The organism is Hymenobacter siberiensis (assembly GCF_018967845.1).
GTDB lineage: Bacteria > Bacteroidota > Bacteroidia > Cytophagales > Hymenobacteraceae > Hymenobacter > Hymenobacter siberiensis.
Genome location: NZ_JAHLZZ010000001.1, coordinates 4082056 through 4309894, shown reverse-complemented (window position 1 = coordinate 4309894; position 227839 = coordinate 4082056). Strand labels below are relative to the sequence as shown.

Genomic DNA, 227839 nt, shown 5'->3' with positions numbered 1-227839 from the left:
GTACTTTTGCGGGCGACTATGTGTGGAATAACTGGAGTATTTGCCTTTACGGAAACAGGTCGTCAGTCGCTGGCCAACCTGCAAGCGTCTACCGACGCCATCATTCGCCGCGGCCCTGACTCGGAGGGTCACTTCGTCTACGACCAATGCGGTCTGGGCTTCCGCCGGCTGGCCATCCTCGACCTTTCGGCCGACGGCAACCAGCCGATGACCGACGCGTCGGGGCGCTATACCATTGTCTTCAACGGCGAGATTTTCAACTACCGCGAGCTACGCGAAAAGCTGATTAAGCGCGGCTGTACCTTTCATTCCCAGACCGATACGGAGGTTATTCTCCAGCTCTACATCACCGAGGGCCGCAGCTTTATCAAAAAGCTGAACGGCTTTTTTGCCTTCTCCATCTACGATAAGGAGGAAAATTCGCTGCTCATCGCCCGCGACCGGTACGGCGTGAAGCCCCTGCTCATCTACCGCGACGAGGACAAGCTGTTTCTGGCTTCGGAGATGAAGTCCATGATGGCCCTGGGTGTGCCGCGCAAGCTTGATTTCGTGGCCCTGAGCCAGTATTTGCAGCTCAACTACATTCCCGGCCCCGCCAGTATTTTCAAGGGCGTGAAGAAGATGCTGCCCGGCCACTACCTGTATATCAAGAATAACAAGGTGGTGGGCAAGGCGTGGTATAAAATCCCCTACGATCCCAAAAAAGTCGCCAAAAACAAGCTCACCTACGAGCAGCAGCAGCACAAGCTGGTCGACCTGATGGACGGGGCCGTGCAGCGCCGCCTCGTGGCCGACGTGCCCCTCGGCGCCTTCCTCAGCGGCGGCATCGACTCCAGCGTGATTACCGCGCTGGCCGCCCGCCACACGCCGCACCTCAACACGTTCAGCATCGGCTTCAAAGACGAGCCCTTCTTCGACGAAACCAAGTATGCCAACCTCGTGGCCGCCCGCCACAAGACCAACCACACGGTTTTCTCGCTCACCAACGACGACCTCTACGAGCACATCCACAGCATGTTGGACTACCTCGATGAGCCATTTGCCGACTCCTCGGCTCTGGCCGTGTACATCCTCAGCCAGCGCACCCGCCAGCACGTCACCGTGGCCCTGAGCGGCGACGGAGCCGACGAGATGTTCGGCGGCTACAACAAGCACATGGGCGAGTTCAAGGTGCGTCAGGGCGGCGTGAAGGCCGAGGCCGTCACGGCCCTGGGCTTCGTGTGGGACGCCCTGCCCAAGTCGCGCAATAGCTTCTTCGGTAACCGCGTGCGGCAGCTCCAGCGCTTTTCACGCGGTATGACTGCCGGCGTGAAAGACCGGTACTGGGACTGGGCCAGCTTCGCCTCGGCCACCGATGCCAACACCCTGCTCAGCGCCGCCAGCCGCCGCAAAGTGGGCAAAAAAGCCGCCGCCAAGCGCCGCAAGGACATTCTGGAGCACCTGCACGCCGATGGCGACCTCAACGAGGTGCTGCTCACCGACATGAACCTGGTGCTGCCTTACGACATGCTCACGAAAGTGGACCTGATGAGCATGGCTAACTCGCTGGAAGTGCGCACGCCCTTCCTCGACTACAAAGTGGTCGATTTCGCCTTCTCCATCCCCGTCACCAGCAAGGTCGACGCCACGATGAAGAAGCGCATCGTGCAGGATGCCTTCCGCGCCGAGCTGCCCGTTGAGCTCTACGACCGTCCTAAGCACGGCTTCGAAGTGCCCCTGCTGAAATGGATGCGCGGCGAGCTGCGCAGCCTGATTGAGGATGACCTGCTGCGCGATGATTTCATCGAAGCCCAGGGCATTTTCGACGTGCAGGCCATCCGCGCCCTCAAAACGCAGCTGTTTTCGCGCAGCCCCGGCGACGTGCACGCCCGCATCTGGGGCCTCATCGTGTTCCAGACATGGTGGAAGCAGTACATGGCCTAATCCGCTGATGGCGAATATGCTCTGGCGCGTGCGCCATTGGTGGCACCAGGTGGGCCGGCCGCAACGGCTGGCCCTTTTGGTTGGCGTGCTGGTCACGCTGGCGCGCCTCAGCCTGATTGGAAAGGGCACCATGGCTTTTGTAGATGAGTCGCGCTACGTCAACGCCATGCTGGGCCTGCGTGCCCTTAGCGAAGGCCACGGGCAGGAGTTTCTGCGCTATATAAACTCCATGGGGGCCCGGCCCGGCGACGGCATCTGGCGGGCTATTCCGGGCCTGGGCCAGGCCATCCTGCTGCTGGTCTTTGACCTGAACCCCAATGCCCCGCCCTCGCTGCAAGTACCGCAGGCGTTCAACGTGCTCATCGTGAGTTTGAATGCGCTGCTGCTATACCATATCTACCGCCGCTTTTTCAGTGTCGGCCTGGCGTTGCTGGGCCTCGCGCTGTATTCGAGCCTGGTAAATACCAACCTCTATCTGCGCCACCTGCTGCCCTACGACCATTCGCTGCTCTTCTTTTTACTGGCGCTTTTGGTGCTGCTTCGGCCTAAAGCGGCCGTCAGCTACAGGCTTCAGGCGCTGATAGGGCTGCTGGGTGGCCTCAGCTATGCCATTTATCCCGGCTACTTCATGGGCCCTATACTCTTAATGGCGCTGGTGTTGCTGGCTGGTTTTGGGGGTAAGAGCAATGATTGGCCGCGTTCTATAAAACTTGCTGTTATGCAGCTGGCCGGCCTTCTGGTGGTGCTATTGGCTTTTGAAGGCTTGGCGCGGCTGGGCCATACTTCGTACTGGGCCAGCAGCCGCTACATCGCTACTACGGTTACGCAGGGCAGCTTTGATGAGGGGTTTATCTTCATTGGCAGCTACTTCCGGCAGGTGGAAGGCTGGCTCGGTATAAGCCTACTGGTGTTGTTCGGGGTGGGGTTGGGGCTTAGTGTGCGGTTATATTCATCAGCCAATGTTTCCGGTGCTGAACGAGGGCTGGCGCGCCTGCTCACGGCCGTTTTTCTGGTCTGGCTGGGCTATGCCTTGGTGGTGCAGGTGGGTCATAAGTTGGTGTTTTATGGCCGTACGCTGCACTTTTTTGTGCCCTTCATCATCATGGGCGCGCTGGTGGCGTTGCGCGCCGCTGGCCGCATGGTGCAGTCCCGCGCCTGGCTCTATTGGGGTAGTGGTAGCATTGCTTTAGGGCATTTCGGGGTTTTCCTGGTCCGCTACCTGGCCGTCGATTATCCCTGCGATGTCGCGTACCGGGCGGGCATCTTTGATTACCAGCAGATTACCGCCAGCCCGGTGAGTGTGTGCGACGAGGACCTGATGGCCTACCGGCTATTCGGTCCGCGCCTCCGCAGCCAGCTAACGCAAAAGGACTCTACGCCCGCTTTTCAACTACTGAATTTCGCTTACCTCTATCCCGTCACCTGTTACCGTCCCGCGCATCTGCGCCCCGGAAAAGTTGTGGCCGATGTGCCTTACTTTATGAAGTACCCGGCATACCAATTTGAAGGCCACAGCGCCCGGCAGCGGACTATTCTGCAAAATCATGAAGTTGATTTTCAGATTGTAACAAGTGATAATTAACTTGTAATCAGTGGTTTTAGGATAATATTATCCTGCTTATTCTTTGGCATGAGGCTAAGCGGTGGCAGGGGGTTTCGGTGGAGTGGGCCGTAAAGGCCTAAATTTGCTCAATTAATTATTAATCTCTGCGCATTCCGCATCTTATGAAAATAGCAGTTGTAGGCACCGGTTACGTCGGTTTGGTAACGGGTACGTGCTTTGCCGAAGTGGGCATCGAGGTAACGTGCATTGATATCGACCAGAAAAAGATTGACAATCTCCACCAGGGCATTCTCCCGATTTACGAGCCGGGCCTGGAAGAAATGGTGACCCGCAACGTGGAAAAAGGGCGGTTGCACTTCTCTACCAACCTGGCTGAAGCCATCAAGGACTGCGACGTGGCCTTTATTGCCGTGGGCACTCCTCCCGGCGAAGACGGCTCGGCCGACCTGAAATACGTGCTGGCCGTAGCCAAAGGCATCGGCGAGCACATGAACAACTATTGCGTCATCGTTACGAAAAGCACGGTGCCCGTGGGTACGGCCGCCAAAGTGCGTGCCGAGCTCGCGAAAGCTCTGGCTACCCGCAACGCCGACATCGAGTTTGACGTCGCTTCCAACCCCGAATTCCTGAAGGAAGGGGCTGCCATCGACGACTTCCTGAAACCCGACCGCATTGTAGTCGGCATCGCTTCGGAGCGCGCCGAGGAAGTGATGAGTCGTCTCTACAAGCCTTTCCTGCTCAACGGCCACCCGATTATTTTCATGGATATTCCGTCGGCCGAAATGACAAAATATGCGGCTAACTCCATGCTGGCCACCAAAATAAGCTTCATGAACGACGTTGCTAACCTGTGCGAAATCATGGGGGCCGACGTGAACATGGTGCGCCGCGGCATCGGCTCCGATGCCCGCATCGGCACCAAGTTCATCTACCCCGGCATCGGCTACGGCGGCTCCTGCTTCCCCAAGGACGTGAAGGCGCTCATCAAAACCGCCCAGGAAAATGGCTACGACATGCAGGTGCTCCGCGCCGTGGAAAGCGTGAATGAAGACCAGAAATCGGTGCTTTTCAACAAGGTCAGCAAGCACTTCGGCGGCGACCTGCGCGGCCTGAAAATTGCCATCTGGGGTCTATCCTTCAAGCCCAAGACCGACGACATGCGCGAAGCACCCTCACTGGTTATCATTGAGAAACTGCTGGCCGCCGGCTGCACTGTCACGGCCTACGACCCCGTGGCCATGCCCGAAGCCAAGCACTCGCTTGGTGACAGCATCACCTACGCCAAGGACGAGTTCGATGCGCTGATTGATGCCGACGCCCTGCTCATCGTGACGGAATGGCCCGAATTCCGGGTGCCCAACTTCAAAGTAGTGTCGCGCCTGATGAAGCAGCAGGTCATTTTCGACGGCCGAAACATTTACGAGCCCGCCGAAATGAAAGAGCTGGGCTTCGTGTACCACTGCATCGGCATCAAAACCGACCATAAGGAGCCGGCTGCTTAATTTTTTGATAATGGACCTAGATAGCCCGTCATGCTGAGCGGAGCCGAAGCATCTCTACTGCGAGAGTATTCATTTACTATTGCGGTAGAGATGCTTCGGCTCCGCTCAGCATGACCGTTCTTTTGGCCTCACAACGATATTATGACCAATACTTCCGAAGAAAAAAAGCGCGTCCTCATCACCGGCGGGGCCGGTTTCCTGGGCTCACACCTCTGCGACCGGTTCCTGAAAGAGGGCTACCATGTGGTGGCGATGGATAACCTGATTACGGGTTCCCTCCAGAATATCGAGCATCTGTTTGGCCGGCCCGATTTTGAGTTTCATCAGGCCGATGTGAGTAAGTTCGTGTTCGTGCCCGGCAAGCTGGATTATATCCTGCACTTCGCTTCGCCGGCCTCGCCGATTGACTACCTCAAGATTCCGATTCAGACCCTGAAAGTAGGCTCGCTCGGCACGCACAACCTACTGGGCCTAGCTCGCGTGAAAGGGGCCCGCATGCTGATTGCCAGTACTTCAGAGGTTTACGGTGACCCCGAAATCCACCCGCAGGTGGAAGAGTATTTCGGCAACGTGAACCCCGTTGGCCCCCGCGGCTGCTACGACGAGGCTAAGCGCTTCCAGGAAGCCATCACCATGGCCTACCACAACCACCACGGTCTGGAAACCCGCATTATTCGCATTTTCAATACTTACGGCCCGCGTATGCGCCTCAACGACGGCCGCGTGTTGCCCGCTTTCCTCTCGCAGGCCCTGCGCGGCGAGAACCTGACCGTGTTCGGCGACGGCATGCAGACCCGTTCGTTCTGCTACGTGGACGACTTAGTAGAAGGTATTTACCGCCTGCTGCTGAGCGACTACCACATGCCCGTGAACATCGGCAACCCCGATGAAATCACCATCAAGGAGTTCGGCGAAGAAATTGCCCGCCTCACCGGCGTCGAGTTCAAGCCCACCTACCAGGCCCTTCCCGAAAATGACCCGATGAAGCGCCGCCCGGACATTACCAAAGCCAAAGAAATTCTGGGCTGGGAGCCTAAGGTGGACCGCGCCGAGGGCCTACGCCGCACGCTGGAGTATTTTAAAGAGCACGTTAAGTAACGCGCGGAATGCGCCCGAAACCCCGCTAATAGTCTTTTTGAATGTAACATGGGTGCCGGGCGAAAGGCATGAGGTGCGGTAAAGCACGGCCGGGTTGCTACCTTTGCTACGTATCAACGCTAAGGTTGCAGCGATATAGACCAAATTAAAAAAGCGGCGGACTGGTAAAATCATAGATTCTGCCAGTCCGCCGCTTGCTTTGTTTTAAGATAAAAGCAAGGTAAAAAACTGAATTTGCCCTCACGGCGACTACGGTCGAGATAGGGTCCAGATACGGTCCGGCCACGGTGCAGCTATGGCGCAGCCAACTTGTACTCTGCAACTACGCCGTGGGAGCAGGTGCTGGGGTGCGTTCTTTGCAAAATACAAGAATGATATTTTGAAACCATAGGGATAGACCTGCGAACGATTTGCTCCCAGGAGCCCAAGGTGGACCGTACTGAAGGCCTACGCCGCTTGCCAGAGTATTTCAAAGAACACGTCAAATAATTTCCGATGGCCGATTATCCTGCTCCACACCTTATCGAGTTCCCCAAGCTGGGGGTGCCGGGTATTGGTTACATCTCCGTGGGCGAAAACGCCAAGGACCCTCTGCCTTTCGCGGTGCAGCGTGTTTTCTGGACGTACCACACCCCGGAAAGCATCGTGCGGGGCCGTCACGCCCATCACCGCACCGAGCAGGTGTTGATTGCCGTGGCCGGCCGCATCATTGTCACCACGGAAATGGCCGATGGTGATATTCAACTCTTCCGCCTTGAGGACCCCAACATGGGTTTGTACGTACCGCCCTGTGCCTGGCACACTATGCAGTACTCGCACACGGCGGTGCAGCTCGCCTTGGCCTCGCAGCCCTACGCGGAGGATGATTATATTCGTGATTACGCAACGTTTCGTCAGCAATGGGCACCCAAAGCCTGAGCCCGCTCGTGGCTGCCCGCCGCGCTGAGCTAGCCTATTATTCACCCTATTACTTTCTGCGGCAGCTCGCTGCTGAGCGCCAGCAGGAACTGTTTGGCACCGGGGCCGCCACCCGCTGGGAGCAGGAGGCCGGCGCTGAAACCGTGGCGGCTGCCTCCGGCGACGTGCAATGGCTGCTCCAGCACCTGACCTGGGATTCGGGCTACTTCAATGCGCCGATGTACCGGCTGTTTACAGCATTGTTCGATGGAATGACCAGTCCGACCCAACTGACGCAGGCTGCTACTGAGCTACGCCAGCAGCTGGCCGCCCGGCATGGAGCCGCTTACTATGCTTTCAGCGTGGTGCCGGCCGAGGATATTCGGCTGTTGCAGGCCCTCACCGGGGCCGGCTGGCAATTGGTGGAAACACGCCTGACTTACTACCGCGACCAACTCTCGTCTTTCGACTATCCGCGCTACCCGGTGCGCCCGGCTGCGGTAGGGGAGGCCGCCCTCGTTGGTCAGGTAGCGGCTACTGCTCGCAACGCTTACGACCGTTTTCATGCCGATTCTTGGTTTGGCACTGCTCGGGCCGATGCCTACCTGGCCCGCTACGCCGAAAATACGGTAGCTGCCGGCCTGGCCGATGTGGTGCTGGTGCCCGACCAGCCCGATTTGCCAGTCGATTCTTTCCTGGCCATCAGCGACCTTGCTCATGATGCGCAGGCATTGGGAACGGTCCTTTCGCGGGTGTTGCTTACGGCCGTTGGCCCGGTTAACCGCGGCTGGCACGTAAAGCTGATGGCCGAAACCGTGCGCCGTGCCCAGGCTGCCGGTCACGAAGCCGTGCTCATGACCACCCAGGCCACCAACCACGCCGTATTTCGGTCCTGCGAGAAGCTGGGTTTCCGGTTGGGGGCCACCAGCCATGTGCTGGCCTGCAATGGCCTGATGGATTGATTATTACCCGCTACCAAGTACCCCTACTCCGATGAATATTCCTTTCCTGAGCTTTGAGCCCCAGCACGCCCCGCTGCGCGATGCCATGACCGCCGCCTTCAGCCGCGTCTACGATTCCTACTGGTACGTGCTGGGCGAAGAAGTAAAGCAGTTTGAGCGGGAGTACGCTGCATTCAACCAGGTGGCGCACACTGTGGGCGTAGCCAACGGCCTCGATGCCTTGGTGCTGGCCCTGCGCGTGCTGGGCGTAGGCCCCGGCGACGAGGTTATCGTGCCTTCGAACACCTACATCGCCACCTGGCTGGCCGTGACGCAGGTAGGCGCCACGCCCGTGCCCGTCGAACCCGACCCCGCGACCAGCAACCTCGACCCGGCTCGCATTGCCGCTGCCCTCACGCCGCGTACCCGTGCCATTATGCCGGTGCACCTCTACGGGCAGGCCTGCCGCATGACGGAAATAATGGCCCTGGCCACGCAGCACAATCTGTACGTGGTGGAAGATAATGCCCAGGCGCAGGGTGCTTCCTTCGCGGGCGAAGTCACCGGCAGCTTCGGCCATGTGAATGGCACCAGCTTCTACCCTGGCAAAAACCTAGGGGCCATCGGCGATGCCGGGGCCGTGACCACCAACGATGCCGCCCTGGCCCAAAAGGTGCAGGTGCTGCGCAACTACGGCTCGCAGCAGAAATACTACAACGAAGTAGTGGGCTACAACTCCCGTCTCGACGAGCTGCAGGGGGCCCTGCTCCGTGTAAAGCTGCCGCACCTGCCGGAGTGGACGCGCCAGCGCCAGCAGGTAGCCGCCTGGTACGACCAGCACCTGGCCGGAATCCCCAACCTGCGCCTGCCAGCCGTGGCCGAGGGTGCTACCCACGTCTACCACCTCTACGTGGTGCACACGCCCCAGCGCGCCGCCCTGCAGCAGCATCTTACGGCCCAGGGCATCGGCAGTCTGATTCACTACCCCGTGCCGCCCCATTTGCAGCAGGCGTATCAGGCGCTCGGGTTTGCGCCCGGCAGCTTTCCCATCGCCGAGGAGCTGGCCAATACCTGCCTGAGTCTGCCCATGTGGCCGGGCATGACCGAGGCGCACGTTGCCGCCGTGGCTGATGCCATTCGCGTATTTTAATCAGCGGCCCTTTCCTTCAAAATTCCCGCCGTACGCCCCGTGCGCCTTCAATCAATCTACCCCTTCCATGCCCAAGCTCTCCGTCATCGTTCCCTGCTACTTCAACGAGGATAATATCCCGGTGACGACCCGCGAGCTGGTGGCGAACGAAGCAAATTTTCCGCCCGAAGTCACATTCGAGTACATATTCGTGAACGATGGCTCCGGCGACGACACCCTGGGGGCCCTGCGGCGGGCGCAGGGCCTTTACCCCGGTCGCATCCGCATCGTAGATTTGGCCGGCAACGTAGGCTCCTACAACGCCATTGTGGCCGGCATGGTTTATGCCACCGGCGACTGCCTGTCCGTCATCACCGCCGACCTGCAAGACCCCCCCGAGCTGATGGCGGAGATGTACGGCTACTGGCAGCAGGGCATTAAGCTGGTCATAGGCAACCGCCAGGGCCGGGAAGATACCGGCCTGTCCGTGGCCATGGCCAAGCTGTTTCATTGGCTGATGAAGAATCTGGCCCTGAGTAATATCCCCGACGGCGGCTTCGACTTCGTGTTTTTCGACCGACAGGTAGCCACCGAGGTGCTGAAGCTGCACGAGCGCAACTCCAACGTGTTCTACCTCATGGTGTGGCTGGGCTTTGCTTACGTCAACATTCCTTACACCCGCCGCAAGCGCGAAATCGGCAAGTCGCGCTGGACGCTTTCCAAAAAAATCAAACTGCTGGTCGATTCGCTGTTGGCGTTTTCTTTCGTGCCCATTCGGGCCATTTCCGTGCTGGGCCTGGGGCTAGGTTTAATTGCCCTCATTTACGGCCTCTACGTCATCGCCCTCAAAATTGCCAGCCCCGATGAGCCCGCCGGCTGGACTACGCTCATGGTGGTCATGCTCTTCGTATCCGCCTTCCAGATGATTGCGCTGGGCGTGATTGGCGAGTACGTGTGGCGCGGGCTGGATGCGGCCCGTAAGCGGCCGCTGTACGTGGTGCGCGAAACGTTTGGTTAGCAAAGCACAAGCCATAATTCGGCCCTCAAATCCGTGGCCTGAAATAGCGTGCTGAATATTAGCGTGAGGTCCGGACAGATACTGGCTTTACCTTTGTGAAACTAATTCAGCAAGCTGCCACAGCTGTATGGCTTACTGAAGCTGAAAGCATCTTGTAATAATGCCAGATATGTTAACAACCTGCGTAATTGGAGGAGCCGGCTTCATCGGACGATTTGTAGTAGAAGAATTACTGCGCCGGGGCGACCGCCAAGTGGTAGTGGTAGGCCGGGAAGACGATGCCCTGCACCTGCCCGTTGCCGTCCGTTATGTGCAGCACCCGCCCGATACCACCACCGAGCTGCTGATTCAGACGCTGAGCTCCGTCGATGAAGTAATCGACCTGGCCTACGCCACCGTGCCCCAAACCAGCTTTCAGAACCCCGTTAACGACATTCTGGTGAACCTGCCCGAGGCCGTGCGCCTGTTTGAGCAGGCGGCCAAGCTGCCCTTGCGCAAGTTCGTCTGGATTTCGTCGGGCGGCACCGTGTACGGTCCGGCCCAGACCGTACCACTGGCCGAAGACCATCCCACCAATCCGATTTCGCCCTACGGCATTACCAAGCTGGCCATTGAGAAGTACGCCCACATGTACTTCCACTTCAGCAAGCTGCCCATCGTCTGCGTGCGGCCGGCCAACGCCTTCGGCCCGGGTCAGCGGGTGTATGCCGGCCAGGGGTTCGTGGGCACGGCCATTGCCTCGCTGCTCGATGGCCGTACCATCGACATCTTCGGCGAGGAAGGCACTATCCGCGATTACCTGCACGTGCACGACATGGCCACCGGTATCGTGGCCGCACTGGTCGATGGCCGCCCCGGCGAGGTGTACAACCTTGGCAGCGGCGAAGGCCACAGCAACCGTCATGTGGTCGACATTCTACTGCCTCTGGCCCGCACCCAAGGGCTCATGCCCGAAATCCGAATCCTACCCGAGCGTCCGTTTGACGTGAAAGCCAATGTGCTGGACATAAGCCGGCTCCATGCGCACACTGGCTGGCAGCCGGCTCACTCCTTCAGCCATTCCCTACAACAAACATGGGACTGGTACGTGGCAAATTACGAGCGGGTGCCAGCCAGCAAATAAGTACCAACCATCCTACAATAAACAAGGCGTGCCAAATCCAGGACGCTTCCGCTACTTGCCGCTGTGATGACCACTAAACGCCTGCGAATCGGCTTCGTAACGAGTACCAACCCGCTCGACCGGCGCTCCTGGTCGGGCGTGCACTACTCTATTTTCAAAGCCCTGGAGCGCAATCTGGGTGAGGTAGTAGCCCTGGGACCGGTATCCATGCGCTGGCCCTTCGCCCTCGGCGACCGGCTCAACAGCTGGCTGGTGCGCCCCCTCACGGGCAAGCGCTACCAGTATGGCTGGAGCATTACCGTGGCCCGCTGGTACGGCCGGGTATTCGGTCGCAAAATAGCCAAGCAGCAATTCGACCTGCTGGTGGCTCCCGCTTCCTTCACCGAAATAGCCTATCTGCGCACCGATGTGCCCATTGTCTACATCGAAGATTCCACGCTCACGCAGCTTATCGACTTCTATCCCGGCCTGACTGGTTTGCTCGACATCAGTAAAAGTGAGCTTAACCACCTCGAAAAGCAGGCCCTCACCCGCGCCAGCCTGGTCTGCTACTCCTCGGAGTGGGCGGCGCAGTCGGCGCGGCAGGACTACGGGGCCCCGGCCGATAAGCTGACCGTTATCCCGTTCGGCTCTAACTACCCGTTCCCGCCCACGCACGCCGAAGCCCTGCGCCACCAGCCCGCCGCCGATAGCGGCTGCCGGCTATTGCTGCTCGGTGGCGAGTGGGCCCGAAAAGGCGGGCCCGTGGCCTACGAAACCATGGTGGCGTTGCAGAAATTGGGCACTCCGGCCACGCTCACGGTAATCGGCTGCGCCCCGCCCGACCCCGAAAATTATCCCAACCCCGGTTTCCAGACCATTCCTTTCCTGAACATGGGCGTGCCCGCCGACCAGGCCCGGCTGCACGAGCTGTTTAGCACCGCCGATTTTTTCCTGATGCCCTCGCGGGCCGAGTGCGCTGCCATTGCCTTTTGCGATGCCAATGCCTTTGGCCTGCCGGTGCTTACTACCAACGTGGGGGGCATTAGCAGCTTCGTGCAGCAGGGAGCCAACGGCTACATGCTGCCCCTGAGCGCTACCGGCGAAGACTTTGCCCGCCGCATCCAAGAAATTCTGTCCGACCCCGCTCTCTACCAACACCTGCGGCATAAAAGCCGCGTCCTTTACGAACAGGTGCTGAACTGGGATGTATGGGTTGCCAAGCTAAAGCAGGAGTTAGAGAAGAGAGAGCTGATATCCATAGGGTAAAAAGAAACATTGTTGTCTAGGTATCCAAAGATGTAAGGCAATGATTTTTATCAGCTTTGCTGAAAAAGAATATGAATATGATTAATGTCACCAAAGCATTTTTGCCGCCTCTCACCGAATACACTCATTATTTGGAGGGAATATGGGAGCGTGGCTGGCTAACAAATAATGGTCCACTTGTTCAACAGCTTGAGAAAGAGTTGAAGGAATATCTAGGTGTTCCACACGTTCAATTCCTCTCCAATGGAACAATTGCATTACAAATAGCAATCAAAGCCTTAGGCCTGACGGGTGAAATTGTCACGACGCCGTTTTCCTACGTCGCTACTACTACCGCAATACTGTGGGAAAATTGCGAGCCGATTTTTGTTGACATCGAAAACCAGACATTCTGCATTGATGCTACAAAGATTGAAGCTGCAATTACTCCGCGCACTTCAGCTATCTTGGCAACTCACGTCTACGGATATCCCTGTGACGTTTTAGCCATTGAAGAAATCGCCAAGCGTCATAATATTAAGGTTATCTACGACGGTGCGCATGCCTTTGGCGTCAATGTGCACGGCCGCTCACTGCTTAGTTTCGGTGATTTGGCCACTTGCAGTTTTCACGCTACAAAGCTGTTCCATACCATTGAAGGCGGTGCTATTGTAATTAATGATGACGAGCTGGCACGAAAAGTATGGCTCTATAAATCGTTCGGGCACGTTGGCGATGAATATTTCAGCCTGGGCGTGAACGGCAAGAACTCCGAGTTTCACGCCGCAATGGGCCTGTGCAATTTGCCCCGGGTGCCGGATTTTATTCAGCGCCGACAGCAGATTGCTGCCACGTATAAGCAAGAACTGGTAGGATTAGCAATTCGCTACCCTGAGCCTGATGAATCAAGCTTGGAATACAACTACTCGTATTTCCCTATCGTGTTCGGTACCGAAGAGGAAATGCTCAACGTGAAAGCGCGATTAGCAGATAACGATATCAATACCCGGCGCTATTTCTTTCCTTCGCTTAATAAGCTGCCTTACCACGTGGGCGCCGAGTGTCCGGTATCGGAAGATGTGAGCCTTCGGATACTATGCCTGCCATTTTACCAGGAACTCGAACAGCACGACGTACTTCGGATTTCACACATCATTCAAGAAGCTTGCCGATGAAGTTAGTGATAATGCAGCCATATTTATTTCCATACATTGGCTACTTTCAGTTATTGGCTGCCGCCGACCGGTTTGTGGTGTATGATGATGTACAGTTTATAAAAGGGGGATGGATAAATCGTAACCGCTTATTGGTAAATGGTCAGCCATGGCTGTTTACGGTTCCGTTAGACCAGCCCAGCCCTAATCGGCTGATATGCGACATTGAATTGCAGGCATCCAACCAGTGGAGGAATAAGCTGCTGCAAACTATCGCGCAGAACTATCAGCGTGCACCACATTTTGAGGCGGTAAATGGGTTGATTATTCGAATTTTTTCTGCAGAAGCCCGCACTATCGCCGACTTGGTGCGAGCAAGCCTGACAAACATTGTGGAATACCTTCAACTACCTGTTGAATTGGTGCCATCGTCTGCTGTTTACAACAATACCCATTTGAAAGCACAGGAACGCGTGCTCGATATCTGTCGCCTGGAGCGTGCCGATGTATATATTAATGCTCCTGGTGGGCGTGCGCTGTACAACGCCGAAGCGTTCGAGCGTAATGGAGTGGCGCTGAAATTTATCGAAGCCCACATTGCACCGTACAAGCAGTCGAAAAAAAACGACGCATTTGTACCAGGCTTGTCCATGGTTGATGTACTGATGAATAACTCCGTTCCTGAAGTTCAGATGCTACTAAATCAGTATTCGCTTAGCTAGATGCACAAAGCAATTGGAGGTTTCTTTGAACTGGAGTTGCCCACAGGCCCGCACCAACTTCACCCAAATGCCGCAGAGTCATTGAGCAGTGGCCGCGCCTGCTTGGTAAGACTGTGCCAGGAACTGCGCCCGGCCTTGGTATACTTGCCTTTTTACATCTGCGATTCGGTGCTGGCAGCCTTTTGGAGCACAGCTACCCCTTACCGCTTTTACGGGCTTACTGAAGCATTGGAATTGCGCAAACTCCCGGTGCTGGAAGCGGATGAGTATTTGCTTTATGTCAATTATTTTGGCTTAAAAGACAAATACGCCGCTGACTTGCAGCTTCAATATGGCAAACAGTTGCTGCTCGACCTAACTCAGGCTTTTTACTGCCAGCCTTCTGCCGGGCAATACGCATTTAACTCGGCACGCAAGTTTTTTGGAGTTCCGGATGGTGCTTACCTCTATAAACCCAATAATAACAGCGAAGATGAGTCTCTTCTGCCCAATAAAGACATCAGCATCGACCATCTTATTTTGCGTCATCTGGGCCGGCAGAGCGAGGCATATGCAGCTTTTAGCAAATACGAGGAGCGGATAACATGTGACCTCACTTCCATGTCTGCCGTGACACAAAGTTGGCTCTCATGGATTGACTATGCGGCAGTAGCAGCACAGCGCCGCGCCAATTATAATTTATACGGTAAATTGTTGATTGAGTATAATATAGCAGAAATGCCCCTGCAATCAAATGAGGTGCCATTTTGTTATCCGTTCCGGTGTGCGGGCATCAATCGTAAGCTTTTATTTGAGCAGAGTATCTTTGTGCCATGCCTATGGCATGAAGTTAACTCAAGGCCGGGCCATGAAGGTTACACCTTCGAAAAGCAATTAGTTGATGAATTATTGCCGCTTCCCATTGACCACCGCTATGGACCGGCTGAAATTGAATTCGTGGCTCAGCAAGTAATTTCGGCATTTCATCATCGAAATAATCTAATTTAAGAAGAGCGAATCAGAATGATGTCTGTCACAGACTGATTCTGCTTACAACTGCTCCTTTCACAAAACAGAAATGATTTAATAATTATTTGATTTGGTAATATGACTAATATTCATCTGCGGGAATTAACTCGAGACGACTTGCCAAAGCTTAACGAGTGGCGCAACGACCCTGAAATTATACAATTTTTAGGTGCTAATTTTCATTTTATCGGACCTGCTGTTGATGCTCAGTGGTTTGATGCATATCTGGTTAATAGAAGCACTGCTGTTCGGCTAGCTATTGTGGTGTCAGAGCTAAACCTTTTTGTTGGACTTATCAACTTAACAGCAATTCACGCGATTAATCGGTCGGCCGAGTTCTCAATTATGCTTGGCAATAAAGATTTTTGGTCTAAAGGTGTTGGCCAAAAAGCCACGAACCTGATGTTGCGCCACGGATTTAATGACCTTAATTTACATCGTATTCACTTAACAGTTTTATCAGCCAATATCAGGGCAATTAAATTGTACAAGAATTTGGGTTTTCGGGAGGAGGGAACCCAGATTGATGCGATTTTTAAGGAAGGTGCATTTTGTAATTTAATAAATATGGCACTCCTTAAAAATGAATTCAATGTCAATCGCTAATTATCCGGCTACTGACCGGCCCAAAGTAAGTGTGTTTATGATGGCGTATAATCATGCGCCGTATATCCGACAAGCATTAGACAGCGTGTTGGCTCAGCAAACGAATTTCTCTGTGGAAATAGTTATTGGCGAAGATTGTTCGACCGATGATACTCGCAGTATCATCATTGAGTATGTTGAACAGTATCCTGGCCACATTCGCGCATTGCTTCATGATGTAAATATGGGCGCTAGCCGTAATCAAGTGCTTGTTTTAGAAAACTGTACGGGTGAATATATTGCTTTGCTTGAGGGCGATGATTATTGGATTGACCCGCACAAATTGCAGAAGCAAATCGATTTTCTTGATAATCATCTCGATTATGCTATTAGTGCCCACAATGTGGTAATTGTGGGAGGAGAGGGAGATTTGACGGCTGCTAAAAAGTTGTACTACACGGAGCCCCCGTTTGATACTTACACAATGGTGGAGCTGGCAAAAGGTAATGTTCTACCTACCGCAGCTTGTGTTTGCCGCAACAACTTTACGGCTGGCCCCACACCCACGGGATTTCCCGAATGGCTCAAACAAGCGAAAATCGGTGATTTTTGTTTACATATGCTGGCAGCGCGCTTCGGGAAAATTAAATATTTTCCCGAAGTGATGGGTGCTTATCGTGTGCATCAGGGCGGCGTATGGAGTGTGCAAAATGAAGTAATGCGCAATGCTGCTCTTTTCGACACAATTCAGCTATTGAAACAGGAATTTAGCGGTAAAGCCCGGCAGAGCCTTAATGAATACCAGTTGCACAGTTTGTCGGAGATTTCCGACCAAGGCCGCTTGGTGCAAGGATTCAGTTTGGCCGATATACTAATGCCTCGCCAGGACGCAGTTTTAGCACTGATAAAAGAAGAATACATTCCCTTCATGCAGGACCATTTTACAAAGCAACAAGTGGCTAGTTCTGCTGAGTATCGCTATGGCGAGCATTTGTTGCGGCCACTACGCTGGTTACTTAACAAGGCTCGTCGTTAGGCGGAAACCACCACTAGTGGGTGAAAAACTTTAATATGTCGGGTAGTAATTATTAATAATTCCTGTTTTACAGTAGTTTACAAATAATTAGGGCTTCCGCATCAAAAGCCATATATTTCACATGCCTTTGACATACAGAAACTTTGGGTTGAAGCGTGTTTTGGGCCCTGTGTTTTCAGCCTGGAAGGGGGGTAGTTTTGGGGATGAATTTTTTTGCTTCGTTTGACCATTTGACGGACCCGCGTGTCCAAGGCCGGTGCCGTCACCAGTTTGTTGATATTTTGGCCCTCTTGCTGTGCGGTACCTTAGCCGGGTGCGACGATTTGCCGGAGATTTGCGATTACGGCGTGGCCCGGCTGGCCTTTTTACGCGCGGAGTTGGGGCTCAGCTTCGCCAACGGCATTCCCTCGACCGATACGCTGGAGCGGATGATGCAAGCGCTCAGACCCAGCGAGTTGGAGACCGTGTTGCGCACCTGTGCCGGCGCACTGGCTGGCCGCCAGCTCTGCGTGGACGGCAAGGAACATCGCGCCACCACGCCGGCCGGCCGGCGCCACGCACTCATCCGCACGGTCAGCGCGTGGGTGGCCGACGCGGGCCTGAGCTTTGGGCAGGTGCAAATCGGGGGAAAAACGAACGAAAAAACAGCCATTCCCGCCTTACTTGGGGTGCAACCCAAATTGTCGCTATTCCTGCCTGAGTGGGTTGCAGGGTTCAATGCGTTGTCGTACCAAGTGCCACCGATTACTCATCGCGCAAACGCGCATGGTCAAGACCCGCTGTGCGCCGTTGTTGCTCCAGCGTTGCCCCGCCCGCTTTAAGCGCCGTTGCATCACCGTGCGGTGAGCGGACTCGATGGCCCCCGAGCCAATCAACAACCCGCGTTCGCGGTACGATTTATAATCCATCCGGTCGCGGTTTGATTGCAGGTACGCACCGATGGAATGGCGCAAGGCAGGGGCTATTTTCAACTGCTGGAGGTTTGTCAATACTTCATCTAACTTACTGTCTAATAGTAATTTGCGTTGTATATCAAACCAGTCGGCAGCCGCTTGTCCGGTCCCAAGACCCGCCTTTCCGGCTTGGCCAATGTGTTCCATGGCGTGGTAGAGGTCCAAAATCAGCGTTGCCTGCGGACACGTTTTTTCCATCAGCTGACGCAGCCACAGCGCCCCGTCGCTGATAAAAACCAGGTCGCGCCCCCGGCCGTTGTAGGGGGCGAGTTGCGTCGCTAATTTGACCCCAAACGCCGCCGCATTCCCTAGATGGCCCACAAAAACGGATGAGGCAATGTGCCCGCCCCGCTCCTCTACGGCGCTCGTTTGCAGGGCTGTAGCCGCAAAAATACGGCCCAGTTTCACTTCTTTGTAGCCTTTGTCAGTCAGCAGCATGGCCCCGTCCGCCTGCGCGTAGACGACCCCCACGGCGGCGGCATCGGCGGCGGCATCGGCGGCGGCATCGGCGGCGGCATCGGCGGCGGTATCGGCGGCGGTATCGGCGGCGGTATCGGCGGCGGTATCGGCGGCGGTATCGGCGGCGGCCAGGTTTATATCGTCGGCGATGGCCCCGCCGTAAAAGTGCGTCAGGCGGTCAATTTGGCTGGCCCCCACGGATAGGCCCAGCAACATTTCGACCAACGCGGCGGCCTGTTGATAGACCTCGAATTGCCCCAAAAAAACCAGTTTCTCCTGTAGGTAGGGGCTGATACCAAACCCGTTCGGATGATGGCTAAATGCCTGATTGTTCGCTATGTGAATCTGACCAAAGCGGGTCGTCATCTTTTTTTTTACGGCGGTCAGCCGGCACAACGCCGACGTTGCGCTCCAACACTTGACGGCCCAAATCCATCCAGATGGCTTCAAAGGATTTCTCGTAACCGTAAAACGTCGGCTGGGTCGCAAGCGCCTGCAAATCGTCGTATTTTTGCTCGGCCAATGCCAGATATTCAGCCTTGCTCATGGCGGTGGTAGGTGCTGTTGTCATGACACAAGTTAATCCGAATTTAGCGACAATTTGGGTTGCACCCCTTACTTGAGGCCTTGGATGTGGCGGGCAGCATCGTGACCATTGATGCTATCGCCTGCCAGCCCAGCATCGTGGAACGGGTCGTGGCAGCCGGGGCCAACTACGTTATTGCCTTGAAAAAGAACGCCAAAACCTTGTTTGAGCAAGCGCATGACCATCTTTTGGCCCGCCGCGACCACCTGCCTCAGCACCGCAGCCGCAACCTGGGCCACGGCCGGGGCGAGGAGCGCACGGTCACCATTTGCCAGGACTTGAACTGGCTGGAGGCCACGGCGGATTGGCAGGCGCTGCACACGTTGGTGCTGGTCGAAACCGAACGCCACACCAGCACTGGCACTACCCACAGCCAACGCTTCTATATCAGCTCGTTAACCGACCCAGACCCCGCCGTTTACGCCCGGCTCATCCGCGGGCACTGGGCGATTGAAAATAACCTGCATTGGCAACTCGACCTAACTTTCCGAGAAGACCAGTGCCGCTTACGAAAGGGAAACGCCGCCCTTAATGCCAATATTTTACGCAAAACAGCGCTTTATCTGCTGGGGCAGGACCCCACTAAAATCAGTTACAAGCGGAAGCGCAAACGCGCAGCATATGATAACCAGTACTTACACAAGCTGTTGCAGAATATATGACTTTTGATGCGGAAGCCCTAACAAATAATGAAGCCAGACAGTTTTATGTTTTCATAACACTAGAGCGTAATAACTTAGCAGGCAGTGGTGATTTACTTTGACAAGTATTAGACACGCAATACGAGGTATTGAATACCTTCCAATGTCGTAGTCAGGCGTTGTTAATTCCGGGCCAATCGTCGGAAACGGGTAGCCTAGGCAAAGGAGCGTCCCACAACTCAGCGTCTTAGCAGCAACACAAAGCTTGTTTGTAGGTAGTTTCACCACGTGCAGGGGGCAACCTGCGCTGGTTGCTACACCGTGTGACCTTAATGTACAAATGCCTAAGCGTGTCGACGGCCAAGGCACTTACTGCCTTTGGGCCGTTTGGGGCTACCATACCCGGCTCAGTACCTGCTTTCGGGTGTGCTTTGTAGCATTAGGCTGTTGCGCAGGGTGGCCGAGGGCCCGGGCAGCCATCCTGCGCAACAACTGGCGCAAATCATTTACCATCGTTTCAAAATAGCGGGCCTCAAGCCATCGTTACAACTGCTCGTAAACGGCCAGCCAAGCTAGAAAATCACCCGGCAGGTGGCGCCAAGATACCCCGGTGCGTCCATGTAGCGCACGGTATTGAACAAGCTCCGCAGCGGATATTCCTGTTGCGAGACCTTTTTGCTCATTCTAACCCATCTCAATTAAAGGCTTTGCCAACGCCCACTAAGCTCGTTTGATTGCAGCGTTGTGCTGCATAGCCGTGCAGTAAAAGTCGATATGGGCGGCTACGCAGTTCGTCATCGAAAACTGCTCGAAGGCTTCATTGGCTAGTGCGGCCTGCTCGCGTAGCAGCGTAGGATTGTCGAAATAGCGGGCCATAAAGCCGGTCAGAATGGCCGGGTCAATCTTGTAGTTCTCGTCGATAAATCCTTCGGCGTCTTTGGGCAGGTTGATGACGAAGCCGGCTGCGCCATCGGGCGTTGTAATCATATTAGCGCACTCGGCAATGTCCGTCACAATAAGGGGTTTTCCCTGGCTCAGGAACTCCACAATCACGGTCGGGATGCTTTCGCCGAATGTTGAGGGCAGTAGACCCACGTCCGAAATATTAATCCATTCGTTGCCCTGAATCTGGAAGCCTACGAAATGGATGTTGGCCTGCTGGTACTCTTGCTTGAGCTGTTGCACGTAGGCATTGTCGCCAATAAGAATCAGGTGGCTGTCGGGGCGGTTAAGGCGCTTGAATGCTTCGATGACCAGCGGCCAGCCCTTGGCGGGCACACCCCGGGCCATAAACGTGAACACCAGGTCAGAAGGCTGAACGCCCAGCTGTGCCCGGGTAATGTTATTCGACGCGGGCTGCGGCTGAAATCCGTTGTAGATGCGCCGAGTCGGAATTTGCCGGGCAACGGCCTGATTGATGACCGGCTCCTTCAAAAAGTATATGTTGCGGTCGGTGCCATACACAATGCCGTCGAGGGTCGACAGGCATTTGTTCAGCTTAGTGATATAGTCTTTAATAATATAGCCGTAGTTGTTAAGGTAGTTGTGCAAAAAGCCTTCGTGCGTACCGTGCATGCTGGCCACCCGCGTAAAGTTGGTATCTGCATCTTTCGCCAGCGACAGGATGTAGTCGCTGACGAACATGTGCGCGTGCGTTACTTCTATCTGGTTGGCTTTGATAAACTGCTTCAGGTGCCGTACCACGATGGCTTCGCGAACATTGAAGTCGATGTGTAAGCGGCGGCACACCGAAGTGGCCTTTTCAATAAGCCAATCGGCTTTGCTTTCGAAGGTTACGAGGGGCACATCCGGCGCATTATGGGCAAGCATCTGCCGGTCGATATGCTGGCGGTTATGAATGGTGTATAACCATACCTTGTGGCCAGCCTTGTGCAATGCCTGGGCCAGCCGCGCCGAAAAAATCTCGGCTCCTCCTATCGAAAAAGTGTCATTTACGACTAAAATATTCATAAAGTATTGCGCAGAACGGAGATTGTCAGAGAGTGAATTGACAGATAAAAAGCAAAGGTACTTCGCAGATGAGCCGCTATAAAAGCCATGGTACCGAGGAATTCACCTGATAGCAGGCTGGTACGACCCGCGCCGAATCAAAGGTAGGGGGCTCTGCAAAGGCCGGACAGGGGTTTGCCAGCTACCTACGTAACTGATGTTACGCAGTCGTTTTCCGGTCTAAATACGTTTTTCGATGGCTTGCACGCTGGATTTGTACACGGATTATCTCATCAGCTCGACGGGCCAAACGTCGGCCACGGGCCTCTCGCGCCTCTTCGACGGACAGCTTAGTCACGACCAGGTGACGCGCTGGTTGAGTAGCGTGTACCTGGATTCGCGCCAGGTCTGGGGCCACGCCAAACCGCTGATTCGGCAGACCGAGCGGGCACTCGAAGCGGACGATTTTGCGGTCCTTATCGTCGATGATTCGATTCTGGAAAAGGCCCACACCGACCCCAATGCCCTGCTCTGTACGCACTACGACCACAGCCTGGGGCGCTACGTGAAGGGCCTCAATTTCGTAAGCCTGCTCTATGTGGCCGGCGCGCTCTCCGTGCCGATTGCCGTGGATCTGGTGGAAAAAACACAGGCTGTAACGGACCCTAAAACCCGGAAAGTGCGCCAGAAAAGCCCGCTGACGAAGAATGAAATGCTCCGCGCTATGTTGCGCGTCGCGCAGCAACAAGTGGCCTACCGCTACCTGCTGGCCGACAGCTGGTACGCCTCGGCCGAGAACATGAACCAGGTGCGTGAACTGGGTCATGACTTTATTTTTGCCCTGCCCACCTCGCGCACCGCCGCCCGGAGCGAAGTGGCACGCGGCAACGGCGAGTTTCAGGCCCTTGATACGCTGGTTTTCCCCGAGGGGCAGCCCCTGCGCGTCTGGCTGCGGGGTGTCGCGGAGGCGGTGCTCGTGGTCCGGCAAGTCTTTACCAACAAGGACGGCTCGCAGGGGGTATTATATCTGGTGAGCAGCGATACAAGTTTGACCTGGGAACAAGTGACGATAATCTATCAGAAAAGGTGGAAAATTGAGGAGTACCACAAATCGCTCAAGCAAAACACGTCGATGGGCAAGTCGCCCACGAAAACCGTCGAAACGCAGGCCAATCATTTCTTCTCTTCTATCCTGGCTTACATTAAGTTAGAGAAGATAACCCGGCAATTAGGCATCGGCCATTTTCGCCTCAAAGCCATGCACTACATGTTGACCAAAATGGCTGCGTAACATCAGCTACGTAATACTACCGGGTAGCGGATAATCCGCTGCTGGCGGCGGCCGGTCAGTAATGGTGCATGGTCCGTACCTTTGAGGGCCGGGCCCGTAAGCGAAATGTAAACGATGGGTCGACTAATTAGCCCAATGCCACTGGCGTTGTATTAAGCGTATGAAAAATGGAATTATAAGCTATTCGCTGGGTAGTATTATTTATTATCTGGACCCGGCCGAGAAGCGCAAATCGGTGGTGATGTTTCTGTTGCTGCTTTTCACGTCGGTGCTCGACGTAGTAGGTCTGGCTTCGCTGGTACCCGTGATGATGGTAGCTGCCGAGCCGGGTGGAGTACAGAAAAGCCGGCTGTTCGCGCCCGTTTTCCGGGCACTGAACTTCGAGTCGGAGCGTAGTTTTCTCATGGCGCTCATTGGGCTGGTATTTCTGTTTTTTCTGTTCAAAAACCTGTTTTCGACCTGGGTGAACTACATGCAGACCCGCTTCACTACCAACCTGGGGTTGAAGATAGTGAACAGCCAAATCGATAAATACCTGCATTTTCCGTTCTGGGATTTTAACCACTTGGGCTCGGCCAACCTGATAAATAGCGCCCTCGAAGTGCCGCGCTATTACGTGAACATGGTCGTGCGGCCACTGTTCATTCTGTTTTCGGAGGTAGCCATTGTTGTGGTTATCGTCCTGAGTATTCTGCTCTACAAGCCGGTGTTGCTGGGGCTGTTGGCGTTTGTGCTGGTGCCTACTACGCTGCTTACCTACCGGGCACTACGGTCCCGCTCTCAGGCCATCGGCAACCGGGTGAACGAGTTGCGGCCGGTTTCTTACGGCGTCATTGGCGACATGTTCATCGGGTTTGTGGAGCTGAAACTAGCCCATAAGCAATACCGCTTTCGCGACCGCCTGCTCGATAACCAGCGTGAGATTCAGGCTCTCGACTCCGAGTCGTATCTCTATTCCCTGCTGCCGCTGAAGGTGATTGAGATGGTGGCTATTCTGGGCGTGCTTACGATTTTTCTCTACGCCATTCTCTTCCCGAGCAATTCCAACAACCTCATTGCCCTAGTGGGTCTATTTGCTGCGGCAGCTTACCGACTCATGCCTTCGGTGAACCGCATGCTCACGGCCATGATGCAAATCAAGCAGTCCCAGTCCAGCATAGAAAACCTGGAGGCCTACCGCGAGCCCCGCTACAACGAAAAGCCTCATTCACAGCAACTACCCCTCACCTTCAAGCAGAGTCTGGCGTTTGATGACGTAACGTTTAGCTTTCCGGGGGCTGAGAAACCTACTCTTAATGGCATTAGCCTGAATATCCGGCAGGGCGAAAAAATCGGCTTCATCGGCAGTTCAGGCTCGGGCAAAACCACGCTTATGAACGTGCTGCTGCGCTTCTATACCGAGCAGCAGGGCCATATTCTGGTCGATGGCCAGCCCCTGACGGCTCAACATCTACATGCCTGGCACAGTATTTTGGGCTATGTGAAACAGGATACCTTTCTGATGGAAGCCTCCATCCAAGACAATATTACTCTTGGCGATGCGCAGGTTGACGAGGCCAGGCTAGCTTATGCCATCGAGCAGGCTTCGCTACGCAAGTTTGTGGTGGGGCTACCGGAGGGGGTGCACACGCACATTGGCGAGCGCGGCTCGAAGCTCTCAGGCGGCCAGCGCCAGCGTATCGGCATTGCCCGAGCCCTTTACAAGCAAACCCGAGTGCTGGTGCTTGATGAGGCTACCAGTGCCCTCGATAATGAAACCGAGCGCGAGGTGAACGAAGCGATAAATAAACTGTCGCAAACGGATATCACCATCCTCATCATCGCGCACCGCATTACCACTCTGCGCGAATGCAATCGGATTTACGAGCTTAGCGATGGTAATATAATTGCAGAGCACCAGTATGAAAACCTGATGCAGAGCATTATTGCTTAAGGCATAACACTGCCGGGTGTATATGCCTGATTACCATGGTCCGGGTTAAGTCTGCTGGGTGGTGTTGGCTGGTTGAGGAAGGCAAATGTACTAGTGTTAGCAAGCTGTCAAAGCAGCCTGATTTCAGCACGCTCTTTCGCTCTTATTCATTATTACCCGTGCCTGCCCAGATAACGTTTGCCCCACCTTATATTAATAACTAATGACTATCGTGCCGATAACCGGTGAACCAACAGCGCTGCCCCCGCCGGTAGCCGTGCCAGTTTCAGCGGCAGGACAAGGTGCTGGGGCGAGGAAGAGCTATCTGGTGGGGTTGGATGCGCTACGGGCCGTAGCAGCAATCAGTGTCTGCCTGTTTCACTTCACGGGGGGCATGATGCCTAAGCTGATTGTGCCCGCCATGCAATCGGTATTTTCATCCGGGTACCTGGGCGTCGATATCTTCTTCGTGATATCAGGCTTCATTATTCCTTATAGTCTGGTAGGGAAAAACCATCAGATTGTTGGTTTTTTTTCTTACATCAAGAAACGCATCCTGCGCATTAATCCGCCTGCTTATGCGTCTATTGTGCTGGTGTTGGGCCAGTGGTTTCTGATTGATAAGATAATCCAACACAATAACCATTATACCGGTAGTTTGAGTTGGGGGCAATTGATTAATAATTTGCTGTTCACTATTCCATTTACCAATTATAAATGGATTAGCGGCATTTTTTGGACGCTGGCCATCGAATTCCAGTTTTATCTGTTCGTTGGCATCCTGTTCAGCTTATTGTTTGAGCGGTCGGTGGCCTGGTTTATTGGGTTGTATGTGCTGGTGGCAGCGGCATCATTTTTGCCACATACCGAGTTAATAGGTTTCCTGAACTATAGCTCATTGTTTGCGCTGGGAGGCGTGGCGCTGCTGTGGCAGCAACAGCGCATTCCGTTATGGGCTTACATTGCCGGCCTCTTGGTTTTCGGGGGGCTCACGCTCTGGCAGTTGGAGCTTACAGCCGCACTGGTGGGCATTGGCACGGCCGTAGCCATCAATGCGATTAAAACGCGTATTCCCGGGCTTTCGTTTCTGGGAAGAATATCTTATTCACTCTACTTGGTGCATGCACTTATTGGTACGACGGCCGAATTTGTCTTGATTAAGCTATTGCCTCCCACTACCGATGCCCGTAAAATGCTGCTGACGGGCGTTTGCTTTGTGCTGGCTATTGTAGGGTCATATGTCTTTTACCGGGTAATAGAGCAGCCATTTATGCGCATGGCCGCGCAAAATGGGCGTTAGTATGTCCTCACAGGTGCCCGTTTTGCCGCCTGCTTCCGTGTTAATTCCTCCATCGCAACTACCTGCGCTTTCCCTTCTCTGAATTACTTTAAGCGAATGAAAATTTTTGTTGTAAGCCTATCGAGGATAGAAGCGAGAACCAAATACATAAAAGCGCACCTAGACGCCCTGAAAGTAGATTACGAGCTAATTGATGCGGTCGATTACATCAACCTGACCCCGGCCGACTTCGATGTAATGTCTGACCAGGAGGCCGTTCGGCAAAACCCTTTCCTCACGAAAGGCGTCATCGCGTGCTCACTGTCTCACGTGAAAATCTACAAGCATATTGTGGCCAACAACGTGGGGGTGAGCCTGGTAATCGAGGACGACGCCGCGCTACCCAAGAACATCAAGAAAATCCTGGATATCGTGGAGCGCGAGATTAAGGACGACGAGATTATCTCGCTCTCCTACTTCAACCACCACCAGGCTAAGGATACCACCGACATGAGCAAGTACGAGCGTAAGCCGGTGGGCGAGGGCTGCGAACTGGTATATCCCGTTGATTTGCAGGAAATTGCTTCGTCGATGGCCTACGTCATCACCAAAAAGGTGGCTGAGCGGATGATTGATGTGCTGATGCCCATCTGGGTGCAGACGGACTACTGGGGCAACTACTACGAAAAGCACGGCTTCGGCTCTTTCCGCTGCCTGTACCCGGTGCAGGTGCTGGCCGCGCCCATTCGCTCTTCCATTGAGTACGACTCGGCCAAGACGCTGACCAGCCGGGTGGCCTCGCTGGTGCGGAAGTACAAAGTGCCGGTGCTGATGTCCTACCTGGAAAAGCGGGCCAGCAAGATTCAGGGCGAGAAATACCACTTCCAGTTCGTCGACCGGCCGCCCTTCAACAAAGCGCAATAGGTTGAATGGAGGGCTGTCCCTTGCTGTCATCTGAACTGCCATCTATGAAAATACTGCTTGCGATTGAAGATTTGCGTACCGGGGGAGCCCAGGTATTCGGCATGCGGCTGGCGCAGGCGCTGCACCAGCGCGGGCACCAGGTGTGGCTCTACAGCCATTACCCGAGCTATACCAACCACGAGTTGGTGAAGCAGGTGGCACCGGATGTGCCGGTGCTGGGCTTCGACGCTGGCGTGCCGGGCCTGGAGTGGCTTAGCCGTAAGGCGCAGGGCGTACTTCGCCGGTTTGGGAGGCCGTTTCCATTGCGCGAGCAGCTTGTGGAGCGCCATCTGCGCCAGACAATAGAGCAGTTGGGCGTGCAGCTGATTAACTCCCACATGATTAAGTCGGACTACGTAGCCGCCGCCGCCGGTGCGGCCGCCCGGCCCGAAGTACCGCTCGTGATTACGATGCATGGCTGCTACGAGGACTTTCTACACAAGACTACGGAGCCGGAAGTCACCATGAAATCGCGGGAGGCGCTGCGGCAGGCGGCCGCCGTAGTGTACCTGACGCAGAAGAACTTGGAGATTTTCTCGGTGCCCGGCGTGCGGTCGTTCGACGATATTCCGCACGCGCAGATTTACAACGGGTTCGATGGCCACTTTTCCGCGCCAGATAAGCTGCCCACGCGGAGCCAGTTGGGTATTGGCGAGCAGGATATTGTGTTTGGTATGGTTGCCCGCGGCATTGCCGAGAAAGGCTGGGCTTATGCCCTGCGCTCGTTTGAGGAAATAAGCGTGGCGCACCCCATCGCACACTTAGTGCTGGTGGGCAGCAGCGACTATCTCACCGACCTGAAAGCGGCCAATACCAACCCGCATATCCATTTTATAGGCTTTGCCTCTAACCCCATTGACTGGGTCCGGTTCTTTGATGTGGGCCTGTTGCCGAGCTACTTCGCCTCCGAAAGCCTCCCCAATTCCATTGCCGAATACCTGTTTTGCGGGGCTCCGGTGATTGCCACCCGTATCGGCGAAATACCGCAGATGCTGGATGTGCCCGGGCAGGGTCTGGCCGGTGTGCTACTTGAGCAGAACGGGCGCGGCCTCACGAATCCCGAAGCCCTAACGGCCGCGTTGCGTACTTACCTCACCGACCCTGCGCTACTGTCCACCCACAAGGCCCGTGCGGCCCTCTGTTTCGATAAATTCCGGATGGAGCGCTGTGTAGCTGCTTACGAAGCCATTTTTACGGAGGCGCTATAAGCCCGCCTGCGTCTTGACATTGAAGGTATTATGACTGATTTTGATTCCCGACCCCGCCTGCTAATTGTTATTCCGAACCGGGGTATGGGCGGGGCCCAGCGTGCGTTCCATGACCACAGCGTGGAGCTGGGCAAATACTACCAGGTAACGGAAGTTATTTTCAACGAAGACGAGGCTGATATGTACCCCAGCGGTAATCCCGTGCGCAGCCTCGGGGTGCCGGGGGGAGGCAGCCCAATAGCTAAAATCCAGAACTTTTGGTTGCGGGTAAAGCGGCTGCGTGAGCTAAAAGTAGAATTAAAATGCGATATAGCGGTAAGCCACCTCGAAGGCGCTGACTATGTCAACTTACTTAGTAAAGGGCGTGAAAAAGCCGTTGTCTTGATTCAGGGTTCCAAGGTGCACGACCGCAACATTAGTGGAACGGTGGGTTGGCTGCGCAAAACGATACTGATGCCTTGGTTATACCAGCGAGCCGATAAAATGGTGACTGTGAGCCGAGACATTATTCCTGAAATGACTGATAAGTTCGGTGTGCCGCGCCACAAACTATCGGCCATCAATAATTCATTTGAGGTCGAGAGTGTAAGAGCTCGAAGTATGGAACCATTGGATGACGCCATAGTTGCCGTATATGCAACTGGGCCTATATTAGTCACATCAGGGCGTTTAGCTATCCAAAAAAATCAGGCGCCTTTGCTGGATATTTTTGCGGGTCTCTTGAAACGACAGTCTGCTAAACTAGTGTTCATCGGCGACGGTGAACTGCGGACGTCCTTGGTCATGCATGCCTTCGGTTTGGGCTTGCGCGTTTATCAGAGTTGGAATGAGGAAGAGCAGTTGACTCCGGACTACGATGTGTACTTCGTTGGACTACAGGATAATCCTTTCAAATACATTCAGCCGGCTCAGCTTTTCGTGTTCCCATCGGGCTGGGAGGGCTTTCCCTTGGCTTTAGGTGAAGCCATGACCTGTGGCGTTGCTTGTGTAACAACCGACTGTCCTACTGGGCCACGGGAGATGCTGGCCCCTGATTCCAATGCCCCTACAGTGCCCTTGCGTAAGGCCGAGTGGACCAAATTCGGTGTACTGATGCCTATGCTCACCGAACCGGAAAGCTTGTCTGCAGATATTGCCTGCTGGGTAAATACCCTCGACCAACTGCTAAGTGACGCTAATGCACGCCAGCGGTTGGGCCAAGCTGCCCAGTTGCGTGCAAATGACTTCACGCATCAGCGTATTTTCGCGCAATGGAAGGAACTTCTGGACGAGCTATTAAGTACTGAATCCCGGTAAATCATATAATCACCGGCGGCTTGGATTGCTTTCATCAACGAGTAAACCAGGGTTAGAAAGCAGTTTTGCTGACTCAGGAAAGTAGAAAAGCCCACCCCAGTGATTGAGGGGGTGGGCTTTTCTGACGAATTGTTCAACCGAGATTTACTTTTTCACGCGTTCTACAGCTGCTTTCAAACCTGACTTTAGGTTTTTGAGTAAGCCACCAGTGCCTTCTGTGTTGACATAGACCGTGTTGTGTTCGCCTGCAATTTCGTGAGCCGGACGCTCAGTAGTATAGTAATACACGGCCATTGATTTGCGCGTGAGACCGCCGGGTGCTGCCAATGGCTTAGGGTGGCCGTGGTAAGATACTTCGTTGGTTTCGAAAATAACACAACGGTTAAAGAGCGGTGCAATATTTTCTAATTGCTTTTTCGTCTTCATATCCCAGAGTTCCAGGTAGCCGTTGTAGTCCTTCTGCCAGTCTTTGTTCATGTACACGATGGCATTCATTCGGCGATGATGGCGCGTGGTCTGGTGATAGTTAAAGTCGACGTGAACGTCAAGGAATGCTCCGGTTACTGACTGGTGGAGGCCTCCACCAAATAATTCGTCGTCACCTATCAGGTTGGGAATACCAGTGACGCCTTCCACAAAGTGCAGAAACTTCTCGCTATTGAGTTCGTCGAAAGCCTTTTGCAAAAGCGGGTGCTCCGCCCCGAATTTGGTGAGTGCAAACTTGTTTTTTTGGTTGATATAGGTAGTGCCATCCCAGTTGCCTGTCGTCACGTCGGGGTAAGCAGCTAACAATTGTTCGGCTGCCTCAGGGGTCAAAAAATTATCATAAACTAAGTAGTGAAATGGCTTTTTGGCATCGTTCCACTGAGCCTTTAGCTCGTCTTGATGCTGCTGTAAACGGTCGTAGTTTATCAGGTTATTGCTCATTGCAGTAAGTGAAGGGGTTGGAATAATGGTAGCAGCTTGCAAAGCTACGTGATGTATGGCTTTAACGCAGGAGTCTATGAGCACGTTGGCAACGCACATGCTGACGATTGAAAAGAAGCGCAGCGCTATGCATGAATGCGCTCACAGTTGATAAGTGCCTGAGCGCAGCGAAGGGTACTCGTCGTTGGAGCACCGTGCTTGTCATCCTGCTACTTTCCAGGATGCTGTGACGACCTTTGTGATTCTAATTTATGGTTCAGTCCTGAGCTGGCCGCGTTTACCATCTCTGTTTTATGTCTATTGCACGCACTTCCGTTGTGCCACTTGCGTCACGGCCTATAATTTTGTTGGTTGATAATGCACGTGCAGTTACCGGTGGGTTTAATGCTTTGCGCCATGCCACCAGCCCGCTGCGCGACCGGTTCGACTTTGCTTACGTGCTACCCACTGGCAGCACGGCTCGAGCTGTTCTTGAGACCGATGGATACCGCGTGCACGAATTGCCTTTCGTGGAAATCAGCCGCCGGCCGGGCGACCTACTACGTTACCTCCCTATGCTGCTCCTGAACGGATGGCGGCTACACCAATTGGCCCGGCGAGAGCAGGCTCAAGTGCTGCACCTGAACGATTTCTACAACCTGACCGGCTACGTGGCCCGCTGGCTGAGCCTGGGCCGGCTGCCGGTGCTCACGCACGTGCGCTTTCTACCGCAGGTGTTGCCGCAGGTATTTGCCCGGCCGTGGCGCTGGCTGGCCGAGCACGCCGCCCAGCAGGTGTTGTGCGTATCGAATGCTGTGCGCGTCTACTTCGCGCCTGGCAATGCCGGGGTTCGCACCGTGTACGACCCGCTGCCGGCGCGTGGCGAGGAACTGCCTGCTTACGCCGTAACTTCCGCCACCAACCGGCCCGTGCGGCTGCTGTATCTCAGCAACTACATTCGGGGCAAGGGTCAGAATTTCGCGCTGGAGGCCTTTCAACTGGCCAACGCCCGCAACCCCAACCTGCACCTGCACTTTGTGGGCGGCGACATGGGCATGGTGAAAAACCAGGAATTCCGGCAGGAGCTGGAAGCTGCCGCCCAAGCCGCCGGACTGACCAAGGCCGTACATTTCGACGGGTTCGCGGCTAATACTGAAGAGGCCATGAAAGCACACGACATCGTGCTGAATTTCTCCGAGGCCGAGTCCTTTTCTCTCACCTGCCTCGATGCGCTGTACTACGGCGTGCCCCTGATTGCCACCGACTGCGGCGGCCCGGCCGAGCTATTCGAAAACGAAAAATCGGGCTTGCTGGTGCCCAACCGCGCCGTGCCCGCCATGGCCGATGCCATAGTGGCCCTTGCCGGCAATGAAGCCCAGCGGCAGCGCTTTTCAGAGGCCAGCCGGGCTTTTGTGCGGCAAAAATTTGCACCGGCTCACACCTACGAATTGCTGGCGGGCTGTTATCAACAAGCGCTGACCCGCTCGTAAAATAGCAGTTTCCACGGGTGCAACCCAAATTGTCGCTAAATTCGGATTAACTTGTGTCATGACAACAGCACCTACCACCGCCATGAGCAAGGCTGAATATCTGGCATTGGCCGAGCAAAAATACGACGATTTGCAGGCGCTTGCGACCCAGCCAACGTTTTACGGTTACGAGAAATCCTTTGAAGCCATCTGGATGGATTTGGGCCGTCAAGTGTTGGAGCGCAACGTCGGCGTTGTGCCGGCTGACCGCCGTAAAAAAAAGATGACGACCCGCTTTGGTCAGATTCACATAGCGAACAATCAGGCATTTAGCCATCATCCGAACGGGTTTGGTATCAGCCCCTACCTACAGGAGAAACTGGTTTTTTTGGGGCAATTCGAGGTCTATCAACAGGCCGCCGCGTTGGTCGAAATGTTGCTGGGCCTATCCGTGGGGGCCAGCCAAATTGACCGCCTGACGCACTTTTACGGCGGGGCCATCGCCGACGATATAGACCTGGCCGCCGCCGATGCCGCCGCCGATGCCGCCGCCGATGCCGCCGCCGATGCCGCCGCCGTGGGGGTCGTCTACGCGCAGGCGGACGGGGCCATGCTGCTGACTGACGAAGGTTACAAAGAAGTGAAACTGGGCCGTATTTTTGCGGCTACAGCCCTGCAAACGAGCGCCGTAGAGGAGCGGGGCGGGCACATTGCCTCATCCGTTTTTGTGGGCCATCGAGGGAATGCGGCGGCGTTTGGGGTCAAATTAGCGACGCAACTCGCCCCCTACAACGGCCGGGGGCGCGACCTGGTTTTTATCAGCGACGGGGCGCTGTGGCTGCGTCAGCTGATGGAAAAAACGTGTCCGCAGGCAACGCTGATTTTGGACCTCTACCACGCCATGGAACACATTGGCCAAGCCGGAAAGGCGGGTCTTGGGACCGGACAAGCGGCTGCCGACTGGTTTGATATACAACGCAAATTACTATTAGACAGTAAGTTAGACGAAGTGTTGACAAACCTCCAGCAGTTGAAAATAGCCCCTGCCTTGCGCCATTCCGTCGGTGCGTACCTGCAATCAAACCGCGACCGGATGGATTATAAATCGTACCGCGAACGCGGGTTGTTGATTGGCTCGGGGGCCATCGAATCCGCTCACCGCACGGTGATGCAACGGCGCTTAAAGCGGGCGGGGCAACGCTGGAGCAACAACGGCGCACAGCGGGTCTTGACCATGCGCGTTTGCGCGATGAGTAATCGGTGGCACTTGGTACGACAACGCATTGAACCCTGCAACCCACTCAGGCAGGAATAGCGACAATTTGGGTTGCACCCGTTTCCACTTGCTTTGCGTCCGGCTGATTGTTCGGAATTATGCTACTGTGGTTGCGTCTCGTATTCGTGCTCAAGGACACGACGGTGTGCTATAGTAGCCCCTGACCGTTTGTCCTGAACGGCCTTTTTCTCATGTCCTGGCGTTTGAAGACCTGATTATTAAGATGCTATATGTCTGCCTTTCTGTAGAATGGGACTGTCTTTGTCTGATTGTCAAGCTGCCTTTTTTATGGGGAGCACAGGGTTTTATTCGGCGGCGCACGGGCTGCGGCCGCTACTGTTTGGAGCCAAGTGTTGCTGAATACCGGAGCTATTAGGTTGGTCTCTGCTATCCTGCGGCAACGTGAGCCAAACCCGTCGCGCACGGTGTGCCAAGGGCTTGGAATTCATCATGGTCAATTCCGATAAGCTCCGGCGCCTCACTATGAAGTTGCAGTCAATACGCGCGACTGGTTGTATCAGGGGCCAGTTCCCTGCTCTATGGCCGACTTTTGCGGATGCTGGCGGCTACACTCCAAGGCTGAGGCAGGACTGGAAAAACAGATACTGGGCAAAGTTGCTTTCGTGCGCGACTGGTAATCAGGGGTGGGCAGCATCTGCCTGATTCGCCTCACGTCCCTACTTGGCCACAATGGGAGCAAGCCCTTGCTGTCAGTTCCTGTTCCGGTCATGCTTCGAGTAGGGACCATGCCGGCCGTACATTTGCAGTAGCTCCCTGCGGCGTATTCATCTCTTTATTTTTTTAATAAAACCAGTTGTCTGGGGTAAGCGGCACGTTTCAGTAAAAGTCCGTTACGTTCATTATAAAGCCGATTAGCGCCGCGTTTCTAAGGGAGTTGTTTAGAAAGTTACAAAAGGTACTCAAACGGTCATGCAGAGCGCCGCGAAGCATCTTGCTCGCATCGTTGAACGGGCCTGAGGATGCGAGCAAGATGCTGCGCTCTGCATGACCGTTCGGGGATTTTCTAAACAGATTCAAGAGTTGCCGGGCTATCATCCGACGTATTAATTTCCTGTATGCACATTTTATTTCTGGTACCTTATCCGCCCGGCCGGGCACCATCCCAACGTTTCCGCTTCGAGCAGTACTTGGATGCCCTGACGGCCGCCGGACATACGTACAATCTGGCTCCGTTCATTTCCGTCGCTACCTGGAATATTCTGTATCAGCCAGGCCGCGCCGGCGTCAAAGCATTGGGCATTCTGGGCGGCTTTGCCCGGCGGCTGGCCCTTCTGTTCCAAGTGCCGCGCTACGATTTCGTGTTCGTGCACCGCGAAGCCGCTCCAGTGGGACCGCCCGTGCTAGAATGGATTATCAGCAAAGTGCTCGGCAAGAAGCTTATCTACGACTTCGACGATGCCATTTGGTTAGCCAATACTTCGGAGGCTAATAAAATAGCGGCTGGGGTGAAATGGCACCACAAAGTGGCCGACATCTGCCACTGGGCATACAAAAACAGCTGCGGCAATAGATACCTAGCTGATTACGCCCGGCAGTTTAACCCCCATGCCGTAGTCAATCCCACCACCATCGATACCGTAAACTTACATAATCAGGTGCGCGACCAGGTCGCGCCCGGTCGCCTCGTCATCGGCTGGACCGGTACCCACTCCACCCTGAAGTACCTCGACCAAGTGGTGCCGGTACTGGCCAAGCTAGAAGCCGAAGGGCTGGACTTTGAGTTCCGCGTCATCTCCAATCATCCGCCTACTTTTCCACTCAACTCACTGGTGTACCTGCCTTGGCGCAAAAATACTGAAATAGCTGACCTATTGGGCTTTCATGTGGGCCTTATGCCGCTTGAGGATGACCCTTGGGCCAAAGGTAAGTGCGCCTTCAAGGCCTTGCAATACATGGCTTTAGGAGTGCCTGCACTAGTGTCGCCAGTTGGTATGAATACTGAAGTGGTAGAGCACGGCCACAACGGCTTCGTTTGCGCCACTCCTGCTGATTGGGAATCCAGCCTGCGCCAGCTCCTGGCTGATGCCAGCCTGCGCCAGCACTTGGGCGCGGCCGCCCGCACCACCATTGAGCAACGCTACTCGGTGCGTACCAATACCCCCAATTTCCTGAATCTTTTCAGCTAATCCTGCGCCTAGGCCCCCGCCAGACGGGGTACCCCGGCCACGCGCCGCTGCCCGGCCCTGGCGGCAGCCTGTGGTACTGTGATACTTTGCAGGATATACAATCCACTCAGATAGAAGGGCATAAGTGGAATCTTATAGCGTACGAGCGTACCAAAATTACCACTTGAAATCCCGACAGAAATCGCAAAAATTAGGCTAAATACAAAGCACATGGTAAGTACAGGCACACTGCTTATTGCGCCTAGGGTTTTGAATAAACCCACACGCCAGAATATACGCACCGTGAGCAGTATAAAGTACGAGGCCTCTAAGGCCGATAACAGCATGGTGGGGTTGCGGGCTTCCCACAGAAACGGCCGGAACAACGACACCACGATGGCCTGAGGTGCTAGTTTGGCCATACCACTGAGGGTACCATCTTGCTCCCCAATGTTGTAGCCAGAACCCTGCTCCGTTTTGCTGACCTGCTGCAAGTAGTCGGCAGTGATTTTGCTCTGCTCACCGATTTTGTCGAGGTTGAAGCGCGTATCAGCCGCAGCCAACTGCGACATAGCAAATAGAGCCACCACTGCGCCCAAGCCCAGAAAGAGGGGCTTGGCTACCCAGCGCACCGCTACGCTCTTGATATCACGGGTGCTCTCGTTGAATACCCACAACAGCGCGGGCGGCATGAAAGCGAGTAGGATATATGTCTTCATCGACAAAATAACCTCGCCCATTATCACACCCAATATCAGGCAGCGCAATATATTTTTGCGTTCGATAGCCCCACGGTAAAAGCAATAGAATAGCCAGCCTAAGGCTCCCAAACATAGGGAGTCTTTCAGTAGACCCGACCCCCAAAAAAATACCGACGGGAGGAAAAAAACAGCAATTGCCAGTTCCTTGTAAACTTGCGGCCGAATCTTAGCAAACGTCATGTACATCACCCACATTCCGCTAAACGTCGCCACGGCAAATAGCACAGCAATAACTGTATAAGTGTAAAAACTAAACAGTGCAAATACGGCCGCTACCCGAATTACGAAGTACTCGTTGCTACCGTGCCCGAACCAATATAGCTGGCTGGTATACTTAGCAATATTTGGCGTTACATCCCCGGAAGTAGTAACCAATTCCAAGCCTGCCGAAAAGGAGTCGCCGAAGGCATGATAAACGATGCCTGCCTGTTTGAAGTAGTTATTGGTATCGCCGCTGTAAAGCGTATGGTAAAGGATACCCAAGGCAATTGCCCCCACGATTTTAACCGTCAGAGCTGGAATAAAGTACTTTTTGGTATATACATTCGTCACCGAGCCGCGCACTCCATAGGCAATGCCATAGATAAGGGCCAAATAGAATGGGGTAATATATAAATCCTTTAGCTCCATAATACGCTGGCTAGGCCTTGTTGTTCTTTTTCAACCACATTTTAGCCTCTTTGTATTGTTCCGACTTATGGTCGGCTTTGTCGGCCACTACCGCGTAGTAGCGCTTGGCTGCCGTTAGGTCCTTTTCCTTTACTGCGATGCGAGCCAGGTTGGCATTGGCAAATAAATAAAATCCGCCGGCAGTTTCACCCGTGCTTTCGGAAAATACGATGCACCGTTGGTAATAGTCCTTGGCCTTGGCGATGTCGCGGTAGCGATTTTGCATTAGGTAACCCAGGAAGTAGCTGGCGTAGCGGCCGCTAATGCCTTCGTAACCCGGCATGCCCTTGTTAATCTTGTCCAGAATCTGGCGGCTCACCCGCTCGCAATCCGGGAATTCGCCCTGGTCATACGCCATAAAGGCGTAGAACCGCTGGAAATACCCGTTGTCCGGAAACCGGTTGGCTAAGTATTTTGCCACGGGCATGGCTTCTTCGGCATTGTTCTCCTCGTTCTTGAGGATGCCCATTAGAAATACCCGGGCCTCGGTAGCAGTATAAAAGCCATTGGCGGCCACGCTACGCAACTGTTGCAGTCCTAGTTTTTTATCACCCTTCGGGAAAAACAGTAGCACCGGCTTGAGCAGGGTGTAATTATCGCCAATCCAGACCGAATAGTAGTTGAATAGTGCCTGCCCGAATTGGAATTCCGGACTCAAATCATTCGCTTCCTGACTCTTTTTAAGATAGTTGAGGGAGCGGCGGGCATCAACGGTGGCTTTGCGCCAATCGTGGCGCTCGCCGTGCAGTCGGGCCGAAAATCCATAGGAGGCCGAGAGGAAGAAGCTGGCTTCGTAGTTGTGATTATCCGCATCATAGAGCGCCTGGGCCTTTGTGACGGCCGTGTCCATGTAAGCGAAAAAGGGCTTGTCGTACTGCGTGCTCTGGAAGTTGGTGGGGCGAATCTTCCACCAGGTGCTCAGCCCCAGCATAAAATACGCCATGGGGTGGTTTGGGTAGCGGCGGCGCAGGGAGCGGAATTGCTTTTCGGCCTTATCGAATTTGAAATTGTAGATATTGTCGACCGCGCCATCCAGCTCCGTCTGAATATCCTTATCCAGCAGGAGCCAGCCTTTGGTATCAATGGCCGAGGGCATCACGCCCACCGAATCGAGCGCCACCGTTTTCATCGGGGGCGGGGTGCGGATTGTATCAAGCGTTTGGGCCCTGCCCAGGAATGGTAGCATGAGCAGCCCCAAGCAGACACAAAACAGCGAACGCAGCATAGAATGAGAGTAGATAGCAGCCCCAAACCGTTGTTCTTCCAGCACGAATTGGGAAGTAGAGGAAATGGGCCTGCTAAAGTACGGAGTTTGCCTTAGCTTTGGCCGTATTTCCTCTTGCTTATGCACCTGCTCCACTCGCTTTGCCGCCTGCCGGCCCCCGCCGGCAACGAGGCTGCACTCACCAAATTTGTGCTTGATTACGTCCGGCAGCAGCAGGCTGCCTGGTTGCATCAGCCCCGGATTATCGCCGATGAGCGGTTCCAGGACTGCATTCTGCTGGTGTTCGGGAAGCCCCGTACGGCCGTTTTTGCCCACCTCGACAGCATCGGCTTCACGGTGCGCTACGGCCGGCAATTGGTGCGAATTGGAGGCCCGCAGGCCGAAGCAGGTTACCGCCTGGTAGGAAAGGATTCGCAAGGAGAAGTAGACTGTACATTAACCGTTGACGAAGAAACCGGGGAACTGGGTTACGCGTTCCACCGCGATATTGACCGGGGCACGGAGCTCACCTTCTACTGCGACTTCCGCGAAACGGCCACCACCGTGCAAAGCTGCTACCTCGATAACCGCCTCGGCGTGTGGAACGCCCTGCGCCTGTGCGAAACGCTGGAGCACGGCATTATTGCCTTTTCGTGCTGGGAAGAGCACGGCGGCGGTTCTGTGGCCTATCTCGCCAAATACATTTACGAGACCTACGGCGTGCGCCAGGCCCTGATTTCTGATATCACCTGGGTAACTGAGGGCGTGCACGCCGGCCAAGGCTGCGCCATCTCGCTACGCGACTCGCTCATTCCGCGCCGGGCGTACGTGGACCGCATCCGGGCCATTGCGATAGATTCGGGCATCCCCCACCAGCTGGAGGTAGAAGGCAGCGGAGGCTCCGATGCCAAGGAACTGCAACACGCCGCTGCGCCCTGGGACTGGTGCTTCGTGGGGGCGCCCGAAGACCATGTGCACTCGCCCGATGAGTTGGTAGATAAGGGCGACATTGCCAGCATGCTGGCGCTCTACCAAGTCTTGATGCAGAAGCTTTAACCGGCTTCGGTGCTGGTTCGGCTCCCGGCGATGCGATAAAGCCGATGAAAAAAGGCCTGATTTGAGGAATTCAAATCAGGCCTTTTTTCGTGCAATCTGAATACTTGCCCACAAGCGTTTGCCAAGCCTGATGAGCCCGGCAAGGTGCTTTTAATAAAGGCGTTACTCGAAAAGGTTGTATCCAATAGTATTTCCGCTATTTTGCGAACCGAAAACCGCTCAAATCACATTTTCCCACCCATTCGCTTTTTATGACGCCATTCCTCTACGCTGTGCCCTTATTGGGTGTTTTTGCCTTGCTCTATACCTGGCTGCGTGCCGGCTGGGTGACGAAACAAGATGCTGGTGACGCGCGCATGACCACCATCGCCGGCTACATTGCCGATGGGGCCATCGCCTTTCTTAAGGCCGAATACAAGGTGCTGGCCTTATTTGGCCTTATTGCTGGGGCCTTCCTGTTCTATCTGGGTAGCACGAGCGGCAATTCCAGCCCCGTTATCGTCATTGCTTTCTTGATTGGCGGCGTTTTCTCGGCGCTGGCCGGCTTCATCGGGATGAAAATCGCCACCAAAGCCAACGTGCGCACTGCGCAGGCGGCCAAAACCAGCCTTAGTACCGCGCTCAACGTGTCGTTCTCGGGCGGCTCGGTGATGGGTATGGGAGTAGCCGGTCTGGCGGTGCTGGGCTTGGGCTCACTCTTTATTGTGTTCTATAAGATGTTTGTGCCCAGTGGCATGGCTAATGGGCAGGAGATGGAAAAAGCCCTCGAAGTTCTCACCGGCTTTTCGCTCGGGGCCGAAAGCATTGCCCTGTTTGCCCGCGTGGGCGGCGGCATCTACACCAAAGCGGCCGATGTAGGGGCCGACCTTGTGGGCAAAGTCGAAGCCGGCATTCCGGAGGACGACCCCCGCAACCCCGCCACCATTGCCGACAACGTTGGCGACAACGTGGGCGACGTGGCCGGCATGGGAGCCGACTTGTTTGGCTCCTACGTGGCTACTATTCTGGCTACTATGGTACTGGGGCGCGAAGTAACCGTGACCAATGACCAGTTCGGCGGCCTCTCGCCCATCTTCCTGCCGATGGCCATTGCGGGCATGGGCATCATCGCCTCGCTCATTGGCATTCTCTGCGTGCGGGTGAAGGAAGGTGGCAACGTGCAGGGCGCCCTCAATACTGGTAACTATATCTCAGTGGTCGTGTCAGCAGCCGGTGCCTATGGCTTGATTATGTGGATTTTGCCGACCGGTAATTTCACCATTCGCGGCATCAGCTTCGATGCCATGCACGTCTTTTACGCCGTGCTGGTAGGCCTCGTGGTGGGCACGCTGATGAGCATCATCACTGAGTATTACACGGCCATGGGCAAGCGCCCGGTCAATAGCATCATTCAGCAAAGTAGCACGGGCCACGCTACTACCGTCATCGGCGGGCTGGCCGTGGGCATGGAATCTACGGTGCTGCCCATTCTGGTACTGGCGGCCGGCATCGTGCTTAGCTACGAAGCGGCGGGCCTCTACGGCGTGGCCATTGCCGCCGCCGGCATGATGGCCACCACCGCCATGCAGCTGGCCATCGACGCATTCGGCCCCATTGCCGACAACGCCGGCGGCATCGCCGAAATGTGCGAACTGCCCAAGGAAGTACGCGAGCGTACCGATATTCTGGATGCCGTGGGCAACACCACCGCCGCCACCGGTAAGGGCTTTGCTATTGCCTCAGCCGCGCTTACTTCGCTGGCCCTGTTCGCCGCTTTCATGGGCACGGCCAACATTACGTCCATCGATATCAGCAAAGCGCCCGTGCTGGCCGGCGTGTTCATCGGGGCCATGATTCCGTTCATTTTTTCCTCGCTGGCCATTGCCGCCGTGGGCCGGGCCGCCATGGCCATGGTGCAGGAAGTGCGCCGGCAGTTCCGTGAAATTCCGGGTATTATGGAAGGCACCGGCCGGCCAGAGTATGAGAAATGCGTAGCTATTTCGACCCAGGCGGCTATCCGGGAGATGATTTTACCGGGCGCTATCGCCCTGCTCACGCCCATTATCGTGGGGTTTGGTTGCCGGGGCTTGTTCTCAAATGCGTCGTCGCCTGAGGTGCTGGGCGGCCTGCTGGCCGGCGTCACGGTGAGCGGCGTGCTCATGGCCATGTTCCAGAGCAACGCTGGTGGGGCGTGGGACAACGCCAAAAAGTCCTTCGAGAAAGGCGTGATGGTGGACGGCGTGATGCAATACAAAGGCTCCGACGCGCACAAAGCCTCCGTCACCGGCGACACCGTGGGCGACCCCTTCAAGGATACTTCCGGCCCGAGCATGAACATCCTCATTAAGCTGATGAGCATCGTGTCGCTGGTTATCGCGCCGCACATTGCCGAAAAAGGCGGCGAGCGCGGCATGGCCCCCGTGCAGATGGAAAAGCAGCGTATCGAAGCCACTCTGCAGCCCCACGTTCGCTACGCCGAAGCCTTTGTGCCAGCTGCGGCCCGCGTGATTTACACGGCGTTGCGGACGATAGAGTAGGGGCGGTTTCATCCGCCGCGTCAATCCCACGGAACCACTGCGGGGCATGTGCCCTGCCGGGTACGGCGCTCTCCGGAAATGCGGGAGGGGGGTAAGGTTGACGTGGCGGCCGATTCCGGCTGTAGCTTTGCATCCTCATTACACCCCTCCCGCGCCGCATGGGCCACTCCCACATCACCATCCATAACAAGGAATTTCGGCCGTATCTATCGGCTGCTCAGTTGGATGAAGTCGTAGCCGGCCTGGGTGCCCGCCTCAGTGCCGACTATGCCGGGCAAAAGCCCTTATTCGTGGTCGTGCTCACCGGCGGGTTCATGTTTGCTTCCGATTTGCTGAAGCGCTTCGTGGGCGAATGCGAGATTGTCTTCATTCGCGTGGCCTCTTATGAGGGCACCGATAGTACCGGTGTGGTGCAGGAAATTCTGGGTCTGCGCGAAGAAGTGCAGGGCCGCCACCTCATCATCGTGGAGGATATTGTGGACACGGGCACTACCATGCACCACCTGCTGCCCACACTGTTGGAAAAAGGCCCGGCTTCGGTCGAGATTGCGGCGCTGTTTTTCAAGCCTGCCAGCCTGCGGCACGACCTATCGGTGCGCTACGTGGCCCAGGAAATCCCCAACGACTTTGTGGTCGGCTACGGCCTTGACTACGACGGCTTAGGCCGCAATCTGGCCGATGTATACGTAGCTGTGTAGCAACGTTTCTGCCTCCGATTGAGTAACTTGCCCAAACCCACCTAAATCACCTCCCTCGCGCAACGCGTCTTCTACATGTTGAATATCGTGCTGTTCGGCCCTCCCGGCGCCGGCAAAGGAACCCAGAGCCAGAAACTCATCACCCACTACAACCTCGTGCACCTGAGCACCGGCGACCTGCTACGCGCCCAGATTGCGCAGGGTACCGACCTTGGTCTGCAAGCTAAAAAGCTCATGGACGAAGGCCTGCTCGTGCCCGATTCTGTGGTTATCGGGATGATTGGTAGTGCGTTGAAAAATAATCCGCAGGTCGGCGGATTCATCTTCGATGGCTTCCCGCGCACCGTGGCCCAGGCTGAAAGCCTCGACCGCCTCATGACCGAGCACAACACGCACATTGGCTGCATGATTGCGCTCGAAGTGCAGGAGGAAGAACTGGTGACGCGCCTGCTGGAACGCGGCAAAACCAGCAACCGCCCCGACGACCAGGACGAAACCAAAATCCGCCGCCGCGTGACGGTGTACAACACCGAAACCGCCCAGGTAGCCGGCTACTACGCCGCCCAAAACAAATTCCACGCTCTGAACGGCATTGGCCCGATTGACGATATTTTCGGCCAAATCTGCGGGCTGATTGACAAGAATAAAGTGGCTGCCCCCGAAACCCCGACGGCAGTGACCAAAGAAGTAAAGGCGTAGCAGGCTGCGCCAGTTATGAGTTAAAAGTTATGAGTTATGAGTTTCGGGCGCATAGCCCGGAGTTCATAACTCATTTCGTTACCCCCAAATCCAACTCATAACTTTTAACCCATAACCCATAACCCAATCCCGTGGCCTCCAGTAACTTCATCGACTACGTCAAACTCATCTGCCGTTCGGGCAAAGGCGGTGCCGGCTCGCACCACTTTTTCCGGGCCAAGGGCCTGCCCAACGGCGGCCCCGATGGCGGCGACGGCGGCCGCGGCGGCCACATCATCCTCGAAGGCAACTCGCAACTCTGGACGCTGCTGCACCTGCAGTACCAGCGCCACGTATTCGCCAAAGACGGCGACGGCGGAGGCGAAAACCTGCGCAGCGGCGCGCAGGGAGCTGATATCGTGCTGCAAGTGCCCCTCGGCACCGTGGCCCGCGACCCCGACGGCACCCAACTGCTGGAAATCACGGAGCACGGCCAGCGGCTCGTCCTCGTGCCCGGCGGGCGCGGCGGCTGGGGCAACGACCACTTCAAGAACTCCATTAACCAGGCCCCGGAGTACGCGCAGCCCGGCGAGCCGGCCATCGAAGCCATCATAATCCTGGAGCTGAAGCTGTTGGCCGACGTGGGCCTCGTGGGCTTCCCCAACGCGGGCAAGAGCACGCTGCTCTCCGTAGTGTCGGCCGCCAAGCCCAAAATTGCTGATTACGCATTCACTACCCTGGTACCTAATTTGGGCGTGGTGGCTTACCGCGACTACAAATCGTTCGTGATGGCCGACATTCCCGGCATCATCGAGGGCGCGGCCGAGGGCAAGGGCCTGGGTACCCGCTTCCTGCGCCACATCGAGCGCAACTCCATGCTGCTCTTCATGATAAGCTGCGACTCGCCCGATATCGATGCCGAATACAAGGTGCTAATCGGCGAGCTGGAGCAGTTCAACCCCGACCTGCTGGACAAGAAGCGCCTGCTGGCCATCACCAAATCCGACATGATTGACGAGGAATTGGAGGCCGAAATCCGCCAGACGCTCCCGGCCGAGGTGCCCGCCATCTTCATTTCCAGCCTCACGAATAAGAATATCACGCCGCTGAAGGACATGATTTGGAAGGCGCTGCATGAATAAGAATTAGGTTTCCACCGGCTTTCTGTGAGTGTAAGCGAAACCGAGTTCACGCATCAGATTTTGTAAATCTGGTTGTTCGTCGATGAAATCCTCTGATTCATAATCCCAACCGGGTGAGCCGACTAGCAGAACTAAAGCACTTGATTGTATAGCACGGCTGCAAACGTGTTGAAGTAGGAATGCAAAGTGATGTTCGTCAGGGCTAAAGCTAGCCACTTTGGGTTGAGTTATTGGATTGAAAACCGCTAACGATTCCCCGCTTTTAACATCAAAGTGTAGCGGCGACCCTAAAGCTTTGATTGCTGCGGGGAAAGGTGACCAGCGTAGTGCTAAAGTGACCGGTGCAATCGGAGTAAATACAGACGGTATTAATTCAGCGTCTCCAATTAGCATTTCCATGTTTTGTGCTTGGCCTTCAACATCGAACTGAAATGACATGGCAGCACAAGCTTCTTCAGCTTCTTTCGCAAACACGTTTTGCGGGTCTTTCAGAATCAGCAGCCAGTAAGCAAAAGTGTCGCACCAATATTCGCTTTTGTGAGCTTTATTAAGTGAATCAAAATCGAGGTTTTGCATGAGATTATAGTAGAAATGGCGCAAAGTACATGAAGTGCCACTATGGCAGCCCACGTCCCTTTGGCCCACTCCTTGCGCCCGAAGCCTGACTAACCGGCTAACCCCGTGAAAAACCCCTTTCGACGAATATTTCCGCAAATGGCTAACGAGCAAAATCTCCCCGAGGACGACAACCTGACCGCCGACCCCACCCACGTAGCTGGCGAAATGGCCGACGGCGAAAGCACCGACCCGGACATGACCGCCACCGGCGCGCCCCAGCCCGAGGCCTCCCGCACCGACGCTGAGCTGGCCGAAATCAAAGACAAGTACCTGCGCCTGGCCGCCGAGTTTGAGAACTACAAGCGCCGCACCAGCAAGGAGCGCATCGACCTGTTCAAAACCGCCAACCAGGAATTGATGGTGGCCCTGCTGCCCGTGCTCGATGATTTCGAGCGCGCCCGCAACGCCACTCAGGCTACCACCGATGCCAATGCCGTGCGTGAGAGCATCGAAATTATTCAGGGCAAGCTGAACAAAACCTTGCAGCAAAAGGGTTTGACCGCCATGGAAGCACAGGGCGGCGACTTCGATGCCGAGCTGCACGAGGCCATCACCCAGATTCCTGCGCCGAGCGATGACCTGAAAGGGAAAATCGTGGACGTGGTGGAGCAAGGCTATTATTTGGGCGACAAGGTTATTCGCCACGCCAAAGTGGTGCTTGGGCAGTAATTTTAGGGTTTGAATTGAGTTGAAAAAATAGAAGAACGTCATGCAGAGCGCAGCGAAGCATCTTGCCCGCTTCGTTGAACGATTGAGTTGGTGACTGCCAGCAAGATGCTTCGCTGCGCTCTGCATGACGTTCAAACATAAAAAAGATGGCTACGAAGCGCGATTATTACGAGGTATTAGGCATTACCAAAACGGCGGAAGGCGACGTTATTAAGTCGGCTTATCGGAAGATGGCAATCAAATTCCACCCTGACAAGAACCCCGACGACCCCACGGCCGAGGACAAATTCAAGGAGGCGGCCGAGGCGTACGAAGTTCTCAGCAACGCCGACAAGCGCGCGCGCTACGACCGGTATGGCCACCAGGGTATGGGCGGCGGCGGCGGCGGTGGCCCGCAGAACATGGAGGATATCTTCTCGCAGTTCGGCGATATTTTCGGTGGCGGCGGTGGCGGTGGCTTCGAAGGCTTCTTTGGGGGCGGCCGCCAGGGCGGCGGCCGACGCCAGAAGAAGGGCTCAAACCTGCGCATCAAGCTGAAGCTTGATTTAGAGGAAATCGCCAACGGGGTCGAGAAGAAAATCAAGGTGAAGCGCTACGTGGCCTGCCAGCCGTGCAGCGGCACCGGGGCCAAAAATGGCACCGATATGAAAACCTGCCCTACCTGCCAGGGCCAGGGCCAGATCAAACGCGTGGTGAACACCATGCTCGGCCAGATGGTGAGCAGCAGCACCTGCCCCACCTGCAACGGCGAAGGCAAAACCATTGTGAGCACCTGCGACGTGTGCAAGGGCGAAGGTCGCCAACTGCACGAGGAAGTGATTCCCATCAATATCCCCGCCGGCGTGGCCAACGACATGCAACTGAGCATGAACGGCAAAGGCAACTTCCCCGAGCGCGGCGGCGTGCCCGGCGACCTGCTCATTCAGATTGAGGAGGAGCCGCACGAGTTCCTGAAGCGCGACGGCAACAATATCATGTTCGAGCAATACATCTCGTTTGTGGATGCGGCCCTGGGTGCGAGTCTGGAAGTGCCCACCATCGAGGGCAAGGTAAAAATTAAGGTGGACCCCGGCACCCAGCCGGGCAAAATTCTGCGCCTGCGTGGCAAAGGCATCAAAGACCTGAACGGCTACGGCCGCGGCGACCAGCTTATCCACCTGAACGTGTGGACGCCCAAAAACGTGAGCAACCAGGAGCGTGAGCTGCTGGAGAAGCTGCGCGACTCGGACAACTTCACGCCCCACCCCGGCAAGAACGAGAAAGGCTTCTTCGAGAAAGTAAAGGAGTATTTCGCGTAATCTCGCGCCTTTTGAACGTCATGCAGAGCGTAGCATCTTTACCGTGTAATTAAATCCTTTCGATTGAATTACTATTGCGGTAAAGATGCCTCGTTACGCTCTGCATGACCTCCCTTACTCATAACTAGAGAGAAGTAAAGGGTCCTCTATACCCCCCCCCACTTCTGAAACCCCGGCTGCGCTAACAGTCCGGGGTTTCTTCTTTTTCAAGAAAACCCGGTCTGGCTGGGGGACATACCAAACGCGCTTGGGCTAAAGATAGAGCCGTCATCCGAAACCCTGTCGAACTACCTTCGGCAGGGTTTATTGTGCCTCTGCGTCATCTGCGAAAGCCTCTGCGCCTTCTGCGGGCTAAAAAATGTTAGCCCGATGTAATGCTACCGTTACCCCGGCGATAAACTTCCTGAAACCATTACCCGCCGCATGGCCACCGCCACCCCGTCTGCTGATTTTGTTGCCGTGCTATACGAGTACCAGCCTTTGCTGCGACGCGTGGCCCGCCTGTACTGCCAGGATACCGATGACCGCCAGGACCTGTTTCAGGAAATAGTGCTGCAGCTGTGGCGGGCGTGGCCGCGCTACGTGCCCCAGCCCAATGCCAAGCTCAGCACCTGGCTCTACCGCATCGCGCTGAACGTGGCCATCTCAAACCTGCGCCAGCGCACCCGCCATCCCGCGCCGGTGGGCCTCGATGCCGAAGCGCTGGCCGTGGCCCAGGCCCCCGATAGCGGGCCCGATGCCGACGACCGCGCCGCCCTTTACCGGGCCATTGGCCGCTTATCCGAAGTAGACAAGGCGTTTGTGCTGCTCTACCTTGAAGACCGGTCCTATGATGAAATGGCTGATATTCTTGGCATTACTCAAAACAATGTGCGTGTGAAAATGCACCGCGTGCAGGAAAAGCTGCGGCAGCAATTAGTCCCCTGCTAACCATTAAACCGGTACCATCCTATGGAACTTGATGACCTGCGCCGCCAATGGCAGCGGCCTGAGCCGGACAACGAACCGGCTGCTTTCGATGCCGCCGAAGTGGCCAGGCTACTGGCCCAGCGGTCGGGGGATAGTTTGGGGCAGCTGCAACATAATGCCCGTAAAGACCTGTTAATCAATGCCGGTTTTCTGGTAGTGTCGCTGGGGTTTATTGTCTTTTCCCCATTTGCCTGGCTGCGAACGATGGGGTGCCTGCTGGCTTTGGTGGCGCTCCTGTGCATCTACTACTTTTATCGGAAGATGGGCTTGCTGCGCGGTATCACCAAGCCCGAGGGCGACTTGCGTACGCACCTTGTGCGCGTTACGAGTGGGCTGCGGAGCCTGATGCGCTTCTATTACCGGTTTACGATGGTACTGATTCCGGTGGCGGGGCTGGTGGGGCTGACTGCCGGACTGCTAGAACCCAAGAATGGCGTGGTGTCTATTCCGCAGTCGCGGCTGATGCTGGCTTTAGGCCTGGAGATTGTGGTAAGTCTGGCGTTGTATTGGCCCTTGACAAAGTACATCCGCTGGTACCTGCAACGGGTATATGGCCAGCATCTGGACCGCCTCGAAGCCAGTCTGCATGAGTTGAGCGAAGCCGAAATAGAAGCGGCCAGCTAGCCCAGGCCGGCCCGTTCATCCCCGTTATTCACCGTTTGGGGAGCCCCAGAACCCGCTTGGCGCCCAACTGCTGGCAAATGGGCCGGGTGGCCAACACATTTGCTCAGCTACATTCTTCTACATTTAACCCGCCAACTAACTTTTTTTCTGTGAAACCTATACTGGAAGTCCTCAACGTGCACAAGGCCTACGCCAACCACGTTGCCCTCGACGGGGTGAGCCTTGAAATTTCCGAAGGCAACATTTTCGGCCTGCTCGGTCCCAACGGAGCGGGCAAAACCTCGCTCATCCGCATCATCACCCAGATTACGGGGGCCGATGAGGGCGAAATCCGCTTTCGTGGCGAGCGGTTGAACCCGAGCCATATTGCCCAGATTGGCTACCTGCCCGAGGAGCGCGGCCTGTATAAAAAGATGAAAGTGGGCGAGCAGCTGCTCTATCTGGCCCGCCTGCGCGGCCTGAGCCGCGAAGACGCCACGGTACGCATCAAGCAGTGGCTGAATCGGTTCGAGATAAAAGAGTGGGCCGGGAAGAACGTGGAGGACCTGAGCAAGGGTATGCAGCAGAAGGTGCAGTTTATTGCCACGGTGCTGCACGAGCCTAAACTCATTATCCTCGATGAGCCGTTCTCGGGCTTCGACCCGATTAACGCCAACCTGATTAAGGACGAAATTCTGGAGCTGCGGAACCAGGGCGCGACCATTATTTTCTCGACGCACCGCATGGAATCGGTGGAGGAGATGTGCGACAACATTGCCCTCATCAACCGCTCGCGCAAGGTGCTGGACGGGCCGATTGGTGTGATTCGCAACCAGTTTAAAACCAATACCTACGAGGTGGAGGGCACAGGGCATCCCGTGCTGTCGAGCCCCGATTTCAGGGTGATTGAGCAGAAAAAGCGGGAAAACAACCATTTCTACCTGCAAGTGCAGCTGCAGGAGGGCGTGCGGCCCAACGACCTGTTGCGCTACCTCATCGGTTCGGCAGGCATTGAAGTAGCCGCTTTCCGGGAGAAAATTCCGAGCATCAACGAGATATTCATCCGGCGCGTGCGCGAAACCATGCCCGAAACCCTCCTCGAAACCGCTAACGCGCTGCTTTAATCCATCATCATGGCCTCAAAATTTTTCCTCATTGCCCAACGCGAATACCTCACGCGGGTTCGCAAAAAGTCTTTCATCGTTCTCACGCTGGCTGTGCCGCTGCTGCTGGCGGCGTTCGGTTTCATCATCGCCAAAGTAGCCAGTTCCGATAACGATACCACGGACGTGGTGGAGGTGCGCGACGACAGCGGCCTAAACATCGCCAGCCACTTGGTGAGCACTCCACAACTGCGCTTCGAAACGGCCACCGGCACGCTGGCCGAGGCTAAAAAAGGCTTCCTGAAGGCCAAACACGATGGCCTGGTGGTACTGCCCGCCGGCCTCGACGTGGAGAATCCCACCGGCGTGCAGTTCTTCGGCAAGGGCAACATCAGCCTCAAGAAGGAGCTTGCTGTAAAAAATGCGCTCGATAAGGCATTTTCGGATTTGAAAATGAAGAAATCCGGCCTCTCGCAGGAGCAGCTTGACCGGCTGCGCTCGAAGGTGGTGTTGCAGGCCGTGAGTCTGGACGAAACCGGGAAGGAGGCCGATAGCAACGCGCTGGCTACTTCGGGCATGGCCTATGCGCTGGCGCTGGCCATCTACCTGTTCATCTTCATCTACGGCGTGCAGATTATGCGCGGGGTGGGGGAGGAGAAGTCGAGCCGCATCATGGAAGTGATGCTGTCGTCGGTGAAGCCGTTTGATTTGATGATGGGTAAGATTGTGGGCATCGCGGCGGTGGGCCTCACGCAGTTTCTGCTGTGGGGTGTGCTTTCGTTCGGCGTGAGCTCGGTGGTGCTTCCCATGCTGATGGGCAAGGACAAGCCCAAAACGGAGGTAGCCGTTGCGCCAACAGCGCCCGGCGCGGCCGCTGCCAGCGCTGCCGACGAGCCGGAATCGGCGGTGGCAACTTTCGACAAGGGGATGGATAAGCAGAAGGACCAGGCCACCAATTCGGCCGGCCGTTTCGCCTTCTTCAACACAATAGCCAACCTGCCGCTAGGTACTATTCTCTTCGGTTTCATCGTCTATTTCCTGGGCGGCTACCTGCTTTATGGGGCGTTGTTCGGGGCCGTGGGCGCGGCCGTGGACGACCAGACCGATACCCAGCAGTTCATGTTTCCGATTACGATGCCGCTCATCCTGAGCTATATTGTGGGCGTGTCGGTCATTCTGCGCAATCCCGACGGGCCGGTGGCTTTCTGGATGTCGATGTTCCCGCTGACTTCGCCCATTGCCATGGTGATTCGGCTGCCGTTTGGCGTGCCGGCGTGGCAGCTGGCGCTGTCCATCTTCCTGCTCATTCTCGGTTTCATCGGTACGGTATGGGTGGCGGCCCGCATCTACCGCGTGGGTATTCTGATGTACGGCAAGAAAGTGACGTACAAAGAGTTGGGCAAGTGGATGTTTTATAAGGGATAAACCAGCATTGTTTGACGAACTTTGAACGTCATGCTGAGCTTGTCGAAGCGTCTCTACTGCCCGAGTAATTCATTTACTATTAGTAGAGATGCTTCGACAAGCTCAGCATGACGTTCTTTTTACTATGATGACCCTCCGCCTGTTTATCCTTTTCTGCCTTGCATTCGCCAGTGTCGCTTTCACCAGTGACCGGCCGGCCTATCGCCTCTTCACCGCGGCCGGCCAGCCCGCCGACTACGACCAGATGCTGACTGAGCTGGCCCAGGCCGATGTGGTCCTCTTCGGCGAACAGCACAACGATGCCTTGGCGCATTGGCTGGAACTGCAAGTAGCCAAGGACTTGCTAAAGCTGAAAAAGCCCGGTGATTTGGTGCTGGGAATGGAAATGTTCGAGCGCGACGTGCAGCCCCTGGTGGCCCAGTACGCTGCCGGCACCCTGGCCGATACCGCTTTCGAGCGCCAGGCCCGCCCGTGGCCCAACTATGATACCGACTACCGCCCGCTGCTGCAATTTGCCCGCGAGAATCACCTCGCCGTCATTGGCACCAACGCCCCGCGCCCCTTCGCCAAAACCGTGGCCCAGCGCAGCCTTACCGCTCTCGACAAGCTGCCCGCTGCCGACCGTGCCCTACTCGCCCCGCTGCCCCTGAAAGTGGATTACGACCTGCCCGGCTACAAGAACATGGCTGCTATGTTCGGCGGTGCCGGCAGCGCCCACGGCGGCGGCGCCCAAAATATCATTCAAGCCCAGGCACTGAAGGATGCGACAATGGCCCATTTCATCGAAACCAGCTGCCAGCCCGGCGAAACCCTGCTTCACTTCAATGGCAGCTACCACTCCGACCACCACGACGGCATTGTGGCTTGGTTGAGGCAGTATGCGCCCAAGCTGCGCGTCCGCACCATCAGCGTAGTGACGCAGGAGGAGTTGAAGACCCTGGATAAAGAGCAGGTGAACGTGGCCGATTTCGTGGTAGTGGTGCCGGGCGATGCCAGCAAAACATATTGAGCAAATCAATGCATAACTGTAATGGATAAGTAGATATATTTGCTTTCACTCCAGCGCCAATGCTCATGCCTCATACCGACCCCCAAAAAAGCGCCCTGTTCCAGCAAGTGGCCGCGCAGCTTCGGCAGCAAGGCTTCACTATTGCCAAAGAAGACCCAACGCGCCCGTGGGGTGGTTTTTTTGTGATTGACGAGGCCCAGGCGCAGGAATTTGCCAATACCTATTTCGATGGCTTGTTGGTGGATAGCTTGCGGATTTCGGGCCGACTGAGTCCCAAAATTCTGGTAGTGGCCCCGCACCAGCGGCTGAGCTGGCAGTACCACCACCGCCGCGCCGAAATCTGGCAGGTGGTGCAGGGGCCGGTGGGCGTGGCCGTCAGCGATTCTGATGAGCAGGGCGAAGTGAAAAACCTGCAGGTGGGCGAGCGGATTATTCTGCGGCAGGGTGAGCGCCACCGCCTCGTGGGCTTGAAGGATTGGGGCGTATTAGCCGAAATCTGGCAGCATACCGACGCGAACAATCCTTCGGACGAATACGACATCGTGCGCGTGCAAGACGACTTCGGCCGCTAGAAGCCGTTGTGGTACCAACAAAAAAGCTCGGTATTGCCGGGCTTTTTTGCTGTTCAGGAAAAAGCCTGGCTACGCTTCATCATCGCTGGGCTTCACCTTTTTCATCGCCTCGGCCAGCGACTGTTGCAGCTTAGTGCCGGAGTCGGCCGGGGCAGTTTCGCTGATGTTGTACTGCTTTTGCAGCCGCTCCCACTCCTCAATGGCGATGAACACGCCGGTGATTTTGCCTTTGTCGTCGGAGAGATACTTGATGTCCATTATCAGTAGGGGGTTAAATGATTTTTTCGGAACGTCGGGCTGCGTTGGTCGAGGCGTAACGCGCTTTCCTGGCACAAACGCCGCTTACTCGCCGGGGCGATAGGTTTTTTCGGTGTGGGCCTGCACGTCTTCGGGGTAGAAGCGCACCTCTTTAAAACGGCCGTTGCAGTATAAATCGGCCTGGTCGGTGAAGTGCGGCGTGCCGGGGCGGCTGCTCTGGCCTCCGGTCACCACTGAGCGTGCCGTGATGCGCGGGCCAAATTCCACCACCGCCACAAAGCTATTTCCCACGTTGCCGTAGCGTTTTTTCGTACCAGGATACGTGCGCGCACCAAACGCCGCCAGTGAGCCCCAGGCCGACGATGTGAAGGCCACCGGCTGGCTGGGCTGCTGGTCGTCGTAGGTTTCCTCGATGCGGCCGGTGAGGCGCTGGTAGCGGTTCACCTCGCCCCAGGGCATTTTCCAGGTGCCGAAATCGCGCGTCAGGTCGTCGAGGGTTTCGGAGAGGGTCGTGATTTTTTCCGATGGCGAAGTATTGGCCAGCGCGAAACGCACGAAGCTGATGTAGTCGAGCTGCGGCTGGGCCTCGGGTACGCGGGTGCGGGCTTTGGCCAGCAGCCGCTCGGCCCAGTAGATGGCCACCGTTTGGGCCACTGAAGTTTGGGCGTAGCTATGGTCCCAGGCGCGGAGGGTGGCAATGGCTTCGGCCACGGCGGGCGCGGCGGCTTTTTCGGCCGAAGTGGGCTGGTAGGCAGCCAGCAGTGGCGGCAGCATATCATCGAAAGCGGTGAGGTGCGGGTCGCCGGCCGCCGTAATGAGCGTGTCGAGGCTGACCACGGCTTTGCTGCTGAGCACGCGCACGGCGTTCAGGCCGCGGTAGTTTTCGGCGTCGGGGGCTTCGTATTTGGGATATTTTGCGGCGGCCGGGCTGCTGGGGCCGCTCACGGTGAAGGGCGTGGAATTACAGTTCTGGATGAAGCCGCTGGCCGGGTTGTGCACCTGCACTAGCTCGCTCACCGGGTGGAAGCCCTGCCATTCGGTGGCCGACGTGCTGCCGTCTACCGGCTGGCTCCAATCGAATTTCGGGTTGCGCCGGGGCATGAAATTGCCGTGCCAGTAGGCAATACTGCCCTTGGTATCGGCAAAAACCGTGTTGTTAGAGGCGTTCCCGTTCAGCTTCATCACCTGCTGAAAGCTGTCGTAATCGGTGGCCTTGGTGCGCAGGTACGACTGCTGCAAAGCGGCCAGCGGCGCGTTCATCATGCGCACCGCCACCCACTGCCCGTCCGATTTCTGCCCCACAATAGGGCCGTGGTGCGTGCGGAAGATGGTGAAAGTTTTGCGCAGCATCTTATCACCCGATTTGTAGGGCAGCGCCACTTTCTGTGCAGTCACGGCGCGCAGCTTGCCATCGTATTTGTAAAACGCCTTGCCGTCTTTTTCCTCAATCGTTTCGAGGTACTCGTCCATCGAATCGGCCTGGCTGGACGTGTGCATCCAGCCACAGTGCTCATTAAATCCCTGATAAATAAAGAATTGACCCCACGTCACGGCTCCGTAGGCATTCAGGCCCTGCTGGCTCACCATCTGCACTTCGGAGCGGAAGTAAAACGAGGTATGCGGGTTGATGAGCAGCAGGGCGTGGCCGTTGGCGCTTTTGGCGGGCGCAATGGCAAAGCCGTTGGAGCCCACCGGCTCGCGGTCGGTGCGGCCAAAATCGGTATCAATCCAGGAGCTCGATTTCTTCTGGCTGTAAAAAGCCTTCAGCCGCTCCAGCGATACCACGCTGATATTACCCCCAATGCTGCCCTCGCTGAACATGAGCGGCATCCAGGGCTGGAAGCGGCGCAGCAGTCGGGGCCGCACGGTGGGATGGGTGGCCAGGTAGTAGTTGGTGCCGGCCGCGAAGGCATCGAGCAGCATCTTCATATCGGCCGGGCTCTTTTTATAGATGTTGAAGGCCTGCGTGCTGTCCAGAAACATGCGGGCACGTAGGTCGTGGTAAAGCTGGGCTTCGCCCTCCACTTCGGCCAGCCGACCAATGGCATCGAGGTAGTTGGTTTCGACGCGGGCAAAATCATCCTCGCACTGCGCGTAAAGCAGGCCGAAAACCGCGTCGGCATCGGTCTTGCCGTAAATGTGCGGCACACCGTAGCTGTCGCGCGTAATGCGCACCTGCCGCGCCTGCTGCTGCCAGTGCGCCACTTCGGCGGGGGTAAAGCGTTGAGCCAGTCCAGGCAAGCAAAGGCCGGCGCACAGGCTCAGCACAAACAGAAAGCGCATCATAGAAAGCAAAAAGTAAGGATGAAACCATTGCGGCCATCGGCAGCCAGGGGCAGTAGTGGTCAAAGTACGGCGATTTGCCCGGCTCCGACGCGTTATGGCACCAGAGCCCGCGCACCGCAACCCACTGGGAAGCCCATGGCTGCCCCCCGCCAACTAACGCGGCAGCTACTTTCGCCGTCAGCTTTCCATGGAAAACCTGTTTTTTACCAGCTGGACCAGTTTGGTCCGCACGCTCATTATTGGTCTGCTGGCATACGTAGGGCTGATTTTGATGCTGCGCGCCTCGGGCAAGCGCCCGCTGTCGAAGATGAATGCCTTCGACCTGATTGTGGCCGTAGCCCTGGGCTCCACGCTGGCCACGGTGCTACTCAGCAAGGGCGTAGCCCTGGCCGACGGGCTACTGGCTTTCGCCCTGCTCATTGGCCTGCAGTTCGGCATCACCTGGCTGTCGGTGCGCTTCAAAGCGGTGAGCAGGCTGGTAAAATCCGACCCCACGCTGCTGGTGTACACCGGCCACTACTTGTTCGATGCCATGCGCGCCGAACGCATTACGGAAGGCGAAGTACTGGCCAGTCTGCGCGAGCGCGGCATTGCGTCGCTGGCCGATGCCGCCGCCGTAGTCCTGGAAAACGACGGCACCCTGAACGCACTATCCAAAGCCTCATCGGCCGAAGGGTCGTCGCTGGGCAATGTGCCTGGTATACCCCAATAATATTTCGGGTAGATAATTGATTGTAAGCTGAAGCTGCTTAGGGATTTCAGCAATAACAGAACGTCATTCCGAGCGCAGCCGAGGAATCTCGCTCGGGGTTGTTTGGGTGTCGTTCAACTATTCACGCGAGATTCCTCGGCTGCGCTCGGAATGACGTTTTTCTATTCTCGGGTACTTCCTAATCAGCTTCAATAACTAAAATAAAATAACCCAAGGATGCGAGCGATTGACATTCAATCGCTCGCATCCTTGGGTTAGCAAGCCAACCCGGGTTCAACCGGACCGGCTGGTTGCTTAGGCCGAAAATGACGAGCCGCAGCCGCAGGTGCTTTTGGCCTGAGGGTTGTTGAAAACGAAGCCACGGGCGTTGAGGCCATCCTGGAAGTCGACTTCCATGCCCAGTACGTACATGGCGTGCTTTTTATCCATGATGAGCTTCAGGCCGTCGAGGTCGTAGGTTTCGTCGGCATCTTTGGCTTTGTCGAAGCCCAGCAGGTAGCTCATGCCCGAGCAGCCGCCGCCCTGCACGCCGATGCGCAGGCCGTAGTCGGCGGGCACATTCTTCTCCTGAATGATGTTTTTCACCTCCACTACAGCGCGGTCGGTGAGGGTAATGGGGGCGAGGGTGGCAACAGCAGCCATAATAAAAATTGATTTAGCGGGAAGTTGAGAACAAAGATACGGCCGGAGCCGGCGTTGCCGTTGGTACGGCCGCAGCAGGGGAAACAGCGGTTGGGGCCCGGCGGTTCACGGCGTAGTTTTGTGGGCTATTTATGCACCTAGCACGTCATACTAAGCTTGTCGAAGCATCTCTACCGCTTCGTTGCAATCGTCGTTGATTACTACTGCGGCAGAGATGTTTCGACAAGCTCCGCATGACGTTCAAAACCTTAAATAATTCCAATGGATTCAACTACCTATTTCTTCGACATCCTCAAGATTACCCTGCCCGCCATCATCGTGGCCGGAGTCATTTATATGCTGTTTCAGCAGTTTCTGGAGAAGGAGCAGCAGCGTCGCCTCATCGAGCTTCGCCTCGAAAGCAACAAAACCACGCTGCCGCTGCGCCTGCAGGCCTACGAGCGCATCGTGCTATTTCTGGAGCGTATCTCGCCCAACAACATCCTCGTGCGCCTGAGCAGCGGGGGCATTACCGCGCCCGAGTTTCACCGGCTGCTGCAGCAGGAAATCCGGGCCGAATACGAGCACAACCTCTCGCAGCAGCTCTACCTCTCGGCCGATGCCTGGACGCTGGTGAAGGAAGCCAAAGAAAACGTGCTCACAATGGTAAACCGCGCCTTCCACGGCATTCAGAACCCGGCCCAAGCCCGTGGCACCGAGCTGGCAAAGCGCATCCTTGAAGGCCTGATGATGGACGGGGCCGAGCCTACGGCGCAGGCGCTGGCCGTGGTGAAGAACGAGGCGGCCGGGCTGTTTTAACTTGTAGCACGTGCTTTAGCTTGTGCATGGTAGCGCCACCATGCACAAGCTAAAGCACGTGCTACAAGCCCTACGCTGTCACGCTCACTTCCTCAATAGCCTTGCGGTAGCACTCCTCATACAGCGGCACGATATTATCGACAGCGAACTCCTCGGCGCGGGCGCGGGCGGCGGCTTTGAAGCGGGGCAGGTTTGTGTCATCGAGCACGAAAAGGGCGTTTCTTACCATGTCGGGCACGTCGCCGATTTCGCTAATCATGCCCGTTACGCCGTGCACGTTCAACTCGGGAATGCCGCCGGCATTTGTGCTCACTACGGGCACTTCGCAGGCCATCGCCTCGAGAGCGGCCAGGCCGAAGCTCTCGTTTTCGGACGGCATCAGGAACAGGTCGCCCACGCTGAGGACTTCCTCCACGGCTTCGAGCTTGCCGAGGAAGCGCAGGTCGCGGTGGCAGTCGAGGTCGCGGGCCAGCTTCTCCATGCGGCTGCGGTCGGGGCCGTCGCCCACCAATAGCAGCTTGGCCGGTATCTGGGCGCGCACGCCGCAGAAGATGCGCAGCACATCCTCGACGCGCTTCACGGTGCGGAAGTTACTGGTGTGGATGAGCAGCTTTTCGCCCTCGGGGGCAATGGCGGCCCGGAAGTGGCTTTTTTCCTGCTTCTTAAAACGGTGCAGGTCGATGAAGTTGGGGATGACGGTAATTTCTTTCTCGACGGCGAAATACTCGTAGGTTTCGCGCCGCAAATCGGCCGATACCGATGTCACCCCGTCGCTCTGATTGATGCTGAACGTCACCACGGGCTCGAAGCTGGGGTCTTTGCCCACCAGCGTAATGTCGGTGCCGTGCAGCGTGGTCACTACCGGAATCTGGATGCCCCGGGCACGCAGAATCTGTTTGGCCATGAAAGCCGCCGAAGCGTGCGGAATGGCGTAGTGGACGTGTAGCACATCCAGCTTCTCGTTCTGCACAATGTCAACCATCTTGCTGGTCAGGGCCAGCTCGTAGGGCGGAAACTGGAACAGCGGGTACGCCGGCACATACACCTCGTGGTAGAAGAGGTTCTCGTTGAAGAAGTCGAGCCGCACCGGCTGGCTGTAAGTAATAAAATGCACGCGGTGGCCGCGTTGGGCCAGGGCCTTGCCCAATTCCGTGGCCACTACGCCGGAGCCGCCAAAGGTGGGATAACAAACGATGCCGATGTTCATGAGATAATGCTGTTGCGCTTAGCGAACCAGATAAGAGGCGCATTGTTGCGCCAGCTGCGAGGTGTGGTGATTGACGTACGGGGTGTAGTTTTACTTACTCCGGCTACCTTATACGGTAAAACTGATGTATCCGTAGGAGTGCGCATTCCAGCTAATTGATGGCTTGACTGCCTACAGTATAGTTTGCTTCATCAAGCTGCAACTGAAGCGGTAGGAAGCTGTGCGTTTATGATGGGGCAACGTTGACGCGTGCATCAATCCATAAAGGATTCCGCGTAATCCTCACCCCACTTTTTGACGAATTGGTAATTTGCATCAAGTAGCAGCAATCATAATTCGCTGCTTGCCAAACTGTCAGCTGGCCTGTAATGCCAATGATAAAAGCCGTACTCAAAGTTGTGGAGTTCGGTAGTCTGACTGAACCCCGGCTGCGTAACATCAGTGAACCCTAAATCCATCATCTTCTTGCCGAACTCATTAAACACTGGCTCATCTTTAGTGAAAAGCAGTATTTTCTTATGTTCATCAAACGTAAGTTTCGTTTCACCCTGCTCGAAGTAAACAGCACATTCGATGAAGCCATCATCAAGAATGTTAGCCTGATTTTCCTGTAGAAAGCTAATGATTCCATTCATGAGAATGAACCGAATCATAGGAGCTGTTTAGAAAGTCCCCGAACGGTGATGCAGAGCGCAGCGAAGCATCACCGTTCGGGGACTTTCTAAACAGCTCCTATGCCTGTGGGTGGAATAAAAACATGTTCTTCTGGGTCAATAGGGTAAGAACAATTTTTAGAGCCCGTCATTACCGAGCCAGACAACTGAATCAAATTGTCCGGCTCTTCGAAATCTTCCAAGTTATCCAACCGAGCCGCTTCCGTAGCTTGAGGATTCAGAAAATCATTTTCTGCGGCAGCCTGTAGCGCATTAGCTAATACTTCGCCACAGTGTGGGCCATAGGCGTAGAAATTGCCCACTATTCCGGTAATGTCATCGGACTGGCCACCAATGAGGAAATACCAATATTGATTCTGCTCCTGCATTCGAAAAGGAAAGTAACTTAAAGCTGCTGCGTAGAGCTACTGTTAGCTAATCTATTGGCTTCCCTGAATTCTATATTTCCTTGATGCTTCCAGTGGAGCAGAAGCCCTTATTTCTGGCTGGCCGTAGCCGGCAGCTTCTTCGCGCTTTCCGCCGCCATAGCCTTATAAATAACCTCCTGAATGCGAGTGCGAATGTTGTACTGACGCAGCTTGTTATTGCCCGCGTCGGGGTACACGCGGTTGGAGAGGAAGATGTAGAGGATGTTATTGTCCGGGTCCATCCACACGCAGGTGCCCGTGAAGCCGGTGTGGCCGAAGGTGCTGGCCGGCGCGAGGTTGCTGGTGGGGCCTTCGGGCTTGCTGGGGTCGCCGTGGTCCCAGCCCAGGCCGCGCCGGCTGCCGGCCGTCTGGGGCCGCGCAAACTCCGTCACCACCGGCGACTGGAAGTAGCGGGTGCCACCGTAGTTACCGTTTTGCAGGTTCATCTGCATCAGCACAGCCAAGTCGTTGGCGGTGGCAAAAAGGCCGGCGTGGCCGCCCACGCCCCCTACGAGGGCGGCGGTTTGGTCGTGCACTGTGCCTTGCAGCTGCTCACGGCGGTAGTAGGTGTCGTTTTCGGTAGGCGCAATGCAGGTTTTGGGAAAGCGCAGCAAGGGGTTGTACGTCATGCTGCCCAGCCCCAGCGGCCGGTAGAAATTATCCTCCAGAAATTTTTCAATCGGCTGTCTGAGAAGCTTTTCGCACACCCGCTTCATCACCATAAAGCTCAGGTCCGAATATTCCGTGGGGTAGCGGCCCTTGATTTTGGGCAGCAGGCCGGAGCGCATGGTCCAGGCCCAGACGGAATCGTCGGCGGCTTTGGTGCTGTATTCGCCGGGCGCTACTTCGTTGGGGAAATCGTCGGAGCGGGCGCTGGCGTAGTAGACGGGTTTCAGATGGCCGTCGTGCAGGGTGCGTTCCCACGTCGGAATGCCCGGTTTGAGGCCGGCCTGGTGCAACAGCACGTCGCGCACGGTCATGTCGCGCTTGTTGGTGCGGACCAGCTCGGGCAGGTAGGTGGCTACTTTCTCCTCGATATTCAGCTTGCCCTGGTCCTTGAGGTACATCACGGCTTGCAGCGTGCCGGCCACTTTCGTCACCGAGGCCAGGTCGTATAACGTGCTGCTGGTCACCGGTTGGGTCTGGTCGTAGGTGCAGTAGCCGTAGCTTTGGTCGAAGACCACGGTGCCGTTTTTGGCCACCAGTACCTGGCAGCCGGGGGCGGCGGCGTAGGTCTGGCTCTCTAGCGCGATATTGTCAATCTGGGCCAGCACCCGCGAGCTCAGGCCCTGGCTTTCGGGCACGGCGTAGCGCAGACGGTGCAGGTCGGCGGTGGCAATGCCAAGATTGGTTTTGAGCGTGGGCGATACCGTAACGGGCAGTTTGCCCCGGGCCGGCAGCGCCCCAAACAGCACCTGCGGCACCACCAGCTGCGCCGCATAATGGTCCTCGTAGCCGCACACCAGCGTGCGGGCATCTTCCAGAAATTTCAGCGAATAGGCGTTGCCCATGGCCACTACCACCGTTTTGATGCGCTTATTAGCCTCCAGCTGCTTGATAAATTTCATCGCCCCATCGCCGATGCCGTAGTTGTGGCTGGGCGTGTTGTTCATCTGGTGCAGGCTCACCACCACTACGTTATATCCCTGCAGGCGGCTGCTGATGCGGGCAAACGTGGAGTCGGGCGCGTAGCGGTCGGGCACGGCATATACCGGGCCGGGCTGGTACTTATTGAAAATGGTAGCGTACGGCCCTTCCGCCTGCGTGCCGATGGTGATGGCCGCAATCCGCAGCGTATCGAGCCGCTGGAAGGGGAGGAGATTATCGTCGTTTTTTGCCACGGTCACCGCGTGCTCAAAAATGCTCTGGGCCAATACCTTTGAATCGGGCAGGTTCAGACTATCGCGCAGGGTACGCAGGTTCACGGGCTGGTAGTGATTTAGCCCGGCCCAGTACTTGGCCCGCAGAATTTTCTTGATGCGCAGGTCCAAATCGGCCTGCGTGAGCTTGCCGGCGGCCACCGCTTCGCGGATGCGCAGCAGGGCCGACGGCACGTCCTCCGAAAACAGCAGCACATCGTTGCCGGCGGCCAGGGCCAGGGCATCCAGCTCGCCATCCTTGTAGAGCTTGCTCACACTGCGCATGTTCAGCGCGTCGGTGAAAACCAAGCCTTTAAAGCCCATCTTGTCCTTCAGCAAGTCCGTAACCAGCGCGTGCGAGAGGGTGGTGGTTTTGGCATCCGTTGTGTCGAACAGCGGCATGTAGAGGTGGGCCACAATCACGCCCATCACCCCGGCCTCAAACGACTGCTGGAAGGGCACCAAATCCACCTTTGTAAGGCGGGCCATGTCGGTATTAATAACCGGGAGCGAAACGTGCGAGTCGGTATCGGTGTCGCCGTGGCCGGGGAAATGTTTGGCCACGGCCATCACGTTGTTATCCTGCAAGCCCTTGATATACTGAATGCCCAGCGCGGCCACGCGGTTCTGGTCCTCGCCAAACGAACGGTTGCCGATGACCGGGTTGCCGGGGTTGGAGTTCACGTCGAGCACTGGCGCGAAGTCGATGTGCACGCCCAGCGCCCGCATTTTGCGGGCAATGTCGCGGCCCATCTGGTACACGTACTTGGGGTCATTCATAGCCCCCAGCGTCATTTGCTTGGCGAAGTGGGCCGAGGAGTCGAGGCGCATATCGAGGCCCCACTCGGCATCCATGGCGATGAGCAGCGGCACTTTGGCGGCGGCCTGCAGGCGGTTGGCCATCAGGGCCTGGCGCTTGGGGCCGCCTTGCATAAACATCACGCCGCCAATGCCCTGATTACGTACCAGCCGCTCGATGCGCTCTACGTGGCTGCGGTCTTTGTTCGAATACGCGGCCACCATGAACAGCTGGCCCAGGCGCTGGTCGGGCGTGAGCGCATTAAAAATGCTATCGACCCAGGCCGTTTCCACCGGGCCGGAAGGCAGCGGGTCGGCGGGCATTTTCTTTACATCGGCAAACGACAGCAACAGTCCCGCCGCCAGCAGCAAAGCCGCCATGGTAAGCTGGAAAGGGATGCGCATCAGCCCCGTAGGGTTGGTGGGTTGGTTCAAGGGGCAAACGGGCCGCGGGGGCCGTACTTTTGTCGTGAGTAGCAACGGAACCCGCCGGCCGGGTTTGGAGGTTCCAATCCTGGGCGGCTTCGGCACGAAACGCAACGGTGCGAGCCGTAAAATTTCGCTTTGGAACTCCGCTATTCGGCCGCGAAGGTACGCAACAAACCCCGTCGCGGGTTTACAACGCGGTGCTTTTTTGGTTATTGTTCAATACGTTTCGGCTTGTTGGCGTGCTGGTTAGCTGTTCGTTGTTCGCTCCTCAATTCTCGCTTTCCGCTTCCAGAAAATGCCTGATATCATTCACCTGCTTCCCGAATACCTTGCCAATCAGATTGCGGCCGGCGAGGTGGTGCAGCGCCCCGCCTCGGTGGTGAAGGAGCTGCTGGAAAATGCTGTCGATGCGGGGGCCACTCAGGTGCAGCTTATTGTGAAAGAGGCTGGTAAGCAGCTGGTGCAGGTGGTGGACAATGGCGCGGGCATGAGCCCCACCGATGCTCGCATGAGCCTGGAGCGCCACGCCACCAGCAAAATCCGCTCGACCGAAGACCTGTTCCGCATTCGCACCCTGGGCTTCCGGGGCGAGGCCCTGGCCAGCATCGCGGCCGTGGCCCAGGTCGAAATCCGCACCAAGCAGCGCGACCAGGACACCGGCAGCCTGCTGCTCGTGGAGGGCTCGCAAATCACCAGCCAGCAGCCCACCGCCTGCCCGGACGGTACCAGCATCGCCGTCAAAAACCTGTTTTTCAACGTGCCCGCCCGGCGCAATTTCCTCAAGAGCAACGCCGTGGAAATGCGACACATTCTCGATGAGTTTCAGCATGTAGCCCTGGCCAATCCGCAAATTGCGTTCTCGCTCTATCAGAATGAGCTGGAGGTGTTTGGTCTGCCGGCCGGTAAGCTGAGCCAGCGCATTGTGGCGCTGCTGGGCAATGGCTACAAGGAGCAGCTGGCAGCTTGCGAGGAGGTGACGCACTCCATTTCGGTGCGCGGCTTTGTGGGCAAGCCCGAGTCAAGCAAGAAAAGCCGGGGCGACCAGTTTTTCTTCGTCAATAACCGCTTCATTCGCTCGGCCTACCTCAACCATGCCGTGCTGGCGGCTTACGAAGGCCTGCTGGCCCGCGACACGCACCCGTTCTACGTGCTGTTTCTGGAGCTCGACCCCAAGGCCATCGATATCAACGTGCACCCAACCAAGACGGAAATTAAGTTCGAGGACGAGAAAACCGTGTACGCCGTGGTGCGCGCCGCCGTGAAGCAAAGCCTGGGCCTGCACAATATTGCGCCCTCGCTGGACTTTGAGGGCGACGTGAACTTTGCGCCCATCCGCCCGCTGCGTGCCGGCAAGGGTACCGGCGGCATACCTACCGAAGCCGACGACCACCTACCTGCCGCCACGCCCGCCGCCCGCGCCGCCGCCGCCAATGGCGACAGCTACCGCCCCGATGCCCTGGCCGCTGCCGCCTCGGGGGCGGCTCCGCGCACTGCCGGGGGCAGCTCCGGCTTCGCCAATTTCAACTCCGACACCCGCCGCGACGGCTTCGAGCGTGAGTTGCCGCCGCGCCCCACCGAGCAGGCCCGCCGCGACCTCGAAGCCTTTTACCGCGAGCTGGGCCAGCCCGTGCGCGACAACGCCAGCATCGACGCCGTGACCGCCCGTAGCTTTGAGGGGCCCGCGCCGGCCGTGCCCGTCGAGTCCATTATCAATAACCTGCCTGGGCGGGGGGCTCCCGGCTCGGCCGAGCTATCGCTGGGCCTGAACGTGCCCGATGGTGCCCCGGGCCGGGTGGTTCCGGCCCGCGAGGGCAGCGGCGCGGGCAGCCGCGCCGTGCAGGTGCAGCAGCGCTTCGTGCTGGTGCCCGTGAAGTCGGGCGTGCTGCTGATTGACCAGGAAGCCGCCCGCGAGCGCATTCTGTATGAGCAGTACCAGCAGGAGCTGGGCCGGGCCGTGGGCACTTCGCAAACGCTCTTATTTCCGCGCACGGTCACGTTTTCGCCGGCCGACTTCGCCGTGCTGCGCGAGCTCACGGAGCCGTTGCACGCGCTGGGCTTCATTTTTAATGAGTTTGGGCCGAGCACCATTGCCGTGGAAGCCATCCCGGCCGGCATGCCGGCGCAGGACGAAAAAGAGCTGCTGGAAAGTCTTATCGAGCAGTTTCGCACCACGGCCGGCCCGCTCAAGCTCGACCAGCGCGAGAGCCTGGCCCGCGCCCTGGCCCGCCGCATAGCCGCTGGCACCGCCGCCACCCGCCTGCCCGAATCCGAACTCAACGCCCTGGCCGACCGCCTCTTCGCCTGCCAAACCCCCGGCTATACCCCCGACGGCCGTAAAACCCTCGTACTCCTTGACGGCCAGCAGCTGGCCGATTTCTTCCGTAAGTAAAGTAGCGCGGACTTTTAGTCCGCGAGTGAGTGAATCCCAACCATCTTCCCGTCACGCGCGGACTAAAAGTCCGCGCTACAGGTACCCCGGCTAGCTTTGTGCGGCTAATTTCTGTTAAACATCACTCCAGCGGAACGTTGGAGCTATACCCCATTCATGTTCAATCTCACCCCCACGGTTCGCAATTTGTTGATTGCGAACGTTCTGTTTCTTGTTGCCCAGCAAAGTCTGCTGCCGCTCATCACCCAGGTCGGCAGCTTGTATCCCGTCGGTTCGCCGTTTTTCTTTCCCTGGCAGTTCTTTACCTATATGTTCCTGCATGCCGGCTGGGGGCATTTGATTGCCAATATGTTCGGTCTTATTTCCTTCGGGCCGCTGCTGGAGCAGCGTTGGGGCGCGTCACGCTTTCTTACCTTCTGGCTGATTTGCGGCGTGGGGGCCGGCGTGCTCTACGAAGGTGTGCGCGGCTACGAAATGCACAAGATGGAAGTGGCGCGGCAGGAGTTTCATCAGTCGCCCACCGGCGGAGATTTTGCCAATTTTTTCCGCTCGTACTTTCCCGATGCCACCGGCTACGAAAGCCTGGCTGGTGCGCTGGAGCGCAACCCGCAAAACCAGGAATACATCAATGCCGCCACCAAAGCCGTGGATGGGGCCGTTGTCGAAACCCGCGATTCTCCCAACGGCGGCATGGTAGGTGCTTCGGGCGCACTGTTCGGCATCCTGTTCGCCTTCGCCTACCTGTTTCCGAATACAGAATTAATGCTGCTTTTCTTTCCGTTTCCCATCAAAGCGAAGTATTTTGTGTTTCTATATGCCGCGTACGAGCTGTACAACGGTGTGCACCGCACCCCAGGCGATAATGTTGCCCACTTTGCCCACCTCGGCGGGTTGCTGATTGGTTTCATTGTCCTCAAGTTCTGGGAGGGCGGCCGGGAACGGTTTTACTAATAGTTGGTTGTTGAAATAAGCGGGCCGCGTTGGCGGCTATTCCGTTACATTCATTGAATCTGTTTACTCCCGATACATGCCATGAGCATCGTTCAAGATATTCGCACCGCCTTCAGCCGCCGCGACAATGCCCTCATCCAGCTCATCCAGCTCAATGTGCTGGTATTTGCGGGCCTGATTGTGGTGCAGGCCGTGATGACCATCAGCAGCACTAGCGGCTATTTCCCGCTGCTGCTGCGCCAGTTTGAACTGTCGTCGGCGCTGCCGGAGTTCATTCGCCACCCCTGGACGCTGCTCACCTACGCCTTCACGCACACCACCTACCAGAAGAGTTTCTTCGACGGCCTGCTCCATATCCTGTTCAATATGCTGAACCTGTACTGGTTCGGGCAGCTCATCCAGGAGTACCTCGGCAACCGTCGGCTCGTGAGCCTCTACGTGCTGGGGGCGCTGGCCGGTGCGGCGTTCTTCCTGCTCAGCTTCAACCTGATTCCGGCCTTCCAGTCCGGCCTGGGCAGCCCCATGAATGGGGCGTCGGCGGCGGTTTCGGCCATCATCGTGGCCGCGGCCACGCTGCTGCCCGACTACACGTTCATGGTCATTCTCATCGGCCCGGTCAAAATCAAATGGATTGCGGCTGTAGTGATTCTACTCTCGCTCGCGGGCCTCAGCGGCGGCAACCCGGGCGGCATGATGGCCCACCTCGGCGGGGCCTTGCTGGGCTTCGTGTTCATCAAGCAGTTGCAGGCCGGGCGCGATTTGGGCCGGCCGGTGCAGGCCGTCGGCAACTGGTTCAGCCGCCTCGCCAGTCCGCGCCCCACCATGCGTGTGAGCAGCACCACTCGCCGCCCCGAGCCGGTAGCGGCCGCTTCTATGAGCAGCAGCAAGAAGCCCGCCGCCCCCGGCCAGCCCCTGCAGGACGAAATCGACACGATTCTGGATAAGATTTCGCGTTCCGGCTACGAGAGCCTTTCCAAGGACGAAAAGCAGAAGCTTTTCCGGGCCAGCCAGCAGTAGGCCGGCGCTGGTTAAGGCTTGGTCACTCTAACGGGTTTGAGTAGGCGTCATGCAGAGCGCAGCGAAGCATCTTTACCGCAATAGTAAATCGGATTACTGGTGGCGGGCAAGATGCTTCGCTGCGCTCTGCATGACGACCTTACGCGCTGCGCAGCCAGGCCTTAGCCAGTTCTAGGTCCTGAAACAGCCGAATCTCGAAGTTCTGGCCCACGCGCGTCACCAGTTCGGCGGCCGATGCCTGCCCAAAAATGCCCGGCGATACGATGTGCGCAAAGCGTTTCAGGCCCAGGGCCAGCGCCTGCGGCATCCAGTTTTCGGCAATCCATTCGTTGGCCGAGCTCCAGGAGCCGATGATTTTGCGGTTGTCGTTCAGCATATGGGCGCACGGGTTTTCCCGCAGGAAATCAATGGTCGCCTGGCAGCCCTGGATAACTTTCTCGGTGTGCAGCACCCCCACCCAGTTGTTGTAAATCCACTGGTTGGCTGCATCAAATTCGATGGTTAAGAATATTTTGTCGAACGCGTTGACCAGGGATTTCTTCATGGGTAAACAGGGAGTAGTAGGTGATTATATCGAAAGGTAGCCATATTATTTCAGCAGTTCTCTGGTAAAGCAAAAGGGCCAGTGCTGCGAAGCACTGGCCCTTTTGTAAGTAGTTGGCAGGTATTACGCAGGCTGGGCGCTGCTCATTTTGTCGAGCGCATCCATCACCTCTTTCACGTGGCCGCGCGAGGTTTCAAGCATGGCTTTCTCTTCGTCGTTGAGCTGCAGCTCAATCACGCGCTCCACGCCGTTTTTGCCGAGGATAACCGGGGCACCGAGGTACACACCGTTGATGCCGTATTCGCCTTGCAGCTCCAGGCACACGGGGAACACGCGGCGCTGGTCGCGCACAATGGCCTCCACCATCTGGGCGGCAGCCGCGCCGGGCGCGTACCAGGCCGACGTACCCATGAGCTTCACCAGCTCGCCGCCGCCGTTCTTGGTGCGCTCCACAATGGCATCAAGCTTCTCCTTAGAAATCAGCTCGGTAACGGGAATGCCACCCACGGTGGTGTAGCGGGGTAGGGGCACCATGGTGTCGCCGTGGCCACCCATGAGCACGGCCTGAATGTCTTTCGGGCTCACGTTCAAGGCCTCGGCCAGGAAGGCGCGGTAACGGGCCGTGTCGAGGATGCCGGCCATGCCGAACACCTTTTCGCGGGGCAGCTTGGCGGTGAGGTGGGCCTGGTAGGTCATCACGTCGAGCGGGTTGCTCACGATGATGATAATGGCGTTGGGGGAGTGGGCCACCACCTGCTCGGTCACCGATTTCACGATGCCGGCGTTGATGCCAATCAGGTCGTCGCGGGTCATGCCGGGCTTGCGGGGCAGGCCGGAGGTAATCACCACCACGTCCGAACCAGCGGTGCGGGCGTAGTCGCTGGTTACGCCCACGGTGCGCGAGTCGTAGCCGATAATCGGAGCTTTCTGCCAGATATCGAGGGCTTTGCCTTCGGCAACACCTTCCTTGATATCAACCAGGACAATTTCGTTAGCAATTTCACGGGTGGCGAGCACATCAGCGCAAGTTGCGCCGACATTGCCGGCTCCGACTACGGTAACTTTCATAGGAAAAGAATTGGGGGGTTGGAGTTTCGCGGGTAAAAGTACGGACGGGCCGCTCAAGCTTGGGTGAAAAAAGCAAGTTTTTACCCAAGCCGGAGTTCGGGAGTTAAATCGATTGCCCAAAAAACACTACATCCGCTGCACCGTGAGCACGCGCTCCGAGGTTTCTTCCACCTTAAACCGGTCATCGACGCGCCAGCCCACTACCCAGCAGATTTTGCCATCGGCCGAGGTGAGCACGCGCACGTCATCCTTCAGGTTCAGCGGCACTTTCTGGTCGATGAGGAAGTCGCTGAGCAGCTTTTTGCCCTTCATGCCGAGGGGCATAAACCAGTCGCCTTCCTGCCATTTGCGCAGCGTGAGCGGGAATTTAATTTTGTCGGCATCGAGCGCGGCCGTGCTTTTGGAGCGTGGGATGATAAAGTGCCGGGCATCGTCGTGCAGTTCGGCTTTCAGGCGCATGCCGTCGGCCAGCAGGTCGGTCTGGCCCGCCGTCAGCTGGAAGGTACCGAACTGCGACAGCCGCCGCGGCGTGATAACCAGATGCTCCCGGTCCTTCACCAGCCGGTGCGTGGGCGAGTCGAACTTCCGGCCACTCTCGCCGGGGAAAGCGGCCACAATGTCCTTCACCACCAGCCACGAAAAACCGAACGGCCGCAGGATTTCGTGCAGCACCAGGGCCGTGGCGGCTGTTTTTTGCAGCGTACTGATATTTAAATACGTTACCTCCGCTTCGTCGCGGCGGGCCTGGGCGGCGGTTTCCTCCACGTAGCGGCGCACAATTTCCTCGGCCCCGCCCACGCGCTCGGCGGTGCCGTGCATGGTCTGGTCGAGATTGGGGTTGATTTCGCGCAGCACGGGCAGCACCTCGTGGCGCAGCAGGTTGCGCTGGTACACGGGGCTGGCGTTGCTGTCGTCTTCACGCCAGCGCAGGCCGCGCTCTACTAAGTATTCGTGCAGGGCATCGCGTCCCAGGCCCAGCAGCGGGCGGATGATGTGCCCGTTTTTCACCTTAATGCCGTGCAGGCCGGCCAGTCCGGTGCCGTGCGTAAGGTTGAGAATCATGGTTTCGGCCTCATCGCGCTGGTGGTGGGCCGTGGCGATGTAGGCCAAACCCTGCGCCTGCCGCACCTGCTCAAACCAGCGGTAGCGCAGGAAGCGGGCCGCCATCTGGGTCGAAATGCCTTCCTGCTCGGCGTAGGCTTTGGTCTGGAAAAACTCGGCGAAATAGGGGAGGTCGTACTGTTTGGCCAGCTTGCGCACAAACTGCTCGTCGGCGTCGGCATCTTCGCCGCGCAGGCCGAAGTGGCAGTGCGCCACCGCCACCTGCGCGCCCAGCTTGTGCAGCACATCCAGCATCACCACCGAATCGAGCCCGCCGCTTACCGCGACCAGAATGGGGTCGTTTTCGATGGAAAATAGATTGTTTTCTTCAATGAAGCGGCGAACGGAATCAAGCATGGTGCAACGGGCAGCCCAGAGGGCCAATAAGTACTACAGTGCAAAGATGGCCGTTAGCGCGGCCTCCGTCCGTACCTTTACACCCTCAATGGCCGTATTCCGCGTTTTTTTACTTCTGTGGCTGCTGATGCCACTGCTGGGGCAGGCGCAACGCGCCACGCCGCCGGCTGCTAAAGGCTCGCCCATCAAATTGCTGACGGCCGGCGAGCTGGTGGGTGGTGACTTTGAAGGGGTGAAAATCCGCAAGTTGATTACCAACGTCAGCTTTCAGCAGGACGACGTGTTCCTGTACTGCGACTCGGCCTACCAGTACCTGGAGCGCAACCAGGTGGAGGCCTTCAGCAACGTGCGCGTGGTGCAGAGCGACACCATGACCATAACCGGCGACCATGGCTTTTATGACGGGGCCCAGCGCACGGCCCGCATGACCGGCAATGTGGTGATGCGCGACCCGCGCATGACCCTGACCACGCCCAGCCTCGACTACGACCTGAATCGCAAAACGGCCTCTTACACCGAAACCGGCCACCTCACCGACCCGCAGAATACCCTCGATAGCCAGCAGGGCTTCTACGATACCAATACTAAAGTATTCGTTTTTAAGCAGAATGTGCACCTCGTGACGCCCGATTCGGAGCTGAACAATGACACGCTGCGCTACAACACCGTCAGCAAGATTGCCTATTTTAACGGCCCTACCCGCATCAAGGGCAAGCAGGGGAATCTGTATGCCGAAGGGGGCAATTACAACACCAAAACCCGCGTTTCGGATTTCAAGCGAAATGCCAAAATTGACACGCCCAACTACCTGTTGGGCGGCGACCAGCTGGTGTATGATGAGGTGAAGCAGTACGGCGTGGCGCGGGGCCACGTCTCGCTCACGTCCAAGAAGGACAACCTGGTGCTGCGCGGCGATGCCGGCAAATACTGGCGCGCCCTGGGCCGCACCAAGCTCTACGGCGGCCGGCCGGTGGTGCGCAACATCGGCAGCCAGAAAGACACGCTTTATATGGCCGCCGACACGCTCATCAGCGTCGAGGCCCGGCCCGGCCAAACCACCACGCGCACCATCCTTTACGCCTACCCGAAGGTGCAGATTTTTCGGGGCAACCTCCAGGGAATCTGCGACTCGCTGACCTACGACCGCCAGGACAGCATCATCTACCTCAACCGCGACCCGGTGCTGTGGCAGGCCAAAAACCAGCTCACCGCCGACTCTATCCAAATCCGCTCGAAGGGCGGCAAGGTGGATGAGATGCGACTCTATTCCAATGCGTTTGCCGTGAATCAGGACACGCTCCTGAACTTCAACCAAACCAAGGGCCGCAACATGATGGCCTATTTCCGCGACAATAAAATGCGCCGCGTGGATGTGCTCGGCAACGCCGAAAGCATCTTCTACGCCCTCGACGGCGACACCGTTACCACCGGTATGAACCGCGTGCTCTCGGCCAACATGCGCCTGCTGTTTCTGGATAGCAAGCTGAATAAAATCTCCGTCCTCTCCAACCCGGAGGCTAAGTTCATCCCGCCCCACGAGCTCAAGCCCGACGACGAGCGTCTGAAAGGCTACCAGTGGCGCGCCAAGGAACGGCCCACCCGCCGCCAGGTGTTGGGCAAACAGTTCGACGACCGCCCCAAAAAGAAAGCCGTGAAGAAGAAAGTGGTGAAGAAAAAAACCACTTCCGCTACTAAACGCACCACCAAACTCAAGGCCAAAACGACCAGTCCCAAACCCGCCACCCCGGCCAAATCTGCGAAGCCGGCCATTAAATCCGTCATTTCCGCGCCAGCCAAACCAGCGGCCGCAGCTGCTCCCGCGCGGCGCTAGCTGCAACCTTTGGCCGGCTGTCGGGCATCTGGCTGGTAGCCGGGCCTGCCCGGCCTCCGGCCGGTTTGCCTCCGCCGGCTCAAATCGTTACCTTTGCACCCCTTATGCCGATTTCCCGCCTCACGGTTCTGTTTCTGCTCGTTAGTACGCTCGTCCTGGGCTCCTGCGCCAGTGGCTACCAACGCCTGCTGAAAAGCACCGACGTCAATAAAAAATACGAAGCCGCCGTCAAATACTATGACAAGGGCGACTTTTTCCGGGCCGGGACGCTGCTCGAAGACCTCATTCCGCTGCTGAAAGGCCGCCCTGAGGCTGAAAAAGCCCAGTTTTACTTCGCCAACACCAACTACAAGCAGCGCAACTACGTGCTGAGCGCGTTCTATTTCAAGTCGTTCACCGACACGTATCCCAACTCAGAATATTCGGAAGAGGCCTCGTACCTGCACGCCAAATCGTTGTTTCTGGACTCGCCTGGCTACGAGCTCGACCAGACTAATACGGTGTCGGCCCTCGAATCCATCCAGGATTTCCTGAACCGCTACCCCGAAAGCAAGTTCAAGCCCGAGACCGAGAACATGTCGCAAGAGCTCCAGCGCAAGCTGGAAAACAAGGCGTACGAAAGCGCCCGCCTCTATTACCAGCTCCGCTACAACCAGGCGGCTGTGGTGGCGTTCACCAACTTCCAATTGAGCTATCCGGCTTCGGCCTACGCCGAACAGGCCGCCTTTCTGCGCCTGAGTGCCCAGTATGCCTGGGCCAAGGAAAGTATCGAATCGAAGCAACGGGAACGTTTCCTTGATGCGGTGAGCTTCTACCAGCAGTTTCTTGATGCCTACCCCAAGAGCAAGAGCCTGAAATCGGCGCAGGATATGTACGATGTCAGCCAGGCCGAGATTGTTCGCCTGAAGGCCGTGCCCACGGCCGCCGCCAACTAATAATTTGTCACTAAATCAGCCCATGAAACCTAATCCCAACACCCCGTCGAGCTCCATCATCACGCGCAACGTGGCCGACATCACCGGCGACAACGGCAACGTGTACGAGGCCATTGCCGTGATTTCGAAGCGTGCCAACCAGCTGTCGATTAAACTGAAGGAGGAGCTGAACGACCGCCTCGCCGAGTTCGCCTCCACGGTTGATAACCTGGAGGAAGTGTTCGAAAACCGCGAGCAAATCGAAGTTTCCAAGCAGTACGAGCGTATGCCCAAGCCTACCAGCCTGGCCATCGAGGAGTTCCTGCAAGGCAAAATCTACTACTCCACGCCCGAGCCGGAAGAAGTTCCGGTGCCCCGCGAGCTGTTTTAGCGTTTAGTGCATGATTGTTAGTGCTTGGTGCCTGGTTTTAGCGAAATTTGCATTATGACTGCACCAGGCACCAGGCACCAGGCACCAGGCACCAATTTAGCTGGCCGGCGCATCCTGCTGGGTGTCAGCGGCAGCATTGCTGCTTATAAAGCCGCTCCGCTCACGCGTCTGCTCATTAAAGCCGGGGCCGAAGTGCAGGTCATCCTCACCGAAGCCGCCACGGCTTTCGTGACGCCCCTCACGCTGGGAACCCTCTCCAAAAAGCCCGTCCTGACGGGCTTTTTGCGTGATGCGGCCGCCGGCGAGTGGCACAACCACGTCGAGTTGGGCCTGTGGGCCGATGCCCTGCTGATTGCGCCGGCCAGCGCCAATACCATCGGCCAACTGGCCAACGGCTTGTGCCCTAACTTGCTGTGCGCGGTGTATTTGTCGGCCCGCTGTCCGGTTTTCTTGGCTCCGGCCATGGATTTGGATATGTTCGCCCACCCGGCCGTGATACAGAACCTGGCGCGGCTGCGCGCCTTCGGCAACCACGTTTTTGATTCGCCCAGCGGCGAGCTGGCCAGCGGCCTCAGCGGCCAGGGCCGCATGCTGGAGCCGGAGGATATTGTGGCGGCGCTGGAGCAGTATTTTGGTAGTATCGATTCTAAATGAACGTCATGCTGAGCGAAGCCGAAGCATCTCGCGTGTGGTAGTAAATCTTTTCGCAGAATGATTGAATTACCATTGCACGCGAGATGCTTCGGCTCCGCTCAGCATGACGTTCTGCAATCAATCTTTCCCGTTCAATAGTCGATGCACGTTCTCCTCACCGCCGGCCCTACCTACGAACCCCTCGACCCCGTTCGTTTCCTCGGCAACCGCTCGACGGGTAAAATGGGCTATGCGCTGGCCGAAGCCTTCGCGGCCCAAGGCGCTGAGGTAACGCTGGTGAGCGGCCCCAGCCACCTGCCCGACCCGGCCAGCCCGCGCATTCGCATAGTGCGGGTAGAAACGGCGGCGGAGATGTTTGCGGCGGCGGCCGAGGTGGCGGCCAAGACCGATGTATGGGTGTTTGCGGCGGCCGTGGCCGACTACCGGCCGGCCCACATCGCGGTCGATAAAATCAAGAAATCGGGCGAAACGCTGATGCTGGAGCTGGTGAAAAACGTGGACATCGCCGCTACCCTCGGCCAGCGCAAGCGGGCTGAACAATTTGCCGTCGGTTTTGCGTTGGAGACTACGAACGAGCTGGCCCATGCCCAGGACAAGCTGCACCGAAAAAACTTCGACCTCATTGTGCTGAATTCTCTGCGCGATGCGGGCGCGGGCTTCGGCCACGACACCAATAAGGTGACGGTGCTGGATGCGGCCGGCCAAATCGTTAATTTTGAGTTACAGTCCAAAGCCGACGTGGCCCGCGGACTGGTTAGCCTGATTCTGGCCCGTCTGACTCCTTCCTCATGATGCGAAAATTCCTCGCGGTCTTGCCCCTATCTGCCCTGCTACTCCTGGCTGGCCCCGCTGCCCGCGCCCAGGAACTGCTGGCCGAAGTGCGCGTATCGACCGAAAACGTGACGATTTCGGACCCCACCATCGTCACGTCGATGCAGAACGACATCCGCACGTTCCTTAACAACCGTGCCTGGACCACGCAGACGTACCGGCCCGAGGAACGGATTCGGCTCAAAATCTTTATCGGCATCACCGCCATCCCGCAGAACGGTACCTACAGCACCACCATGCGCCTGATTTCGACGCGCCCGGTGTATGGCACTGGCTACGAAACCAACGTGGTGAGCATCGTGGACCGCAATTTTAACTTCAATTATTCGCAGCAGAATCCCCTGGATTTTTCGCCCAACAGCTTCGTTTCCAATCTGTCGTCGCTGCTGGGGTATTATGCTTATCTCGTCATCGGGATTGACCGCGACACGTTTGCCCGACTTGGCGGCACGCCATATTATGAGCTGGCCCGCAACGTGGTCAACTACTCGGCCAACCAAACCCAGACCAATGAAGCCGACGAAGGCTGGCGTGGCAGTGGCTCGCGTGAGCGCCACTTTATCCTCGATAATCTGACCGACCCGCAGCTCGAAGCCTTCCGTACCGGGCTGTATGGCTACTACCGGCAGGGGATGGACATCTTTATCGAAAAGCCTGAAGAGGCCCGCACCTCGGTGATGGCGGCCCTGACAGGCGTGCAGAAAGCCGCCCTTACGCGCCCGGGTACGTTATTCGCCCGCGCGTTTTTCGATGCGAAATCGGATGAAATCGCCAATATCTTCCGCACCAGTCAGGACCAGAGCCAGAAGCAGCAGCTCGTGACCATGCTCACGGAAGTGGACCCAACGAATTCGGCAAAATATCAAACGATACTCAAATAAATTAATTAAAACAGTTCTACTGAGCTTGTCAAAGCCTCGCTACTGCGCCAGTAGCTAATTGCTATTGCAGTGAGAGGCTTCGACAAGCTCAGCAGGACGTTCTAAAGGCTTTATGCTCGTCGATTTACGGATTAATAACTACGCGCTGATTGAGCAGCTGGAGCTGCGTCCGTCGCCATTGCTGAACATTATTACGGGTGAAACCGGGGCCGGTAAATCCATTATGCTGGGCGCTATTGGTCTGCTGCTGGGCAACCGGGCCGATTCGCGTATGCTCTTCAATACCGAGCGCAAGTGTGTGATTGAGGGGCAGTTCGATATTGCCAACTACCACTTGCAGGACATTTTTGAGGCCGAAGACCTGGACTATGATTCGCACTGCATTTTGCGGCGCGAAATCAGCCCTAACGGCAAGTCGCGCGCCTTTGTGAACGACACACCGGTGACGCTGGAAGCCCTACGGAAAATCGGGGCGAATCTGATGGATATTCACTCGCAGCACGATACGCTGCTGCTGGGCGATGGGATTTTCCAGTTGAATTTGCTGGATTTGTACGCCGGGCTGGTGCCGCAGCGCACCATGTACAGCCACGCTTTCCGGCAGTACCGCAAGCTCGAAACCGACCTGCAGGCGCTGGAAGGTCAGGCCGCTCAGGCTAGTAAGGAGCTGGATTACAATAGTTTCCTGCTGAATGAGCTGGAAGAATCCCGCCTCGACAATGAAGACCAGGACGCGCTAGAGCAGGAGATAAAGCAGCTGGAGCACGCCGAGGAAATTAAGTACAAGCTAAGCCAGGCGCTGCACGGCCTGCGCGACAGCGAAACCTGCGCCACCGGCAACCTCAAGGAAGCTGTGGGTCTGCTGGGGCAGGTAGCGAGCTACGCCGATAACTTCCGCGACCTGCGCGAGCGCCTGAGTTCCTGCCTGATTGAGCTGCACGACATTGCCGACGAGGTAGAAACTGCCGAGCGCCGCACTGAAGGCGACCCCGCCCGCGCCGAGGAGCTCCAGGACCGTCTGAACGTGCTCTACACTCTCCAGCGCAAGCACCAGGCCCGCGACCTGCCCGCACTCATCGCCGTGCGCGACGACCTGCGCCAGAAGGTAAGCTCCGTGCTGAGCCTCGACAAGGAAATTGCCCGCCTGCGCAAGGATTCCGATGCCGCGCTAGCCGCCGTAACCAAGCAGGGCAACAAGCTGTCGGAGAGCCGGCGCAAGTCGTTCCCGCACTTTGAGAAGCAGCTGGGGCTATTGCTGGCCGACTTGGGCATGCCGCACGCCCGCATCGTGGTGCAGCACAGCACCGGTGCGCCGGCTACCAGCGGCATAGACGTGGTGAGCATCCTCTTCACGGCCAACAAAGGCGCGCAACCCCAGACGCTGAGCAAGGCTGCTTCGGGTGGCGAATTTTCGCGCCTGATGCTGTGCATCAAGTACATGCTGGCCGATAAAACGGCGTTGCCGACCATTGTTTTTGACGAAATTGACACCGGCATCAGCGGCGAAATCGCGGTGAAGGTGGGCCGCATGATGCAGCAGATGGCGCAGAAGCACCAGCTCGTGGCCATTTCGCACCTGCCGCAGATGGCGGCGGCCGGCGATGTGCACTACTTCGTGTACAAAGAAGACCGCGCCGACCGCACTGTTAGTCGTATCCGCGAGCTGAGCCAGGACGACCGCATTAAGGAAATTGCGCACATGATTGCGGGAGCTAAGCCCAGCGAAAATGCTTTCCAAAGCGCCCGCGAGTTGCTGGCGCTGCGGGGCGAAACGGTGAGTGGTGAGGTGGTGAAATAGTGAGTTGGTGGGTGCGAGGCAAGGGTATTTGCTAACTTGCCGCGTGTTTGCGCCCAACGCCCGGGCGGCGGGCTATTCATTAACTCACCAACTCACCATTTCCCCTCATGGCCAACAACCTCCTCGCCGGCAAAGTCGGCATCATTTCCGGCGCGCTCAACGAACATTCCATTGCCTGGAAAGTGGCCCAACGGGCGCACGCCGAAGGGGCGCGCTTCGTACTCACCAACGCGCCGCTGGCCATGCGCATGGGCGAAATCAACAAGCTGAGCGAGGAGTGCAACGCGCCCATTATCCCGGCCGATGCTACTTCGACCGAGGAGCTGGAGGCGCTGTTTTCGGGCGCGCAGGAGCAGCTGGGTGGCAAGATTGACTTCGTCCTACACAGCATTGGCATGAGTGCCAACATCCGCAAAAAGAAGCACTACGGCGAGCTGGACTACAAATTCTTCAATCAGACGATTGACGTGTCGGCCATGTCGTTCCATAAGATGATGGCCGTGGCCGAGAAGCAGGATGCCATGAACGAGTGGGGCAGCATCGTGGCGCTGAGCTACATCGCCGCCCAGCGTGCCTTCCTCGACTACACCGACATGACGCAGGCCAAGGCCATGCTCGAAAGCATTGCCCGCAGCTACGGCCAGCGTTTCGGCAAGCTGAAAAAGGTGCGCGTGAACACCGTGTCGCAGTCGCCCACCAAAACCACGGCCGGCACCGGCATCACCGGCTTCGATGCCTTCTACAACTTCGCCGACATGATGTCGCCGCTGGGCAACGCCCCGGCCGAAGCCTGCGCCGACTACTGCATCTCGCTTTTCTCGGACCTCACGCGCTACGTGACCATGCAGAACCTGATGCACGACGGCGGCTTCAGCACCACCGGCATCTCGGCCGAGATTGTGGACATGATGACCAAGGCAGCCGGCGTTTCGGAAGAGTAGAGTTGATTGATTTTGAATAGCAGAGCCCGGCCGTTTGGTCGGGCTTCCTGCGTTTGGGGGCATTAGTAAAAAGCGTGGATGACAAGCACCGATACTTCGGTGTAGCGCCGAAGGTGGTCGAATACCACGCCCGCCTGAAAATCGCGGCCGAAAGGGTGCGTGAGGCGCGCCTGCCATTGCCAGTAGTCCGGCCAGCGGGTCGCTTTCACGGTGCTCACCAGGTTGAAAAGAGGCCATGGATAATAATAATTCAGCAGGCCGAAGCTGTAGCCGGTGCTCCGAGCGGTTTCGTCGGAATCCAGCGGCTGATATTGTGCGTACCCGCCACCCAGCAGTAGCGTTGTTTTGGGTAATGCCTTCATGGGTCGGAAACCACCGATGCTCAATGTAGCCGAGTAGCTATGAAAGCGGATAGCGGCGGGCACGGCTTGTAAATACTGGTAGTCGAGCGCTTCTGAGATGGTGACGCGGCGCTGCCAGAGGGGCGGCAGCTCCAGCCTCGCCGCCAAGGCGTGGTTGCGGCCAAAATTGGTTTGGTAGCCGATGGTGGCGGCGAGGGGCAGCCGCACCAGCCGGTTGCCATACAGCTTCACGGAGGCCCCGAATGGCGCGTAGCGAACCCCGCTGGTCAGGCTGATTTCGGCCAGCGGATAGGCCACGAGCAGGCATTCTATGGTTCTTTCGTCTGCGGCAAGCCGGACAATAGTTGAGCGGCCCGCCGTAGCATACCGGCGTTGGCTGACATTGAAGCTGTTTAGAAAGTCCCCGAACGGTCATGCAGCGCGCAGCGAAGCATCATGCTCGCATCCTCAGGCCCGTTCAACGAGGCGAGCAAGATGCTTCGCTGCGCGCTGCATGACCGTTTGAGTACCTTTTGTGACTTTCTAAACAACTCCATCATCAAGAGCAAGAAAAACTCGTTCATCACCGCCGCGTCCACGCCCGAGCAGCAGCCCTTCGGCTTCGTATTTCTGAATTGCAAGCTGACGGCCGATACCGCTCTGGCGAAGAAGGTGCACCTCGGCTGGCCCTGGCGGCCCAATGCCAAAGTGGTGTACCTGAACACCGAAATGGGCGCCCACATCACGCCCGCTGGCTGGGATAACTGGAAGAACCCGGCGAATGAAAAGACGGCCTATTTCGCCGAGTACCGTTCCACCGGGCCGGGCGCCGTGGGCATACCAGCTCACGGCGAAGGAAGCAAAGCAGTACACGCTGAAGGCCATTTTCGCGGCCGAGGTGCCGTGGCAGCCGTGAAGAACTAAGAACGGTCATGCTGAGCGCAGCCGAAGCATCTCGCGTGTGGGAGTAATCTATCTGAAATGATTAGTGGTAGCACGCGAGATGCTTCGGCTGCGCTCAGCATGACGTTCTGTTAGTCACTAGACTTGTTCCTCAATAAGAGAACGGTGATTTTCCAAGCCGTATTTGGCACCAGAAACGGGGGCTGCTCAAAGAATCCAAGGATACGGGCTTGGCTAAACCAAAAAGACCATTCAGGCGTCACAATCGGCTAAAATCTTTGACTACTTCTTATTCGGAAACAAGTCTACTCAATACCCCCGGCTCAAATCCACCAGATTCTCCAGTGGCTGGCTGTGGCGCAGGCGCTCCAGGTTGCGCAGCAGCACATCGACTTTGCTTTCGTCCTCGTGGTGCTGGCCGCCGCCGGTGTGCTGGGTAAGTAGCACGTTGGGCAGGGCCCAGAGCGGATTGTCGGCGGGCAGGGGCTCCACGGCGGTCACGTCGAGCACGGCCCCGCCGAGGTAGCCGGCTTGCAGCAGCTTGATGAGGGCGGGCTCGTCGGTGGTGTTGCCACGGCCCACACTGGCGTAGATGCTGCCCGGGCGCATGGCATCCAGCAGCTCGGCCGAGAAAAAGCCCTCGGCGCTGCCCGGCAGAGTGTTTATCACGATGTCGGTTTCGGGCAGGGCGGCTTTCAGGTCTTCTTTGGAGCGAAGCTGCGCCTTGGGGTGGGTGCGGGCCAGCAGCTGCACAGGGCACTCGAAACCGCTGAGTTGCTGCTGCACGGCCAGGGCAATAGCCCCGGCGCCCAGCACCACCACGCGCTTGCCGCGCAGCAGGCCCGAGCGGTTGCGCACGTAGGCCCCGCCCACCCATTTTTTCTCGGCTTGCAGCACGGCCAGCTCGCCCAGGTGGCGGTAGAGGGCCAACAGGCCACCTACCATGGTTTCGGCGCAGGGCCAGGCGAAAAAGTCGCCCATATTCGCTACTGGCACATTCAGGTGCAGGTGGCGGTAGCGTTCGAAGCCGGCCGAGTCAATTTGCCAGAAGCGCAGCAGAGGCGAGGTGCCAGCCGCTAGCCACACGGGCGGCGGGTTGCCGAGCAGCACCTCGGCCTCCTGGAAGGCGGGAAACTGGTCTTCGGGGGCTACGTCGTGGCAGAACGTGACGTTGACCTCGGCCGGAAGCTGCTGGTGCAGGTAAGCGCGGGCGGAGGGGCTGAGGGGCGAATAAACGAAAAGATTCATGGCGGAGCAGCCGGCACGGCCGCAAGCAGTTGACAAGCGTGAGCCCCAGAAACGGGCCGATGGACAAAGTTGCTGCCCAGGCGGCGTACTTTTCGCAAAGAAGCGGCCCGACCAGCCGTATTTGCCCGTTTTTTTGCGTATTCCGCCCGTTTCCTCTGCTCATGCGCGCCTACCTGCACCAGCACGCCCACCTCACCGATGCCGAGCTGGAACAAACCATGACGCTTATCCAGCCCTGCACTTTCCGTAAAGGCACCGAGCTGTTCCACCCCGGTCCGCCGCCCGACCGGCTCTATTTCATCGAAACCGGGCTGGCCCGTGCCTACCGCCTTGTGCGCGGCGAAGACATCACCAGCGCCTTCTATGGGGCCGATTCCTTCTGTTTCGATACCCTGAGCATTGTGGCCCAGGTACCCACCGAGCTGTATTTCGAATGCCTGACCGACGTGCAGGCCCACGAAATCCTCATTCCCGACCTCAACCGCCTGTTCCGCCGGGTGCCGCCCATCGAGCGCCTGGGCCGCCGCATCAACGAAAACCTGGTGTGTGGCCTCACCGAGCGCCTCCGGGCCTTCCAGATGGACGACCTGCGCACCCGCTACCTCGCCCTGATGCGCCAGAACCCCGAGCTGATTCAGCAGGTGCCGCAGCGGCATATTGCTACGTACCTGGGTGTGAAGCCGGAAAGCCTGAGCCGCATGCGGGCGCAGCTGTGAGTGTGGCCTTGGCTGAGGACTGGGTATTGGTTGGCGCGCGTCTGCGACGCGTGCCGGCTGGACTCGGGTCTGTGACTCGTGCTGCGAACGACTCGCAATTGCGCTGTTCTGCCGGCTCTGTACCCGAGCCGCAGGCTCGCACCCAGTCGGCACGCGTCGCAGACGCACGCCAGCGGCAGCCAGCGGCAGCCAGCGGCAGCCAGCGGCAGCCAGCGGCAGCCAGCGGCAGCCTGGGGATTGCGCATTTCTTAACCTAGGTCATTGGGGCCGCTGCCGGAACTGGGTACTTTTACCCGCGCTCTCTTCCCACCCAACCCCTTAGTCCTAATGGCCAAGCAAGCCTATTCCCGCCGCGACCTCGCGTTTCAGCTCCACGAAGTATTGCACGTTGAAAGCCTGAACCGCTTCCCGTACTTTCAGGACCACGACCGCGGCTCCATCGACCTGGTGCTTGATACCGCCGGCCAGTTTGCCGACCAGCTCCTGCGCCCCCTGCTCACCGAGCTCGACCGCCAGGAGCCGCAGCTCGTGGATGGCACCATTCGGGTGCATCCCGGCGTGAAGAACATCGTGCACCGCTTCGGCCAGGATGGCTGGATAAACGCCCTGTTTTCGTACGAGGAAGGTGGCCAGCAGCTGCCCGGCACCGTGTACAACGCGGCCGTGTTTGCCATGCAGGCCACCAACTATTCGGCCAGCGTGCCGCCCTTCCTCACACTGGGCGCGGCCAATCTACTCCGTAGCTTCGCTACGCCCGAGCTCACGGCTGCCTTCACGCCGCACATGTACGCCGGCCGCTGGCAGGGCACCATGGCCCTCACCGAGCCCGACGCCGGCAGCTCCCTCTCCGACATCAGTACCTCGGCCGAACCCACGGAGGATGGCTACTACCGGATTCGGGGGCAGAAAATCTATATTTCCTCCGGCGACCATGATGCCTGCGACAACGTGGTGCACCTCATGCTGGCCAAGATTAAAGGCGGACCAGCGGGGGCCAAGGGCATCTCGCTCTTTGCCGTACCGCGCCAGCGCGTGGCGGCCGGGCTGCCCAACGAGGCCACAAAACCCGACGAATTAGTTTCGAACGACGTGGTCACGGCCGGCATCTACCACAAGCTGGGCTGCAAGGGCGCGCCCATTGCCCACCTCCTGATTGGCGGCGACGGCGACACGCGCGGCTACCTTGTGGGCGAGCCCAACAAGGGCCTCAGCTACATGTTCCAGATGATGAACGAGGCCCGGCTGGCTGTGGGCGTGAGCGCGGCGGCCATCGGTACGGCCGCCTACTACGCGGCCCTCGAATACGCCCGCGCCCGGCCCCAGGGCCGCCCCATCGCCAACCGTGACGTGGCCCAGCCGCAGGTGCCCATCATCCGGCACGCCGATGTGAAGCGCATGCTGCTCTTCCAGAAAGCCACCATGGAAGGCGCGCTGGGCCTGCTATTACAGTGCAGCTACTACATGGATGTGGCCCGGGTAGGCGATGGCGCAGAGAAGGAAAAAGCCGAGCTGCTGCTCGATTTGCTGATGCCCATCGCCAAAACCTACCCCTCGGAAATGGGCGTGCTGAGCACCAGCGCCGCCATCCAGGTGCACGGCGGGGCCGGCTACACCACCGATTTTCCGGTGGAGCAGTTCTGGCGCGAGTCGCGCATTCACCCCATCCACGAAGGCACCACCGGTATTCAGGGGCTCGATTTGCTGGGCCGGAAAATTACCCAGCACGGCGGCAGGGCCGTGGGCCTGCTGCTGGAAGAAATCCAGGCCACCATTGCCTCCGCCAATGCCGTGTCCGAGTTGGCTCCGCTGGCCGTCCAGCTCACCAAAAACGTGGGCATTTTGCAGCAAGTGACCGGCCATCTGCTGGGCGTAGCGGCCCAGGACCACGAGCTATTCCTGGCCGATGCCACCCTCTACCTGGAGCTGGCCGGCTTGGTGACGGTGGCCTGGCAGTGGCTGCGGCAGGCAGTAGTGGCCCAGGCCGCCCTGCCCGCCGCCCACCCCGACGACCAGAATTTCTACCACGGCAAGCTCATGGCCGCGCAGTATTTCTACGAATACGAGCTGGTACACGCCCCCGGCCTGGCCAAGCGCCTGCAATCGGCCAATGCCGTGACGGTGGCCATGCAGGAGGCGTGGTTTTAGATAGTCAATACGGCCGGAACTATCATCCTGAGCGCAGCGAAGGACCTTATCACGGCTGAGTGGTACTCATTCAATCGTGATAAGGTCCTTCGCTGCGCTCGGGATGACAAACGATTTATTTCGCATTCCATGAAAAAACTCGAAAACAAGGTTGTCTTCATTACCGGCGGCTCCTCGGGCCTTGGCCGCGCCGCTGCTGTGGCCGCCGCTGAAGAAGGCGCGAAACTCGTCATCGCCGACCTGCCCGGCTCCGACCACGCCGCCGCGCTGGCTGAAGTGCAGGCCGCCGGGGCCGAAGCCGTTTTTATTCCGCTCGACGTGACCGATTCGGCCAACATTCAGCAGGCCATTGCCGCCACGGTAGCGACATTCGGCCGGCTCGATGTGGCGCTGAACAACGCGGGCATCGGCGAGGGGTTCTTCAGTTTTCTCGAAACTAGTGAGGAATCGTTTCAGCGCATCATCAACGTGAACCTGACCGGTGTGTTCACCTGCATGAAGTACGAGCTGGCGCAATTCATGGCGCAGGGCGGCGGCGTTATTGTGAACATGTCTTCGCTGGCCGGCCTCAAGGGCGCGCCGGGCCTGAGCGCCTACGTGGCTTCGAAGCACGGCGTGCTGGGCCTCACCCGCGTGGCGGCTCAGGAATTTGCCCGCCGCAACGTGCGCGTGAATGCCCTCTGCCCGTACTATATCGATACGCCGCTCATTAAGGAAGTCCCCGAGGAGTTGCGCAACCAGATGATTTCGGCCAGCCCCATGAGGCGCCTCGGGCGGGCTGAGGAAGTAGCCAAAGCCTTCATCTACCTGGCTTCGGATGATTCGAGCTATACCAACGGCACCCAGCTGGTGATTGACAGCGGCGTGATTTCGTGATGTAGCGCGGACTTTTAGTCCGCGACTCATTCCGTAACCCTTTACTCGCGGACTAAAAGTCCACGCTACACTATGGATTTCGCCCTTAGCCCTAAAACCCAGGACTACCTCGCCCGCGTGCAGGCCTTCATGGCCGAGCACATCGCGCCCATCGAAGAGCAGTACCACCACGATAACCTCGCCGCCAACCCCGGCCCCGACTGGCAAAGCTGGCGGGTGCTGCCCGTCATCGAAGAGCTGAAAACGAAAGCCAAGGCCGCCGGCCTCTGGAATCTGTTCCTGCCCGATGCCGCGCACGGAGCCGGCCTCAGCACCCTCGAGTACGCGCCCATTGCCGAAGAAACCGGCCGCAGCTTCCTCGCGCCCACCGTGTTCAACTGCAACGCGCCCGATACCGGCAACATGGAGGTGCTGCACTACTTCGGCAGCGAGGCGCAGAAAGCCGAGTGGCTTGCGCCGCTGCTGGCCGGCAAAATCCGCTCCGTGTTCTGCATGACCGAGCCCGACGTGGCCTCGTCCGACGCCACCAACATGCAGGCCACCATCGGGGCCGAGGGCGACGAGCTGGTGCTCAATGGCCGCAAGTGGTGGGCCACTGGCCTGGGCCACCCCGATGCGAAGCTGGCCATTTTCATGGGCCTCTCAAACCCCGAAGCCGCGCCCCACGTCCGCCACAGCATGGTGCTGGTGCCGCTCGATACGCCCGGCGTGAACATCCGGCGCATGCTGCCCGCCTTCAGCGACTACGACGCGCCCTATGGCCACGGCGAAGTGTGGTTTGAGAATGTGCGCGTGCCCCGCGCCAACCTGCTGCGCGGCCTGGGCGAGGGCTTCGCCATCGCGCAGGGCCGCCTTGGGCCGGGCCGCATTCACCACTGCATGCGCTGCATCGGGGCGGCCGAGCGGGCGCTGGAACTGCTGATAAAACGGGGCCTCTCGCGCACGGCTTTCGGCAAGCCGCTGCTGCACCTGGGCGGCAACCTGGAGCGCGTGGCCGACCTGCGCATGGCTATCGACCAGGCCCGGCTATTGACTCTTTTTGCCGCCTGGAAAATTGACAATCAGGGCGTGAAAGCGGCCATGAGCGAGATTTCGGCCATTAAAGTAGTGGCCCCCAATGTGCTCCAACGCGTGGTAGACGAGGCCATCCAGATGCACGGCGGCGCGGGCGTGTCGCACGACGTGCCGCTGACGGCCCTCTTCACCGTGGCCCGCGCCCTGCGCCTGGCCGACGGGCCCGATGAGGTGCACCGCACCATGGTGGCCCGGGTGGAGCTGGCGAAGTATAAGGCGAAGCGGGAGTGAGTGAAGCTGAAATTGGGGTGGTTGAACTCGTTGAACGACAACTGAACGAAGCCCCGGCTGACAGTTCAACGCCCACAACCACCCCTGTTTCCGCGCAGCGGAAACATCCCCTCCTTGGTAAGGAGGGGAGTTTGACGTTCCATCTTTTCCTGACTTTATGACTCCTAATCCCGCCGCCCGCCTCCTCGATACCGCTGGCCCACTGCGCCCCGGCGAGGAGCTGGACGCCACCGCCGTCGATGGCTGGCTGAAGCAGCAGCGCCCCGACCTGCGCGGGCTGCCGCGCGTGACGCAGTACGCCGGCGGGGCATCGAACTGGACCTACCGCCTCGAATACGACAACGCCGACCTTATCCTGCGCCGCCCACCAGCCGGAACCAAGGCCAAATCGGCCCACGACATGGGCCGCGAATACCGCGTGCAAAAGGCCCTGAAACCTGTTTTCGGCTACGTACCCGCAATGGTGGCCTACTGCGAGGACACTAGCATTATCGGCGTCGATTTCTATGTGATGGAGCGCGTGGCCGGCATCATCCCGCGCAAGAACCTGCCGCGGGGGCTCGAGCTGCCACCCGCCACCGTGCGTCAATTGTGTCTGAACGTGCTCGATGCGCTGATTGAGCTGCACCAGGTGGATTATAAGGCGGCCGGCCTGGCGGGGCTGAGCAGCGGCACCGGCTACACCCAGCGCCAGATTTCGGGCTGGAGCAAGCGCTACACCCAGGCCCGCACCTGGAACGTGCCCAGCGGCCAACGCATCATGCAGTGGCTGGAGACGCACCAGCCAACGCAGGAGCACATCTGCATCACGCACAACGATTTTCGGTTCGACAACGTGGTGCTTGATGCCGACGACCCCACGCGTATTCTGGGTATTCTGGATTGGGAGCTGGCCACTCTCGGCGACCCCCTCATGGACCTGGGCAACCTGCTGGCCTACTGGGTTCAGGCCGACGACGATTTCCTGGCCCAGGCCACCCGCCGCCAGCCCACGCACCTGCCCGGCATGCTCACCCGCCAGGAAGTGGTGGCCTACTACTGCGAGAAAACCGGTTTTCAGCCCGAGAACTGGGCTTTTTATGAAGTGTATGGGCTGTTTCGGCTCTCGGCCATCGCCCAGCAGATTTACTACCGCTACCACCACAAGCAGACCCGCAATCCGGCATTTAAAAACTTCTGGATTTTCGTGCATTACCTGCACTGGCGCTGCCGGCGGGCGATGCGTGGGAGTAGATAGCGATACCAAAAGGGCGTCATGTCGAGCGCAGCCGAGACATCTCGCGTGCTCTCACAAATCAATGACGTGGCAACGATTGGATTACTACCACACGCGAGATGTCTCGGCTGCGCTCGACATGACGTTCAATACACATCTTCATTCCCACCCTAAAACATGACCACCACCCGCCACAACATCCTCATCACCGGGGCCAGCTCGGGCCTGGGCGAAGGCATGGCCCGCGAATACGCCCGCATGGGCCGCAACCTCGCCCTCTGCGCCCGCCGCACCGACCGCCTCGACGCCCTGAAAGCCGAGCTGGAAGCCGCACATCCGACCATAAAAATCTTCGTGCGCGCTCTCGATGTGAACAACCACGACCAGGTTTTTGAAGTCTTCCGCGCCTTCCAGGCCGACCTAGGCACCATCGACCGCATCATTGTGAATGCCGGCATGGGCAAGGGCGCCTCGCTGGGCACCGGCTACTTCCACGCCAACCTGCAAACGGCCCAGACCAACTTCGTGGCCGCGCTGGCGCAGTGCGAGGCGGCGCTGGAGATTTTTCGGGCCCAGAACGCGGGGCACTTGGTCACTATTTCGTCGGTGGCGGCCATGCGCGGCATGCCCCGCGCCCAGACGACTTACGCCGCTACCAAGGCCGGCCTCTCGGCCCTCACCGAGGGAATTCGGGCCGATTTGCTGAACTCGCCCATCAAGGTCAGCATTATGTACCCCGGCTATATCCGCTCCGAAATCAACGCCAAGGTGAAAAGCACACCCTACATGGTAGACACCGAAACCGGCTGCCGGGCCCTCGTGAAAGCCATTGAGCGCGAGCCGGTGCAGGCCTTCGTGCCCGGCTGGCCCTGGGCCCTGATGGCCCGCGCCATGAAATGGCTGCCGCTGCGCTGGGTGCAAAAGCTATTGTAATACAATGATTTAATTAAAAAATTGCGGCGGTTTGCTGAAAAAATCGTTTCTTGCATGCCCAAATTCCTGACCCATCAGGAAAGGACGGTGACTGGCATCTCGGAGCAAGCCGCCGCATGTTGTCTTTGCTACTTACTTCTATCTCTGTGAATCAAACGCTACGTAAGCTCTTGGTAGTGGCCTTGGTGGGCCTGCTCCCGGGTATGCCAGCCCCCGCTGGGGCGCAAGGGCGGCCCGTTCGCACTCCGGCCGCACCGGCACCCGTCAATACCATTCTATTCGTCGGTAATAGCTTTTTTCACGGCAAATACCAGCCCGTACTGGCTTACAACGCCGCCCACGTAACCGACGAGAACTACGGCCTGCCCGCTACCCACCCCCGTTGTGAAACCACCACCGGCGAGCCCGTGGTATGGGGCGGTATTCCCGGCATCTTCCAGAAATTCACCGAAGAAGCCAGCCTGAAATACGAAGTCCACTTCGAGGAAATCAATGCCCGGCCGCTACAATATCACTACGAGCACGCCCTGCCCATCATTCAGCAGCCGCGCTGGCACACTGTGGTGCTACAGGAGCACAGCCAATGGGTGCTGCCCCCGCGCCACGGCGGCCACCCCGAGCTGTTCCGCGACTACGCTACCCGGCTGGAGCAGGCCGTGCACGCCGCCAACCCCGCCGCCAGCGTATTCCTCTTCCAGACTTGGCCCCGCGCCGACCTCTGCTACCCAGCCGGCACGCCCTTCAGCGGCCTTCCCATCGACTCAATGGCCCGCGAGCTGCACGCGGCCTACTACGGTTTGCTGGCGCAGAATCCGGGCTTCAAAAGCATTGCGCCGGCCGGCGATGCCTGGCTGCGCGCCGTGCAAATCGGCTTGGCCCAGCGCAACCCCTACGCCCCCGAGCCCGGCAAAATCGACCTCTGGGCCGAAGACCACTACCACCCCAGCAACTGGGGGGCCTACCTCACGGCCTGCGTGCTGTTCGGCGAAATAACCGGCCGCGACCCCTGCGCCCTCGGCGCCGCCGAGCAGGCGGCCGTGGCGCTTGGCATCAGCCCGACCGAGGCCGTTTTCCTACAGCGCGTAGCCGCCGAGCAAGTACAGGCCGCCCGCCCCGGAGCGTTTGCCGACCAGCCGGTGAAATCGGGAAAGGCTGCGCCTGGTAAAGTCAAGCTCAAATTGTGACCTGTGCGCCGGGCGGGGTTAGCGGGATACTCCAGCCCGCCTCCGCCATTATCGTAATGTTGGTTTCATCGCGTGGCTGGAGGGTAGTCGCGGCCACGCGTACGCGCACAAGCTGGTCTGCAATAGTTAATTCCACTTCCGAGTAGCTGCCCAAAAACCGCACGGCCTGCACCGTGCCCCGGGCCCCGCCGCTGCCCACCGGCCGCAGCTGTAGCTGCTCGGGTCGCACCAGCAGGGCCGTGTCTTTTTTGAAGCGCCGCCCCGGCAGCAGCGCCCGCCGGGCCGCGCCGCGCACCAGGTTGTAGTCGCCAAACAGGGCCGCCGTGGCCTCGTCTACCGGCTGGTGGTAGAGTTGCCGGGGGGTGCCCTGCTGCACCAGTCGCCCCCGGTGCAGCACCAGAACCTCATCGGCCCATCCCAGCACGTCGGCCGCGTCGTGCGATACCAGCAGGCAGGTGATGCCCAGGCGCGTGCCCAATTCCTCGATAATGCTCTGCAAAAGGCGCTTGTGCGTCCGGTCGAGGTTCGAGAACGGCTCATCGAGCAGCAGCAGGCGCGGCGCACCTAGCAGCAGCCGTGCCAGCGCCACCCGCTGCTGCTCGCCGCCGGAGAGCTGGTCGGTGCGGCGTAGCATCAGGTGGGCGATGCGGCACAGCTCGTACACGGCCTGCGCCTCAGCTTCGGGGCGCTTGTTGGCATAGCGCAGCACCTGCTCCACGCGCAGAAATTGCGGCAAATCGGATTTTTGGGAGAGGTAGGCTACGCCGGGGTGGCCGGGCACCAGTACATCCTGCGGCCCGCGCACCCGGCTGCCGTTAGCGTGCACCGTGCCAGTAGTGGGCTGAATAAGGCCGGCCACCAGTTGCAGTAGCGTGCTTTTGCCGGCTCCGCTTTCGCCGGCCAGCGCCAGCTTTTGCCCTAGCTTTTGGCTGAAGCTGATGGGCTGGAGCGCGGTAAAGCCGTTTTCGGTGAGGCTGAGGTTGGTGACGGTAAGGATGTCCATGCAGCCGCAAAGAACGGGCCTGGGCCGCTGCCCGCTGCTGGCGCGCGTCCGCGACGCGTGCCAGCAGCGGGGAAACATCGTCACTTAGTAAAATATCATTTTACAAAACAGCGTCATTTGAACGCGTAGCGTCTGTAAGCCAATTTGCGGTTTCTGATAAGGGATTCGCAGCGTCTGACAACCAGTTTGCGGCCTCCGCAACGGGTGTATAGTCCCAGGGTGAGGTGGGTGGACTTTACTTCTTCACCAGAGGTAGCTCAGCTTCCTGCACCACCAGCGTATCGCCGGAGGCGATACGGCCGGGCAGGGCAGCGTTCAGCACGTTGAATAGATTTCCTCCCATCCCGCAACTTCCGCCGCTTACGGTCGCCGAAAAGTAGTAAAACATGATGGCAATGCTCGCCTGCTCGCCACGTAGGTTGAGCACATATACCGGTTTGAACTCACATTGTGTCCCAAAGCCAGTGGATGGAGGCAGTGAGGTGCAGGTATAGACTGGCGAAACGCCTTGGATGTCGCGCACGATGTTGTCGCACTTGCTGGAGTTGCCGGATGGAGAAGTGGAAGGTTTCGGGTTCTTCGATGTCAGTACAGCTCTTTCATTGGTGAGGCCAGAAAACGTTAGGGGCACGTTGGAAGTTTGGGGGGTTCCGCTCATCAAAGTAGTAGTGTTGAGAATGGCTTCTGAAGGGCTGGTGAAAACCAGTTCAGCTGCCAGAAACGGCGGAATAACGCCCGATTTTATGGGCAAGCCGGCGTATTGACGCTCGAAATATCGTTGGATTAACGCATCGTTTCGTACTTCACCGGTTTGGGTAAACATACGCATCGGCCTAGGCTCTGGCGTAGTGGAAACAGTGTAAGTACCAGTGGTATCAAACTTAGGCGTCTCTTCGGACTTGCTTTTGCTGCAGCCAACAAGAGCAATCAGTCCCAAAGCGAGTGGGTAGAAGTAGTGTTTCATTGAAAGGTGATTAAGGGAGCAGCAAATGTACTGGAGCCACCCAACCGGCGCGAGCTCAATCCAGTGTTAATCTTGCCGTTATTCTTGAGAACATGCATTATAGCAGAAAAAAAACTGCTCAAATAGTATCAGGTGCCGCTATTGCAATGGTGGAGACACGGGCCCTACATCAAGAGTATGCACGAAGCAAACCAGGCTCGCTCTAACGAAAAGATTTGATTAATGAGTAGAAGCCACGCGTAGGATTTGAACTAAAGACGCCTCACGAAGCCGTATCCAGCACCTCGTCCCCGTCATCGGCCATGGTCCGGGCCAGCTTCTCGATATTTAAGCTGCGGGCCGAAGCGTCGAAAATCTCGCGGTAGGTGCCTTTCATATCGTAGAGCTCGTCGTGGATGCCGCTTTCTACTAGTGTTCTGACACTTTAGTTTTGGGGGCTTATTTTGGGTAATTCCTCGTGCCTGTTTTTCAACGTATTCCGGGCCTTTTCCGTGGTGAAGGACCAATTGACTTTCGTGGCGGCCGCGTTTCGGTTGGCTTGCCAAATCAAGGCTTCTTCTTCGAGTCGTTCCTGGGTGCCGATACGGCGGTCCAAGCACTGGTGGGAAAGGGCCGAGAACTCGATTTCGGCCATGTTGAGCCACGAGGCGTGCTTGGGCGTGTAATGAAATTCGAGCCGGTGGCGCAGGTCGCGGGCCGTGTCCAGGGGCAGGTGTTCGTAAAAAGCGCCGTAGCTGTGGGTGCTGTAATTATCTTGCACGAGCTTAATTTTCGCCGCGTCAGGGTAGTGGGCTTGCACGAGCCAGTCCATAAAGTGGGCGTAATCGGCCTTGGTTTTGGTGGTCGTGACCTGCAGATGGCGCTGGCCCGTGTCGAGGTTGTAGGCCAGTAGCACGTTGCAGACGCCTTTGCGTACGTATTCCTGATGTTCTTTTTGGGTGGCGTTGGGCTTAGGCGGAATCGGGGGTCAGCACGTGGTCGAGCAGCTGGCAGGGCCGCTCGTCGAAGCAGAGCCGCACCACGCCCGCCACGGCGGGCTGCGCGTACACATCCAGTACGTCTTCCCTGTTCGCCAGGTACTCGCTCGTGACCGTGCCGATGCACCACATTTGCTTCAGCCAGGGCTTGAGGCGGCTTTTTTTAAAACTTTGCGAATCGTTTCGTTGGAAACGGCGGGTCCGTAATCGAGCGAGACGAGCCGCTCGTTGAGCAGCGACAAGGTCCAGCGCGCCGCCCCGGCCGGCGCGGCGCTACAGGCCAGGCTGGTGATTTTCGCTTCCAGGGCGCCCGTTACTTTGGGCGGTTGTCCGCTGCGCGGGCGTTCTTCCAACGCTTCGGATAGACCGGCCGCCAGGTAGCGCCGCTTGAGACAATAGTACTGGTTGGCCCCAATGCCCGCTTCGACCTGAACCACCGACGCGCTTTTGCCCGCACCCATCAACAACAAGGCCCGCGCCCGCGTGATTTTGCGGCTCTTATGGGTGCCTTTTTTAACGATGGCCCGCAAAGCGGATGTATCAGAAGCGGTTAATTGAACGGGTTGAGCGAGGCGGGCCATGACGAAAAAACCAGGTGTCAGCCACTAATAATAACTACTTTAATTAGGTTGTCAGAACACTAGGTGCCATTTTTCATGACGTAGATATAGTCCGAGTCCATGATTTGGGTGAGGCTGTGCCTCACAGCAGAACGATTTACGCCAGCGCAGATTATCCAAACCTCCCTTGCCGCTGGCGCGGCAGGAGAGGCTCAGCCTACCCGTTATGGCAAGTCACGAGTTACGCTGCGCTAATCTCGCGCCAGCAAGGCCAGCAAGGCCAGCAAGGGCAGGATTGCCATGAAATATAAAGCGCTGAATATTCAATAAATAATTAAATGAGTGCTAATTGTTAGTGCTTAAGAATCGCTAATCAGTAGTTAACCTGATAATTAATATTTGAAATGAGAGGAAATAACACGAGCTATTAGCCCCTCATTTTCAACTATTCAGGTACTTGTTTCGTCGATTGACAGAATGGACTGGTCGATAAAAAGGACAACGCAGGCAATATTTCTTCCGTTTTCGGAGTTAGTATTTTAGTAGCAAGCCGCTACACGCTGGCGCAAAACGCCATGTGCACGTACCACCATTACCACCTTTTTTATGCTGCGTACCGCTCTGTTATTTCTCTGCATGTTGGGCTTTTTGGCCTCCGAATCTTACGCTGCGTCGGCCACGACAGCCACGTCGCGGCCCATTCATCGGCGCAAGCCCACTGCTGGCAACTACGTGCCGGTGTACCGCTACTATCGCGGCCACAGCAACCAAAAAAGAGGCTTCTTTGGCCTGTTCAAGCACCGCTCCAAGGCGGCCAAGCGGCATAGCTCGGCACCACGCGTGGCTCGGGGCGGCCGGGCTCACCGCACGCTGTAGCGCTGGAGCTTTCCCAAAAACGAATAATGAAAAGGCTACTCCTGCATCAGGAGTAGCCTTTTGCTTTTCAGGACTCCGGCCCCGGCCGCCCCACGGGACGCAATGCACCAAAACGCAACAACGCCCCGGCCAGCTGGCCGGGGCGTTGTTGCGTTTTCAGCTGCCGAAGCCGCTCTATTTGTCGGTTTTTACTTTGATTTTGTCACCGTCGGTCGATTTGGCTTTCATCTTTTTAACGTCCGACCCGCCCATTCCAGGGCCGCCGCCGCGGTTCATGCGGTCGGCCTGCATGGTGGTGTACTTGGTGTACTGCTCGGCGGTCAGCACTTCCTTGAATTGAGCGTCGTACTTGGCGCGGCCGGCCTGCATTTGCTCGCGCATCTGGTCGCGGTTGTCGGCATCGCGGTCCTGGCCGCGCATGGTCTGCATTTCCTGGCCGCGCGCCAGCATAATCTGCTGCACTTTGCCCGTCTGGTGAGTATTGAGGCCGAGCTCTTTGGTCATCCGGTCGGCCTGGCGCTTGGCCATTTCATCGGGCGAGCCTTGCTGGCGGCCCCGGCCCTGCATGGCGCTGGCATCGTTGGGGGTGGTGGTTTGGGCGGCAGCAGTGCCAACGGTGAGGGCGAAAGCAGCCAGCAGGGGAAACAGAAACTTTTTCATGGATTGGGTTGGGGGAGAATTAGAAAAAAACGGGTGGTGGCAAAGAGGTGGCGCGAAAAGTCCCGTTCCCAAGGGCCAAACGGGACTTTTTAGACGGCAGTTACTGGCTAAAGTTTAGCGGCGGCCGTCGTAGCGGTGGGCGGCTTCCCAACGGGCCCGCTCCTGGGGCGATACGCGGTGGTTGCGGTCGTAGCCGTAGTTGAAATAGTTGCTGTTGCGGTCGTCCTTGGCATCGTGGCGGGCGTCGCGGAGGTCGCCTTTGGCCTTGCGCAAATCAGCTTTAGCCTCGCGGATGTCGTTTTTGGCGTCGCGGCGGTCACCTTTGTTGTCGCGGTGAGCAGCTTCCCAACGGGCGCGCTCATAGTCGGTTACGCGGTGGTTGGGGTCGTAGCCGTAGTTAAAATCCCGGCTGTTGCGGTCATCGTAGCAGTGGTCGAATGGGCCGGCAGCGGCAAACGAGGCCGTTGAGGTGAAGAGGGCAGCGGCGGTGATAATGGAGAACAAGGAAGCTTTCATGGTTTCTGAAGGAAATGCAAGGGAGAAATGGTGGGGAAGCGCTGGGCTCGGCTGCTGCAGGCAGCGGGCTCCTGAATGTGGGAATCGACTCATCCTGCCAGGGTATTTGCAAACCATCGACCACATCCCGCCCGGAAATAAAAAGGTGGACGGACGGGCCGGAAACCCCGACCAGACCGCCCACTTCCCGGACTTAAATACCTTTTGAACAGGTCGAAATTGTCATTTCTCCCGCCTCGGAATGACAGCTTATCTACTCCACCAGCCCCAGCGTGCGGGTCAGCTTATTCTTCGCAATCGTGAAACGAAGGCTCTAGTCGCCTTTTTGCGACCGCTCACGGCGGCGGTCCACCAGCGCCTTTACCTTGTTCTCATCCTCGTTGCGCGAAAACAATATGCTGGCCGCGTCCACAATCAGCGACACGGTGCGCGGTGCCGGCACGCTTACCTGCTCATAGTCAGGGTCGGGCGTGGGCGGAGACTGGCTTTGGGCCCGCGCCCCGCCGGCGCGCAACAGCAGCAGAATGGATAGTTTCCGGAGCGACATGGATAGCGGATGGACACCACAAAGATGCCGCAAATTGCTACGCCGTTGCCCGGCTACCCCACTTTTTCCTTGAATAACCGCAGCGTGCGGTCCCAGGCCAGCCTGGCTGCCTCCGCATTGTAGCGGGCGGGCGAAGTGTCGTTGTTGAAGGCGTGGTTCACACCTTCGTACACGTAGAGCTCATACTTGGTGCCGGCCGCTTTCAGCGCCGCTTCGTAGGCCGGAATGCCAGCGTTGATGCGCTGGTCGAGGCCGCCGTAGTGTAGCATCAGGGCCGCTTTTATCGGGGGCACGTCCTCGGGCTTGGGCTGCTGGCCGTAGTAGGCCACGGCGGCGTTCAGCTTGGGGTCGTGCACGGCCAGCTGGTTGGCCAGGCCGCCGCCCCAGCAAAAGCCCACCGCGCCGGTGCGGCCGTTGCAGTCGGGCCGGGCGCGCAGGTATTCCAGCGCCCTGAGATAGTTATTGAGGTTTTTCACCGGGTCGAGCTGGCCGATGAGCTCGCGGCCCTTATCCTCATCGGCCGGCGTACCGCCCAAGGGTGAGAGCGCATCCACGCCCAGCGCCAGGTAGCCGGCCTGGGCCACGCGCCGCGTCACGTCCTTAATGTGCGGTGTCAGCCCCCGGTTTTCGTGAATGACAACGACCGCGCCGCGCATCTTCCGGCCCTTTGGGTGTACCAGATAGCCGCGCACGGGGCTGCCATCGCCAATCCAGGCCACTTCCTCGGCTTCCAAATCATCGGCTCCGGGCGCAATGGTGGCGGCCGCCGCATAGCCCGGTTCCAGCACCGATAGCGCCGTGAGGGCCAGCGCCGTGCCGCCGGCCAGCTTTATCAGCCGTTCCATAAACTCCTTGCGGGTGAGCGGAACGTGGGTGTACTCGTCGAAAAGATTGATGATGCGCTGGTCCATGAGGTTGATGGTGAAATGGTTTCAAGAGTTGTGAATATGTACCGTGGACTCGCAGAGTCCACGGTACATTCCAAATCCGCAGAAAGCCGCTCAGGAGCCGGTTTACTCTTCTTCGCGGTGCACGGTGTCGGGGCTGAACGCTGGTACGCAAATCGACCAGTACTCGCATTCCGCCTCGAATGGGTTGGAGTAGCGTACCCGCGCGCCACCTTTAATAAGCAGTGCCTGGCCGGCTTGCAGCTCTACGATGTCGCCGTCGATTTCGAACTGCTTGCGGCCGCGCACCACAATCGTGATTTCGTCGAACGTGGGCGTCTGGTGGGGTTCGCTCCAGTGGGGCGGGGCCACCATGTGGGCCAGGCTATAGGCCGAAGTGCCGGTGCTGGCTCCGCCCACATGCTCTTCAATGAGCTTGCCGTCGGTGGTGGGAACTACAAAAGGAGCAGGATTGAGGATGTAGCGTTTTTCGGACATTGTTGGGGAGGATGGGATTGGGTAAATTGAGCTAAAAGAAAAAAAGACTATCATGCTGAGCGGAGCCGAAGCATTTCTACCGCAATGAAGCTGTTTAGAAAGTCCCCGAACGGTGATGCAGCGCGCAGCGCAGCATCTTGCTCGCATCGTCAGGCCCGTTCAACGATGCGAGCAAGATGCTGCGCTGCGCGCTGCATCACCGTTTGAGTACCTTTTGTGACTTTCTAAACAACTCCAATACTAAACCCCTTTCGATTGGATTACTCTTCGCGGTAAAGATGCTTCGACTGCGCTCAGCATGACCGTTCTGTACGATACCAAATAAATGCGCTTCTACGGCTTCAGCTTCTCCAGCAACTCAAAAAGCCGCGAATTGTATTTCCATACGAAGAAATACGGCGTTTGCACCGCGCCGAAGCGCACGCGAATCCGCTCCACGCCCGGCAGCATGCTGCCTTCAAAATCAAAGCAATTCAGGTTCAAAACCTCACTGGCGTAGCGAATGCACTCCCAGGCCAGCAGTACGCCCGCGCCGCTGGCCCGCAGCGCCGGGTCGTCGCCGGCCAGCAGAAAATACGCCGTGGTGGCATCCCAAATCAAATACGCCACCGAATGCACCCGGCCCTGCGCATCAACGGCAAAAAACAGCTGCCGGGAGTCCGCCGCCGCCAGCGCCGCATCGAGCCGCCTAAACTGCGCGGCCGAATACGGTGCAGGCAGGCCCTGCCGGGTGAAAATGAGTAGATTGACGCGGTAGAATTCCTCGAGCGGCAAGTCGTGTACCACCCGCACTTGCTGGCGGGCCAGTCGGATATCGCGCCGGATGCCGGTGCCCAGGCCGGCTTCTACCCCCTTCAAATTGCGCAGCTGGTGCAGGCGGTAGGTATAAAAAGTGGTCTGGCGGTACTGCTCCCAGTAAAATGGCAGCCAGTTGGTGGCAGTAGGATAGAAGTTCTGCTTGAAGGCCGCAAACTCGGGCAACTGTGCCAGCAGCGCCTTCAGCAGCTCATGCTCCTGGGGCAGCCGGCCCCGGAATTCGGGCAGCACATATGGCCCCAGCCATTTCACGAAGGGCGGCATGGTGACGTACCGAAATGGACCCTTCTGCTTGCAGAAATATGGCAGGGCGGCCACTACACGGCCTTTATCTTCGGCCAGTACCACGTCCCAGGTGCCGCCTTCGGCGCAGGCATCCAGGTACCATGGCTGGCCGAACACCGGCACATCGGGCGCGGTGCGGCAGAAGTCGTGGTAGCGGGCTTTGGCAGACATCAACACGAAGGATTATTTGGCCGGAGCCGGGGCGCAGGGGCCGGGCGTGGTGGAGCGCACGCCCGCGTTGGTGGCCGCGCAGCGGTTGGGGTAGGTCTTGCCGTCGCAGCCGCACACGGGGTCGTAATTCATGGGGCAGATGCCCTGCGGGTTGATTTTGCTCGAATCGATGCAGGCGGCGGCCGTGGCCGTGGGCACGGCGTGGCGCTGGCACGAAGCTGCGCCCAGCAGCAGGGCCACACCCCAAATCCAATGCTTTTTCATGGTGCCAGAAAGTAGGAGAGGGGCGAAGCTACACTGCCCGCCCGGGATTTGGCCCGGCCGTAAACCTGGATATTGAGGAATGCGGATGTCGCTACGGAAAATTTGCCCGTAAGCTCAACCCCGGGCGGAGCCTTTCGTATAGTCAGCCATAACCAAACGCCGCCGCAAACAAAACGCGTAGTTTTGAATTCGGGCCCGCGCTGCTCTAAACGAACTCTAACCCCCATTCACCCTTCATTACCCTACACCATGTCGTACCAAGAAGAAGACAACAACGCTGGTAAAATCCTTTTAGCTGCTCTCGCCGGTGCCGGCGCTGGCATTATTGCCGGTATGCTGCTGGCTCCCGATAAAGGTTCGGCTACTCGTGAGAACTGGAAAGGCGCTGCTACAAAATACAGCGGCCAACTCGGCGAGCAAGCTACCAAGCTGGGCTCCGACCTCGAAAATAAATTCAAAGAATACGCCGGCAAGCTGGAGGATATGGGCGTGACCCTGTCCGGCAGCAGCCTGAAGATGAAAGGCACCTGGGACGAAGTTAAAGGCAAGCTGAAGCAGCAGTATGCGCAGCTGACCGACGAGGACCTGACCTATGCCGAAGGCAAAGGTGACGAGCTGGTGGGCAAGCTGCAGGACAAGCTCGGCAAAGGCAAAGCCGAAATCACCAAAATGCTGAACGATATGTAATCCGGCTTTTAGCTAGCTTACTTAAAGCTCCGCGCCGCAAGGTGCGGAGCTTTTTTGTGGTCCAACCAGCCGCCCCGCTTTCCCGTTAAGAAATAATCAGATTTCTCCATTTTCCTGCAAACCCATGAAAGACGACAAAGGCAAAGTCATTTTCTCGCTCATCGCCGGAGCTACCGCCGGCATCGTGGCCGGCCTGCTGCTGGCCCCCGAAACCGGCGACGACGCCCGCTCTAACCTGCGCAAGTCGGCCACCAAGTTTGGCGGCGACCTCAGCAAGCTGGTAAAGGATGCCCTGGCCAAAGCACAGGGCCAGGCCCCTTCCGCCCACACCAACCCCGACGCTGCCGTGAGCGAAGACAAACAGGCCGCCGACCGCCTCCTGCAAAACCTGGGCACCGGCACGCCTTCCACGGTCCACACCCAAAACGAGGATAATACCGACTACGATGGTTTCGGCGACGATACCCGCCACCAGCCCAACCTGTAGGGCCGGCAGTCAGGAAATATTTTCTTCACTACTGTAACCCAGCGTGGTACCGCTGCGTAAAACTCCTTACAATCGCCTTGAAAGAAGGCCGAAAATATTGCCAGCAAAATTGCCGGACGTAGGAGCTTCTACCGAAATTGGTTAAACAACTCGGTAGCAAAATCAGACATCCCATCGCAAGCTTCTGCCAAGAAAAGCGGTTTGAAGGGTAGGGCGATTGTAAAAGAAAAGCCCCGCATGATATTTCGTGTGGGGCTTTTCCGATTTTAGGGCTGTCCTGTCATCCTGAGCTTGCGAACCGAAGGTCGGCGTAGCCAAGGACCTTCGGTTCGCAAGCTCAGGATGACAGCCGGCTTACTTCTCCTCGTGCTTCTCCTTCTGCACGTTCTCCGGCTTCATCTGCGGGAAGAACAGCACGTCCTGAATCGACGGGGAGTTGGTCATAATCATGCTCAGACGGTCGATGCCGATGCCCAGGCCGGCCGTGGGCGGCATGCCGTACTCCAGGGCGCGGAGGAAATCCTCGTCGAGCACCATGGCTTCGGTGTCGCCGCGCTTGCCCAGCTCCAGCTGGTCCTCGAAGCGTTGGCGCTGGTCGATGGGGTCGTTGAGCTCCGAGAAAGCGTTGCAGATTTCCTTGCCGTTGCAAACCGCCTCGAAGCGCTCTACCAGACCGGGGCGGTCGCGGTGCTTCTTGGCCAGTGGCGACATTTCCACCGGGTAATCGGTGATGAAGGTGGGCTGGATGAGCTTGGGCTCGACGTGCTCACCAAAAATCTCATCAATGAGCTTCGATTTGCCCATGCTGGGGTCCACGTGCACGTTCAGCTCCTGGGCGGTGGCACGCAGGGCCTCTTCGTCCATCTCGCCGATGGCCTTGCCGGTGTACTTCTCGATGGCCTCGAACATGGTGTAGCGCTGCCAGGGCCGCTGGAAGTTGATGACGTTCGCGCCCACCTGCACTTCGGTTTTGCCGTGCAGGGCCATGGCTACGCGCTCCACCATTTCCTCCACCAGGTCCATCATCCAGGCGTAGTCCTTGTAGGCCACGTAGAGCTCCATCTGGGTGAACTCGGGGTTGTGGAAGCGCGACATGCCCTCGTTGCGGAAGTCCTTGCTGAACTCGTACACGCCATCGAACCCGCCCACAATCAGGCGCTTGAGATACAACTCGTTGGCAATGCGCAGGTACAGCGTCATGTCCAGCGTGTTGTGGTGCGTGGTGAAAGGGCGAGCCGCCGCGCCGCCGTACAGCGGCTGCAGAATCGGGGTTTCCACTTCCAGGTAACCCTTGTCGTTCAGGAAATTACGCATCGACTGCACCAGCTGGGTGCGCTTGATGAAGGTGTCGCGCACGGCGGGGTTCACGGCCAGGTCCACGTAGCGCTGGCGGTAGCGCTGCTCGGGGTCGGTGAAGGCGTCGTAAGTCACGATTTCGCCGGTGGCTTCGTCCTTCTGGGTTTTCACCACGGGCAGGGGGCGCAGGGCTTTCGAAAGTAATTTCAGCTCCGTGACATGCACGGAGGTTTCGCCCACCTGCGTCTTGAATACGTGGCCTTTCACGCTGATGAAGTCGCCCAAATCGAGCAGCTTCTTGAACACCACGTTGTACAGCGTCTTGTCCTCGCCGGGGCAGATTTCGTCCCGGTTGATATAGAGCTGAATGCGGCCCGTGGTGTCCATCAGCTCGGCGAACGAGGCCTTGCCCATCACCCGCGACGACATCAGCCGCCCGGCCAGCGTCACGTCCTGAAAATTATTCAGCTCAACGTGATAGTTGTCGTGGATTTCCTTGGCGTAAAACGTCACGTCCACCAGGGCCGATGGGTATGCTTCAATGCCCAGCTTTTCCAGCTCTTCGAGTTTCTGACGGCGCAGGATTTCTTGTTCGCTAAGGTGTTGCATAAATTATCTGAACCACGGATTCACTCGGATTTTTCGAATTCCACGGATTTTGTGGACGATTCAGGCGAGCCAATCGGAACACCTAGAAGCCAAGTGCTCAGACGCGGTAAGTAAAAAGTGAACCACAAAAGTACGGCACGAAAAAGCCGCTCCGAAACCGGAGCGGCTTTCCGTTCACAAAATCTGTGGAATCCGAAAATTCCGGGCGAATCAAGGGATGGCGCAGCCAATCCGTGGTTGATACACTAAGCGGCCATGCGGTAGTGCGGGGCCTCTGTAGCCAGCGCCGGGGCGCTCGGCGGGGTAGGGGCCAGCACCGGCTCGACGCGGGTGCGCAGCCGCTCCTGCACGAAGCCCGCCTGCAGGTGCAGCGGCAACTCGGCCACCAGCTGGCGGTAGCGCTCCAGACCCAGGGCCTTGGCCACGTAGGTTTCGTGCACGCCGTTGAGGTAACTCACGATGTTGAGCAGCGAGGCGTGGAAGAGGCGGAAGTCAATATCGGCCTCCACGTAGCGCTCAATCTCGCGGCTGGTTTGCGAGATGCGCAGGCGGCCCAGCAAATCGAAAATGGTGGTGTAGCCCAGTCGCCAGGTAATCTGCTGCCAGTGCGCGGCCGTCCATTTATCCAGCGGCCGGCCGGTTTTCTGGCTGCGGATGGCCGTGTTGGGATTAGTCTGCACCTGGGCGCGGGTCCACTGCGCCTGCATCTTGCGGGTGGTGCGCAGGAACTGGCCTACCTGCGCCTGCGCGTCAATCTCCTGGCTGGCAATGTGCAGCCCGGCCTTGTAGCCGGCCAGCGGCAGGCGGTGAATGCTGAAATCGCCATAAGCTCCGGCCGCATAGAACGACACCGGGCGCGGGTAGGCATTCTTTACCACCAGCCGGCCCACCTCGCGGCGCATAAGCTGGCCGTTGTTCGAGCGCACACCGGTGGTGTACAAAAAAGCCTGCAGACCCGACCAGATGGCGTGGTATGCTTGCGGGAACGTCCAGTGCAGGGCATTGCGCAGGAAGTTCTCGTCGCCCAGCTCGGCCGTGGCGCGCAGGGCGTACTCGGTGCTCCAGCTGGTATGCAGCATCTTGGTAAGCGCGGTCACGTCGGCCTCGCTCAGCTGGGCTTGGTGGCTGCGGAAAAACGGCAGGTTCTGCAAGCCACCGAGGGCATCGTCGTTTTTCCGAATGTGATAGTTGATAGCAAAGAAATAGTTGAGGAAAACCTGCGCCGGAATAGACTTGCGTCAGGTTTTGTCAGCTAGCTTCTGCTGTTGCTCATCGGCGATAGCGGCTACCGGCGGATTGAGCGGGATAATGCGGGTTTCCTCTTGAGTCGTCATGCTAAGTAAATAGCATAGGACAGGTTTTTAATTGTCTAATTACTAATTTTTTTGACAAATTTACTAACAAAATAAGTGTTGTTAATCAAGTGGTTATGTTGCAAGATTAACGGTTAGTGGTATTAGTAATAGAAGGGAAATTTGCTAATGAGATGAAAGGCTGCGAAAGCCAATGAAAAATGCCCCGACTCAACCAGAGCCGGGGCATTCTCAATCAGCGAAATCAAGGTTAATCCGCGAAAATCAGTGATTTATTTCGTCCTGAATCACCGCCACGGCTTCGCCGATGGTGATGTCCTTCTTCAGGCTCTTGGTGAAGCGGGCGGCCCGGTTCACCTTCACCGTGTCGCCACCCACGGCGCGCACGTCGGCGGCCAGGGGCGAGAAGGCCAGGGCGGTGTTGGTCTTTTGGGCGGCCTCGTAGCGGTCCGAAATGGCTTTCGACTGCTGCTGTTCGGCGCGGTAGGTGCTTAGCTTGAGCGAAACCGTAGTTTCGTCCTTGCGTTTACGCATGCTCTTCACCATCTCATCCATCACCTTAAAGCTGGAATTGGTTGCCACGCGGGCCTTGCTGCTGGCACGGAGCTTATCGAGTGCGGGCGGGGCATCCCAGGTGCGGTAGCGGGCGGGCTGAATCTCATCCCATTTCAGCGGGTAGTCCGACTCTTTTTCGCCCTCATCGAGGTAGGAGTACAGGTCCGGCACCACAATATCGGAGGCCACGCCTTTAAACTGGGTTGAGCCCCCGTTCACGCGGTAGAATTTCTGGGTAGTGAGCTTGAGCGAGCCAATCGGCTTCACGCTGTTCAGCTCCGAAGGCAGGGCCTCGTCCAGGTCGAAGATGCGCTGCACCGTGCCCTTGCCATACGTGCTGGTCGAGCCCATAATCACGCCCCGGTGGTAGTCCTGAATGGCAGCGGCCAGAATTTCGGAAGCCGAGGCGCTGTACTTGTTCACCAGCAGCACCAGTGGGCCACTGTACTGCACGCGTGGGTCGTTATCGGTCAGCACCTGGGTGTGGCCCTGGCCGTCGCGCACCTGTACCATGGGGCCGCTGGGCATAAACAGGCCGGCCATCGAAACTGCGTCGCTCAGCGAGCCGCCGCCGTTAAAGCGCAGGTCCATCACAATGCCTTTCACGCCTTCGGCGTTCAGCTTTGCCAGCTCCTTTTTCACGTCATCCGACGAGCTGCGGCCGCCGTTGTCGTTGAAATCGGCATAGAAGCCGGGCAGGCGCAGGTAGCCAATTTTCTGGCCCTTCTCAGTTATGATAGAAGACTGCGCGTACTTTTCATCCACCACCACTACGTCGCGGATAATTGGGATAATCTTGGTGCTGCCATCCGGCTTTTTCACCGTCATGCGCACTTCCGAGCCTTTTTTGCCCCGAATCAGGGTCACCGCTTTCGCTGTGTGCCAGCCCTCGATGCTCACCGGCTCGGCCGCGCCCTGGGCCACGCGCAGAATAGCGTCGCCCTTCTTCAAGTCGCCCTGCCGGGCCGAGGCCGAGCCGGGAATAATCTCCTCGATGTAAATCAGCCCATCCTTCTCGCGCAGCGTGGCCCCGATGCCTTCAAAGCGGCCGGTCATTTCGTAGTCGAAATCCTCCTTGGCTTTGGGGGCGAAGTATTCGGTGTGCGGGTCGTAGGTATTGGCAATGGTGTTGGCGTAGGTCGCGAGGCGCTCGTTGGCGTCGGTATCGTTGATTTCCTCGAACTGGTCGTCGTAGTATTTCAGCACGCGCTTGCGGGCTTCGGCCTCCATCTGAGCGGGCGTGCGCACGGGCTCGGCGGCGGTGGGGGCCGAGGCATCGGCGGCGGCAGGCGCGGCGGTAGCAGCGCTGGGCTTGGCCTCCTTGGCCTTGTCCTGGGCTTCCATCATTTCCGAAACGCGGCTCAGGGTTTCGTACTTCAGCAGCTTGCGCCACAGCTCGCGCTGGGCCGCCTTATCGGCGGGGAAGGCGGCTTTCTCGAAATCGGTCTGGAACGTTTCGTCCGTGGTAAAGTCAAACGGCTTGGCCAGAATGTCGCGGTACAGGCCCTGCATCTCCTTGGTGCGCTCGGTCATCAGCTTGGTGCTGAGGTCGAGAAACTCATGAGTGCCGCTTTTTACCTCATCATCAATCCGGGTCTGGTAGGGGCGCAGCTGCTCTATGTCGGTCGCGAGCAGGAACTGCTTGCGGTAGTCCAGGTGCTTCAGATACAGGTCGAAAACGCGTTTCGAAAAATTGTCGTCAACTTTTTCGGGCTGGTAATGCTGCGACGAAAGGCCACTCAGCATGAGGCCAATCAGCACCTGGTCCTTGCTCGGTACTGCCGAGTCGGACCGGCGGAACAGCCGGTAGGATGCCAGAACAAACACGGCTGCCACCAAAAAGGCATACAGGCCGACCTTCAAGCGAGGAAAAGACATTGGCAAGAAAATAAAACGAGGATGAAAATCAAATATACAGAGATTGCCAGGCAACGCGGGCATCAAATCCCTGCCGCAAAAACGCCTTTGCTGTGGGAATAAGTGCCCGGTTTTACAAATGGCTGCCAATAAGCAACTACTATTCTACAAACCCCTCAAATTGACTGAAGGTTGCAATAAAAAAGCCTTTCCCAGACGGGAAAGGCTTTTTTGATGACTAACAGGCCGGAATCTGCGACGAGACTAGTACTTGTAAATCTTGTCGCCGTTGTTGCGGCGGAACTCGTCTTCGAAGTATTTGGCATCATCGGCGTTGCGGGGCTTCACACCTATCACAATACTACCATTTTTGATGCCGCTCTCGTACTCGGCAGCGTGCTCCTCGGGAATGCCCGAGCCCACCAGGGCACCTACCAGGCCACCCGTGAGGCCACCGGCACCAGCGCCGGCCAGCGCAGCGGCCAGCGGGCCGGCAATAATCAGGCCCAGGCCGGGCAGGGCTACCGAAGTACCAATGGCAGCAATAGCGCCAATGATAGCACCAGCCGTGCCACCAATGGCCGAGCCTACGCCGGCACCTTCCATGGCTTTGTCGCCGAGGTCGGTGTGCACAGTGTCATCACCGAAGTGAGTTTTGCGGGTTTCGTCCGACATGAGCAGGTTCACGTCGTCTTTGCCATAGCCACGCGAATGCAGGGCGCTGTACGCCTTTTCGGCGCTGGTACGGTCGCGGAACATACCGCTCATCGAAGTGCCATCGCGGTAAGGCTCGCCGGTTACGGCGTGGGCGGCGCTGTCGGCCGTGTTCTGCACGCCATCAACGGAGCGGCCTACTGCGGCACCAACCGTGCCGGCCATCGCTCCACCTTTGGCAGTGGCGCTGAAATCGGCGCCATCAACAGCGTTGGAAAGGCTGGCTCCCGAAGAAGAAGAAACGCCCGTGCCCGAAGTAGAGCCAGTGCCCGCGTTGTAGCTGGTGCCTTCGTTGCTGAGGCCGGTGCTGTTGCCCATACCGGTACCGGTATTTTGGGTACCGTAGTTAGAGCCTGCACCGGTACCAGTGTTCTGCGGGTTGTTCGAATCGTTAGTGTTCATAGGAAGGGAATAGAATGTGAGAGATAAGTCCAGTCATAGCGAGCTGGATATATACCTTCAACGGGGCTGCCTCAATGGGGGTTACAGCAGGCCCTGATTCTATTCGTTCCGCTTTATATACTAACTGGCAGGCGCAAAAAAACAGTGCATTCATATGGCAAGCTGCTCATTATGAATGCACTATTATGAAATTGCTTTCCTTGAAACAAATCAAGAAAATTTCTGAAAATTTTCTTCGTCGCCCCAGAAATCGCGGCAGTCGCGGATGAGTCTTTTCAGGAAATCCTCATCCTGCTTAAGGGTGCGCCACTCGCCCATTTCCATTTTTTCGCACAGCTTATAAAAGTTGTCGCCCTGGCCTTTTGAGCCCTGCACTTTCACCAGCGCACTAAGAGGGGGGCGGCCAGCCTCGTGTTCGGCGGTGGATATTTCGGCCAACATTTCGTTGAGCCGGGATTTCTCGTGCGAGATTTCCAGGTTGAGCCCCAATTCGGCTTCCTGCACTAGCGTGAGGTAGCTAACGGTACCGGTTTGAACCCGGGAATAGCGAATTAAATACTTGCGAATACGACCAATCATGGCAGGGTTACAAATGAGCAAAAAACCGTTTGGGGGGCTGAAAATTAGTAATTTTTAAATGCCGAACGCCATGTGTCGGGCACAGCTTGGTCAATAATCCTCAGTCTTGCGGCTTTGTGCATGCCACAATCGTTCCTAAAATTCTATGGTGCCCCTTTTTAATGCCAGAAATGATGTTTTACCCATCTGAATTTTGTGTAAAATTCAGATGGGTAACTTGCAGAATTATTGCTTTTTATATTGGAGTTGTTTAGAAAGTCACAAAAGGTACTCAAACGGTCATGCAGAGCGCAGCGAAGCATGACCGTTCGGGGACTTTCTAAACAGCGTCATCTTCAGATTTCCTTCAGCGCTAGTGCCTTTTGCGGCGGCGAATTTCTTTTTGAATCAACAGAAACTCCCGGCTGCTCTGGCCGGCAATGGCGGTGTTTTCATCGGCGCGGCGCAGCAGATAGGGCATTACGGCGGCTACGGGGCCATAGGGCAGGTATTTGGCCGTGTTGTAGCCGGCGTTGGCGAGGTTGTAGGTCAAGTTGTCGCTCATGCCGTAGAGCTGGGCAAACCACACGCGCGGGTCGTTGGGAGCCAGGTGGGCCTGCTGCATGAGCTGGGTGAGCAGCAGCGAACTGGCCTCGTTGTGCGTGCCAGCGCAGATGCTGATGCGGTCAAGGTGCGCGATGCAATAGCGCAGGGACTCGTCGTAGAGGTCGTCGGTGGCCTGCTTGGTGGGGTTGATGGGATTCTGCTGGCCGCGCTGTTTGGCGACGCGGGCCTCCTTTTCCATGTAGGCGCCGCGCACCAGCTTAGCCCCGATGTAGTAGCCGGCTTCGGCCGCCGCATCGTGGGTGGCTTGCAGGGCTTCGAGGCGGTCGTGCCGGTAGAGCTGGTACGTATTCCACACAATGGCCGTCGAGCGGTTATACTTGGCCATCATGTCATAGGCCAGCAGGTCGATGGTGTGCTGAAACCAGCTTTCCTCGGCATCCACAAACAGGCGCACGCCGTGCTGGTGGGCGCGGGCACACAGGGCTTCTACGCGGGCCACGGCGCGGGCATGGGCCGCTTCCTCGGTGGCGGTGAGAAGCTTGCCGGCCTGGATTTTTTCGAGAATGGCCACGTTAGCCACGCCGGTTACTTTGAAGACTGAAAACGGGATGTGGGCCGAGCGATGGGCCTCGTCGATGGTGGCCAGAATTTCGTCGCGGGTGCGGTCGTAGCTCTGGTCGCTGCCTTCGCCTTCCACCGAGTAGTCGAGGATGGTGCCGATGTTGTATTTGCCCAGCTCGGCCGTCACGGGGCGGCATTCGGCAATGGTTTCGCCGCCGCAAAACTGCTCGAAAATACTGTGCTTGATGAGAAACTTGGTGCCGGGTAGATTCCACTTCAGGGCCGCTTTCATGAGGCCGCTACCGGTTTTTATGAGGCTGCCGTTGTTCATGGCCGCGAACAGGGCATACACCTTGCGCAGCTGTGCATCGGACTTGGACGCGAAGGCTACCCGGCTGTCTTCGAAGGAAACGGGCGGGGCCTGGGCAGGAGGGGCAATAGACATAAGCTGCAACTAAAACACGTGGGAATTGGGCCGGATGGGAACAGGGCGCGAAGGTAGAAGGTAAACAACGTTTCGGGGAAACGAGTTACGTTTGCCGGGCTTTTCGGCGGCTGGTTGGCCGTTGGCTATTATTTGTCCCTTTCGCAGAATGCTCCCCGCTACTGATACGTATTTCACCCGCTTGCTGGCCCAGAAAGGCCAGCCTATTATCATCGCCGGCCCCTGCTCGGCCGAAACCGAGGAACAGATGCTGGCTACGGCCCACGGCCTAAAGGCGTTGGGGAAGATTGATTTGTTCCGGGCCGGCATCTGGAAGCCGCGCACGCGGCCGGGCTCGTTTGAGGGCATGGGCGTGGTGGGGCTGCCCTGGCTGCAGCGCGTGAAGGCCGAAACCGGCATCCCGACGGCCATTGAAGTGGCCACCCCGCGCCATGTAGAAGACGCCCTGCGCCATGGTATCGACGTGCTCTGGATTGGGGCCCGCACTACCGTGAACCCCTTTGCCGTGCAGGAGCTGGCCGATGCGCTGGCCGGCACCGGCGTGCCCGTGATGGTGAAAAACCCGGTGAATCCCGACGTGGCCCTATGGGCTGGTGCGCTGGAGCGCCTGGAACGGGCCGGAATTACGGATTTGGCGGCTATCCACCGGGGTTTCAGCACGTTTGCGCCCAGTCGCTACCGCAACGCCCCCACCTGGATTTTGCCCATTGAGCTGAAAACGCGGTTTCCCCACATCCCGCTCATCTGCGACCCCAGCCATATTGGCGGCCGGCGCGACCTGCTGCTGCCCATCTCCCAGAAGGCCCTCGACCTTGATTACGATGGCCTTATCATCGAAACCCACCCCGACCCCGACCACGCCCTGAGCGACGCCGAGCAGCAGGTGACCCCCCAGCGCCTGGGCGAAATCCTCAGCGAGCTGAAGTATCGCTACCGCTCCAGCGACAATGCCGAATACCTGAACAAAGCCGAAGAGCTGCGCCAGAAAATGGACGAAGCCGACCGCGAAATAGTGGAAGCCCTGGCCCGCCGCATGGCTCTGGTAGAAGAATTGGCCGAATACAAGAAGGAAAACAACGTGAAAATCCTGCAGTTCGACCGCTGGCAGGAGATTTTCCTCACCCGCACCGACTGGGCCGGCAAGCTGAACGTGAACGACAAGTTTGTGGCCGAGCTCTACAAGCTCATTCACATCGAAAGCATCCGCAAACAAACCGAAGTGCTCAACGGCCGCCCGCAGGTGGACGGCGTGCAGCACCTCGGGCCGGGGCTGTAGCGCACCCGGCCACTGTGCTTTCACAGCTACCAAATGCATGCTGGCCATCCGCTGGCCGCTGAGCTAAAGGCTGCGCCGAGTATATGTTTGGCTGCCGCCGTCGGCCGCGTCGATGGCAATAGTTAGGGTAGAGGACGAAAGTGCAGCGATAAATTGCAGGGTTGACCCGTTGACGGCACCATAAACGACAAACATTTCGGGCTGGCGGGTTATGTAAGACGGGGCCTGGCGCAAAGAAAAAGGTGCAGTGCTTTGCACGGTACCATTGAGAAACATTCGGGCTTGTCCGGATGCATCAAAAACAATTTCATGGCGCTGAACGGGGTCGGCAGGGTAGGTGCGGCCGTTCATTCCATTGGTGATTTCGGTGAGTTCCCACCGGCCCAGGAGCTGCGTCGTCGTATCGGATGGGTAGCTGATGCAAATTTCGTTGGGGTCAACCGATGTTTTTTGGCAGGCCCCAAGATTAGCGATGGCCAAAGCAAACGTGGCAAAGCGTATTGGATGCAACATGTTGAAAAATAGGTGTTTGATAAATAAAAAAGATGCTATATAACTCCTGACCAGTGGGCTGCCCGAAAGGTTGCTTGGGCAGCTGCCCGGCCTGCAATTTTTTGTGCCGACTTTTGCCCCATGGATAATTCCGTCATCATTGGCCCCGGGGCCCTGCCCGCACTGGCCGAACTACTGTATCGCCCGGCCGTGAGCCAGGTATTTGTGCTGGCCGACAGCAACACCGCCCGCCTGTGCCTGCCGCTACTGGAACCGCATCTGCCGGTCGATTATAAGCTCGTCGAAATTCCGGCCGGCGAAGAGTATAAAACCCTGGCCAGCTGCGATACCGTGTGGAGCATGCTCACGGAGCAGCGCGCCGACCGCTTCGCCGTACTGGTGAACCTGGGCGGTGGCGTGGTCACCGATTTGGGCGGCTTCGCGGCGGCGCTGTATAAGCGCGGCATTCGGTTTGTGCAGGTGCCCACCACGCTGCTGGCGCAGGTCGATGCCAGCGTGGGCGGCAAAACCGGCGTCGATTTCCAGGGCTACAAGAACCAGTTGGGCGTGTTTCAGGCCCCGGCCGGCGTTTTCGTCGAGCCAAAGTTTCTGCAAACCCTCGACCCGCGCCAGCTTAAATCCGGCTATGCCGAAGTACTCAAGCACTGGCTCATTGCCGATGCCGAAGCCTTCGACACCAACCGCCGCCTGGGCTGGCTGACCGATGACTGGACCGCCATCATCCGCGAGTCGGTGGCTCTCAAGCAGCGCATCGTGGCCCAGGACCCGCTCGAAGCCGGCCCGCGCAAGCTGCTCAACTTCGGCCACACCGTGGGCCACGCCCTCGAAAGCTACCTGCTCACGCAGCCCGGCCGCGAGGCCCTGCACGGCGAGGCGGTAGCCGCCGGCATTGTCTGCGAAAGCTGGCTATCGGTGCAGCACGGCCTGCTGAGCGAGGATGCGCTGGACAAAATAGAAACCTTCGTGTTCTCGGTGTTCGATAAAATTGATTTCGTGAGCCTCGAAACCGAAGCCATTGCCGACTTTGCCCGGCAGGATAAGAAAAACACCGGGGCCACCATCAACTGCACGCTGCTCGAAGGCATCGGCCATGGCGTGTACGACCAGCCCGTGACGGTGGCCGAAATCGCCGAGTCGCTGCGCTACTACAACCGACTGTGATTGTGCGGTAAGCTTTAGCTTGCCATCTTATCATATTACCAATACTACCCACGGCAAGCTAAAGCTTACCGCACAATTCTTATGCACCTATCCTGGCCCGGCGGCCCGCTGCGCGGTACTGCCCAACTTCCGGCTTCCAAGAGTGAAGCCAACCGCGCCCTCATCCTGCAAGCGCTGGCGGGTGGCGGCACTCTCGGCAACCTCTCCGATGCCAACGACACCCAGCTGATGCTGCGCCTGCTGGCCGCCGCGCCCGGCACCGCCGAGCTCAGCGCCGAAGATGCCGGCACGGTCATGCGTTTCCTCACGGCATACCTCACGGTCACGAACTGGCGCGGCCGCCTCACCGGCACTGCCCGCATGCAGCAGCGGCCCATTGCCGTGCTCGTGGATGCGCTGCGCCAAGCCGGAGCCAGCATCAGTTACCTGGGTAATGACGGCTACCCGCCGCTGGAAATCGTCGGCTTCGCAGCCGCTCCCGAAACGACGGAACCTACTGAATTATCCGTGCGCGGTGACATCAGCAGCCAGTACATTTCGGCGCTGCTGATGGTGGGGCCGCGCCTGCCCGGCGGCCTGCGCCTCACGCTCACTGGCCACATTGGCTCGCGTCCCTACATCAACATGACGGTGGCGCTGATGCAGCGTTTCGGGGCCGATTATTCGGCCGCCGGCGACGTGCTCACGGTGCGCCCCGGGCAGTACCGCCCCACCGATTATACAATTGAGTCGGACTGGTCGGCGGCCAGCTACTGGTATTCGTTTGTGGCGCTGGCCCCGGCGGGCTCCGAAATCACGCTGCTCGGCCTGCGCCGCGAATCGCTGCAGGGCGACCAGGCCATTTCCGGGATGATGACCGATTTCGGGGTCGAAACCACTTTCCTGCCCGATGGCGTGCACCTGCGCCAGGTGCCCCTCGCCCCCCAGACCGAAATCCAGACCTTCGATTTCACCGACTGCCCTGACCTCGCCCAGACCGTGGCCGTGGTAGCCGCCGCCCTCAACCGGCCCGTCGACCTGACCGGCCTCGAAAGCCTGCGCATTAAGGAAACCGACCGCATTGCGGCCCTGCAAACCGAGCTGGCCAAATTCGGCGGCGACCTGCGCGACCTCGGCGAAGGCCGCTTTCGGGCCGAATCGAGGGAATTTGGTGTGAGCGGCCAGTTGGTGGCTACTTACCACGACCATCGCATGGCCATGGCCTTCGCGCCGCTGGCCATGCGCGGGGGCCTCCGCGTGGAAGCCCCCACGGTAGTGCGCAAGTCCTACCCGCAATTCTGGAAAGAGCTGGCTAAAAGCGGCTTCGTCGTTACGGAAGCTGACTGAAATAGGCGGCCGATTTCAGCAAGCGGCTGCCGTACCAGCTGAACAATTCGCCGTCGACAATTTCAATTTTCGCGGCGGGGCATAGCTGCTGAAATTCAGCCACATGCTTCGCCGCGAACGGATAGGGCTCCGACGAGAGGAAAATACGCTGCGGCGCTACTTGCGCCAGCTGCTCCGCGCTGACTTCGGGGTAGCGCCCTAGCCCGGCGAAGGCATTGGCAAAGCCCGCCCGGTGCAGCATGTCGTCGATAAAAGTGCCCGTGGCGGCCACCATGTAGGGTTTGCGCCAAATGAAATAGGCAACGGAAACAGGCGCAGCCGCGGAAGTAGCCAAAGCAGCAAAAGATGCTGCAATGGTTTCGGCCAGCGTTGCGGCCTTTTCCTTCGCGCCGACAATAAGCCCGACGCTCCGAATCATCTCCAGCGCCTCGGCCAGATTGCTGATATCGCTCAGCCAGACCGGGTAACTGGCAGCCAATTGCTCAATCCCCTCCTGGTAGTTCTCTTCTTTATTGCCGATAATTAAATCGGGTTTCAGCGCGGCTATCTTCTCAAAAGCGAAATTCTTGGTGCCGCCAACAACGGTGGCGTTCGTGCGCGCCTCGGCCGGATGAATGCAGAACTTAGTTACGCCCATCACCTTCGCGCCCAGCCCCAAATCAAAGAGCAGTTCCGTTTGCGAAGGCACCAGCGACACAATGCGCTGCGGCGGAAACGGCACCGCCAAGCGCCGGTGCATCTGGTCGGTCACGTTGAGGGGAAGGTGTCTGAACCGCGGATTTATCGGATTGGTCGGATTCATCGGATTTTGTGGCTGACTGTTAGTGGATGCCATACGCTATTAGCGAACATAAAAAGAAAAAGCCCGCGTCTGCGGGCTTTTTCTAGCTGATTTGCACCGGTGGATACTGAAAAATCGGCCACAAAATCCGATGAATCCGCGGTTCAGACAAAATACCGGAAGTCCTGCCCGTCCTCGATGCGCAGCAGCGTTTCGTAAATCAGGCGCGTCACGTTGTCCACGTCGTCCTTGTGCACGGTTTCGACGGTAGTGTGCATGTACTTGAGGGGCAGCGAAATCAGGGCCGAAGCCACGCCCGAGCCGGAGTAGGCGAAGGCATCCGTATCGGTGCCGGTGGCGCGGGTGGCGGCGGCGCGCTGGAAGGGAATATCCGAGGCCTTGGCGGTGTCGATGATGAGGTCGCGCAGGTTATTTTGCACGGCCGGGCCGTAGGTAATCACCGGGCCCTTGCCGCAGCTAATGTCGCCGGCCGTCTTTTTCTCATACATCGGCGACTGGCTGTCGTGCGTCACGTCGGTGATGATGGCCACGTCGGGCTGGATGCGGTGGGCTACCATTTCGGCCCCGCGCAATCCGATTTCTTCTTGCACTGCATTCACGATGTAGAGGCCGAAGGGCAGCGTTTTGTTGTTCTCCTTCAGCATGCGGGCCACCTCGGCAATCATGAAGCCGCCCACGCGGTTGTCGAGGGCGCGGCCCACGTAAAACTTGTCGTTCAGCACCGTGAATTCGTCCTCAAACGTCACCACGCAACCCACGTGGATGCCCATTTCGGCTACCTCGTCGGCACTGCTCGCGCCGCAGTCCAGAAACACCGTTTCGATGGTTGGGGCCTTGTCCTGCTCCACCTTGCGCACGTGGATGGCGGGCCAGCCGAAAATGCCCTTCACGATGCCCTTTTCGCCGAAGATATTGACGCGCTTGCTCGGGGCCACCAACGGGTCCGAGCCGCCGTTACGGCGCAGGTAGAGGTAGCCTTCCTTGGTGATGTAATTCACGAAGTAGGAAATCTCATCGGCGTGCGCTTCGATAACGACTTTATACTTCGCATCGGGGTTAATCACGCCCACCACCGTGCCGTACGTATCCACGAAATACTCGTCGATATACGGCTTGATGTACTCCAGCCACAGTTTCTGGCCTTCTTTTTCGAAGCCGGTGGGGGAGGGGTTGTTGAGGTAGCTTTGGAGGAATTCGAACGACTCGGGACGCATTATGTAGGGAGTGTTATTAGGATTATAGAACGCCATGCAGAGCGCAGCGAAGCATCTTTACTGCAATAGTAATTAAATAGTATCGCAGTAAAGATGCTTCGCTGCGCTCTGCATGACGTTCAAAGAAGGGGATTCTACAGCGGAATGTTGCCGTGCTTCTTACGTGGCATGGTATCAACTTTGTTTTCCAGCATCTTGAAGGCGCGAATCAGCTTCTGGCGCGTCTGCGAGGGCAGAATTACTTCGTCCACAAAGCCGCGGTGGGCGGCGCGGTAGGGCGTGGCAAACTTTTCCTGATACTCGTCTACCTTTTCCTGAAGCTTGGCTTCGGGGTTTTCGGCAGCCGCGATTTCGCGCTTGAAGATGATTTCGGCCGCGCCTTTCGCGCCCATTACGGCGATTTCGGCCGTGGGCCAGGCGTAGTTCATGTCGGCCCCAATGTGCTTGCTGTTCATCACGTCATAGGCGCCGCCGTAGGCTTTGCGGGTAATCACGGTGATGCGCGGCACGGTGGCCTCGCAGAAGGCGTAGAGCAGCTTGGCGCCGTTGGTGATGATGCCACGCCACTCCTGGTCGGTGCCGGGCAGAAAGCCGGGCACGTCTTCCAGCACCAGCAGCGGAATGTTGAACGCATCGCAGAAGCGCACGAAGCGGGCGGCCTTGGTGCTGGCATTAATGTCGAGCACGCCGGCCAGCACGGCCGGCTGGTTGCCCACAATGCCGATGCTGCGGCCCGCCAGCCGCGCAAAGCCCACCACAATATTCTCGGCAAAATTCTGATGGACTTCGAGGAAGGAATTCGCGTCGATAATACCCTCAATCACCTCGCGCATGTCGTAGGGCTGGTTGGCATTGTCGGGAATCAGCTTGTCGAGCACGGGGCGGCTTTCGTCGCCGTTAGCCTCATAAGGCTGCGCGGGGGCAGTTTCCTCGCAGTTCTGCGGCATGTAGCTCAGCAGCTGCTTGATATGCGTGATAGCCGCTACCTCGTTGGCGCACGAAAAATGCGTGACGCCGCTCTTGGCCGAGTGGGTACTGGCGCCGCCCAACTCCTCGCTGGTCACGGTTTCGTGGGTCACCGTTTTCACCACGTTGGGGCCGGTCACAAACATGTAGCTCGTGTGCTCCACCATCAGAATAAAGTCGGTAATGGCCGGCGAGTACACCGCGCCGCCCGCGCAGGGCCCCATAATGGCCGAGAGCTGCGGCACCACGCCGCTGGCCAGCGTATTCTTATAGAAGATGTCGGCGTAGCCACCGAGGCTCACCACGCCCTCCTGAATGCGCGCCCCGCCCGAGTCGTTGAGGCCAATCACGGGCGCACCATTCTTCATGGCGAGGTCCATGATTTTCACGATTTTTTCGGCGTGCGTTTCGCTCAGCGAGCCACCAAATACCGTGAAATCCTGCGAGAAAACGTACACCAGGCGGCCGTTCACGGTGCCGTAGCCCGTTATCACGCCATCGCCGAGGTAGTGCTCCTTATCCAGCCCAAAGTCCTTGGAGCGGTGCATGACGAACTTGCCGATTTCCTCGAAGGAGCCCTCGTCCATCAGCAAATCAACCCGTTCGCGGGCGGTCAGCTTGCCTTTTTTATGTTGAGCATCGATGCGGGCCTGGCCGCCGCCGAGGAGGGCTTCTTCGTTTTTGCGGGCCAGCAATTCGGTTTTGGAGAGGTGGGCGTGGGCGTGCGGGTCGGGCATGAGCAGGGGTTAGCGCGCGGGTGGGATGATTGCGCGGGAGTTGGGTCCCAAAGGTAGGTTATGGCTAGATTACGGAACTCACAAAAAGAACGTCATGCCTCGGCTGCGCTCGGCATGACGTTCTTTTACTTCAGCAGGTCTACAAATTCTTCCCCAGCAACATCATCATAAATGCGTATTGCCGCGCCGTGTCGTCAATCGACTTGAAGCGGCCCGACGCCCCGCCGTGGCCTGCCGCCATGTCGGTGTGCAGCAGCAGCAGGTTCTTGTCGGTTTTCATGGCGCGGAGCTTGGCTACCCACTTAGCCGGCTCGTAATACTGCACCTGCGAGTCGTGCAAGCCGGTGGTTACGAGGATATTGGGATAGGCCTGGCGCTTCACGTTGTCGTAGGGCGAGTACGAGAGCATGTATTTAAAATAATCCTCTTCGGCGGGGTTGCCCCACTGGTCGTACTCGCCGGTAGTGAGCGGGATGCTGGGGTCCGACATCGTCGTGACCACATCCACGAATGGCACGGCCGCGATGACGCCCTTGTAGAGGTCAGGCCGCATGTTCAGCACTGCGCCCATGAGCAGGCCGCCAGCGCTGCCGCCCATGGCAAAAAGCTTGTCGGTGGCGGTGAATTGCTGCTTGCCTTTGGCCGTTCCTGTGGTAGCAACCTGCGGCGTAGTGAGGTAGAGCGAGCAGTCGATAAAATCGGTGAAGCTGTTGATTTTGTGGAGCATGCGGCCATCCTCAAACCACTGCCGGCCCATTTCCTGGCCCCCGCGAATGTTGCACAGCGCGTACACGAAGCCCCGGTTCAGCAAGCTCAGCCGGGCGGCGCTGAAGGTGGGGTCCTGCGAGAAGCCGTAGGAGCCGTAGGCGTACTGCAGTAGCGGCGCGGTCCCGTCCAGCTTCGTGCCCTTCTTGTACACGATAGACATGGGAATGAACTTGTTATCGCGCGATTTTACGAATATGCGCTCAGTCACGTAGTCGAACTTATTGTAGTTGCCCAGCACCGGCTGCTCCTTAAGTAGTGTGCTGGCGCGCGTGCCCATGTCGTACTCAAAAATGGACGGCGGCGTGGTGAGCGAGGTATAATTGTAGCGCAGCACGGGCGTGTCCAGCTCCCGGTTCACACCAATGGTGGCGGTGTAGGCGGGCTCCTCAAACGGCAGATAATGCTCCTGCTTGTCTTTCAGGCTCACTACGCGCAGCTGGCGCAGGCCGCCCTTGCGCTCATTGAGCACCAGATACTCCTTGAATAGCTCGAAATTATCGAGAAAGATTTCGGGGTGCCGGGTCAGCGCATCGGTCCAGGTGGCTTTGCCGGTGGTGGCCACGGGCGTGGTCATCAGGCGGTAGTTGGGGGCCTGCCAGTTGGTGCGAATGTAGAACTTATCTCCCAATTGCTCAACCTGGTAGAGGTGGTCTTTCTCGCGGCGCTGAAATACCTTGGGCTGTTCGGTAGGCAAGTTGGCGTCTACGTAGCGGAATTCCGACGACAGCGAGCTGGCCAGCTCAATGCCGATGTATTTCCGCGATTTTGAGCGGTTTACGTGTACATTAAACGTGTTGTCGCGCTCCTCATACACCAGCGCATCGGCCTTGGGGTCGGTACCCAACACGTGCCGGTACACCTGATAGGGCAGCAGCGTGGTCACGTTCTTTTTGGTGTAAAAAACCGTCTTGTTATCGGCCGCCCACACTACCTCGCCGCCGGTATTGGCAATGCGCTCGGGGTAGTTTTTGCCAGTGGAGAGGTTCTTAAACCGCAGCGTGTAGAGGCGGCGGCTCACGGTATCCACCGAAAAGGCCAGCAACTGGTTGTTGTCGCTCACGGCCCAGTCGCCAATCTGGAAGTAGGTCTGGCCAGTGCCCATCTCATCCCCATTCAGCAGAATTTCCTCCGGATTGATAACGCTGCCTTTCTTGCGGCAGTACACCGGGTATTCCGACGCAAACTCGTAGCGCGAGTAATAGTAGTAGCCGTTGTCGCGGTACGGTTCCGAGGCGTCTTCCTGCTTAATGCGGTTTTTAATTTCCAGGGCCAGCTTCTTCTGGTTTCCCTTGGTACCAGCCATTTGCTGGTCGTAGTAGCTATTCTCCGCGCCCAGGTATTTGAGGACGGCCGGGTCGGTGGGCTGGTTCAGCCAGTAGTAGTTATCGGTGCGGTTAATACCGAAATCGGTAAATACCTTGGGCTTAATGGGGGCCACCGGGGCCGATTGCGCCATTGCGCCGCTGGTAAGGGCAATGCCAGCCCCAGCTAGCGCAGCACGTTGTACAAAATTCATCACAGAAAGAAAGATTAATTGAAAAAGAGGGCCCGAAAGTAACTTGTATTATTACGATATTTTACATGAAGGAGTTGTTTAGAAAGTCACAAAAGGTACTCAAGCGGTCATGCTGCGCTGCGCGCTGCATGACCGTTCGGGGACTTTCTAAACAACTCCGAATTATGCATGTGGGAGTTGTCGTATGCGAGTAGGGCCTTTCGGTCCGACCGGGGCGTACAATTATTGCTGCACGAATATTTAAAGATGTCTTGCTGAGAAATGAGTTGGCCCAAACAACTGCTGCTGGACCCAAGCCGCCGGCAGTGGCTACTACGCTGCAACTGTCGGCAACAGCCCGGCGTAAAGTTCGGCCAGAGCCAGGGTGCAACCTACGCTGGCCAGCGTCAGCTTTTCCTGTAAATCATTGGCTGGCGAGTAGTTCCAGCCGCCTGATTCCTGGCGCGTAAACAACTCCACGGTCACCGTGCGCGGGTCAATCAGCACGTATTCCTGCAGCGACTCAATACTGCGGTAGCGCATAAATTTGTCAATCCGGTCATAATCGGCAGTAGAATCGGAGAGAATTTCAATGAGCACCCTTGGGTTTAGCAGCGACGGCAGGGCCGCATCCGGGTCGTGATATTCCGGCTTGCCGCATACGATAACGACATCAGGGTATGCGTAGGCGCGGGTGATGGGAATATACACGCGGGCATCGCTGGAATACGCCCGGCAGGAAGCCGGCAGACGATTGAATAGTAAGCCACTCACTACGCGCGATAATTCATAATGCGCGGGGCTTGCCCCCGCCCGAAAAGTCGGGTCGAGCACGTTGACTATCTCCGGCGCGCCGACGGGCGTAATCCGGCCATCGGCGTACTCAAACCGGCCCTCAGCGGCGTTATCGAAGGCGAGGTACTCTTCCGGGCTGTACCAGGTTTTGGGAGGAACAACGGGTGGTTCAGGTTGCGAACGGGCAGCAGACATGAATACTATGCTAGAGGATGTGTGGTAAAAATAAGCGAAAAAAGCCGGCCCCATTACTGGAACCGGCTTCTGCTAACGGGCACAGGCTAAGGCATGTGCTACTGGCTTACTTCTTCGCGTCCGCGTCGGGCGTTTCCGGCTTGTCGGCCGGGCGCTCGTCGCTGGCGAGGTTCTGGACCTCGCCGCTCTTGGTAACGGAGAAAACCAGCTCTTCGGCACCTTCGGTGTAGTCGGCGGTGATAACATCGCCGTGTACCACCTGAGCCTTGAGGATTTCCTCGGCAATCGGGTCTTCGATGTACTTCTGGATGGCACGGTTCAGCGGACGAGCACCGTATTTCGGGTCGTAGCCTTTATCCGATACAAAATCCTTGGCCGCTTCGGTCAATTCGACACGGTAGCCCAGGGACTGCACCCGCGAGAGGAGCTTGGCCAGGCTGATATCGATGATTTTGTGGATATCCTTTTTATCCAGTGAATTGAAGACGATGACGTCATCCAAACGGTTGAGGAATTCGGGCGAGAACGTCTTCTTCAGAGCGTTGGTGATGGTGCCCTTGGTCAGCTCGTCCATGTTGTCCTGACGAGCTTTCGTGCCGAAGCCGATGCCGGCACCGAAGTCCTGCAAGTCACGCGCCCCAATGTTCGAGGTCATGATGATGATGGTGTTGCGGAAGTCCACCTTGCGGCCGAGGCCGTCGGTCAGAATACCGTCGTCCAGCACCTGCAGGAGTAGGTTATACACGTCCGGGTGGGCCTTTTCGATTTCATCGAGCAGGATAACCGAGTACGGCTTGCGGCGGATTTTTTCCGTCAGCTGGCCGCCCTCTTCGTAGCCCACGTAGCCGGGAGGCGCGCCCACCAGGCGCGATACGCTGAATTTCTCCATGTACTCCGACATATCCACGCGCACCAGCGCATCTTCTTTGTCGAAGAGGTAAGTAGCCAGCACCTTGGCCAGCTCCGTCTTACCTACGCCCGTTGGGCCGAGGAACACGAATGAGCCGATGGGCTTCTTGGGGTCCTTCAAGCCAACGCGGGTGCGCTGGATGGCTTTCACCAACTGCTTGATGGCTTTGTCTTGACCGATTACTTTGCCCTGCAGCTCCTCGTTCATATTGAGGAGCTTCTGGCTCTCGTTCTGGGCCACGCGCGAAACGGGGATGCCGGTCATCATGGCGATAACCTCGGCCACGTTCTCCTCTTTCACCGTGTAGCGCGTCTTCTTGGTTTCCTCTTCCCACGACTTTTTGGCCGTTTCGAGTTGGTCCAGAAGTTTCTTCTCGGTGTCGCGTAGCTTGGCGGCTTCCTCGTATTTCTGCGATTTCACCACGCGGTTTTTCTCGCCTTTGATGTTCTCAATCTGCTCTTCGAGCGTGAGAATATCCTCAGGCACCACAATGTTGTTGATGTGCACACGGGCGCCGGCTTCATCGAGAATGTCAATGGCCTTGTCCGGCAGGAAACGGTCGGACATGTAGCGGTCCGACAAAAGCACGCACTGCTCAATGGCCTTATCGGTGTACACCACGTGGTGGTGGTCCTGATATTTGTCCTTGATGTTGTGCAGGATTTCGATGGTTTCCTCGGGCGTGGTGGGGTCCACCATCACCATCTGGAAACGACGGGCTAAGGCACCATCTTTCTCAATGTACTGGCGGTACTCGTCCAGCGTGGTAGCGCCAATGCATTGAATCTCGCCCCGAGCCAGGGCTGGCTTGAACATGTTAGAAGCATCGAGCGAGCCCGAAGCACCGCCGGCCCCCACGATGGTGTGGAGCTCGTCAATGAACAGAATCACGTCGGGCGACTTCTCCAACTCGTTCATCACGGCCTTCATGCGCTCTTCGAACTGGCCACGGTACTTGGTGCCGGCCACCAGCGAAGCCAAATCGAGGGTCACTACGCGCTTGTTGAAAAGCACACGGCTTACCTTTTTCTGGATGATGCGCAGGGCGAGGCCTTCGGCAATGGCCGTTTTGCCCACGCCGGGCTCACCAATGAGGATGGGGTTGTTCTTTTTGCGGCGGCTCAGGATTTGGGCTACGCGCTCAATTTCCTTTTCGCGACCCACAATGGGGTCGAGCTTGTCGTCCTCGGCCATTTTGGTGAGGTCGCGGCCGAAGTTATCGAGCACCGGAGTGCGCGATTTTTCGCCGGGCTTTTTGGCTCCTGCGCCAGCGCCGGTACCGGCACCACGTCCGCCGGGACCCGACGAGCCAAAGAGTTTGTCGTTATCGTCGTCGTCCGTATCGGGCGTGCGGTTTTGCGGGGCAGCGCCGGCGTTACCATGGTAATCCAGCGAGTCGCGCACAGTTTCGTAGTTCACGTTGAATTTGCTGAGAATTTGGGAAGAAATGTTGTCTTCGTCCCGTAGGATGGACAACAGGAGGTGTTCAGTGCCAATGATTTCCGACTTGAAAATCTTGGCTTCCAGGTAGGTGATTTTCAGCACCTTCTCGGTCTGCTTGGTGAGCGGAATCGAGCCGGTGATGCTGGTGCCCTGCGTAGCAGTGTTGCGCGTAGCCTGTTCGAGCGAGAATTTTAGCTCGTCGATGCTTACGCCCAGCTTGCGCAGCAGGCCGAGGGCGGTACCTTCGGCCTCGCGAATCATGCCGAGCAGTAGGTGCTCGGTGCCGATGTAATCGTGGCCGAGACGGATGGCTTCCTCCCGGCTGAGGGAAATCACCTCCTTGACGCGGTTTGAGAATTTAGCTTCCATGCCAATAAACGTAGTGAAAAATCAAATAAGCCCCGCGTCGGGTGAGTAACACGATGTACGGGTTGGGCCGGTATGGCTTACAAACAAGCCGGTTCGGGCGAAGGTTCGGGCAATGTGCGGTAAGCTTTAACTTGCCGTGGAAAATAAGGGCGTCGATGCGTCTTACGTCGGCCGACAAGCTAAAGCTTACCGCACATTAAAAAAACTGCCGGCGGCCGGGCCCTGCGAAAACAGCAAGTCCAGCACACTCAGGTTGGGCTCAAAACCTGGGCCAAACACCTGCGGATAGGGCTGCACCAGCCCGGAGACTGCCGGAGTGTCAGGTTCGGGTGTTTTGATGGCGGCTTTGGGTGTCAGCCAGTCGCGCCGGTCGGCGATAAGCGAAGGAGTAGCAAGCGCAGCATTCTCGGAAGAAAGCTGCGCAGGGTAGTAGGCGTGGTACTCAGTGGTGAGGTGCAGGGGTAGGGTAATGCGGAAGCACTTCAGCAATAAACGCAAAAACCGCTGGTTTAAGTCGAAAAGCAACGCTGGTTTGCTTACGTAAATATCGTGCAGATAGTCGGCGTAATATTCAAAATACGGGCTGTTGCCGTAAGCGGTTTGGAGTGTGCGCCAGTGCTGGTGAATCCAGTTCTGGCGGTAGTCGATTTCGATGGCCGAAACGCTGACCTTTTCGGCCCGGTTGCCGTCGAGCACGGGCACGGTAAGGGGCTTCACTCCCTGCGCCGTGCGAATAAGGCAGCGGTTGCGGTAGGTTTGCTTGCGGTAGTGCTCGTGGGCTTCGAGGAGGATGCCATCGGCGTGCATGAGGGCCGCGAAAAGGGCGGCGGGCGGGTGGTAGTGGAGCTCGGTGAGGAATATCATGGGGCGTTCGGGCGGCGGCAGGAGGGCTTGGATAATGTAAAAGAACGTCATGCCGAGCGTAGCCGAGGCATCTCGCAGGGGGGAGAAATCCAATCGATTGAGTTACTACTGCCCGCGAGATGCCTCGGCTACGCTCGGCATGACGTTCTATTTGCTGACGTTGCTTTTACTCGTCGCCGCTTTGGCCTTTGCTCCGTTCAGCATCCAAAAAATAAGCACCCTTAACTACCAGGTGCGTAGTATCGGCCAGCTTATCCAGCGGGCGCACGGCTACCTGGCCCTGGTCGGTGGCGCCGGGCCGGAGGCTGAAGCGGCGGAACGTGCTGCCCTTGGCATCAGATTTTACCTGGTAATAAGCGTAGCTGACTTCGCCGCCGGGCACGAGGGCATCTTCGGGCAGGGTGCGCTGGGGCGTGCGGCCGGTGATGATGCGGGCACTGACGTATTGGCCGGGCAGCAGGGTGGCGGCGGCGGCGGCATCGGGGCCGGTGTCGTGCAGGTGGGCGTGCACGCTCACCGTGTGGCCACCGTCGTCGAAGGCTTTGCCCACGAGGAAGACGGTGGCGGGCAGGGGCCGGGTTCCCGCGCCCTGGGCCGGCACGGTGAAGAGAATGTCCTGGTTCACTTTCACTTTGGCGATATCGCGCTCAAAAACTTTCAGCTCAAGGTGCAAATCGGAGCGGTCGACCAACTCAATCAGCACATCCTGTGGGTTGACGAACTGGCCGGGGTTCACCAGTACGGCCTTCACGTAGCCGCCAATGGGCGCGATGAGCGGCACGCTAGGCCGGATGTTGCCCGGGGTGATGCGCCCCGGGTTCAGACCAATGAGGCGGAGCTGGGCGGCAAGGCTGCCAGCGGCGGCCTGCTCGGTGCGCAGCTCGGAAGCCGCCTGCTGCAGCTTGCGCCGCGCGCCCACGTCTTCGTCGTTGAGGATTTGCTGGCGGCTGGTTTCCTGTTGGAGAAATACGATGCGGGCCTGGCTCTGGAGGTAGTCCTGCTGTAGCTTGAGGTAGTCGGGGCTGCGCAGGGTGGCGAGCACGCTGCCGCGCTTCACAAACTGGCCGGGCAGCACTGGCAACTGCTGCACGTAGCCGCCCATAATGGCCGTGACGGATACGCGGTGGCTGGGCGGCACGTCAATCTGGCCCGTGGCCTGCACCTCGGTGCCGAGGTCGCGCCGGGTGAAGGTGCCGAGCTCGATGCCGGCCGCCTGCATCTGGATTTTGCTGAGGAAAACTTCGTTGGGGGCCCGGGAGGGGGGGGGGGCGGGCTTGTCGGCAGCTTCGTCGGCTTTGCTGCCGCAGGCGGCGAGGAAGGGGAGGAGGGCGGCGTAGGGGAGGAATTTCATGGGAGGGGTTTCTCTATGAGTTTATCGGAACAGTCATGCTGAGCGCAGCCGAAGCATCGCGCTCGCATCGTTGCCATAATCTTGATTGCTGCTGCACGCGAGATGCTTCGGCTGCGCTCAGCATGACGTTCTTTTTGTCTGTCAACTAAATCAAGGCGCATCAGTCCCGGCCAGGGCCTGAATGTTGGCCACCAGCTCATTATATTGGCGCAGCTGCTCGAAATAGGCCTCCTGAATCTGCCAGGCGGGCTGGGTGTTCACCACGTATTCCACGTACTCGATATCGCCGGCGCGGAAGCTCTTTTCGGCCGTGTCGAGGATAAGGCGGGCTTGTGGCAGCCCGTAGTTCTCGTAATAAAGCAGCGAGGCCTGGGCGCGGGCCAGCTGCTGGCGTAGGGTGCTGAGCTGGGTGCTGAATTGCGTGTTGGCATAAGCCAGCTGCACCTGAGCGGCTTCCTCGCCGATTTTGGCGGCGGCGATGCGGGCACGCTGGGCACCGCCCAGCAGCGGCACCGCAATGCCGGCCTGAGCTACGCTGAAGCTCCGCTCTTTATTAATGGTCTGGTTGAAGTAGCCGGCGCGCAGGTCGGGCAGGCGGCGGAGCTTTTCGAGGTGGCTTTGCTGCTGGCTGAGGGTGAGCTGCTGCTGATAAAGGGCCAGCGTGGGGTTGACGGCGGGCGTGAGAGAGGCCGTGTCGGCGGCCAGCAGCACGGCGCGGGGGCTGGCGGTGGTGTCGATGCTGGCCAGATTGGGCTGGCCCAGCAGCAGGGCCAGCTGGCGGCGCTGCACCAGCAGCTCGGAGCGCAGGGTGGCGAGGCGGTTTTGCAGCTCGCGGGCGCGGGCCTCGGCCGACACCTGCGCCAGCCGGTTGGTTTCGCCCACCTGGTAGCGGATGCGGGCGGCGCGGGCGGCGCGTTGGTACAGGCTGTCCTGCCGGCGCAGCAGGGCCGCGAGGCGGTAGGTCACCAGCAGGTTATAGTAGCCCGAGCGGATGCTGCGGCTCAGCTCCCGGCGCTGGGCGCGGGCACGGATGGTGCCGACCTCGGCCGTGGTTTGCAGCACCTGGCGCTGGGCTCCGTAAATGGTAGGGAAAGCCGACTGCTGCAGCACGTTGAAGCTATGGTCGTTGAGCGGGCCCGAAATCTGGCCGAACTGGTAGTCGAACACCAGGCGGGGCAGGTCGTAACCGGTGCGGGTCAGCGCCGCCTGCTGCTGGGCCTGTAGGTTGGTCGACTGCACCAGCGGGTTCTGCGCCAGGCCGGTATTCAGCGCTTGCGAGATGCTGAGCGGCGCATCGGTCGGCGCTTTTTGGGCGCGGGCAGTAGCGGGCAGCAGGGCGGCCAGGGCTACCAGCAGCAAGACCACTGCCGAAACACCTGTTGCTCCTGCCGTGCCAGCATCTTTGGAATCAGGGTTAGCTGGTTTTGAGGCTTCGGCTTTTTTCTTTTCCAGTTCTGCTTTTTCTTCGGCCACGCGCTCAGCTTCGGTTTTGGGTTGGTTGGCCGGCTTCGATCTGCCTTCCGGCGAATCCGACTTTTCATCAGTTGCAGCGGCGGGCTCGCCGCCGGTTTCTTCTTTGATTTTTGCCTCCTCCGCTTCTTCAGCGGCTACTTCGGGGCTGGGCTCCTCGTCTTTCATAAAAAAGGTGTAGAGCACCGGCAGCACTACCAGTGTGAGCAACGTGGCTGTAATCAGCCCGCCGATAACTACGGTGGCCAATGGCTTTTGCACTTCCGCGCCGGCCGAGCCGGACAGTGCCATGGGCAGGAAGCCCAGCGAGGCTACCGCCGCCGTGAGCAGCACCGGCCGGAACCGCTCCTCAGTGGCGCGCAGCACCCGCTCGCGTACTTTGTGCACGCCGGCCGTGGCCAGCTCGTTGAGGCTGGCTACCAGTACGATGCCGTTCAAAACAGCTACGCCAAACAGGGCGATAAAGCCCACGCCGGCCGAGATACTGAACGGCATTCCCCGAATGCCCAGCGCCAGCACGCCGCCAATGGCCGCCAGCGGAATACCCGTAAAAATCAGCAACGCCTCCTTCACCGAGCGGAAAGCCAGGAATAGGAGCATGAAAATCAGGACTAGTGACACCGGCACGGCCACGGCCAGGCGGGCCTTGGCGTGGTTCAGGTTCTCAAACTGGCCCCCGTACACAATGCTGTAGCCGGCGGGCAGGCGCAGGCCACTTTTCAGCTTGCCCTGGATGTCCTGCACCAAGCTCTGCACGTCGCGGCCTCGCACGTTCACGCCGATGTTGACGCGGCGGCGGGCGTCGTCGCGGGAGATTTGGGCCGGGGCTGGTTTCAGGGCCACGGTAGCCACGGCGCTGAGGGGAATCTGGCTGCCGCCGGGCAGCGACACCAGGAGTTGGTTGAGGTCGTCGGGGCCGCGGCGGTGCAGCGAATCGAGGCGCAGCACGAGGTCGAAGCGGCGCTCGCCTTCGTATACCTGGCCGGTGGTCTGGCCCGCAAAAGCAGTTTGCAGCAGCGTGTTCAGGTCCCGCACGCGCAGGCCGTACTGGGCCAGCTTGGCGCGGTCGTAGGTCACGCGCAGCTGGGGCAGGCCGATGATTTGCTCCACTTTAATGTCGCCCACTCCTTGCAGCGGGGCAATGAGCGCGGCAGCCTCGTCGGCCTTGGCTTTCAGGATGTCGAGGTCGTCGCCGTAAATCTTTACCGACACGTCCGACTTCACGCCCGAAATCAACTCGTTGAATCGCATCTGAATGGGCTGCTGAAACTCCAGGCTCACGCCCGGCACGCCGGCCAGGGCGGCCTGCATCTTGTTGGCCAGCTCCTCACGGGTGCTGGCGCTGGTCCAGTCGGCGTGGTCTTTCAGGATAATCATCTGGTCGGAGTCTTCCAGCGACATGGGGTCGGTAGGGATTTCCGAGGTACCGATTTTGCCCACAATCTGAATGACTTCCGGGAATTTGCTCTTCAGAATGCGCTGAATCCGGCTTGTGAGCAGGATGCTTTCTTCCAGAGATGAGCCCGGGGCCAGCGTCACGTTCATCGCAAAATCGCCCTCGTCGAGCTGCGGAATAAACTCACCGCCCAACCGCGAAAAAACGAAGCCGCCCAGCATCAGCAGCCCCAGGGCCACGCCCACCACCAGCCAGCGCACCCCCAGCGCCGCCCGAATAATGGGGTCGTACAGCTTGTGCAGAAAGCCCACAATGCGGTCGGCCAGGTTGGGTTTTTCGCTGATATTCTTCTTCAGGGCCCAGGCCGTGACGGCCGGCACGTAGGTCAGGCACATAATCATGGCGCCCAGAATGGCGAAGCTCACAGTGAGCGCCATGGGGCGGAACATCTTGCCCTCCACGCCCGTGAGCGAGAGGATGGGCAGGTACACAATCAGGATGATGAGCTGGCCAAACAGGGCCGAGCGCATGAGCCTGTTGGTCACGCCCTCGGTGATGTCGTCCATGGTTTCGTGGGCGGCTTTGAGGCGCTCGTGCAACAGGTGAGCAATGACGGCTTCCACGATAATCACGGCCCCGTCCACGATGAGACCAAAGTCCAAGGCCCCCAGGCTCATTAAATTAGCCGATACGCCGAAGGTCCGCATCATGCCCAGCGCGAAGAGCATACAGAGCGGAATCATGCCCGCCACCACCAGCCCGGCCCGCAGGTTGCCGAGCAGCAGCAGCAGCACCAGCACCACAATCACGCCGCCCTCAATCAGGTTCTTCACCACGGTGTGAATGGCCTTGTCCACCAGCTTGGTGCGGTCGAGGAAGGGCTCTATTTCGAGGCCTTTGGGCATTGATTGCTGAATTTCAGCCACCCGTGCCTTCACGTTTTTAATGGTCACTTCGGAGCTGGCGCCTTTCAGCATGAGCACCACGCCACCCACGGTTTCGCCCAGGCCGTCGCGGTCCATGGCCCCGTAGCGCACGGCGTGGCCGAAGCGCACGGCCGCTACGTCGCGCACCAGCAGCGGCGCGCTCCCTTTACCAGCAGTAGCCACGGGCTTCACCACAATGTTGCCGATGTCCTGCAACGACGTGGCCCGCCCCTCGCCCCGAATGAAAAACGCCCGGGGGCCGCGCTCCAGGTAGCTGCCGCCGGCGTTGCCATTGTTGGCCTGCAGGGCTTCGTAGAGTTCGGCCATGCTCACCCCCGCTCCGGCCAGGCGGGCCGGGTCCACGCTCACCTCGTACTGCCGCACGTAGCCGCCGAAGCTGCTCACGTCCACCACGCCGTTCACGCCGGCCAGGCGGCGCTTAACCAGCCAGTCCTGCACCTCGCGCAGCTGGGCCAGGCCATACTGTTTCTCGTAGCCTTTTTTAACTTTGATGGTGTACTGATAAATCTCGCCCAGGCCGGTGGTGATGGGGGCCATGCCCGGCGAGCCAATGCCCTGCCCGAGGTCGGCCTCGGCCACTTTGAGCTTCTCGGCTACCAGCTGCCGGGTGTGGTAGGTGTCCACGTCTTCCTCAAACACCACGGTAATCACCGACAGCCCGAAGCGGGAAATAGACCGGATTTCCGTGACGCCCGGGATGGTGCGCAGCTGTAGTTCGAGCGGCACGGTGATGAGCTGCTCCACTTCCTGCGCCGCTAGCGCGGGGCTTTGCGTGATAACCTGGACTTGGTTGTTGGTAACATCCGGAATGGCATCGAGCGGCAGGCTGGCCGCCGAAAACACGCCCCAGGCTACCAGCCCAGTCAGCATGAGGGCCACCAGCAGCTTATTACGAATGCTGAAATTAACAATTGCCGAAATCATGCGATACGGTGTAAGGTCGCGTCGTCCAGACGCAGCCAGTGGCCGGCCCGGAAGGCGCTAAAAATCCAATAAGAGAGGGGAGGGGACCGAAATTCGGAGCCGGAGCCGATTTAGGCACGGGCACACTGCGTCCGGGGGCGCGGCTGGGCTAGGCTCGGGGCGGCTGGCCCAGCAAGCTGCCGAAAGTGAAGGCGTAGCGCGGCGCGGCTGCAGCGCGATAGGCCGGCGCAACGGCCGTTTCGGGCCGGGTCGCAAATACCAGCCGGATAACGGGAGCTACCACAAAACTGAGCGTGACGCAGCCGTGGTGGCAGCGCAGGGGCAGATTGTGGTGGTCCTGCTGGTGGCGCGGCGAGAGCGTACAGCCGGCATAATGCTTGGTGCCCGCGCCGTAATGCTCGGCAATGAACTGGCCGAAATTCAGCCCGCCGCCCGCCGCCGAGTGGTGGTATTGGTAATGCTCGACCAGCTGCGGCAGCTTGGCCAGCTCGCCCAAATCATTCTCGGGCACGAAGCTGCCCAGCAGCATCAGTATTCCCAGAAAGAAGGCAAGTGGTGCGCGCATATCGGGGGAGAAACGGCCGGGCCGGGCGAAAGTTTGCCGCAACCGGCAAATTAAGTTAATCTTAAGTCGTGGCAGCGAATGGGAGGAAGGCACAAAGAACGGCACGGTTCTGCAGATGTCTTGGCACATTCCGGATACCCTCCCATCTCCCACCGTACTTTTGCTCCATGCGCTACCTGCTGACCTGCCTTATTGTCCTCGCCGCGCTGGCCGCCCAGGCCGGCCCGCCGCTGCTGCTGCTCGACGTGGCCCGCTTTCGCAACCTGAATAAGGTGGAGAAAGGGGCTGAAGTGGAAATCTACGTGACCGTGCCCACGCAGTCGCTCATGTACCGGCAGCGGGCCCCCAAGGCGTTTCAGTCGTCGGCCCTCGTCACCCTCGATATTTTGAAAGCCGACGGCTCCTCCGCCTATCACGAAGTCATCACCCTGAAGCCGCCGGTGCTCACCGATACTACTATTGCCATCAAAAACCCGCAGAGCTTCCTCAAGCGCATCCTGCTGCCCGATGGCAAATACACCCTGCGCGGCACCTTGAAAGACCAATACCGCAGCACCGGTAGCGAAACCGTCGTGGAAAAGCCGCTGGTGCTGGAAGCGCCGGCTGGTCCGTTTCTGACCGATGTGGTGCTGCTCTCGCGCCCCGCCGCCCGCAGCGGGGGCGATGATAATTTCGCCCGGGGTGGCTACCGCCTCACTCGTGCGCCTGGTGGCAGCTACGGCCGGGGGGCTGATAACGTGTTCTTCTACACCGAATTGCATAATGCGCCCGTGGGCCAGGCCCTGCGCGTGCACTACCACCTCACCACCCCCGACGGCTCAGCCGCCGACGCCGACGCCACCCTCACGCCCCAATCAGGCCGCCCCACCAGCGTCGCCGGGCAGTTGCCCATGGGGCCGCTGCCCGATGGCCCGTTCACCCTGTTTGTGGAAGTGTACGGCGGCCCCGGCAACAAAAAGCTGCTGGCCGGCCACCGCGCCATCGGCGAGCACTCCGCCGCCGAATTCGCGCCCGCTGGGGCCGCCGTGCCTCGCTAAGCATGGCCACCAAAGGAACTCCCGCCACCACCGGCCGGCCCTACGCCTGGTACTTCGAGCCGCTGTGGTGGCTGCTGCTGGGCCTGGCGCACCTGCCGCTGGCGGTGCTGTACGTATTTGCCGAAGCTATTTATTTCCTGCTGGCTTACGTGGTGCGCTACCGCTGGCGCGTGGTCACGGAAAACCTGCGCAACTCGTTCCCGGAGAAAAGCCCGGCCGAAATTGAGCGTACCGGCAAGGCATTTTACCGGCATTTTGCGCAGGTGGTGGTCGAGATTCTGAAGCTGGCCGCCATTTCACGGGAGGAACTGGCCCGGCGCATGCGCTTCACCAACCCGGAGCTGATGACGAATCATTTTGCCGAAAACCGGCTGGTGCTTTCGTTGGGCTCGCACATGGGCAACTGGGAGTGGATTCTGAACGGCGCGGCGCTGGAGTTTCCCGGCCGGGCTGCCGGCGTGTATAAGCCGCTCAACAACCTGTTTTTCGAAACGCTGATGCGTCGCCTGCGCACCCGTTTCGGGGCCGATGCCGTGCCCATGCTGGCCACGCTGCGCTACCTGGTGGCGCACCGGAGCGAGGGCCGTACCCTTAGCCTGCTCACCGACCAGGCCGCTGGCCCCGAAGACCGGCCCTACTGGACCCAGTTCCTGAACCAGGACACCAGCTTCTACACCAGCGCCGACCGCTTGGCCGTGCAGCTCGACTGCGCCGTGCTCTACGTGGGCATCCGCCGCGTGCGGCGCGGATATTACGAAGTCACCTTCACCGAGCTGCCTGATGGTCGGGCCGTAAAGGAGGCACCCGTCGGCACGTTTCCCGTCACCGAAGCCTTCGCCCGGCAACTGGAAACGGATATGCGGGCTTCGCCCGAGCAGTATCTGTGGACGCACCGGCGCTGGAAGCATAAGCGAAACCTCACCCCCTGACCCCTGCCGGGCTGCGGAGAGGGGACACCGGTTCGGGTAGACAAAAACAAAAAGGGTCCAACGCAGTGCGTTGGACCCTTTTTTTGGAAAAATTTGTCAGAAGCCAATCCGGTTCCTCCTCTCCGCAGGAGAGCGGGGCAGGGGGTGAGGTGAACGTCGGGCGGTGAGGTTGACGCCTACAAATACTGCTCAATATCGCCCGCGCCCTGGCGGATGAGCTCGAAGTCGTCGTTGGTGCAGTCGATGATGGTGCTGGGCACGTTGTTGCCGAAGCCGCCGTCGATGACGAGGTCGACCAGGTTTCGGTATTTCTCGAAAATCAGGTCCGGGTCGGTTACGTACTCGTCGATGGTGTTTTCGTCCTCGCGCACCGAGGTACTCACGATGGGGTTGCCGAGCTCCTTCACCAGCTGGCGGATAATCTGATTGTCCGGCACGCGGATGCCCACGGTTTTGCGCTTGGTGCCGCCGAAGCGGGGGGCGTTGGCGCTGGCCTCAAAAATGAAGGTGAACGGGCCGGGCAGGGCTTTTTTAATGACTTTGTACGTCTCCGTGGTGATGCCGTGGGCGTAGTCAGAAATGTGCGACAGGTCGTAGCAGATGAAGCTCAGGTTGGCCTTTTCGGGGAAGAGCTTTTTGATGCGGCAAACTTTTTCTACAGCTTTGGCATTGGTCACGTCGCAACCGATTCCATAGACCGTATCGGTGGGGTAAATAATGACTCCCCCTTTGCGCAATACGTCAACGGCTTGCTGAATGCGGCTTTGCGGCGGATTGTCGGGGTGGATGCGGAGAAGGGTGGCGGGCATGGATACGGCTGATGAGTAATAAATTAGAGACGTAATGCGGCGGCGTAGCGGCCGCGGCCTTCGGCGGTGGGCAACCTGCCAGACCAAAGGCGCGGGCAAGGTACTACGCCTAGCCGAAATGAAACAACTCAACCACCGCCCGTGCCTTCCGGTTGCGGGGCTTCGTACTTTTGGCGCCGCTCCCCCGATTCTCTTTTCAACTCCCATGGCCCAACCCGCTCAAAAGTCCATCCTCGAACGCCGCGACGACGCCCTCAAACGCCGCAAGCGCTGGGGCGCCGTGAGTGTTGTTTTCACGCTCGCGCTGGTCTGCTTCTCTTATTATTTCTACCAGGTGTTCTTCACCGCCAACATCGAAACCAGGGGTAAACCCACCTACGTCATCGTGCATCGCGGCGACGACTGGCAGGCAGCCCTGAAGACAATCGACGCCACCGGCACCGTGGTCGATAAGCTCTCGCTGCACTTCGTAGCCAAGCTCATGAAATACCCGCAGCACGTGAAGCCCGGCCGCTACGAGCTCAAGGATGGTTTCACCAACCGGCAGCTCATCAATGTACTGAAAGCCGGAATTCAGTCGCCGCTCAAGCTCACGTTCACTAACGTGCGCCTGCGCCGTGAGCTGGCCGACAAGCTCTCGACCCAGATTGACGCTCGTCCCGCCACCATCGACTCGCTGCTGGCCAGCCCGAGCTACACCCGCAGCCTGGGTTTCGACACCACCACGGTGCTCAGTATGTTCATCCCCAACACCTACGAGCTGTATTGGAACACTTCGGCTACCAATCTCATGCAGCGCATGAAGAAGGAGTACGAGAAGTTCTGGACCCCCGCCCGCGACGCCGAACGCGAAAAGCTCCATCTCACCCGCGCCCAGGTGAGCATCCTGGCCAGCATCGTGGAGGCCGAGCAGCAGCAGCACGCCGACGAGCGCCCCCGCATTGCCGGCGTGTACCTCAACCGCCTGAAAAAAGGCATGAAGCTGCAGGCCGACCCCACCGTGGTGTATGCCAACCGCGACTTCACCATTAAGCGCGTGCTCAACGTGCACCTACAAAAGGACTCGCCCTACAACACCTACAAGTACGCTGGCCTGCCGCCCGGCCCCATCAACCTGCCCAGCATCGCCAGCATCGACGCCGTGCTGAAGCCGGAGAGCAACAACTACTTGTATTTCTGCGCCAAGGAGGATTTCAGCGGCTACCACGCTTTTGCGCCGAATGAAACGGAGCACATTGCCAACGCCCGGAGATACCAGGCGGCGCTGAATCGGGCGGGTATCAAATAGTTGCCATAGAACGTCATGCAGAGCTTAGTATCTTGCCCGCAGTTACTAATCCATGACGCTTTCACGATTTATTAGTGGTGGCGGGCAAGATGCTTCGCTGCGCTCTGCATGACGTTCTGATTCTTTCCGTATGTACACCTCCGATATCCAAATCCGCGTGCGCTACGCCGAAACCGACCAGATGGGCTACGTCTATCACGGCAACTACGCGGCGTATTTTGAAGTGGCCCGCACCGAAGCATTCCGCAAGCTTGGCATTAATTACAAAGACATGGAGGCCGATGGCGTGGGCATGCCGGTGGGGGAGCTGCGTACCAAATTCCGCCGCCCCGCCCGCTACGACGACCTCCTGACCGTGCGCCTGCTGCTGCGCCAGCCGCCCGAAGGTGCCCGCGTGCTGTTCGAGTATGAAATTTACAACGAGGCCGGCCAACTGCTCACCGAGGGTCACACGCTCATGGTATTTGTGAAAACCACTACCGGCCGGCCCGTGGCCATGCCCGCCAACATTCAGGAACGCCTGCTGCCGTACTTTAGCGAAGATGAGTTCGATAGCCCCGTGCTGCCCACGCCCGGGGCCATTCCGCCCGATGCGCCTGCCCCGGCGGCGTTTCGTAAATGAAAGGGTTGAGCTTTGAATGTTAAGGGTTAAATTTCTCAACCCGCCGAGCCACTCAAACCTCAACTCTCAAAATTTAACCCTGCCTTTGAAAGCCCCCGCCGCCATTCGCCGTGCCCGCTTCCCCGATGTGCGCCAGCAACGGCCCTACCGGCGGATGATTGTGGGCCTGAAGCGGCTGCGGCTGCCCGGCGGCCAGGCCTCCCTCTACGACTTGCTCGACCGCATCCTGCACGAGCTGCGGCTCGACTCGCTGGAGAAGCGCGCCGCCTACATGGCCTTCAACCTCACGGTGGCCTTATTCCCCACTATCATCTTCCTGTTCACGCTCATTCCGTACATTCCCGTGCCGAACCTGAGCGTGGACATCCTCCAGTTTCTGGCCGATTTCATGCCCCGCGAGCTGTACGCGGCCACGGCCAGCACCATCGAGGACATCGTGAACATCCCGCACGGCGGCCTGCTCTCCTTCGGCTTCGGCACGGCGCTGGTGCTCAGCTCCAACGGCATCATGGCCCTGCTCGATGCCTTCGAGAAAAAATACCCGTGGTTTAAGCACCGCAGCTACCTGCGCAAGCGCATGATTGCCACCGCCCTGACGTTTGGGCTGGCCCTGATACTGCTGCTTTCTATTGCGGGCATCTTCTTTGGTACCTATCTCATCGATGGGCTGGTGTTCTATGAAGTCGTGCCCGAGCGATTCACCGATTTGGTGCTCACCCTCATCCGCTACGGCTCGCTGCTGGGGCTGTTTCTGAGCACTACCTGCGTGATTTACTACTTCGTGCCGCCCGTGCACGACAAGTGGCCGCTGGTGTCGGCCGGGGCCATTGTGGCCACGCTGCTCATCTTTCTGGTGTCTTTTTTATTCACGCTCTACGTTCGCATTTTCGACTCCTACAACCATTTCTACGGTTCCATCGGGGCGTTGGTGGGCTTCATGGTCTGGCTCGAATTTGTATGCATGACCCTGATTATCGGGTTTGAAGTGAACGTGAGTATGGATGCTGTGACCGGTCGCCGCCGCAAGATGCTGGAAGAGCAATTGAAAATGAAAAACGAAAAATGAGGAATTGGTTTTGAGGATGATAGCAGAAATTTTAAGAAAAATTCTTCAATCCTACTTCTCCATTCCGCATTCCTTTCTACTTTTGCACTCCCCAATCACTCGGGGTCCTTATAGAGAGGTGGCAGAGTGGTCGAATGCGACGGTTTCGAAAACCGTTATACCGGCAACGGTATCGGGGGTTCGAATCCCCCCTTCTCTACAAAAAGGCTTTTTCTACGCTGGAAAAAGCCTTTTTTGTTGCTTTACCAACCACAGCGCACGAGTAACTGACCCAGAGAGCTGGCAGAGTGGTCGATTGCGGCGGTCTTGAAAACCGCTGACTGTAACAGGTCCGGGGGTTCGAATCCCTCGCTCTCTACATCCTATAAACCCCGTTTCCAAGCTGGAAACGGGGTTTTTGATTTTTTGCCTTAGCGGTGGCCGCGCCCGTTGCGCCGTAGCCACCAGCCCGGCAGGCCGGAGTACCTTTGCCGCTCCTTACTATTCCCGCAACCCTCCCGATGAACGGTACCGAACCGGCCAGCCCCAGCGCTTTCGACAAAGCCCGCACCGGGCTATGGACCAGCCTCCAGAAGCACCTGGCCACGGTGTACGCGGCCGAAACCGCGTTTGCCAGGGCCGTGGCTTTCACCGATACGTTCCCCTTTGCCACCTCGGCGGCCAGTGAGGAGCAGCTACAGGAGTACGAGCAGCAGCGCCGCGCCCTGCGCGACCTGTTCACCGACGAAACCACGCAGCTCGATACCCTCGTCAAAGCCATTCGCCTCAAGGGCTACGCCGAGGATGAGAAAAAGCAGCTGTATCTGCTGCTGCTGGGCTACATGGACATTGCCGCGAGCATTTTTGAACGGCTGCACACGCAGGTGCTCACGCGCCAGCCCGCCGACGAGGACCTGGCGCAGACCACCGACCGGTTTGGGCGGGTTCAGAAGTTTGCCCGGCTCAACATTAAAGGAATCGCGGGCCTGTTGGGCGGGTTCTGAGGCGAGGCGCCGGGGAAGTTGGTCGGGAGAGTTGGCGGCTTGGTCGACGGTTTCGCAGCGTATTTTAGGGGTAAGATATTGGAGGGTAATTGATTGGTGAAAAAAGAGGTTTTGGGTGATTTCCGGCACTGGCACAGGCCTTGCATTTGGAGATACAGATGCGTCACAATCTCCATTCACTCTTCAACTTCCTCTTCGTTATGAAATCCTACCTGCTTTCGCTCCTCGCCACCGGCCTGCTATTCGTTTCAACTGCTGCCTCGGCCGCTCCTGCTTTCGACCACGACCACGATAAATACCCGCGCCCAAACACGTCGCCATTAACGGTTCCCTCGACGGTGAGCAGCGCCCCGAGGCCCTCAGGGGTGAGGGCGGCGATGGGCGTCCCGTTCGGACCGCCGTGCAGCGGCACGGCCTGGCCCAGACGCTGGCCGGTTGGGGCCCGGCCGTAGCGGCGGCAATAGGTCAGGTTCGTGCTCGTCTCACCTACGAAGACAAAACGAGTCACCTCTTCTTCCTGGATGGCTTCGATAAACAAGCGGCGCAAGGCGACGACGCGCGCGGTATCGCGTTCAGCGGCGTGGACGCTTTTTTTTGCGTCCCCAGCCCAGGCGTTCCACGGCCTGCCACACGGCCGTGCGCTGCAACGAGGGGCCGCCGGCCGCCACCAGCGCCTGCCCGATTTCGGCCAGCGTGGCATCGGGTTGCGCCCGCAGGCAGGCCAGCAAGGCGCTCGTCGTCCGCCGCGTCCAGGCGCGGGACCGGGCCGGGATGACGGGGCAACTCGGCCACCGAGCCGCTCGTGCGTTGGCGGCGCAAGAGCTTGTCGGTGAACGATAGGGACACGTAAAAACGAGCCGCGACCTGGTCTGTTTTGGCCCCCGGCTCGGCGCATGCCGCCGCCACGCGTTCCCGCAAATCTTGTGAATATGCTTTCATTTCCGAATATATGCCTAAAGCTAAAGCACGTACAATATCTTCGAAAATGCTATAAGTAAGGTAGTTGCGAAGCGGTGCTTCGCAAATCTACTGAATGCAATGATGCGAACGTTTGCGAAGCACCGCTTCGCAGCTACTGCTCACAAAAAAATCCCCGCCTGTTCGGCGGGGATTTTTTTGTGAAGTATCCGGAAAAACTACTTAGCCAGCTTCACTTTCAGGTTTTCGTCCAGCGCGGCCAGGAATTCCTCGGTGTAGAGGTAGTCGCGGCCGTGCTCCACCTTGTTGCCGTGGATGCAGACGGCGAGGTCCTTGGTCATCTTGCCGCTTTCCACGGTTTCGATGCACACGGCTTCCAGGGCGTGGCAGAAGTCGATGAGCTCCTGGTTGCCGTCGAGCTTGCCGCGGAACTCCAGGCCGCGCGTCCAGGCGAAGATGCTGGCGATGGGGTTGGTGCTGGTGGGCTTCCCCTTCTGGTGGTCGCGGTAGTGGCGCGTCACGGTGCCGTGGGCAGCTTCGGCCTCCATCACGGTACCATCGGGGGTGATGAGCACGGAGGTCATCAGGCCGAGCGAGCCGAAGCCCTGGGCCACGGTGTCGCTCTGCACGTCGCCGTCGTAGTTTTTGCAGGCCCACACAAAGTTGCCGTGCCATTTCAGGGCCGAGGCCACCATGTCGTCAATCAGGCGGTGCTCATAGGTGATGCCGGCTTCCTTAAACTTAGCGAGATAGTCCTGCTCGTAAATCTCCTGGAAAATGTCCTTGAAGCGGCCATCGTACTTCTTCAGGATGGTGTTTTTGGTGCTCAGGTACAGCGGCCAGCCCTTGCTCAGGGCCTGGTTGAAGCAGGCGTGGGCAAAGCCCCGGATGCTTTCGTCGGTGTTGTACATGGCCAGGGCCACGCCGTCGCCCTTGAAGTTGTACACTTCAAACGACTGGGTTTCGCCGCCATCCTCGGGCTGGAAGGTGACGGTGAGCTTGCCCTTGCCCTTGGTTACGAAATCGGTGGCGCGGTACTGGTCGCCGAAAGCGTGGCGGCCAATGCAGATGGGGGCCGTCCAGTTGGGTACCAGGCGGGGCACGTTGCTCATTACAATTGGCTCGCGGAAAACGGTGCCGTCCAGGATGTTGCGAATGGTGCCGTTGGGCGATTTCCACATCTGCGTCAGGCCGAACTCGGCCACGCGCTCCTCGTCGGGGGTGATGGTGGCGCACTTGATGCCCACGCCGTACTGCTTGATGGCATTGGCCGAGTCGATGGTGACTTGGTCGTTGGTTTCGTCGCGGTACTCAATGCCAAGGTCGTAGTACTTGATGTCGAGCTCCAGGTAGGGCAGAATCAGCTTGTCTTTGATGAATTTCCAGATGATGCGCGTCATCTCGTCGCCGTCGAGCTCTACTATGGGGTTGGCTACTTTAATTTTGGTCATTCCGCTACGGGATAAAGGTGGAAATGGTGAAATGTTGATAAACAATGGGTTACGATAGGTGTGGAATGCCGGGTAACAACTTTGGCGTTGCGCAGAGGCAGCACCAGCGGTGCCAGCTATTCAGATAATCTTAACCAATAGGAGGCTAAAAATAGGCAGCCCAGGCAGAAACCAGGTTACAGGCCGGAAGCAATTTTTTGCCGGGTAGCACCAGGTGGCCGGATTACTGTTGCCTTGCCCGGCGCAACATGCTGGCTAACTGGGTGTATGGTAGCCGACTGGCTGGGCAAGGCCCCTGCCAGAAGCCCGGGAGAATCGGTTGCGCAGGGAATGGTGGCGCAGGGAATGGTGGCGCAGCCCTGGTACGCCGCGCCGAGTCAGCGAATCTTCCAGCATATTTGCGAATATTTCTCACAAACGATTGTGCAGGCTTGCAAAATGCCCGCCGGCTGTTGCGCTTGCACAAGCATGCACCCGCAAGCCTACCCGGCCAGTGGGGGACAGGCGCGCTGAGGCCGCGGCTTTTTTAGCCCTGCCGACTCGTGTTTCCTATTCCGCGGCTGAAATCCATGGTTCCCGGCCGCTGGCCGTAATATTACCTGCCCCGCCGATTGGCTTCGGCCACTGCCATCATCCTTCCAACCAAAGCTATGTCTATGCCTGCCTCCGCCTCTTTCGGTACCGCCCTCGACGGCACCGAAGTCCAGCTCTTCACCCTCACCAATAAGCAGGGGGCCGCCGCCGCCATCACCAACTACGGCGGCACCCTCGTGGGCCTGCTGATGCCCGACCGGCACGGCAAGCTGGGCGATATGGTGCTCGGTTTCGATGGCGTGCGCGATTACCAGAGCCCGGCGTTCCATGCGGCCAATCCTTACATTGGCGCGCTCATCGGCCGCTACGGCAACCGCATTGCGGGCGGCAAATTCACCATTGCCGGCCAAGCCTACCAGGTGAGCGTGAACAACGGCCCCAACTCGCTGCACGGCGGCCAGGTGGGCTACGACCAGAAAATATGGGACGCCACTCCCGGCACCTCGCCCGATGGCCCCACTCTGACCCTGCACTACCTGAGCAAAGCCGGCGAAGAAGGCTACCCCGGCAACCTCCGCATTACCGTGGTTTATACCCTCACCGATACCAATGCCCTGCGCATTGCCTACACCGCCACCACCGACCACGCCACGCCCATCAACCTCACCAATCACGCTTATTTCAACCTGAGCGCGGGCGTGAGCCCGGACATTATGCAGCACGAGCTGACCCTGCCCGCCAACCGCTACACCGTGGTAGATGCCGACCTGATACCGACCGGCGAGCTGCGCCCGGTGCAGGGCACGCCCTTCGATTTTACCACGCCCCACGCCATTGGGGGGCGCATTGCGCAGGTGCCCGGCGGCTACGACCACAACTGGGTGCTGAACGCTGAAACCGGCCAGCACCCCGCCGCCACCGTGTACGAGCCCGCCTCGGGCCGCACCCTGGCGGTGACCACCGACCAGCCCGGTGTGCAGCTCTACACCGGCAACTTCCTCGATGGCAGCCTGACCGGCAAGGGCGGCACCGTGTACGGCCTGCACGCGGGCTTCTGTCTCGAAACCCAGCACTTCCCCGATTCGCCCAACCAGCCCGGTTTCCCGAACACCATACTGAAGCCGGGCGAAACTTACCGCACCACCAGCACCTATACGTTTGGGGTGCGGGGGTAATGCTGGCTGGCTTGATTGCCGGCAACGGTAAAGGGGCCGGCAACGCGGCCGGCCCCTTTACCGTTGCAAGTACCCAACGTTGTGCTTACCCCCGCGCTTACTTCATGCTTCGTATTTATTCATTTTTGCTGGTTTTACTGCTGGCACTGAGCAGCCGGCCAGCCGCCGGCTATTCCGTGCTGACGCACCAGGCCAACATCGACTCGACCTGGGAGCGCTGCTTGGTGCCGGCCATTCTGAAGCGCTATCCGGGTTCCACGGACGAACAACTGATTGATGCCAAGGCATATGCCTATGGTGGAGCCATTATTCAGGACATGGGCTATTATCCCTTCGGCTCGGTACTGTTCACGAACCTGACGCACTACGTGCGCTCCGGCGATTTCATTCGCAACCTCATTCTCGAATCCCGGGACCTCAACGACTATGCCTTTGCGCTGGGGGCGCTGGCCCACTACTCGGCCGACCTCGATGGGCATGCGGAGGGAACCAACCGGGCCGTGCCGATGGTGTACCCCGAGCTGAAAGCGAAATATGGTAACGTGGTGACCTATGAGCAGGGACCCCAGCAGCACGGGCAGTTGGAGTTTTCGTTTGATGTGGTGCAGCTTGCCAGCGGCAAGTACCACAGCCAGGACTACCACCAGAAAATCGGCTTCAAGGTGAGCAAATCGCCGCTGGAGCGAGCCTTCCTGAAAACCTACGGCCTGGAGTTGGGCCAGGTGATTGTGAACGTGGACTTGAGCATTGCCAGCTACCGTTTTGCCGTGAGCCAGCTTATTCCGACGGCGGCCCGCGCCGCCTGGCACTACAAGCGCAAGGACATTATGAAGCTGAGCCCCAGTGCGCGGCGGCGCGACTACATGGCGCGCAACCACCCCAAGGCGTTCCGCAAGGAATACGGCAAGGAGTACAAGAAGCCCGGTTTTGGGGCGCGCATTATCTCGTATTTCATTCGGGTGCTGCCCAAAATTGGCCCGCTGAAGCCCTTTGCCTTCAAGCTGCCCACGCCGGAAGCGGAGAAAGTTTTCCGGGCCAGCTTCCGCAAGGTGATGGCCAGCTACTGCGTGAACGTGGCCCGCCAGCCCGCCGATACGGCCGCTGCGCCCCTCTCCTTATCCAATGCCGATTTCGATACCGGTAAGCCCACTCACGCCGGCGAGTACGGCAAGGCCGACGAAACCTACGGCGAGTGGCTGCGCAAGCTGGCCGACAAGAAATTCGAAAACCTCAACCCGTTGGCTCGGCAAAACATCCTCGCTTTTTACGGCACCCAGCCCAAAACCCCGGCCTCGGAAGAAGAAAAAGAGGGCAGTAAGCAAAAGGAAACCCACGCCGCCCTGGAAAAGCTTCGGACGCTACACTAAACAGGTTTCGCACTCCCGGATATTGTAGTTCGCGCTACTGGCCGCCGCGCAGCAGCAACTAGTCAAGCAGCAAACCCGACTCATCCTTCAATCCCACGCCCGACAGCTGCCGCCGCAGCGCCTCCCGCAGCAGGTGCAGCAGCCGCGCCGCCGCTGCCGGATAGGCCAGGCCCGCCGGCCGGATATTTGGCACGCAGTTGTGGGCTTCATCGGTAAGGCCTGGCCGGGGCTCGTAGGTGAAGTAGGCCCCGAGGCTATCGGGCGTGCTGAGAAGCTGTCTGAGTTAATTTTGTAAGATGGATACCTCCGCTATTTTGACCCGAAATCTATATAGCTCAGATCTTTGCGCCCGCGACTGGCAGCGGCTGTAGCCGCTGCTGGTGGTCAAGCGGCGCAGCAAATGGCCGCTGATGGAAATCGTCAATGCCATTTTGTACGTGCTCAAAAACGGGTGCGTCTGGCGGGACGTACCGGGCGATTTACCGCCCTGGAGCACGGCGTACTGGTACTTTGACAAGTGGGAAGCCGATGGCACCTGGGCGCGGGTAAGCGCCTGTTTGACGGTGAGCAGCCGGGAACACGCCCAAAAAAAGCCTGCCCCACGGCCGTGATACTCGACACGCAAAGCGTCAAAAATACGGCCACGGCCACCGGAGCCACCGTGGGCTTCGAGGCGGGCAAATAGGCCAATGGGCGTAAACGCCTGGTGCTCACCGACACGCTGGGCCATGTGCTGGCCAGTCGGGTGCTGCCCGCCGATGCGGTGGACGGCGCCGCGGCCATTGCTTTTTGGGACGAGGTGGCCGCCACGCACGAACTGCTGGGGGCCGTCCAGGTCGTTTTCGTGGACAGTTCCTTTCACGGCGTTTTCCGCCGGCACCTGGCCCGGCGCTACGGCATCCGGGTCGAGAAACCGGTGCACGTACTGGTGCGGAAAACCAATTTCTGCATCCACGCCTGGCGCTGGATTGTCGAGCGCACGTTCGCGTGGCTCGACATGAACCGGCGCTTGTCCAAAGAATACGACCGAACATTGCGTCATGCAAATGCCTGGATTGCAATAGTTAACATTCGCAGAACCCTGAAGTTCTGCTAACTCAAACAGCTTCTTAGCGTTGTTTTCCGTTCCTGCTATCGTGCGACCCCTGCTGCGCCTGTTCAACAACATGGGCCAGCAGGTGCTCACGCGCAGCCTGCCCGCCACCGCCGGCCGCGCCGTGGAAACTGAGGTTGACGTGCACGGCCTGGCCCCCGGTATCTACAACCTGCGCCTCGATGTGGCGGGCACGCCCATCACGCGCAAGGTGGTGTTTGAATAGCTCGATTGCCTGCTTTGAAACCGGAAAAGAGCTGGCCCGATTGAGTTGGCTCTTTTTGTTTGGTTGGGGAATGGCTGCGGTGTGGCTGGTGCGTAACAGCCGTTTGTAAGAAAGTTAGTGCGTACTTAAACTCCTTCATCATCACGCAGTCTATTGAGTATGAAACCTGTTAACTCATCATTCTTCTACAGCATTATGAAATCGAACGCACCCAAAATTCTGACCTTGCTGCTGCTAGTTGTTCTCTCCGCAACGGTAGTGGGTGTGGCCCGGGGCGGGCGGCACCGCCAGCACGAAGACCGGCCCATTCGCCGCGAAGTCCGGGCCTACTTCCAGGCCAATGTGCTGCCCGTGCTGCAACAGCAGCGCCAGAAGCTGGAACCCCAGCTCACCGCCGCCGACCGCACCCAGCTCGCCACCTACCGTACCCAGCTCAAAGCGCTGAAGGACCAGGGCCAGGCCCTGCGCCGCAGCGTAGCGCCTGCGGGCACGGCTACTCCCGCCACTCGCCCAACCCTCACCGAGGCCCAGCAGAAGCAGGCCCACAACCTGCGCTTCCAGGCCCGGGGCATCATGCTGAACGTGGCCCAGATGGCCCAGAAATACGACGCACCCATAGCCCAGCTCACCCAGGAAGTAGCCCCGCAGAAAGAGAAATGGGCCACTGATATCAAGGCCATCGTGGCCAAAACTGCCACGCCCGAGCAGCAGCAGCGAATGGCTGCCATGCAGGGCCGGAAGCATGAGCGCGGCGGCCTGCGCCGCTTCTTCAAGCCCGCCGCGTTCCTGCTGCTGGACCCCAATGCCCCCGCTGCCAACAAAAATGAACAAGGCGTAGGCAATACCAGCTTCTACCCCAACCCCGCCGCGCCCACCAGCCAGCTCGACTACGACGTGCGCAAAACCGGCCCCGTAACCATCGACCTGCTCGATAAGGACGGCAACAAGCTGCGCACCCTGGTATCGGAAGCCAGCCAGGAAAAGGGCCCGCAAACCCAGCAGCTTGATTTGTACGACGTGCCGGCCGGTACGTATTTCTACAAAATCACCACCAAAGGCGGTACCCAGACCAAGCGCTTTTTAAAGGAATAACCTCACCCGGCCCCCCCCTCCCTGGGGAGAGGGGGCCGGGGGGTGAGGTTACGGTGCCTGCACCAGCCCGCCGCTCAGCCGTTGCAGTGCAATTTCGGCCTGCTTGGCCGAGTAGCGGATATCGAGCAGGCGGGTTTCGGCGGCCAACTGGTTGCGTTGGGCTTCGCGCAGGGCCAGGGGCGTGAGCAGGCCCAGGCGGTAGCGCTCCAGGGCAATGCCCACGTTCTGGCGGGCCAGCTGGATGTTGGTTTCTTCGAGCTCAAGCAGCTGGATGAAGTTCTGGTATTGGGCGAAGGCAGTGGCCGCATCAGCATCGAGCCGCAGGTCGGTTTGGGCCAGGCTGAGCTTGCTTTGCTCCTCCACCACGTGGGCGTTTTGCTCCTGCCGGCGAATGTTGAAGCCGTTGAAAATTGGCACTGTAGCCGTGATGCCGTAGTTCAGGCCCACCGTGTTGTTGATGCTCGTGCTCAGGACCGGGCCGGTGGGCAGCGTGATAAACTGCGCGTTGTTGATGTTGCGGTTGAGGGCGTAGCCCGTCACCAGTCCAATTTGTGGGAAGCGCGCGGCCGTTACCAGCTTGCGGTCGTAGGTGGCCACGTCTACGCCCAGGCGGGCCTGGGCCAGGCGTGGGTTGTTGGCCTTGATGCTGGCCGTAATCACGTCCTCGCGCAGGTTGCGGGTCACGGTCAGGCTGTCGCCGGGCTCAAAATCGAAGCGCGATGAGCGGCCCAGCAGGTTGTTGAGCGTGATTTTAGCGGCCGTCAGGGCCTGCTGCTGCTGCAGAAACAGGCTGCGGTCGGCGTTGTAGTCCACGCGGGCGGTCAGCACCTCCACTTTGGCGCTCACGCCCACGTCTACTTGCGCCTGGGTGAGGTCGATGCGGGCCTGGCCGACTCTCAGGGCCTCTTCGAGCGAGGTGATTTTGCCGGCCTGCCGCACCACGTCGTAGTAGGCGTTGGCCACGTTTTCCACGGTTTCCTCTACCGTGGCGCGGGTTATTTGCTGCTGCTGCTGGCGCAGGGTTTTCAGCCGGTCGTAGGCAACAAACATCCCGAAGCCGTCGAACAGCGTCCAGCCCAGCGTCACGTTCGAGTTCAGCAGGTTCGACGTGCCGCCGTTGATGACGCGGGGCGCATTGTCGCCAATGGTCGAGGTGATGTTGTTTCGGTTGAACGTCCGGGTCAGGTTGCCGTTGATGTTGGGCAGCTGGCCGGCATTGCCCCGGGTCACGTTGTTCTCCGCAATCTGCACATCCTGCCGCGATAGCAGGATGCCGTAGTTGTGCTGCAACGCCTCGGCAATGGCCTGCTGAAGCGACAGCGCGGGGGCCGGAGCCACCGTGGCCGGCCGCGCCAGCTGGTTGGGCCGGGCCGTGGGCACCTGCGCCAGCGCGGAGAAGGGGAGGAGGAGAAGAAGGAATCGAAAAAGTTTCATGCAGGAAATTCAGAACTTCAAACTCCCCTCCTTTTTTAAGGAGGGGATGTTCGGCCGCAGGCCGAACGGGGGTGGTGAAGTCGTTGAACGATGGCCGAACGACGCACTCGGCAGTCGTCCAATCATCGTTCAACGATTTCACCACCCCAATTTCCGCTTCGCGGAAATATTCCCTCCTTTTTTAAGGAGGGGAGTTTAAGCAACTACCGCTTCCGGCTCTGCCACTTTCGACTTATGTTTCTTAGCCGTAGCGAAATACGAATACATCACCGGTACCACATACAGCGTGAGGCCCGTGGCAAACAGCAGGCCGCCCACTACGCCAATGCCCATGGCCCGGCGGCTGAGCGCGCCCGCACCCGTGGCAATGGCAATGGGCATAATGCCCAGAATGGCGCACAGCGAAGTCATCAGAATGGGGCGGAAGCGGGCGGTAGCACCCTCAATCAGGCCCGTCATGTAGTCCACGTTGTGCTTCTCGACGCGCTGGTTGGCGAATTCCACGATGAGAATTCCGTTTTTGGTTACCAGGCCAATCAGCATGATGATGCCGATTTGCGAGAACAGGTTCAGCGTTTGGTTGAAATACCACAGGCTGAGCAGCGCGCCGGACAGGGCCAGCGGCACCGTCACCATGATGATAACCGGGTCGCGGAAGCTCTCGAACTGCGCGGCCAGCACCAGGTAAATCAGCACCAGGGCCAGGCCGAAGGCGAAGAGCAATGAGGAGGAGCTTTCTTCAAAGTCGCGGGAAGTGCCCGCCAGCTCGGTGGTGAAGCCATCGTCGAGATTTTTATCGGCAATGGCGCGCATGGCGGCGATGCCGTCGCCCAGGGTTTTGCCGGGGGCCAGCGAGGCCGAGAACGTGGCCGAGTTGTAGCGGTTGAAACGGTAGAGCTGGGGCGGCGTGCTGCTTTCCTCCAGCCGGATTACGTTGTCGAGCTGCACCAGCTCGCCCTTGTCGTTCTTCACCGACAGCAGGCGCACGTCCAGCGGCTGGTTGCGGTCCTCGCGGGCCACCTGGCCAATAATTTGATACTGCTTGCTGTCGCGGATGAAGTAGCCGTAGCGTTGGCCGCTGAGGCCGGCCTGCAGGGTCTGAGCAATGCTTTGGACGGAAATCCCCAGGCTTTGGGCCTTCTCGCGGTCGATGTTGATGCGCAGTTCGGGCTTGTTGAACTTCAGGTTCACATCCACGAACTGGAAGGTGGGGTCCTGGCGGGCCAGGTCCAGAAACTTCGGCACCACTTTGCGCAGCTTCTCAAAGTCCTGGGTTTGCACCACAAACTGCACCGGCAATCCCCCGCCGCCCCCGCCAATGCTCTGGTCCTGCGACACTGAGGTGCGGGCGGCGGGCAGGTTTTTTACGCCCGCGCTCACGGCGTTGGCCACTTGGTCCTGGGTTCCGGTGCGCTGGTCGGCCTCCACCAGAATGATGCGGGCAATGGCCGAGTTCGAACCCCCGGCAAAACCCGGCGAGGTGACCGTGAACACGCTACTTAGGTTTTTAGCGCCAGCCGAGTCCGTGGCCAGCTTGGTAAGCTGGGAAACGTAGCTGTCCATGTACTCAAACGAGGCCCCTTCCGGGCCGGTCGCGTTGACGTTCACGCGGCTGCGGTCTTCCACCGGGGCCAGCTCTGAAGGGATGATTTTCGTGAAGCCCCAGATGCCGCCGCCCGTTATCACTATCATCACCCAGGCCAGCCAGCGGTTGCGCAAAAACGAGCGCAGGCTGCCCTGGTAGGCGTTAATCATGCGCTCAAAAAATGGCTCCGTCGTGCGATAGAACCAATTGTGCGTTTCCTGCCGCTTCAGCAGCTTGGCGCACATCATGGGCGTTAGCGTGAGCGACACGAAGGCCGAAATCAGCACCGAGCCCGCCACCACAATACCAAATTCGCGAAATAATCGCCCCGTGATGCCCGTGAGGAACACCACCGGCAGGAACACCGCCGCCAGCACCACCGTGGTGCTCACCACCGCCACCAGAATTTCCTCGGTGCCTTTAATGGCCGCTTCCTTGGGTTCTTCGCCGTCCTCAATGCGGGAATAGATATTTTCCAGCACCACAATGGCATCGTCCACCACCAGGCCAATGGCCAGCACGATGGCCAGCAGCGTAAGCACGTTGATGGAGAATTTGAGCAGGTACATCACGAAGAAAATACCAATCAGCGACACCGGAATGGCCACCACCGGGATGATGGTGGAGCGCCAGTCGCGCAAGAATAAAAAGATGATAACCACCACTAGCACAAAGGCTTCGATGATGGTATGCTCCACCTCGCTAATGGAATTGCGGATAAATACCGAGTTGTCGATGCCCGCCTGTAACTTCAAATCCGAGGGCAAATCCTTGCCGTACTGCTTGAGACGCCGGTTGAACTCGTCGGCAATTTCAATCTGATTGGAGCCCGGCTGGGGCACTACGGCCAGCGCCACGCCCGGCACCCCGTTCACCCGGAAAATGGTCTGGTCGTTTTCCGGGTACAACTCGGCGTAGCCAATATCGGAAAGGCGCACCAGCGAGATGGCATCCTTGCGGATAATCAGGTTGTTGAAGTCATCCACCGAAGTCAGGCGGCCCATGGTGCGCAGCGTGAGCTGGGTGGCCGCGCCCTGCACCGCGCCGCTGGGCAGCTCCACGTTTTCGCGGGTGAGGGCCTGCTGCACATCCACGGGCGACACGCGCAGAGCCGCCAGCTTCACCGGGTCCAGCCACAGGCGCATAGAGTATTTGCGCTCGCCGTACACCCGCACTTCCGATACGCCCGGAATGGTCTGGAGTCGCTCCTTGAGGGTGTTGTTGGCGTAGTCCGTAAGCTCCAGCAGCGTGCGCTTGTTGGAGTTGAGGTAGGTAATGACGATGGGCTGCGAGTCGGCGTTGGCCTTGCTCACGATGGGCGGGTCAATGTCACGCGGCAGGCGGCCCTGCGCCCCCGAAACCTTGTCGCGCACGTCGTTAGCCGCCGTTTCCAGGTTGGAGTCGAGGTCAAATTCCACCGTAATCTGGGTGCGGCCGTCGCGCGAGTTCGACGTCATGTTCTTGATGCCGGCAATGCCGTTCAGCGCTTCCTCCAACGGTTCCGTCACCTGGCTCTGCATCACGTCGGCCGAGGCCCCGGTGTACGTAGCCGATACCGTAATAATGGGCGGGTCCACGCTCGGATACTCCCGAATGCTCAGGTACCGGAACCCAATCACCCCAAAAATGATGATGACCAGGCTCATCACAATGGCGAGCACCGGCCGGTTGATACTAGTGGTGGAAAGACTCATTTGGTTTTTAGCTATAGCGCGATAAAATCCCCTCCTTACCAAGGAGGGGACGTTGTCGCGTCAGCGACAACTGGGGTGGTTATGGGCGTTGCACGGTTCGCGGCCGGTTCGTTAGGCTCTTGTTAGTTACGCCAACCTACTGTTCAACGCCCGCCCTCCGGTGGCACCACCCCCGTCCGAGCCCTTGGCTCGAACATCCCCTCCTTGGTAAGGAGGGGAGTTTGATGTTTAACTACTTAATTACCTTAACCGCGTCGCCCGGCTTCACTTGCAGAATGCCGGTGCGAATAATCGTGTCGCCCACCGCAATGCCTTTGGTAATTTGGATAACCTTGTCGGAGCGGATACCGATTTTCACTTTCTGCGGGACCATTTTGCCGCCCTTCACCGTGTACACATTGTAGCCGCTGGCTTCGGGAATCACGGCTTCGGTGGGCACTTGCAGGGCGCTTTCGCTTTCGCCTAGCTTCAGGTTCACCCGCACGAAGGCGCCGGGGCGTAGCTCGTTGTTGGTGTTGGCAAAGCGGGCGCGCACGGGTTGGGTGCGGCTCACGGGGTCAATCTGCGGGTCGATGGCGTAGACTTTGGCTTTGTAGGTTTTGTTGGTGCTTTCGTCCACTACGTCCACCACGTCGTTCACCCGCACGTTGGCGGCAAAGCGACCGGGCACGGCAAAGTCAATCTTCACGGGCCGCACCTTCGAGAGCGTCGTGATTTCGGCTCCCGGGCTCACGTAGGTGCCCACCGTGGCGGTGGTCAGGCCCAGTACCCCCGCAAAGGGTGCCCGCACGTAGGCCTTGGCCAGCGTGGCGCGCAAGGCCTGCAAGTCGGCCTGCGCCGTCAGCAGCGCGTTGTTCGACTGCTCGTATTCCTGAGCGCTGATGTATTCTTTATCGAGAAGGGTGCGCTGGCGCTTTTCCTGGTCCCGGTACAGCTTGATGTTGTACTGCTGCTTCTGGATGGCGGCCTGGGCCTCGTCGGCGTTGATGCTGAACAACAGCTGGCCCTTGCTTACCGACTGCCCTTCCTTAATATTAAGGCTGGTGATTTTGCCCGACAGCTCGCTTTTGATGATGACGGACTCCTCGGCCAGCACGGAGCCGGTGGCCGCCACCTGGTCGGTGAGGTTGGTGGCAGCCACCACATATACCTGCACCGGCGTCAGCGGGCCATTGCTGCCCGGCGCGCCTTTGCCCGCGCTGCCTTTGCCACCGCCTTTTTTGTCGCCGCCCGCGTTGCTGGGGAAATACTTGACTTTGGCCCAGGCGATGCCGCCGATAATCAACGCCGCTATCAACCAGCCCAACCAGCCGCGCTTGCCCGTCGGGGCCGGCTGGGGCGTGGGTTCAGGGGCCAGGGGCGGGGGAGTAGTGGTGGTGGTATCCCAGGTTTTGGGTGGGGTAGCAGTGATGGTTTCCAATGACATAGTATGCAGGAACGTGCGGCGGTAGGCAGATGTTTGAGGACGGCCATCCGGCCGCCGGGTCGGGCGCGGGCGCAACGCCCGGGCCTCGGCGCGCCCGAAAAGACATAGTGCAAATTTCAGCTAAAAGGTTGCGTGCCCCGCTCGGAAATAGACATAAGCTGGCATCACCCTGACCGAAACTATCTTCGTCCCGATGAAACCATCAGCCCCCGCCGCGCCCGAGCCGCGCAATTTTTTTCAGGATGTGCACGAAGTGGTGCGCCTCATTCCGGCCGGCCGGGTGAGCACCTACGGCACCATTGCGCACTACCTCGGGGCGCGCCACGGAGCCCGCACCGTGGGCTACGCCATGATGGCCGCCCACACCGCCGACCAGTACGTACCCGCCCACCGCGTAGTCAACCGCCTGGGCCACCTCACCGGCCGCCTGCACTTTGCCACGCCCACCGCCATGCAGGAAGCCCTGGAAGCCGAAGGCGTGCGCGTAGACATCGACCGCTTACCGGATTTCGATAAGCTGCTCTGGGACCCCGCCGTGGAGCTGGCGTAGCGCCGGGCTACTTGCCGGGCTTCTCCAGCGCGTCTACCTCGGCTTCGCCCTGCGTGGCGGGCACCACCTGCCAGGGCGTGAGAGCGGCACCGGACCGCAGCTTCACGTAGTTGGCAATGGTGGTGCTGGGCCCCAGCAGCAGCGTAGGGCCATTCGGCGAGTTAAGACTCAGCCGCACGACATCACCCAGGTGGCGCCAGGTTAGCTCCAGAAAGGCGCCGGGCTGTAGCTGGCCCATTTCACGGTCGTTGAGCAGTCTGGGCTGTGCCGTGGGCGGCCCACCTGGCGGGCGGTATACATAGATGTAGGCCGTATCGGCGTGGGCCGGCTGGCCGTGCGGCGGAAACCGCGCCGTTTGCCCTGTGCGCAGGTCGAGGGCAAACGTAACGGGCTCGCCGGATTCGTCACTGACATCAATGCGCATCCCGCCATGGACCATGCGGCTGGTGGGGGCACCCGTGGCCTGGCGGTGGGCAGCGGGCAAATCGAGCGGGGCCGCGCCAAAAAACGTGTAAAACGCGTCTTGTCGGCCCAACAGCCGGTAGTAGTTGGCCTGCCGCAAGTAGGCCTGCCGGCCGTCCGAAAAGCCCCACACGTCGCGAGCGGCTACCCGGTCGCCGGTGGCGGTGCGCACTTTGGCTTTTAGCTGCACCGTTCCCTGCCAGCCCGATGGCGTGCTGACCACCGAGCGGGAGTAGCCTCGGGCCGTGCGGTTGGTGGTGGCCAGTACCGGGCAGTACCGGGCCATTGGGGACCAGAATGCTGGCGCGCACGGAGCTCCATCGCACCGTGTCGAGAAGCTGCTGGCTGGTGGTGTCGGGTTGGTTGGCCGCGAATTGCGCCGCGGAAAAATAGATGCCGCGTCGGGGAGCAGCGGCCCGCAGCATGGCGGGCCGGGTTGCCGGGGCTGCCGCCAGCGCCAGGGAGCGCGCCGGGCGCTGGGCGGCGGTGGCCAAATCGGCCGCCGTGAGCGAAGTCAGACATTGCCGCATCAGCTGGGCCACATATAGGGCGTGGTCGGAATTGATAGTGATGCCCGGCTTGCTGGAGTGGGCTGCCACGTTGCGCACAAAATGGTAGCCATCGGGCCGGTGGGCTTACACATCAAGGGCCAGCTCCGCACCGGCGATTGGCTTATCGGCGAGTATGCTGGACGTCACCGTTTCGCTCACCAGCAGCTGGCGCACGCAGAGCAGTACGGGCTGGTCGGTGGGCCGGGCGGGCAGCTGCTGCCCAAGCCAGGCCGTGAGCTCCGTTTCCAGGCTTTGCCGGAATAGTACGGGTGCCGGGTTGTCATTCAGGCCTTTGTAGATGGTGCCCACGCTGGCTGGGCGGTCCGGGCGGCCATCCACCACCTGCTCTACCGACACCACGCGGCCGGGCAAGTCCAACGGCTGCTGGCTCAGGTCGAGGTAATAAACCTGGGCCAGCGCCGGCCGGCTGCAAAAGATGAAGAACAGCAGGCACAGCTTTGGCCTGAAGCGGACGGGCCGGCCAAAAAATGGAAATCGAAAGGACATGCGGAAAGACACGTAGCGGGAATTGGCCGAGGCAGTAGCATGCAAACCCAGGTAGCAGCCGGGCAATCTGAACCAATGGCCGGGCGGCGATGGCTGGCCCTGGCCAGATTCGGGCCAGCGGCTAATTTCCTTTCTTCATCAAACCTTTACGGCCGGTACACTACTACCGACCCCGGCTAATCTGTATATTTGTTGTCCCGGAATGTGCCGGGGAGTATTTAAATAGGTATGAAGCAATTCGTTACTGCGCTTTTATTCGTTCTGCTTACCCTGCCCGCGCTGGCCCAAACCACGTTTTCTATTCGCGGGCGCGTGCTTGATAAAGTGACCGGTGAAACCTTGCCCGGGGCTACCGTGCAGGTAACCGGCAACGGCAAGAATACCGGGGCCGGGGCCGATGCCGACGGGGGCTACAAGGTGAGCAACCTGCCCGCCGGTACCTACACGGTGCAGGCCAGCTTTATTGGCTACAAAGTGAACACCCAAACGGTCAAAATCTCGACCCAAAGCGTGGTGGCCTCCTTCTCCCTGGCCTCCGACAACGCCAGCCTCGACGAGGTGCAGGTGGTGGCCAGCCAGGCCCAGGAGCGCGAAACGCCCGTGGCCTTCGCGGCCGTGAACGAGGTGAAGCTGCGCGAAACCCTCTCCAACCGCGACCTGCCGATGATTCTCAACGAAACGCCCGGCGTGTACGCCACCCAGGGCACGGGCGGCGGCACCGGCGACTCCCGCATCAACGTGCGCGGCTTCGACCAGCGCAACGTGGCCGTGCTCATCAATGGCGTGCCCGTGAACGACATGGAGAACGGCCAGGTGTACTGGAGCAACTGGGACCTGGGCGACGTGACCAAGTCGCTGCAGGTGCAGCGGGGCCTCTCGGCCGCCAAGATTACCGTGCCCTCGGTGGGCGGCACCATCAACGTGCTCACCAAGGGCTTCGACGATAAACGCTCGGTGGTGGCCCGCGTGGAAGGCGGCTCGAATAACTACCAGAAATACTCGCTCATGCTCAGTAGCGGCCAGCTGAAGGGCGACTGGGCCGTGACGGCCTACGGCGCCCGCCGCACCCAGGATGGCTGGGTCGACAAAACGTTTGACGATGCCTGGACCTACTTCGGCACCTTGAGCAAGCGCATCGGCAAGCACACCCTTTCCCTCACGGGCATGGGCTCGCCCCAAAGCCACGGCCAGCGCATTCCCTTCGGCGAGCGCATCGGAACGTATTCCAACGAGAAAGCCCGGGAGCTGGGGGCCGCGCTCGGCGCCGACCGGGGCTTCCGCTACAATAAAGGCTGGGGCTACCTGGACCGTTACACGCTGGATGCCAGCGGCAATCGCATCAGCCACGGCCAGGAAGTGGTAAACGAGCGGGTAAACTATTTTTACAAGCCCCAGCTCAACCTCAACCACTTCTGGAACGTGACCGACCGGCTGTTCATTTCCACGGTCCTCTACGCTTCCCAGGGCACGGGTGGCGGCTCGCAAGGCGCGGGCACGTCGAGCACGCTGCCTGTAGACGCGGCGGGCCAGGACGACTTCCAGAAGGTATACGACACCAACTACAAAAACGTGAAGGCCGACGGCCAGCGCCAGTCCACGCAGTTTCTGGCCAACAATGTGAACTCGCACCGCTGGGCCGGCCTGATTTCCGGGTTCGACTACCTGCTCAAGCCCAGCCTCACGCTGTCGGCCGGCGTGGATGCCCGCTACTACTACGGCACGCACTACCGCCAGGTCCGGGACCTGCTGGGCGGCGATTTCGCCCTTGGCTCCGGTAACAGCATCAACCGCAACGCCGATGCCAATACCCGCCTGCGGGTGGGCGATAAATTTGGCTTCTACAACGACAGCAAAACCGGGTGGCTGGGCGGCTATGGCCAGCTCGAATACAAAACGCAGCTACTCTCGGCGGTGGTAAGCGGCACGGTTTCGCGCATCAGCTACGCGCGCATCGACTACTTCCAGGCCAAGCAGGTAACCTTGGATGGCAAGAATTACGACGTGCCTTTCGGCGCGGCCCCTGTGGTGGTGAACGGCCAGAGCTACACCAACGCCGACGGCCACTACCTCGAAGGCGCTCCGGTGAACATCACCGGCTACAGCGTGAAAGCCGGCGCCAACTACAACCTGACCGAGCACGACAACCTGTTTGCCAACGTGGGCTACAACAGCAAGGTGCCGTTCTATCAGTTTGTGTTCAGCAACACCGGGCAGAAGTATAACGACATCCGCAACGAAGGCATTACCTCCCTGGAACTGGGCTACGGCATCAACTACCCCAGCCTGAAGGTGACTCTGAATGCCTACTACACCTACTGGACCAACAAAACCAGCAACTCCATCAGCGGCCTCGGCGATGATGCCGTCCTCAACAGCGTGCGCAACGTGGATGCCCGCCACATGGGCATTGAAATGAGCGTGGCCCAGGAAGTCAGCCGTCGGCTGCAGCTCAACGCCGCCATCAGCCTCGGCGACTGGCGCTGGGCCGGCAACGGCGTGGTAAACCAATTTGACGTGAACAACGTGCAGGTGGGTGCCACCGACCAGCCCATCTACCTCAAGGACGTGCACGTGGGCGACGCCGCCCAGAACCAGTTTCAGGTGGGAATGCGCTACGAGCCGTTCAGCAACTTCTACATCCGGTCCTCGTTCCTGCTCTTTACCAAGTACTACGCCGGCTTCGACCCGGTGACCCTCCTCAGCGAAGCCAACCGCACCGATACCTATCGCGTGCCCACCTCGCGCAACCTCGACGTACACCTGGGCTACGACCTGCCCAAGCGCCTATTCGGCGACAAAGTGCGCCTGGGCATCAAAGGCTCCGTCCTCAACGTGCTCAACGAGTTCTACATCACCGACGTGCCGGCCAGCACCTCGGCCACCAACCCGTCGCTGTTGCAGGGCTTCTTCAACCGCGGCCGCACCTTCACCGTGGGCCTCTCGGCCACGCTGTAGCGGTGAAATAGTGAGGGGTGAGTTTGTTGTTCGGTATGCGCCATCTGCGCATACCGAACAACAAACTCACCCCTCACTATTTCACCGCTACCGGCTGCCTGCGGCGGCAGCGGCCAGCACGGCGCTGCGCATTTCCTCGGGCGAGGTGTTTTTGACCAGGTAGCTGTGTGCGCCTTCGGCCAGCACGGTGCTCACCAGCGAAGGGTCGTCGTGCATGGAGATGATGACCACGCGCACGGCCGGGAACTGGGTGCGCAGCAGGCGGGTAGTTTGCAGGCCGTCGAGAATGGGCATTTGCATGTCCATTAGAATTACGTTGGGGTTGCTGCCCTGGTCCAGGAGCTCAAGCAGCTCCTGGCCATTGCCGGCCTCGCACACCACTTCAATGCCCGCGTAGCCGCTGAGCAGCGCCCGCAAACCTTTTCGGAACAGAATGTGGTCGTCGACAATGGCCAGGCGCACGGGAGTAGCACTGGCTGGGGAAGCGGAGATGGCAGTCATGAGTTAAGGGAGAAAGAAGGGTTGGGCGTGCCCGCCGGCAACAGCGTGATGGGTAGTACGGCCTCGACGCGGGTACCCACGCCGGGCTCAGAATGATAGTGCAGTTGGCCGCCCAGCACCGCCACGCGGCTGCGCAGGTTGATGAGGCCCATGCCCACGGGCTGGCCGTGCGGGCCGGGGGGCGGCAGCTCTCCCAGGGCGGTAAGGTCGAAGCCCTGGCCGTTGTCGGAATAGGTGAGGGTGAGCAGGCCCGGTACGGTGGCTACGTGCAGCACAATGTGCGCCGCCTCGGCGTGCAGCAAGCCGTTGGTGAGCAGCTCCTGGGCAATGCGGTACACCATTAGCTCGTGCGTCGGAATGAGCCGGCCCAGCGGGCCTTCCTGCTCCAGGCGCACGTTGGGGCCATTGTCGGTGGGCACGGCCTGCACCAGCGCCTGAAGCGCCTGGGCCAGGCCCAGTTGCTGAAGCGTGGCCGGCTGCAGGTTGCGCGAAATGCGGCGCACCTCGGCCACGGCCTGGTCAATGAGGGCACTGGCCTCGGGCGAGGGCTGGCTGCCGGGCCCGTACAGGTGCAGCTTGGCCAGGGCCAGAATGGTGCCCACGCCATCGTGCAGCTCGGCGGCAATGCGCTGGCGCTCGTCTTCCTGCGCTACCAGCGCGGCGGCCAGGGCCTGCTGCTGCGCGGCTTCCTGCATCTGGGCCAGCTGCTGCTGCTGCTGCAGCTGCCCCCGTTGGTACCGTACCACAAACCACACCAGCCCAAGCACCAGCAAGAGCAATGTAGGAGTGAGGAGTAACAACGGTAAAAGGTTTGTCACGTGAGGGCACCCGGCAGAGAAGCGCGAAAAAAGAAGAAAGGAGCTTTCTGTTAAGTCAGTCAACAGGAAGCAGGAGCGTAGCGCAGAATGTTCAGGTTACAGCTCAGATTATGAACAACGGATGGTAGTAGCTTCAGCGTCAGTGTATCAGTAGCGCGAACGACAAAGTTCGCGCTACTGTCCGGCCCTGTACACCAACCTGGAAACCGCGCTAACAAGCAGTTCCCAGGTTGGTGTACAGGGCCGGAGAAATTCAGGAACTAACCAACCGACTTCTGCCGGCAACCGCTGCTGGGGCCGGCACATCGGGCTTGGCCCGCAGAAAAGCCAGCGTAAGAAAGTAATTTAATGCCAAGCCACCAATTGAAAAAGAGAGGGCTGACATCTTGTCGAATATGTCTCCACGAAACAACGCTACAAATCCAATGCTAAAAGCTGTAACAGTAGTGGCTGAATAAATAAGCTGCCCCACGCTCAAAAGCCAGATGGGGTCGTGGCTGAATTTATAATTGCCGATACGATTGAGCCCCTGCTCCATATACACCAGCGCAAAACCGGCCAGCACGGCACATTGCACTACCCGACTCACCGTCACGGTGCGCGCGGTGTCTAAGGCAAAAGATGCCGCCACAATGCCAAGCGCTACCAGCGTGGCTACCGCCAGCACCCGGCGCATGCGTGGCGCAGTGAGTACCATCCGATATATCGCCGCAAATAGCAGCACCTTGGTGACGTTGAACCCGATTAGAAAAAAGAGATTATTATGCAGATAAATACCTGATAATCGAGCGCCTAATGCAAAAAAAGCGGATATGTACACATACCAGCTCAGCACTTTCACGGCTGGCGAAAAGTGTTGCCGTCGCCACCATACCACCACCATCGGCACCAGAATGCTGAACTGCATAAACGTTACCAGCCAATTCAAGCAAGAATAAAATTGCTCTAAACTCATGATATTCAGCAGTCGGTGAAAGAAGAAAAGCGAAATTAGCTAATGAAGCTGTTTAGAAAGTCCCCGAACGGTCATGCAGAGCGAAGCATCTTGCTCGCCTCGTTGAACGGGCCTGACGATGCGAGCAAGATGCTTCGCTGCGCGCTGCATGACTATTTGAGTGCCTTTTGTGACTTTCTAAACAACTCCATTGAGAATGTTAGGCTGGCTGCAACTGGTTGGGCAAGGGTAGGCTTCATCGGCCACAATGCGGTTTGGGCCTAGCTGGTCGTTTTCGTTGGCATCGGCCCCCACGGCTATCAGCTGCGGCACGTTGCCATCGGAGCCGTAATAGAACCGAATGCCCTGGCAAGCCTCCTGGTTGAGAAGATTAAGCAGAATGTCGCGGCCGAAAAAATGCCCCATGATTTCTCCTGGATGGGCTTCACGAAAGCTCTTAGTCCATTCCCCTGCTTTGGTGGGGTCAATTGCGCGGCCTTCACCTCCATTAAATGCCATCAGGTATTGTTGAGAAAATTGAAAAAAAAGAAGTTTGCATTGGATTGAGTCATCAAATATAGCGGTATGGCTGATGAATGACACCCGAGGCCGAAAATAATTACCAGCCCCGGCCGGGGCCACCGGGCAGGTGGTCGTGCTCGTTCTCGTCGTTGCTGTCTTCTTCGTTGGCTTCGGGGTCGGTGGGCGCGCCGGTTTCTTCCTCTTCGTCCAGCGTATCAAATACTCGGTCGAGTGAGGCTTCGGCGTGGCGCAACTTGTAGCGGCACAGGCGGATAAGCTCGGCCGAGCGTTCCACGCGCGTGGTTAGGTCGTCAACGTCCACAGCATCGGTTTCCAGGGCGCGGAGTATGGTTTCAAGCTCCTCAATGGCTTCGCGGTAAGTCATGTATTTCAGTTATCGGTTGTCAATAAACAGTTGGCAGCAGGCGGTAGCTCAGGTGCCGGGTTGGTGAGGTGATGGGGTGCCGGATGCTTTGCCCACCACCGATGGCGCACTGGCAGGCGCCAACCGGCAGAGGCGCAGCTCGGCGCGGTGCAGCTGGCGCTCCACGGCCAGCTGCAGCTGGTAGCGCTGGCGCAGCAGGGCCTCGCGCCGCCGCTGGTGGTGCCGGCCAAAGCGCCGCAGCAGTACCCGGCCGCGCTGGCGCAGGCCGCGCTGCTCGCGTGCCAGCGTGCGGCGGGCGGCGCGGGGCAGCTGGTGCCGGAAGCGCCCGAGGCCCACGGCCAGCTGCCGGAGCTGCTCGCGCGGGGCCAGGGTGGCTTGGTGGGCGCGGGCGCGCAGGGCCTCGCGGGCGGCATCGAGCTGGCGGTGGGCGGCGTAGCGGCTGCGCCCACTAAGCTGGTCGAGGCGGGCGTGGCCCTGGCTGAGTTGGCGGCGTGCCACGGCCACTACCTGTTCGCCCAGGCCCAGCACGGCCGCTTCGAGGTGGGCCAGGCGCTCGACCAGGAAGGCGGCTACGGCGGTGGGCGTCTTCAGGGCGCGGTGGGCGGTGAGGTCTACCAGGGCTTCGTCGCGCTCGTGGCCGATGCCCGTGAGCACCGGCAGCGGAAACGCGCCCACGGCCGCCGCCAGGCCATATTCATCAAAGGCCAGCAAATCGGTGCGGCTGCCTCCGCCCCGGATGAGCACCACGGCATCGAACTGCCCGCGCCGGGCCCGCACGCCGTCCAGCGCCGCCCTGATGCTGGCCGGCGAGCCGTCGCCCTGCATAATGGCCGGAAACAGTGTGAGGGCAAAGTCGTAGGGCGCTTCCTGCAATTGCTGCACAAAATCCTGAAAGCCGGCCGCCGTGGGCGAGGAGATTACGGCCAGCCGCTGCGGGGCCAGCGGTAGCATAAGCTGCTTCTGGCGCTCCAGCAGGCCTTTTTCTTCCAGCAGGCGCAGGGTTTTGAGGCGCAGCAGGGCCAGCTCGCCCACGGTGTAGCTCGGGTCGATGGCCACCACGTCGAGGTTCAGACCATACTGCTCGTGAAAGCGCACCTGCACGCGCAGCAGCAGCTTGAGGCCGGTGCGCAGCGGCTGGCCGGTGGCCCGCTCAAACGTGGGAGCCAGCTGCTGGTAGCGCTGGCTCCAGAGCGTGGCCCGGGCCTGGGCCTTGAGGGGCGTGCCCCGGCCGTCGATGGTTTGCTCGGTGAGGGTGAGGTAGCAGTGCGCGCCGGCAAAGCGCGGCAGGGTGAGGTCGGAAACTTCGGCCACCACCCAGTAGGAGTCGGCCAGCTGCTGCTGGAGGGCCAGGCGCACATAGCCCAGCAGCTCGGCCAGGCCCAGGGGGGCGGGGGCGGGCGGGGGTGCTAGTTCGGAACGGCGGTTGTAGAGCGGCATGGGCGCAAGTTACGGGTGGCAGGCGCAGCCGGAAAGCAGGGGCATGCCTGGGAGTAGGCATTACCAGACCGATAAAATCAGATGCTAAACTAAATGATGAAATGATTGTAACTTTCCCCGCTTTAAACCAAGTACACTTTGCTTTTTACTGGCATGACGACATCTATACTGACCCGGCGGCTGGCGTTGGCCGCATTGGGCTTCATTGGCTGCGCGTGGGCCACCCCCGCGCTGGCCCAAACCGCAGGTACTGGCTTCGATATGGCCAACCTGGACCCCACGGCGAGCCCCTGCGATAATTTTTTCCAGTACGCCTCGGGCGGCTGGCTGAAAAGCAACCCCATTCCCGCCACCGATGGCTACTGGGGCAGCTTCGACGTACTGGCCGAGCACAACTACGCCACCATGCGCTCCATTCTGGAAGAATCGGCCCGCAAAGCTCCAACCGCCGCCAAAGGCACCAACGCGCAGAAAGTGGGCGACTTTTACGCCTCGGCCATGGACTCGGCGGCCATCAACGCGGCGGGCCTGAAGTACCTCCGGCCCCACCTGGCGCGCATCGATGCCGTGACGGACCTAGCCGGGATGCAGCGCCTGCTGGCCGACCCCAACTTGGCGCTGGGCGGCGCGTGGTTCAGCAGCGGGGTGGGGCAGGACGATAAGAACAGCGCGAAATATGCGATGCAGTTCTATCAGGGCGGCCTCACCCTGCCCAACCGCGACTACTACACCAACCAGGATGCCCAATCCAAGCGCATCCGGGCGGCTTACCAGACTTATCTGGTCAACGTGTTCAAGATGCTGGGCGAACCCCAGGCCACGGCCACGGCGCACGCGGCGGCCGTGCAGCGCATCGAAATGCGCCTGGCCAACGCCAGCAAGCGCCCCGAGGACCTGCGCGACCCCGTTGCCAACTACCATAAGCTGACCGTGGCCCAGGCCACCGCCCAGTTCCCCAATCTCAACCTGCCGCTGCTGCTCAAAACCGAAGGTCTGGGCGCGGCCACGGACGTTATTGTGGGCCAGCCGGCATTCTTCAAGGAGCTGAGCGCCATGCTGAAAGCCGAGCCGATGGCCGACCAGAAAGCCTACGTGCGCTGGCACCTGGTGAATAGCCTGATGGATGCGCTGCCCGCCGCCTACGGCCAGGAGCAGTTCGCGTTTCAGCAAGTGCTGAGCGGCGCTAAAATCCGCAAGCCCCGCTGGAAACGCATGATGCTTAGCACCGACGGAGCCCTGGGAGAGGCCTTCGGCCAGCTGTATGTTGACCGGGCCTTCTCGCCCGAAGCCAAGGCCCGGGCCAAGCAAATGATTGAAAACCTGCGCGTGGCCTACGGCGAGCGCATTCAGGCGACCGACTGGATGAGCGCGGCCACCAAAACGGAGGCCCTGAAAAAGCTGAATGCTTTCGCCGTCAAAATTGGCTACCCCGATAAATGGAAGGATTACTCGGCCCTGACCATCGGCCGCGAGTCCTACCTCAACAACCTGCTGGCGGCCCGGGTATGGGAGAACAAGTACAACCTGCGGAAATTTGGTAAGCCGGTAGACCGGGGCGAGTGGCTGATGACGCCGCCCACGGTGAATGCCTACTATATGTCGAGCATGAACGACATTACGTTTCCGGCCGGCATCCTGCAGCCCCCCTTCTACGACCCCAAGGCTGACGATGCGGTGAACTACGGCGGCATCGGCGCGGTCATCGGTCACGAAATGACCCACGGCTTCGACGACCAGGGTCGCCAGTACGACGCCCAAGGCAACCTGCGCGACTGGTGGACCAAGGAGGACGGCGAACGGTTCAACGCCCGCGCTGCTGTGGTGGGCAAGCAGTTTGATGCCTTCACACCCCTCGATTCGGTGCACGTGAACGGCAAGCTGACCATGGGCGAAAACCTTGCCGACCTCGGCGGCCTCACCATTGCCTACGCCGCTTTTGAGAAAACCCCGCAGGCCAAAGGCCACGCCAAAATCGACGGTTTCACGCCCGAGCAGCGGTTTTTCCTGGGTTGGGCCCAGGTGTGGCACAGCAGTGCGCGCCCCGAAACCGTGCGGCAGCTCATCCAGGTTGACCCGCACGCGCCCGACCAGTTCCGCACCATCGGCCCGCTGCAAAACATGCCCGAGTTTTACCAGGCCTTCGGCTGCCAGGACGGCAACAAGATGATGCGCGCCCAGGCCGACCGGGCCAAAATATGGTAGCATCACTGCTTATACCAAGGGCAGGGATTAATGAAGGCTTGCTGCTGTCCGGCCATAAATCTTTTGGTGTAGCGGTTGCTTACCGCTGCATTGGTGCAACGGCCGGTACCCGCGTGTGTCCCTAACTTCACGGCATCATTCTCTAACCCAATTCCCACTACATACATGATTTCAACTTCTCTTGCGCGGCGGCTAAGTCTGGCCGTGCTCGGTTTGAGCAGCCTGTCGGCCACTGTTGCGGCAGCACAGGCCACCACGTCCCAGAAGGGCGTTGGCATCACCATTGCCAACATCGACCCGTCGGTCAAGCCTTGCGAGGACTTCTTTCATTACGCTTCGGGCAACTGGCTGAAAAGCAACCCGATTCCGGCGGCAGAGTCGCGCTGGGGCTCGTTCAATGAGCTGGCCGACCACAACAACGCCACGCTGCGCGCCATCCTGAACGATGCCGCTAAGAATGCGCCCAAAGCTGCCAAAGGCTCGAACGCCCAGAAAGTGGGCGACTTCTACGCCTCGGCCATGGACTCGGCCGCCATCGAAGCGGCTGGCCTGAAATACCTGCAGCCCCACCTGAACCGCATTGCGGCCATCAAGGATTTGGGCGAAATGCAGCGCTTCCTCGCCGACCCCAAAGCCCATACCGGCAGCGTGTGGTACGGCATGGGCGTGGGGCAGGACGACAAAATCAGCACCCAGTACGCCGTGCAGTTCGGCCAGGGCGGCCTTTCGCTGCCCGACCGCGACTACTACCTGAAGGACGACGCCCGCTCAAAAGCCATTCGCACGGCCTACGATACTTATCTGGTGAACACCTTCAAGATGCTCGGCGACAACGAGGCTACGGCCAAGGCCAGCGCCGCCACCGTGCAGCGCATCGAAACGCGCCTGGCCAAAGCCAGCAAGGCCCGTGTAGACCTGCGCGACCCCTACGCCAACTACAATAAGATGACGCTGGCCGAGGCCGACGCCGCTTATCCCAACCTGGCCCTGCCGCTCACGCTGAAAGAAGAAGGCCTGGGCGCGGCCAAAGAGGTTATCATCGGCCAGCCCGACTTCCTCAAAGAAGTGAGCACCATGCTCAAGGACGAGCCCATTGCCGACCAGAAGCAGTACCTGCGTTTCCACCTGGTGACCAGCGTGGTACCGGCATTGCCCAAGGCTTTCGGCGACGAGGGCTTCAAGTTCTCGCAGGTGCTGAGCGGCGCCAAAAAGCAGCAGCCCCGCTGGAAGCGTATGCTGGGCTCGACGGACCGCGCCCTGGGCGAGGCGTTCGGCCAGCTCTACGTAGACAAGGCTTTCTCGCCCGCCGCCAAGGCCCGCGCCAAGCAGATGATTGAGAACCTGCGTACGGCCTACGGCGAGCGCATCAAGGCCACCGACTGGATGAGCGCGGCCACCAAAATGGAGGCCCTGAAAAAGCTCAACGCCTTCACGGTAAAAATCGGCTACCCCGACAAATGGAAGGACTATTCGGCCCTCACCATCGGCCGCGAGTCGTACCTGAACAACATTCTGGCTGCGCGTGAGTGGGCCAGCAAGGACGAAATCAGCCACTTCGGTAAGCCGATTGACCGCAACGAGTGGGGCATGACCCCGCCCACGGTAAATGCTTACTACAACCCGCCGATGAACGAGATTGTGTTCCCGGCCGGCATTCTGCAGCCCCCGTTCTACGACCCCAAGGCCGACGACGCAGTGAACTACGGCGGCATTGGCGCCGTGATTGGCCACGAAATGACTCACGGCTTCGACGACCAGGGCCGGCAGTACAACTCCGAAGGCAACCTGAAAGACTGGTGGACCAAGGAGGATGCCGACAAGTTCAACGCCAAAGCGGCCCTCGTGGGTAAGCAGTACGACGCCTTCATGCCGCTGGATTCGGTGCACGTGAACGGCAAGCTGACCATGGGCGAAAACCTGGCCGACCTCGGCGGTCTCACCATTGCCTACCAGGCGTTTGAGAAAACCCCGCAGGCCAAAGCCCAGGCAAAAATCGACGGCTTCACGCCTGAGCAGCGCTTCTTCCTGGCTTACGCCCAAATCTGGCGCACCAACGCCCGGCCCGAGTACCTGCGCCAGCAGGTGCAGGTCGACCCGCACTCGCCGGCGCAGTTCCGTACCAACGGCCCGCTGATGAACATGCCGGAGTTCTACAAAGCCTTCGGCTGCCAGGACGGCAACAAGATGATGCGCGCTTCGGCCGACCGGTCCAAAATCTGGTAGGTCAGACCACGTAGCACAATAATGAAAGGAAGAATGGAGGAGCGGCCTGAATTGTCACTCTTTCATTCTTCTTTTTGTTTGTTGAGTTTTTGCCGGTAGCAAGCGGTTGTATCTTGCCATTCAATAATAAATCTCACTTTTCTTGTCACATGTCTAAATCATTCTTTGCCGGCCGCGTGGCGCTTTCGGCGGCGATGCTGGCCCTGGTAGCCGGTGGGGCGCAGGCCCAAACTAAAATCAAAACCAAGTCCAGCAGCCAGGGCAAGCAGAAAGTGGTGGTATCCACCATGGGGCAGTCGGGCGTGGGCATCACGTTGGCCAACCTGGATAAATCGGTGCCGCCCTGCGACGACTTCTTTCAATTTGCCAACGGCAACTGGCTGAAAAACAACCCCATTCCGGCCTCCGAAACCGGCTGGGGCGGCTTCAATCAGCTGCGCAACCGCAACCGCGACGTAGCCCGGGGCATTCTGGAGAAAGTAGCTGCCGACCGCACGGCCAAGCCCGGGACGAACGCGCAGAAGGTGGGCGACTTCTACGCCTCCGCCATGGACAGCATGGCCGTGGAACGCGCCGGCCTGAAATACCTGCAGCCCCGCCTGGATAAGATTAACGCCATTCAGGATGTGGCCGGCGTGCAGCGCTACCTGGCCGACCCCAAGAACGTGGGCAAGGGCTGGTACGGCTTTGGCGTGGGCCAGGACAGCAAGAACAGTACTTTGTATGCCGTGCAGGTGCGCCAGGGCGGCCTGACCCTGGCCGACCGCGACTACTACCTCAAAGACGATACCCGCTCGAAAACCATTCGGGCGGCTTACCGCAGCTACCAGGTCAACCTGTTTAAAATGCTGGGTGATGACCAGGCCACGGCGGAGAAAAACGCCGATGCCGTAACGCGCATCGAAACCCGCATGGCCAAAGCCAGCCGCGACCGCGTGGCCCTGCGCGACCGCGAAAGCAACTACAATAAGATGACCGTGGCCCAGGCCACCGCCGCCTACCCCAACCTGGACTTTCCGCTGCGCCTGAAGGAAAGCGGCCTGAGCGGGGCGAAGGACATCATCGTGGGCCAGCCCGACTACCTGAAGGAGGCCAACGCTATGATAAAAGACGAGCCCATTGCCGACCAGAAGCAGTATCTGCGCTGGCACCTGGTGGAAAGCGTGACGTCGGCCCTGCCTAAGGCCTATGTAGACGAGGCTTTCCGCTTTTCGCAGGTGATTAGCGGCGCCAAGGTGCCGCAGGCCCGCTGGAAGCGTGCCTTTGCCGCCACCGATGGTGCGCTGGGTGAAGCCTTCGGCCAGCTCTACGTGGACCAGGACTTTAGCCCTGCCGCCAAGGCCCGCGCCAAGCAAATGGTGGAAAACATGCGCATGGCCTACGCCGAGCGCATTCAAGCCACCGAGTGGATGAGCGCCGCCACCAAGGCCGAGGCCCTGAAAAAGCTCAACGCCTTCGTGGTAAAAATTGGCTACCCCGACAAGTGGAAGGACTATTCCAAACTGAATATCAGCCGCGAAAGCGCCCTGAACAACTTGTTTGCGGTGTCGGAATTCAATACCTACGACAACCTGGGCCACTTTGGTCAGCCCGTGGACCGGACGGTGTGGGGCATGACGCCGCCCACGGTGAACGCCTACTACAACGCCAGCCTGAATGAGATTGTGTTTCCGGCCGGCATCCTGCAATCGCCGTTCTACGACCCCAAGGCCGACGACGCGGTGAACTACGGCGGCATTGGCGCCGTGATTGGCCACGAAATGACCCACGGCTTCGATGACCAGGGCCGGAAAGTGGACTCGGAAGGCAACCTGCGCGACTGGTGGACCAAGGAAGACGGCGATAAGTTCATGGCCAAGGCCGATGTGGTGGGCAAGCAGTACGACGCTTTCTCGCCCCTCGACTCGGTGCATGTGAACGGCAAGCTGACCATGGGCGAGAACCTTGCCGACCTCGGCGGTCTCACCATTGCCTACGCGGCCTTCATGAAAACGCCCCAGGCCAAGGCCGGCAAGTCCATCGATGGCTTCACGCCCGAGCAGCGCTTCTTCCTGAGCTGGGCGCAAATCTGGCGCATCAACCAGCGCCCCGAAACCACCCGCCAGCTTGTGCAAACCGACCCGCACTCGCCCGGTCAGTTCCGCACCATTGGGCCTTTGCAGAACTTCCCGGAGTTCCAAAAGGCGTTCAACTGCAAAGACGGCGACAAAATGGTGCGCTCTGCCGCCAACCGCGCCAAAATCTGGTAAGGTCTTTGCATATAGTTGGTTGAATCACGCACGGAAAACTGTTTCCGCGCCCGATACGAGAAGGTCCGCTTCCCCTGGGGGCGGGCCTTTTTAATTGCCCAGGGCCGAAAGTTTATGGTTGAGGTTGCAGTAATTTGCGCAGTGCTCTAGCCTTGGGTCCGTTCCGTCATTTAGGCCTTATGCATTGCTTAGTCTACTCTAGTACTGCCAGTATTGGCCTCACCGAAGCCGAGCTGCAACGACAATTGGGCCACTGGCGCAGCACCAACACCAGTCTCAACATCACCGGCCTGCTGCTTTTCAGCACCGAGGGCAATATTATGCAGGTGTTGGAGGGCGATGCCACGGTGGTGCATCAGCTCTACACCGTGATTGCCGCCGATATCCGGCACCGCAATTTGGTGAAGCTGGCCGATGGCCCCGTACCCAGCCGGGCCTTTGCCGACTGGTCGATGCAGTTTCGCTGCGTTGCGCCGGCCGATTTCTCGCGCCTCACGCTCCGGCCCGATGCCCCGCCGGAGCACATCCGCAACCTCGTGCCGCTGCTCGAAGCCTTCATGGCCGAGGAGCCGCCGAGGGGAGTGTAGCGCGAAGCGCCGCTTCGCACCTACTTCACTTCCACTTTTATGGTGATGTCCTTCACCGGCCACTTATCGGACTCCACGGGCTCGTTGGCAATGCGGTCCACCACATCCTGGCCCTCAATTACTTCGCCGAATACGGTGTACTGGCCATCGAGCGAGGGCACGCCGCCCACGGTGGCGTAGGCCTGCACCTGGGCGGGCGTGAGCTTGCGCCCGGCCATGGCCTGCGACTGGCTGGGGGCCAGCTTCTCGCCCACCACAAAGTAAAAATCGGTGTTGGAGGACAGCCGGCCGGGGTTCTGCTCGTCATCGTAGCGGGCCATGCCCAGCGCGCCCTTGTGGTGGAAGTGCGCGGTGCTGATTTCCGGCGGCAGGCGGTAGCGCTTCAGCCGGATGGTGCGCGCGCCGTAGGTCTGGCCGCCCTGCACGGCAAAATCCTTCACCACGCGGTTGAACATGGTTTCGTCGAACACGCCCTTGCGGGCCAGCAGCAGGAAGTTGGCCTTGTGAATGGGCGTATCGTCGTACAGCCGCACCCGAATGTTGCCCAGGCGCGTGTGCACCAGTACTTCGGAGCCGGGGTACTGGCGGCCATAGGCCAGCAGCGCGGCCGGCGCGGCACTGTCGGTGAGGGTGGCCAGGTCGGGGCCGGGCACTACGGGCCTGGCGGCGGTGGGCGCGGTGGCGGGCGGAGCCTGGTTGCAGGCGGCCAGCAGGCCCAGGCCAAGCACCAGGCGGCAAGCGGCGGAAAAAGATATAGGCATAGAATCAGGGCCGAAAAGTGCCCCAAGGTAAGACGAGGAGCCGGCCCCGCCGGTTGGGCGTACGCCCAAAAAAGCCCATACTGGGGGCGTTGCCCCGGTCCGACCGCCCTAGGCGGTCGGACCGGTTGAAGTGAGAATGATTTCGCCCTGACGACAACCGGTCGGACCGGAGCAACGGTTCGCTATTCGGTATCCGTCAAACAGTTTTGGGGGTGAAGCAAATGCCCAGCGGGATTACCACTCCAGGCTGCCGGCCTTTTGCTTGGTTTTTTCGCTGCCAGCCTTGGTTTTCACCTTCAGCTTATCTAAGGGCGCGGTAGGCTTGGTGGCAGCTGGGGCCGTGGCAGCAGGAGCCGGCGAGTCCTCGGCTTCGGCGGCGGGCTCGGCCATGTCCTTGGCCGATTTGATTTCGTCTACGGCCTCCACCTTCTTCACCTTTTGCTGGGCCAGCAGGAGCTGGTCCTGGGCCAGGGTGTTCTTTTTCCAGGCCGAAACTTCAGTATTCAGCTTTTCCTTTTCCTCCTTGGTGGGCTTGTTGGGCGTCATCATGCCGCCGAGGTCGGGCTTGCCGGCATCCTGCCAGGCCGTGAGCCAGAGCGACGACACCAGCGTGGTGGCCTCCTTGATACGGTTGTCAACCATGCCGCCCACTTCTTTCTCGTACTCGGCGGCGAAGGCGTCGGAATAGCGGCGCGTGGTTTTGCCATACTTGTGCGAGAACGTGAATCGCACGTCGGGCTTCATCACTTTCTCAATTTTGCTGGCCCGGTCAAAGGTTTCGCCCAAAAAGCCATAGCTGCTCTGCAGCGTGGTCCAGATGGCGGTTTGCGGGTCCTTGATGTACCTGGCGTTTTCGGCGGTGAGGTTGTAGTCGTTGATGTACTTTTCGGGCAGCTGGCTTTCCCAGAGGCTGTGCAGGCCCTTCTGGTCGGTGAGTTGGCCGTCGTAGTTGATGGTCGTGTGCAGCGGCACAAACGAGTCGCCCACGTAGTGGCTCAGCTCGGCCGAGTACTTCACAATGTTCATCGTGTCGCGCTGGCGGAAGGCCTCGGTCAGGCTGTTCTTCATCTCCAGAATCACCCACGGCACGGTGCCGTACTTCTTGAGCGTATCGGCCGAGAACTTGGCCACGGCTTCGTCGTACTGGCGCGGCATCTTCGCAAATGGGTTACTCTCGGAGTAATGGTCCATGTCGATGTAGTGCTTGGGCGCTTCGGTGGGGTCGTCGTTGCGGCGCTCGTCGGGGGCCGTGCTCAGGCGCACAATTTCGGCCATGTGGCGGAAGTAGAACCCCTGCATGGTGGCCGGCAATTCGTACACGGCAATCTGCGTGATGGTGCGGTGGCCGAAGAACCCCCAGCCGCTCGCGGTGCCGTGGGCCAGGATGAGGGCCGCGAGCAGCAGCGGCAACAACGTTTTTTTCATAGATGCGGGAATGATTACGGGGCCAGGGGTAGTTCCCCTGGCCAAAGTTCGGCACTGGCCACCACATTCAGAAGCCCCGGGGCCGGGTCCCGTTGGCAGGGTGGGGGCGGGCCGTACCTTCGTCGCTCAACCACTTGCCATGAATTTCACGCGCTGCTCGTTTTTAGGCCTGTTTAGCTTGCTGGCCGGCCCGGTGGCCGCCCAGGTGTTCACCATTCCGCCGGGGGCCTACCGCACGGCGGCGGCCTACCACCGCAAGCAGCCCCAGCCCGCTGGCATCAATGCCTTTTACCCCGACAAGCGCGGCCAGCTGGTGGTAGTGGTGCCGCGCGGCCCCAAAACCGTGAAGCTGCGCGTGGCCCCCGACAGCGTGTGGGGCTACGTATCGGGCAAGGGCCGCACCTCCCGCCTGTTCCGTAACGAAGAATACCGTCTCGAACACGCCGACACCCTGTGCGTGTACACCCAGAGCTCGACCACCGTGAATGGGGCCCTGGGCGGTGCCAACGGCGACAACACGCGCTATTTTTTCAGTCGGGGCCTCACCGGCCTCGTTTTCCCCCTCACCACGCGCTACCTGCGCGAAGCCTACGAAGCTAGTAACCCCAACTTCGTGGCCGCCGCCAGCAAGCTGCGAATCGACCAGAGCCTGGTCGATTTCGACCGCAAAACCGGCCTGTTTCGCGTAACCACGCTGTATCGCGACGCGGCTGACAAGTAGGGTACGACCCCGCACCTTACTTTTATTCCTGCCGGTAGGCCACGCCGGCCTTCATCACGAACGTCGGCCGCATCAGGGCCGAAATGTCCTGCAACGGGTCGCCGTCCAGGGCCACGATATCGGCCATTTTGCCGGTTTCAATGGTTCCGAGGTCGGTGGTCTCGCCCAGCAGTTCTGCCGCGTTGAGGGTGGCCGTGCGAATGGCGTCGAGCGGGCTCATGCCGGCTTCGGTCATATAGCCGAACTCCTTGGCGTTCTGGCCGTGGCGGAACACGCCGGCATCGGTGCCAAACGCCACCCGCACCCCAGCCTTGGTGGCGCGCGTGAAGGTGCCCTGCATCTTGGTGCCTACATCGAGGGCTTTGCGGGCGATAACGGGTGGAAAATAGCCGGGCCGCAGTCGGGCGGTGTCGGCCACCGACTTGCCGGCGATGAGCGTGGGTACGTACCAGGTGCGGCTTTTGACCATGAGCTTGATGGCTTCTTCGTCCATCAGCGAGCCGTGGTCGATGCTGGTCACGCCCGCCCGCACGGCCCGCTTGATGCCTTCGGCGCCGTGGGCGTGGCAGGCCACGCGCATGCCCAAATCGTTGGCCGTTTCCACTATCGCCTTTATTTCTTCCTCGGTGTACTGCGCGCCGGTGCCGTCCTTGCTCAGGTCGAGCACACCGCCGGTGCTGGCGATTTTGATGAGGTCGGCCCCGCGCTTAAACTGCTCGCGCACGGCCTGCCGGCACTGGTCGGGGCCATTGGCCAGGTTGATGGGGTGGCCAGCCTTGGCAATCTGGTCCTCGCTGAGGCCGTCGGTTTCGTCCATGTGCCCGCCGGTGGCCGAGATGGCCATGCCCGCCGAAAAGATGCGCGGGCCGGGCACCAGGCCCTGGGCCACGGCATTGCGCAGGCTGGTGTTCACCCCCGAGCCGCCACAGTCGCGCACCGTGGTGAAGCCGGCCCGCAGCGTGGTGAGGGCGTTGCCTTGGGCGCGGAAAGCCACATCGGCCGGGTTCAGCGTAAAACCTTCGCGGAAGCTGTTGCGGCTGGGTGTCGATTCGAGGTGCACGTGGCAGTCGATGAGGCCGGGCAGCACGGTGCGGTTTTCCAGGTTGATGACCTTATCCTGCGGGCCGGCGGCGGCGGTATAGCCGCTTTGCACGCCCGTAATCCGGTCGCGCTCAACCACAATCGTTTGCTGGGCCAGCAGCTTGCCGCTGCGCACGTCCAGCAGGTGGCCGCAGTGCAGATAGGTCTTCTGGGCGAAGGCGGCCGGGGCGGCCAGTAAAAACATGGCCGTGGCCAAAGCAGGAATAGATTTGCGCATCATACGTTTGTGTGAATGAACCGCCAAGGTAAGAGGTGAGGGGGTGAAATGGTGAGGGAAGGAGGGATACTTTTCGCCAGCCCGAGCCGCTTCAACCAACCGTCCCTTACCTCTTGCCTTCAGCACTCGCACCTCACCATTTTATCCCCTCACCCCATGACTACGCAAGAAGAATTCGACGCCGCCAGCCAGCGCGCCCAGCAGCTGCCCAGCAAGCCCTCCAACATGGTGTTGCTCCAACTCTACGCCCTCTACAAGCAGGCCACCGATGGCGACCTGACCGGCGACCGCCCCGGCGGCTTCGACTTCAAAGCCATTGCCAAATACGACGCCTGGAACGGCCTGAAAGGCACTAGTAAGGAAGCCGCCCGCCAGCAATACGTTGAGCTGGTGAGCGAGCTGGCGGGGTAGGTAATGTGAAAATAGGCTGAATGTGGAAAATGTGAAAATGCAGCTTGCTAGTTGAGCAACGTAGCCGAGCCAGCCGCTTACTTCATTCTCATATTTTCTATATTCATTACATTTCCACATCATTAAAATGGACATCTCCCGCAAAAAGCCGCCGTATCCCATCACGCCGGCCCTGCGCCAGTACCTGCGCGCCTACGACCGCGAAGCCCTGCTGCCCGTGGCCTACGCCGATTTGCGGCAGTTCACGGGCTCGTTTCCGCTGCTGGACCGGGCGGGCAAGGACACGCTCTGGCAAACCGTATTCTTTGAGCCCCAGACGCTACGCGAGCTCAGCCAAGGGCTCACGGAGGTATATGCGCTGCTGAAAACGGCCGGCGACCTGTCGTTCTCCGAGCAGCTCGTGGCCGACCGCATCGACTACTGCGAGTTTGGCAACTCGCGGCCGTTTCGGGTTCGCATCGTGAACCAGCTCAACGACAACTACGACTACTTCTACGTGAAGCAGGCCGATGCCTCACGCCTCTACGGCCTGGAGCTGGAGCATTTACTCTCGCCCAACTCCATGAACTTCCTCGTGAGCGGCGATACGCTCATTGAGGAGCATATTGTGGGCATTCCGGGCGATGATTTTATCTGCAAAAACCTCAGCCAGCCCCATCTCAACCAGGTGCGCCTGGCCAAGGAGTTTGTGAAGTTCAACGAGCGCTGCTTCGTGCGGCTGCTGGGCGACATGCGGGCCTACAACTACGTGATTGCGGTGACGCCCGATTTCGAAAACGAGCAGTACCGGGTCAAGGCCATCGACTTCGACCAGCAGAGCTACGAGGGCCGCCGGGTGATGTACCTGCCCCAATTTTTTAAGGACAATGCCGCCGTGGTGGCCATGTGCGCCCGCCACCTCAAGCCTGAAAACGTGCGCCAGTACCAAACCGAGGAGCGCGCCCTCATGGCCCGCCGCGCCCGCGCCGAGCGCCACCGCCTGCGCGACCTGCTGGCCGCCATGCGCCGCCACGAGTTGGCTCCGCCCGAAAAAGTGGCCCAGCTCAAGGCCGAGCTCAACCGCTACCACCACACCGATGCCTTCGACCAGTGCGACTCGATGGGCGACATCGTGCGCCAGAACCTGTGGCACACGCTGGGACCACAGCTGCGCCGGAGCGCGGGCGAAAAAACCTGATGCCGCGAATACCCCCAGACCTCACACTCTTCCCCATCCCAAAAAAGCACGCCTGGCTTCGGCCGGGCGTGCTTTTTTTGGGACAATGCCGGGGCTTCCCGACTGCTTACACAGCCGGCTTGGGCGCGGGCAGGTCAAACGCCGTGGCGTCGTGCTCAAAATGGCCTTTGTGCGAGCCGTCGCAGAAGGGTTTCTGCTTGGAAAGGCCGCAGCGGCAGATGCTGATGCGCTCGCGGCCGCCGAGGCCGTAGGGCTGACCCTGGGCATCTACGAGTTCGATATTTTCGCCCTCTACGCGGAGGGAGCCATTGGAAAGGACGGTGAGTTTCATTTTGGGAGGGTTGATTTTTGAGGGTTGAATGTTGAGTTTAGGGAAGGGGTGAGTTTTGAGGGTTGAAAGTTGGAAATTGAAAAATAACTCAACATTCAACCCTCAAAACTCAACCTTTTATAATGCCTTTCGCATTACGTAGTCGTTCATGAAATAGGGACCAATCGGCACGTCCACTTCGCGCTGGCGCACAAAGCCGCGCCGCTCGTAGAAGGCAATAGCGGGGTTGTAGCGGTTCACGTTCAGGTCCAGGAACTGGCCGCCGGCGCTGCGGGCCGCGTTTTCCACGGCCTCGATGAGGTGCACGCCCAGGCCTTGGCCCTGGCGGGTGGGAAGCACATAAATCTTGTGCAATTTGTAGCCGGAGCCGCTGCCGTCCTCGGCCGGCAGGGGGCCGAAGGAGGCAAAGCCGGCCGGCTCGCCTTCCACCTGGGCCAGCAGAAAAACGTGCTGCTGCTCGCTCATCTGCCGCTTCAGGGCGGCCGGTGAGTATATCACCCGATACATATATTCCAGCTGCTCCTCCGAAATGATGAAGCGGTAGGTAGGCTCCCAGGTAGCCTCGGCCAGTTGAATAATGGTCGGAATATCGTTGAGCGTGGCGGGCTCAATGCGCGGCGGCGCGGTAGGGGCGTCAGAAGTCATAAGCAGTAAAACACGAAATTGGGGCGAAAAAACCGAAACCCACCTGTCTCTGGGCATACGGTTGGCCCGTTCCTTGCGTTTAGGCCCGCAATAAGTTGTTTTTCTACGCCCTATTCCATGAAATCTGCATTCATCATTCTGCTGGCTGCCCTGCCATTCGCTGCCGCCGCCCAAACTACCCAGGCCGAACTGCTGCGGCGCGGCGAGCTCACTGGCACCCGGCCCAGCGCCCGCAGCCAGGCCCGGCAAACTGCCCCCCGCCCCACAAACACCTCTTCCGACCCCGTGCAGCAGCACCTGCTGCAAACCGACGTGAACCTGGCTCAGGCCAGCGCCGACCAGCTTCCCAGCCTCTACGAACGGTTCATTGCCACTACCCGCGACGAGCGCCGCCAGTGGAGCTACCCGCAGTGGGATGCCGCCGGCCAGGTGCTGGCCCGCCTCAACCAGCGCTACGAGCAGGTGCGCACCACCCTGCCGCTCGAAGAGCGCCTCCGCGTGCGCTCATTTCAGGGCGAGTTTCACACCCTGCGCGGGGCGCGGCAAGTGAAGGATAAGCTCGACTAAAAAAGGTCATTCCAACGAAGGAGGAATCTGAGAAAAACCGTTCAAGTAGTTGTTCTCAGATTCCTCCTTCGTCGGAATGACAGCTCTCAACTACTGTATTTCCAGCCACTCCCGGGCATCTTCTTCGTTGGTAAAGAGCGAAATCTGAATCTGGCCCTGCACGGCTTCTACGAATTTGTGGCTCACAATCTGCGCATCCAGGTTGGGCGATAGGATGTAGGCGATGGCCCGCAGGCAGGCCGCTATGGCCTTGGGTAGCCATTCGTATTCGAGCCAGGGCAGGGCCTCGCTCCAGTCGCCGCCGGTATCGCGCTTGTCGTTGAGTATCCGCTGAAATGCATGCTTCTCCAGCAGGCGCGTACCCTCCAGTACTCCCCGAATTACTTCGGCGGCGGTGAGCTGGCCGTGCCAGCTGATGTAGAGCAGAGAATGGTCCGGAAAAAAATAATATTCGGCCAACGGTGCCCCATAGCAGTCGGCTATGGTGGTCAGGTGAACGGCTTCGGCTGTTAACATGGCACATGGGTAGTATTTAATATCAAACATACTACATAATTACGTGCTTAAATCGTTGAGCCAATACGGACCGTGCTGCTACCTTTGGGGTTCTGCTTTTCTCTCGTTTTTTTTCGTTCGTAGCGCATGCACATTGCCATCGTCGGCAACATTGGGGCCGGTAAAACCACGCTGGCCCACAAGCTGGCCCAGCACTTCCGTTGGGAAGTATTTCTGGAAGATGTGGACGATAATCCTTATCTGAAGGATTTTTACCACGACATGCCCCGGTGGGCCTTCCACCTGCAGGTTTATTTCCTCAACGGCCGCTTTCGCCAGACGCAGTACATCAAGGCGCTGCAAAAGGCCGGCAAAGGTATCATTCAGGACCGCACTATTTACGAGGATGCCCACATCTTCGCGGCCAACCTGCACCAGTCGGGCCTGCTCGAAACCCGCGACTACAACAACTATTACGCCCTCTTCGAGTCGATGGTAGACCTCGTGGCCCCGCCCGATTTGTTGCTTTACCTCCGCGCCGACCTTCCCAAGCTCATCGGCCAGATTGAGAAGCGCGGCCGCGACTACGAGAATACCATCAGTATCGAGTACCTCAAAAACCTCAACGAACACTATGAGAAGTGGATTAGCACCTACGACGCCGGCCGCTCCCTCATCGTGGACGTGAACGAGCTCGATTACGTGCGCAACCCCGAGGACCTGGGCACCATCATCGAAAAGATTAATAACACGCTGTTCGGGCTGTTTTAGAAGGTGTTCTAAGACCGTAAGAACATAAACTACTCTACCCTATTATTTTCACAAAGTATTGCTTAATAGATAATTAAGCAAGGGATAGCTGCTGGCCCAGGTTGCCGGGCATAAAAACGGGGTGGGCCGACCTTTGCAGTTCCAACACCTCAAAGTTCTTCCCACCCCGTGAAGCAACGCCTCATCGCCAAAATTACGACCGTTTTACAGCACGTGCCCCTGGTGGGCCACCTCTCGCGGCAAAAGTTCATCGCGCAGTTTGTTATCGGGCTGATAAAGAGCCGCAACGTGCCGTTTTGCGAAGTAGCCTAGCACCTGAACGACGCGGCCAAACCGGCCTCGAATGAGACCCGGATTCAAAACTTTTTCCGCCTCATGACCCTGGACTATCTCGTGCTGGCACAGCTCTTTATCCGCCTGTTACCAGCCACCGGCAAGCTGCGCCTGTGCATCGACCGCACCGAATGGAATTTCGGCCGGTGTCAGGTCAATATTCTGCTCGTCACCGTGGGCCAGGGCGCGTTTCACGTACCGTTGTACGGGGAACTGCTCGACAACCGCAGCGGCAACTCCAACGCCGCCCAGCGCATCGCCCTGCTCGAGGGCTGCCTGGCCTTGCTCGGCCGCGCGCGTATCGGCCTGGTCGTGGGCGACCGCGAGTTTGTGGGCCATGTATGGCTCAAGTGGCTCAAGGACAACGGCCTGAACTTCGTCATGCGCCTGCCCAAATACCATTTGCTCACGGACGCGCACGGCCACCGCCACGCCATTGCCGACCTGGGGCTGGTAGCGGGCGAGCACCGGCGCTTTGCCCAGCGCCAGGTGGATGGGGTGTGGGGGCAGGTGTGGGTCAAGGCCCTGGCCGGTGGCGAGTTTCTCTTCCTCTTCGGCACCTCGGGTTTGCAGCAGATAAGCCAGCGCTACGCCAAGCCCTGGACGATAGAGCAGTGCTTTCAGAATCTGAAAGGCCGGGGTTTTAACCTGGAAAACAGTCACTTGGCCTGCCACCACAAGCTGCGTAAACTCCTGGCCTTGGTCAGTCTGGCCTACGCCTTTTGTCTGGCCGTGGGGTACGCCGCAGACCGACGCCAGCCCATCGCCCGCAAAAAAGCACGGGTACCGGGCCACAAGCCTAAGCCGCCACGGCTTGAACATCGTGCGCCAACTCATCCGCCCGACGACGGACGCTCAAACAACAGCCAATCAGTTAGTTGAACGGTTATTGGACTGGATTATCAGACAAGTATCTCATTATCAAATACCTGTGAAAATCATAGGGTAGAGTAAACATAAACAGAACGTCATGCTCATCTGGCGTCCGCGCAGCCGAAGCATCTCGCGTGCAATGGTAAATCTTTCGTCTAACGATTGGGTTACTACCACAAGCGAGATGCTTCGGCTGCGCGGACGCCAGATGAGTATGACGTTCTGGTTTAACCCATTGGAAGCTCAGCCGCTCACAGTGCCGCGTTGAAAAAATCGACCAGCGGCCGGGCCGCCGCAATGCCGGCCACCACCTCATCCACAAAGCCAGGGGCCAGCACCTCCGCATCGGAGTAATAGCGGCCCACCCCAAACGTTTTCAGCCGTAGCCACGCCAAGTCCGGGTCGGTGGCGGCATAGCCGCGCGGCGGCCGGGTCAGCTGCGGCCCGGTAGTGTCGAGGCCATCGGGGAAGTAGCGCAGCAGCGTCGGAGCCTGCCGCAGCCGGTGAAACCCGTCGCCGCTGTAGTGAATTTCCTGCCGGATGGCCGCCAGCAGCTCCGGGGTTGGCCACCAGGTGCCCGCCCCCAGCCAGCTGCGCCCTTCCGGCTGAATGGCCACGAAATAGCCCTCCCGGGGCGCGTGGCGGCCATCGCGCTTCAGGCCGGCCCCCATGCGGCGCTTGTAGGGCTCCGGGTCGCGGTGGGCCCGGTCATTCTTGTGCAGCCGAAACATCACGTCGCCCGGCGTGAGGTTGGCCAAATCGGGGTCGGTGGCGGCGGCGCGGGCCAGCACCTGCTTCACCAGCTCGATGCAGGCGGTACGGGCGCGTTGGTAGTCGGGCCGATGCTTTGCCATCCAGGCCGTGGTATTGTTGGCCGCCAGCCGGGCCAGGAAGTTCAGCAGGTATTCCAGTTCCATAAAAAAAGCCGGGTATCAGGCCTGGCCTCTCCCAACGCACCCGCCGCCGCCGGAGTTGCAAAACAGCCGCCAGCGGCCGCTAACGGCCTTATTTCCGGCTGAGCACCGTCACGGCATCGCCCACGCGCAGGCGGCCCCGGCCCGGCCCGGTCACGTTCTGGCCAAACAGCGTACTATTTTCTGCCTGCCGGTAAGTGGCCAGCGTGCGCAGCGGGTCGCCCACGGGGCTTTTGCGGGCCGTAGCCTGGTCGATGGTGGTGAGCACGCAGCGCCCGCAGCCCCGCACGGCCCGAAACGGCACCTCGCCAATCTGAAACTGCTCCCACGCATCATCCTCATACGCCGCGCCGCCCCCAAACACGAGGTTGGGCCGGAAGCGGTTCATCGGCACCGGCTCGGCCAGGCGGGTATTCAGGTCGGCCAGCGCGGCCTCGCCGGCCAGCAGGAAGGGGTAGCCGTCGGCGAAGCTTACCAGCTGGCCTTCGGGGTTGAATTCCGGCTCCACGTCGCGCCGCACCATGTCCGACATATACACCAGCCGGCAGGGGCGGCCCAGCGCCTCGGCCAGCCATTCATCGGCCTCGGGCGTGCCGCGCCAGGCCCACAGAATATCGTCCCACACGGTCACGAACAGGGTGCGGTCGGGCGTGGCCGCAAAGGGAATGAAGAGCGGCAGCAAATCGGGCCGTTGGCGGTGTGAAATCAGAAAGCCATTATAAGCCGGGGCCACGGCCAGCAGGGCCAACTCGGGCTGCTGGCGCTGCGTCATGAAGCGGTTGCGCTCGTCCACCAGCAGCCAGCGGCGGTCGTGGCGCAGGCCGCGGGGTGTCACCTCGGCTTCGGCCACGGCATACCCGCCGAGGGACTTTACAGGGTACAGAAAAAGGCCGGTGAGGGAAAGGGGAGCTGACATAGCCACAAAAGTACCGGCCGCGCCGTAACTGCGCCGCTCCGCTATTCCGAGCGGCCTACTCTACCACCAGCAAATCGGCGGCCCGCACAAAAGCCACGCGCTGCTGCCACTGCACCCGGTACCAGATGTCCTGGCGGCCCAGCACGGGCAGGCGGTCGCCCATGGCGGCGGTGCTCAGCCAGGCGGCGGCGGCGCCCGGCCCGTCCATCAGGGCTGCTCCCGGGCGGGCCACCAGCCCCGTCGGCGTTGGCCGCAGGAAATGCAGGTAGGCCCCCAGCAGGGCAACGTAGGCAGTGTAGCCCAGCCACGCGCCGCGCGGGCTCCGGCGCCACAGCAGTACCACGGCGGCTACCACCGCGCCCGCCAGCAAGCCCTGCAAGCCCGGGTAGAAGTAGCGCTGCGCCTGCACCCGCAGCTCCTGCTGCCAGGTGGCAGGGTAGCCCACCAGCCGGTGCTGGGTGGCCAGGGCCACCAGTTGCCGCCACGTTCGTACCCGGGGCTGCCGCGCCTGCGCCATGCTCAGGTAGAGCAGCGCCGCCGGATAATGCCCCAACTGCTGCTGGGCGAAGGCCATTTTCAGCAAAAGCTCGGGCGAAACCCGCCGCTGCTGCCACACTTGCTGTCGATAATCAGGAAAAGAAGCCTCGTATTGCCCCGCCGTGAAAAGCGAATCGGCCCGTTGCAGGCCGGTGGGCGACATGGAAAGGGGAGCTGCTGAAATTTTTTTTGCCGGCGGATTTGCACTCAAGGCACAGATAGGCAGGAAGATTAGGAAGAATAAAAGGATTCGCACAGCAATGAGGGTGACTTTTTTTAAAGTCAGGGTTGTGTAGTTCCGAGGGCTATAGTACTTTTGTACCACCAAAGAAGGAAACGCCCTTCCAAGGTAAAGGTACCGATTCTGTAGCTCAGCTGGTAGAGCAGTACACTTTTAATGTACGGGTCCTGGGTTCGAATCCCAGCGGGATCACAGCAAAAAGCCCCATTCTGGAAACAGGATGGGGCTTTTTCATTGGCACGGTTCCGGCCACGGCTGGTTTGGCTCACATCCGGCCGGTGGGCCGACCGATACGCAAAAAGGTTCTCAGCTGGCAGCGTTGAGCTACTAGTTGAGAACCTTGGACTTGTATTAATAGCAGATTACCAGGCAATGAATAGTGCCGGCTTTACCGGTAATTACTGCTTGCGGAATGTCCGGCAGCTACTTCAGCAGTTCATGCAGCACGGTTTGCATGGAAATGGTGCGGTTGCCGGCCTCTTGGATGATGAGGGAGTTGGGCGAGTCCAGCACGGCGTCGGTCACGACTACGTTGCGGCGCACGGGCAGGCAGTGCATGAACTTGCCGTTGTCGGTGAGGGCCATGTGGGCTTCGCTCACCATCCAGGCGGGGTCGGAGCTGAGGATTTGGCCGTAGTCGCGGTAGCTGCTCCAGTTCTTGGCGTAGATGTAGTCGGCGCCCTCGAAGGCTTTCTGCTGGTCGTATTCGATGCGGGCGCCTTTGGTGAACTTGGGGTCCAACTCGTAGCCTTTGGGGTGGGTGATGACGAAATCGACCCAGTCGATTTCTGAGAACCAGTCGCAGAACGAGTTGGGCACGCACTGGGGCAGGGCGCGCACGTGCGGGGCCCAGGTGAGCACCACTTTCACGCGCTCCTTCTGCTTGGTTTCGGCCACCGTGATGAGGTCGGCGAACGACTGTAGCGGGTGCAGGGTAGCGCTTTCCAGGCTGATGACGGGCACGGTGGCGTACTGCAGAATCTTGTTGAAGACGACTTCGCCGTAGTCCTCGGCCTTGTCCTTGAGGGTGGGGAAGGTGCGCACGCCCAGCACGTCGCAGTACTGGCTCATCACCGCGATGGCGTCCTTGATGTGCTCCTGGGTGCCGCCGTTCATCACCGCGCCGTCGGCCATTTCCAAGGTCCATGAGTCGGCTCCGGCGTTGAGCACCCAGGCTTGCGCGCCCAGGTTGTAAGCCGCCTTCACCGAGCTGAGCCGGGTGCGCAGGCTGGGGTTGAAGAATATGAGCCCGACGGTTTTGTTGCGCCCGATGTGCTGGTAGCCGTAGGGGTTAGCCTTGATTTCCAAGGCTTGCTGCAACAGGGCTTTGTAGTCGCCCGCATCGGCGAAGGAGGTGAAGTTTTTCATGGGTCAATTGTAGTAAGAAACCACTGGCGCGAGTTTAGCGCAGCGTAACTCGTGCCGGCCATTCGGGCGAGGCTGTGCCTCGTAACAGAACGACATCGTTGAACGAAGCAGACGGCACGGTTCCGGCTTGCCGCTGGCGCGGCAGTGGAGGCCCAGCCTCCACCTCATGGCTGGTCACGAGTTACGCTGCGCTAAACTCGCGCTAGTTCGGGAGAGTGTAGCGTGGACTCTGAGAGTCCTCGAGTTGCTGATATTAAGATTTACTTCTTGGCAAAGAGCTTTCTTAATTTTTCAAACAGACTGATTCCATTCGACTCTTTAGTGTCTGCTCTATTTTGCCACTACTCCATTCCCAGAATTCATCGTGCCCTAGAAATAGATTCATATCCTTCAAATCGTCTTCGATGGGCTCAACAATATGCCAGCCGATGTCATCCAGCCATTCTTGAACTGTCCTCGCCTCACCATATATATCACCGTATTGACGCCACCACTCATATACAGGTCCTTCGCTAACTTTCCTGAGCGTTGTTTCAGGGAGGTAACAAAATTCTAGATAAGTCATAACCTGGTTGTCAGGCCAAACTCTGCCTTCACTGCTAATGCCTAAATCACTGCACCATTGCGCGAAGCTTCTTGGTTCTGGGTCAAGATAAGGTTGTATCAAAGTCGGCTTGAGATGATTTTTAACGAAGCGGTAGAGATGCTTCGACTTCGCTCAGCCTGACGTTCTATTAGGGCGTGCGTTCTCCGTCGTTCTGATGATTACATCGCCTTATACTCGTTCCAGCTCTTAATCTTCAAATCCTTCATCTCCAGCTTGCAGAAGGCTTGGATAAAGGCCTTTGCCAGCCGCGCATTCGTCAGCAGGCCAACGCCGGAATCCACTGCCGTGCGGCGGATTTTGTAGTCGTTGTCCAGCTCACCTTTCGAGAGGTTTTTGGGGATATTAATCACCAGGTCAATTTTCTTCTCCTTCAGGTAGGTCAGCACGTTGGGCTCCTGGGCATCGTCGGGCCAGTAGAGGAGGCTGCTTGGGATGCCGTTTTCAGCGAAGAAGCGGTGGGTGCCCTGGGTGGCGTATACAGTGTAGCCCTTTTTGATGAGCAGTTCGGTGGGTGCGAGCAGGGCCACTTTGGAGATGATAGGGCCGCCGGAAATCAGCACCGTTTTCTGCGGGATTTTGTAACCCACGCTCAGCATCGATTTTAGCAGGGCTTCCTCGGCGGTGTCGCCCAGGCAGCCCACTTCGCCGGTGCTCACCATGTCCACGCGCAGCACCGGGTCGGCGCCGGGCAGGCGGGTGAAGGAAAACTGCGGGGCCTTCACGCCCACGAAGGGCAGGTCATATACCCGCTCGCTTTCGTCGCGCTCTACCTTTTTGCCCAGCAGCACTTGGGTGGCCTTTTTGATGAGGTTGTTGCCCGATACTTTCGACACGAATGGGTAGCTGCGCGAGGCGCGGATGTTGCACTCAATCACGCGGATTTCGCCGTTTTTTTCCAAGAACTGGATGTTGAACGGGCCGCTGATTTCGTAGCGCTTCGCAATTTTTTCGGCGATGATTTTCAGCTTGCGCACCGTGCCCACGTACACGCGCTGCGGCGGGTAGTACATCGTCGCGTCGCCGGAGTGCACGCCGGCAAACTCGACGTGCTCGGAAATGGCGTAGCTCACGATGTCGCCGTGGTCGGCCACCGCGTCCAGCTCAATTTCCTTGGCTTCCTGGATGAATTCCGACACCACCACCGGGTATTCGGCGCTTACTTCCTTGGCGGCTTTTAGGAATTCTTCCAGCTCGAAGTTGTTGGATACCACGTTCATGGCCGCGCCCGACAGCACGTAGCTCGGCCGGATGAGCACCGGGAAACCAACTTCCTGCACGAATTCCTGCATGGCGGCCAGCGAGGTCAGCTCCTTCCAGCGCGGCTGGGCAATGCCCAGCTCGTCCATGATGCTGCTGAATTTGTGGCGGTTCTCGGCCTCGTCGATGCGGGCGGCCGAGGTACCCAGGATGGGCGCGTGGGCTTCTTCGAGGCGGGTGGCGAGGTTGTTGGGAATCTGGCCGCCGGTGCTCAGAATCACGCCGCCGGGCTGCTCGAAATCGAGGATGTCCATCACCCGCTCGAAGCTCAGCTCCTCGAAATACAGCCGGTCCGACACGTCGTAATCGGTCGAAACGGTTTCGGGGTTGTAGTTGATAATGATGGTTTTGTAGCCTTCCTCGGCCGCCGTCTGCACGGCCTGCACGCCGCACCAGTCAAACTCTACCGACGAGCCGATGCGGTACACGCCCGAGCCCAGTACTAAGATGGACTTGGCGGTTTCGCGCGTCAAATCGTTTTCGGTGCCGTGGTAGGTGGTGTAGAGGTAGTTAGTTTTGGCCGGGAATTCGGCCGCCAGCGTGTCAATCTGCTTCACCACGGGCAGCACGCCCAGGGCCTTGCGGCGGGCGCGCACGAGCAGCTCGTCGGCCTTCACGTCGCCCTCGCCCAGCAGCTGCACGGCAATTTGCTGGTCGGAGAAACCGGCCTTTTTCACGTCGCGCAGTAGCTTGGTTTCCAGGCCGTCGAGGCCGGTAGCGCGGCCAGCGGCCAGCTGCTGGCCCAGCCCGAAAATGGTGTACAGGCGCTGCAAAAACCAGTGGTCAATCTTGGTCAGCTGGTGCACCTGCTCCAGGGTGTAGCCGGCCTCGAAGGCGGTGTTGATGGCGAAGATGCGCTCCTCGTTGGGTTCGCTCAGCAGCTGGTCGATGGCGGCGTGGTCGAGCGCGTCCTCGGGCCGGTTGGCCACGAAGCCGCGCTTGCCGGTATCCAGCATCCGCAGGCCTTTCTGGATGGCTTCCTCGAACGATTTGCCGATGGCCATCACCTCGCCCACGCTCTTCATGGCCGAGCCAATCTGGCGGTTCACGCCCGCGAACTTGCCCAGGTCCCAGCGCGGCAGCTTCACCACCACGTAGTCGAGGGCGGGCTCGAAAAAGGCCGAGGTGGTCTGGGTCACGCTGTTTTTCAGCTCGGCCAGCGAGTAGCCCAGGCTCAGCTTGGCGGCCACGAAGGCCAGCGGGTAGCCCGTGGCTTTGGAGGCCAGCGCCGAGGAACGTGACAGGCGCGCGTTCACCTCAATCACGCGGTAATCCTCCGACACGGGGTCGAGGGCGTACTGAATATTACACTCGCCCACGATGCCCAGGTGGCGGATGGTCTGGATGCCGATGGTGCGCAGCTTGTGGTACTCGCGGTTGCTGAGCGTCTGGGAAGGGGCCACCACAATGCTCTCGCCAGTATGGATGCCGATGGGGTCGAAGTTCTCCATGTTGCAGACCGTGATGCAGTTATCAAAGGCATCGCGCACCACTTCGTACTCCACTTCCTTCCAGCCCTTCAGCGATTCCTCCACCAGAATCTGGTCGGAGGTGGTGAAGGCCTGCTGGGCTAGGGCCCGCAGCTCGTCCAGGTTATTGGCGAAGCCGCTGCCCAGGCCGCCCAGGGCAAACGCGGCCCGCACGATGATGGGGAAGCCGATTTTCTCGGCCGCGGCCAGCGCGCCGTCCAGGGTGGTGCAGGCCACGCTGCGGGCCGAGAGCACACCAATTTGGTCGAGCTTGACCTTGAAAATCTCCCGGTCCTCGGTGTCGATGATGCTCTGCACGGGCGTGCCCAGCACCTGCACGTTGTACTGCTCGAACACGCCGGCGCGGTACAGGGCCACGGCGCAGTTCAGCGCCGTTTGGCCACCAAAGGCCACCAGAATGCCATCGGGCTGCTCCTTTTTGATGACCTCCTCCACGAAGTAGGGCGTCACGGGCAGGAAGTACACGTCGTCGGCAATGTTGTCCGACGTCTGCACGGTGGCAATGTTGGGGTTGATGAGGATGGTGCGGATGCCTTCCTCCTTCAGCGCCTTGAGGGCCTGCGAGCCGGAATAATCGAACTCCCCGGCCTCGCCGATTTTGAGGGCGCCGGAACCAAGGACGAGTACTTTGTTGGGTTTGTTCATTTCGTGCGACGTTCGCCTCACCCCCTGGCTCCCTCTCCGAAAAGGAGAGGGGAGACTAGTTGCTAGCACTAGTTAAGGGAGGGGAAGGAAAAGACTAAAAAATTAGAGTTAGAAATCAGTCCCCCCTCTCCTTTTCGGAGAGGGGGCCAGGGGGTGAGGCGAATGCGAGAACAGCTATTGCTTTCCAGTCTTATGCGCCACCACCGCTTTCAAGAAGTCATCGAACAGGAACTCCGTATCCTGCGGCCCACCAGCGGCCTCAGGGTGAAACTGCGTCGAGAAAAACGGCTTGGTTTTGTGCTTGATGCCTTCGCAGGTGCCGTCGTTCAGGTTCTCGAAAAGCATGTCCCATTCAGCGGGCAACGTTTCAGTATCGACCGCGAAGCCGTGGTTTTGGCTGGTGATGTAGCAGCGCTGGGTGCCGGTGAGCTTCACGGGCTGGTTGTGGCTGCGGTGGCCGTATTTGAGCTTGAACGTGTCGCCGCCCGCCGCCAGGCCCATGAGCTGACTGCCCAGGCAGATGCCGAAAATGGGCTTGTCCTGTTGCAGGGCTTTCTGGAGGTGCGCGATGGTGGCTTCGCACATTTTGGGGTCGCCGGGGCCGTTGCTTAGGAACAGGCCGTCGTAATCCAAGGTCGTGAAATCGTAGTCCCAGGGCACCCGAATCAGCTCCACGTCGCGCTCCAGGAAGCAGCGGATGATGTTGGTTTTGGTGCCGCAGTCCACGAGCACGATTTTGTGCTGGCCGTGGCCGTAGTGCTGCACACCGGCCGGGCTCACCTGGGCCACCAGGTTGTCGAGGTTGGGGTCGTGAAAGGGCACGTCGGTTTCGGCCACGATTTTGCCCAGCATGGCGCCTTTCTCGCGCAGCTTCTTGGTGAGCATGCGGGTATCGACGCCGAAAATGCCGGGGATGTTGTACTCCTTGAGCCAGTCGCCGAGGCTTTTGGCGGCATTCCAGTGGCTGTGCTCCTCGGAGTAGTAGCTCACTACGAGCCCGGCAATGTGAATTTTGTCGGACTCGAAAATCTTCGAAATCGACTCGTACAGTTCCTCGCCGGGCACGCCGTAGTTGCCCACCATGGGGGTGGTGAGCACCAGAATCTGGCCGGCGAAGGACGGGTCGGTGAGGTTTTCGGGGTAGCCGGTCATGGCCGTGCTGAACACCACTTCGCCCGCGGCGGAGGTGAACGCACCGAAGGATTCGCCCTGGATTTCGGTGCCGTCTTCGAGGATGAGTTTTACCGATTTAGCGTTTTCCACTTTATTATGAGAATAAGGGGTTTACTCTGTTATTGATTTTCTGCAGTACTCAGGCATGCAGCTTACTTTCTCGTTGAGTTGGGAGGGAGTGGCAGGTGGGCTCACCATCCCCATCAACAATAATCGAATCCTGGCTCGTCAGGGTGCCTGCCACGATTCCGGAAAGCTTACTGCCAGACGTCTGGCGGGTGTGCGGCGTAGCCTTAACCCGCTTTTGTAGTAGCCACGATACATTTTCGGCTGGAACAGGACCGTAAATCAGGGGTCTGTTCCAGCCGAAGCAGGTTGTAAGCCAAACGGGAGCGAAAGCGTGTAAATCAATCTGCTCCGCGCAATGCCGTTTCCGGATGTCAGGCATCGGGAAGTCGGGCGGGCACAACTGCTGAAAGGAATAGTTAGTGGCCGCTCTTTCATGGAAAGAACCAGCCGGCTGCTGCGCAAAAGTGGCCAATGGCAGCGTGCAGCTAATTAGAAGGGGAGCTTGGCTCGTAAACTTCATCGTGCTACTCATTGGGGCTGCAAGTTAGGCCACAAGCGGCTTAACTCCTTGCCTCTGCCGGAATAAGTGTGTACAGCGCCTGCAAAAACCGGTCAATTTCGGCCTTCGTGATATTCAGCGGCGGCAGCAGCCGGAGCACCGTGGGGTCGGAGGCGTTGCCCACGAAAATGTGGTGTTCGGTGAGCAGCTGGTCGCGGATTTCCTTGATGGGGAAGTCGTATTTGATGCCCACCATCAGGCCCCGCCCGCGGATTTCTTCGGCGCCGGCGTGGGCCAGCAGCTCGGTGCGGAGGTAGTCGCCCAGCTCGGTGGCGTGGGCCAGCAGGTGTTCATTTTCGATGACTTCGAGCACGGCCAGGGCGGCGGCGCAGGCCAGGTGGTTGCCGCCGAAGGTGGTGCCCAGCAGGCCGTATGAGGCTTTCAGCGACGGCGCAATCAGGATGCCGCCGATGGGAAAGCCGTTGCCCATGCCCTTGGCCACGGAAATGATATCGGGCTGGATGCCGGCGTGCTGGTGCGCGAAAAAGGTACCGCTGCGGCCGTAGCCGCTCTGTACCTCGTCGGCGATGAGCAGCACGTTGTGCGCGCCGCACAGCAGCGACAGCCCCTGCAGAAAATCATCGGAAGGCATGATGATGCCGCCCACACCCTGAATCGGCTCGATAATGACGGCGCAAACGTCGCCGCCGCGCAGGATTTCGGCCACCGCCTTCAGGTCGTAATCGACGAAGCTGATGGCGTGGCCGGCATTGAAGGGGGCCACGATTTTCGGGTTGTCGGTGGCGGCCACCGCGCCGCTCGTGCGGCCGTGAAACGAGCCTTTGAACGCCACCACGCGGGTTTTGCCGGTGTGGAAGGAGGCCAGCTTCAGCGCATTCTCGTTGGCCTCGGCCCCCGAGTTGCACAGAAACAGCGCGTAATCGTCGTAGCCCGACACCTGGCCCAGCTTGTGCGCCAGCTGCGTCTGAATCGGAATCTGCACCGAGTTGGAGTAGAAGCCGATGTTCTGCAGCTGCTCGGTGAGGCGCTGCACGTAGTGCGGGTGGCTGTGGCCGATGGAAATAACGGCGTGGCCGCCGTAGAAATCCAGGTATTCCTGGCCCTGGTCGTCCCACAGCTTCGCGCCGAGCGCCTTTACGGGCGTGATGTTGACGAGGGGATAAACGTTGAAAAGCTCCATGTTATGGCGGTTGTCTCGAAGACTTAATTTTTGAAGGAACTAGTCTAATGATATTTCTAAGTCAGGCGGAATATTATCTGGATTCAAACTCGCATATAGAATCTTGTCAATTCCAATGAATGACATTGCATCATAGCTTCTGAATAGAATCGTTTGATTTTCTGATTCTATATCCATGTGAATCCCTTTTTCAGCTACTTCCTCTTCTTCAGCTTTTTGAGTTATAGCATCTCTGTTCTCATCCGTAATCATTATCTGCCAGTCACCAGCATTGTCAATTAGGAGTGCGCCAAAAGTGGTTTTGATGCCAGCCCAGGAGTCACTTGAAATATGCCAGATGGACCCAGATGGGACATGGCGAATTACTTCGGAGAGAAGACGGATTTCGCTAGACATGATTTGCAGCGTGACGGTCTACTTTAAAAAAATGAAGCCTTACTCATCAGCCCCGTCGTTTCCGGCAGGCCAAACAGCAGATTCATATTCTGCACCGCCTGGCCCGACGCGCCTTTCACCAAGTTATCAATCACCGAGGTAATCAAGAGCTGCTTGCCTTGTTTCTGCACGTGCAGCAGGCATTTGTTGGTGTTCACCACTTGCTTGAGGTGAATTTCCTTGTCCGACACCGTAGTGAACGGCGCGTCGGCATAAAACTGCTGGTACAGCGCCCGCGCCTCGTCCTGCGTCAGCTCCGAGGGCGTGTAGACGCTGGCGAAGATGCCCCGCGCGAAATTGCCGCGGTAGGGGATGAAGTGAATCTCGGCTTCCGACTGCGGCTGCAGCTGCGCCAGGCTCTCACCGATTTCGCCGAGGTGCTGGTGCGTGAAGGGCTTGTAGATGGACACGTTGTTCGAGCGCCACGAGAAATGTACCGTTTCCGCCAAGCTCTGGCCCGCGCCGGTCGAGCCGGTGATGGCCGACACGTGGATGTCGTGGGTGAGCTTGCCGGCTTTCGCCAGCGGCAGCAGCGCCAGCTGAATGGCCGTGGCGAAGCACCCCGGGTTGGCAATGCTCTGGGCCTGCTGGATACGGTTTTTGTTCAGCTCCGGCAGGCCGTATACGAACTCGCGACCTTCAAATTCAGCATCGGCCGTCAGGCGGAAATCGTTGCTCAGGTCGATGACGTGGGTGGTTGCGGGCAGGGCGTTTTTAAGCAGCCAGGCTTTGGAGTTGCCGTGGCCCAGGCACAGAAACACCACGTCCTCATCGCCGGCCAGCTCGGAGGCGAACACCAAATCGGTTTCGCCCACCAAATCGTCGTGCACCTGGTGCACCGGGTTGCCGGCGTTCGACGAGCTCACGATGCCGCCTAGCTCCACGAACTCGTGGTGCAGCAGAATGCGGATAAGCTCGCCGGCGGTGTAGCCGGCCCCGCCCACGATGCCGGCGATGATTTTGGTGTTTTGCATGGCGTAGCGCGGACTTTTAGTCCGCGGGTATGTGGAATCGGCGAACCCGGTTGAGAGTAGGGATGGACAGTATGCTAGCGGTCAGACCCGCGGACTAAAAGTCCGCGCTACTCGTTTAAACTAGCGCTAATCTTCAGTTGATTACCGAAAATCTTGATGAAACCACGCGCATCCCGCGCATCCCAGGCATTATTCTCTTCCCCATACGTGGCCACTTTCGACTGCATCATATCATACTTAGACTCGATGCCGAGCAGCTCGAACCGGTAGGGGTGGAGCTGTACGAACACCTTACCCGATACGCGGTTCTGCGACGATTGCAGGAACGCCTCCATGTCGCGCATCACCGGGTCGAGGTACTGGGCCTCGTGCAACAGCGTGCCGTACCAGTTGGCGATGTAGTCCTTGTGCAGCAGCTGCCAGCGGGTGCTGGTGTGCTTCTCCAGCAGGTGGTGCGCCTTGATGAGCATGAGCGGCGCGGGCGCCTCAAAGCCCACGCGGCCCTTGATACCCAGGATGGTATCGCCCACATGCGTGTCGCGGCCAATGGCGAAAGCCGAACCCAGTTCGTTCAGCTTCTGAATCAGGGCTACTGGGTCCATCGTCTCACCATTCAGGGCCACGGGCTCACCTTTCTCGAAGGTGATTTCCACGCGCTCCGAATCGTGCCGCTGCAATTGCGACGGGTAGGCGCTTTCCGGCAAAGCTTCGTGCGAAGTCAGCGTTTCAACACCGCCCACGCTGGTGCCCCAGATGCCTTTATTAATGGAATATTTCACCTTCTCCCAGCTCATCTCGAAGCCCTGTTTTTGCAGGTACTCAATCTCGGCCTGGCGCGACAGTTTCAGGTCGCGGATGGGCGTGAGAATCTCCGTTTTGGGCGAAATAACCGAAAAAGCCACGTCGAAGCGCACCTGGTCGTTGCCAGCTCCGGTGCTGCCGTGCACGATGTAGTCGGCCTCGTTGGCGCGGGCATACTCGGCAATGGCCAGCGATTGGAACATGCGCTCGGCGCTCACGCTCAGCGGGTACGTGTCGTTTTTTAGCACGTTGCCGAACAGCAGGTAGCGCAGGCAGTCTTGGTAAAAGCGGGTGGTTACGTCAATCACCTCGTGCTTCACCGAACCCAGCTCGTAGGCGCGCTTCTCGATGGCGGACAGCTCCTCGGCCGTGAAGCCACCGGAGTTGACGATGACGGTGTGCACTTCCAAATCAAGGTCGCGCGACAAATACACGGCGCAAAACGAGGTGTCGAGGCCGCCGCTGTAGGCAAGTATGGCTTTTTTCTTCATTTTTCGAGTGTGCGGTAAGCTTTAGCTTGCCATTGGATAGTTAAGATGTTAGCAGGGACACGGCCCTGCGGTGCCGGCGAAAGCTTACCGCACAAGCTAGGAAGCCGATTCTGTTTTCTGGTCCAGGGCCGCAAAATCGGGTGCCTGCAACTGCACCAGCTGCTTTTCGGGCGTGTCATACAGCATACCCGTGCAGAGGCACAGCTTGCGCTCATTCTCCATCAGGATGCTATAGTTTTTGCAGCTTTTGCAGCCTTTCCAGAAGTCTTCACTGGTGGTCAGCTCCGAGAAGGTAACGGGCTCGTAGCCGAGGTCGGTGTTGATTTTCATCACGGCCAGACTGGTCGTGATGCCGAAAATCTTGGCCTGCGGGTACTTGCTGCGCGACAGCTCGAACACGGCCTGCTTGATGGCCTTGCCTACGCCACCTTTGCGGATTTCGGCGTTCACAATCAGGCCGGAGTTAACGACAAAGGTCTTGTCATCAAAGGTTTCGATGTAGCAAAACCCCGCAAGCTCGCCATCGACGAAGGCGATGATGCCGTCGCCGCTGGCCATTTTCGTGGCCACATAGGCCGGCTCGCGCTTGGCGATGCCGGTGCCCCGCGTTTTGGCCGACTCGACGTACCACTGGCATAATTGTTCAGCGTACTGTGCGTCCGCTGCAGTTGCAACCCGAATTGTCATTGATTATTAGAAACTTAGGGATAGATGCGCGGCTGTCCGGAAAACCCGCATTGCTACACGGTGATTTCCTGCTAAAGCCCAAACCTGTCTGTAAGTTGAGCGGATACTAGCCCGGCTCAAAAGGGGCTGGCCAAGGGGCCAACATGCGGCTGCTGAAGCCGCTAGGGTCGTCGCACCAGCGCGCAAGTCGTTTGGCACACGCCGGCTGCACCCGGCCGAACGGCGGAGGCGAGCATGGAAGACGTGGAAACGAGGAGGGGCATGATGAAAGTCAAAGTGATTCGGCGCTTTAACGAAGCAGCGAACCAAGTGGTTCAATTCTGGCACAAATGTAAAAGCTCCTACTTTTGCCTGCAACCTTTCCGGTGGTTTTTTTAAAATAGCACTTGCCCGACGCTGGGTTTGCGCGTATGTGAAGTAGTGATGAAATCCAAATTAAAAATATTTAAAATAGGTGGCGGTATAATTGACAGCGAGGCTGATTTGTGGGAATTCGTGCGCTTGTTTTCCAAAATTAGGGGGCCGAAAATTCTGGTGCACGGCGGTGGTAAAGGCGCCAGCGAAATGATGAAAAATCTGGGCATCGCCCCGCGCATGATAAATGGCCGCCGCATTACCGACGCCGACACGCTGGATTTAGTAACCATGTTTTACGCCGGCAAGACCAACAAGCAAATTGTGGTGGCGCTGCAAAGCCATGGCGTCAACGCGTTGGGCCTCAGTGGTGCCGATGGCAACGTGATTCAGGCCGTGAAGCGCCCGGTGCGTGATATCGACTACGGTTTCGTAGGCGACCTGAGCGAGGCCAGTGTAAATACAGAGTTGGTGCATCAGTTTCTGACGCTCGGTTTGACGCCGGTTTTCTGCCCGATTAATCATGACGGCCACGGCCAGCTATTAAATACCAATGCCGATACCATTGCCGCTTCCGTCGCCAAAGCGTTAAGTAAGAAATATGCAGTAGCATTACATTTCTGCTTTGAAAAGCGCGGCGTGCTCACGGATATTAACGACGATGATTCCGTAATTATGAAAATTAATCTTGCGGATTACGCCGAATTAAAAGAAAGCGGCATTATCGCCGACGGCATGCTGCCCAAATTAGAAAATGCGTTTGACGCGCTGCAATTCGGCGTTGATAAAGTTGTTATCGAACACGCGCTGCACATCAATGAGGATTTGAAAACGACGCTATGGCTGAATTAATTGAGCAACTGAACAATGATGCCGTTGATTTATTAATCCGGCTCATAAAAACACCCTCTTTCTCCCGCGAAGAGGCTGGCACTGCCACGCTAATTCAGGAGTTTCTATTGGCGCACGGAGTAGCAGCGAAGCGGCAGCAGAATAACGTATGGGCCGTTTCGGCGCATTTTGACGCGAGCAAACCAACGGTATTACTCAACTCGCACCACGACACGGTGAAGCCCGGTGCGGGCTGGACGGCCGACCCATTTGGCGCAGCTCTGAACGGGAATAAATTAACCGGTTTGGGTAGTAATGATGCGGGCGCTTCGGCCGTGAGTTTGCTGGCGACATTCCTTTATTTTCAGAATAAATCGAATGCCTTTAATCTGATATGTGCCATCACCGCCGAGGAGGAGATTTCGGGTGCCAATGGCATCCGTAGCGTGCTGCTGGAATTAGGGAAAATTGACCTGGGAATTGTGGGTGAGCCCACAGGGATGAATCTGGCAATCGCCGAAAAGGGTCTGATTGTGCTGGACTGTACTACCAATGGTAAAACCGGCCACGCCGCCCGCGAGGAAGGTGAGAATGCCCTCTACAAAGCGTTGGATGATATTCAGTGGCTGCGGGGCTTTCCGTTTCCTGATGTGTCGCCGCTGCTGGGGCCGGTGAAAATGACGGTGACGCAAATTAGCGCCGGTACGCAGCACAATGTGGTGCCGGATAGGTGCCAGTTCGTAATCGACGTGCGAACGAATGAGTTGTACCAGAACCAGGAAATTGTTGATTTCCTGCGGGAGAAATTGCAGTCGGAAATTGTGCCGCGCTCCACGCATTTAAATTCCTCATGCATCAGTGAAAATCATCCGCTAATTCAGAAGGGGTTGGCGATGGGTAAGATGACTTATGGCTCGCCGACGCTGTCGGACCAGTCGATGATGCCGTTTGAAACGCTGAAAATGGGGCCCGGCGAAAGTGCCCGCTCGCACACGCCGGACGAGTTTATCTTGGTGAGCGAGATTCGAGCGGGAATTCGGGATTATATTGAATTGCTGGAGGGTTTCAGGTTTTAAAATAGGTTGAACAAAACCAAATCGTCATGCTGAGCTTGCCGAAGCATCTCTACTGCGCAAGTAATCCAATCAGCAGGGTTTACTCTGCGCGGTAGAGATGCTTCGACAAGCTCAGCATGACGTTCTACATGAATTTAGAGAATAGCGCACTATGAAAATTTGGGAAAAAGGGTTTTCGGTAAACGATACCATCGAAAAATTCACGGTGGGCCAGGACCGGGTGCTGGATATATACCTCGCGCCGTTCGATATGCTGGCCTCGAAAGCCCAGGCCAATATGCTGGCTAAAGTGGGCATGATTTCGGAAGCGGAACGGCAGGAGCTTATTATCGGGCTCGATGAGCTGCTGGCGCAGGTGGCCGCCGGCACGTTTCAGATTGAGGATGACTTTGAGGACGTGCATTCCAAGATTGAATCTTACCTAACCGAGAAATTCGGTGATGCGGGCAAGAAAATTCACACCGCCCGCTCGCGGAATGACCAGGTTTTGACGGCTATCCAGCTTTTCCTGAAGGATTATGCCGAGCAGATTTCGGCCAAAATAGTGGCCTTGGTGGAAGTGCTGCTGCAAAAGGCCGAAGCCCACAAAAACGACCTGCTGCCGGGTTACACGCACTTTCAGGCGGCAATGCCGAGCAGCTTCGGGCTGTGGTTTTCGGCTTATGCCGAGCATTTGCTGTTGGATTTGGCGCTGTTTGAGGCGGCCCACAAAGTGGCCGACCAGAACCCGCTGGGCTCGGGCGCGGGCTTTGGCAGCAGCTTCCCGATTGACCGCGAAATGACGACTCGGGAAATGGGTTTTGGCAGCGTGGCCGTGAGCAGCGTGGGCGCGCAGATGCTGCGCGGCAAAACCGAGAAAACACTGGCCTTTGCCATTGCGGGCGCGGCCGGCACACTGGGCAAGCTGGCGTATGATTTGGTGCTGTATAACAGCCAGGATTTGGGCTTTGTGAACCTGCCCAAGGAATTCACGACGGGTTCGAGCATCATGCCACACAAGAAAAACCCTGACGTGTTTGAGCTGGTGCGCGGCCATGCCAACCGCCTGCAGGCGCTGCCTAACGACATTATCCTGGCCACCAGTAACCTGCCCAGCGGCTACCACCGCGACTTCCAACTGCTGAAGGAGCTGCTGTTCGGGCCGATGATGCAGTTTGCCGACCTGCTGGATATGCTTTTGTTTGCGCTGCCCGAAATCAAGATTAAAGAGGGCGTGATTGAGCAGGCGAAATACGACCCGATATTTTCGGTCGAGAATATCAATCAATTAATTATCGCCGGTGTGCCGTTTCGCGATGCGTACCAGCAGGTGGGGCGCAGCGTGGAGGATGGCAGCTACGTGCCGCACCGCGAGTTTCAGACCACCCATCTGGGGAGCATTCATAATTTGGGACTAGCAGAAATCGCGGCCAAAGTGGCGCGGTGGAAGGAGGGGAGCGAGCTGTTCAAATAAGTAGTGAAAACTCGAACAGGAGTTCGTGGATGCCGCCATCTCCGCCGGAGCGAGCTGTTCAAATAAGTAGTGAAAACCTGCTGGCGACGAGCCGGCGGTATTATTGGTGAATTCCTGAGCAGCTCTGGTGCGGAAACGTGCCGGAGCTGCTTGCTTGGCCGTGTAGCCACAGATTCTGCACAGAATTAGCGCAGTAGCGCACTGTAGTTTTACAGATTATTCTGCAGTTACTTCTGGTATGTTTTCTCGATTTTCGTTTTGGTGGTTTAGTAGCTGTTGGCTGGCGGTGCTGGTTGCGGCGGGGGTGCCCACGGTCAGCTACGCCCAGGCCCTGCGCGTGCAGGTGCGCGACTCGCTACGCCACGAGCCCCTGATTGGGGCCAGCGTGGTGGTGCCGGGCACGGGCGTGGGGGCGGCCACCGATGCTACGGGGATGGCCGTGCTCACGCCCGCCCCAGCAGCCGGCAAACTCCTGCGCATCAGCGTATTGGGCTACCGGACGCGCTTCGTGGTGGCCCCGGCGGCAGGGGCGGGGCTGCTGCTGCTGCTGGCCCCGGGCGGCGTGGCGATTGAGCAGGAAGTGCTGGTAACGGCTACCCGCACCAACTCGCGCATCGAGGACCTGCCCACCCGCGTGGAGGTGCTGGGGGCCGAGGAGATGGAGGAGGAAAGCAGCATCAGGCCGGCCAGCATTGCCAGCTTGTTTGGCGATATCGCGGGCACCCAGATTCAGCCCACTTCGCCCACCACCGGCAACCTGGATTTGCGCCTGCAGGGCCTGCCGGGGCAGTACACTCAGATTTTGCGCGACGGTCTGCCGCTGTACGGCGGCTTCGCGGGCTCGTTTGGGCTGCTCACGGTACCGCCGCTCGATTTGCGGCAGGTGGAATTAATCAAGGGCTCGAATTCGACGCTGTATGGTGGCGGGGCCATTGCCGGGCTGGTGAACCTGGTGAGTAAAACGCCCACGCTGGGCACGCCGCAGTACGCCGCCAGCTTCAACCAGACCACGTTGCGCGAGACGGATTTGAACGGGTTCGCGGCTCGGCGTGGGCGGCGCTGGGGCTACTCGGTCTTTGCGGGGCTCGTCAATCAAAAGGAAAAAGACGTGGACGGCGACGGCTTCGTGGACGTGCCCCGGGTGCATAGCTTCAACCTGCACCCGCGCCTGTTTTTCTATCCCAACACCCATAGCCAGGTGGCGCTGGGCTACACCGGTATGCTGGAAAATCGCCGGGCCGGCGATATTGTGGTACTGCAAAAGGGCTACGACCCGGTGGGCGGCCACACATTCTACATCGATAATACCAGCCTGCGCAACACCGCCGACCTGCTGTATACCAACGACAGCCTGGCCGGCGGCCGTCTCACCGTCAAGGGCACCATCACGGATTTTATCCGCGACGTGAACACCAATTCCAATGCTTTCACCGCCTACCAGACCACCTACTACACCGAGGCCAGCTACCTGCACGCGGCCGGCCCGCGCCACACCCTGGTAGTGGGCCTGAACGCCAACGGCGAGCAGCTGGCCTCCTTCAACCGCAGCGCCACGCCGCTGCGCAGCCCCTACACCTACCACACGCTGGGCGCGTTTGTCCAGGATGACTGGCGCGTACTGCCGCGCCTGAGCCTGCAAGCCGGCCTGCGCCTCGACCACCATAACCAGTATGGGACCTTTGTACTGCCCCGGCTGGCCCTGCTCTACAAAGCCAGCCCGGCCGTGACGGCCCGCCTCAACGCCGGCCTGGGCTACCGCGCCCCGGTGCCCTACATCAACAGCCTCGACGAGCGAAATTATCACTTGGTAAAGGCGCTACAAGGCGTGAGCGCCGAAACTTCCTTTGGCCTGAACGGCGACGTGAACTACCAGCGCACCTTCGACGGCTTCGACGAGCCGCTGGTGCTGAGCGTGAATCAGTCATTTTTCTTCACGCGCCTCGGCAACCCGTTGGTGCTGAATGGGCTGGGTTTTACGGGGCCATTTCAGGCCAATTACCTTACCTGGCAGAATGCCGCGGCTCCGCTCTCCACGCGCGGCCTCGAAACCTACGTGCGCCTGCGGGCCGACGAGACCGAGCTCTACCTCGGCTACGTTTTCACCGATGCCCGCCGGCAGTACGATGCTCTGAACCCGCACCTGCCGCTGGCCGCCCGGCACAAGTTTGCGGCCGTAGGGTTGGTGGAGTTCACCGATGCGCTCAGTGCCGGCCTCGAAGCCTCCTATATTGGCCAGCAATACCTGTCCGATGGGCATACCACGCCCGGCTACCCGCTGTTTGCCGCGCTGCTGCGCTACCACGCGGGCAATTTTACGTTGGCTCTGAATGGCGAAAACCTGTTCGACTACCGCCAGACGCGCCAGGAAAAAGTAGTGCTCGCTCCGCTGGACAACCCGGTTTTCCGCGAGCTGTGGGCGCCTGTCGAAGGCCGCGTGTTCAACGTGTCGCTGACGTGGCGCTGGGCTAAACCCTAAAGGCCGCCCGCGCTCGAAAGCTCAGGCGGCCCATGGTCAACTAATTGCCCGGATTGTAGCTACTGCGTAATGCGCTGGCTGAACGAGCCCGCCGCCGATACCAGCCGCACAATGTAGATGCCCGTGGGCAGCGTGCGCAGGTTGAGCAGCCAGCGGCCGGGCTGGCCGGCTTGGGGCGTGCAGGTCATCTGCTGGCTGCGGCCCAGGGCATCGAATACGCGCACGGTAGCTGGGCCGGTAGCCAGCACTTCGGCGGGCAGGCTGGTGCTCACCACCCACTGGTGGGCCTGGCTGCCGGGGTACACGGCTAGCCCCTCGGCGTTGGCGCTGCCCGGGCGCACCACCTGCACCGGCGAGTAGGCCGTGGTGCCATCGAAATCGACCTGGCGAAGGCGGTAATAGCTGGCGCCGAAGAGCGGCTGCTCGTCGGTGTAGTCGTAGGTAGTACGGGCCTGCGTGCTGCCGGCGGCCGCCATCGTGTGCAGCGCGTTGAAGTTTTTGCCATCGGCCGAGCGCTCAATCACGAACTCCTTGCTGTTTTTCTCCGAGGCCGTAACCCAGTGCAGGGCCACACCCTGCCGCCCGGTTACGGTGGCCGTAAATATCACCAGCTCGACGGGGAGCGGGCCGGTGCACACCGCCAGGCTCTGGCATTCCAGCTCCGAATTGTTGGTGGCATCGATGGGGCCGGGGCAGCCAGTGGTCAGGCGCAGGGCGCACACGGTGACGAGGGAGGAGGCGCAGTTGGCAGCCAGCTTTTTGAAGGCTCCGTTATTGCCAAATACGCAGCCGCCAATGCGTAAGCTGCCCGTGCCACACAGCGTATTATTGGCCCCGCCCCGGGTCAGGTCGATGCTGCCGTTGATAACCACCCGGCTATTGTCAATGATGTCGGAGTTTACCAGTATCAAGTTGCAGTCGGTTCTGAGTAGGGTGGGGGTGGTCGCCGTGCCCTGCGCCATCACCATCACCCGGGCCTTGTCCACCGTCAGCTGGGCTACGCTCAGGGTACTGCCCGCGCTCACCAGGAGGTTGGTATCGGTGGGGCCGCCGCTGCCATCGCCCAGCGTCAGATTGGCCCCGCCAATCAGCGAACCGCCGTCCAGCAGGGAAATAGAGCCGTTTTTAGCCACGGCGTAGTCTCCATTCAGCACCACTCCAAAGCCGTTGATGACAATGGTGGCGTCGCTATTGGAAACGGGGGCCGTGCCGGTGCATTTTGAGCTGGACGCCTGCCAGGTAGTAGGGTCGTAGAAATCGCCGTCTTTCACAGCCGTGAACGTGCACTGGGCTTGGCTACTGAAAGCCCGTCCAAGCAGTAGCATAATGGTCAGTAATAAATAGACTTGTTGCGTAATGTTTGTGCTTAAAATCAGCCTATTACAGGCATGAAATCGCGCTAATTTTATTGGCAATGTGGCTTAGACATTCTCTTTGCAATTTTTGTCGGTTTTTATTGTTGACATAATTAATTGATTATCAAGGCTTTTTGCTTCGAAACAACTCTAACAGGTGATAATCTTTTTCATGGCGCTCAATTATAATTAAAATACGTAAATGAAGTAAAAATGGTACGCATTATAAAAAAAGATGCAATTTTTAAGCTCTCTTGAAAACAGCTTATTGATTTTAGTATTTACGGATGTATTAGATGCGGAAAAGCCCCCTGCAGTGCAAATGCAGGGGGCATCATTGTACTTTGTGATGTCTGAATAAGCGCTTGCTACTCAGCTTATTTTCATTAATCGGTGATGCTTATGCCCACACCAGCACCACGGTGCCGGCCAGAATCAGCCCGGCGCCGAGGGCACCTTTCAGGCTGATGGTTTCGCCCAAAAAGGCCACTGCCAGTAGCATGGCCAGCGCCACACTTAGCTTATCGACCGGGGCTACCTTCGTTACCGGCCCCAATTTCAAAGCCCGGAAATAGCACAGCCACGATGCCCCCGTAGCTACGCCCGACAGCACCAGAAACAGCCAGGTGCGCCCCGTGAGGGCCGGCAGCCCTGCCGTGGCCCCGCGCGCCATGGCAATGCCCCAGGCCAGCAGCAAAATCACCACCGTGCGGATGGCCGTCGCCAAATCCGAATCGACACCCTTGATGCCAATTTTGGCAAAAATGGCGGTGAGGGCCGCAAACAGGGCCGAAAGCAGGGCGTAGGGAATCCAGGAAGCCATAATCAGAGGGAAGGCTGGTTAAAGGAAAGGAGTGGAGCCTGAAAAGACATCGGTGACCAATGAAAGCTACGGGCTGGGCGATGATAGTGGCCCGTTAGGAGGTGGAAACCCCTGGTTTGGGAGAAAATAAGGCATCCGGGGAAAGGGGGCCTGCAACCGGAAATGGTGTGGCCAGCCTTCTACAGGCACAAATCACCATTCAGCTTCCCATGAAAACAACCCGATTACTGGCAGTATTGCTGCTGATTTTAGCCAGCCTGAACAGCTGCACAAAAGACTCAACGGATGTCGCCTCCATCATTGGCGCCTGGTATGGCCGCTCGCAGTTTGAGGGCCTGGCCCGGAGCGGTGCGGTAAGCTTCGTGATTGACGGCAAGGCCTACGTGGGCCTCGGCACCGATGGCACCGACAAGTACACCAATTTCTGGCAGTATGTGCCCGGCACCAATACCTGGAAGCAGCTGGCGCCGTTTCCGGGCGTGGGGCGCTATCAGGCCGTGGCCTTCGCCGCCAACGACAAAGGCTACGTGGGCACCGGCTACGACGGTAACTACAAGAAAGACTTCTGGCAGTACGACCCCAGCACCGACGTGTGGACCCAGAAGCCCAGCTTCGGTGGCAACAAGCGCTTGGGAGCGGTGGCGTTTGTGGCCAACAATGAGGGCTACATCTGCACGGGCCTCGACAACGGCACGTACCAGACCGATAACTGGAGCTACAACCCCACCACCGAAACTTGGACCGAGCACCGCAAGCTGGAGGGCACGACTACCAACGGCACCGGCTTTGACTTCAGCGCCGTGCCCCGGGCCTACGGCGTGGCCTTCACCATTGCCAATACCAGCTACGTCACGCTGGGCAGCAAAGACACCCAGTCACTCAGTTGCTGGGCCTACAGCCCCACGGATGACAGCTGGCACCAGAAAACCGAGTTCAGCGGGGCCTTCCGCACCCTGGCGGCAGCTTTTGGCCTGGGCGACTACGGCTACGTCGGGCTGCGCGTGGGCGGCAGCATCCGCTACGACGACCTCTGGAAACTGGAGCCCGCTACCGATGTGGACTAAGCGCCCCGCTATCCAGGCGGGCACTTCCTATGGGAAAGGGCTCGCCGCCGGCCGGCCGGCGGGGGCAGGCTGGTGGCGGCGGGGGCTGCAGCTGGCGCTGCTGGCTGTGGCCGCTGCCGCCACCGCCTGCGACCCGGTGGGCAATATCGCGCTCGATTTGCCCGCCACCAGCACCGGCAGCACGGCTTACTACGTCGACACCCTGACGGTGCGGGTGGCCACGGTGCTACACGACTGATAGCCAATTCTATCACCGATAACCTGCTGGTGGGGCACTACCACGACCCACGCCTTGGCACCATCACGGCCCGCAGCTTTGTGTGGGTGGGCCAGCGGGCGGCCTGCGCGCCCACTACCGACGAAGTATTTGATTCCCTTGTATTGGTGCTGAAGCCCGATGCGGCCGACGACGCGGCCCTGTTCCGCAGCCAGGTGAGTACCGCCGGGGCCGCCCTGAGCCTGTACACGCACCTGCCCCTCGACCCGCTTACGGCCATTGTGAAGGACTTTGCCCTGGCTGCGGGTGCCGAGCATTTCTACCAGGTAGCCACCGACGGCACGGGCACGCCCCTCACGCCGCTCACTACTTCGTTGCAGGCGCTCGACGTGTCGCGTGCCGCCCAGGAAAGCTACATCGATGGCGCGCTGGGCCTGTAGACCAAAATCGAGATTCTGTACCTGAATAACCTGCGCGCCTTTGGCTCCGGCATCACCATTGTGCAGGCGCATCTGGTGCTCGAAGCGCTACCGGGCTCCACCACGCGCTACCTGCCGCCGCCCGGCAGCCTGGTTTCGTACCTGGCCGGGCGCGGCAATCAGCAGGGGCTGGCCGTGGGGGCCGTCGCCGTTCCATACCTGAATAGCGTGTCGACGCTGACCGGTCTGGAAACGGGCTCCTACAACTTCGCCATCACTGCCTATTGCCAGGCGGTGGTCGACCGCACACTCAAAAACGATGGCGTGTTGCTGGCATCGGCCGCGCCTACCAGCCCGGAGCGGGTGGTGCTGGGCGGCCCCAGGCGCAGCGAGAACCGCCTGCGGCTGGAGCTGTATTTTCTCAGCCATTAATTTTCAGCAGCTCATTGCCCGGGAATTGCTAAAATAATTTTGGCGGCTATCAATCAGGTTGTTATTGGCGAGTAGTGAGCCGGTCTGATGGCTTTTCAGGGGTGGTCAGACCGGTTTTTGCGGGCCGGACCTGCCACCAAATGCGGGCTTATGCTGTTATTGACCTATGCCAACTTTGCCCGCCCCGCGCCCCGACCTGCTGCGCCTCGACTACGATACCTACCGCGCCCTACCCGCCATTGCCAATTCCGACCTCTCGCGCCTGCGCGATGCCCTCGACGGCCGCCCGCCCCGCCCCCAAACCAGTGCCAACGAAGGCGCCCTGAGCTTTGGCACCGCTTTCCATACCGCCCTGCTGGAACCCGCCGACTACGTGGCCGGCCAGCCCGGCCTGAACGATACGCTGGTGTGGTGGCTGGTGGAGGGCGTGAAGCTGAACACGCAGCTGGTCAGCCTGCTGGAGTACGGAACTCCCGAAGTGAGCGTGCTTTTCACCGAGCCCGAATCTGACACGCTCTGTAAGCTGCGGGCCGACCTCGTGGTGGCTCACCCCGACGAGCCGTTCACCATCATCGACTTCAAAACCACCAGCGCCCGCGACGCCGACCATTTCCTCTGGCAATGCTCGGCTTACGACTACGACCGGCAGGCCGCCTTCTACACCGATGCCCTGCGCGCCGAGCGGTTCCTGCTGGTGGGCGTGCAAAAAAACGAGCCCTTCGGCGTTTTCATCATCGAAGTGAGCGAGCAGATGCTGGCCGAAGGCCGCCAGAAATACCAGCGCCTGCTGCGCCTGCTAAAAGCCCCCGGCACCGCCCCCGCCTTCCGCGCCGAAGCCGTGCAGGCGGCGGTGGCCGCCCTGGGCCAGGCCGAGGAAAACCGGCCGGCGGAATAGCCACTGCATCCCGGTACAATTCAATCGACCGCATGGCATAAGGAGTTGATTATCAGTTTTTAGGTGTGCAATGCCGGCTTTCTAAGAAGCTGTTTGAGTTAGCAGAACTTCAGGGTTCTGCGAATGTTAACTATTGCAATCCAGGCATTTGCATGACGCAACGTCCGGTCGTATTCTTTGGGCAAGCGCCGGTTCATGTCGAGCCACGCGAACGTGCGCTCGACAATCCAGCGCCAGGCGTGGATGCAGAAATTGGTTTTCCGCACCAGTACGTGCACCGGTTTCTCGACCCGGATGCCGTAGCGCCGGGCCAGGTGCCGGCGGAAAACGCCGTGAAAGGAACTGTCCACGAAAACGACCTGGACGGCCCCCAGCAGTTCGTGCGTGGCGGCCACCTCGTCCCAAAAAGCAATGGCCGCGGCGCCGTCCATCGCATCGGCGGGCAGCACCCGACTGGCCAGCACATGGCCCAGCGTGTCGTTGAGCACCAGGCGTTTACGCCCCTTGACCAACTTGCCCGCGTCGACGCCCACGGTGGCTCCGGTGGCCGTGGCCGTATTTTTGACGCTTTGCGTGTCGAGTATCACGGCCGTGGGGCAGGCTTTTTTTGGGCGTGTTCCCGGCTGCTCACCGTCAAACAGGCGCTTACCCGCGCCCAGGTGCCGTCGGCTTCCCACTTGTCAAAGTACCAGTACGCCGTGCTCCAGGGCGGTAAATCGCCCGGTACGTCCCGCCAGACGCACCCGTTTTTGAGCACGTACAAAATGGCATTGACGATTTCCACCAGCGGCCATTTGCTGCGCCGCTTGACCACCAGCAGCGGCTACAGCCGCTGCCAGTCGCGGGCGCAAAGGCCTGAGCTATATAGCTTTCAGGTCAAAATAGCGGAGGTATCCATCTTGCAAAATTAACTCAGACAGCTTCTTAACCGTTTGCCTTTCTACAGACCTGCCGCCGCTCTGCGGCTACTTCGCAGTATGGGCTAATTGAGGAAAACCGCCTAGCCCGTCGAGCCCTTTTGCAGTAGCTCCTTTACCTTGGGTTCTTCCAAAAAGCCCTTTTCCTGATCAGGAGGGCGCTTTCTTGTATTAACTAAAAAAACTTACTAATTAGTAAGTAAGTAGTATATTTGTCCTGAAATGACCGCTGCCCCTACAATCCCCATCATTCCTGCTGACACCCGCATCCGCATCCTCGACCTGGCCGAAGGGCTGTTGTTGGAACGGGGCTTCAATGCCTTCAGCTACCAGCATCTGGCCAAAGAATTGGGGGTGAAGCCGGCCGCCATTCATTACCACTACCCGAGCAAGGACGACCTGGGCATGGCAATTGTGGCTCGGCAGCTGCGCCGCCTGCGCAAGTGGCGCGACCTGCCCCGCGTGGCCGACCTGCTGCCCGTCGCGCAATTCGAAGCCCTGCTGGCGGTGTATGACACGCACCTCGGCCACGAGCGCCGCGTGTGCCTGTTTGGCGCGCTGGCGGCCGATTTCCGGACCCTGCCCGTGCCCATGCAGGCCGAGCTCCGCACCTTCAACCGCGAGCTGACCGAGTGGCTGGCCCAGGTGCTGGCCGTGGGCCGGGTCACGGGTACCCTGCGCTTCGTGGGCAGCCCGGGGGCAAAGGCGGCGCAGGTGCTCACTACGCTGGCCGGGGCCCTGCAAGTAGCCCGCGTGCACGACGAAACGCCCTTTCAGGTGATAGTGGGCCAGCTGCGGCTGGAGCTGCTGGCTTAATTCGACTGCCTGTAGCACATGCTTTAGCTTGTGCAGTAATGGATTATTGAAAAATACCTGTTAATCCTGACGCGGCACAAGCTGAAGCATGTGCTACAATCGCTCGCCGATGACCAATACCTATTCGCCCGCGCATTCCTTATTTATGACCGCTGCCCCGCTGCCTGCTGCTCCTAAAATTCGCTATCCTTCGCCGCCGCCGGGCTTGCGCTGGCTACGCTGGCAGCTGCGGGTGCAGTGGGCCATAATGCCCACGCGGGCGTTTCGGCAGGCGTGGGGGCTGTTTGTGACGCCGCGCCGCCTGGCCCTCAAAGCCTGGGAAGGCCCCGCCCTGGCCAGTGCCCGCCGCCGCACCGTGGCGGCCGGTACCGGCACCGTGGCCGTGTATGAGTGGGGGCCGGCTGCCGCCCCGGCGGTGCTGCTGGTGCACGGCTGGGAGCATCGGGCCAGCTTTTGGGGGGCGTGGGTGGCCCCGCTGCTGGCGGCCGGCTACCGCGTGGTGGCCCTCGATGGTCCCGCGCACGGCGAATCGAGCGGCCGGCAGGTCACGCTCACCGATTTTGGTGGGGCCGTGCAGGCGGTGGTGAATACGTTGGGGGCGGTGCGCGCCATCGTGGCGCACTCGTTTGGGGCGGCGTCGGTGGCGGGGCTGCCGGTGCGGCTGCCGGCGGGGGCGGCATTGCCGCGCCTCGTGCTCATTAGTGCGCCGGTGGGGCCGCGGGTGGTGGCCGAGCGGTTTGCCGATTTCCTGCACCTGCCCCAAGGGTTGGTGGCGCGGTTTGCGGCCCACATCGAGCAGAATACCGGCCGGCCCGCCGATTCCTTTGCCGCTGCCGCCTCGGGGCCGTCCATCGGGGCCGAAAAGGTGCTGGTGCTGCACGACGAGGCCGACGAAATCATCCCCTTCGCCGAAAGCGGGCAGATTGTGGCCGCCTGGCCCGGCGCGGTGCTGCACGCCACGCGCGGCCTGGGCCACAACCGCATTCTGCGCGATGCCGGCGTGGTGCAATCCGTGGTGCGCTTCATCGTGTAGCTTTTAGTTCTTCACCGCCAAAACTCCTCCGCTTTTGTTGTAGAGAATATTTCACTCATTTTTCTTCCTGTCATGGTAAAAGTTGCGCTGTTAGTTCGCCTCGAAGTAAAACCTGGTCATGAGCAGACCGTCGCCGATTTTCTGGCCGGGGCCCTGCCCATCGTCGAAGCGGAGCCTGCTACGACCACCTGGTACGCCCTGCGCCTGGGCCCTTCCACGTTCGGTATTTTCGATACTTTCCTCGATGAAGCCGGCCGCAAAGCCCATCTCGCCGGGCAGGTAGCCGCCGCCCTGGGCACCCACGCCGACCTGTGGGCTAGCCCGCCCCATATTGAAATGGTAGACATTCTGGCCTCGAAAGGCGCGTAAGCACGCCCTTTGCGGTCGTTTCCTGTTGGGCCGTGCCGGTGCGCCTGCTGCCTGATAAGACTTTCCCGCGTCCGGGTTGCATCCTAAAGCCAGCTGTTCAGGTTTCTGCCTGAGTGGCTGGCTTTTTTGCGTTCATTATTGTTGAGTAATATATGAGTTTGAAAATGCTGTAAATAGACTACCACTTATGCTACTACTGGCTCGCATCGTACAGGCAACTTATTTACCCCTACAACTCATCTGGGAAAGCAAGCGGACGGCTTATCTGCTGAGCGTGGCGTTGGTAACGGTGTTTGTGTTGAGCATCGCAGTGGCCTTGGTCAACTACACCGGCATGTTGCAATTGCCGGGCATGTGGGGCCAAATCCATTTCCTGCAAGCCGTGGAAATATCGTTTACGCTGTTGCTGTTTTTTGAAATGGTGAGCCTGGTATTTGTTATTCCCGAATCCATTGCGAATTCCATCGGCAAGCAAATTGAAATTTTGAGCCTGATTTTGTTGCGGTCTTCTTTCAAAGAATTTTCGCACTACAATTTCCAGCTTCCGCTGCAAAGCCAGCTCGAATCGGTGTATAAAATGGTGGCCGATGGTGTGGGCGCCCTGCTGGTTTTCCTGCTGATTTACGTCTACTACGGTATTCAGCGGCACCGCTCCATCACGCAGGAAAGCGACAAGCTGCAATTCGTATTGCTGAAACAATTCATTGCGCTGCTCGTCTTCGTTACCCTGCTGGGCATGTATGGATACGATGTTTTTCACATGTTTAGCAGCAGCCATTGGGTGCAGTCTGCAGACAGGTTCTACATGATATTAATTTTTGCCGACCTGCTATTCATGCTCGTGGCCTTCCGGTACACGCTGCATTACCCGGACGTTTTCCGGTATTCCGCCTTTGTGCTGGTAACGGTATTTATCCGGTTTTCGCTGCTGGCCCCGGTGTATTATAACGCGCTGCTCAGCTTGTTTTCCGTGGTATTTGCCATCGCCGTGGCGTATTTCCACAACTTATTCACCGATGGCCGACTGTCGTACCTCACCAAGCACCAACCCAAAGGCCACGATTGATTTTGGCTGAAATCAGGACGGAGCCGAGCCTCTGCTCAGCGGCAGCGCGCTAGATGCTATCCAGGTCTTCGGCGGCGAGCTGGCGCAAAACATCACGCAAGCCGTCGGCATCGCTCATCATCCGGCCAATGTGCTGCACGTATTCGGCCTCGGCGCGCAGGTCGCGCTTGAGCTGGCGGAGCTCCAGTTCCTGCTTCTTGCCCGAGGCCATGGCGAAGCCATTGGGGCCATATTTCAGCTCGTTCATTTCCTGCTTCAGCTGAATTTGCTGCTGGAGCAGGGCGCGGGTGTAGCGGGCCAGCACATCGTCGGCGGCCGCGTCGGCGGGGGCCGATTCGGCTAGGAGCTGTAGCAGCGTGTAGAGGTCGTCGGCCTCGTAGGCCTCGGTGATGCGCTGCATCTGGGCGGTTTTGTCGGCTTGCTTTTCGGGGTCGCGCTCCAGGTCGGGGTGGTGGGTGCGGGCCAGCTGGCGGTAGATGGTTTTGGCGTTGGTTTCGAGTTGCTTTTGGTCGGCCAGCGCGGCGGCTTCCTGCTGGCGCTGGGCCTTGGTTTTGCGACGGGCGCGGGCGGCGGCGGCAGCCTGCTCGTGTGGCGGCAGGGTAGGGTCGGGGATAAACTCCGGGGCCGAATCTTCGGGTTTTTTGCGCCCGGCGGCGGGTTTGGCTCCTGCGGGGCGGTGCCCGGCCGGGGCATATTTGCGGATAATGGCCGCTTCATCCTCTCCAAACCGGTCTTCTAGGTTATGAGCATTGCCCAGAATCACGCCCGTAATCTGGGCTTCTTCCATGCGGCTGAAGTAGCTCAGCAGCAGGGCTTCTTCCAGCGGCGCATACAGCGCGTGGCGGGCCGCCACCACGGCCGTGGCCGCCGGCCCCACCTGCTGCCAGTAGCGCCGCCGGGCCTCGGCCTGCTCGGCGCGCAGGTCGCGCAGCCGCTCGCGCAGGTTCTCCACATCCAGAATAGCCTGCCGGAATGCTTGTTGCGCGAGGGTTCCGGTGGGCGGCTCAGTGGTCAGTACCGGGACCATAATACGTTTGGGATGCGCGGAATCAGGGTTTTTCATCAGCTGTAAAGGTAGTTCTACTGCTTCACCCCACCCCCGGCCCCAGAGCCGTTAAGTTCTACTGTCGTCGCCCTCCCCGTGCGCCTCATCCCCCGGCCCCTTCTCCGAAAAGTAGAGGGGGAGCCACGGCGGCGCGCTCAAAAAGTGGTTTGCAAGGTCATCCCCCGGCCCCTTCTTCTTTTCGGAGAAGGGGCCGGGGGATGAGGCGCACGGGGAGGGGCCGGGGATGGGGTGAATTTACGGCCACAGCTCAAAGGCCACCCGAAACGTGTTGCAGTGCGCGTCCACGATATCGGCCAGCCGCTCGGAGTAGCCGCCGCCCATGCTCACTGCCACCGGCAGGTGGCGGGCGTGACACAGGCCCAGCACTAGCTCGTCGCGCCGCCGGCAGCCGGCGGGCGTGAGCGCCAGCTTGCCCAGCTTGTCCGTCGCCAGCACGTCCACCCCCGCCTGGTAGAAGATGAAATCGGGCCGCACGCGCTCCACCAGTGGTCCCAGCGTAGCCGCAAGCTGCGCCAGATATGCTGCATCATCGGTGCCCAGCGCCAGCGCAACATCCAGGTCCGACTGCTCCTTGCGCAACGGGTAATTGGCTCCGGCGTGCATCGAGAATGTGAACACGCGCGGCTCGTTGCGGAAAATGGCCGCCGTGCCATCGCCCTGGTGCACGTCAAGGTCCACAATCAAAACTTGCCGGGCCAGTCCGTGCGCCAACAGGTGCGCGGCGGCAATGGCCTGGTCGTTGAGCACACAGAAACCTTCGCCCCGGTCGGCGAAGGCGTGGTGGGTGCCGCCGGCCAGGTTCAGGCCGATGCCGTCGCACAAGGCATGCAGGGCCGATTGCAGCGTGCCCGCGCTGCTGCTCAGCGAGCGGCGCACCAGCTTTGGGCTTTGCGGCAGGCCCAGGCTGCGCACTTCGCGGGGCGTGAGTTGGAGGTCGCGTACGCGGTGCCAGTAGTCGGCGGTGTGCACGCGTAGCACATCGGCCTCGGCGCAGAGGCCGGGCTCGTAGAAATCGGCCGGCTCGGCAATGCTCTGCCACAGGAGCTGCTCCCGAATCAGGGCGTATTTGGCGATGGGGAAGCGGTGGCCGGCGGGCAGGTCGAGGGTGTAGTGGTCGGAAGTGGCGAGGCGGGGCATACGTCGCAGGTACTAGTAATCCGGGGCAGATGTTTTAATTCGTTCAAGAACTCCAGCACAATGTAGAGACGCAAGGATGCGTCTCTACATTGGCAAACTGAATTGCTGAATAGTAATGCTGATGCGGTAAAGCTAGTTATGTTATCCCGTGAGGCGAGGCCGTATTTTTGAGGATGAATTATGTGGCCCTGCGCGAGCGGCCGACGCAGTTTTTGGCCTTGACCAGCCTGCTGCCCGCCGAATTTGATGACCTGCTCACTGACTTTACGCCCCGTTGGGAGCGCTACCACCGCTACCATACCCTCGACGGCGACCGGCGGCGCATCCCGGCGCACCGGGAACGGGCCAACGCCACCTTAGCGGGCACCGACACGAAGCTTTTTTTCTTGCTGACCTACCTCAAAACCAATTCCTTGCAGCAGCACCAGGCTGCCAGCTTCGGCGTGTCGCAGACCCGCGTGAGCCGCCTGGCGGGCCCCTTGCTCGACGTGCTCAACCAGACGCTGGCCGCCCGGCACCTGCTGCCCGTGCGCGACGGGGCGCAGCTGGCCCAGCGCCTGGCCGCGCACCCGGTGAAGGTCTTCACCTGCGACGGGGTGGAGCGCGGCATTCCGCGCAACGCCGACCGGGCAGCACAGGAAGAAGAGTACAGCGCCAAAAAAAGTCCACGCCCTGAAAAACATCACCTTATCCGACGATACGCAGTACCTGCACGATCTTTCGCCCACCGAGTCCGGGCGGGTGCACGACAAAAAAAGGTCGACCTCTACCCCCTGTGCCTGCCGGTCAGCAGCGTGCTGCGGCAGGATTTGGGCTTCCTCGGCCATCGGCCGCCGGGGGTGCTCATCGAGATGCCCCATAAGAAGCCGCCGAAAGGCGAGCTGACCTTTTCCCAACTGCTCTACAATCAGTTGCTCAGCTCATTGCGGGTGGTCATTGAACACGTCCACAGCGGCATCAAGCGCTTACGGATGGTCCGCGACAAGCTGCGCCTACGCGGCGACTGGTTTCGCGACACCGTGATGGTGGTGGCTTGCGGACAGCACAACCTGCGCGTCCGCAGCCAACACCGGGCTTATCTCACACACGCACCCGCCAATCTTGACAAGTAATCCGCACAAGCTTTAGTATTTACGCCAGTACACGAAAAAAGGCAGATGCTAGGCAGCCACAGCACCCGACGAATGGTATCCTTCCGTTAATTCCCTTTCCAGCTGATAAGCGTTCAACCTAGGCCCGTTTCTGAGCGTTTTCCGGCTACTCCCTCTCACCACCACCACCCACAGCAGCAGCCAGCGCCCACCACAGCCAGCCGCCTACACCATACGCCCAACCTGCCAAAGTGCAACCTTGCCCGTACTGGCACCCTATCCCATAACAGCCGCTTACCTATCCAACAAAACCCGCAAAAAGTTGGATGCCCCAAAATAAAGCACTGCATTAAAACTTATGGTAAATTTATAATCAATACTTTACAAAAATTATATCGAATCTATGTTGAACTACCACCACAACCTCGCCTGGAAGGAGCGGCTGGCCGATGGCCGCGAGGTCATCACCCACCGCAAGGGGGCTACGCCGGCCGGCACGGGCGTGCTCGGCATCATACCCGGCTCGATGACGGCCCCCGGCTTTATTGTGCGGGGGCGGAACGGGGCCGGGTCGCTGCCTTCGGCTTCGCACGGGGCGGGGCGGTTCATGTCGCGCACCCGCGCCAAGGCCGACCTGGGCGAAAGCCAGGTGCGCAAGTACCTCGCCGACCACGGCATCGAGCTCATCGGCGGAGGGCTCGACGAAGCTCCCATGGCCTACAAATATATCTACGCCGTGATGGCCAGCCAGCACGAGCTGGTGGACGTGCTGGGCTCCTTCACGCCCAAAATCGTGCGGATGGACGGGGCCTGATGGCTGGTTTCTCGTTGCTGGTTGGTTTTGATCCTGAAAAACGGCTCAATAGCGTCCAGCCAGATACTAGAAACCAGAAACAAAAGCTCCTGCTTCAGCAGCAACTGCGTTGCAGCAGTTAATTCCCCCGCAATCCGAACGACCGGTGCCGTGCGTACATAGCTGCGTGTCTCTTACAGGGGACAGTTGTTTTCATAGCTCGGAAAGCCTCTCGCCCTTGGCGGGAGGTTTTTTAATTACAGGGAAATGGTATCCCACAGCACAACGCCCTAGCCAATGCAGCCGTGGCGTTGTGCTTTTTATCCCAGAAAGGACGGGTAGTAGCAGGGGTTATTGCACCATCAGTCGCTTGGCCACGAGGCCAGCCGCCGTGCGGGCCTGCACCGAATACACGCCGGGGGCAAGGCCGGCCAGCGGCAGGTCAAGGGCTTCGGCGGGGCCGGCGGCCAGGGTGCGCGTGAGCACCGGGCGGCCCAGGTTATCGGTCACGGTTACCAGCGTGGGCTGGTTGCCGCGCAGGGTGGCGGGCAGGAGCAGGGTGGCCGTGCCCCGGGCCGGATTGGGGTACACCGCCGCCAGCCGTGCCAGGGCGGCCGGGGTTGTGGCCAGCGGCGCACCAATGCCCACCGCAATGTCGCGGATAACGAAGGGCACTACTGCCGGTACCGTGTTGCCCACCAGCGTGGCCAGGCCGGTTGTCAGATTGAAGCGGTAGAAGTTGCTGCTGCCGCCAGCCGTCACCTCCATCAGGAAGCCTTCGTTGCGGTTGAGGCCGGCATTGAAATAAATATCGAAATCGATGGCCTGCGGCGACCCAATGCCATACGTGCCCGACGGCACCTGCAGCATCACCGTAACCGGGGCCGTGAGTACGCCGCCATTGGGCGGGCTCACTACCGAAAGCAGGCCGTTATTCAGCTCGTCGAAGGCGTAGAGTGTGGTGTTGGTCGCGCCGGGAAAGGCGTTGGTGTAGGCCACGGCCCCAATGCCGGGCGTGGCCGGCGAGCCGCTGGCATAGGTCAGGTTGGTATCGGTGCCGGCCAGCGCGCCGGTGCTGGGGCTGAGGCGGTAGTTGGCGCGGGTAGTGCTCACCACCCGAATCAGGTCGGCCAGGGGGTTGAAGTCGAAGCCGATGCGGGCGGTGCGGCGGCCCAGCTCCAGGCGCAGGGCGGGCGCTACCGGTGTGGCGGCCCCGCTGGTCAGGTTCAGGGTGTAGAGCTGGGCATTGGGGGCGGGGGCCAGGGCGGCCGTGTCGTAGCCCAGGGCGTAGAGCTGGGCGTTGGCAGGCCGGAAATCCATGCCTACCAGGCTCTGGCCGGCCGCCACGCCGGCCACGGTAGCGGGCGTGCCCACGGCCATGCCATTGGCCACATTGATGGCAACCAGGCCCTGCGACCCGGCCGGCGAGCCCAGATAGGGAGCCGTGAGCGTGCCCAGCCCATACACCGTCTGGCCCAGAGCGACGGGGCCGGCCAGCACGACCAGGCCCAGCAAAATACCGGCCCGCCCGGAAAACGAACGTAAAGAAGTAGCCATAAAAATCGGAGCGATAACGGGTGAAATGCCTGTTCTGCAAACGGCTACCCGCTGCCGAAAGTTACTGGCCCGGGCCTGCGCCGGCTACGCCACCACCCGCACCGCATCGCCCACCCGAATGATGCCGCCCTGCGCAATGTGGGCCGTGAGGCCGCCGTGCCCGCGCATGGCGTTGTAGCCGCCGGGGCCCAGCTCTTCCTCCATGCGCGAGCAGGGGTGGCACTCGCCGGTGATGTCGAGAATAACCTCATCGCCGATGTGAATCTGACGGTTTTTCAGGGCCAGCAGGTTCAGACCGCTCACCACTAGGTTGCGGCGCAGGCGGGCAGGGTCCAGCGGCGCATCCAGCCCCAGGTAGCCCGCCACCGCCGCTAGAGCGTGAGGACAATTACCTTTGCTTTGGCAATCGTTTATAACGAAGAAATTATTTATGAGAAGACATGAGATTAGCGATGCTCAATGGCTGGCGGTGAGTCCCCTTTTGTCGGGTAAAGCCACGGATTGCGGGGTAACGGGCAAAGACAACCGCTTGTTTTTCAACGCGGTCGTGTGGATAATGCGCACCGGTTGCCCGTGGGCCGACCTGCCCGAACGCTTCGGCAAATTCAACACCGTGTGCAAGCGCTTCCGGCGCATGGCGACCAAAGGGGTTTGGGAGCGGGCCTTCCAGGCCCTGCAAGCCCCCGAACTGGACTGGGTCATGCTCGATTCGACCGTCGTGCGGGCGCACCAGCATTCAGCGGGCCAAAAAAAAGTAACGCCGCCACCGAGTGCCTCGGACGCAGCCGCGGGGGCATCGGCACCAAAATTCACGCCTGCGTTGAGTCGCTGGGCAACGCCGTGCGGCTGATTGCGACCGAAGGCCAGGCGGGCGACAGCCCGCAGGCGCTGCCCTTGCTGGCGGACCTGCAGCCGGGCAAAGTGCTGGCCGACACGGCTTACGACAGCGACGCAACCCGCGCCTATTGCACCGAAAGGGGCATCGAAGCCGTCATTCCCAGCCATCCCAACCGGGTAGAACCCTTGGCAATGGACGAAGAAACCTACCGCGACCGCAACAAAGTCGAGCGCTTTTTTGGCCGCCTCAAGCAATACCGCCGCCTGGCCACCCGCTACGAAAAAACCGCCGTTTCCTTCCTCGCCTTTTGGTATATTGGTGCTACGCTAGATTGGCTTAGGTAAATAAATAAATCTTTTATTGTCCTCACGCTCTAGGTGCTCGTGCTGAATAAGCGTGACCTGCCGCTTGCCGCCCGCCTTGGGCCGGGCGTGGTCGCCGAGCATGTGGGAGTCGGTTTTTAATTCGACTTCGGGCACTGACACCAGTGGCTCGCGACGCAGCGGGCGCTGGCCAATCCAGGTCACGCGGCCGGTTTGGGGCAGGGTGCCCAGCAGGCGCGCCACCGTCGATTTATCGTCGCCAAAAAAAGGAAAAGCCATGCGAAAGGGACGGGGCTTGGTTGTGGGATATTACAGCTCGTCGGGAGTGCCAAAGCCCTCCCGGATTTCGGTATGCCGAATCTGGCCGCCGAGGTTGCCGGCCCGGGCCAGCAGGCCGAAGCTAAGCACGGCCGTTGCCAGCGCCGCCAGCGTCAGCAGGCGGGCTTTGGGCGACCCATTCTTCAGCAGCAGCAACCCGAACAGGGCCATTGCCGCCGCTGCCTCCAACACCCAGAAACCCAGCTCGGCCGCCGCCTCGTGGTTCTGGATGAGGGCGCGGCTCACGCGGGGCAGGTTGAGGGCAATGGCCGCCGCACCCTCGCCCGTAAGCTGGGCCGGCAGGCACAGCAGGCCGGCGGCCAGCACGGCCACCAGGCCGGCTTTGGTGAGGTCGAGGCTGTGCTTTAGCACGCCCGCCGCCAGCAGCACGGCGGCAAAAAGGCTGCCCATGATGGGCACATGGTTGACAATGAGGTGCAGGTGGGCTTGGTTCATCAACGCTAAATGAAAACGGAATGGGGGATGGCGGCCGGAGGCGCAAAGCTACTCCGGGCCCGTGGGCGGCCGGAATCACGCAACCCTTTTTCCCGGGCAACGACTCTCCTTTAATGAACTGCCAGCGGGGTAAAATCGTTATTTAACCAGCCGGATATGTTGCCAATGGCGCAATAAAGCGGCCCCGCGTCGTTGGCTGATTTTCAGCGGCAATTCTGCGGCGCTTAACTGTTGGTTATGGCGGGCTTTACACCAGTATCCGCTTGCTAATAAGCCCGTCAGCGGGCGCTGAAAGCTGGCATTACGCTTGCCTTTAGATTTGTAATCAACAGTCATTTCCCTTCTCCTGCTTCGATATGGCTTTCCTCCCTCGTTTTATCAGCCGCCTGGTGGCTCCGCTGCTGCTTGTGCTGCCGCTGGCCCTGGCCGCTCCCGCGCAGGCCCAAACCGCCCCTGCGCCCACCGACGTTATCCGCGAAATCACCGATGCCGTGGGCCTCAAAGCCCGCTTCGAGCTGCGCGCCACCCGCGAAGTCGATAACGCGGCCGCCGTGGTGTACAACGGCAAGCGGTTCCTGCTCTACAACCCCGATTTCCTGAACTCCGTGAACCGCGCCGGCCACACCGACTGGGCCGGCATCAGCATTCTGGCCCACGAGATGGGCCACCACCTCAACGGCCACACCCTGCGCGCCGGTGGCTCGCAGCCCGCCGATGAGCTGGAGGCCGACGAATTCTCCGGTTTCGTGCTGCGCAAGCTGGGAGCCAGTCTGGCCCAGGCCCAGGCCGCCATGGCCACCGTGCCCGATGCCGACGACTCGGCCACGCACCCCGGCCGCACGCCGCGCCTGGCCGCCATCGGCCAGGGCTGGCAGCGGGCCAATTCGCAGCTGGTGGCCAGTGCCCGCGCGGCCGCGCCCTCGGCCGCGCCGGCCGTGGTAGCAGCGCCGCCGGCCCGCGAAACCTACGCCCGCCAGCCGGTGCGCCGCTACCCCACGGCCCAGGCCGATGACGAGGGCGAAATGGTGGCCGTAAGCCAGAACACCGGTGGGGCCGTGCGCCTCGTGGGCCAGCTCACCTTCCGCAACGACCCCAGCCAGCGCTACTACCTCACCAACGCCCTGAAAGTGGTGCGGGTAGATGAGGACGACAACGCCGAAGTGGTGGGCCGCGTGACGCGCACCACCAACGAAACTTTCCCCTTCGTGCTCACCGATGGCCAGCAGCACCGCCTGTTCATCACGGCCCGCGGCGACGTGTACGACAAAGCCGGCCAGCGCGTAGCTAAGCTGCACGACACCATGTAAGGAGCCGTTTGCCCATAATCGAAAGCTGGCCTGCGTAATTGCGGGCCGGCTTTTTTGTGGGGCGGCGGGTTTGGTTCTGGCCGGCTGTTGTTCCTTCGCGGCCGGTTTCCCCATGTCCCCCATTCACTGCCTTATGTCCCAGCTTCCTTTTCTGCTGATTGATGCCTTCACCACCGAGCCCCTGCGCGGCAACCCCTGCGCCGTGGTGCTCGATGCCGACGACCTCGACCCTGTGCTTCGCCAGCGCCTGGCCCGCGAGTTCAACCAGTCGGAAACCGCTTTTGTGAACCGCGCCGCGCCCGGCAGCACCGAATTCACGGTGCGCTTTTTCACGCCGGCCGAGGAAATTCCGCTGGCCGGGCACCCCACTATTGCCACCATTACGGCGCTGCTGCACGCGGGCCGGGTGGCGCTGCCCGCTTCCGGCGGGGCCCTCACGCTCACGCTGCACCTGCTGCACGGGCCCATTCGGGTCGATGTACTGCCGGGTGCGGCCGGGGCCCCGGCCCTGGTCTGGATGACGCAGCGGCAACCAATTTTTGGGGCCATGCACGCGCCGGAAGCGGTGCTGCCGCTCTTCGGCCTCAGACACGATGACCTGCTGCCCGGCGCGCCCATCCAGACGGTGAGCACCGGCACGCCGCAGCTCATGATACTGCTACGTGACCACGCCGCCCTGCGCCGCGCTCACGTAGCCGACGCCGCCGGCCTGGGCCGCTACCGCGCCACCAGCGACTTCTTCAGTCCGCACCTGTTTTGCCTGGGCGGGGCCACGCCGGCGGGCCACACCTTCGCCCGCCACTTCGGCACCCCGCCCGACGTGTCGGAAGACCCCGTCACGGGCTCGGCCACCGGCGGCATGGCGGCCTATCTTTGGCACCACGGCTATATCAACTCGCCCGAGTTTATCGCCGAGCAGGGCCACGACATGGACCGGGCCGGCGCGGTGCAGGTTCGCATCAGCGGCCCGCGCGAGGCCATTGCAGCGGTGCAGATTGGCGGCACCGGCGTGGTGGTGCTGGAAGGCGGGCTGCGCGGAGGTTTGTAGGCAGGGAAGGCAACCGCGCCTGGCTTGTTTCTGTTAATGAGCCAGAAAAAGAATATCATGCTTCATCTGGCGTCCGCGCAGCCGAAGCATCTCGCGTGCAGTAGTAAACCAATCGATTGAGTTACTTCCCCGTGCGTCATGTTTCGGCTGCACTCGGCATGACGGCCTTTTTCAACATTCAACCCTCAAAACTCAACCCTTCCCAAGTGCCCGAGTTACCCGAAGTCGAAACCTACCGCCGCTTTATCGACGAAATTGCCGTGGGCCAGACCATTGCCGCCGTGCAGGTGAACGATGCCCACGTGCTGGCCACGCCTGAAGACCAGCTCCGTGCCGGCCTGGTGGGCCGCACCATCACGGGCACCAGCCGCTTGGGCAAAAACTGCTTTGTGGAGCTCGATAACGGCCAGGTGCTGGTGCTGCACTTCGGCATGACCGGCGACATCGGCGCCTACCGCGACGAGCCCGACGCCCCGCGCTTCACCCGCGTGGCCCTGCACCTCGACGATTCGGGCCTGCGCCTGGCCTTCATCGACCCGCGCAAATTCGGCCGTATCCGCCTCGCTGAAAGCGCCGCCGCCCACCAGGCCGCCAAAAAAATCGGCCCCGATGCCCTCGCCATCACCGCCGCCGAATTGCAGGCCAAAATCAGCCGCCGCAAAACGCTGCTCAAGCCGCTGCTCCTCGACCAGGGCATCACCGCCGGCCTCGGCAACTGGATTGTGGACGAGGTGCTGTTTCAGGCCAAAATTCATCCCGAGCGGCTGGGTGCTTCGTTATCCTCAACCGAATTTAAAGCCCTCCACGCCGCCATTCAGCTGGTGCTCACCACGGCCATTGCCCACGAGGCCAACTATAAATATTTCCCCAAGAGATTCCTTATCCACGCCCGCGAGTGGGACGACTCGGCTACGCCCGGCTCCGACGCGCACACCTTCTGCCCGCGCCACCCGAAGGTGAAAATCGAGAAATACTACGTGGGCGGCCGGGCCACCTACCTCTGCCCGAAGTGCCAGCCTGCGCCCGCTTTAGTGCCTGCCGCCCAGGCCGCCGGCGGTTGAGGCCAGGCCGATGCCCGCCGGGTAATGCCCAAATCATAGCCAATTCCTGCGTTGACAGAAATTACATGATGTAAGATGTAAAATCTTTGTAAATCAATTGGTTACTCATTGATTTCCTTTAGCGCCTGCGTCACTTCGAACTCTGTTATCTGCTCCGGGTAGTTGGTGTAGAAAATATTGTCCTCATTCAGCCGGTAGCCGCCAATCAGGGCCCGTTGCGCGGCTTCCAGATGCTGGCGGGCCAAGGCTGGCTGGCCCTGCGCCTGGTAGGTGAGCGCCAGGTAATAATTGGCCTCCGGATGTTGCGGATAGGCTTTCAGGCACTGTTGTAAGTAGAATTGCGCCTGGGTGGATTGCTTGAGCCGGGCGGCCGTCACGCCGGCATAGAATAGCGTGTTGAAGTGAACCGGGCCCTGGCCGTCGGGGCCGCGCTGCAAGGCCATATCTTGGGCCAGCGCGGTTTCGGCCAGCTGGTAATGCCCCCGCTCCAGCTCACAAATACCCTCGAAAAACGGATACGTGTGGTCCATCTCGCGGCCGTTGGGCTTGAGCCTGGCCACGCGCTGGAAATCGGTAATGGCCCCGGTATAATCCTTCGTGAAAATGCACTTGAGGAAGCCCCGGTAGGCCAGCCAGCGGTTTGCATCGAGCGCCACGGCCTTGTCTACCAGTGGGAAAGCCTGGGCGTAGTCGCCGCATTTAATCAGCGGCATGGCCTTCTGCTGGTAGGCGTAGGCAATGTTGGGGCAGGCCGCAATCAGGCTGTCGCAATACTGTCCCCACTGCGGGCTGAGGTAGCTGACGCGGTGCGCGCCCCGGTCGAGGTACCGGGCCACGAGGCTGTCTTGGTAGGCTTTGCTGCCACACGCCGCCGCCAGCGGCGGGATGCCGGCGGCAGCCAGTGCCTGGCCATAGCCGCGACAAGCCGGAACCAGCAGGCTAAGGAATAACGGCCACCACTTTTCCATCGGTTAGCTTGAACGTTAAATAGGTGAAGTAGCTCACGGCGTGGTCGCTATAGGTGACCATTCGCCAGTCCTTCAGCGTTTTCAGAAAGGCGTACAGCTCCTGCACCAGCTCCGGGCGGAAGTGAATGGCTGCGTAACTCGCATCGGTTTGCAGCACCTGCGTCATCGGCTGCCGAAACCCCGCGCAATCGACCACAAAACGAAACGTGAGGTAGCCGCTGCCGCCAAATTTGCGGTTGCCGCGCTGTAGAAAGGCGGTGGCCTCGCGCACCAGTGTGGCCGAGCTGCGCGGGTACTTTCCATCCACGGCGAAGTAGGGCAGCGTCATGGTCTTTGCGCAGGCGGGGTTGCGGGTGGTGGTGGTGTCGAGGTATTCGCCGCCGTGGAATGGGAGGTACTGGGCGTGGGTGGATATGCTGTTTACAAGCAGCACTAGCCAGCTGACAAACAAGTATTTCATGCAGAGACTATTATTGCCCGGCTGGCATCGATGCGGCGCAGGCACTGTGAGAGCAGCCCGAGCGTGAAATCGCAATAAATGTATTGATGCGCTAACATGGGAAGGAGGGTCAATCGGGTAAGGGATACTGGTGCTTTGTCGCCTTTCGGTTGACCCGCTTGATTATATGGTCGGCCGAAGGATGAACTATTGTCCAGTAGGTGACAATGGCATCGTATCCGTTCGATTGCAGCCGTTGGGCTTCGGTAAGCACTATCAGGCTGGAGCCCCCGACGTCGTTACGCTTATACGCAGCCTGCCATTTTTTCACATCGTCGAAATAGCCACGTTTGCTGCCCAGCATGCCTCCTGCTTCACCCGTGATGAATATCAGGCGCTTATTTAGAAAGCTGAATTCCCCGCGCGTATCCTCATGGCGCGTGTTGAAATAGGCTGCCTCCTGCGCATTCAGCAAGGAACGGTTGTTGAGGCCGCAACTATCCAGCTTCTGCGCCGAGAGGCCGAAAGGCAACAGCACAAGCAAAAGAAGTAATTTCATAAGACCGCTGAACGTGTACCGAGAAACTAACGAACGGATGCCGAAGAAAAGTCTGTTTTTCTTTTTACTCCGTCCTCCCGCACCCACCCCCACCCATAATACCCCAGCCCCGCCACGCAAGCCCACTGAATGGCTGTGAGCCCCAGCCGCGATAAATCATCAGGTAATCTTGATAAAGCCCACCAGCAGTTGCAACAGTATACAACTGCTCAGAAACAGCTCAAATCGCCGCCCGTCGTCCAAGTGCTACTGCCGTGCCAGCAGCCACAATAGTAGCGTCAACAGCCCCGGAAACAGGATTTCGTAACTGTTAATGGCGTGGCAATGCCGCGACCGAAATCAATGCCCTAGAATAAGCTCAACGGAAATACGCAGGGCGCAGGATGCGCCGTAAAAACGAAAACCCCAAATAGGTAATTCGGTCCGCCAGAACAATCCGCTTGGAATCGTTTTGGCGGGCCGAACTGCCTATTCGGGGTATTTGGGCTTATAGCTCGTTGTTTTTTGCGGCGGCTTTGCGGGTGAGCGCCGTGAGGGGCGAGCGGGTAATGTCCGACTCACTCTCGAAGCCGGTGCGGCGCACGTTGGCGGCCGGGCTTTCGCCGGTGGCGGGCAGGGCGCGGTTCATCCAGCTCAGAATGTCGGTGGTGGTGCCGGGCAGCAGGCCGTGGAAGGCCGCCAGAAACTTGGCGGGCAGCGACAGAATGACCTCGCCGTCGCCCCGGCGGCAGGCGTTCCAGATTTGGCGGGCGGCCTGCTCGGCGCTGAGCGTGAAGCCGGGCAGCGCATCGGCAATGCTGAACCAGGCAAACGCCTTCTGCTGCTGGCCCTTCACCAGCGCGTGGTCCTGGCTGCCGGTGCGCAGCAGGCCAGGGCACACGGTGGTCACCGAAATGCCGTGCTGGCGCAGCTCGGCCCGGAAACCTTCGGACAAGCCCACCAGCGCAAACTTGCTGGCGCTGTACGGGGCCATGTGGGGCAGCGCCACCTTGCCGCCCAGCGACGAGATATTGACGATGCGACCCGCGCCGCGCCGCCGCATGCTGGGCAGCACCGCCTGCATGGCGTGCAGCGCCGCCCAGAAGTGCACGGCCATCGACTCCTCAAAGTCGCGCGAATCCATGTTGTCCAGTGGGCCGGCGGTGATGATGCCGGCGTTGTTCACGAGTACATCAACCGGCCCGAGACGGCTTTCGACTTCGGCTACCATCGTGCGTACCTCGACTTCGTTGGTGACGTCGCGGGAGAGCGTGAGCACGTCGGCCTCGGCGGCGCCGGCCATTAGCAGGTCCTGGCGGGCGCGGGCCAGTTCGGCTTCATCGCGGGCGCAGATGGCCACGCGGGCGCCTTCGGCCACGGCCTGGCGGGCCAGCACGAGGCCCAGCCCGCGCGAGCCGCCGGTGATGAGCACCACGCGGCGGCTCAGGTCGTAGGAGCCCCGGCGGTTGCCCCACAGGGTGGCGGCCAGCGTAGCCGCGCCGAGGCCGGCGGCCAGCAGCCAGTTTGATTTCGAGCGTTTGGCTTGTTTCATAGTCAGTAGTATGGAAAAAGCAGCCCAAAGGTTGCAAGCTGAGCCGGGGAGGCCCGAATTTTCGGGGTTCGCTGGCACGAAAGATGCGTGGAAAGGCGTTCGGCACGATATGAGCCGGGCTTTTGGTCGATATTTACTCTTTCATAGCGCTATGTTTCCGGGCGCTGCTTTTTGCTTTTTCGCTTTTCTATGAAATTTTTGTTGCTCTCGCCGCTGCTGGCCCTGGCCCTGTTGTCGGCGGCTCCGGCCGCCCAGGCGCAGGCCACCGTCAAAACCAAGGTGAAGCCCGCCGGTCAGCCCAGCGTCAAAATCAAAACCACCGTGCCAGCCGAGCCCTTCGTGGTTTCGCCGCCCGATGCCGTTATCGATGCCAAAGCCAACGCCCTCACCACCAACATGCAGCAAAACCTGGGCCTCAACCCCCAGCAAACCGAGAAGGTGCGCGTCATCAATCGCCGCGCCGTAGAGCAGGTCGAAATCGGCCGGCTGCGCTACCACGCCGACCCGCGCAAGCTGGCCGGCGTGGTAGAAAGTGCCGGCCGCTCGCGCCTCGAAGCCCTCAAAGACGTACTCAACCCCGCCCAGTTCGGCAAATACCAGCGTAAGCGCGAAGAGAAAATGGGCGTGCCCAATGCACAGGGCGTGCAGGGCAACGCCGCGCCCGGCCTGGGCGGCGGTGTTCCCAACGAGTAGGCCGGACCGCCCGTCATCCTTCGCTCCACTCAGGATGACGGGCGCCTTTTCGTAGCCCGGCCGCATCATCCTGGCCCGTCCGGCGTATTCTTGCGCTATGACTCCCATTCCGCCCGCTGCCCCAAACCGCTTTGCCGCCCTCTTATCCCGCGCCGGGCTCGACTGGTTTCTGCTGGCGCTGCTGGGTGTGGTGGCGCTGGCCTACTTCGCGCCCGGCCTGGGCAGTAAAGCCAGTCCTGTGCCGTGGCACGCCATTACGACGGTGGGCGTGGCGCTGGTTTTTTTCTTTTATGGCCTGAAGCTGAGCTTTGAAAAGCTGCGCGACGGCATGCGCAACTGGCGGCTGCACACACTGGTGCAGCTGAGTACGTTCGGGCTGTTTCCGGCCCTGGCGCTGCTGGTGCACCCGTTTTTTGGGACTGAAGGCGGCGAGCTGCTTTGGCAAAGCATTTTCTTTCTGTGCGCGCTGCCCAGCACGGTTTCCACGTCGGTGGTGATGGTGAGCATTGCGGGCGGCAACCTGCCGGCGGCCATTTTCAACGCCAGTATTTCCAGTCTGTTGGGCATAGCTCTCACGCCGTTGCTGTGCAGTTTTTTCCTGCACACCAGCACGGGCGGTGGCCAGCTCTGGAGCTTGGCCGTGCAGCTGCTGTGGCAGGTGGTGCTGCCGGTAGGGGCGGGGGTGCTGCTCAATTCCCGCTTCCACGCCTTCGCCGAGCGCCACAAGGCCGGCCTGCGCATCTTCGACCAGGTCACCATCCTGCTCATCGTCTTCACCGCCTTCTGCGATTCCTTCGCCGATGGCATTTTCAGCCGCTACCGCCCGGCCGATATTTTCAAGCTGGGCGCGGGCATGGTGGCGCTGTACCTGCTGGTGTTCGGCATCATCTGGGCCCTGAGCCGCGCCCTCCACTTCCCCCGCGCCGACCAGATTGTGGCCGTTTTCTGCGGCTCGAAAAAGTCGCTGGTGCACGGTAGTGTGATGGCCAGCCTGCTGTTTCCGGCCAGCGCCGCCACGGGGCTTATTCTGCTGCCGCTCATGCTCTACCATGCCTTGCAGATTGTGCTGGCCAGCAGCATGGCGCAGTATCTGGGCCGCCAGCCGGTGATAGAGCCGGCGATGGTCATCAGGTAAACACGAACAAAAAAGACCATCATGCCGAGCGCAGCCGAGGCATGACGGTCTATTGTCACGCTTTATCAGCGTTTAAGTACTGGGGCAGAAGTAACCGTATTTGAGTCGGGCCTGCTGGTCCGACCGCTCTAGGCGGTCTGACCGGTTGAAGCACCAGCGATTTCGGTTTAACGACAACCGGTCGGACCGTCTAGGGCGGTCGGACCGGAGCATACGCTTACTTCTGCACCGGTGCTTACGCGCCCAGCTTCTCCCCAAAAAACGCCAGCGTCAGCGCCCAGGCTTCTTTGGCGGCTTCAGGGTGGTAGCTGGCCCGTGCGTCGCAGTGGAAGCCGTGGTCGGCGTAGGAGATGACGGTGTTGATGTAGGGCTTATTAGCCGCTTCCACCGCCTCAATTACCTGGTTAATATCGGCTTTGCCAATGTGCTCATCGAGCCCGCCCCAGAAAAAGAGGTGTGTGGCGTGCAGGTCTTTGGCGCGGTCGGTAATGGTGTGGGTGCCGCCGCCGTAGTACGATACGGCTGCCGCCAGCGGCAGCACGGCATTGGCCAGAAACGATACCCGGCCGCCCAGGCAAAAGCCGATGCTGCCAATTTTTTCAGCTTTCACCAGCGGCTGGGTTTGCAGCCAGGCGTAGGCTGCCTGCAGGTCCGAAGTCAGGTCATCGTTATTGATGGCCATGTAGTGGGGCATGGCCTCGGTGCCGAAATTGGCGTAGTCGATTTCCAGGCCTGGCGCGGCCGTGCGGTGGAACAGCTCGGGGGCGATAACGGCATAGCCGGCCGCCGCCAGCCGGTCGGCCACGCTGCGGATATGGTGGTTAACGCCGAAGGCCTCCTGCAACAGGATGATGCCCGGTACGGGGCCGGTGCTGCTGGGGAAAGCGGTGTAGGCACGCATCTCGGTGCCATCGGCCACGGCGAGGGTGACGAAATTCTGGTTGCTCATTTGAAAGGATTTGGGATTGTTTCGGGCACTAACAGCTGAACGGGCAATTGTTCATTGCGCCGGTCCGGCCCGGGCGCTTTTCCGAACCGGATGGCCCCACCAGGGGTTCACCACCTTGTTCCAATCCGCTGGCTATGAAATCCACCCCCCAAATCCGCCTCAACGTCCTCGACCAGTCGCCCATCCGGCCGGGCAGTACCGCCCGTCAGGCCCTGCTCGAAACTGTGCAGCTGGCCTAGCTTGTCGACCGCCTCGGCTACACCCGCTTCTGGGTGAGCGAGCACCACAATACCCACACGCTGGCCGGCTCTACGCCCGAGGTGCTCATTACCCATCTCGGCAGTCAGACGCAGCACATCCGGCTGGGCTCGGGCGGCGTAATGCTACCCCACTACTCGGGCCTGAAAGTGGCCGAAAACTTCCGCCTGCTCGAAGTCCTGTTTCCCGGTCGCATCGACCTGGGCATGGGCCGTGCCCCCGGCGGCGACCGCCTCACGGCCCACGCCCTCAACCCCAGCAACACCTTCAGCGAGCAGGATTTCGTGGAGCAGCTCATGGACCTGCAGGCCTATTTGCGCGATGACAAGGTGCCCGACACCATTCACGAGCGGGTGATGGCCGCCCCCCAAATCCCTGCCGCGCCGGAGCTGTGGCTGCTGAGCTCCAGCGGCCAGAGCGGCCTGTTTGCCGCGCACCTGGGCATGGCGTTTTCCTTCGCCCAGTTCATCAACGGGGCGGGCGGCCCGGCGGCCGTGCGCCAGTATCGCGAGCGGTTCCGGCCCAGCCGCGAGCTGGCCGCGCCGCTGGCCAACGTGGCCGTATTCACGTTTTGCGCCGATACCGAGGAAAAAGCCCAGTAGCTGCGCAAAGCAATGGACATGCAGCTCATCCGCTTCAACCGGGGCGAATACCGCACCTTTCCCTCGACCGAAGAAGTGCGTAACCACCATTTCTCCGCCCAGGACCAGGCCCACCTTGCTTCCAACCGCAACCGCGTGGTGAGCGGCACCCCCGAGCAGGTGCACGCCCAGTTCACCCAGCTAGCCGCCGACTACGGGGTGGATGAAATCACGGTCGTCACCATCACCGCCGATTTCCAGGACCGCCTGCGCTCCTACGAGCTGTTGGCCGAAGCCTTCGAGCTAACGCCCACGCCGGCCAAGCACGAGGCCCAGCTGGCCTGGTTGAACGGCTGTACACTGACGCCTAACAGAGCTCACGACTTCGCCAGCACGATATAGCGACCTGTTTAAGGGGGCTTTGTCGGCCAACGTGATGGCCTACCGCATCGTGAACAGCAATCAGGTCCAGAGCGTGCTGCCCATCGCCCCGCGCTTTCTCACGGCCGCTACTGCCAGCCCGTAGGAGCTGGCCGGCCAGGTCACTAGCAAGGACGTGGAAGTCGATATCCAGAGCCGGCCCGTCAATGGCATCTCGTTCATTGCCGGCTACAGCTACAACCACACGGCCTACACCCGCAGCAACCTCTACGAAGACGGCAGCCGCCTGCGCTACAACCCCGCCCACACGGCCAATGCCAGCCTGTACTACAGCTTTGCCAATGTATTCGCCAACAATAACTTCCTGCGCGGCCTCAGCGTCGGCCTGACGGTCTACTACGTGGGCGACCGCCTGGCCGGCCGCAACCCCCGCCTGCTCGACCCCACCACCGGCAAGCCCTGGGCCACGAACGGCACGGCATCGGCTGATGCCTTCAAGCTCATTGCCCTGCCCAACTATTTCCTCTTTGATGCCTCGGTGGGCTATGCCTACGAGCGGTTCTCGGTGCGCTTCAAAATGGCCAACCTGCTCAATGAGCTGAGCTACAACGTGCACAACGACAACAGCATCAACCCCATCGTGCCCCGCACCTTCGCCACCACGCTGAGCTACAAGCTGTACTAATAAGCCGATGAGCCCGACCAAAACCCTTTTTTCGCACCATCCACCGCTGGCTGGGCCTGGGCAACAGCCTGATTATCGTGTTCGTATGCCTCACGGGCAGCGTGCTGGCCTTCGAGCAGGAAATAGAGCAGGCGTGGCACCCGGCGCGCTACTTTGTGGCCCCCGCCACCACGCCGCGCCTGCCGCTGGCGCAGCTGGCCGAGGCCGTGAAAGCCTCCAAACCTGAAGCCAAAATCGGCGGCTTCAAGCTCTACGCCGACCCCGCCCGCACTGTGGAAGTCAGCCTGGCCGGTGGGGACAAGGAGGGGAAAGGGGATGCCCGCAGCGGCGCGGGCCGGATGGTCGGCGGAGGCCGTCCCGACGCTGGCCCCGGCAAAGGCGGCAAAGGCGACAAGGGTGGTAAAGGCGAGGGCGGCGGCCCCCGCATCTTCGTCAATCCCTACACGGCCGCCATCACGGGCGAGCTCAACCCGCGCGACAACTTCTTCAAAACCGTGGAGCAGCTGCACCGCGGCCTGGTGGCCGGCAAAACCGGCAAGCTGGTGATGGGCGTGAATTCTGTGGTGTTTCTGTTCATCCTCAGTACCGGGCTGGTGCTGTGGTGGCCTACCGCCCGCAAAGCCCTCATGCCGCGCCTGAAAGTGAAATGGGGCAGCGGGTGGAAGCGCCTGAACCACGATTTTCACATCTCGCTGGGCTTTTATGCCGCCGTGCTTCTGTTCATCATGGCCCTCACGGGCATCGATATGTCGTTCGATTGGGTGGGTGCGGGCATCAACAAGCTCACCCACTCGCCCCTGAAGCGGCCCGAACCGCCCACCTCGGCCGCGCCCGTTGTGGCCGGCACCGCGCCCTTCGCCGCCGATGCCGTGCTGGCCCTGGCTCGCCAGCAGGCCTCCGATGCTGAGTCATACTCCGTGCAAATGCCCAAGGAGCCTACCGGCAGTATTCGGATGGCTATCCTGCGCCCCGGCGCCATCACCGAGAACGCCACCGATGAAGTGTATCTCGACCAGTATTCCGGCCACGTTATCAGCAGCCAGCCGTATGTCCAGCGGCCGGTGGGCCAGCGTATTCGGGGCCTGTTCAAGCCAGTGCACACGGGGGCCATTGGGGGCTTGCCAACCAAAATTCTGGCCTTTGCTATCGGGCTGTTGGGGGCCACCTTTCCCATTACGGGCACCATTATGTGGTGGAACCGGCGGCGCAAAAGCCAGCGTAAAGCTCAGCTGCAAGCCGCTTAGCGCTACAGGCTTTTTACGCAAATGTCTCCCAGCCCAATTTCAGAATAAACGCGCTGACTACCACCAAAAACAGCACCCGCACGAAGCCCGTGCCCCGCCGCATGGCCATGCGCGCCCCCAGCATGGCGCCCAGCACATTGCACACCGCCATGGGCAGCGCCACCTGGTACAGCACCTGCCCGGTGGAAACGAAGTAAGCCAGCCCGGCAATGTTGGTGGCCACGTTCACCACTTTGGCCGAAGCCGAGGCGGCCAGGAAATCGTAGCCAAACAACCCCACGAAGGCAAACAGCAGCAAGCTGCCCGTGCCCGGCCCAAAAAAACCGTCGTAAAACCCAATGCTCGCGCCCAGCGCCACGCCCGTCCACAGCTCGCGGCTACCGTGCAGGCGGGGCGCGTGCAGGCTGCCAAAGTCCTTGCGCCAGAAGGTGTAGGCGGCCATCAGCACCAGCAGGGCCAGCACCAGCGGCTTCACCAGCTCCTTGTTGAGGCCGCTCACGGCGCGGGCGCCCAGCAACGCGAAGCAACCTGCCACCACGGCCGCTACCGCCACCGTGCGCCAGCGAATGGGTACGCCCGTGAGGCCCTTTAGGTAGCGATATGCCGACGCCGACGTACCCGCCAGACTGGCCACTTTACCCGTGCCCAGCACCGTAGGAATGGGCGTGTCTTTGGGCAGCA

The 227839-nt window shown here is 59.2% G+C and carries 205 protein-coding genes, 3 tRNA genes and 8 pseudogenes (1 of these 216 cut by a window edge); 120 read left to right on the top strand and 96 right to left on the bottom strand.

What is annotated here, in order from left to right; genetic code table 11:
- Positions 1–18 precede the first annotated feature (18 nt).
- From asnB to KQ661_RS23150, 16 genes are all read left to right on the top strand, one after another.
- Positions 19–1923 carry an asparagine synthase (glutamine-hydrolyzing) gene (asnB, locus tag KQ661_RS18850; protein ID WP_216727747.1) on the top strand — a complete coding sequence of 635 codons (1905 nt, stop codon included), beginning with the start codon at positions 19–21 and terminating at the stop codon, positions 1921–1923.
- A 7-nt stretch (positions 1924–1930) separates the two neighbouring features.
- Positions 1931–3505, top strand: a complete 1575-nt coding sequence (locus tag KQ661_RS18845) for a hypothetical protein (RefSeq protein WP_216727746.1) — start codon at positions 1931–1933, stop codon at positions 3503–3505.
- A 143-nt stretch (positions 3506–3648) separates the two neighbouring features.
- Complete coding sequence (locus tag KQ661_RS18840) at positions 3649–4989, top strand: UDP-glucose dehydrogenase family protein (protein ID WP_216727745.1); 1341 nt, start codon at positions 3649–3651, stop codon at positions 4987–4989.
- 141 nt (positions 4990–5130) lie between these two features.
- The gene (locus KQ661_RS18835) at positions 5131–6087 is read left to right on the top strand and encodes a UDP-glucuronic acid decarboxylase family protein (RefSeq protein WP_216727744.1); all 957 of its coding nucleotides are present in this window, start codon (positions 5131–5133) and stop codon (positions 6085–6087) included.
- A 495-nt stretch (positions 6088–6582) separates the two neighbouring features.
- A complete protein-coding gene (locus KQ661_RS18830) occupies positions 6583–7005 on the top strand; it encodes a sugar 3,4-ketoisomerase (RefSeq protein ID WP_216727743.1) in 423 nt (140 codons plus the stop codon).
- A complete protein-coding gene (locus KQ661_RS18825; protein WP_216727742.1) occupies positions 6987–7946 on the top strand; it encodes a hypothetical protein in 960 nt (319 codons plus the stop codon). Before KQ661_RS18830 ends, KQ661_RS18825 begins: the two co-directional genes overlap by 19 nt.
- Positions 7947–7977: 31 nt before the next feature.
- Positions 7978–9075, top strand: coding sequence for a DegT/DnrJ/EryC1/StrS family aminotransferase (locus KQ661_RS18820; RefSeq protein WP_216727741.1), 1098 nt, complete (start codon positions 7978–7980; stop codon positions 9073–9075).
- Between the two features lie 67 nt (positions 9076–9142).
- Entirely contained in the window at positions 9143–10072 is a 930-nt protein-coding gene (locus tag KQ661_RS18815; RefSeq protein ID WP_216727740.1) for a glycosyltransferase family 2 protein, read from the top strand.
- A gap of 169 nt (positions 10073–10241) precedes the next feature.
- On the top strand, positions 10242–11195 hold the full coding sequence (locus KQ661_RS18810) for an NAD-dependent epimerase/dehydratase family protein (RefSeq protein ID WP_216727739.1): 954 nt from the start codon (positions 10242–10244) through the stop codon (positions 11193–11195).
- A 66-nt stretch (positions 11196–11261) separates the two neighbouring features.
- Positions 11262–12443 carry a glycosyltransferase family 4 protein gene (locus KQ661_RS18805; protein WP_235727330.1) on the top strand — a complete coding sequence of 394 codons (1182 nt, stop codon included), beginning with the start codon at positions 11262–11264 and terminating at the stop codon, positions 12441–12443.
- A gap of 56 nt (positions 12444–12499) precedes the next feature.
- Positions 12500–13597 carry a DegT/DnrJ/EryC1/StrS family aminotransferase gene (locus tag KQ661_RS18800; protein ID WP_317196135.1) on the top strand — a complete coding sequence of 366 codons (1098 nt, stop codon included), beginning with the start codon at positions 12500–12502 and terminating at the stop codon, positions 13595–13597.
- On the top strand, positions 13594–14298 hold the full coding sequence (locus tag KQ661_RS18795; RefSeq protein WP_216727737.1) for a WbqC family protein: 705 nt from the start codon (positions 13594–13596) through the stop codon (positions 14296–14298). The genes KQ661_RS18800 and KQ661_RS18795 overlap by 4 nt, the downstream gene beginning before the upstream one ends.
- Entirely contained in the window at positions 14299–15285 is a 987-nt protein-coding gene (locus KQ661_RS18790) for a hypothetical protein (RefSeq protein ID WP_216727736.1), read from the top strand.
- A 99-nt stretch (positions 15286–15384) separates the two neighbouring features.
- Positions 15385–15912 carry a GNAT family N-acetyltransferase gene (locus KQ661_RS18785; protein WP_216727735.1) on the top strand — a complete coding sequence of 176 codons (528 nt, stop codon included), beginning with the start codon at positions 15385–15387 and terminating at the stop codon, positions 15910–15912.
- Complete coding sequence (locus KQ661_RS18780) at positions 15899–16927, top strand: glycosyltransferase (protein WP_216727734.1); 1029 nt, start codon at positions 15899–15901, stop codon at positions 16925–16927. Before KQ661_RS18785 ends, KQ661_RS18780 begins: the two co-directional genes overlap by 14 nt.
- 203 nt (positions 16928–17130) lie before the next feature.
- Positions 17131–17748 (top strand): ISAs1 family transposase, encoded by a 618-nt coding sequence (locus KQ661_RS23150; protein ID WP_394369633.1) that lies wholly within the window; start codon positions 17131–17133, stop codon positions 17746–17748.
- Here KQ661_RS23150 and KQ661_RS18775 read toward each other — a convergent pair.
- Positions 17638–18910: pseudogene (locus tag KQ661_RS18775) on the bottom strand (hypothetical protein); the annotation flags it as partial. The gene KQ661_RS23150 and the pseudogene KQ661_RS18775 overlap by 111 nt on opposite strands.
- A gap of 35 nt (positions 18911–18945) precedes the next feature.
- Between KQ661_RS18775 and KQ661_RS18770 the strand changes: the two are divergent.
- Positions 18946–19587 carry an ISAs1 family transposase gene (locus tag KQ661_RS18770; RefSeq protein ID WP_216727733.1) on the top strand — a complete coding sequence of 214 codons (642 nt, stop codon included), beginning with the start codon at positions 18946–18948 and terminating at the stop codon, positions 19585–19587.
- Positions 19588–20286: 699 nt separating this feature from the next.
- On the opposite strand, the gene KQ661_RS18765 is transcribed toward KQ661_RS18770, so the two are convergent.
- The gene (locus KQ661_RS18765) at positions 20287–21537 is read right to left on the bottom strand and encodes a glycosyltransferase family 4 protein (RefSeq protein ID WP_216727732.1); all 1251 of its coding nucleotides are present in this window, start codon (positions 21535–21537) and stop codon (positions 20287–20289) included.
- Between the two features lie 235 nt (positions 21538–21772).
- Between KQ661_RS18765 and KQ661_RS18760 the strand changes: the two genes are divergently transcribed.
- The 6 genes from KQ661_RS18760 (at position 21773) to KQ661_RS18735 (ending at position 29465) form a co-directional block, all read left to right on the top strand.
- A complete protein-coding gene (locus KQ661_RS18760) occupies positions 21773–22807 on the top strand; it encodes an IS701 family transposase (RefSeq protein ID WP_216727731.1) in 1035 nt (344 codons plus the stop codon).
- A gap of 160 nt (positions 22808–22967) precedes the next feature.
- Positions 22968–24740, top strand: coding sequence for an ABC transporter ATP-binding protein (locus KQ661_RS18755; RefSeq protein WP_216727730.1), 1773 nt, complete (start codon positions 22968–22970; stop codon positions 24738–24740).
- 202 nt (positions 24741–24942) lie between these two features.
- Positions 24943–26019: an acyltransferase family protein gene (locus tag KQ661_RS18750; protein ID WP_216727729.1), complete on the top strand. Its 1077-nt coding sequence runs from the start codon at positions 24943–24945 to the stop codon at positions 26017–26019.
- Between the two features lie 96 nt (positions 26020–26115).
- Positions 26116–26922, top strand: a complete 807-nt coding sequence (locus KQ661_RS18745) for a glycosyltransferase family 25 protein (protein WP_216727728.1) — start codon at positions 26116–26118, stop codon at positions 26920–26922.
- 44 nt (positions 26923–26966) lie between these two features.
- The gene (locus tag KQ661_RS18740; RefSeq protein WP_216727727.1) at positions 26967–28169 is read left to right on the top strand and encodes a glycosyltransferase family 4 protein; all 1203 of its coding nucleotides are present in this window, start codon (positions 26967–26969) and stop codon (positions 28167–28169) included.
- A 30-nt stretch (positions 28170–28199) separates the two neighbouring features.
- The gene (locus KQ661_RS18735; protein ID WP_216727726.1) at positions 28200–29465 is read left to right on the top strand and encodes a glycosyltransferase; all 1266 of its coding nucleotides are present in this window, start codon (positions 28200–28202) and stop codon (positions 29463–29465) included.
- Between the two features lie 144 nt (positions 29466–29609).
- On the opposite strand, the gene KQ661_RS18730 is transcribed toward KQ661_RS18735, so the two are convergent.
- Positions 29610–30434 carry a 2OG-Fe(II) oxygenase gene (locus KQ661_RS18730; protein WP_235727017.1) on the bottom strand — a complete coding sequence of 275 codons (825 nt, stop codon included), beginning with the start codon at positions 30432–30434 and terminating at the stop codon, positions 29610–29612.
- Between the two features lie 347 nt (positions 30435–30781).
- Between KQ661_RS18730 and KQ661_RS18725 the strand changes: the two genes are divergently transcribed.
- The 3 genes from KQ661_RS18725 to KQ661_RS18715 all read left to right on the top strand — a co-directional run bounded on the left by KQ661_RS18725 (position 30782) and on the right by KQ661_RS18715 (position 35263).
- Positions 30782–31861, top strand: a complete 1080-nt coding sequence (locus KQ661_RS18725; RefSeq protein ID WP_216727725.1) for a glycosyltransferase family 4 protein — start codon at positions 30782–30784, stop codon at positions 31859–31861.
- 58 nt (positions 31862–31919) lie between these two features.
- Complete coding sequence (locus KQ661_RS18720; RefSeq protein ID WP_216727724.1) at positions 31920–33155, top strand: ISLre2 family transposase; 1236 nt, start codon at positions 31920–31922, stop codon at positions 33153–33155.
- 1037 nt (positions 33156–34192) lie between these two features.
- The gene (locus tag KQ661_RS18715; RefSeq protein WP_216727723.1) at positions 34193–35263 is read left to right on the top strand and encodes a glycosyltransferase family 4 protein; all 1071 of its coding nucleotides are present in this window, start codon (positions 34193–34195) and stop codon (positions 35261–35263) included.
- Positions 35264–35271: 8 nt separating this feature from the next.
- Here the strand turns inward: KQ661_RS18715 and KQ661_RS18710 are convergent, their stop codons facing one another.
- Complete coding sequence (locus KQ661_RS18710; RefSeq protein WP_216727722.1) at positions 35272–36597, bottom strand: hypothetical protein; 1326 nt, start codon at positions 36595–36597, stop codon at positions 35272–35274.
- Positions 36598–36643: 46 nt separating this feature from the next.
- Positions 36644–37801 carry a tetratricopeptide repeat protein gene (locus KQ661_RS18705; protein WP_235727016.1) on the bottom strand — a complete coding sequence of 386 codons (1158 nt, stop codon included), beginning with the start codon at positions 37799–37801 and terminating at the stop codon, positions 36644–36646.
- A gap of 216 nt (positions 37802–38017) precedes the next feature.
- On the opposite strand from KQ661_RS18705, the gene KQ661_RS18700 reads away from it, so the two are divergent.
- The 5 genes from KQ661_RS18700 (at position 38018) to obgE (ending at position 43966) form a co-directional block, all read left to right on the top strand.
- Entirely contained in the window at positions 38018–38932 is a 915-nt protein-coding gene (locus tag KQ661_RS18700) for an aminopeptidase (protein WP_216727720.1), read from the top strand.
- Between the two features lie 251 nt (positions 38933–39183).
- Positions 39184–41448: a sodium-translocating pyrophosphatase gene (locus tag KQ661_RS18695; RefSeq protein WP_216726692.1), complete on the top strand. Its 2265-nt coding sequence runs from the start codon at positions 39184–39186 to the stop codon at positions 41446–41448.
- 158 nt (positions 41449–41606) lie between these two features.
- Positions 41607–42146: a phosphoribosyltransferase gene (locus KQ661_RS18690; protein WP_216689916.1), complete on the top strand. Its 540-nt coding sequence runs from the start codon at positions 41607–41609 to the stop codon at positions 42144–42146.
- Between the two features lie 75 nt (positions 42147–42221).
- The gene (locus KQ661_RS18685; protein WP_216726691.1) at positions 42222–42845 is read left to right on the top strand and encodes an adenylate kinase; all 624 of its coding nucleotides are present in this window, start codon (positions 42222–42224) and stop codon (positions 42843–42845) included.
- Positions 42846–42976: 131 nt separating this feature from the next.
- On the top strand, positions 42977–43966 hold the full coding sequence (gene obgE / locus KQ661_RS18680) for a GTPase ObgE (protein WP_216727719.1): 990 nt from the start codon (positions 42977–42979) through the stop codon (positions 43964–43966).
- A 3-nt stretch (positions 43967–43969) separates the two neighbouring features.
- Here obgE and KQ661_RS18675 read toward each other — a convergent pair whose 3' ends face one another.
- The gene (locus KQ661_RS18675) at positions 43970–44542 is read right to left on the bottom strand and encodes a hypothetical protein (protein ID WP_216727718.1); all 573 of its coding nucleotides are present in this window, start codon (positions 44540–44542) and stop codon (positions 43970–43972) included.
- Between the two features lie 138 nt (positions 44543–44680).
- Between KQ661_RS18675 and KQ661_RS18670 the strand changes: the two genes are divergently transcribed.
- The 8 genes from KQ661_RS18670 to KQ661_RS18635 all read left to right on the top strand — a co-directional run bounded on the left by KQ661_RS18670 (position 44681) and on the right by KQ661_RS18635 (position 52232).
- Complete coding sequence (locus tag KQ661_RS18670) at positions 44681–45253, top strand: nucleotide exchange factor GrpE (RefSeq protein ID WP_216727717.1); 573 nt, start codon at positions 44681–44683, stop codon at positions 45251–45253.
- Positions 45254–45399: 146 nt separating this feature from the next.
- Positions 45400–46551: a molecular chaperone DnaJ gene (gene dnaJ / locus KQ661_RS18665; protein ID WP_216726687.1), complete on the top strand. Its 1152-nt coding sequence runs from the start codon at positions 45400–45402 to the stop codon at positions 46549–46551.
- A 423-nt stretch (positions 46552–46974) separates the two neighbouring features.
- Entirely contained in the window at positions 46975–47481 is a 507-nt protein-coding gene (locus KQ661_RS18660; RefSeq protein WP_216727716.1) for an RNA polymerase sigma factor, read from the top strand.
- Positions 47482–47502: 21 nt separating this feature from the next.
- Entirely contained in the window at positions 47503–48144 is a 642-nt protein-coding gene (locus KQ661_RS18655; RefSeq protein WP_216689903.1) for a hypothetical protein, read from the top strand.
- A gap of 149 nt (positions 48145–48293) precedes the next feature.
- On the top strand, positions 48294–49247 hold the full coding sequence (locus KQ661_RS18650; RefSeq protein WP_317196134.1) for an ABC transporter ATP-binding protein: 954 nt from the start codon (positions 48294–48296) through the stop codon (positions 49245–49247).
- Positions 49248–49256: 9 nt separating this feature from the next.
- Positions 49257–50651 (top strand): ABC transporter permease, encoded by a 1395-nt coding sequence (locus KQ661_RS18645; RefSeq protein ID WP_216726684.1) that lies wholly within the window; start codon positions 49257–49259, stop codon positions 50649–50651.
- Between the two features lie 124 nt (positions 50652–50775).
- The gene (locus KQ661_RS18640) at positions 50776–51660 is read left to right on the top strand and encodes a ChaN family lipoprotein (protein WP_226915640.1); all 885 of its coding nucleotides are present in this window, start codon (positions 50776–50778) and stop codon (positions 51658–51660) included.
- A gap of 65 nt (positions 51661–51725) precedes the next feature.
- Positions 51726–52232 (top strand): cupin domain-containing protein, encoded by a 507-nt coding sequence (locus KQ661_RS18635; protein WP_216726683.1) that lies wholly within the window; start codon positions 51726–51728, stop codon positions 52230–52232.
- 69 nt (positions 52233–52301) lie between these two features.
- On the opposite strand, the gene KQ661_RS18630 is transcribed toward KQ661_RS18635, so the two are convergent.
- Together KQ661_RS18630 and KQ661_RS18625 are read right to left on the bottom strand one after the other, a co-directional pair.
- Positions 52302–52490 (bottom strand): hypothetical protein, encoded by a 189-nt coding sequence (locus tag KQ661_RS18630; protein ID WP_216726682.1) that lies wholly within the window; start codon positions 52488–52490, stop codon positions 52302–52304.
- 84 nt (positions 52491–52574) lie between these two features.
- Positions 52575–54773, bottom strand: a complete 2199-nt coding sequence (locus KQ661_RS18625) for a penicillin acylase family protein (RefSeq protein WP_216728010.1) — start codon at positions 54771–54773, stop codon at positions 52575–52577.
- 190 nt (positions 54774–54963) lie between these two features.
- Here KQ661_RS18625 and KQ661_RS18620 point away from each other — a divergent pair, with 190 nt between their 5' ends.
- Positions 54964–55488, top strand: a complete 525-nt coding sequence (locus tag KQ661_RS18620; protein WP_216727715.1) for a DUF421 domain-containing protein — start codon at positions 54964–54966, stop codon at positions 55486–55488.
- A gap of 294 nt (positions 55489–55782) precedes the next feature.
- Here the strand turns inward: KQ661_RS18620 and KQ661_RS18615 are convergent, their stop codons facing one another.
- The gene (locus tag KQ661_RS18615) at positions 55783–56130 is read right to left on the bottom strand and encodes a HesB/IscA family protein (protein ID WP_168675019.1); all 348 of its coding nucleotides are present in this window, start codon (positions 56128–56130) and stop codon (positions 55783–55785) included.
- Between the two features lie 261 nt (positions 56131–56391).
- Here KQ661_RS18615 and KQ661_RS18610 point away from each other — a divergent pair, with 261 nt between their 5' ends.
- Positions 56392–56928: a DUF7935 family protein gene (locus KQ661_RS18610; protein ID WP_216689891.1), complete on the top strand. Its 537-nt coding sequence runs from the start codon at positions 56392–56394 to the stop codon at positions 56926–56928.
- A 70-nt stretch (positions 56929–56998) separates the two neighbouring features.
- Here KQ661_RS18610 and bshA read toward each other — a convergent pair whose 3' ends face one another.
- The 3 genes from bshA to KQ661_RS18595 form a co-directional block, all read right to left on the bottom strand.
- Complete coding sequence (gene bshA, locus KQ661_RS18605) at positions 56999–58135, bottom strand: N-acetyl-alpha-D-glucosaminyl L-malate synthase BshA (protein ID WP_216727714.1); 1137 nt, start codon at positions 58133–58135, stop codon at positions 56999–57001.
- A 721-nt stretch (positions 58136–58856) separates the two neighbouring features.
- Complete coding sequence (locus tag KQ661_RS18600; RefSeq protein WP_216727713.1) at positions 58857–59177, bottom strand: hypothetical protein; 321 nt, start codon at positions 59175–59177, stop codon at positions 58857–58859.
- A 107-nt stretch (positions 59178–59284) separates the two neighbouring features.
- Entirely contained in the window at positions 59285–62308 is a 3024-nt protein-coding gene (locus tag KQ661_RS18595; RefSeq protein ID WP_226929852.1) for a glycoside hydrolase family 3 N-terminal domain-containing protein, read from the bottom strand.
- Between the two features lie 289 nt (positions 62309–62597).
- Between KQ661_RS18595 and mutL the strand changes: the two genes are divergently transcribed.
- The 3 genes from mutL (at position 62598) to KQ661_RS18580 (ending at position 66659) form a co-directional block, all read left to right on the top strand.
- Positions 62598–64691: a DNA mismatch repair endonuclease MutL gene (gene mutL, locus KQ661_RS18590; protein ID WP_216727712.1), complete on the top strand. Its 2094-nt coding sequence runs from the start codon at positions 62598–62600 to the stop codon at positions 64689–64691.
- Positions 64692–64847: 156 nt separating this feature from the next.
- Positions 64848–65642, top strand: a complete 795-nt coding sequence (locus KQ661_RS18585) for a rhomboid family intramembrane serine protease (protein WP_216689885.1) — start codon at positions 64848–64850, stop codon at positions 65640–65642.
- A gap of 81 nt (positions 65643–65723) precedes the next feature.
- Positions 65724–66659 carry a rhomboid family intramembrane serine protease gene (locus KQ661_RS18580; RefSeq protein WP_216689882.1) on the top strand — a complete coding sequence of 312 codons (936 nt, stop codon included), beginning with the start codon at positions 65724–65726 and terminating at the stop codon, positions 66657–66659.
- Positions 66660–66798: 139 nt separating this feature from the next.
- On the opposite strand, the gene KQ661_RS18575 is transcribed toward KQ661_RS18580, so the two are convergent.
- From KQ661_RS18575 to tilS, 3 genes are all read right to left on the bottom strand, one after another.
- Entirely contained in the window at positions 66799–67203 is a 405-nt protein-coding gene (locus KQ661_RS18575; protein ID WP_216689880.1) for an STAS/SEC14 domain-containing protein, read from the bottom strand.
- 123 nt (positions 67204–67326) lie between these two features.
- The gene (gene mdh / locus KQ661_RS18570; protein ID WP_216689878.1) at positions 67327–68271 is read right to left on the bottom strand and encodes a malate dehydrogenase; all 945 of its coding nucleotides are present in this window, start codon (positions 68269–68271) and stop codon (positions 67327–67329) included.
- Positions 68272–68397: 126 nt separating this feature from the next.
- Positions 68398–69729: a tRNA lysidine(34) synthetase TilS gene (gene tilS / locus KQ661_RS18565; protein WP_216727711.1), complete on the bottom strand. Its 1332-nt coding sequence runs from the start codon at positions 69727–69729 to the stop codon at positions 68398–68400.
- Between the two features lie 88 nt (positions 69730–69817).
- Here tilS and KQ661_RS18560 point away from each other — a divergent pair, with 88 nt between their 5' ends.
- The 8 genes from KQ661_RS18560 (at position 69818) to KQ661_RS18525 (ending at position 77970) form a co-directional block, all read left to right on the top strand.
- Positions 69818–71560 carry an OstA-like protein gene (locus KQ661_RS18560; RefSeq protein WP_216727710.1) on the top strand — a complete coding sequence of 581 codons (1743 nt, stop codon included), beginning with the start codon at positions 69818–69820 and terminating at the stop codon, positions 71558–71560.
- A 104-nt stretch (positions 71561–71664) separates the two neighbouring features.
- Positions 71665–72495 (top strand): outer membrane protein assembly factor BamD, encoded by an 831-nt coding sequence (locus KQ661_RS18555; RefSeq protein ID WP_216726678.1) that lies wholly within the window; start codon positions 71665–71667, stop codon positions 72493–72495.
- 22 nt (positions 72496–72517) lie between these two features.
- On the top strand, positions 72518–72865 hold the full coding sequence (locus KQ661_RS18550) for a DNA-directed RNA polymerase subunit omega (RefSeq protein ID WP_168675189.1): 348 nt from the start codon (positions 72518–72520) through the stop codon (positions 72863–72865).
- 54 nt (positions 72866–72919) lie between these two features.
- Positions 72920–73519 (top strand): flavoprotein, encoded by a 600-nt coding sequence (locus KQ661_RS23145; protein WP_216727709.1) that lies wholly within the window; start codon positions 72920–72922, stop codon positions 73517–73519.
- 141 nt (positions 73520–73660) lie between these two features.
- The gene (locus KQ661_RS23140; RefSeq protein WP_216689868.1) at positions 73661–74311 is read left to right on the top strand and encodes a phosphopantothenoylcysteine decarboxylase domain-containing protein; all 651 of its coding nucleotides are present in this window, start codon (positions 73661–73663) and stop codon (positions 74309–74311) included.
- A 20-nt stretch (positions 74312–74331) separates the two neighbouring features.
- Entirely contained in the window at positions 74332–75231 is a 900-nt protein-coding gene (porD, locus tag KQ661_RS18535; RefSeq protein WP_216727708.1) for a type IX secretion system protein PorD, read from the top strand.
- A gap of 112 nt (positions 75232–75343) precedes the next feature.
- A complete protein-coding gene (gene recN / locus KQ661_RS18530; protein ID WP_216726675.1) occupies positions 75344–77029 on the top strand; it encodes a DNA repair protein RecN in 1686 nt (561 codons plus the stop codon).
- A 107-nt stretch (positions 77030–77136) separates the two neighbouring features.
- Positions 77137–77970, top strand: a complete 834-nt coding sequence (locus KQ661_RS18525; RefSeq protein WP_216726674.1) for an enoyl-ACP reductase FabI — start codon at positions 77137–77139, stop codon at positions 77968–77970.
- A 62-nt stretch (positions 77971–78032) separates the two neighbouring features.
- Here the strand turns inward: KQ661_RS18525 and KQ661_RS18520 are convergent, their stop codons facing one another.
- Positions 78033–78629, bottom strand: a complete 597-nt coding sequence (locus tag KQ661_RS18520; protein WP_216727707.1) for a hypothetical protein — start codon at positions 78627–78629, stop codon at positions 78033–78035.
- A 138-nt stretch (positions 78630–78767) separates the two neighbouring features.
- Here KQ661_RS18520 and KQ661_RS18515 point away from each other — a divergent pair, with 138 nt between their 5' ends.
- The gene (locus KQ661_RS18515; RefSeq protein ID WP_235727015.1) at positions 78768–79235 is read left to right on the top strand and encodes a pectinesterase family protein; all 468 of its coding nucleotides are present in this window, start codon (positions 78768–78770) and stop codon (positions 79233–79235) included.
- 288 nt (positions 79236–79523) lie between these two features.
- Here KQ661_RS18515 and KQ661_RS18510 read toward each other — a convergent pair whose 3' ends face one another.
- Positions 79524–80462 carry a D-2-hydroxyacid dehydrogenase gene (locus KQ661_RS18510; protein ID WP_216727706.1) on the bottom strand — a complete coding sequence of 313 codons (939 nt, stop codon included), beginning with the start codon at positions 80460–80462 and terminating at the stop codon, positions 79524–79526.
- A gap of 161 nt (positions 80463–80623) precedes the next feature.
- Here KQ661_RS18510 and KQ661_RS18505 point away from each other — a divergent pair, with 161 nt between their 5' ends.
- From KQ661_RS18505 to KQ661_RS18475, 7 genes are all read left to right on the top strand, one after another.
- On the top strand, positions 80624–81178 hold the full coding sequence (locus KQ661_RS18505; protein WP_216689827.1) for a Crp/Fnr family transcriptional regulator: 555 nt from the start codon (positions 80624–80626) through the stop codon (positions 81176–81178).
- Between the two features lie 327 nt (positions 81179–81505).
- Positions 81506–83323, top strand: coding sequence for an acyl-CoA dehydrogenase (locus KQ661_RS18500; RefSeq protein WP_216727705.1), 1818 nt, complete (start codon positions 81506–81508; stop codon positions 83321–83323).
- A gap of 129 nt (positions 83324–83452) precedes the next feature.
- A complete protein-coding gene (locus KQ661_RS18495; protein ID WP_216689823.1) occupies positions 83453–84199 on the top strand; it encodes an SDR family NAD(P)-dependent oxidoreductase in 747 nt (248 codons plus the stop codon).
- A 72-nt stretch (positions 84200–84271) separates the two neighbouring features.
- A complete protein-coding gene (locus KQ661_RS18490) occupies positions 84272–85504 on the top strand; it encodes an acyl-CoA dehydrogenase family protein (protein ID WP_216727704.1) in 1233 nt (410 codons plus the stop codon).
- A gap of 157 nt (positions 85505–85661) precedes the next feature.
- Positions 85662–86741, top strand: a complete 1080-nt coding sequence (locus KQ661_RS18485; RefSeq protein WP_216726664.1) for a phosphotransferase family protein — start codon at positions 85662–85664, stop codon at positions 86739–86741.
- Positions 86742–86897: 156 nt separating this feature from the next.
- Positions 86898–87653 (top strand): SDR family oxidoreductase, encoded by a 756-nt coding sequence (locus tag KQ661_RS18480; RefSeq protein ID WP_216689819.1) that lies wholly within the window; start codon positions 86898–86900, stop codon positions 87651–87653.
- A gap of 146 nt (positions 87654–87799) precedes the next feature.
- Positions 87800–88837 carry a hypothetical protein gene (locus tag KQ661_RS18475; RefSeq protein ID WP_216726663.1) on the top strand — a complete coding sequence of 346 codons (1038 nt, stop codon included), beginning with the start codon at positions 87800–87802 and terminating at the stop codon, positions 88835–88837.
- On the opposite strand, the gene KQ661_RS18470 is transcribed toward KQ661_RS18475, so the two are convergent.
- From KQ661_RS18470 to KQ661_RS18450, 5 genes are all read right to left on the bottom strand, one after another.
- Positions 88827–89840, bottom strand: a complete 1014-nt coding sequence (locus KQ661_RS18470; protein ID WP_216727703.1) for an ABC transporter ATP-binding protein — start codon at positions 89838–89840, stop codon at positions 88827–88829. The two genes, KQ661_RS18475 and KQ661_RS18470, sit on opposite strands and share 11 nt — an antisense overlap.
- 235 nt (positions 89841–90075) lie before the next feature.
- Entirely contained in the window at positions 90076–90804 is a 729-nt protein-coding gene (locus KQ661_RS18465; RefSeq protein ID WP_216726661.1) for a hypothetical protein, read from the bottom strand.
- Positions 90805–91228: 424 nt separating this feature from the next.
- On the bottom strand, positions 91229–91765 hold the full coding sequence (locus KQ661_RS18460; protein WP_216726942.1) for a transposase: 537 nt from the start codon (positions 91763–91765) through the stop codon (positions 91229–91231).
- Positions 91755–91913, bottom strand: coding sequence for a hypothetical protein (locus KQ661_RS18455; protein ID WP_216726660.1), 159 nt, complete (start codon positions 91911–91913; stop codon positions 91755–91757). The genes KQ661_RS18460 and KQ661_RS18455 overlap by 11 nt, the downstream gene beginning before the upstream one ends.
- Before the next feature lie 5 nt (positions 91914–91918).
- Positions 91919–92362, bottom strand: a complete 444-nt coding sequence (locus KQ661_RS18450) for a helix-turn-helix domain-containing protein (RefSeq protein ID WP_216726659.1) — start codon at positions 92360–92362, stop codon at positions 91919–91921.
- Positions 92363–92977: 615 nt separating this feature from the next.
- Between KQ661_RS18450 and KQ661_RS18445 the strand changes: the two genes are divergently transcribed.
- Positions 92978–93217 (top strand): hypothetical protein, encoded by a 240-nt coding sequence (locus tag KQ661_RS18445; protein WP_216727702.1) that lies wholly within the window; start codon positions 92978–92980, stop codon positions 93215–93217.
- 174 nt (positions 93218–93391) lie between these two features.
- Here KQ661_RS18445 and KQ661_RS18440 read toward each other — a convergent pair whose 3' ends face one another.
- From KQ661_RS18440 to KQ661_RS18410, 7 genes are all read right to left on the bottom strand, one after another.
- On the bottom strand, positions 93392–93877 hold the full coding sequence (locus KQ661_RS18440) for a DUF4890 domain-containing protein (protein ID WP_216727701.1): 486 nt from the start codon (positions 93875–93877) through the stop codon (positions 93392–93394).
- A gap of 114 nt (positions 93878–93991) precedes the next feature.
- Positions 93992–94393 carry a hypothetical protein gene (locus KQ661_RS18435; RefSeq protein WP_216726656.1) on the bottom strand — a complete coding sequence of 134 codons (402 nt, stop codon included), beginning with the start codon at positions 94391–94393 and terminating at the stop codon, positions 93992–93994.
- Between the two features lie 313 nt (positions 94394–94706).
- A complete protein-coding gene (locus KQ661_RS18430; RefSeq protein ID WP_216689807.1) occupies positions 94707–94940 on the bottom strand; it encodes a hypothetical protein in 234 nt (77 codons plus the stop codon).
- A gap of 53 nt (positions 94941–94993) precedes the next feature.
- Positions 94994–95851: a dienelactone hydrolase family protein gene (locus KQ661_RS18425; RefSeq protein ID WP_216727700.1), complete on the bottom strand. Its 858-nt coding sequence runs from the start codon at positions 95849–95851 to the stop codon at positions 94994–94996.
- A 102-nt stretch (positions 95852–95953) separates the two neighbouring features.
- Entirely contained in the window at positions 95954–96325 is a 372-nt protein-coding gene (locus KQ661_RS18420; RefSeq protein WP_216726654.1) for a cupin domain-containing protein, read from the bottom strand.
- 333 nt (positions 96326–96658) lie between these two features.
- A complete protein-coding gene (locus tag KQ661_RS18415; RefSeq protein WP_216727699.1) occupies positions 96659–97597 on the bottom strand; it encodes a GNAT family N-acetyltransferase in 939 nt (312 codons plus the stop codon).
- A 12-nt stretch (positions 97598–97609) separates the two neighbouring features.
- Positions 97610–97861, bottom strand: coding sequence for a Kazal-type serine protease inhibitor domain-containing protein (locus KQ661_RS18410; RefSeq protein ID WP_216689797.1), 252 nt, complete (start codon positions 97859–97861; stop codon positions 97610–97612).
- A 249-nt stretch (positions 97862–98110) separates the two neighbouring features.
- On the opposite strand from KQ661_RS18410, the gene KQ661_RS22920 reads away from it, so the two are divergent.
- Both KQ661_RS22920 and KQ661_RS18400 read left to right on the top strand, forming a co-directional pair.
- Positions 98111–98548, top strand: a complete 438-nt coding sequence (locus KQ661_RS22920) for a CsbD family protein (RefSeq protein ID WP_216689796.1) — start codon at positions 98111–98113, stop codon at positions 98546–98548.
- A 124-nt stretch (positions 98549–98672) separates the two neighbouring features.
- The gene (locus KQ661_RS18400; protein ID WP_216689794.1) at positions 98673–99035 is read left to right on the top strand and encodes a YtxH domain-containing protein; all 363 of its coding nucleotides are present in this window, start codon (positions 98673–98675) and stop codon (positions 99033–99035) included.
- Positions 99036–99389: 354 nt separating this feature from the next.
- Here KQ661_RS18400 and lysS read toward each other — a convergent pair whose 3' ends face one another.
- The 6 genes from lysS to KQ661_RS18370 form a co-directional block, all read right to left on the bottom strand.
- Positions 99390–100940 carry a lysine--tRNA ligase gene (lysS, locus tag KQ661_RS18395; protein WP_216727698.1) on the bottom strand — a complete coding sequence of 517 codons (1551 nt, stop codon included), beginning with the start codon at positions 100938–100940 and terminating at the stop codon, positions 99390–99392.
- Positions 100941–101185: 245 nt separating this feature from the next.
- On the bottom strand, positions 101186–102091 hold the full coding sequence (locus tag KQ661_RS18390) for a hypothetical protein (RefSeq protein ID WP_235727014.1): 906 nt from the start codon (positions 102089–102091) through the stop codon (positions 101186–101188).
- Between the two features lie 426 nt (positions 102092–102517).
- Entirely contained in the window at positions 102518–104686 is a 2169-nt protein-coding gene (locus KQ661_RS18385; protein ID WP_216727697.1) for a carboxy terminal-processing peptidase, read from the bottom strand.
- A 243-nt stretch (positions 104687–104929) separates the two neighbouring features.
- Entirely contained in the window at positions 104930–105781 is an 852-nt protein-coding gene (locus KQ661_RS22915; RefSeq protein WP_317196133.1) for a hypothetical protein, read from the bottom strand.
- Positions 105782–105991: 210 nt separating this feature from the next.
- Positions 105992–106360 (bottom strand): hypothetical protein, encoded by a 369-nt coding sequence (locus tag KQ661_RS18375; protein ID WP_216689788.1) that lies wholly within the window; start codon positions 106358–106360, stop codon positions 105992–105994.
- Positions 106361–106712: 352 nt separating this feature from the next.
- The gene (locus KQ661_RS18370; RefSeq protein ID WP_216727696.1) at positions 106713–107912 is read right to left on the bottom strand and encodes a proline dehydrogenase family protein; all 1200 of its coding nucleotides are present in this window, start codon (positions 107910–107912) and stop codon (positions 106713–106715) included.
- 148 nt (positions 107913–108060) lie between these two features.
- Here KQ661_RS18370 and KQ661_RS18365 point away from each other — a divergent pair, with 148 nt between their 5' ends.
- Positions 108061–109188: a chorismate mutase gene (locus KQ661_RS18365; protein ID WP_216727695.1), complete on the top strand. Its 1128-nt coding sequence runs from the start codon at positions 108061–108063 to the stop codon at positions 109186–109188.
- 63 nt (positions 109189–109251) lie between these two features.
- Here KQ661_RS18365 and KQ661_RS18360 read toward each other — a convergent pair whose 3' ends face one another.
- Positions 109252–109701, bottom strand: a complete 450-nt coding sequence (locus tag KQ661_RS18360) for a hypothetical protein (RefSeq protein WP_216727694.1) — start codon at positions 109699–109701, stop codon at positions 109252–109254.
- A 120-nt stretch (positions 109702–109821) separates the two neighbouring features.
- Here KQ661_RS18360 and aroB point away from each other — a divergent pair, with 120 nt between their 5' ends.
- Positions 109822–110862, top strand: a complete 1041-nt coding sequence (gene aroB / locus KQ661_RS18355; protein WP_216727693.1) for a 3-dehydroquinate synthase — start codon at positions 109822–109824, stop codon at positions 110860–110862.
- Between the two features lie 81 nt (positions 110863–110943).
- Entirely contained in the window at positions 110944–112188 is a 1245-nt protein-coding gene (locus KQ661_RS18350) for a 3-phosphoshikimate 1-carboxyvinyltransferase (RefSeq protein WP_216727692.1), read from the top strand.
- Here the strand turns inward: KQ661_RS18350 and KQ661_RS18345 are convergent.
- The 10 genes from KQ661_RS18345 to KQ661_RS18300 form a co-directional block, all read right to left on the bottom strand.
- Positions 112172–113023: an ABC transporter substrate-binding protein gene (locus KQ661_RS18345; protein WP_317196132.1), complete on the bottom strand. Its 852-nt coding sequence runs from the start codon at positions 113021–113023 to the stop codon at positions 112172–112174. The genes KQ661_RS18350 and KQ661_RS18345 overlap by 17 nt on opposite strands.
- Positions 113024–113133: 110 nt before the next feature.
- Positions 113134–114204 (bottom strand): M42 family metallopeptidase, encoded by a 1071-nt coding sequence (locus tag KQ661_RS18340; protein ID WP_216727691.1) that lies wholly within the window; start codon positions 114202–114204, stop codon positions 113134–113136.
- A 134-nt stretch (positions 114205–114338) separates the two neighbouring features.
- Positions 114339–115907, bottom strand: a complete 1569-nt coding sequence (locus KQ661_RS18335; RefSeq protein ID WP_216689777.1) for an acyl-CoA carboxylase subunit beta — start codon at positions 115905–115907, stop codon at positions 114339–114341.
- 139 nt (positions 115908–116046) lie between these two features.
- The gene (locus KQ661_RS18330) at positions 116047–118191 is read right to left on the bottom strand and encodes a S9 family peptidase (RefSeq protein WP_235727013.1); all 2145 of its coding nucleotides are present in this window, start codon (positions 118189–118191) and stop codon (positions 116047–116049) included.
- A 312-nt stretch (positions 118192–118503) separates the two neighbouring features.
- Positions 118504–119160, bottom strand: a complete 657-nt coding sequence (locus KQ661_RS18325; RefSeq protein ID WP_216689775.1) for a Uma2 family endonuclease — start codon at positions 119158–119160, stop codon at positions 118504–118506.
- A 106-nt stretch (positions 119161–119266) separates the two neighbouring features.
- Positions 119267–121882: an ATP-dependent Clp protease ATP-binding subunit gene (locus KQ661_RS18320; protein WP_216689773.1), complete on the bottom strand. Its 2616-nt coding sequence runs from the start codon at positions 121880–121882 to the stop codon at positions 119267–119269.
- A 186-nt stretch (positions 121883–122068) separates the two neighbouring features.
- Positions 122069–122839, bottom strand: coding sequence for a WbqC family protein (locus KQ661_RS18315; protein ID WP_235727012.1), 771 nt, complete (start codon positions 122837–122839; stop codon positions 122069–122071).
- A gap of 73 nt (positions 122840–122912) precedes the next feature.
- Positions 122913–124097 carry an efflux RND transporter periplasmic adaptor subunit gene (locus KQ661_RS18310; protein ID WP_216726650.1) on the bottom strand — a complete coding sequence of 395 codons (1185 nt, stop codon included), beginning with the start codon at positions 124095–124097 and terminating at the stop codon, positions 122913–122915.
- 150 nt (positions 124098–124247) lie between these two features.
- Positions 124248–128834: a CusA/CzcA family heavy metal efflux RND transporter gene (locus tag KQ661_RS18305; RefSeq protein ID WP_216727690.1), complete on the bottom strand. Its 4587-nt coding sequence runs from the start codon at positions 128832–128834 to the stop codon at positions 124248–124250.
- Positions 128835–128982: 148 nt separating this feature from the next.
- Positions 128983–129399: a hypothetical protein gene (locus KQ661_RS18300; protein ID WP_216727689.1), complete on the bottom strand. Its 417-nt coding sequence runs from the start codon at positions 129397–129399 to the stop codon at positions 128983–128985.
- A 167-nt stretch (positions 129400–129566) separates the two neighbouring features.
- Here KQ661_RS18300 and KQ661_RS18295 point away from each other — a divergent pair, with 167 nt between their 5' ends.
- The gene (locus KQ661_RS18295) at positions 129567–130436 is read left to right on the top strand and encodes a hypothetical protein (protein ID WP_216726648.1); all 870 of its coding nucleotides are present in this window, start codon (positions 129567–129569) and stop codon (positions 130434–130436) included.
- Between the two features lie 2 nt (positions 130437–130438).
- On the top strand, positions 130439–131365 hold the full coding sequence (locus KQ661_RS18290) for a lysophospholipid acyltransferase family protein (RefSeq protein ID WP_226929858.1): 927 nt from the start codon (positions 130439–130441) through the stop codon (positions 131363–131365).
- Between the two features lie 176 nt (positions 131366–131541).
- Here KQ661_RS18290 and KQ661_RS18285 read toward each other — a convergent pair whose 3' ends face one another.
- Complete coding sequence (locus KQ661_RS18285; RefSeq protein ID WP_216689763.1) at positions 131542–132174, bottom strand: L-threonylcarbamoyladenylate synthase; 633 nt, start codon at positions 132172–132174, stop codon at positions 131542–131544.
- Between the two features lie 205 nt (positions 132175–132379).
- On the opposite strand from KQ661_RS18285, the gene mltG reads away from it, so the two are divergent.
- The 6 genes from mltG (at position 132380) to KQ661_RS18255 (ending at position 136133) form a co-directional block, all read left to right on the top strand.
- The gene (gene mltG, locus KQ661_RS18280) at positions 132380–133462 is read left to right on the top strand and encodes an endolytic transglycosylase MltG (protein WP_216726647.1); all 1083 of its coding nucleotides are present in this window, start codon (positions 132380–132382) and stop codon (positions 133460–133462) included.
- A 130-nt stretch (positions 133463–133592) separates the two neighbouring features.
- Positions 133593–134084, top strand: a complete 492-nt coding sequence (locus tag KQ661_RS18275) for an acyl-CoA thioesterase (RefSeq protein WP_216689760.1) — start codon at positions 133593–133595, stop codon at positions 134082–134084.
- 85 nt (positions 134085–134169) lie between these two features.
- Positions 134170–135150: a YihY/virulence factor BrkB family protein gene (locus KQ661_RS18270; protein ID WP_226915632.1), complete on the top strand. Its 981-nt coding sequence runs from the start codon at positions 134170–134172 to the stop codon at positions 135148–135150.
- A gap of 112 nt (positions 135151–135262) precedes the next feature.
- Positions 135263–135349 (top strand) — tRNA-Ser (locus KQ661_RS18265).
- Between the two features lie 74 nt (positions 135350–135423).
- A tRNA-Ser gene (locus KQ661_RS18260) sits at positions 135424–135508 on the top strand.
- 142 nt (positions 135509–135650) lie between these two features.
- Positions 135651–136133 (top strand): hypothetical protein, encoded by a 483-nt coding sequence (locus KQ661_RS18255; protein WP_216726646.1) that lies wholly within the window; start codon positions 135651–135653, stop codon positions 136131–136133.
- A 208-nt stretch (positions 136134–136341) separates the two neighbouring features.
- Here the strand turns inward: KQ661_RS18255 and KQ661_RS18250 are convergent, their stop codons facing one another.
- From KQ661_RS18250 to KQ661_RS18240, 3 genes are all read right to left on the bottom strand, one after another.
- Positions 136342–136641, bottom strand: a complete 300-nt coding sequence (locus tag KQ661_RS18250) for a transposase (protein WP_216727688.1) — start codon at positions 136639–136641, stop codon at positions 136342–136344.
- A 64-nt stretch (positions 136642–136705) separates the two neighbouring features.
- Complete coding sequence (locus KQ661_RS18245) at positions 136706–136861, bottom strand: hypothetical protein (RefSeq protein ID WP_216689754.1); 156 nt, start codon at positions 136859–136861, stop codon at positions 136706–136708.
- Between the two features lie 408 nt (positions 136862–137269).
- The gene (locus KQ661_RS18240) at positions 137270–138502 is read right to left on the bottom strand and encodes an isocitrate dehydrogenase (NADP(+)) (protein ID WP_216689753.1); all 1233 of its coding nucleotides are present in this window, start codon (positions 138500–138502) and stop codon (positions 137270–137272) included.
- A 656-nt stretch (positions 138503–139158) separates the two neighbouring features.
- Here KQ661_RS18240 and KQ661_RS18235 point away from each other — a divergent pair.
- Both KQ661_RS18235 and KQ661_RS18230 read left to right on the top strand, forming a co-directional pair.
- Entirely contained in the window at positions 139159–140211 is a 1053-nt protein-coding gene (locus KQ661_RS18235; RefSeq protein ID WP_216689751.1) for an aldose epimerase family protein, read from the top strand.
- Positions 140212–140315: 104 nt separating this feature from the next.
- Positions 140316–141578, top strand: a complete 1263-nt coding sequence (locus KQ661_RS18230; protein ID WP_216689749.1) for a zinc dependent phospholipase C family protein — start codon at positions 140316–140318, stop codon at positions 141576–141578.
- A gap of 58 nt (positions 141579–141636) precedes the next feature.
- Here the strand turns inward: KQ661_RS18230 and KQ661_RS18225 are convergent.
- Positions 141637–141837: pseudogene (locus tag KQ661_RS18225) on the bottom strand (ethanolamine ammonia-lyase light chain EutC); the annotation flags it as partial.
- 151 nt (positions 141838–141988) lie between these two features.
- On the opposite strand from KQ661_RS18225, the pseudogene KQ661_RS23135 reads away from it, so the two are divergent.
- From KQ661_RS23135 to KQ661_RS18205, 5 genes and pseudogenes are all read left to right on the top strand, one after another.
- Positions 141989–142066: pseudogene (locus KQ661_RS23135) on the top strand (transposase); the annotation flags it as partial.
- 29 nt (positions 142067–142095) lie between these two features.
- Complete coding sequence (locus KQ661_RS22340; RefSeq protein WP_235727011.1) at positions 142096–142263, top strand: hypothetical protein; 168 nt, start codon at positions 142096–142098, stop codon at positions 142261–142263.
- Positions 142264–142278: 15 nt separating this feature from the next.
- Positions 142279–142674 (top strand): annotated as a pseudogene (locus KQ661_RS22335) (transposase); the annotation flags it as partial.
- A gap of 40 nt (positions 142675–142714) precedes the next feature.
- A complete protein-coding gene (locus tag KQ661_RS18210) occupies positions 142715–142897 on the top strand; it encodes a T9SS type A sorting domain-containing protein (RefSeq protein ID WP_216689743.1) in 183 nt (60 codons plus the stop codon).
- A gap of 195 nt (positions 142898–143092) precedes the next feature.
- Positions 143093–143989: a T9SS type A sorting domain-containing protein gene (locus KQ661_RS18205; protein ID WP_216727686.1), complete on the top strand. Its 897-nt coding sequence runs from the start codon at positions 143093–143095 to the stop codon at positions 143987–143989.
- Between the two features lie 48 nt (positions 143990–144037).
- On the opposite strand, the gene KQ661_RS18200 is transcribed toward KQ661_RS18205, so the two are convergent.
- The 3 genes from KQ661_RS18200 to KQ661_RS18190 form a co-directional block, all read right to left on the bottom strand.
- Positions 144038–145423, bottom strand: coding sequence for a TolC family protein (locus KQ661_RS18200; RefSeq protein WP_216727685.1), 1386 nt, complete (start codon positions 145421–145423; stop codon positions 144038–144040).
- 195 nt (positions 145424–145618) lie between these two features.
- Positions 145619–148702, bottom strand: a complete 3084-nt coding sequence (locus tag KQ661_RS18195; RefSeq protein ID WP_216689738.1) for an efflux RND transporter permease subunit — start codon at positions 148700–148702, stop codon at positions 145619–145621.
- Positions 148703–148934: 232 nt separating this feature from the next.
- Positions 148935–150128 (bottom strand): efflux RND transporter periplasmic adaptor subunit, encoded by a 1194-nt coding sequence (locus KQ661_RS18190; protein WP_216689737.1) that lies wholly within the window; start codon positions 150126–150128, stop codon positions 148935–148937.
- A 193-nt stretch (positions 150129–150321) separates the two neighbouring features.
- On the opposite strand from KQ661_RS18190, the gene KQ661_RS18185 reads away from it, so the two are divergent.
- Positions 150322–150678, top strand: a complete 357-nt coding sequence (locus tag KQ661_RS18185) for an MGMT family protein (protein ID WP_216726640.1) — start codon at positions 150322–150324, stop codon at positions 150676–150678.
- A gap of 7 nt (positions 150679–150685) precedes the next feature.
- On the opposite strand, the gene KQ661_RS18180 is transcribed toward KQ661_RS18185, so the two are convergent.
- Positions 150686–151426 carry a hypothetical protein gene (locus tag KQ661_RS18180; protein ID WP_216727684.1) on the bottom strand — a complete coding sequence of 247 codons (741 nt, stop codon included), beginning with the start codon at positions 151424–151426 and terminating at the stop codon, positions 150686–150688.
- A gap of 349 nt (positions 151427–151775) precedes the next feature.
- Positions 151776–152198: a hypothetical protein gene (locus KQ661_RS18175; RefSeq protein ID WP_216727683.1), complete on the bottom strand. Its 423-nt coding sequence runs from the start codon at positions 152196–152198 to the stop codon at positions 151776–151778.
- A 228-nt stretch (positions 152199–152426) separates the two neighbouring features.
- Here KQ661_RS18175 and KQ661_RS18170 point away from each other — a divergent pair, with 228 nt between their 5' ends.
- Entirely contained in the window at positions 152427–155153 is a 2727-nt protein-coding gene (locus tag KQ661_RS18170) for a TonB-dependent receptor (protein ID WP_216727682.1), read from the top strand.
- Positions 155154–155240: 87 nt separating this feature from the next.
- On the opposite strand, the gene KQ661_RS18165 is transcribed toward KQ661_RS18170, so the two are convergent.
- From KQ661_RS18165 to xseA, 6 genes are all read right to left on the bottom strand, one after another.
- Positions 155241–155654, bottom strand: a complete 414-nt coding sequence (locus tag KQ661_RS18165; protein ID WP_216689728.1) for a response regulator — start codon at positions 155652–155654, stop codon at positions 155241–155243.
- Positions 155651–156433, bottom strand: coding sequence for a sensor histidine kinase (locus tag KQ661_RS18160; protein ID WP_216727681.1), 783 nt, complete (start codon positions 156431–156433; stop codon positions 155651–155653). Before KQ661_RS18160 ends, KQ661_RS18165 begins: the two co-directional genes overlap by 4 nt.
- Before the next feature lie 292 nt (positions 156434–156725).
- Positions 156726–157400 carry a hypothetical protein gene (locus KQ661_RS18155; protein WP_216727680.1) on the bottom strand — a complete coding sequence of 225 codons (675 nt, stop codon included), beginning with the start codon at positions 157398–157400 and terminating at the stop codon, positions 156726–156728.
- A 204-nt stretch (positions 157401–157604) separates the two neighbouring features.
- Positions 157605–157832: a hypothetical protein gene (locus KQ661_RS18150; RefSeq protein ID WP_216726636.1), complete on the bottom strand. Its 228-nt coding sequence runs from the start codon at positions 157830–157832 to the stop codon at positions 157605–157607.
- A 193-nt stretch (positions 157833–158025) separates the two neighbouring features.
- The gene (gene xseB / locus KQ661_RS18145) at positions 158026–158313 is read right to left on the bottom strand and encodes an exodeoxyribonuclease VII small subunit (RefSeq protein WP_216726635.1); all 288 of its coding nucleotides are present in this window, start codon (positions 158311–158313) and stop codon (positions 158026–158028) included.
- 48 nt (positions 158314–158361) lie between these two features.
- Positions 158362–159750 carry an exodeoxyribonuclease VII large subunit gene (xseA, locus tag KQ661_RS18140; RefSeq protein WP_216727679.1) on the bottom strand — a complete coding sequence of 463 codons (1389 nt, stop codon included), beginning with the start codon at positions 159748–159750 and terminating at the stop codon, positions 158362–158364.
- Between the two features lie 153 nt (positions 159751–159903).
- Here xseA and KQ661_RS18135 point away from each other — a divergent pair, with 153 nt between their 5' ends.
- The 4 genes from KQ661_RS18135 (at position 159904) to KQ661_RS18120 (ending at position 167011) form a co-directional block, all read left to right on the top strand.
- A complete protein-coding gene (locus KQ661_RS18135) occupies positions 159904–161952 on the top strand; it encodes a M13 family metallopeptidase (RefSeq protein ID WP_216727678.1) in 2049 nt (682 codons plus the stop codon).
- Between the two features lie 165 nt (positions 161953–162117).
- Positions 162118–164175 (top strand): M13 family metallopeptidase, encoded by a 2058-nt coding sequence (locus KQ661_RS18130; protein ID WP_216727677.1) that lies wholly within the window; start codon positions 162118–162120, stop codon positions 164173–164175.
- 149 nt (positions 164176–164324) lie between these two features.
- On the top strand, positions 164325–166424 hold the full coding sequence (locus tag KQ661_RS18125; RefSeq protein ID WP_216726631.1) for a M13 family metallopeptidase: 2100 nt from the start codon (positions 164325–164327) through the stop codon (positions 166422–166424).
- 179 nt (positions 166425–166603) lie between these two features.
- A complete protein-coding gene (locus KQ661_RS18120; RefSeq protein ID WP_216726630.1) occupies positions 166604–167011 on the top strand; it encodes a BLUF domain-containing protein in 408 nt (135 codons plus the stop codon).
- Between the two features lie 20 nt (positions 167012–167031).
- Here the strand turns inward: KQ661_RS18120 and KQ661_RS18115 are convergent, their stop codons facing one another.
- Together KQ661_RS18115 and KQ661_RS18110 are read right to left on the bottom strand one after the other, a co-directional pair.
- On the bottom strand, positions 167032–167772 hold the full coding sequence (locus KQ661_RS18115; RefSeq protein WP_216727676.1) for a peptidylprolyl isomerase: 741 nt from the start codon (positions 167770–167772) through the stop codon (positions 167032–167034).
- A 234-nt stretch (positions 167773–168006) separates the two neighbouring features.
- Positions 168007–169197: a zinc dependent phospholipase C family protein gene (locus KQ661_RS18110; protein WP_216727675.1), complete on the bottom strand. Its 1191-nt coding sequence runs from the start codon at positions 169195–169197 to the stop codon at positions 168007–168009.
- 139 nt (positions 169198–169336) lie between these two features.
- Between KQ661_RS18110 and KQ661_RS18105 the strand changes: the two genes are divergently transcribed.
- Positions 169337–169918 carry a hypothetical protein gene (locus KQ661_RS18105; RefSeq protein WP_216689709.1) on the top strand — a complete coding sequence of 194 codons (582 nt, stop codon included), beginning with the start codon at positions 169337–169339 and terminating at the stop codon, positions 169916–169918.
- A 22-nt stretch (positions 169919–169940) separates the two neighbouring features.
- Here the strand turns inward: KQ661_RS18105 and KQ661_RS18100 are convergent, their stop codons facing one another.
- Entirely contained in the window at positions 169941–171239 is a 1299-nt protein-coding gene (locus tag KQ661_RS18100) for a metal-dependent hydrolase family protein (protein WP_317196131.1), read from the bottom strand.
- Between the two features lie 153 nt (positions 171240–171392).
- On the opposite strand from KQ661_RS18100, the gene KQ661_RS18095 reads away from it, so the two are divergent.
- Positions 171393–171647: an acyl-CoA-binding protein gene (locus KQ661_RS18095; RefSeq protein ID WP_168674628.1), complete on the top strand. Its 255-nt coding sequence runs from the start codon at positions 171393–171395 to the stop codon at positions 171645–171647.
- Positions 171648–171774: 127 nt separating this feature from the next.
- Complete coding sequence (locus tag KQ661_RS18090) at positions 171775–172824, top strand: hypothetical protein (RefSeq protein WP_216689708.1); 1050 nt, start codon at positions 171775–171777, stop codon at positions 172822–172824.
- A 106-nt stretch (positions 172825–172930) separates the two neighbouring features.
- On the opposite strand, the gene KQ661_RS18085 is transcribed toward KQ661_RS18090, so the two are convergent.
- Both KQ661_RS18085 and KQ661_RS18080 read right to left on the bottom strand, forming a co-directional pair.
- Complete coding sequence (locus KQ661_RS18085) at positions 172931–173155, bottom strand: CDGSH iron-sulfur domain-containing protein (protein ID WP_035558496.1); 225 nt, start codon at positions 173153–173155, stop codon at positions 172931–172933.
- A gap of 117 nt (positions 173156–173272) precedes the next feature.
- On the bottom strand, positions 173273–173800 hold the full coding sequence (locus KQ661_RS18080) for a GNAT family N-acetyltransferase (RefSeq protein WP_216689706.1): 528 nt from the start codon (positions 173798–173800) through the stop codon (positions 173273–173275).
- 117 nt (positions 173801–173917) lie between these two features.
- On the opposite strand from KQ661_RS18080, the gene KQ661_RS18075 reads away from it, so the two are divergent.
- Positions 173918–174367: a hypothetical protein gene (locus KQ661_RS18075; RefSeq protein WP_216689704.1), complete on the top strand. Its 450-nt coding sequence runs from the start codon at positions 173918–173920 to the stop codon at positions 174365–174367.
- A gap of 90 nt (positions 174368–174457) precedes the next feature.
- Here the strand turns inward: KQ661_RS18075 and KQ661_RS18070 are convergent, their stop codons facing one another.
- Positions 174458–174883: an STAS/SEC14 domain-containing protein gene (locus tag KQ661_RS18070; protein ID WP_216689702.1), complete on the bottom strand. Its 426-nt coding sequence runs from the start codon at positions 174881–174883 to the stop codon at positions 174458–174460.
- Positions 174884–175009: 126 nt separating this feature from the next.
- Here KQ661_RS18070 and KQ661_RS18065 point away from each other — a divergent pair, with 126 nt between their 5' ends.
- From KQ661_RS18065 to KQ661_RS18055, 3 genes are all read left to right on the top strand, one after another.
- Positions 175010–175633 (top strand): deoxynucleoside kinase, encoded by a 624-nt coding sequence (locus KQ661_RS18065; RefSeq protein ID WP_216689701.1) that lies wholly within the window; start codon positions 175010–175012, stop codon positions 175631–175633.
- Positions 175634–175801: 168 nt separating this feature from the next.
- Positions 175802–175945 carry a hypothetical protein gene (locus tag KQ661_RS18060; RefSeq protein WP_216689700.1) on the top strand — a complete coding sequence of 48 codons (144 nt, stop codon included), beginning with the start codon at positions 175802–175804 and terminating at the stop codon, positions 175943–175945.
- Between the two features lie 63 nt (positions 175946–176008).
- The gene (locus tag KQ661_RS18055) at positions 176009–176848 is read left to right on the top strand and encodes a transposase (RefSeq protein WP_216727674.1); all 840 of its coding nucleotides are present in this window, start codon (positions 176009–176011) and stop codon (positions 176846–176848) included.
- Positions 176849–177090: 242 nt separating this feature from the next.
- Here the strand turns inward: KQ661_RS18055 and KQ661_RS18050 are convergent, their stop codons facing one another.
- The 3 genes from KQ661_RS18050 to KQ661_RS18040 form a co-directional block, all read right to left on the bottom strand.
- Complete coding sequence (locus KQ661_RS18050; protein WP_216727673.1) at positions 177091–177756, bottom strand: DUF2461 domain-containing protein; 666 nt, start codon at positions 177754–177756, stop codon at positions 177091–177093.
- Positions 177757–177844: 88 nt separating this feature from the next.
- Positions 177845–178669 carry an MOSC domain-containing protein gene (locus KQ661_RS18045; RefSeq protein WP_216689692.1) on the bottom strand — a complete coding sequence of 275 codons (825 nt, stop codon included), beginning with the start codon at positions 178667–178669 and terminating at the stop codon, positions 177845–177847.
- 55 nt (positions 178670–178724) lie between these two features.
- Positions 178725–179369: a hypothetical protein gene (locus KQ661_RS18040; RefSeq protein ID WP_216689690.1), complete on the bottom strand. Its 645-nt coding sequence runs from the start codon at positions 179367–179369 to the stop codon at positions 178725–178727.
- 197 nt (positions 179370–179566) lie between these two features.
- Between KQ661_RS18040 and KQ661_RS18035 the strand changes: the two genes are divergently transcribed.
- A tRNA-Lys gene (locus KQ661_RS18035) sits at positions 179567–179639 on the top strand.
- A 231-nt stretch (positions 179640–179870) separates the two neighbouring features.
- Here KQ661_RS18035 and KQ661_RS18030 read toward each other — a convergent pair.
- From KQ661_RS18030 to KQ661_RS17990, 9 genes are all read right to left on the bottom strand, one after another.
- Entirely contained in the window at positions 179871–180815 is a 945-nt protein-coding gene (locus KQ661_RS18030) for an N-acetylornithine carbamoyltransferase (protein ID WP_216689689.1), read from the bottom strand.
- 283 nt (positions 180816–181098) lie between these two features.
- The gene (locus KQ661_RS18025; protein ID WP_216689688.1) at positions 181099–181482 is read right to left on the bottom strand and encodes a hypothetical protein; all 384 of its coding nucleotides are present in this window, start codon (positions 181480–181482) and stop codon (positions 181099–181101) included.
- A gap of 98 nt (positions 181483–181580) precedes the next feature.
- The gene (gene carB / locus KQ661_RS18020; protein ID WP_216689686.1) at positions 181581–184814 is read right to left on the bottom strand and encodes a carbamoyl-phosphate synthase (glutamine-hydrolyzing) large subunit; all 3234 of its coding nucleotides are present in this window, start codon (positions 184812–184814) and stop codon (positions 181581–181583) included.
- A 174-nt stretch (positions 184815–184988) separates the two neighbouring features.
- Positions 184989–186077, bottom strand: a complete 1089-nt coding sequence (gene carA, locus KQ661_RS18015) for a glutamine-hydrolyzing carbamoyl-phosphate synthase small subunit (protein WP_216727672.1) — start codon at positions 186075–186077, stop codon at positions 184989–184991.
- Between the two features lie 539 nt (positions 186078–186616).
- Complete coding sequence (locus KQ661_RS18010; RefSeq protein WP_216727671.1) at positions 186617–187756, bottom strand: aspartate aminotransferase family protein; 1140 nt, start codon at positions 187754–187756, stop codon at positions 186617–186619.
- A 39-nt stretch (positions 187757–187795) separates the two neighbouring features.
- Entirely contained in the window at positions 187796–188152 is a 357-nt protein-coding gene (locus tag KQ661_RS18005; RefSeq protein ID WP_216727670.1) for a hypothetical protein, read from the bottom strand.
- Positions 188153–188175: 23 nt separating this feature from the next.
- Complete coding sequence (gene argC / locus KQ661_RS18000) at positions 188176–189165, bottom strand: N-acetyl-gamma-glutamyl-phosphate reductase (RefSeq protein WP_216727669.1); 990 nt, start codon at positions 189163–189165, stop codon at positions 188176–188178.
- A gap of 107 nt (positions 189166–189272) precedes the next feature.
- The gene (gene argG, locus KQ661_RS17995; protein ID WP_216689675.1) at positions 189273–190457 is read right to left on the bottom strand and encodes an argininosuccinate synthase; all 1185 of its coding nucleotides are present in this window, start codon (positions 190455–190457) and stop codon (positions 189273–189275) included.
- 96 nt (positions 190458–190553) lie between these two features.
- Complete coding sequence (locus KQ661_RS17990; protein WP_216689673.1) at positions 190554–191144, bottom strand: GNAT family N-acetyltransferase; 591 nt, start codon at positions 191142–191144, stop codon at positions 190554–190556.
- A gap of 423 nt (positions 191145–191567) precedes the next feature.
- On the opposite strand from KQ661_RS17990, the gene argB reads away from it, so the two are divergent.
- The 4 genes from argB to KQ661_RS17970 all read left to right on the top strand — a co-directional run bounded on the left by argB (position 191568) and on the right by KQ661_RS17970 (position 197334).
- Positions 191568–192350: an acetylglutamate kinase gene (argB, locus tag KQ661_RS17985; protein WP_216689671.1), complete on the top strand. Its 783-nt coding sequence runs from the start codon at positions 191568–191570 to the stop codon at positions 192348–192350.
- On the top strand, positions 192338–193405 hold the full coding sequence (locus tag KQ661_RS17980; protein ID WP_216689669.1) for a M20 family metallo-hydrolase: 1068 nt from the start codon (positions 192338–192340) through the stop codon (positions 193403–193405). The genes argB and KQ661_RS17980 overlap by 13 nt, the downstream gene beginning before the upstream one ends.
- A 151-nt stretch (positions 193406–193556) precedes the next feature.
- Positions 193557–194858, top strand: a complete 1302-nt coding sequence (argH, locus tag KQ661_RS17975) for an argininosuccinate lyase (RefSeq protein ID WP_216727668.1) — start codon at positions 193557–193559, stop codon at positions 194856–194858.
- A 238-nt stretch (positions 194859–195096) separates the two neighbouring features.
- Positions 195097–197334, top strand: a complete 2238-nt coding sequence (locus KQ661_RS17970; protein WP_216727667.1) for a TonB-dependent receptor — start codon at positions 195097–195099, stop codon at positions 197332–197334.
- Between the two features lie 59 nt (positions 197335–197393).
- On the opposite strand, the gene KQ661_RS17965 is transcribed toward KQ661_RS17970, so the two are convergent.
- Both KQ661_RS17965 and KQ661_RS17960 read right to left on the bottom strand, forming a co-directional pair.
- Positions 197394–198659: a T9SS type A sorting domain-containing protein gene (locus KQ661_RS17965; RefSeq protein ID WP_216727666.1), complete on the bottom strand. Its 1266-nt coding sequence runs from the start codon at positions 198657–198659 to the stop codon at positions 197394–197396.
- A gap of 430 nt (positions 198660–199089) precedes the next feature.
- Complete coding sequence (locus KQ661_RS17960; protein WP_216689661.1) at positions 199090–199512, bottom strand: EamA family transporter; 423 nt, start codon at positions 199510–199512, stop codon at positions 199090–199092.
- Positions 199513–199721: 209 nt separating this feature from the next.
- Here KQ661_RS17960 and KQ661_RS17955 point away from each other — a divergent pair, with 209 nt between their 5' ends.
- The 5 genes from KQ661_RS17955 (at position 199722) to KQ661_RS17935 (ending at position 202539) form a co-directional block, all read left to right on the top strand.
- The gene (locus KQ661_RS17955) at positions 199722–200576 is read left to right on the top strand and encodes a Kelch repeat-containing protein (protein WP_216727665.1); all 855 of its coding nucleotides are present in this window, start codon (positions 199722–199724) and stop codon (positions 200574–200576) included.
- The gene (locus tag KQ661_RS17950; protein WP_216689657.1) at positions 200566–200814 is read left to right on the top strand and encodes a hypothetical protein; all 249 of its coding nucleotides are present in this window, start codon (positions 200566–200568) and stop codon (positions 200812–200814) included. The genes KQ661_RS17955 and KQ661_RS17950 overlap by 11 nt, the downstream gene beginning before the upstream one ends.
- 29 nt (positions 200815–200843) lie before the next feature.
- Positions 200844–201233 carry a hypothetical protein gene (locus KQ661_RS17945; protein ID WP_216727664.1) on the top strand — a complete coding sequence of 130 codons (390 nt, stop codon included), beginning with the start codon at positions 200844–200846 and terminating at the stop codon, positions 201231–201233.
- Between the two features lie 60 nt (positions 201234–201293).
- Positions 201294–201644 carry a hypothetical protein gene (locus KQ661_RS17940; protein ID WP_216689652.1) on the top strand — a complete coding sequence of 117 codons (351 nt, stop codon included), beginning with the start codon at positions 201294–201296 and terminating at the stop codon, positions 201642–201644.
- 166 nt (positions 201645–201810) lie between these two features.
- Complete coding sequence (locus KQ661_RS17935; protein WP_216689650.1) at positions 201811–202539, top strand: PD-(D/E)XK nuclease-like domain-containing protein; 729 nt, start codon at positions 201811–201813, stop codon at positions 202537–202539.
- 98 nt (positions 202540–202637) lie between these two features.
- Here KQ661_RS17935 and KQ661_RS17930 read toward each other — a convergent pair whose 3' ends face one another.
- Positions 202638–203216 carry a transposase gene (locus KQ661_RS17930; protein ID WP_317196130.1) on the bottom strand — a complete coding sequence of 193 codons (579 nt, stop codon included), beginning with the start codon at positions 203214–203216 and terminating at the stop codon, positions 202638–202640.
- Positions 203123–203323: a transposase gene (locus tag KQ661_RS23130; RefSeq protein WP_216727046.1), complete on the bottom strand. Its 201-nt coding sequence runs from the start codon at positions 203321–203323 to the stop codon at positions 203123–203125. Before KQ661_RS23130 ends, KQ661_RS17930 begins: the two co-directional genes overlap by 94 nt.
- A gap of 355 nt (positions 203324–203678) precedes the next feature.
- Here KQ661_RS23130 and KQ661_RS17920 point away from each other — a divergent pair, with 355 nt between their 5' ends.
- From KQ661_RS17920 to KQ661_RS17905, 4 genes are all read left to right on the top strand, one after another.
- On the top strand, positions 203679–204272 hold the full coding sequence (locus tag KQ661_RS17920; protein WP_216727662.1) for a TetR/AcrR family transcriptional regulator: 594 nt from the start codon (positions 203679–203681) through the stop codon (positions 204270–204272).
- 145 nt (positions 204273–204417) lie between these two features.
- Positions 204418–205305, top strand: a complete 888-nt coding sequence (locus KQ661_RS17915) for an alpha/beta fold hydrolase (protein ID WP_216727661.1) — start codon at positions 204418–204420, stop codon at positions 205303–205305.
- Between the two features lie 72 nt (positions 205306–205377).
- Positions 205378–205674, top strand: coding sequence for a putative quinol monooxygenase (locus tag KQ661_RS17910; RefSeq protein ID WP_216689640.1), 297 nt, complete (start codon positions 205378–205380; stop codon positions 205672–205674).
- A gap of 187 nt (positions 205675–205861) precedes the next feature.
- A complete protein-coding gene (locus tag KQ661_RS17905; RefSeq protein WP_216689638.1) occupies positions 205862–206740 on the top strand; it encodes a hypothetical protein in 879 nt (292 codons plus the stop codon).
- Positions 206741–206789: 49 nt separating this feature from the next.
- On the opposite strand, the gene KQ661_RS17900 is transcribed toward KQ661_RS17905, so the two are convergent.
- Together KQ661_RS17900 and KQ661_RS17895 are read right to left on the bottom strand one after the other, a co-directional pair.
- Complete coding sequence (locus tag KQ661_RS17900) at positions 206790–207767, bottom strand: J domain-containing protein (RefSeq protein WP_216727660.1); 978 nt, start codon at positions 207765–207767, stop codon at positions 206790–206792.
- Between the two features lie 273 nt (positions 207768–208040).
- Complete coding sequence (locus KQ661_RS17895) at positions 208041–208943, bottom strand: histone deacetylase family protein (protein ID WP_216726610.1); 903 nt, start codon at positions 208941–208943, stop codon at positions 208041–208043.
- Positions 208944–209116: 173 nt separating this feature from the next.
- On the opposite strand from KQ661_RS17895, the gene KQ661_RS17890 reads away from it, so the two are divergent.
- Positions 209117–210055, top strand: a complete 939-nt coding sequence (locus KQ661_RS17890; RefSeq protein ID WP_216727659.1) for a transposase family protein — start codon at positions 209117–209119, stop codon at positions 210053–210055.
- Positions 210056–210437: 382 nt separating this feature from the next.
- Positions 210438–210848 (top strand): annotated as a pseudogene (locus KQ661_RS17885) (RtcB family protein); the annotation flags it as partial.
- A 330-nt stretch (positions 210849–211178) separates the two neighbouring features.
- Here the strand turns inward: KQ661_RS17885 and KQ661_RS17880 are convergent.
- Together KQ661_RS17880 and KQ661_RS17875 are read right to left on the bottom strand one after the other, a co-directional pair.
- Complete coding sequence (locus KQ661_RS17880; RefSeq protein WP_216727657.1) at positions 211179–212384, bottom strand: DUF4394 domain-containing protein; 1206 nt, start codon at positions 212382–212384, stop codon at positions 211179–211181.
- An 84-nt stretch (positions 212385–212468) separates the two neighbouring features.
- Positions 212469–212759 (bottom strand): annotated as a pseudogene (locus tag KQ661_RS17875) (MOSC domain-containing protein); the annotation flags it as partial.
- Positions 212760–212814: 55 nt separating this feature from the next.
- On the opposite strand from KQ661_RS17875, the pseudogene KQ661_RS23125 reads away from it, so the two are divergent.
- Positions 212815–213549: pseudogene (locus KQ661_RS23125) on the top strand (IS5 family transposase); the annotation flags it as partial.
- Here KQ661_RS23125 and KQ661_RS17865 read toward each other — a convergent pair.
- Both KQ661_RS17865 and KQ661_RS17860 read right to left on the bottom strand, forming a co-directional pair.
- Positions 213549–213824 (bottom strand): hypothetical protein, encoded by a 276-nt coding sequence (locus KQ661_RS17865; RefSeq protein ID WP_216727656.1) that lies wholly within the window; start codon positions 213822–213824, stop codon positions 213549–213551. The pseudogene KQ661_RS23125 and the gene KQ661_RS17865 overlap by 1 nt on opposite strands.
- 30 nt (positions 213825–213854) lie before the next feature.
- Positions 213855–214319, bottom strand: a complete 465-nt coding sequence (locus KQ661_RS17860; protein ID WP_216689626.1) for a hypothetical protein — start codon at positions 214317–214319, stop codon at positions 213855–213857.
- Between the two features lie 356 nt (positions 214320–214675).
- Between KQ661_RS17860 and KQ661_RS17855 the strand changes: the two genes are divergently transcribed.
- The 3 genes from KQ661_RS17855 (at position 214676) to mutM (ending at position 217735) form a co-directional block, all read left to right on the top strand.
- Positions 214676–215626, top strand: coding sequence for a M48 family metalloprotease (locus tag KQ661_RS17855; RefSeq protein WP_235727009.1), 951 nt, complete (start codon positions 214676–214678; stop codon positions 215624–215626).
- Positions 215627–215759: 133 nt separating this feature from the next.
- On the top strand, positions 215760–216674 hold the full coding sequence (locus KQ661_RS17850) for a PhzF family phenazine biosynthesis protein (RefSeq protein WP_216689622.1): 915 nt from the start codon (positions 215760–215762) through the stop codon (positions 216672–216674).
- Positions 216675–216880: 206 nt separating this feature from the next.
- Positions 216881–217735: a DNA-formamidopyrimidine glycosylase gene (mutM, locus tag KQ661_RS17845; protein ID WP_216689620.1), complete on the top strand. Its 855-nt coding sequence runs from the start codon at positions 216881–216883 to the stop codon at positions 217733–217735.
- 101 nt (positions 217736–217836) lie between these two features.
- Here the strand turns inward: mutM and KQ661_RS17840 are convergent, their stop codons facing one another.
- From KQ661_RS17840 to KQ661_RS17825, 4 genes are all read right to left on the bottom strand, one after another.
- A complete protein-coding gene (locus tag KQ661_RS17840; protein ID WP_216727655.1) occupies positions 217837–218703 on the bottom strand; it encodes a tetratricopeptide repeat protein in 867 nt (288 codons plus the stop codon).
- The gene (locus KQ661_RS17835) at positions 218675–219163 is read right to left on the bottom strand and encodes a hypothetical protein (protein ID WP_216727654.1); all 489 of its coding nucleotides are present in this window, start codon (positions 219161–219163) and stop codon (positions 218675–218677) included. The genes KQ661_RS17840 and KQ661_RS17835 overlap by 29 nt, the downstream gene beginning before the upstream one ends.
- 109 nt (positions 219164–219272) lie before the next feature.
- On the bottom strand, positions 219273–219701 hold the full coding sequence (locus KQ661_RS17830) for a hypothetical protein (protein WP_216727653.1): 429 nt from the start codon (positions 219699–219701) through the stop codon (positions 219273–219275).
- A 487-nt stretch (positions 219702–220188) separates the two neighbouring features.
- The gene (locus KQ661_RS17825; RefSeq protein ID WP_216689613.1) at positions 220189–221232 is read right to left on the bottom strand and encodes an SDR family NAD(P)-dependent oxidoreductase; all 1044 of its coding nucleotides are present in this window, start codon (positions 221230–221232) and stop codon (positions 220189–220191) included.
- A gap of 189 nt (positions 221233–221421) precedes the next feature.
- Between KQ661_RS17825 and KQ661_RS17820 the strand changes: the two genes are divergently transcribed.
- The gene (locus tag KQ661_RS17820) at positions 221422–221925 is read left to right on the top strand and encodes a hypothetical protein (RefSeq protein ID WP_216727652.1); all 504 of its coding nucleotides are present in this window, start codon (positions 221422–221424) and stop codon (positions 221923–221925) included.
- Between the two features lie 97 nt (positions 221926–222022).
- Complete coding sequence (locus KQ661_RS17815; protein ID WP_216689610.1) at positions 222023–223060, top strand: bile acid:sodium symporter family protein; 1038 nt, start codon at positions 222023–222025, stop codon at positions 223058–223060.
- Between the two features lie 235 nt (positions 223061–223295).
- Here KQ661_RS17815 and KQ661_RS17810 read toward each other — a convergent pair whose 3' ends face one another.
- On the bottom strand, positions 223296–224009 hold the full coding sequence (locus tag KQ661_RS17810) for a dienelactone hydrolase family protein (protein ID WP_216727651.1): 714 nt from the start codon (positions 224007–224009) through the stop codon (positions 223296–223298).
- Positions 224010–224263: 254 nt separating this feature from the next.
- Between KQ661_RS17810 and KQ661_RS17805 the strand changes: the two are divergent.
- The 4 genes and pseudogenes from KQ661_RS17805 to KQ661_RS17790 form a co-directional block, all read left to right on the top strand.
- A pseudogene (locus KQ661_RS17805) lies at positions 224264–224869 on the top strand (MsnO8 family LLM class oxidoreductase); the annotation flags it as partial.
- Between the two features lie 18 nt (positions 224870–224887).
- Entirely contained in the window at positions 224888–225250 is a 363-nt protein-coding gene (locus KQ661_RS17800; RefSeq protein ID WP_216727649.1) for an LLM class oxidoreductase, read from the top strand.
- 154 nt (positions 225251–225404) lie between these two features.
- A complete protein-coding gene (locus KQ661_RS17795) occupies positions 225405–225914 on the top strand; it encodes a type IX secretion system membrane protein PorP/SprF (protein WP_216727648.1) in 510 nt (169 codons plus the stop codon).
- Between the two features lie 38 nt (positions 225915–225952).
- Positions 225953–227158 (top strand): PepSY-associated TM helix domain-containing protein, encoded by a 1206-nt coding sequence (locus KQ661_RS17790; protein ID WP_216728005.1) that lies wholly within the window; start codon positions 225953–225955, stop codon positions 227156–227158.
- Between the two features lie 13 nt (positions 227159–227171).
- Here KQ661_RS17790 and KQ661_RS17785 read toward each other — a convergent pair whose 3' ends face one another.
- A protein-coding gene (locus tag KQ661_RS17785; protein WP_216727647.1) for a sulfite exporter TauE/SafE family protein crosses the window boundary here: on the bottom strand, positions 227172–227839 show its 3' portion. 121 nt of this gene lie beyond the right edge of the window; 668 of the gene's 789 nt are visible here — the last part of the coding sequence; the start codon falls outside the window, past its right edge — the gene reads right to left on this strand; its stop codon occupies positions 227172–227174.

What these genes read in the sequence shown, in the direction of transcription:
- asnB (WP_216727747.1), top strand. Translation starts at nt 19, where the DNA reads ATGTGTGGAATAACTGGAGTATTTGCCTTTACGGAAACAGGTCGTCAG.
- KQ661_RS18845 (WP_216727746.1), top strand. Translation starts at nt 1,931, where the DNA reads ATGGCGAATATGCTCTGGCGCGTGCGCCATTGGTGGCACCAGGTGGGC.
- KQ661_RS18840 (WP_216727745.1), top strand. Translation starts at nt 3,649, where the DNA reads ATGAAAATAGCAGTTGTAGGCACCGGTTACGTCGGTTTGGTAACGGGT.
- KQ661_RS18835 (WP_216727744.1), top strand. Translation starts at nt 5,131, where the DNA reads ATGACCAATACTTCCGAAGAAAAAAAGCGCGTCCTCATCACCGGCGGG.
- KQ661_RS18830 (WP_216727743.1), top strand. Translation starts at nt 6,583, where the DNA reads ATGGCCGATTATCCTGCTCCACACCTTATCGAGTTCCCCAAGCTGGGG.
- KQ661_RS18825 (WP_216727742.1), top strand. Translation starts at nt 6,987, where the DNA reads ATGGGCACCCAAAGCCTGAGCCCGCTCGTGGCTGCCCGCCGCGCTGAG.
- KQ661_RS18820 (WP_216727741.1), top strand. Translation starts at nt 7,978, where the DNA reads ATGAATATTCCTTTCCTGAGCTTTGAGCCCCAGCACGCCCCGCTGCGC.
- KQ661_RS18815 (WP_216727740.1), top strand. Translation starts at nt 9,143, where the DNA reads ATGCCCAAGCTCTCCGTCATCGTTCCCTGCTACTTCAACGAGGATAAT.
- KQ661_RS18810 (WP_216727739.1), top strand. Translation starts at nt 10,242, where the DNA reads ATGTTAACAACCTGCGTAATTGGAGGAGCCGGCTTCATCGGACGATTT.
- KQ661_RS18805 (WP_235727330.1), top strand. Translation starts at nt 11,262, where the DNA reads ATGACCACTAAACGCCTGCGAATCGGCTTCGTAACGAGTACCAACCCG.
- KQ661_RS18795 (WP_216727737.1), top strand. Translation starts at nt 13,594, where the DNA reads ATGAAGTTAGTGATAATGCAGCCATATTTATTTCCATACATTGGCTAC.
- KQ661_RS18790 (WP_216727736.1), top strand. Translation starts at nt 14,299, where the DNA reads ATGCACAAAGCAATTGGAGGTTTCTTTGAACTGGAGTTGCCCACAGGC.
- KQ661_RS18785 (WP_216727735.1), top strand. Translation starts at nt 15,385, where the DNA reads ATGACTAATATTCATCTGCGGGAATTAACTCGAGACGACTTGCCAAAG.
- KQ661_RS18780 (WP_216727734.1), top strand. Translation starts at nt 15,899, where the DNA reads ATGTCAATCGCTAATTATCCGGCTACTGACCGGCCCAAAGTAAGTGTG.
- KQ661_RS23150 (WP_394369633.1), top strand. Translation starts at nt 17,131, where the DNA reads ATGAATTTTTTTGCTTCGTTTGACCATTTGACGGACCCGCGTGTCCAA.
- KQ661_RS18765 (WP_216727732.1), bottom strand. Translation starts at nt 21,537, where the DNA reads ATGAATATTTTAGTCGTAAATGACACTTTTTCGATAGGAGGAGCCGAG.
- KQ661_RS18760 (WP_216727731.1), top strand. Translation starts at nt 21,773, where the DNA reads ATGGCTTGCACGCTGGATTTGTACACGGATTATCTCATCAGCTCGACG.
- KQ661_RS18755 (WP_216727730.1), top strand. Translation starts at nt 22,968, where the DNA reads ATGAAAAATGGAATTATAAGCTATTCGCTGGGTAGTATTATTTATTAT.
- KQ661_RS18750 (WP_216727729.1), top strand. Translation starts at nt 24,943, where the DNA reads ATGACTATCGTGCCGATAACCGGTGAACCAACAGCGCTGCCCCCGCCG.
- KQ661_RS18745 (WP_216727728.1), top strand. Translation starts at nt 26,116, where the DNA reads ATGAAAATTTTTGTTGTAAGCCTATCGAGGATAGAAGCGAGAACCAAA.
- KQ661_RS18740 (WP_216727727.1), top strand. Translation starts at nt 26,967, where the DNA reads ATGAAAATACTGCTTGCGATTGAAGATTTGCGTACCGGGGGAGCCCAG.
- KQ661_RS18735 (WP_216727726.1), top strand. Translation starts at nt 28,200, where the DNA reads ATGACTGATTTTGATTCCCGACCCCGCCTGCTAATTGTTATTCCGAAC.
- KQ661_RS18720 (WP_216727724.1), top strand. Translation starts at nt 31,920, where the DNA reads ATGACAACAGCACCTACCACCGCCATGAGCAAGGCTGAATATCTGGCA.
- KQ661_RS18715 (WP_216727723.1), top strand. Translation starts at nt 34,193, where the DNA reads ATGCACATTTTATTTCTGGTACCTTATCCGCCCGGCCGGGCACCATCC.
- KQ661_RS18705 (WP_235727016.1), bottom strand. Translation starts at nt 37,801, where the DNA reads ATGAAAACGGTGGCGCTCGATTCGGTGGGCGTGATGCCCTCGGCCATT.
- KQ661_RS18700 (WP_216727720.1), top strand. Translation starts at nt 38,018, where the DNA reads ATGCACCTGCTCCACTCGCTTTGCCGCCTGCCGGCCCCCGCCGGCAAC.
- KQ661_RS18695 (WP_216726692.1), top strand. Translation starts at nt 39,184, where the DNA reads ATGACGCCATTCCTCTACGCTGTGCCCTTATTGGGTGTTTTTGCCTTG.
- KQ661_RS18690 (WP_216689916.1), top strand. Translation starts at nt 41,607, where the DNA reads ATGGGCCACTCCCACATCACCATCCATAACAAGGAATTTCGGCCGTAT.
- KQ661_RS18685 (WP_216726691.1), top strand. Translation starts at nt 42,222, where the DNA reads ATGTTGAATATCGTGCTGTTCGGCCCTCCCGGCGCCGGCAAAGGAACC.
- KQ661_RS18675 (WP_216727718.1), bottom strand. Translation starts at nt 44,542, where the DNA reads ATGCAAAACCTCGATTTTGATTCACTTAATAAAGCTCACAAAAGCGAA.
- KQ661_RS18670 (WP_216727717.1), top strand. Translation starts at nt 44,681, where the DNA reads ATGGCTAACGAGCAAAATCTCCCCGAGGACGACAACCTGACCGCCGAC.
- dnaJ (WP_216726687.1), top strand. Translation starts at nt 45,400, where the DNA reads ATGGCTACGAAGCGCGATTATTACGAGGTATTAGGCATTACCAAAACG.
- KQ661_RS18660 (WP_216727716.1), top strand. Translation starts at nt 46,975, where the DNA reads ATGGCCACCGCCACCCCGTCTGCTGATTTTGTTGCCGTGCTATACGAG.
- KQ661_RS18655 (WP_216689903.1), top strand. Translation starts at nt 47,503, where the DNA reads ATGGAACTTGATGACCTGCGCCGCCAATGGCAGCGGCCTGAGCCGGAC.
- KQ661_RS18645 (WP_216726684.1), top strand. Translation starts at nt 49,257, where the DNA reads ATGGCCTCAAAATTTTTCCTCATTGCCCAACGCGAATACCTCACGCGG.
- KQ661_RS18640 (WP_226915640.1), top strand. Translation starts at nt 50,776, where the DNA reads ATGATGACCCTCCGCCTGTTTATCCTTTTCTGCCTTGCATTCGCCAGT.
- KQ661_RS18635 (WP_216726683.1), top strand. Translation starts at nt 51,726, where the DNA reads ATGCCTCATACCGACCCCCAAAAAAGCGCCCTGTTCCAGCAAGTGGCC.
- KQ661_RS18630 (WP_216726682.1), bottom strand. Translation starts at nt 52,490, where the DNA reads ATGGACATCAAGTATCTCTCCGACGACAAAGGCAAAATCACCGGCGTG.
- KQ661_RS18625 (WP_216728010.1), bottom strand. Translation starts at nt 54,773, where the DNA reads ATGCGCTTTCTGTTTGTGCTGAGCCTGTGCGCCGGCCTTTGCTTGCCT.
- KQ661_RS18620 (WP_216727715.1), top strand. Translation starts at nt 54,964, where the DNA reads ATGGAAAACCTGTTTTTTACCAGCTGGACCAGTTTGGTCCGCACGCTC.
- KQ661_RS18615 (WP_168675019.1), bottom strand. Translation starts at nt 56,130, where the DNA reads ATGGCTGCTGTTGCCACCCTCGCCCCCATTACCCTCACCGACCGCGCT.
- KQ661_RS18610 (WP_216689891.1), top strand. Translation starts at nt 56,392, where the DNA reads ATGGATTCAACTACCTATTTCTTCGACATCCTCAAGATTACCCTGCCC.
- bshA (WP_216727714.1), bottom strand. Translation starts at nt 58,135, where the DNA reads ATGAACATCGGCATCGTTTGTTATCCCACCTTTGGCGGCTCCGGCGTA.
- KQ661_RS18600 (WP_216727713.1), bottom strand. Translation starts at nt 59,177, where the DNA reads ATGCAGGAGCAGAATCAATATTGGTATTTCCTCATTGGTGGCCAGTCC.
- mutL (WP_216727712.1), top strand. Translation starts at nt 62,598, where the DNA reads ATGCCTGATATCATTCACCTGCTTCCCGAATACCTTGCCAATCAGATT.
- KQ661_RS18585 (WP_216689885.1), top strand. Translation starts at nt 64,848, where the DNA reads ATGTTCAATCTCACCCCCACGGTTCGCAATTTGTTGATTGCGAACGTT.
- KQ661_RS18580 (WP_216689882.1), top strand. Translation starts at nt 65,724, where the DNA reads ATGAGCATCGTTCAAGATATTCGCACCGCCTTCAGCCGCCGCGACAAT.
- KQ661_RS18575 (WP_216689880.1), bottom strand. Translation starts at nt 67,203, where the DNA reads ATGAAGAAATCCCTGGTCAACGCGTTCGACAAAATATTCTTAACCATC.
- mdh (WP_216689878.1), bottom strand. Translation starts at nt 68,271, where the DNA reads ATGAAAGTTACCGTAGTCGGAGCCGGCAATGTCGGCGCAACTTGCGCT.
- tilS (WP_216727711.1), bottom strand. Translation starts at nt 69,729, where the DNA reads ATGCTTGATTCCGTTCGCCGCTTCATTGAAGAAAACAATCTATTTTCC.
- KQ661_RS18560 (WP_216727710.1), top strand. Translation starts at nt 69,818, where the DNA reads ATGGCCGTATTCCGCGTTTTTTTACTTCTGTGGCTGCTGATGCCACTG.
- KQ661_RS18555 (WP_216726678.1), top strand. Translation starts at nt 71,665, where the DNA reads ATGCCGATTTCCCGCCTCACGGTTCTGTTTCTGCTCGTTAGTACGCTC.
- KQ661_RS18550 (WP_168675189.1), top strand. Translation starts at nt 72,518, where the DNA reads ATGAAACCTAATCCCAACACCCCGTCGAGCTCCATCATCACGCGCAAC.
- KQ661_RS23145 (WP_216727709.1), top strand. Translation starts at nt 72,920, where the DNA reads ATGACTGCACCAGGCACCAGGCACCAGGCACCAGGCACCAATTTAGCT.
- KQ661_RS23140 (WP_216689868.1), top strand. Translation starts at nt 73,661, where the DNA reads ATGCACGTTCTCCTCACCGCCGGCCCTACCTACGAACCCCTCGACCCC.
- recN (WP_216726675.1), top strand. Translation starts at nt 75,344, where the DNA reads ATGCTCGTCGATTTACGGATTAATAACTACGCGCTGATTGAGCAGCTG.
- KQ661_RS18525 (WP_216726674.1), top strand. Translation starts at nt 77,137, where the DNA reads ATGGCCAACAACCTCCTCGCCGGCAAAGTCGGCATCATTTCCGGCGCG.
- KQ661_RS18515 (WP_235727015.1), top strand. Translation starts at nt 78,768, where the DNA reads ATGCTCGCATCCTCAGGCCCGTTCAACGAGGCGAGCAAGATGCTTCGC.
- KQ661_RS18510 (WP_216727706.1), bottom strand. Translation starts at nt 80,462, where the DNA reads ATGAATCTTTTCGTTTATTCGCCCCTCAGCCCCTCCGCCCGCGCTTAC.
- KQ661_RS18505 (WP_216689827.1), top strand. Translation starts at nt 80,624, where the DNA reads ATGCGCGCCTACCTGCACCAGCACGCCCACCTCACCGATGCCGAGCTG.
- KQ661_RS18500 (WP_216727705.1), top strand. Translation starts at nt 81,506, where the DNA reads ATGGCCAAGCAAGCCTATTCCCGCCGCGACCTCGCGTTTCAGCTCCAC.
- KQ661_RS18495 (WP_216689823.1), top strand. Translation starts at nt 83,453, where the DNA reads ATGAAAAAACTCGAAAACAAGGTTGTCTTCATTACCGGCGGCTCCTCG.
- KQ661_RS18490 (WP_216727704.1), top strand. Translation starts at nt 84,272, where the DNA reads ATGGATTTCGCCCTTAGCCCTAAAACCCAGGACTACCTCGCCCGCGTG.
- KQ661_RS18485 (WP_216726664.1), top strand. Translation starts at nt 85,662, where the DNA reads ATGACTCCTAATCCCGCCGCCCGCCTCCTCGATACCGCTGGCCCACTG.
- KQ661_RS18480 (WP_216689819.1), top strand. Translation starts at nt 86,898, where the DNA reads ATGACCACCACCCGCCACAACATCCTCATCACCGGGGCCAGCTCGGGC.
- KQ661_RS18470 (WP_216727703.1), bottom strand. Translation starts at nt 89,840, where the DNA reads ATGGACATCCTTACCGTCACCAACCTCAGCCTCACCGAAAACGGCTTT.
- KQ661_RS18465 (WP_216726661.1), bottom strand. Translation starts at nt 90,804, where the DNA reads ATGAAACACTACTTCTACCCACTCGCTTTGGGACTGATTGCTCTTGTT.
- KQ661_RS18455 (WP_216726660.1), bottom strand. Translation starts at nt 91,913, where the DNA reads ATGTGGTGCATCGGCACGGTCACGAGCGAGTACCTGGCGAACAGGGAA.
- KQ661_RS18450 (WP_216726659.1), bottom strand. Translation starts at nt 92,362, where the DNA reads ATGGCCCGCCTCGCTCAACCCGTTCAATTAACCGCTTCTGATACATCC.
- KQ661_RS18445 (WP_216727702.1), top strand. Translation starts at nt 92,978, where the DNA reads ATGTTGGGCTTTTTGGCCTCCGAATCTTACGCTGCGTCGGCCACGACA.
- KQ661_RS18440 (WP_216727701.1), bottom strand. Translation starts at nt 93,877, where the DNA reads ATGAAAAAGTTTCTGTTTCCCCTGCTGGCTGCTTTCGCCCTCACCGTT.
- KQ661_RS18435 (WP_216726656.1), bottom strand. Translation starts at nt 94,393, where the DNA reads ATGAAAGCTTCCTTGTTCTCCATTATCACCGCCGCTGCCCTCTTCACC.
- KQ661_RS18430 (WP_216689807.1), bottom strand. Translation starts at nt 94,940, where the DNA reads ATGTCGCTCCGGAAACTATCCATTCTGCTGCTGTTGCGCGCCGGCGGG.
- KQ661_RS18425 (WP_216727700.1), bottom strand. Translation starts at nt 95,851, where the DNA reads ATGGACCAGCGCATCATCAATCTTTTCGACGAGTACACCCACGTTCCG.
- KQ661_RS18420 (WP_216726654.1), bottom strand. Translation starts at nt 96,325, where the DNA reads ATGTCCGAAAAACGCTACATCCTCAATCCTGCTCCTTTTGTAGTTCCC.
- KQ661_RS18415 (WP_216727699.1), bottom strand. Translation starts at nt 97,597, where the DNA reads ATGTCTGCCAAAGCCCGCTACCACGACTTCTGCCGCACCGCGCCCGAT.
- KQ661_RS18410 (WP_216689797.1), bottom strand. Translation starts at nt 97,861, where the DNA reads ATGAAAAAGCATTGGATTTGGGGTGTGGCCCTGCTGCTGGGCGCAGCT.
- KQ661_RS22920 (WP_216689796.1), top strand. Translation starts at nt 98,111, where the DNA reads ATGTCGTACCAAGAAGAAGACAACAACGCTGGTAAAATCCTTTTAGCT.
- KQ661_RS18400 (WP_216689794.1), top strand. Translation starts at nt 98,673, where the DNA reads ATGAAAGACGACAAAGGCAAAGTCATTTTCTCGCTCATCGCCGGAGCT.
- lysS (WP_216727698.1), bottom strand. Translation starts at nt 100,940, where the DNA reads ATGCAACACCTTAGCGAACAAGAAATCCTGCGCCGTCAGAAACTCGAA.
- KQ661_RS18385 (WP_216727697.1), bottom strand. Translation starts at nt 104,686, where the DNA reads ATGTCTTTTCCTCGCTTGAAGGTCGGCCTGTATGCCTTTTTGGTGGCA.
- KQ661_RS22915 (WP_317196133.1), bottom strand. Translation starts at nt 105,781, where the DNA reads ATGAACACTAACGATTCGAACAACCCGCAGAACACTGGTACCGGTGCA.
- KQ661_RS18375 (WP_216689788.1), bottom strand. Translation starts at nt 106,360, where the DNA reads ATGATTGGTCGTATTCGCAAGTATTTAATTCGCTATTCCCGGGTTCAA.
- KQ661_RS18370 (WP_216727696.1), bottom strand. Translation starts at nt 107,912, where the DNA reads ATGTCTATTGCCCCTCCTGCCCAGGCCCCGCCCGTTTCCTTCGAAGAC.
- KQ661_RS18365 (WP_216727695.1), top strand. Translation starts at nt 108,061, where the DNA reads ATGCTCCCCGCTACTGATACGTATTTCACCCGCTTGCTGGCCCAGAAA.
- KQ661_RS18360 (WP_216727694.1), bottom strand. Translation starts at nt 109,701, where the DNA reads ATGTTGCATCCAATACGCTTTGCCACGTTTGCTTTGGCCATCGCTAAT.
- aroB (WP_216727693.1), top strand. Translation starts at nt 109,822, where the DNA reads ATGGATAATTCCGTCATCATTGGCCCCGGGGCCCTGCCCGCACTGGCC.
- KQ661_RS18350 (WP_216727692.1), top strand. Translation starts at nt 110,944, where the DNA reads ATGCACCTATCCTGGCCCGGCGGCCCGCTGCGCGGTACTGCCCAACTT.
- KQ661_RS18345 (WP_317196132.1), bottom strand. Translation starts at nt 113,023, where the DNA reads ATGGCATCCACTAACAGTCAGCCACAAAATCCGATGAATCCGACCAAT.
- KQ661_RS18340 (WP_216727691.1), bottom strand. Translation starts at nt 114,204, where the DNA reads ATGCGTCCCGAGTCGTTCGAATTCCTCCAAAGCTACCTCAACAACCCC.
- KQ661_RS18335 (WP_216689777.1), bottom strand. Translation starts at nt 115,907, where the DNA reads ATGCCCGACCCGCACGCCCACGCCCACCTCTCCAAAACCGAATTGCTG.
- KQ661_RS18330 (WP_235727013.1), bottom strand. Translation starts at nt 118,191, where the DNA reads ATGAATTTTGTACAACGTGCTGCGCTAGCTGGGGCTGGCATTGCCCTT.
- KQ661_RS18325 (WP_216689775.1), bottom strand. Translation starts at nt 119,160, where the DNA reads ATGTCTGCTGCCCGTTCGCAACCTGAACCACCCGTTGTTCCTCCCAAA.
- KQ661_RS18320 (WP_216689773.1), bottom strand. Translation starts at nt 121,882, where the DNA reads ATGGAAGCTAAATTCTCAAACCGCGTCAAGGAGGTGATTTCCCTCAGC.
- KQ661_RS18310 (WP_216726650.1), bottom strand. Translation starts at nt 124,097, where the DNA reads ATGAAATTCCTCCCCTACGCCGCCCTCCTCCCCTTCCTCGCCGCCTGC.
- KQ661_RS18305 (WP_216727690.1), bottom strand. Translation starts at nt 128,834, where the DNA reads ATGATTTCGGCAATTGTTAATTTCAGCATTCGTAATAAGCTGCTGGTG.
- KQ661_RS18300 (WP_216727689.1), bottom strand. Translation starts at nt 129,399, where the DNA reads ATGCGCGCACCACTTGCCTTCTTTCTGGGAATACTGATGCTGCTGGGC.
- KQ661_RS18295 (WP_216726648.1), top strand. Translation starts at nt 129,567, where the DNA reads ATGCGCTACCTGCTGACCTGCCTTATTGTCCTCGCCGCGCTGGCCGCC.
- KQ661_RS18290 (WP_226929858.1), top strand. Translation starts at nt 130,439, where the DNA reads ATGGCCACCAAAGGAACTCCCGCCACCACCGGCCGGCCCTACGCCTGG.
- KQ661_RS18285 (WP_216689763.1), bottom strand. Translation starts at nt 132,174, where the DNA reads ATGCCCGCCACCCTTCTCCGCATCCACCCCGACAATCCGCCGCAAAGC.
- mltG (WP_216726647.1), top strand. Translation starts at nt 132,380, where the DNA reads ATGGCCCAACCCGCTCAAAAGTCCATCCTCGAACGCCGCGACGACGCC.
- KQ661_RS18275 (WP_216689760.1), top strand. Translation starts at nt 133,593, where the DNA reads ATGTACACCTCCGATATCCAAATCCGCGTGCGCTACGCCGAAACCGAC.
- KQ661_RS18255 (WP_216726646.1), top strand. Translation starts at nt 135,651, where the DNA reads ATGAACGGTACCGAACCGGCCAGCCCCAGCGCTTTCGACAAAGCCCGC.
- KQ661_RS18240 (WP_216689753.1), bottom strand. Translation starts at nt 138,502, where the DNA reads ATGACCAAAATTAAAGTAGCCAACCCCATAGTAGAGCTCGACGGCGAC.
- KQ661_RS18235 (WP_216689751.1), top strand. Translation starts at nt 139,159, where the DNA reads ATGCCTGCCTCCGCCTCTTTCGGTACCGCCCTCGACGGCACCGAAGTC.
- KQ661_RS18230 (WP_216689749.1), top strand. Translation starts at nt 140,316, where the DNA reads ATGCTTCGTATTTATTCATTTTTGCTGGTTTTACTGCTGGCACTGAGC.
- KQ661_RS18205 (WP_216727686.1), top strand. Translation starts at nt 143,093, where the DNA reads ATGAAATCGAACGCACCCAAAATTCTGACCTTGCTGCTGCTAGTTGTT.
- KQ661_RS18200 (WP_216727685.1), bottom strand. Translation starts at nt 145,423, where the DNA reads ATGAAACTTTTTCGATTCCTTCTTCTCCTCCTCCCCTTCTCCGCGCTG.
- KQ661_RS18195 (WP_216689738.1), bottom strand. Translation starts at nt 148,702, where the DNA reads ATGAGTCTTTCCACCACTAGTATCAACCGGCCGGTGCTCGCCATTGTG.
- KQ661_RS18190 (WP_216689737.1), bottom strand. Translation starts at nt 150,128, where the DNA reads ATGTCATTGGAAACCATCACTGCTACCCCACCCAAAACCTGGGATACC.
- KQ661_RS18185 (WP_216726640.1), top strand. Translation starts at nt 150,322, where the DNA reads ATGAAACCATCAGCCCCCGCCGCGCCCGAGCCGCGCAATTTTTTTCAG.
- KQ661_RS18180 (WP_216727684.1), bottom strand. Translation starts at nt 151,426, where the DNA reads ATGGCCCGGTACTGCCCGGTACTGGCCACCACCAACCGCACGGCCCGA.
- KQ661_RS18175 (WP_216727683.1), bottom strand. Translation starts at nt 152,198, where the DNA reads ATGTCCTTTCGATTTCCATTTTTTGGCCGGCCCGTCCGCTTCAGGCCA.
- KQ661_RS18170 (WP_216727682.1), top strand. Translation starts at nt 152,427, where the DNA reads ATGAAGCAATTCGTTACTGCGCTTTTATTCGTTCTGCTTACCCTGCCC.
- KQ661_RS18165 (WP_216689728.1), bottom strand. Translation starts at nt 155,654, where the DNA reads ATGACTGCCATCTCCGCTTCCCCAGCCAGTGCTACTCCCGTGCGCCTG.
- KQ661_RS18150 (WP_216726636.1), bottom strand. Translation starts at nt 157,832, where the DNA reads ATGGGGCATTTTTTCGGCCGCGACATTCTGCTTAATCTTCTCAACCAG.
- xseB (WP_216726635.1), bottom strand. Translation starts at nt 158,313, where the DNA reads ATGACTTACCGCGAAGCCATTGAGGAGCTTGAAACCATACTCCGCGCC.
- xseA (WP_216727679.1), bottom strand. Translation starts at nt 159,750, where the DNA reads ATGCCGCTCTACAACCGCCGTTCCGAACTAGCACCCCCGCCCGCCCCC.
- KQ661_RS18135 (WP_216727678.1), top strand. Translation starts at nt 159,904, where the DNA reads ATGACGACATCTATACTGACCCGGCGGCTGGCGTTGGCCGCATTGGGC.
- KQ661_RS18130 (WP_216727677.1), top strand. Translation starts at nt 162,118, where the DNA reads ATGATTTCAACTTCTCTTGCGCGGCGGCTAAGTCTGGCCGTGCTCGGT.
- KQ661_RS18125 (WP_216726631.1), top strand. Translation starts at nt 164,325, where the DNA reads ATGTCTAAATCATTCTTTGCCGGCCGCGTGGCGCTTTCGGCGGCGATG.
- KQ661_RS18120 (WP_216726630.1), top strand. Translation starts at nt 166,604, where the DNA reads ATGCATTGCTTAGTCTACTCTAGTACTGCCAGTATTGGCCTCACCGAA.
- KQ661_RS18115 (WP_216727676.1), bottom strand. Translation starts at nt 167,772, where the DNA reads ATGCCTATATCTTTTTCCGCCGCTTGCCGCCTGGTGCTTGGCCTGGGC.
- KQ661_RS18110 (WP_216727675.1), bottom strand. Translation starts at nt 169,197, where the DNA reads ATGAAAAAAACGTTGTTGCCGCTGCTGCTCGCGGCCCTCATCCTGGCC.
- KQ661_RS18105 (WP_216689709.1), top strand. Translation starts at nt 169,337, where the DNA reads ATGAATTTCACGCGCTGCTCGTTTTTAGGCCTGTTTAGCTTGCTGGCC.
- KQ661_RS18100 (WP_317196131.1), bottom strand. Translation starts at nt 171,239, where the DNA reads ATGATGCGCAAATCTATTCCTGCTTTGGCCACGGCCATGTTTTTACTG.
- KQ661_RS18095 (WP_168674628.1), top strand. Translation starts at nt 171,393, where the DNA reads ATGACTACGCAAGAAGAATTCGACGCCGCCAGCCAGCGCGCCCAGCAG.
- KQ661_RS18090 (WP_216689708.1), top strand. Translation starts at nt 171,775, where the DNA reads ATGGACATCTCCCGCAAAAAGCCGCCGTATCCCATCACGCCGGCCCTG.
- KQ661_RS18085 (WP_035558496.1), bottom strand. Translation starts at nt 173,155, where the DNA reads ATGAAACTCACCGTCCTTTCCAATGGCTCCCTCCGCGTAGAGGGCGAA.
- KQ661_RS18080 (WP_216689706.1), bottom strand. Translation starts at nt 173,800, where the DNA reads ATGACTTCTGACGCCCCTACCGCGCCGCCGCGCATTGAGCCCGCCACG.
- KQ661_RS18075 (WP_216689704.1), top strand. Translation starts at nt 173,918, where the DNA reads ATGAAATCTGCATTCATCATTCTGCTGGCTGCCCTGCCATTCGCTGCC.
- KQ661_RS18070 (WP_216689702.1), bottom strand. Translation starts at nt 174,883, where the DNA reads ATGTTAACAGCCGAAGCCGTTCACCTGACCACCATAGCCGACTGCTAT.
- KQ661_RS18065 (WP_216689701.1), top strand. Translation starts at nt 175,010, where the DNA reads ATGCACATTGCCATCGTCGGCAACATTGGGGCCGGTAAAACCACGCTG.
- KQ661_RS18055 (WP_216727674.1), top strand. Translation starts at nt 176,009, where the DNA reads ATGACCCTGGACTATCTCGTGCTGGCACAGCTCTTTATCCGCCTGTTA.
- KQ661_RS18050 (WP_216727673.1), bottom strand. Translation starts at nt 177,756, where the DNA reads ATGGAACTGGAATACCTGCTGAACTTCCTGGCCCGGCTGGCGGCCAAC.
- KQ661_RS18045 (WP_216689692.1), bottom strand. Translation starts at nt 178,669, where the DNA reads ATGTCAGCTCCCCTTTCCCTCACCGGCCTTTTTCTGTACCCTGTAAAG.
- KQ661_RS18040 (WP_216689690.1), bottom strand. Translation starts at nt 179,369, where the DNA reads ATGTCGCCCACCGGCCTGCAACGGGCCGATTCGCTTTTCACGGCGGGG.
- KQ661_RS18030 (WP_216689689.1), bottom strand. Translation starts at nt 180,815, where the DNA reads ATGAAAAACTTCACCTCCTTCGCCGATGCGGGCGACTACAAAGCCCTG.
- carB (WP_216689686.1), bottom strand. Translation starts at nt 184,814, where the DNA reads ATGAACAAACCCAACAAAGTACTCGTCCTTGGTTCCGGCGCCCTCAAA.
- KQ661_RS18010 (WP_216727671.1), bottom strand. Translation starts at nt 187,756, where the DNA reads ATGGAGCTTTTCAACGTTTATCCCCTCGTCAACATCACGCCCGTAAAG.
- KQ661_RS18005 (WP_216727670.1), bottom strand. Translation starts at nt 188,152, where the DNA reads ATGTCTAGCGAAATCCGTCTTCTCTCCGAAGTAATTCGCCATGTCCCA.
- argC (WP_216727669.1), bottom strand. Translation starts at nt 189,165, where the DNA reads ATGCAAAACACCAAAATCATCGCCGGCATCGTGGGCGGGGCCGGCTAC.
- argG (WP_216689675.1), bottom strand. Translation starts at nt 190,457, where the DNA reads ATGAAGAAAAAAGCCATACTTGCCTACAGCGGCGGCCTCGACACCTCG.
- KQ661_RS17990 (WP_216689673.1), bottom strand. Translation starts at nt 191,144, where the DNA reads ATGACAATTCGGGTTGCAACTGCAGCGGACGCACAGTACGCTGAACAA.
- argB (WP_216689671.1), top strand. Translation starts at nt 191,568, where the DNA reads ATGAAATCCAAATTAAAAATATTTAAAATAGGTGGCGGTATAATTGAC.
- KQ661_RS17980 (WP_216689669.1), top strand. Translation starts at nt 192,338, where the DNA reads ATGGCTGAATTAATTGAGCAACTGAACAATGATGCCGTTGATTTATTA.
- argH (WP_216727668.1), top strand. Translation starts at nt 193,557, where the DNA reads ATGAAAATTTGGGAAAAAGGGTTTTCGGTAAACGATACCATCGAAAAA.
- KQ661_RS17970 (WP_216727667.1), top strand. Translation starts at nt 195,097, where the DNA reads ATGTTTTCTCGATTTTCGTTTTGGTGGTTTAGTAGCTGTTGGCTGGCG.
- KQ661_RS17965 (WP_216727666.1), bottom strand. Translation starts at nt 198,659, where the DNA reads ATGCTACTGCTTGGACGGGCTTTCAGTAGCCAAGCCCAGTGCACGTTC.
- KQ661_RS17960 (WP_216689661.1), bottom strand. Translation starts at nt 199,512, where the DNA reads ATGGCTTCCTGGATTCCCTACGCCCTGCTTTCGGCCCTGTTTGCGGCC.
- KQ661_RS17955 (WP_216727665.1), top strand. Translation starts at nt 199,722, where the DNA reads ATGAAAACAACCCGATTACTGGCAGTATTGCTGCTGATTTTAGCCAGC.
- KQ661_RS17950 (WP_216689657.1), top strand. Translation starts at nt 200,566, where the DNA reads ATGTGGACTAAGCGCCCCGCTATCCAGGCGGGCACTTCCTATGGGAAA.
- KQ661_RS17935 (WP_216689650.1), top strand. Translation starts at nt 201,811, where the DNA reads ATGCCAACTTTGCCCGCCCCGCGCCCCGACCTGCTGCGCCTCGACTAC.
- KQ661_RS17920 (WP_216727662.1), top strand. Translation starts at nt 203,679, where the DNA reads ATGACCGCTGCCCCTACAATCCCCATCATTCCTGCTGACACCCGCATC.
- KQ661_RS17915 (WP_216727661.1), top strand. Translation starts at nt 204,418, where the DNA reads ATGACCGCTGCCCCGCTGCCTGCTGCTCCTAAAATTCGCTATCCTTCG.
- KQ661_RS17910 (WP_216689640.1), top strand. Translation starts at nt 205,378, where the DNA reads ATGGTAAAAGTTGCGCTGTTAGTTCGCCTCGAAGTAAAACCTGGTCAT.
- KQ661_RS17905 (WP_216689638.1), top strand. Translation starts at nt 205,862, where the DNA reads ATGCTACTACTGGCTCGCATCGTACAGGCAACTTATTTACCCCTACAA.
- KQ661_RS17900 (WP_216727660.1), bottom strand. Translation starts at nt 207,767, where the DNA reads ATGGTCCCGGTACTGACCACTGAGCCGCCCACCGGAACCCTCGCGCAA.
- KQ661_RS17895 (WP_216726610.1), bottom strand. Translation starts at nt 208,943, where the DNA reads ATGCCCCGCCTCGCCACTTCCGACCACTACACCCTCGACCTGCCCGCC.
- KQ661_RS17890 (WP_216727659.1), top strand. Translation starts at nt 209,117, where the DNA reads ATGAATTATGTGGCCCTGCGCGAGCGGCCGACGCAGTTTTTGGCCTTG.
- KQ661_RS17880 (WP_216727657.1), bottom strand. Translation starts at nt 212,384, where the DNA reads ATGGCTACTTCTTTACGTTCGTTTTCCGGGCGGGCCGGTATTTTGCTG.
- KQ661_RS17865 (WP_216727656.1), bottom strand. Translation starts at nt 213,824, where the DNA reads ATGGCTTTTCCTTTTTTTGGCGACGATAAATCGACGGTGGCGCGCCTG.
- KQ661_RS17860 (WP_216689626.1), bottom strand. Translation starts at nt 214,319, where the DNA reads ATGAACCAAGCCCACCTGCACCTCATTGTCAACCATGTGCCCATCATG.
- KQ661_RS17855 (WP_235727009.1), top strand. Translation starts at nt 214,676, where the DNA reads ATGGCTTTCCTCCCTCGTTTTATCAGCCGCCTGGTGGCTCCGCTGCTG.
- KQ661_RS17850 (WP_216689622.1), top strand. Translation starts at nt 215,760, where the DNA reads ATGTCCCAGCTTCCTTTTCTGCTGATTGATGCCTTCACCACCGAGCCC.
- KQ661_RS17840 (WP_216727655.1), bottom strand. Translation starts at nt 218,703, where the DNA reads ATGGAAAAGTGGTGGCCGTTATTCCTTAGCCTGCTGGTTCCGGCTTGT.
- KQ661_RS17835 (WP_216727654.1), bottom strand. Translation starts at nt 219,163, where the DNA reads ATGAAATACTTGTTTGTCAGCTGGCTAGTGCTGCTTGTAAACAGCATA.
- KQ661_RS17830 (WP_216727653.1), bottom strand. Translation starts at nt 219,701, where the DNA reads ATGAAATTACTTCTTTTGCTTGTGCTGTTGCCTTTCGGCCTCTCGGCG.
- KQ661_RS17825 (WP_216689613.1), bottom strand. Translation starts at nt 221,232, where the DNA reads ATGAAACAAGCCAAACGCTCGAAATCAAACTGGCTGCTGGCCGCCGGC.
- KQ661_RS17820 (WP_216727652.1), top strand. Translation starts at nt 221,422, where the DNA reads ATGAAATTTTTGTTGCTCTCGCCGCTGCTGGCCCTGGCCCTGTTGTCG.
- KQ661_RS17815 (WP_216689610.1), top strand. Translation starts at nt 222,023, where the DNA reads ATGACTCCCATTCCGCCCGCTGCCCCAAACCGCTTTGCCGCCCTCTTA.
- KQ661_RS17810 (WP_216727651.1), bottom strand. Translation starts at nt 224,009, where the DNA reads ATGAGCAACCAGAATTTCGTCACCCTCGCCGTGGCCGATGGCACCGAG.
- KQ661_RS17800 (WP_216727649.1), top strand. Translation starts at nt 224,888, where the DNA reads ATGCAGCTCATCCGCTTCAACCGGGGCGAATACCGCACCTTTCCCTCG.